133 protein-coding genes and 4 pseudogenes (2 of these 137 cut by a window edge) are annotated in these 230686 nt (G+C 70.3%); 67 read left to right on the top strand and 70 right to left on the bottom strand.

The features are described 5' to 3' along the window. Nucleotides 1–988 carry the 5' portion of a DUF4238 domain-containing protein gene (locus tag ND450_RS08455; RefSeq protein WP_253325587.1) on the bottom strand. Its footprint begins 35 nt before the window's first position, so the window shows 988 of its 1023 coding nt (coding positions 1–988); it begins with the start codon at nucleotides 986–988; the stop codon falls past the left edge of the window. Nucleotides 989–1184: 196 nt separating this feature from the next. On the opposite strand from ND450_RS08455, the gene ND450_RS08450 reads away from it, so the two are divergent. Next, entirely contained in the window at nucleotides 1185–2177 is a 993-nt protein-coding gene (locus ND450_RS08450) for a hypothetical protein (RefSeq protein WP_253325586.1), read from the top strand. A 36-nt stretch (nucleotides 2178–2213) separates the two neighbouring features. Here ND450_RS08450 and ND450_RS08445 read toward each other — a convergent pair whose 3' ends face one another. From ND450_RS08445 to ND450_RS08430, 4 genes are all read right to left on the bottom strand, one after another. Next, nucleotides 2214–3905, bottom strand: a complete 1692-nt coding sequence (locus ND450_RS08445) for a hypothetical protein (RefSeq protein WP_253325585.1) — start codon at nucleotides 3903–3905, stop codon at nucleotides 2214–2216. A 179-nt stretch (nucleotides 3906–4084) separates the two neighbouring features. Beyond that, nucleotides 4085–7348, bottom strand: coding sequence for a hypothetical protein (locus ND450_RS08440; RefSeq protein ID WP_253325584.1), 3264 nt, complete (start codon nucleotides 7346–7348; stop codon nucleotides 4085–4087). Nucleotides 7349–7715: 367 nt separating this feature from the next. After that, on the bottom strand, nucleotides 7716–8162 hold the full coding sequence (locus tag ND450_RS08435) for an integrase (protein ID WP_253325583.1): 447 nt from the start codon (nucleotides 8160–8162) through the stop codon (nucleotides 7716–7718). 774 nt (nucleotides 8163–8936) lie between these two features. Further along, a complete protein-coding gene (locus ND450_RS08430) occupies nucleotides 8937–9674 on the bottom strand; it encodes a hypothetical protein (protein ID WP_253325582.1) in 738 nt (245 codons plus the stop codon). Nucleotides 9675–9823: 149 nt separating this feature from the next. Here ND450_RS08430 and ND450_RS45690 point away from each other — a divergent pair, with 149 nt between their 5' ends. From ND450_RS45690 to ND450_RS08420, 3 genes and pseudogenes are all read left to right on the top strand, one after another. Continuing rightward, nucleotides 9824–9952: a hypothetical protein gene (locus tag ND450_RS45690; RefSeq protein WP_256557469.1), complete on the top strand. Its 129-nt coding sequence runs from the start codon at nucleotides 9824–9826 to the stop codon at nucleotides 9950–9952. 544 nt (nucleotides 9953–10496) lie between these two features. Beyond that, nucleotides 10497–11945 carry a group II intron reverse transcriptase/maturase gene (ltrA, locus tag ND450_RS08425; protein WP_253325581.1) on the top strand — a complete coding sequence of 483 codons (1449 nt, stop codon included), beginning with the start codon at nucleotides 10497–10499 and terminating at the stop codon, nucleotides 11943–11945. Nucleotides 11946–12052: 107 nt separating this feature from the next. Next, nucleotides 12053–12529 (top strand): annotated as a pseudogene (locus ND450_RS08420) (IS3 family transposase); the annotation flags it as partial. Between the two features lie 105 nt (nucleotides 12530–12634). Here the strand turns inward: ND450_RS08420 and ND450_RS08415 are convergent. Both ND450_RS08415 and ND450_RS08410 read right to left on the bottom strand, forming a co-directional pair. Beyond that, on the bottom strand, nucleotides 12635–13981 hold the full coding sequence (locus ND450_RS08415; protein WP_253325580.1) for a hypothetical protein: 1347 nt from the start codon (nucleotides 13979–13981) through the stop codon (nucleotides 12635–12637). A gap of 291 nt (nucleotides 13982–14272) precedes the next feature. Continuing rightward, nucleotides 14273–14731, bottom strand: coding sequence for a hypothetical protein (locus tag ND450_RS08410; protein WP_253325579.1), 459 nt, complete (start codon nucleotides 14729–14731; stop codon nucleotides 14273–14275). Nucleotides 14732–14979: 248 nt separating this feature from the next. Here ND450_RS08410 and ND450_RS08405 point away from each other — a divergent pair, with 248 nt between their 5' ends. Together ND450_RS08405 and ND450_RS08400 are read left to right on the top strand one after the other, a co-directional pair. Continuing rightward, complete coding sequence (locus ND450_RS08405) at nucleotides 14980–18597, top strand: helix-turn-helix domain-containing protein (RefSeq protein ID WP_253325578.1); 3618 nt, start codon at nucleotides 14980–14982, stop codon at nucleotides 18595–18597. A 239-nt stretch (nucleotides 18598–18836) separates the two neighbouring features. Further along, a complete protein-coding gene (locus ND450_RS08400) occupies nucleotides 18837–21743 on the top strand; it encodes an ATP-binding protein (protein ID WP_253325577.1) in 2907 nt (968 codons plus the stop codon). An 897-nt stretch (nucleotides 21744–22640) separates the two neighbouring features. Here ND450_RS08400 and ND450_RS08395 read toward each other — a convergent pair. From ND450_RS08395 to ND450_RS08375, 5 genes are all read right to left on the bottom strand, one after another. Next, complete coding sequence (locus tag ND450_RS08395; RefSeq protein ID WP_253325576.1) at nucleotides 22641–23285, bottom strand: hypothetical protein; 645 nt, start codon at nucleotides 23283–23285, stop codon at nucleotides 22641–22643. Nucleotides 23286–23653: 368 nt separating this feature from the next. After that, complete coding sequence (locus ND450_RS08390; RefSeq protein ID WP_253325575.1) at nucleotides 23654–25876, bottom strand: hypothetical protein; 2223 nt, start codon at nucleotides 25874–25876, stop codon at nucleotides 23654–23656. Continuing rightward, complete coding sequence (locus tag ND450_RS08385) at nucleotides 25873–27501, bottom strand: hypothetical protein (RefSeq protein ID WP_253325574.1); 1629 nt, start codon at nucleotides 27499–27501, stop codon at nucleotides 25873–25875. Before ND450_RS08385 ends, ND450_RS08390 begins: the two co-directional genes overlap by 4 nt. Before the next feature lie 64 nt (nucleotides 27502–27565). After that, nucleotides 27566–28606 (bottom strand): IS630 family transposase, encoded by a 1041-nt coding sequence (locus ND450_RS08380; RefSeq protein ID WP_371927759.1) that lies wholly within the window; start codon nucleotides 28604–28606, stop codon nucleotides 27566–27568. 294 nt (nucleotides 28607–28900) lie between these two features. Then, a complete protein-coding gene (locus tag ND450_RS08375; protein WP_253325573.1) occupies nucleotides 28901–29149 on the bottom strand; it encodes a hypothetical protein in 249 nt (82 codons plus the stop codon). Nucleotides 29150–30149: 1000 nt separating this feature from the next. On the opposite strand from ND450_RS08375, the gene ND450_RS08370 reads away from it, so the two are divergent. Then, a complete protein-coding gene (locus tag ND450_RS08370; RefSeq protein WP_371927758.1) occupies nucleotides 30150–30434 on the top strand; it encodes an HNH endonuclease in 285 nt (94 codons plus the stop codon). Between the two features lie 364 nt (nucleotides 30435–30798). On the opposite strand, the gene ND450_RS08365 is transcribed toward ND450_RS08370, so the two are convergent. From ND450_RS08365 to ND450_RS08350, 4 genes are all read right to left on the bottom strand, one after another. Continuing rightward, nucleotides 30799–31203 carry a hypothetical protein gene (locus ND450_RS08365; RefSeq protein WP_253325572.1) on the bottom strand — a complete coding sequence of 135 codons (405 nt, stop codon included), beginning with the start codon at nucleotides 31201–31203 and terminating at the stop codon, nucleotides 30799–30801. Nucleotides 31204–31842: 639 nt separating this feature from the next. Continuing rightward, complete coding sequence (locus ND450_RS08360; RefSeq protein WP_253325571.1) at nucleotides 31843–32847, bottom strand: hypothetical protein; 1005 nt, start codon at nucleotides 32845–32847, stop codon at nucleotides 31843–31845. 454 nt (nucleotides 32848–33301) lie between these two features. Beyond that, a complete protein-coding gene (locus ND450_RS08355; RefSeq protein ID WP_253325570.1) occupies nucleotides 33302–34207 on the bottom strand; it encodes an IS701 family transposase in 906 nt (301 codons plus the stop codon). Between the two features lie 558 nt (nucleotides 34208–34765). Further along, entirely contained in the window at nucleotides 34766–35893 is a 1128-nt protein-coding gene (locus ND450_RS08350; protein ID WP_253325569.1) for an integrase core domain-containing protein, read from the bottom strand. A 153-nt stretch (nucleotides 35894–36046) separates the two neighbouring features. On the opposite strand from ND450_RS08350, the gene ND450_RS08345 reads away from it, so the two are divergent. After that, a complete protein-coding gene (locus ND450_RS08345) occupies nucleotides 36047–36280 on the top strand; it encodes an MFS transporter (RefSeq protein ID WP_253327882.1) in 234 nt (77 codons plus the stop codon). Here the strand turns inward: ND450_RS08345 and ND450_RS08340 are convergent. From ND450_RS08340 to ND450_RS08325, 4 genes and pseudogenes are all read right to left on the bottom strand, one after another. Further along, nucleotides 36217–36957 carry a PAS domain-containing protein gene (locus ND450_RS08340; protein ID WP_253325568.1) on the bottom strand — a complete coding sequence of 247 codons (741 nt, stop codon included), beginning with the start codon at nucleotides 36955–36957 and terminating at the stop codon, nucleotides 36217–36219. The genes ND450_RS08345 and ND450_RS08340 overlap by 64 nt on opposite strands. A 362-nt stretch (nucleotides 36958–37319) precedes the next feature. Then, entirely contained in the window at nucleotides 37320–37475 is a 156-nt protein-coding gene (locus ND450_RS08335; protein WP_253325567.1) for a hypothetical protein, read from the bottom strand. Beyond that, nucleotides 37475–37681, bottom strand: coding sequence for a hypothetical protein (locus ND450_RS08330; protein WP_253325566.1), 207 nt, complete (start codon nucleotides 37679–37681; stop codon nucleotides 37475–37477). Before ND450_RS08330 ends, ND450_RS08335 begins: the two co-directional genes overlap by 1 nt. 13 nt (nucleotides 37682–37694) lie before the next feature. Beyond that, nucleotides 37695–38181, bottom strand: a pseudogene (locus ND450_RS08325) (DJ-1/PfpI family protein). A 238-nt stretch (nucleotides 38182–38419) separates the two neighbouring features. On the opposite strand from ND450_RS08325, the gene ND450_RS08320 reads away from it, so the two are divergent. Together ND450_RS08320 and ND450_RS08315 are read left to right on the top strand one after the other, a co-directional pair. Further along, nucleotides 38420–39268, top strand: coding sequence for an SDR family oxidoreductase (locus tag ND450_RS08320; protein ID WP_253325565.1), 849 nt, complete (start codon nucleotides 38420–38422; stop codon nucleotides 39266–39268). Nucleotides 39269–39466: 198 nt separating this feature from the next. Further along, nucleotides 39467–40084: an NADPH-dependent F420 reductase gene (locus tag ND450_RS08315; protein WP_253325564.1), complete on the top strand. Its 618-nt coding sequence runs from the start codon at nucleotides 39467–39469 to the stop codon at nucleotides 40082–40084. A 260-nt stretch (nucleotides 40085–40344) separates the two neighbouring features. On the opposite strand, the gene ND450_RS08310 is transcribed toward ND450_RS08315, so the two are convergent. The 3 genes from ND450_RS08310 to ND450_RS08300 all read right to left on the bottom strand — a co-directional run bounded on the left by ND450_RS08310 (nucleotide 40345) and on the right by ND450_RS08300 (nucleotide 43727). After that, nucleotides 40345–40911 carry a hypothetical protein gene (locus ND450_RS08310; protein ID WP_253325563.1) on the bottom strand — a complete coding sequence of 189 codons (567 nt, stop codon included), beginning with the start codon at nucleotides 40909–40911 and terminating at the stop codon, nucleotides 40345–40347. A gap of 337 nt (nucleotides 40912–41248) precedes the next feature. Beyond that, a complete protein-coding gene (locus ND450_RS08305) occupies nucleotides 41249–41632 on the bottom strand; it encodes a hypothetical protein (RefSeq protein WP_089926798.1) in 384 nt (127 codons plus the stop codon). 1816 nt (nucleotides 41633–43448) lie between these two features. Beyond that, complete coding sequence (locus tag ND450_RS08300; protein WP_253325562.1) at nucleotides 43449–43727, bottom strand: hypothetical protein; 279 nt, start codon at nucleotides 43725–43727, stop codon at nucleotides 43449–43451. A gap of 484 nt (nucleotides 43728–44211) precedes the next feature. On the opposite strand from ND450_RS08300, the gene ND450_RS08295 reads away from it, so the two are divergent. From ND450_RS08295 to ND450_RS08280, 4 genes are all read left to right on the top strand, one after another. Further along, the gene (locus ND450_RS08295; RefSeq protein WP_090052788.1) at nucleotides 44212–44706 is read left to right on the top strand and encodes a DUF5994 family protein; all 495 of its coding nucleotides are present in this window, start codon (nucleotides 44212–44214) and stop codon (nucleotides 44704–44706) included. A 6-nt stretch (nucleotides 44707–44712) separates the two neighbouring features. Then, nucleotides 44713–44868, top strand: a complete 156-nt coding sequence (locus ND450_RS08290; RefSeq protein ID WP_176946910.1) for a DUF6307 family protein — start codon at nucleotides 44713–44715, stop codon at nucleotides 44866–44868. A gap of 156 nt (nucleotides 44869–45024) precedes the next feature. Continuing rightward, nucleotides 45025–46185 (top strand): AI-2E family transporter, encoded by a 1161-nt coding sequence (locus ND450_RS08285; RefSeq protein WP_253325561.1) that lies wholly within the window; start codon nucleotides 45025–45027, stop codon nucleotides 46183–46185. Nucleotides 46186–46226: 41 nt separating this feature from the next. Next, nucleotides 46227–47267, top strand: a complete 1041-nt coding sequence (locus ND450_RS08280) for an acyl-CoA desaturase (protein WP_253325560.1) — start codon at nucleotides 46227–46229, stop codon at nucleotides 47265–47267. 95 nt (nucleotides 47268–47362) lie between these two features. Here the strand turns inward: ND450_RS08280 and ND450_RS08275 are convergent, their stop codons facing one another. Further along, nucleotides 47363–47566 (bottom strand): cold-shock protein, encoded by a 204-nt coding sequence (locus ND450_RS08275; protein WP_089927059.1) that lies wholly within the window; start codon nucleotides 47564–47566, stop codon nucleotides 47363–47365. A 547-nt stretch (nucleotides 47567–48113) separates the two neighbouring features. Here ND450_RS08275 and ND450_RS08270 point away from each other — a divergent pair. From ND450_RS08270 to ND450_RS08190, 17 genes are all read left to right on the top strand, one after another. After that, a complete protein-coding gene (locus tag ND450_RS08270) occupies nucleotides 48114–48593 on the top strand; it encodes an Asp23/Gls24 family envelope stress response protein (RefSeq protein ID WP_253325559.1) in 480 nt (159 codons plus the stop codon). Beyond that, nucleotides 48590–48991, top strand: a complete 402-nt coding sequence (locus ND450_RS08265) for a hypothetical protein (RefSeq protein ID WP_253325558.1) — start codon at nucleotides 48590–48592, stop codon at nucleotides 48989–48991. Before ND450_RS08270 ends, ND450_RS08265 begins: the two co-directional genes overlap by 4 nt. After that, the gene (locus ND450_RS08260) at nucleotides 48988–49164 is read left to right on the top strand and encodes a hypothetical protein (RefSeq protein ID WP_253325557.1); all 177 of its coding nucleotides are present in this window, start codon (nucleotides 48988–48990) and stop codon (nucleotides 49162–49164) included. The genes ND450_RS08265 and ND450_RS08260 overlap by 4 nt, the downstream gene beginning before the upstream one ends. Nucleotides 49165–49169: 5 nt before the next feature. Then, on the top strand, nucleotides 49170–49568 hold the full coding sequence (locus tag ND450_RS08255; RefSeq protein ID WP_253325556.1) for an Asp23/Gls24 family envelope stress response protein: 399 nt from the start codon (nucleotides 49170–49172) through the stop codon (nucleotides 49566–49568). Beyond that, nucleotides 49565–50110 carry a DUF6286 domain-containing protein gene (locus ND450_RS08250; protein WP_253325555.1) on the top strand — a complete coding sequence of 182 codons (546 nt, stop codon included), beginning with the start codon at nucleotides 49565–49567 and terminating at the stop codon, nucleotides 50108–50110. The genes ND450_RS08255 and ND450_RS08250 overlap by 4 nt, the downstream gene beginning before the upstream one ends. Next, complete coding sequence (locus ND450_RS08245) at nucleotides 50107–50775, top strand: alkaline shock response membrane anchor protein AmaP (RefSeq protein WP_371927679.1); 669 nt, start codon at nucleotides 50107–50109, stop codon at nucleotides 50773–50775. Before ND450_RS08250 ends, ND450_RS08245 begins: the two co-directional genes overlap by 4 nt. Nucleotides 50776–50928: 153 nt before the next feature. Continuing rightward, nucleotides 50929–51360 (top strand): NfeD family protein, encoded by a 432-nt coding sequence (locus ND450_RS08240; protein ID WP_090052796.1) that lies wholly within the window; start codon nucleotides 50929–50931, stop codon nucleotides 51358–51360. 3 nt (nucleotides 51361–51363) lie between these two features. Beyond that, nucleotides 51364–52419, top strand: a complete 1056-nt coding sequence (locus ND450_RS08235; protein ID WP_089927566.1) for an SPFH domain-containing protein — start codon at nucleotides 51364–51366, stop codon at nucleotides 52417–52419. A 292-nt stretch (nucleotides 52420–52711) separates the two neighbouring features. After that, nucleotides 52712–53209: a GAF domain-containing protein gene (locus tag ND450_RS08230; protein ID WP_253325554.1), complete on the top strand. Its 498-nt coding sequence runs from the start codon at nucleotides 52712–52714 to the stop codon at nucleotides 53207–53209. 121 nt (nucleotides 53210–53330) lie between these two features. Continuing rightward, a complete protein-coding gene (locus ND450_RS08225; RefSeq protein ID WP_176946912.1) occupies nucleotides 53331–53540 on the top strand; it encodes a sigma factor-like helix-turn-helix DNA-binding protein in 210 nt (69 codons plus the stop codon). A gap of 169 nt (nucleotides 53541–53709) precedes the next feature. Continuing rightward, nucleotides 53710–54510, top strand: a complete 801-nt coding sequence (locus ND450_RS08220; protein WP_253325553.1) for an alpha/beta fold hydrolase — start codon at nucleotides 53710–53712, stop codon at nucleotides 54508–54510. A gap of 32 nt (nucleotides 54511–54542) precedes the next feature. Continuing rightward, nucleotides 54543–55733, top strand: a complete 1191-nt coding sequence (locus ND450_RS08215; RefSeq protein ID WP_253325552.1) for a PP2C family protein-serine/threonine phosphatase — start codon at nucleotides 54543–54545, stop codon at nucleotides 55731–55733. Next, complete coding sequence (locus ND450_RS08210) at nucleotides 55730–56092, top strand: STAS domain-containing protein (protein WP_253325551.1); 363 nt, start codon at nucleotides 55730–55732, stop codon at nucleotides 56090–56092. The genes ND450_RS08215 and ND450_RS08210 overlap by 4 nt, the downstream gene beginning before the upstream one ends. 58 nt (nucleotides 56093–56150) lie before the next feature. Continuing rightward, a complete protein-coding gene (locus ND450_RS08205) occupies nucleotides 56151–56399 on the top strand; it encodes a DUF2188 domain-containing protein (protein ID WP_090052807.1) in 249 nt (82 codons plus the stop codon). A gap of 310 nt (nucleotides 56400–56709) precedes the next feature. Further along, complete coding sequence (locus tag ND450_RS08200) at nucleotides 56710–57411, top strand: GAF and ANTAR domain-containing protein (RefSeq protein WP_253325550.1); 702 nt, start codon at nucleotides 56710–56712, stop codon at nucleotides 57409–57411. A 72-nt stretch (nucleotides 57412–57483) separates the two neighbouring features. Then, nucleotides 57484–58245 carry a GAF and ANTAR domain-containing protein gene (locus ND450_RS08195; RefSeq protein WP_253325549.1) on the top strand — a complete coding sequence of 254 codons (762 nt, stop codon included), beginning with the start codon at nucleotides 57484–57486 and terminating at the stop codon, nucleotides 58243–58245. A 171-nt stretch (nucleotides 58246–58416) separates the two neighbouring features. Further along, nucleotides 58417–59688: a glycosyltransferase gene (locus ND450_RS08190; protein WP_253325548.1), complete on the top strand. Its 1272-nt coding sequence runs from the start codon at nucleotides 58417–58419 to the stop codon at nucleotides 59686–59688. On the opposite strand, the gene ND450_RS08185 is transcribed toward ND450_RS08190, so the two are convergent. The 4 genes from ND450_RS08185 to ND450_RS08170 are packed head-to-tail and all read right to left on the bottom strand — an operon-like array spanning nucleotide 59674 to nucleotide 63425. Further along, nucleotides 59674–60825, bottom strand: coding sequence for an NAD(P)/FAD-dependent oxidoreductase (locus ND450_RS08185; RefSeq protein ID WP_089927589.1), 1152 nt, complete (start codon nucleotides 60823–60825; stop codon nucleotides 59674–59676). The two genes, ND450_RS08190 and ND450_RS08185, sit on opposite strands and share 15 nt — an antisense overlap. Beyond that, nucleotides 60825–61859: an NAD(P)/FAD-dependent oxidoreductase gene (locus tag ND450_RS08180; protein WP_253325547.1), complete on the bottom strand. Its 1035-nt coding sequence runs from the start codon at nucleotides 61857–61859 to the stop codon at nucleotides 60825–60827. The genes ND450_RS08185 and ND450_RS08180 overlap by 1 nt, the downstream gene beginning before the upstream one ends. Then, nucleotides 61852–62370 (bottom strand): isoprenylcysteine carboxyl methyltransferase family protein, encoded by a 519-nt coding sequence (locus ND450_RS08175; RefSeq protein ID WP_089927690.1) that lies wholly within the window; start codon nucleotides 62368–62370, stop codon nucleotides 61852–61854. The genes ND450_RS08180 and ND450_RS08175 overlap by 8 nt, the downstream gene beginning before the upstream one ends. Further along, nucleotides 62367–63425 carry a type III polyketide synthase gene (locus ND450_RS08170; protein WP_256557467.1) on the bottom strand — a complete coding sequence of 353 codons (1059 nt, stop codon included), beginning with the start codon at nucleotides 63423–63425 and terminating at the stop codon, nucleotides 62367–62369. Before ND450_RS08170 ends, ND450_RS08175 begins: the two co-directional genes overlap by 4 nt. 36 nt (nucleotides 63426–63461) lie before the next feature. Here ND450_RS08170 and ND450_RS08165 point away from each other — a divergent pair, with 36 nt between their 5' ends. After that, entirely contained in the window at nucleotides 63462–64313 is an 852-nt protein-coding gene (locus ND450_RS08165; protein WP_253325546.1) for a UbiA family prenyltransferase, read from the top strand. Nucleotides 64314–64316: 3 nt separating this feature from the next. Here the strand turns inward: ND450_RS08165 and tal are convergent, their stop codons facing one another. From tal to ND450_RS08145, 4 genes are all read right to left on the bottom strand, one after another. After that, complete coding sequence (tal, locus tag ND450_RS08160; RefSeq protein WP_253325545.1) at nucleotides 64317–65459, bottom strand: transaldolase; 1143 nt, start codon at nucleotides 65457–65459, stop codon at nucleotides 64317–64319. 30 nt (nucleotides 65460–65489) lie between these two features. Further along, nucleotides 65490–67697, bottom strand: a complete 2208-nt coding sequence (gene tkt, locus ND450_RS08155; protein WP_253325544.1) for a transketolase — start codon at nucleotides 67695–67697, stop codon at nucleotides 65490–65492. A gap of 214 nt (nucleotides 67698–67911) precedes the next feature. Continuing rightward, nucleotides 67912–68484, bottom strand: coding sequence for a GNAT family N-acetyltransferase (locus tag ND450_RS08150; protein WP_089927616.1), 573 nt, complete (start codon nucleotides 68482–68484; stop codon nucleotides 67912–67914). After that, entirely contained in the window at nucleotides 68481–68639 is a 159-nt protein-coding gene (locus ND450_RS08145) for an RGCVC family protein (protein ID WP_176946913.1), read from the bottom strand. Before ND450_RS08145 ends, ND450_RS08150 begins: the two co-directional genes overlap by 4 nt. A 196-nt stretch (nucleotides 68640–68835) precedes the next feature. Between ND450_RS08145 and ND450_RS08140 the strand changes: the two genes are divergently transcribed. From ND450_RS08140 to ND450_RS08085, 12 genes are all read left to right on the top strand, one after another. Then, nucleotides 68836–70128: a sodium:proton antiporter gene (locus ND450_RS08140; protein WP_218159949.1), complete on the top strand. Its 1293-nt coding sequence runs from the start codon at nucleotides 68836–68838 to the stop codon at nucleotides 70126–70128. A gap of 129 nt (nucleotides 70129–70257) precedes the next feature. Further along, nucleotides 70258–70905, top strand: a complete 648-nt coding sequence (locus ND450_RS08135; protein ID WP_089927617.1) for a hypothetical protein — start codon at nucleotides 70258–70260, stop codon at nucleotides 70903–70905. Then, nucleotides 70892–71305 carry a phage holin family protein gene (locus tag ND450_RS08130; RefSeq protein ID WP_089927618.1) on the top strand — a complete coding sequence of 138 codons (414 nt, stop codon included), beginning with the start codon at nucleotides 70892–70894 and terminating at the stop codon, nucleotides 71303–71305. Before ND450_RS08135 ends, ND450_RS08130 begins: the two co-directional genes overlap by 14 nt. Continuing rightward, on the top strand, nucleotides 71281–71865 hold the full coding sequence (locus ND450_RS08125) for a DUF3618 domain-containing protein (RefSeq protein ID WP_089927619.1): 585 nt from the start codon (nucleotides 71281–71283) through the stop codon (nucleotides 71863–71865). Before ND450_RS08130 ends, ND450_RS08125 begins: the two co-directional genes overlap by 25 nt. An 89-nt stretch (nucleotides 71866–71954) precedes the next feature. Next, nucleotides 71955–74618, top strand: coding sequence for a SpoIIE family protein phosphatase (locus tag ND450_RS08120; protein WP_253325543.1), 2664 nt, complete (start codon nucleotides 71955–71957; stop codon nucleotides 74616–74618). 176 nt (nucleotides 74619–74794) lie between these two features. Then, the gene (locus ND450_RS08115) at nucleotides 74795–74974 is read left to right on the top strand and encodes a hypothetical protein (RefSeq protein WP_089927626.1); all 180 of its coding nucleotides are present in this window, start codon (nucleotides 74795–74797) and stop codon (nucleotides 74972–74974) included. A gap of 113 nt (nucleotides 74975–75087) precedes the next feature. Beyond that, nucleotides 75088–76227 (top strand): glycosyltransferase, encoded by a 1140-nt coding sequence (locus ND450_RS08110; protein WP_253325542.1) that lies wholly within the window; start codon nucleotides 75088–75090, stop codon nucleotides 76225–76227. Further along, the gene (locus tag ND450_RS08105; protein ID WP_253325541.1) at nucleotides 76224–77234 is read left to right on the top strand and encodes a hypothetical protein; all 1011 of its coding nucleotides are present in this window, start codon (nucleotides 76224–76226) and stop codon (nucleotides 77232–77234) included. Before ND450_RS08110 ends, ND450_RS08105 begins: the two co-directional genes overlap by 4 nt. After that, complete coding sequence (locus tag ND450_RS08100; protein WP_253325540.1) at nucleotides 77231–78694, top strand: glycoside hydrolase family 130 protein; 1464 nt, start codon at nucleotides 77231–77233, stop codon at nucleotides 78692–78694. Before ND450_RS08105 ends, ND450_RS08100 begins: the two co-directional genes overlap by 4 nt. Nucleotides 78695–78811: 117 nt before the next feature. Continuing rightward, complete coding sequence (locus ND450_RS08095; RefSeq protein WP_253325539.1) at nucleotides 78812–79771, top strand: acyl-CoA desaturase; 960 nt, start codon at nucleotides 78812–78814, stop codon at nucleotides 79769–79771. A gap of 121 nt (nucleotides 79772–79892) precedes the next feature. Continuing rightward, nucleotides 79893–80819: a tetratricopeptide repeat protein gene (locus ND450_RS08090; RefSeq protein WP_253325538.1), complete on the top strand. Its 927-nt coding sequence runs from the start codon at nucleotides 79893–79895 to the stop codon at nucleotides 80817–80819. A 104-nt stretch (nucleotides 80820–80923) separates the two neighbouring features. Then, nucleotides 80924–81649, top strand: a complete 726-nt coding sequence (locus tag ND450_RS08085) for a GAF and ANTAR domain-containing protein (RefSeq protein WP_253325537.1) — start codon at nucleotides 80924–80926, stop codon at nucleotides 81647–81649. Nucleotides 81650–81661: 12 nt separating this feature from the next. Here ND450_RS08085 and ND450_RS08080 read toward each other — a convergent pair whose 3' ends face one another. From ND450_RS08080 to ND450_RS08070, 3 genes are all read right to left on the bottom strand, one after another. Beyond that, nucleotides 81662–82438, bottom strand: coding sequence for a transglutaminase family protein (locus ND450_RS08080; RefSeq protein ID WP_253325536.1), 777 nt, complete (start codon nucleotides 82436–82438; stop codon nucleotides 81662–81664). An 83-nt stretch (nucleotides 82439–82521) separates the two neighbouring features. Further along, on the bottom strand, nucleotides 82522–82683 hold the full coding sequence (locus tag ND450_RS08075) for a DUF6307 family protein (protein ID WP_253325535.1): 162 nt from the start codon (nucleotides 82681–82683) through the stop codon (nucleotides 82522–82524). Beyond that, nucleotides 82680–83231 (bottom strand): DUF5994 family protein, encoded by a 552-nt coding sequence (locus ND450_RS08070; RefSeq protein WP_253325534.1) that lies wholly within the window; start codon nucleotides 83229–83231, stop codon nucleotides 82680–82682. The genes ND450_RS08075 and ND450_RS08070 overlap by 4 nt, the downstream gene beginning before the upstream one ends. Before the next feature lie 441 nt (nucleotides 83232–83672). Between ND450_RS08070 and ND450_RS08065 the strand changes: the two genes are divergently transcribed. Then, a complete protein-coding gene (locus ND450_RS08065; protein WP_253325533.1) occupies nucleotides 83673–84389 on the top strand; it encodes a GAF and ANTAR domain-containing protein in 717 nt (238 codons plus the stop codon). On the opposite strand, the gene ND450_RS08060 is transcribed toward ND450_RS08065, so the two are convergent. Next, the gene (locus ND450_RS08060; RefSeq protein ID WP_253325532.1) at nucleotides 84364–84798 is read right to left on the bottom strand and encodes an STAS domain-containing protein; all 435 of its coding nucleotides are present in this window, start codon (nucleotides 84796–84798) and stop codon (nucleotides 84364–84366) included. The two genes, ND450_RS08065 and ND450_RS08060, sit on opposite strands and share 26 nt — an antisense overlap. A 193-nt stretch (nucleotides 84799–84991) precedes the next feature. On the opposite strand from ND450_RS08060, the gene ND450_RS08055 reads away from it, so the two are divergent. Continuing rightward, the gene (locus tag ND450_RS08055; RefSeq protein WP_253325531.1) at nucleotides 84992–85681 is read left to right on the top strand and encodes a hypothetical protein; all 690 of its coding nucleotides are present in this window, start codon (nucleotides 84992–84994) and stop codon (nucleotides 85679–85681) included. 59 nt (nucleotides 85682–85740) lie between these two features. On the opposite strand, the gene ND450_RS08050 is transcribed toward ND450_RS08055, so the two are convergent. Then, nucleotides 85741–85917, bottom strand: a complete 177-nt coding sequence (locus tag ND450_RS08050) for a CsbD family protein (protein ID WP_253325530.1) — start codon at nucleotides 85915–85917, stop codon at nucleotides 85741–85743. A gap of 262 nt (nucleotides 85918–86179) precedes the next feature. Between ND450_RS08050 and ND450_RS08045 the strand changes: the two genes are divergently transcribed. Next, on the top strand, nucleotides 86180–86971 hold the full coding sequence (locus ND450_RS08045) for an AI-2E family transporter (protein WP_371927678.1): 792 nt from the start codon (nucleotides 86180–86182) through the stop codon (nucleotides 86969–86971). A 79-nt stretch (nucleotides 86972–87050) separates the two neighbouring features. On the opposite strand, the gene ND450_RS46000 is transcribed toward ND450_RS08045, so the two are convergent. The 3 genes from ND450_RS46000 to ND450_RS08030 form a co-directional block, all read right to left on the bottom strand. Beyond that, nucleotides 87051–87203, bottom strand: coding sequence for an RGCVC family protein (locus ND450_RS46000; RefSeq protein ID WP_371927677.1), 153 nt, complete (start codon nucleotides 87201–87203; stop codon nucleotides 87051–87053). Nucleotides 87204–87431: 228 nt separating this feature from the next. Continuing rightward, entirely contained in the window at nucleotides 87432–88544 is a 1113-nt protein-coding gene (locus tag ND450_RS08035; protein WP_253325529.1) for an integrase core domain-containing protein, read from the bottom strand. Nucleotides 88545–88623: 79 nt separating this feature from the next. Continuing rightward, entirely contained in the window at nucleotides 88624–88890 is a 267-nt protein-coding gene (locus tag ND450_RS08030) for a hypothetical protein (RefSeq protein ID WP_253325528.1), read from the bottom strand. Nucleotides 88891–89237: 347 nt separating this feature from the next. On the opposite strand from ND450_RS08030, the gene ND450_RS08025 reads away from it, so the two are divergent. After that, nucleotides 89238–89678 carry a hypothetical protein gene (locus ND450_RS08025; RefSeq protein ID WP_253325527.1) on the top strand — a complete coding sequence of 147 codons (441 nt, stop codon included), beginning with the start codon at nucleotides 89238–89240 and terminating at the stop codon, nucleotides 89676–89678. Between the two features lie 367 nt (nucleotides 89679–90045). Here ND450_RS08025 and ND450_RS08020 read toward each other — a convergent pair whose 3' ends face one another. Next, the gene (locus ND450_RS08020; protein WP_253325526.1) at nucleotides 90046–91260 is read right to left on the bottom strand and encodes a trans-acting enoyl reductase family protein; all 1215 of its coding nucleotides are present in this window, start codon (nucleotides 91258–91260) and stop codon (nucleotides 90046–90048) included. A gap of 605 nt (nucleotides 91261–91865) precedes the next feature. Continuing rightward, the gene (locus ND450_RS08010) at nucleotides 91866–92861 is read right to left on the bottom strand and encodes a helix-turn-helix transcriptional regulator (RefSeq protein ID WP_256557464.1); all 996 of its coding nucleotides are present in this window, start codon (nucleotides 92859–92861) and stop codon (nucleotides 91866–91868) included. 140 nt (nucleotides 92862–93001) lie between these two features. Between ND450_RS08010 and ND450_RS08005 the strand changes: the two genes are divergently transcribed. Continuing rightward, entirely contained in the window at nucleotides 93002–93643 is a 642-nt protein-coding gene (locus tag ND450_RS08005) for a YbhB/YbcL family Raf kinase inhibitor-like protein (protein ID WP_253325525.1), read from the top strand. A 168-nt stretch (nucleotides 93644–93811) separates the two neighbouring features. On the opposite strand, the gene ND450_RS08000 is transcribed toward ND450_RS08005, so the two are convergent. Continuing rightward, nucleotides 93812–94663, bottom strand: a complete 852-nt coding sequence (locus ND450_RS08000) for an SDR family oxidoreductase (RefSeq protein ID WP_253325524.1) — start codon at nucleotides 94661–94663, stop codon at nucleotides 93812–93814. Nucleotides 94664–95100: 437 nt separating this feature from the next. Between ND450_RS08000 and ND450_RS07995 the strand changes: the two genes are divergently transcribed. After that, nucleotides 95101–95943 carry a CdaR family transcriptional regulator gene (locus ND450_RS07995; RefSeq protein WP_253325523.1) on the top strand — a complete coding sequence of 281 codons (843 nt, stop codon included), beginning with the start codon at nucleotides 95101–95103 and terminating at the stop codon, nucleotides 95941–95943. A gap of 31 nt (nucleotides 95944–95974) precedes the next feature. On the opposite strand, the gene ND450_RS07990 is transcribed toward ND450_RS07995, so the two are convergent. Further along, nucleotides 95975–96916: a substrate-binding domain-containing protein gene (locus tag ND450_RS07990; RefSeq protein ID WP_253325522.1), complete on the bottom strand. Its 942-nt coding sequence runs from the start codon at nucleotides 96914–96916 to the stop codon at nucleotides 95975–95977. A 152-nt stretch (nucleotides 96917–97068) separates the two neighbouring features. Here ND450_RS07990 and ND450_RS07985 point away from each other — a divergent pair, with 152 nt between their 5' ends. Beyond that, nucleotides 97069–98091: a LacI family DNA-binding transcriptional regulator gene (locus ND450_RS07985; protein WP_253325521.1), complete on the top strand. Its 1023-nt coding sequence runs from the start codon at nucleotides 97069–97071 to the stop codon at nucleotides 98089–98091. A gap of 42 nt (nucleotides 98092–98133) precedes the next feature. Here the strand turns inward: ND450_RS07985 and ND450_RS07980 are convergent, their stop codons facing one another. Then, complete coding sequence (locus ND450_RS07980) at nucleotides 98134–98910, bottom strand: thioesterase II family protein (protein ID WP_253325520.1); 777 nt, start codon at nucleotides 98908–98910, stop codon at nucleotides 98134–98136. Between the two features lie 375 nt (nucleotides 98911–99285). Here ND450_RS07980 and ND450_RS07975 point away from each other — a divergent pair, with 375 nt between their 5' ends. Beyond that, on the top strand, nucleotides 99286–100464 hold the full coding sequence (locus tag ND450_RS07975; protein WP_253325519.1) for a helix-turn-helix domain-containing protein: 1179 nt from the start codon (nucleotides 99286–99288) through the stop codon (nucleotides 100462–100464). Between the two features lie 174 nt (nucleotides 100465–100638). After that, a complete protein-coding gene (locus ND450_RS07970; protein WP_253325518.1) occupies nucleotides 100639–101073 on the top strand; it encodes a hypothetical protein in 435 nt (144 codons plus the stop codon). 103 nt (nucleotides 101074–101176) lie between these two features. Here ND450_RS07970 and ND450_RS07965 read toward each other — a convergent pair whose 3' ends face one another. From ND450_RS07965 to ND450_RS07955, 3 genes are read right to left on the bottom strand one after another with little or no spacing between them, the layout of a single operon-like run. Beyond that, the gene (locus ND450_RS07965) at nucleotides 101177–103954 is read right to left on the bottom strand and encodes an AAA family ATPase (RefSeq protein ID WP_253325517.1); all 2778 of its coding nucleotides are present in this window, start codon (nucleotides 103952–103954) and stop codon (nucleotides 101177–101179) included. Nucleotides 103955–103957: 3 nt separating this feature from the next. After that, nucleotides 103958–106612 (bottom strand): AAA family ATPase, encoded by a 2655-nt coding sequence (locus ND450_RS07960; protein WP_253325516.1) that lies wholly within the window; start codon nucleotides 106610–106612, stop codon nucleotides 103958–103960. Nucleotides 106613–106615: 3 nt separating this feature from the next. Continuing rightward, complete coding sequence (locus ND450_RS07955) at nucleotides 106616–109450, bottom strand: AAA family ATPase (RefSeq protein WP_253325515.1); 2835 nt, start codon at nucleotides 109448–109450, stop codon at nucleotides 106616–106618. 475 nt (nucleotides 109451–109925) lie between these two features. Here ND450_RS07955 and ND450_RS07950 point away from each other — a divergent pair, with 475 nt between their 5' ends. Further along, on the top strand, nucleotides 109926–111119 hold the full coding sequence (locus ND450_RS07950) for a helix-turn-helix domain-containing protein (protein ID WP_253325514.1): 1194 nt from the start codon (nucleotides 109926–109928) through the stop codon (nucleotides 111117–111119). A 154-nt stretch (nucleotides 111120–111273) separates the two neighbouring features. On the opposite strand, the gene ND450_RS07945 is transcribed toward ND450_RS07950, so the two are convergent. The 4 genes from ND450_RS07945 to ND450_RS07930 all read right to left on the bottom strand — a co-directional run bounded on the left by ND450_RS07945 (nucleotide 111274) and on the right by ND450_RS07930 (nucleotide 115249). Continuing rightward, complete coding sequence (locus tag ND450_RS07945; protein ID WP_253327878.1) at nucleotides 111274–112263, bottom strand: PucR family transcriptional regulator; 990 nt, start codon at nucleotides 112261–112263, stop codon at nucleotides 111274–111276. 303 nt (nucleotides 112264–112566) lie between these two features. Continuing rightward, complete coding sequence (locus tag ND450_RS07940) at nucleotides 112567–113367, bottom strand: ABC transporter ATP-binding protein (RefSeq protein ID WP_253325513.1); 801 nt, start codon at nucleotides 113365–113367, stop codon at nucleotides 112567–112569. Further along, nucleotides 113364–114434 carry an iron ABC transporter permease gene (locus tag ND450_RS07935; RefSeq protein ID WP_253325512.1) on the bottom strand — a complete coding sequence of 357 codons (1071 nt, stop codon included), beginning with the start codon at nucleotides 114432–114434 and terminating at the stop codon, nucleotides 113364–113366. The genes ND450_RS07940 and ND450_RS07935 overlap by 4 nt, the downstream gene beginning before the upstream one ends. Next, nucleotides 114431–115249, bottom strand: coding sequence for an ABC transporter substrate-binding protein (locus tag ND450_RS07930; RefSeq protein ID WP_253325511.1), 819 nt, complete (start codon nucleotides 115247–115249; stop codon nucleotides 114431–114433). The genes ND450_RS07935 and ND450_RS07930 overlap by 4 nt, the downstream gene beginning before the upstream one ends. Nucleotides 115250–115658: 409 nt before the next feature. On the opposite strand from ND450_RS07930, the gene ND450_RS07925 reads away from it, so the two are divergent. From ND450_RS07925 to ND450_RS07895, 7 genes are all read left to right on the top strand, one after another. Further along, a complete protein-coding gene (locus ND450_RS07925; RefSeq protein WP_253325510.1) occupies nucleotides 115659–116978 on the top strand; it encodes an MFS transporter in 1320 nt (439 codons plus the stop codon). A gap of 15 nt (nucleotides 116979–116993) precedes the next feature. Then, nucleotides 116994–118808 carry an asparagine synthase (glutamine-hydrolyzing) gene (gene asnB / locus ND450_RS07920; RefSeq protein WP_253325509.1) on the top strand — a complete coding sequence of 605 codons (1815 nt, stop codon included), beginning with the start codon at nucleotides 116994–116996 and terminating at the stop codon, nucleotides 118806–118808. A 23-nt stretch (nucleotides 118809–118831) separates the two neighbouring features. Beyond that, on the top strand, nucleotides 118832–120055 hold the full coding sequence (locus ND450_RS07915; protein ID WP_253325508.1) for a cytochrome P450: 1224 nt from the start codon (nucleotides 118832–118834) through the stop codon (nucleotides 120053–120055). A gap of 77 nt (nucleotides 120056–120132) precedes the next feature. Next, the gene (locus tag ND450_RS07910) at nucleotides 120133–121062 is read left to right on the top strand and encodes an L-tyrosine/L-tryptophan isonitrile synthase family protein (protein WP_253325507.1); all 930 of its coding nucleotides are present in this window, start codon (nucleotides 120133–120135) and stop codon (nucleotides 121060–121062) included. Between the two features lie 252 nt (nucleotides 121063–121314). Further along, nucleotides 121315–122679 carry an alpha-amylase family protein gene (locus tag ND450_RS07905; protein ID WP_253325506.1) on the top strand — a complete coding sequence of 455 codons (1365 nt, stop codon included), beginning with the start codon at nucleotides 121315–121317 and terminating at the stop codon, nucleotides 122677–122679. Then, nucleotides 122676–123335, top strand: coding sequence for a TetR/AcrR family transcriptional regulator (locus ND450_RS07900; protein ID WP_253325505.1), 660 nt, complete (start codon nucleotides 122676–122678; stop codon nucleotides 123333–123335). Before ND450_RS07905 ends, ND450_RS07900 begins: the two co-directional genes overlap by 4 nt. 64 nt (nucleotides 123336–123399) lie before the next feature. After that, the gene (locus ND450_RS07895; RefSeq protein WP_253325504.1) at nucleotides 123400–124143 is read left to right on the top strand and encodes an SDR family oxidoreductase; all 744 of its coding nucleotides are present in this window, start codon (nucleotides 123400–123402) and stop codon (nucleotides 124141–124143) included. Nucleotides 124144–124173: 30 nt separating this feature from the next. Here the strand turns inward: ND450_RS07895 and ND450_RS07890 are convergent, their stop codons facing one another. The 9 genes from ND450_RS07890 to ND450_RS07850 form a co-directional block, all read right to left on the bottom strand. After that, entirely contained in the window at nucleotides 124174–125187 is a 1014-nt protein-coding gene (locus ND450_RS07890; protein ID WP_253325503.1) for a D-glycerate dehydrogenase, read from the bottom strand. Nucleotides 125188–125284: 97 nt separating this feature from the next. Beyond that, nucleotides 125285–126325 carry an alcohol dehydrogenase catalytic domain-containing protein gene (locus tag ND450_RS07885; RefSeq protein WP_253325502.1) on the bottom strand — a complete coding sequence of 347 codons (1041 nt, stop codon included), beginning with the start codon at nucleotides 126323–126325 and terminating at the stop codon, nucleotides 125285–125287. 13 nt (nucleotides 126326–126338) lie between these two features. Further along, complete coding sequence (locus tag ND450_RS07880; RefSeq protein WP_253325501.1) at nucleotides 126339–127109, bottom strand: SDR family NAD(P)-dependent oxidoreductase; 771 nt, start codon at nucleotides 127107–127109, stop codon at nucleotides 126339–126341. Continuing rightward, nucleotides 127106–127984 carry an NAD(P)-dependent oxidoreductase gene (locus tag ND450_RS07875; RefSeq protein ID WP_253325500.1) on the bottom strand — a complete coding sequence of 293 codons (879 nt, stop codon included), beginning with the start codon at nucleotides 127982–127984 and terminating at the stop codon, nucleotides 127106–127108. Before ND450_RS07875 ends, ND450_RS07880 begins: the two co-directional genes overlap by 4 nt. Beyond that, complete coding sequence (locus ND450_RS07870) at nucleotides 127981–129165, bottom strand: substrate-binding domain-containing protein (RefSeq protein ID WP_253325499.1); 1185 nt, start codon at nucleotides 129163–129165, stop codon at nucleotides 127981–127983. Before ND450_RS07870 ends, ND450_RS07875 begins: the two co-directional genes overlap by 4 nt. Further along, the gene (locus tag ND450_RS07865) at nucleotides 129162–130229 is read right to left on the bottom strand and encodes an ABC transporter permease (protein ID WP_253325498.1); all 1068 of its coding nucleotides are present in this window, start codon (nucleotides 130227–130229) and stop codon (nucleotides 129162–129164) included. Before ND450_RS07865 ends, ND450_RS07870 begins: the two co-directional genes overlap by 4 nt. A gap of 14 nt (nucleotides 130230–130243) precedes the next feature. Continuing rightward, nucleotides 130244–131704 (bottom strand): sugar ABC transporter ATP-binding protein, encoded by a 1461-nt coding sequence (locus ND450_RS07860; RefSeq protein ID WP_253325497.1) that lies wholly within the window; start codon nucleotides 131702–131704, stop codon nucleotides 130244–130246. Nucleotide 131705: 1 nt separating this feature from the next. Then, the gene (locus ND450_RS07855; protein ID WP_253325496.1) at nucleotides 131706–132620 is read right to left on the bottom strand and encodes an SMP-30/gluconolactonase/LRE family protein; all 915 of its coding nucleotides are present in this window, start codon (nucleotides 132618–132620) and stop codon (nucleotides 131706–131708) included. Between the two features lie 286 nt (nucleotides 132621–132906). Then, nucleotides 132907–133695 carry an IclR family transcriptional regulator gene (locus tag ND450_RS07850; protein WP_253325495.1) on the bottom strand — a complete coding sequence of 263 codons (789 nt, stop codon included), beginning with the start codon at nucleotides 133693–133695 and terminating at the stop codon, nucleotides 132907–132909. 410 nt (nucleotides 133696–134105) lie between these two features. On the opposite strand from ND450_RS07850, the gene ND450_RS07845 reads away from it, so the two are divergent. Next, nucleotides 134106–134312, top strand: coding sequence for a DUF5988 family protein (locus ND450_RS07845; RefSeq protein ID WP_256557463.1), 207 nt, complete (start codon nucleotides 134106–134108; stop codon nucleotides 134310–134312). 159 nt (nucleotides 134313–134471) lie between these two features. Here the strand turns inward: ND450_RS07845 and ND450_RS07840 are convergent, their stop codons facing one another. The 4 genes and pseudogenes from ND450_RS07840 to ND450_RS07825 form a co-directional block, all read right to left on the bottom strand. Beyond that, nucleotides 134472–149552 (bottom strand): type I polyketide synthase, encoded by a 15081-nt coding sequence (locus ND450_RS07840; protein WP_253325493.1) that lies wholly within the window; start codon nucleotides 149550–149552, stop codon nucleotides 134472–134474. 29 nt (nucleotides 149553–149581) lie between these two features. Next, complete coding sequence (locus tag ND450_RS07835; protein WP_253325492.1) at nucleotides 149582–160978, bottom strand: type I polyketide synthase; 11397 nt, start codon at nucleotides 160976–160978, stop codon at nucleotides 149582–149584. Then, a pseudogene (locus ND450_RS07830) lies at nucleotides 160975–165570 on the bottom strand (type I polyketide synthase); the annotation flags it as partial. The gene ND450_RS07835 and the pseudogene ND450_RS07830, both read right to left, overlap by 4 nt. A 69-nt stretch (nucleotides 165571–165639) precedes the next feature. Further along, on the bottom strand, nucleotides 165640–183345 hold the full coding sequence (locus ND450_RS07825) for a type I polyketide synthase (RefSeq protein ID WP_253325490.1): 17706 nt from the start codon (nucleotides 183343–183345) through the stop codon (nucleotides 165640–165642). Between the two features lie 134 nt (nucleotides 183346–183479). On the opposite strand from ND450_RS07825, the gene ND450_RS07820 reads away from it, so the two are divergent. Together ND450_RS07820 and ND450_RS07815 are read left to right on the top strand one after the other, a co-directional pair. Continuing rightward, nucleotides 183480–184358, top strand: a complete 879-nt coding sequence (locus ND450_RS07820) for a nitrilase-related carbon-nitrogen hydrolase (protein ID WP_253325489.1) — start codon at nucleotides 183480–183482, stop codon at nucleotides 184356–184358. 32 nt (nucleotides 184359–184390) lie between these two features. Beyond that, a complete protein-coding gene (locus ND450_RS07815) occupies nucleotides 184391–186049 on the top strand; it encodes an NAD(P)/FAD-dependent oxidoreductase (RefSeq protein WP_253325488.1) in 1659 nt (552 codons plus the stop codon). Nucleotides 186050–186142: 93 nt separating this feature from the next. On the opposite strand, the gene ND450_RS07810 is transcribed toward ND450_RS07815, so the two are convergent. Continuing rightward, entirely contained in the window at nucleotides 186143–187054 is a 912-nt protein-coding gene (locus tag ND450_RS07810; protein ID WP_253325487.1) for an ACP S-malonyltransferase, read from the bottom strand. After that, complete coding sequence (locus tag ND450_RS07805; RefSeq protein WP_253325486.1) at nucleotides 187051–188475, bottom strand: class I adenylate-forming enzyme family protein; 1425 nt, start codon at nucleotides 188473–188475, stop codon at nucleotides 187051–187053. The genes ND450_RS07810 and ND450_RS07805 overlap by 4 nt, the downstream gene beginning before the upstream one ends. A 250-nt stretch (nucleotides 188476–188725) precedes the next feature. Here ND450_RS07805 and ND450_RS07800 point away from each other — a divergent pair, with 250 nt between their 5' ends. Genes ND450_RS07800 through ND450_RS07790 form a run of 3 tightly spaced genes read left to right on the top strand, consistent with a single transcriptional unit; the run spans nucleotide 188726 to nucleotide 192349 of the window. Beyond that, a complete protein-coding gene (locus tag ND450_RS07800) occupies nucleotides 188726–190138 on the top strand; it encodes a glycosyltransferase (RefSeq protein WP_253325485.1) in 1413 nt (470 codons plus the stop codon). 12 nt (nucleotides 190139–190150) lie between these two features. After that, nucleotides 190151–191212 (top strand): DegT/DnrJ/EryC1/StrS aminotransferase family protein, encoded by a 1062-nt coding sequence (locus tag ND450_RS07795; protein ID WP_253325484.1) that lies wholly within the window; start codon nucleotides 190151–190153, stop codon nucleotides 191210–191212. Between the two features lie 3 nt (nucleotides 191213–191215). Next, complete coding sequence (locus tag ND450_RS07790; protein ID WP_253325483.1) at nucleotides 191216–192349, top strand: cytochrome P450; 1134 nt, start codon at nucleotides 191216–191218, stop codon at nucleotides 192347–192349. A 165-nt stretch (nucleotides 192350–192514) separates the two neighbouring features. On the opposite strand, the pseudogene ND450_RS07785 reads toward ND450_RS07790, so the two are convergent. From ND450_RS07785 to ND450_RS07775, 3 genes and pseudogenes are all read right to left on the bottom strand, one after another. Beyond that, nucleotides 192515–199441: pseudogene (locus ND450_RS07785) on the bottom strand (SDR family NAD(P)-dependent oxidoreductase); the annotation flags it as partial. A gap of 52 nt (nucleotides 199442–199493) precedes the next feature. Next, on the bottom strand, nucleotides 199494–208760 hold the full coding sequence (locus ND450_RS07780; RefSeq protein ID WP_371927757.1) for a type I polyketide synthase: 9267 nt from the start codon (nucleotides 208758–208760) through the stop codon (nucleotides 199494–199496). Between the two features lie 35 nt (nucleotides 208761–208795). Further along, nucleotides 208796–230686, bottom strand: the 3' portion of a protein-coding gene (locus tag ND450_RS07775) for a type I polyketide synthase (RefSeq protein WP_253325480.1). 10521 nt of this gene lie beyond the right edge of the window; only the last 21891 of its 32412 coding nucleotides appear in the window; its start codon lies off the right edge, out of view — the gene reads right to left on this strand; the stop codon is at nucleotides 208796–208798.

Below are 230686 nucleotides of genomic sequence, written 5' to 3'. Positions count from 1 at the left end.
GCAACATCCTTTGACCGTTGGACTCGACGCCATCTTCGCCGACCAACACTGCGCTGTTGAACCTGATCGCGGGGCGAAGCGCTTTGAGCGTGATGCCTGCGAGCACGTCCTCATCTGCTGGCCTAGCGATCACAAACTCATGGCACGCTGCCGCGAGGTGCCGGTTCACTTGAGCAACCCGCTCACCGCCGATCACGTGTCGGTGCTCTGGGTAGTGTGGACGGAGCACCAACAGATGCTGCGGCCCTAGCGGGAACCACACCTCATCGGCGTTCCCAAGCCCGACACCCGACCAACCGAGCGCTCGGCGGTCATGCTTCCAAACGGCCACTGGCCGGTCTGTTGTCACGAAACTTGGTCCCCGGCTGATCTCGACCGCCCACGCCATCTCAACGAGGTGTGGCAGGAGCTTTTCTCGCGCCGCCCGGAAGGTCAGCTCGAGCAACTCTTCCTTCTTGGGTGTTCCGTTGATCAGGATGTAGTTCGCGAAGTCCAACGCACCCTGGAGCTCCGACTCAGAAGGAGGCGCGCCGAGATGCTTCTCCGTGAGGAACCTCCGCATCCCCTCCCTACTCACCGGCGACTCACCGGTGAACTCAGCGGCGCTGGCCGGAAACGTCCATCTCTGCATGTGCTCGGGAGTACGTGCGAGCTGGATCGCGATCAGGAAGCTGACCTCCTTACGGATCTCCGTTCGCTTGCGCGGAGTTCGGCCGTCTCGTAGCTCCGCCAGGTGTCCCCTGAGCGGTCGTTCGACCTCTGACAGCGCCACTTCTATAGAGTCGTCCATACCGGACTCAGTGCGAACCGAGTACAGATCTGTCTCTACCGCAACTCGCCTAGTGCTGGCACAGAACGGGAGAGGTCGGTCGCGGCGGCGCACGGCGACCTGCCCCCCGCGGTCTGCCCACCCGGCTAGATAGGACATCGGCAGGAAGTGGTGCCGCTTCCGACGCTGCCCAACGCCGTCGACATCACGCTCAGACATCTCAGAATGGTATTCGATCCACCACAATGCTCGACCGAGCCGGCGACATCATGGCGCACGTTCCCGCGCCGCCAACGACTCCGAGCTCCAAGGCGACACCTGCGCGGCGACCGAACGGACAGCGCCACGGCAAGAGTTCAAGCGCTACACCGCATGGCTTCCCGGCCTACGCGACACCTGACCATATGCTGCTCCGATGAAGTGCCAGCGCGACGTCGCGCTTCTTCTCGACCTTGCCGCGGAACCTGGGGTTGACTGGGCGCGCCTCGCAGATATCGGAACCTTCGTCGCAGCGTTGGCGAACGTGGGACTGGTGTCGTTCGCCGTGTTCCAGCTCGTCCTGCTGCGCCGGCAGGTTCGCCTAGCCTCTGACCAGACCGCAGCCACGAAGGCGACCGTTGAGGTCGCTCGGGATTCCGCCGCTGTGGCACGAAGCGCCGTCCTGGAGGCCGCCAGGATCAGAGTTGATGAGCACGCTCCACGCGTCATCGCCCTGATGGAAGACCCTGCCTGGCCACCGCTGGTCGATTCGACACGTTCGGCCATGCCGAACGCAGGTGACCTGCGACTGCTTAATCACCGCTCGCTCGCCGCGAGCCGTGATGCAACGCCTGCCACGCCTTTCGTCTTCGACGGCCAGCGCGAATGGTTCATGTGGTTCAAAATGCGCGGGGTACTCATCAACGAAGGCAGCGGGACCGCCCGTGTCCGACTCGATGGTGAAGCACAGTTCGTCGAAGGTAGCTCCGAACTACTTCCAACCAGCGGATCCACCATGCCACCACCACCCGCGGTGGGAACGCCCGACCGGAACGAGTACCTCCTCCGCCCTGGCCAGTCGGCAGTGTTCGAATGGGGCTACGGCCACACGCTGGGCGAGTGGGCTGACGCCTTCGAGAACCCGAGTCCCCCAAATCCGCGCGGAGCCTGCTTCTTGACTGTAACGGTCATGGACTACTTCGAACACGGCGTTATCGACCACATTTTCATCGAAATGGCCGGCCGCCCGATCAGGCCAATTCCAGGAGCGCTCGGCCAGTGGGGGGTGCCAGAAGACCGATCGCAGGCCGAGCTCGGCATCGTCGTCTATCCACTCCAAAGAACATATCGTTCAGAAGGCTGGAATGGTTTGGAACCCCCTTGGGCGGAGGTTTACAAGCCCTGGAGTGATAAGAATCAGCCGAGCTGATTCGGGCTAGGTATACTCAAGAACACGGGCGGGCCGTCATGTCAGCTCGCCCGTGTTCTGGTCGGCCGCCAGCCGGAGCAGCTGAGAAGCCAGGTCCCGCACTACGTCAGTTTCGGCCTGCACGCCTTCGTACAGGGCTGGCTGGAGGTCGGGCATCTGCCGACGGATCTCGGCCGTCACCTGCTTAACCGGCAGCCATCCCGGCAGTTCTCGCAGGCCACAATTGATCCCCACGAACCGCATGGTGTTGATGTCGCGTTCCTCGCTCCACTGTGCGATCCCGCGCAAGATGCAGGGCAGCAAGCCTGGGTCTGCCGCCAAAGCCGTCGCGACCAACTCACCTACGTTCTCATTGCTGCTGAGGTGGGCAGCCCAGCCCATCAGGTGCTTCATGTGCAGTTCGTTGGCCGCCCAGAGCTGCGATTCCTGCCACGACTGCGACTGAAGCAGTTGCGAGACTCGGTCAGCAGCCGCGTCGGCCAACTCCGCACGCTCTGCCTTCCGGGCAATGAACATCAACTCGCGAAGCAGATGGGCGGCGACCGCGAGCGGCTGCTGATCGGCGGCCTCGTCAATCAGCCGGGCGAACGTGGCGTCGTCAGCGTTGCGCGCCACGGCTGCGGCAAGCCTGGCCGTCGTCGACAACGACCAAGAAAGGAAGCTCACGGTCTCTGGCAACGTCGCCGCGTATGGTGCTGCAGCTTGCAGCCGTCGGCACAGCTCCGCATCAAACGGCCGACTATCCACCCGCGACCACGGCCGTGCCGAGTCAAGCAGCTCACGGTGCTCGCGGGCGAGACGCTGCGACTCGGTCTCGACGTCCTCCTCGACTTCTGGAGGAGCTGGCGGAGCTTCGGCCACATCATCACGTCTCCAAGCGGCGCTAAGGGCAGCGGAAGCCCGCTGCAGTGCAGTAATCGCCTCGACCAGACCCTCGTCATCGTCAACATGGCCGGGGTGAGGCCAAGTTGACGCTGCGTCGACCACGTCGCCCGCAGAACGCTCCACCCACTGGCACCACGGTACGAGCCGCTGCTCGATCGCCGAAATGGCGTGCAGCTCCGCAATCACCACAATTGCCAGAGGGCGCAGGACCTTCACAGCTTCCTGCAACGCTTCCAGAAGCGCCTGCCGATAGGGAACCGTCTCGTAGTGCGATGGCTCAACGGTCAACCGCTCACCGGTATCAGCGCTGTAGATGGGCATGCGGTCGTTCGCCTGGCGACGGAGCCCTTGCCACGCGACCGAAGCCCGCTGCGCCGCCTCACGTTCATGCCGCGCGGTCTCGATCAGTTGCCCCACCGCGCGGGCGAGGTTGACCACCGTCGACGCCGCAGCGTGCGCGACCCCGAGTTCGTGCGGCGTGAACGACAGTTCAGCTACCTCGCGGGCCTCGTCGTCGCTCAACGGCCAAGCCCTGGTCGGCTGCTCGTGATGCTCGCTCAGCTGCAGTTCCTTCCACTCGTGCAGCAGCTCAGGCGGGTAGTGCTCCCAGGTGTCATCGATCTCGAACGCGTGCTCTTCGCACAACAACAGGAGGTTGTCTGCGCTTCGGTTCTCCTCCGCGGACATCCCGTCCTTCCAACGAGGACCGCCCTGCCGCCGCGCGTGGATGTGCGCGACCCTGCTGTTGAGAATCGTCTCGCCGGTGTCGTTGTTCATCCGGTACAGCGGCTTGCGGCAGTCGGGCTTCGCGCAACGGAAGGCCGTCCCGTACAGCTGCTTCACCGTCGTCGACGTCGGAAGCGGGTGAACGATAGGCCTCGGCCTCTCGGCCCCCTCGGCGGTGTCCGTCATACTGACATTCTCGCGCCTGCCGCAGTCCTGACAGGGCGGCACGCCGAGGGTCCGAACACGAGGTACCTGTCGTACTCGGCCACGCTTGAACGTCGCCAGTAGTTCAAGCGCTACGGTGTCCGCTCGATCGCTGCGCGAACGCTGAACCTGCAGTCGTGGCTCAACATCATGTGGATGTCATCAGTGTTGGTCTTTGTCGTGGCGGCAAGGCCGTGAGCGAGTGCTAGTCGTACGACTCCGGAGGGGTCAGCAGCCAAACGTCGCCCGATGTCTTCCTCGCTGTTGTCGATCTCTGCCCAGCAACGTGCGGCGAAAGCCCGAATCGACGGCGAGCGTGAAACGGCGAGCGCAAGCAGGTCGTGCCTGAAGGTGCTTGCCGGCGCCTGAGCCAGTGCACTCTGTAGCAGTCGAGGGTTCTCGATGTCGCCGTCCATGAGGGTCAGCAACAGGTTGCGAGCAATGCGGTCTCGTTCTTGTTCGTCTTCGGCGGCGATGACCAGCAGTCTGTTAGCCGCGAGCACCAGTTCCTTCGGGGAGGTGAGCCGCAGAGAGAAAGGATCATCTTCGCCGCTGCTGATTCCTTGTCCGGCGGCGATTGGTCGTATGGCGTCGAGGATCCTGGTCCGAAGGCCGGTATCGAGCGACACAACACCGCACCGTTGGATAAAGGCGGCGATCGCGTCGATCGCCTCGCGACGCTCGACGTTCAACTCTCGTTGTTCCAGGGCGATCTCGAGCATGGCGGTCACAAACCGGGCGCGGCGATCCGGGTCGCAGATGCGAGCGAACCTGGCCACGCTCACGAGGTCACTCCCGAAACCTGCAGAGCCTGGCGTGTAGGTGCGTGGTCGTGCCGCAGCCTCCAGCGCTTTGTGGGCGTACTCGACGACAACAGGTGTCCGCACGTCCAATTCGTCCAGCACATGCATGAGCCACGGTGCTTCGTCCGCGGCGACGGCAGCTGATAACCGCTCGACTAGATACTTCTTCGCCGGCGACAGGAGCTCCAAAGCACGTTTGATGGCTCGGGGCACAGCTCTTTCCGTAATGCACACCAAGTCTGCGAACTGGTGTGCGGCATCGACGATCAGGTTGGGGTGCATCCGCGCGCACCCCAGAACCAAGTCGACGTGCGCCTCTATGGTCCGCCCTAGCCCTCCCGTTCCAGCAATCGGCGCTAGGCGAGCGAGCAACCTACCTGCCGCATCACGTGACGAGGCCCATACCAAGGCGGCAAGAGCTTTGAGCAGAGTCTCGTTCGCTCCCAGAATCGCCCAGCCACGGACGGGCCCCGCAGTGATCAGACGTCCTTCCAACTTCTCGAACAGCTCGCACGCGTGCTGTTCGGGAACCAGATCACCATGCGCGCCGAGGAACTCGTACGCGGCCCTCGCTTCCCAGAGCGGCCCGTCGACCCATGACTGCTCGGGCGTCAGTTCTTCATCGGGTTGCTTCTGCAGCAGCGCTGCCGCCTTCTTGTGCTTGGCGCCGCGCAGATAGTGGCCGACGGCCAGCCGCACGTTTCCATCGCTCTGGGCGGTACCCAAGCTCTCTTCACACTGCCGCTGATTCGCCAGCGCTGCCCCGGTCGACATTCGGTGTCTCAAGCGCATGAACGCGCGGTGCGCACGATCATGATCCTCCGAGGTGAGTGCTTCCAGACCACGAGCCATCAGCTGATCCTTGCCCTCGAACACGCTGAGCTTGTGGCTCCAGGGAAGCGACTGCGCGGTGTAGTGCGTCTCGTAACCCATGCTCGGACCGCCAAGAGCGAAACGCAGATTACGCAGGTCGTATAGCCACGTGCGCACTTCGGCGTACATCTGCTCACGAGTGCCGCTGGCGACCGCCTGCTTGTAACTTTCAACTGCGGCCGCGACATCATTGCTCCGCGCGAGCGCCTGCCCATGTCGAGCGTGCGCCAACACTCGCAGTGCAGGACCGCAGTCTGCCTCGATTGACGCCAACAGGGACGACCAGTCTCCACGACACTCCGCCACGGCGATTCGTATGCGCCCGACGAACTCCACAGCATTGTCGGACGCTGTCTCCGCATGCCTGAGAGCGCGGTCGCACAAGCTCTCGAAGGCATCAGGGCTGCCAGCAGCGAGCGCCTCTTCCGCCAACCACAGCAGCAATTCACCAGCGAACTCGTCATCATCGCGCACAGCCGTGATCCGCTCGACGACGTCTGGCAACGACATGTCGCCAGCTTCGTAGCGCAACACGGCGAACACCGCCGTTCCAACTCGCGCGGAGACTTCCGGCGACTGTTGGAACTCGTCCATGAGCCTAAGTTCTTGGGGGAATTGGGAGGGAACCTCCCCACGGCGCACTGGGTCCCAGGCTGCCACAACGGCCGCGCGCACCGCTGCGTTGTGCTGTCCACTCGCCCGCAACGCCCGCGTCAGTTGCGGCTGCAGGCTGGCCGCCTGATGGATGTAGCCGCCTCCCTGCAAGGCTGCCATCACCGACATGTACTGCTTGGCAGCAGCTCTCGGGTCCGAGCTGGACAGGTTATCCGCGCCAGTGAGCTGGTCCCTCAGCTCACCGCTGGCAAAAGGGCCGTGAAGGACGACATCTGGGCTGAAGATCGGACCGACCTCGCCCTGAGGCTGGATGACTCGTCTGAACTCGAGTCCGTCTGCGGCAAGCTCACCACACAGGTCCTGAGCGTTGGTGAACATTCGGTCGGCTGAAAGGTTGTTGCAGGTCACCTGCAGACTGCGCCAGGCCGTATCGACCCGGGAGGAATCGACCATCCCGCTGGCCAGCAAGGCATGCACAGTCTGCAGGTCCCGGCCGCCCGGCTGGAGGTCGAACGCCATCACTCGAACCACTGAACAGAACGTTTGAAAAACGTCGCGCGTAATCTCAGAGCCCGTCTCCCGCCTCCAGAGGCGCCGCACGTGTTCTCTGAAGGTGGATAACGCCTTTCGCTCACCTGCATTGTTAGTCAGTTGCTCATCACCGGACGATGGAGGCGCCAACGCCAACCGGCTTACCACGGCGACTAGGTCGTGGTGGACCGATTTCGGAGCTTCCATGTCAGTTGCGATCACGATGCGGTCGATGGCCGGGTTCCAGTCCCGCTCCGTCTCCGGCTCCGCTCCCCCGTTGGGTGGCCTTCGAAGGAACATCTGCACCGCCTGCTCGAGCGCCTGCGCAAGCGGTGACGTCTCCGACGAGCCGAGTTGGAGTCTCTTCTTCGCCTGTATGGCGACGAAACCCTCGTTGCTGGTGAAGGCCACGATGTCGTCAACCGGGTAACCAGCCTGCAGCCCCACATGCGTGAGCCAGCTCGCCGTACGTGGCCACGGCCGCGCCGCACTCGCTGGCAAGGGAACTTCCGCCAGCATGTGCGTGGCAAGCATGGCGCCTACCTGAATCTCGAACCTGAAGCCGCTAGCCGCCGCTGAGCCCCCACTGCTACTGGTCGCCACCCGTGGACCATAGCGGTTACAGCCGACACACACATGGGCCACCATTGAGAGACTGCCGAAGACGGATAGCCACCCATAGGAAAAATATTCAGGCTTCGCGGCAATGATATTACTCCGCACCAGCGGTCAGCATTGCGCCGCACAACCCGAAATCTGGTCAACCGACCCTCAAGGACAACCAGCTATCAGCTGACTAATCCGCCATAAGAATACAGCCTGATTGGCCCTCTAATCTGGCGGCGATCTATCCATACCTACATGAACACACAAACCGCGCAAGCTTGCTACCGGTGGGGGTTCAAGTCCCCCTCGGACACGGAATTACCCCACGAGAGTAATCGTCTCGGTGGGGTAATTGCTTTATGAAGGAACGCCGGTAACCCCAGCCGGCATTCTTTCGCGCCATACGCTCGATCAACGCCACTACGGTCTCATCGACCCGCGGGCGACCACTCCGGTTCGGATAGGTCCACTTCTTGGCGACCAGGCGCCGATGCCACCGCAACACCGTGCCCGGCGACATCAAGCGGTGCTCCCGGAGCCAGCGAGGTAGCCGCCGCACCAACGCGGCCAGCACAGCGCGGTCAGCCCAGTCCAACCGCGGTCGACCATGAGTACGGCGCAACATCGCGACCTCATACCGAAACACCAACAACTCCACTTCCTTCGCTGCTGAAGACCGGCAGAGCAGGACCAACCAGCCGCCCAGCTTGACGAAGATGAGGTACAGCAGTCGCAGCGCCACGCCCACGATCATGCCGACCGAACGACAGGACCCGACCACCGCAGCTCAACGCATGTGTGCAGAGTTCTGGCACCCCATACGGGTGCTCTTTCGCGTCCCACTCGCCGTTCTCGAGCATGGCGAGCTCGCGGGTGCTCTCCCAGACGAGTCGCCGCGAGTAGCGCTTGTCCCGGACCTGCCCCGCGTCGTCGGTCCAGCGGCGCACGACCCCACCAGGGTCGCCGACTTCCGGGTGGAGGTCGGTCAGCAGGGCGTAGTACTCGTACTGCGGGCTCAATCGATCCTAGTTCCGCCGGGGACGGGCTGTGCTGCCGGATTACGCAGTCCGGCAGCACAACTGGCGCGCGTCCGACGTCGCCAACCCCTGCCCCGCAACAGGACCCGCGCGGCAACCCGGACGTAGGCGCTCTGCAGCACCGCATCCCGTGCGGCGTGACCGGCCTACCGGCCCACGAGCAGCTGTCCGAGCACCGCGGCGAGCGCGGTGAGCAGGTACAGCGCGACCGGTCTGCGCAGTGCCCCTCCGACCTCGCCACCGCGCTCCAGACCAGGCCTGGTCGAACTCCCAGACCTCTTCGGTGCCGTCGTCGAGGAGGATGTGCATCCGGTTGAACTCCTCATGGACGCGGGCGAGCGCACCGCCGGCCTGCGCCCAAGCGTCGACCACGGCAGGCGGACAGGGCGCTCGACGGTCCGCACACCAACCAGCACGTGATCGCGACCTGCCCGGACACGACCGGCGAGGTGCGCGGACGGCTCGGCGCGACGGCACCTTCAGCTGCCGTCGATTCGGTGCAGCGTCCACCCGTTGGTGTCGCGGTTGTACCGGACCCTGCACTCGAAGTCCTTGCGGGCAGGCGTGTCCGCTCCTGCCGACCACTGGACCGTGGCGACCACGAAGTAGTCGAAGTACTCGTCCACGTCGGAGGCGGTCACGCTGCTGTGTCCCAGTTCGGCGTCAGCCGGAGTGCCGAGGCGTTCCGCTGCCATCTGCCGGCAGAAGGACGTCGCGGAGTCCTTCAGCTCCTCACGCCTGTCCGGGTCGGGCCAGTGCAGGTCGCTCAACCACACTCCTGCGGCCCCGACGACCGCGAGGACGACGACCGCCGGGATCCACCCGGCGAGCCGCCGGACCACCTGGCTGCCGCTCCCCCGCGGCACCGAGCGGTACGACCCGGCGGGCGGCGCGGGTGAGGACAGCGCTGCGTACGGACTGTCCGAGTGCACGTCGGCGGGGTCGAACGGGCTCCACGGGTTGGGCGACGGCGGCTCAGAAGGCGTGCCAGGGTCATGCGGCTGAGGCGGCGGAACTGGCCGTGCGGCCATCTGCGCGGCGATGGCGTTCGACCATGCCTGGTGTACCGCTGCCTGCGCATCATGATTGCGCTGGTGGAGCCACTGCTCGGTGTACGGCTCAGGCCCGCCTGGCCGGTGCTGGTTCGGGTAGTCCACGCCGACGGCCTGCGCCTGCCAACCGTCGTCACGGTCGTTCGGACCGGTTGGAGAGTCCATGGAGTGCTCCTGCCCTCGGGACGGCCTACTCGAGGACATCGGACGCATGGGCTCGTTGGTTACCCGCAGACGACTGGAACCCAGTGACGTCCGCTGGAAGTCGTTAGCGACCCAGGCGCTGCTGCTCCGCCTGCACCACCCGCTGCTTGGTGAACCGCAAGTTCCACCGACTGAAACCGAACGAACTGTGGGTCACCGACATCGAGCGCCACGAGGCGCTGCTGGACCGAGTGGAGGTGGGAGACCTTCACCGCCGTGTCGTCGCAGCGACGCGGTGAAGCTGGGGGCAGCCTGATCCCCGAGGCGGGGGTGAGGGCGGTAAGCCGCCCCGACAACGCCGGGACGGGCCAGTACTGCCAGATGGTGCGGGCCCGGCAAGCGAGACGGAAGGGCGCACGTGAGGAACCAGCGGCTGAACGCCTCTCAAGAGAGCCACCAGCTCCAATCTGGCGGATCTGGGCTGGATAGCAACGCGCACCCGGACGGCGGCGAGCACGATCGCGCTGCCACGAGGGGAACTCCTGGGCTGGTTGATGTCGCCGGTCGGGAGGCCACGGTGAAGGTCTGCGGCGTAGCCGTGGCGATGTTGCAGGGGCATAGCTGGGCGCCGGCCCCGTCGATCGGATCAGCAGTGAACGTGGGAACCATCCCGGCGGTCCCCGACCCGCACCGCGGCCGGTGGTGTGGTGGGAAGGCTCGTCGTCAGCTGACGCTGCCGGGGTGGGGCGGAGGACCCGTAGTAGTCCGAGATCGGGAAAGCCGGTCGCATGGCGAAGGGGTCCAGCGTGTTCGCAGCACGGAAGCAGGACGAGGAGTGCGCTGGTGAATATCGGTGATCCGTGGCCTGACCTCGACGAGGCCGAACTGCGGGTACTCGCGATGCAGAGAAAGCTGCACCATTGGGCGAAGACCGATCCTGGTCGGCGCTTCGATGATCTCCATAATCTCGTCTATGACCCGTTCTTCCTCGTGGTCGCGTGGGAACGGGTGCGGGGCAACAAGGGCGCACGCACCGCCGGGGTCGACGGGATCGCTCCGCGATCTGTCGGCTTCGGCGCCGGGGAACTGCTGTCACGACTGCGAGCGCAGCTCAAGGCCGGGCAGTTCGTTCCCCAGCGGGTGCGGGAGAAGACGATTCCGAAGGCGTCGGGCAAGATCCGGCGTCTCGGGATCCCGACGACCGCGGACCGGGTCGTGCAGGCCGTGGTGAAGCTGGTGCTCGAGCCGATCTTCGAGGCGGACTTCCAGCCATGTTCCTATGGTTTCCGTCCGAGGCGCCGGGCCCAGGACGCGATCGCCGAGATCCATTACCTCGCCTCACCGTCTCGGAACTACGAGTGGGTGTTCGAGGCCGACATCGCGGCGTGTTTCGACGAGATCGACCACACCGCGCTCCTGGCGCGGCTGCGTGGACGTATCTCCGACAAGCGGGTTCTGGGTTGGGTGGCGACGTTCCTGCGGGCCGGGATCCTCTCCGAGGAGGGTCTGCACCGCGAGACGACCACCGGCACCCCGCAGGGTGGGATCTTGTCGCCGTTGCTAGCCAACATCGCCTTGTCCGTGCTGGACGAGCACTTCGCCCGGAAGTGGGCGGCGCTGGGTCCGGAGTGGACACGCGCCAAGCACCGCCGCGCCGGTGGCCCGGTCATGAAACTCGTCCGCTACGCGGACGACTTCGTGGTCATGGTCGGCGGCCGTCGCGAGCATGCCGAAGCGTTGTGGGACGAGGTTGCCGCGGTGCTCGCACCGATGGGCCTGCGCCTGTCGGTGGAGAAGACCAGGGTCTGTCACATCGACGAGGGGTTCGACTTCCTGGGCTGGCACATCCAGCGCCAAGTCTGGCGGAGCCGAACTGGCAAGCGGGCGGTCTACACCTACCCGTCGAAAAAGGCGCTGGCCTCAATCGTCGGGAAGATACGAGACCTGACCCGTCGAGCGAACCATCGAACGCTCGCGGATCTGCTGCACCGGCTCAACCCGGTGTTGCGGGGTTGGTGCACCTATTTCCAGCACGGCGTGTCGTCGCGGACCTTCGGCTATGTCGACCACTTCGCCTTCTGGCGGGTCGTCGGCTGGCTCCGCAAACGACACGTCGGGCTGAACATGCACACCCTGGTCCGGCGTTTCCTGCCAGGATGGCAGATCCGCGCCGGAAGGATCGAGTTGTTCCGCCCGGAGATGGTGGCCATCGTGCGCTACCGCTACCAGGGAGCTCGCATCCCCACGCCGTGGGCAAGCGCGCCAACCAGAATTGCTGCCCCAGTGGCATGAACACGTGGAGAGCCGGATGCGGTGGAAGTCGCACGTCCGGTTCGGAGGGCGGGCCCCGGAAACCCACCAGCAGAAATGCTGGCAGGGCGCCAGGGTCCGACCCCTACACCGAACACCGCACCACAGAGGGAAAGTTGTATCTGTGTGCGGTCAAGGACGTCTGCTCCAACCGGATCGTGGGCTACTCGATCGACTCCCGGATGAAGTCCCGTCTCGCCGTCACCGCGCTCACCAACGCCCTCGCCCGGCGAGGTGAGGTCGCTGGCTGCGTGGTGCACACCGACCGCGGATCGCAATTCCGATCAAGGAAATTCGTCCGTGCACTTGCCCGCCACGGCCTGTCCGGGTCGATGGGCAGGGTGGGCGCGGCGGGTGACAACGCGGCGATGGAAAGCTTCTTCGCGTTGCTGCAGAACAACGTTCTCGACCGCCGCACCTGGTCCACCCGTGACGAGCTGCGGATCGCGATCGTCACCTGGATCGAACGCACCTATCACCGCCGCAGACGCCAAGCCGGTCTCGGCAGGTTGACCCCCATCGAATACGAAGTAATCATGTCCGCGTCAGCCAGTCAGGCTGCGTGACTACAACTGTCACCTACTCGTGCAGCAGACCCAAGCGGCTCAGCGAAAAGGTGCGGTGGACTGGGTTCCCGCGCCGACGCCTGCGTGGTTCCGGTCTCGGCCGCGCTACTTCTGTAGCTCGAAGGAGGTGATGTCGAGCCGGCCAGTGGCGATTAGGACCACAACGATGATCAAGGTCGCCACGCTCCAAAATGAAGTACTGAATCGCGAGTAGGTCTCCAGTGAGTCGGCCGCGCTCCGCGCGGCTCTAGACAACCAGGTGGACCGCGTGGCGCGGAGAACCGGCAAAGGTGCGCCCTCGCTGTCGAACGCATCGATCCTGCTAGCGATCTCGGCGTGGAGTCGTAGGGTCGCGGGACCGGCAACGATGATGATCACGTCACGCAGGACTTGAGTGACCTCGGGCGGGTAGCTAGGCGCAAGTGAGTCGGTGCGGGCCAAGAACAGACGCAGTCGGCGGGCACACCCGTGCAGTACGGAACCGATGGGGTGATCGCCCGACACGATGTCCACTCGCCGCGCAGCCGCAGTCAGTGTCCGTGAGGTGCGCGCGAGGTGCGCCCGGCGTCGACCGAGCGGGTCGACCACGCCCCAGCGCCGAATCGGCGAGTGCTGCGTGTCGAGGTGGATGCAACGGTGGGCCAGGACCGCAGCGACAGTGGAGGGCATGGACCGGTCGACGGCCCACTTCACAATCGTCACGACGAGCCAGACCAGCACGAAACTCGCCATCCACAACAGGTCGACCAGGTCCTGGGTCGTGAACTGCGCTGCTGCGGGCGATCGTGGCGGAGCGGGGGACGCCGTCGTGGCGCCGTAGGCGATAAGCGTGTTGAGCACACCGATCATGCCGGACGCGCCCGCGCAGAAGCGCAACTGAGACCACAGGTACACGCGGCGCTGAAACTCCACGCGGCGGGCCAGTGCAACCTCGCCGACGGGGAAGACGAAGCGGGGTAGGGAGCCGGTGACCGGGTCACGGTAGGCGCGCACCGAGTACGACATCGCACGCAACAACGACACGACACCGAGCAGCGTGCCGAGAACGACCGCGGGAGGAAAGAGAGCCGCAGCCGAGACTTCGCGGCCCTGAATCAAGGGTCCCGCCAGGCGTGGTGAGCACACCACGACCGAGGCGACGAATCCCACGCAAAGCATCCACACTGTCCGTGAGTACACGGTGCGCGCGAACGGGCCGGTCAGGTCACTCAGGACGTGGACGAACCAGCCTGTTCTGGACTGGCGCCACCTGGTCCGCAACACGATCCTGCGCGCCTTTAGCGACAGCATCCTTGGAACAGCGGTGACACGATTGCCCGCGCCGTTGGAGGTCTCTCGGACCAGATCGCTCAGAACGAAGCTGGCCCGCGCGAACACGATGAACCCGAGAAACACGACGAGCGTGGCCGCCGGAGCGGACAGCGTGATCACGAGAATGCTGCGCAACGTCACCGCCACTGGGTACCACAGCGGCGCGATGAGGTGATCGTTGGATGGAAGACTGACTCGCGTCATCAGCCGGACGAATCAACGAGAACAGTTCTCTGCAGCGCCGCACCGGCCCAGATCTGGCAGGAACACGGATGCACGGCCAGCTCGACATCAGTAACTCAAATCGGACAACTCGATTCGTATTCCAGTCCAACGGAAGCCACGTCGACTGCGCATTCGCGTGGAGAGCACGCAGCCGACGTGGGCCGATCACGCTTCGTCAAGCGGCGTCCGGATACTGCTGATCCCCCGTCAGCACACCACCTGGTGGTTCGCTCCGGCGGTGTAGGTCTCCGCGTAGTGCCGGCCGTCGGGCCAGGTCAGCTTCACCTGGAAGCGCACGCACGTTGCTCCAGGGGCGTAGACCTGTTTGGTGTAGCTCGGCTGGTCGTAGTAGTCCGGGGGTTCCACCAGTTCGCCCGGCACCGCATCGGACCAGATCCTCTTGAGCGTCTGCCCGCCCGCGGGGTTCCCGCGGACCCGGATCCAGTTGGTCTGGCAGCTGTAGGAGTAGTAGACGTCGACGTAGGAGACGACCTGGCCGTACTCGGTCTCGATGCCGCGCGTCGCGATGAGTCCCGCGTTCTGGTTGCAGGCCGGCGAACCCGCATCGGGGTAGGTGCCGTGGTGCTGGGGCCCAGCGTGGGCCGTGCCCGTCAACATGGTCGTTGCAGCGACCGTGGCAGCCGCAGCTGCGGCTACCTTGGCCATTCTCGCGATGATGGTCATCAGCGGTCCTCTTGATGTCGGCCGGGCGGGTTGCCCGGGGCACAACACCATTGACCTGCGAGAACGCCCTCTACGACCAGACTCTGCGCTGGTCCCGGACGGTTTCGGCGACAACTCCGTACACATCCGTACGCCATTGCGGCCAGTTGTCGGGTAGGCCGCTCTTTCGGTGGGACCGGCCTACCTGGGATGCGGCTAGCTTGAGGACGACGCCGATACCGGGAGGACGGGTGGAAATTCTTACCGGAGACGAATTCGCGCGGGAGCTGGGCGCGCGACGCGCGAGATCTGGGAAGTCCTATCGGCTGCTGTCCACGGAGATCGGGCTTGGGCAAGCGACGATTTCCGGTTGGTGCACCGGTAGGCACCTGCCGCAAACCACGGTGACCGACCGCTTTGTGGCGTTGCTGGACGCGTTGAAGGTGCCAGCCGCCGAAAAGGACACGTTTCTGGACGCGCTGGTTCGCCTGCGGTCGGTTCGCGGTGCCGCTGCTAGTCCCGATACCAATCCCTATCCGGGTTTGCGTGCCTTTCGGGTCGACGAAGCGGATCGCTTCTTCGGGCGGGAGGAGCTGACCGCCCGCCTAGTCTCTGCGGTCGCGGCCGGGTCTGTGATCGTTGTCGGTGCGTCCGGTAGTGGAAAGACGTCGCTCCTGCGCGCGGGGCTCGTGCCCGCGTTGGCCTCACCGGTCGTGTTCGTTTCGGTCGGCGCCGTCGATGCGCTCGCTTCCGCGGCCGATAGCGCAGTGGTCGTGGTCGACCATCTCGAGGAGCTGTTCACCCTGCACTCCGATGAAGAAGTGCGGCGGGAGTTTCTGGCGAAGGTGTCAGCCCGGTCGGCGCCGGTTGTGTTCGGGTTGCGCGCCGATTTCTACGACCAAGCCCTGCGATACCCGTTCCTCGCGGGGCTGCTGCGTGACCGTCAGGTGATCGTCGAGCCGATGACCGGTGCGGAGCTGCGCGAGGTCGTGGTCCGGCCCGCTGCCGCGGTGGAGTTGCCCCTGGAACCGGGTCTGGTGGAGCTGCTGGTGCGGGACACGGCAGGTGCGGCGGCCGGATTGCCTCTGTTGTCGCATGCGGTGCACGCCACGGTAGAGCACTTCATGGCGGAGGCGGGCACAGAAGGCCGGGTGGTGCGGGTTGAGCACTATCAGGGTGTCGGCGGTGTGCACGGCGCGATCGCGCGCAGCGCTGCCCTCGCCGTCCAGGCGATTCCCACAGGATCGTTGCCACTGGTCCGGCAATTGTTCCTGCGCTTGGTCAGAATCGACGACGATGCCGCTGACACCCGGCGCCGGATCGGCTTCGACGAGATGTTCGATGGACGGACCGACGAGGAGGTCGACGCCCTCTCGACGGTTCTCGACGTGTTCGTCACGTATCGGCTTTTGACCGTGGACGCGGACAGCGTGGAGATCAGTCATGAGGCGCTGCTCTCGGCGTGGCCGCTGCTTTCGGAGTGGCTGGCCGAGGACCGGGTCGGCAGGCACGTACACAGCCGACTCACGGCCGCGTCGAAGCGGTGGAGGGCATCGGACGACGCCGATGATCACCTCTACCGCAACTCCGAGCTGGCTGCCGCAGAAGCCTGGGCGACCACCGCCGGTACCGGAACGCTCAACCGGTTGGAGACAGAGTTCCTGGCTGCGTCGGCCCGGTCGCGTGCCGCTGGCACCGAGGCCGAACGCCGTCGTGTACAGCACCGCAACCGCCTGATCACCGCCCTACTGGCGCTGACGCTGGTCGCGACCGGGACGACGATCTACGCGCGGTCGGTGTCCACCGCGGCGGACGCTCAACGGACCGCGGAACGTTCCCGAGCGCTCGCAGCTACAGCGAACCGGTTGCGCGACAAGGATCCGACGCTGGCCGGCCAGCTCGCACTCGCCGCATACCGGATCACACCGACGCCAGAAGCTCGGTCCGCGCTGCTCGACGCAGCCTCCAGGCCTCTGGCCACTCGTCTGCGCGCTCCGCACGGCAGCGCCGGATCCTTGGCAGTCAAAGGAGACCTGCTGGCGGTCGGTAGCGACACAGGTGAGGTCACGCTCACCGGAGCTGGCGGCGCCACGGTTGGCGCCGTCGACGCTGAGGGAGCCGTGAGCGCGATGGCGGTGAGCAAGGACGGCACGCTGCTGGCCGCAGCTGGTGGCAGCGGCGTGGTGTCGGTCTGGAGGCTGCAGGCCGGTGGTCCGCCGGTTGCGTTGACCCGCCACAACGCCGGGTCCGCGCGGGTGTTCGCGCTGGCGTTCAGTCCAGATGGGACGGCGCTCGCGGCGGCGAGCGGGGATCTCGCGGTCCGCCTGTGGCAGGTGGGCAGCGGCGACGCGCCCACGATCTTGACCGGACCGCGCGAGGCGGTGAAAGGCGTGGCATTCACCCCGGACGGTGCCCGGATCGCCGCAGGTGGCGACGATGGAACAGTGCACGTCTGGGAGATGTCCGGCAACAGTCCCCCGATCGTGCTCACAGGCCCGACCAGCAAGGTGTACTCGATCGCCGTGTCCCCGGACGGCCGATCACTGGTGGCAGGCACCTCCAGCGAGCATGTGATCTATCGGTGGAACCTCGACAACCCCGGCCAGGCACCCGACCGATTCACCGGACCGGAAAGCTGGATCAACGTTGTCGCCTTCAGCCCTGACGGCAGCCGCCTCGCCGCAGGGAGCTCCGACACCCGTCTATGGCAGTGGGACCTGCAGTCAGGCCGGTCACTGAACACCCTGCCCCATCCGAAGCCTGTGACCGCCATCGAGTTCAAGGACGACCGCACACCGGTCACCTTGGCCACGGACGGTATCGCCCGAGTATGGAGCGGCACCGGACCAGTGCTCACAGGACCGGATGCACAGGTGTACTCAGCTTCCTTCGACATGGCCGGGCGCCGGCTGCTAATCGGCTCGGGTGACAACACCGCTCGCCTCTGGGACGTCTCAGATCCCCTTCATCCATCCTTAGCCACACCGGCTGTCAACGGTGACCCTACGGCGAGACTCAGCGGAGCATCAGCGATCACGCCCGACGGCAACACACTCATCCTCGGTACAACGGATGGCTCGATCAGCGTCCAGTCGCCCGGCGGCAAACCGGTGAACCTGCCTCTCGCCACCGCGACCGTGCAAGCCGTCGTGCTCGACCGCACAGGCCGCACCGCGGCAGTGTCCAGCGACGACGGCACCGTGCACCTGGTGGACCTCACCGAACCCGCGAACCCTCGTGCCGGGGCGGTGCTGTCCGCGTCGACGGGCATTGCCTACGGCACCCGTTTCAGTCCCGATGGACGACTGCTCGCCGTCGGCACCGCAGGCAGCGAGGGACACCTGTGGGATCTCACCGACCGCGCGAAACCACGTCTGCTGACCACCGTCAGCGGCTTCCACGGCCCCGTGTACGCCGCCGCCTTCAACCACGACGGCAGCCTCGCCGCCTTCGCCGGCTCTGACTACGCAGTACGCCTCGTTGACCTGACCCGACCGGCAAGCCCTGTTGCCCTGGATCGACCGTTGCTCGGACCGGTGGGCGAGGTCTACGAGCTCGCGTTCCACCCGAACAGGGATGAACTGGCCGTCAGTAGCGTCGACGGCACGATTCGTTTGTGGGATCTCACCGCACCCAGCGAACCAGTCGCGATCGGCACCCTCGATGCCGGAGACGGCCTGCTGACCGCGGCATTCTCAGCAGATGGCCGCCGCCTGGCAGCAGGCGGCCGCAGCGGAACCACCCGCATGTGGCACATCGAGCCAGAGGAGGCGGCGTCGCTGATCTGCACCACCGCCGGCGCACCCATCACACCTGAGGAGTGGGCGCAGTTCGTACCCGACCACCCGTACACCCCGCCATGCGGATGATGCCTGTGAGCCAGGGACATTCCTATGCGGAATTCCGGCGAGTGCCCCGAGCGATGTGCACCGCATCAAGACCCCTGCTGGAGATTCAGCGGGTCATCACGAGGAGGTTCGCGTTGTCGGCGGAGTGTTGGGCGCGGCCGCGCGCCACCCGCGGCGTGGCGCCGTAAGGTCGGACCGTGGACGGGGGTCGAGTAGCTGCGTGGGGTTTCCTCTACCAATATCTGCGTACGGTCGAGGCAGTGCTCGCGACGGTCTCAAACGAACGGTTCAAAGCCTGTCGGGTCGAAGGTGCCAGTGGGTCCGACCAGCTAGACGTCGTTGACTTCGACCTCATCGGCGCTGACGGTGAGACACTGCTCGCCGCACAGGTCAAGACCGGCCTTTCGACCACTCCCCTAGGCACCGGGGTCGCCTACCGCATCCTGGTTGAGCTCGTGACCCGCTGCGATGCCGAGTGCTATCAGTTGCTGACCAATGTCCGGTTGGCCTCCGGGACGACCAAACTGGCGAATCTCCTCGCCCGAGCCGACCTCACGATCGACGATCGACGGAACGAACTGCAACGCGTGCTGGCCGAGGCACGGTCGACCTCAACAGCGACAGACCTCACTGACGACCAGGTCGAGCGGCTTGCACGCTGCCGCATACTCGTTGATCAGCGTGGTCGCACCGACGTCGCGGACTCGGTGAAAACGCAGGTCTGGGACTTCCGCCGTCAGTACGGGCTCGGTATCGGACACCGCTCGTCGGGCCTGCTGCTGGCCCACCTATTGACCGAGGTACACCGAAAAGCTGCCTTCGCCGAACAAGCCGACTGGACGAAGGCCGAGGTGATGGACGCGATAGTCCAGGACGAGCGGGACATCGTCGAGCTTCTCGGGAGCCGCGACTGGGGCAGCGTTCTCGGGTTGATGGCACCCGTACCCGACCTTCCCCGGACCACGCAGGTCCAGCAAATCGTCAGCGCGCTGGACCCCTACCGTCCGACCGGGCGCTCGGTACGGCACTGCACCCTTACCGGCCTGTCCGGGATCGGAAAGTCCAGCCTCGCCTCCGCCTACGTCGCGGCCTACGCGGACGCCTATTCCGCGATCTATTGGATGGACGCGACCAGTTCGGACAGCATCGAAGACGGCTTCCAAGCGCTGGCCGGTCGCCTCGGGATCGAACAGACCGGCGCCAGCGAGCACTTGCGATCAGCGGTGCACGAAGCGCTGAGCACGCAACCAGGCAGGTTCCTTCTCGTGCTCGACGACGCCACAGCCGAACTGGCGCGGCAATGGACCCCCACCCTGGCCGACGCAGACGTGCTCGTGACGACCATCGACAGCACAGCCCGCCTGGGGAGCCCGATCGCAGTCCCCACCCTGACGCCCGATGAGGCTGCTGAGCTCCTGCGCCTACGGCTCGACGAACCTACTGCCGGACTCGATGACCAGGCGCAGCGGCTGGCGGTCGAGCTGGAACGCTGGCCTTTGGCCCTGGAGCTCGCGGCGGCCTATCTCCGCGGGTGCGGCTACACGCTCGCCGACGTCGACTACTACCTCGAAGCGTTGAAGGTGCGGTCACTCGGCGACGAACTCTCCATTCCCCCGGGCTACCCGCGAACACTCGTCGCCGCCATCGATCTAGGACTTGAGGTCCTGTTCAGATCCAACCCCGGAGACACTGCCGCCTTGGCAGCCGAGATGCTGCAACGCGCGAGCTACCTCAGCAGCCGACGCGTGCCTATTCAACTCCTGGTAGCGCCGTTGGTCCTGGGTGCCGACGGCCTTCCCGCATACGACGACCTCTCCAGCGCTCACGGGCCCGTCGTGCTAGAGGACCTGCGGCCACACGAAGCCGTGCGCGCACTGTGCAGGATCTCGTTCGTCCGGCATGACGAGCGGCTGGCCTGGCGCAGCTCCGACCTTCTGCCCGGCGCGAACCACACCATCGCCCTCAATGCAGTACTGCAGGAGGTGGTCCGCAACCGACTTGAACACGGAAATCGGCCAGACGAGTGGAAAGACGAGCTTCAACGCCTGGCGATGCACACCGACCACTGGTTGTCTGCCGCCACGCACAACCACGAGACCACCAAGGCACACCAGCTCGCGCCACACGCCGCCACACTGACCGCTCACCTGCGCCGCCTCGGCGTCACCGGCCGCCGCATCGCCGTACTGGCGGGAAATCTCGCCAGCACCTACATCGCTACAGGCCGCGATGATGAGGCAATCGACCTGTTGCGTACCGAGCTCGACATGCTCCTGGGGGACGCCGACGGGGTCGATCTGTTTCTCGAACACCAAGCACGCTTGCATCTGGCTCGTGCGATCACCAACTCGGATCAAGCGATCCAGGCGGACCCGAACTCCGTGGTGACAGAACTCGCTCGAGTGTTCACCTACGCACAAACGCTCGCACTCAACGACGACACCCACCGCGCCGCGACAACGTTCTGCGTCACCGCCCTCAGCATCTTGAGTATTCTTCATGATCGAGTGCCCGCAACAGACAGCTCGAACGCCCTGGTCACAGTTCTTCACGACCTGCAGGAGCGCCTGCCCAGCACAAGCCTCGCCGAGGACGTGAGCTCCTTTGAAGAGGTAAACCGGCTGATCAGCGAAGGCGAAGACGAGGAAGCCGAACGTATCGCACGGACACTTCTCACGCGTTCACGGCACGGTTTCAGCGTTAACACTGAAATACGCAGGCTTCTAGCGGAGTCACTAGCAGCACAGAAGAAATGGGGGGAATGCAGAATTGAGATTGATAATCTCGCAGGCGAACTCGGATGCCCTCCCCTGTCGCGAGAATCGGCACAGCAGGCGCTACACAACATCGCCTTGAACCTGGTGGTCGCCGCGCGACTAGACCTAGCTTCACCAGGACCACGATTGCTACTACAGCACATTTTGAATCTACCGTGCTTCGTTCATACCATCGAGATCTCTCAGGGTGAGTACAAGGCAAAGTTCGAGATCTTCTCGCTGGCCAGCGCAGCATTCAACGGAAATCCGAAGGAAATTGAGGATCGCCTAGCCTCCGTTGACACCGAAGAACTCCGGAAACATTCGGAGCAAGATGCGAGCTTCAGCTTCCTCTCGCGAGAGATAATCAGGTTCTCTCAGTCGATTCTTCGGGCTCACGAACGCGCATAGGATCTGGTCGCCGACCACCGAGCGAAACACGTCGCCGACAGCCCCGTCAGAATAGGGTCCTTGATAGGCGGTTCCTCGACAAGGCTGCTCCGACCCGCAGCCCGATCTCGCCTGTGAGGTGGAAGACCTCGCGATCAGCGGCCGGCGCGGGACGTCCGGCTTCTCTCACCTTGTCGTTTCCGCGCAGGTTGGATGGCGAGTTTGCCGAGCATCTCCAGTAACACCGGCACCGGCACCGGCTCGCCGGGCTGGAGCGGCAGGCTGCCGCTGTTCCCAGGCTGCTGTCGATGTTCGCAGTCGCCATCGCGGATGCCCGAAGTTCTGTGCACGCTCGATGAACACCGGTGCGTCTGCTGAACATGATCAGCCACGTCGGACATGAGGGCAGAGGTGGCGCTGCCTATAACCGCCGAGCACGTCGGCGCCAGCTGCGGCCCAGAACGCTCGCGACTCTGCGAGATGGCTGCCGAGTGTGTGCCAGCTCAGGCCGGGGTGTTCAGCGCGCAGGGCCGAGAGACCGGCGCTGGCCAGACCGCAACGCTGGTGGAGCGGGTCGGTGTAGGGCTGCTCGACCCAGGCCAGGCCGCAGCGGCGGCAGGCCTGATAGTCGACGGCGAAAACAGGTTGATCGTTGAGGTGAGCGGCACGCTCACGCCAGCCGGGACGCCCCGTCGAGGCCGTATCCCACCAGCCGGACGACGCCGAAGCACCTCGTGACCGACGGAGTCCTTCGCCGCTGATCCATCTCATGACGGCACGCCAGGAACCTAGATCGGAAACACGCACGGTGTCGGCGCGCATGGCCAAGTGCCGGGCTGCCTGGGCATTGCCGCTCACCGCGTCCTCGCGGTGGGAGCGGTGTCGATGTTCGAAGTGGGCATGGTGGCAGTCCGCGACCTAGTTCAACTCGTTACTGCAGGGGATGCAGAAGTCGCAGTAGCGTTCGACGGCGGTTCGCTGGCAGCCGACGCAGACCGGTTCGCCGCAGCGGTAGCAGAGGAACGACGCGCTGTCGGCGAGGTCGAAAGACAGGTTCGGGTTCGCGCGGTGCATCGCTCGCTCGGTGGACTCACAGGCCTCGATGCATCGGCCGGTGGAGCCTCGTTCGCGGCGATCGGGGAAGACCGTGCACGTGGTGTACCTGTGCACTGGGTTGTGGTCGAACGGGTTCGTGCAGCCGTTGGGGCAGGGCCAGTTCCGCGGGCGCAGCGTTGACGGGTCGCACGTGTGGCAGGAGTCGGCGGCGAGCCCGCTGCCGGGATGATTCGGGCACTCCCGCTTGAGCGGGAAGTCCTTGCCCGTGCGGGGTGACAGATAGCCAGGTGGTGGTGCGTGCCGGTACGCGCAGTTGTAGCAGTTGACGTGCTCGGCCCAGTTCGTGGCGGCCGGCAGGATCCGCGCGCGGTCCGGTCGGATGACCGATCCGCAGACGGTCATGAGGCCGTCCTCGCTGATGTGCAGCTTGCCGCTTCTCCAGCGAACGACCCTGACTGAGTGCTGCGCAGTACCGGGTGCGTGCGTGACGACGTCAGCGGGGTTCATGACGAGGGCCTGTCCTTCCACTTGGGTTCCGTGGCGGCTTTCGCCGGACGCTGGTCTACCACGGACCTCCGACACATCCGGGCCGCATAGCTGTTCACCACTCGTTCGTGAACCTGCAGGCCGGTTCCTGAGCTGTCAGGACCTGCGGTCAGCGACGGTGTTCTTGTCGGTAGCCGGCCACTGGACGTCCTCGCATCCGAAGAACCACTCATAGGACCAGCTGTGCTCGACCTCAAGCCGGTCCGCCCACGGGAGCACCGATGTCGCCAGCCTGAGCACCGCCCCGATGAACTCGGCGAGAGGCCCAGACCAACGTGCTCCGCACAGAGCAAGGCCGTGATACGGCTCATCGATGCGGCAAGCGTTGATCAGGAACAGATCCGCGAGACTAGGTCGGGAAGTGCGACAAACTCTGCGTCGCTGCTCACGTACGCCGCTGGCACCGGCTTTCTGGTGACGAAGAGCGCCTTCACCGTGTATGGGTGGGAGGTGGCCCGTGCGGGCAACCCCAGTGCGTGTGCCACTGCGGCGGCGTGTGGTGCGAGATCAGCGATCTTGCGCTGGAACTGCTCGATGTACGACGGTGTCTTCGACGAGGAGCCGAAGAAGCGATCGAGGTGTCGCCGGATCTCAGGGATCGCATATACGTCAACGGGATCCTTGACTTCCAACAGCCAGATCGTGGCTCTGTCCGGATGTCCGGCGACGGCGTCGATCTCGGTGTTCAGGACTGGTACTCCAAGGCGCTGAGGTTTGGTCTCCTTAACGGCCTCGACGACGTGCCACCCGTGTTCGCGCAGCAGGCGCGCCACGTCACGTTCCAATGCCTTGTTGCGGCGATCGCGGACCTTGCTGAGTGCGGTCTCGACTACAGGCGGCCCGGGTGGCTGGCTCCACGGCAACTGGCCCTGCTGGAGGTGGTTTTGGTACACCATCAGGCTTGTCTTGCAGAAGTGCGGCGCGATGATCATCGAGCCGTCCTCAAGGACGGGCACGGGCTGGACGAGCAGTCTGCGGCGCCGTGTCCTTGCTTGCCAAGGCTTCCAGTCCGCAGTGCGCATGTCGTGGCTTGTACTGGTGAGCATGCGCATCGCCGCCTGTACGCGAGCGGGACCCTCGGGCTCCTCCCCCATCACTGTCGCAGTGAGGACGTGGTCCACAACGTCCTGGAACGTTGCCACAGCGACGGAGCCCTCATGCGGACCGAAACGCCAGGTGATCAGTCCCAACAGGACTGAGAACAGGTCGGTAGCTGTGACTCCGTAACCGTGCGACATGGCCGCGTCTACATCGACGGGTGCTAGCTGACCATCGCCCGCGTCTACAGCCTGATCATCGTTGTCACGTGCCCTCTCGGCCATGTTGTACGCGGCTCGTGCGTGACGGAACGCTTCGATATCCAGATCGTAGGTGTGCCGATCGGCGGTGTTCGCGTTGGGCGTACGCACGGCATCGGGGTGCGCGGCGGCGGCGCTGATCAGCTCGATCTCGTATGCCTGGCTGATGCGCAGGGCACGCGGCGTGACCTGATGGTGGATTGCCTCGCTGCGCGAGGCTGCAGCCAGGTAGGCGTTCGCTGCGGCAAGGATCTCGCTCCAGGTCACCACATCGACAGGCAGGTCTGCGGCAGGCGCGGTCCTCAGTGCCGCTTCTACCGCGGTCTCCACGCAGCGCCGCAAGGTGAGCTGCTCCTGTTCAATGTGCTCATATCGCTGTTCGGGATCCCACGTGACCGCCATGTGGGTCGCGGCACGCTGAATGTCTCGCAGGGTCCGCTCGATGTGCACGACGACGCACTGCAACTGGTGCATCGCGTACAACACCAGGTCGTGCAGCGAATGCTGGGCGAGCCGCTGTGTCAATACCCGCAGTGCGGCGGGTGCCAGTGTGTCACGATCGAGAGCTTTGGCGGCCGCACCGACGTAGTCACCCGGTGCGACGCCGGCCTCGCGGATGGCTTCGGCGATCAGCCGGTCGATGTCCGATACGTGCGCCCGATCCAGCTGGATCGGGCGTGGCAGGTCGTTCTGAGTCGTGAACGTCTGAGTGATCTCCAGGGCGAACGTGGGCGGCGACGCGCACCACGCCTCGACGATAGCGGCGATGGCCTCGGGTGATGAGGCTTCCGATTTCTGCAGCAGGGCGCGGATCGCGTCCGCCATGGCTGCTCGGCCCGCCGTAGTGTCACGGTCCACTTGCGACGCAAACTCGTCGCAGTCGACCTGGAAGGTCGCGTGTACGACCACGCGCCCCGCCGGGTTCACGTCACGCCGACAGCTGCTCACCAGGATCGGCGCGTAACCGGCTGCGCCACGTGCTGGAGTGTCGACGATGGTGTCCTCTGCACGAGCGCGGTCAGCCGGACGCAGTTCGATGAGATAGCCGGCGACGTCGCTGACCGCGTGGCACGCCCTCCACTGGGCTTCCACTTGACGCAGGCCGAACCCGAACGAGCCCGACAGTGTGTACAGCAGGCTGCCGTCCTGCCCGCTCCATCCATCGGACAGGGCGGTCAGGGCTACCGGGACCGCGTCAGGGAAAACGGTCCACGCCGTGATCGGCGGCCGCGTGTGCATACCAGCCGTTGTCATGACACCGCTCCGCGGGCCGCCCCGGTCGGCGGCAGGGCCGCACCGGAGTGGGGTGAGTCCCACCAGCCGGCCAGTGCCGCTCCCGACGACTGCCGATCGAGAGCGTCGCAGTCTCGCAGTGCGGGCAATCCCAGCGTTGCCATGGCCTGTTCGATGTCGGCGAAGTCGGCCGATCGGTTCCACTCCGCGTCACCCGCGTGCGGGGCGATCGAGATGAACGACGGGTTGAGCCCTCCCCGGAAGAAACTCTTGCCGTTGGCTCGCCACCATTCCCAAGTGTCGATCGCTTCCCAGCCGTGATAGTCGGGAAGGTCGGGACGCGCCATGTCGCGGCAGAACATGAACAGATCGGTGTCGGCGCTCGCGGTGCGGGCGATCCAGCGCAGATCATCCATTGACACCGCCATCATTCCCCGACGAGCGGGAGCAACGACGTGCGCGGCCGTAACGACCACCAGCAGCGGCACGACCTCTGTACCAGGATGCAGGCTCAGGGTGCCACCCGCCATCGGCACCCCAATCGGATCATTCGGTGCCGCAGCAGCATCACGCACGACCGCCTGCGCCGCGCTCTGCCCGTCGAACCGAAGCGCACCCGCATCCAATGCAGTGACGACCTGAACCAACAGAGCCTTGGTACCTCCGCACATGAGCACCCATTGCACGGCATCATCGGCCACGCGCACTCCCTCGGGCTCGTCGCCGGGCCCGAGAACAACATCGCCGAAACGCCACAGTGCCCGGCGAACCTCAGCAGCACCCAATCGGGCGAATCGCTGCTCGGTCAGCGGCCGCACGGCATGACGAGCAAGTTCGACGACACCGTGTCCGGTGATCTCCGGCAAGAACGCCAACGGCAGCCAGTCCGGCCGGTCAGCGTGACCGGCTCGACGCACACGGAGAAACCTTCCGAACGGACTTTGAGGATGTCCTTGCTCGTAGCGCAGCTCGGCCGCGTCACACGTGGCCCAGTTCAGCGCACGCGCCATGGCCTCGTGACTTGAGAGCACTGCGGGCGTGCCCGAAGAGACGAGCTCCGCAGCAGCGGCCACCTCGGCATCGGTGAGGGTGACTCGAGGTTCTTCCGCGAGCCCTCGCCCCGGCCATGCCGGGGCGAGCACCGCAATAGCGTGGTCGGTGTAGCGCAACGAGGCAGTGATCAGATCACGGACACCGAAACCCAACTCCGCCACCAGCGTATCGTCCACGGCGTCGGCTACTAGCAACGCCCGATCGACGTCGGCGACCGGACGCTCGATGTTGCCTGGGAACAACCGGACGACATCGTCACCAAGTCTGACGAGGACGCGTTGCCGGGGATCTGCCGCAACGAAGTCCTCCATCCATGTCAACTGCGGCGAGTCCTCACGGCACGCTCTGAGCAGCCGAGGCAGCTTGGCAGCGGCGATCGGTCGTGTGCCTCGCCCCGTGCTGTGAAGCGCAGCGGCGAGCAGGTGCGCCACCGACAACCACCTGTGCCTGAGCGCGGGAGACGCCCCTGCTGCAACGATCATCGCCCACAACTGGTCTGGATCCACCGTGCCGAGTTGGCGCGGCAAGGCGACCGAGGGGCGCTGTGCGCGCTTACGTCCCCGGATCTTCTTCTGAGCCTGCTTACCGGACACGAAAGATCCTCGCCTAGTGCTGCCAGAACTGCCGTCACGGGTCGACACCAAGAACCGGTCTGGCCTAAGCACCTGGCCATAAGTCTTGTCCGAAACCTTCAGGTAGCCAGGGGCTTGTCCAGGGTGCGGCGGTGGTGAGGTTCTGTTCGGTGGTGCGGTCGCGGAAGTAGGCGTGTGCCTGGCGGACGCGGCCGGCCATCGTGGTGGGGGCGGTGTTGGCGATGTGGTGTTTGAGGCCTGCCCAGATGCGTTCGACGGGGTTGTCCTGGGGGCTGTATTTCGCGCCCTCGATCAGCATCAGGCGCGGATGTTCGGTCAGCCAGCGCTTGGTGATTCCACTGTGGTGTGTGCCGCCGTTGTCGCAGATCACCGCAACGATCGGTGCGTCGGGGTAGGCGTCGAGCAGCATCTGCAGGAAGTAGCAGAACACCACGGAGACGTTCTTGACCGAGACGTGGTGGTGCCAGGTTCCGGTGGCGAGGTTGACCGCGCCGTGCAGGGTGCGGCGGATGTTGCTGCCGGGAGTGAGGATCCGGTGGCGCAGGCCGGTGGGCATCCAGCACGACCGGACCCGTGCGAGCAGGTCGAGGTGGGTTTCGTCCTCGGCCAGGACAACAGACCCGGCCGGGAGTGCGGCGATGCGGGTCCGGATCGTGTGGCAGGTGGCGTCGTGGTCGGGGTCGCCTTTGGCGATCAGGCGAGGTCTTCGCCAGCTGCCGTGCTCACGGAGCCGCCGGTAGAAGGTGTGCAGGCTCATCTCTGGCCGTCGGGCGGCGTTCCAGAGTCGTGCGGTGGTCCAGGCTTTCGGTGTCAGCAGCAGGGTGTGGATACGTTGCCCGAGTGTGGTGCTGCCCAGACGAGGGCGTCCGCTGCGGGGCCGGTCGGGCAGTCCGTGAATGCCGTCGCGGGTGTGCCGGGCGATCCAGCGGCGCACCGTGACGGGCTCGTAGTGCAGAAGTTCGGCGATCTCGGGTGCGCTCATGCCGGACGCGGACAGCAGGACGATGACGATGCGGGCGGCGACTCGCCAGGGTCCGTGCAAGGCGGCGACCAGCTCATCGTGCTGGACGGGGGTCAGATCTGCGTAGACATGCGCGGGGCGCATACTTGTGGAGGCCTCGTCGGGTCGATTCTGTGTGGTAACCGAATCCAACCCGACGGGGCTCTTCACGTTCGCGGCAAGGTCAACTCACGCGAGTTACGAACAGAACTTCTGGTCAGGTGCTTAGCCATCGCCGTGCTCGGATCGTGTGAGGCGCAAGGGAACATACGCCGAAGCAAGACCAGAGATCGCGGGATTTTCGGCGAGTCGCACAACATCCGCGTTCTGCCGCACGGGGTATCAAAGCGACGCCGCCCTCATGAGCGGGTCTGCTGCACCGTTAGGTGACATCTTCACCTACTCGTGCAGCAGACCCATCTGATCGGGTCCAAGAGACTGAGGCCGCACTCGCAACGGCGCCACGGCTGCAAGTGTCGCCGTCGCGGAACACCACCATGTGGCGAGGTAGCGGATCACCGAGGCCTGCTGGATCTGCTGGGTCGTCTCCACGTTGATTTCGTAACGACCGGTCGGCGCGTCGGTGTACAGCCAGATGTTCAGCGCCTCCTGCCAGGTGGTCGCCCCGTGGAAGCCCTGCAGGTACATGTCGAAGAACGATGCGGGCGCGGTAATCGAGTACGGGGTCGCTGCGCGCAGGGCCTGTGTCCACCCTCGAAGCACGTACCGCCATCACCGGCCGACCGGGATAACTCAAGGTAGGGCGGCGCTGCTAGTCTCACCGACGTCCAAACCTTGGTCATAGGGTGACCACGTCGTACCGTGACCGAGCTAGGACACAAAGAAGAGCGGGTGCCGCAATGCGACACCCGCCCGAGATGGTTCGTCCGCGCTAGCGACCAAGCAGAACGCGAACGACCTTCAGCACCAGCTCGGCTGTCCACGTTGGCACCGGGCTGGTGCCGTCTTTGGGCAAGCTCGCGACTAGCGCCTCTGCCAAATTCAGCAGCATCACCAGTCGTGCCGGCTTCCTACCCTGCGAACCCATCTGCATCTCCCATCCGCCGCCGCGTCTGCGCCGGCTTCCCCGCCAGAACAGGCCAGGCGGCCAGAGGCTTCGGGGAGTGCTGGTGGTCTCGCGAGACCAAAAGTTACCGGACGAGTTTCGGCCGCCACACGCGGGGTTGGGTTTCACGGGAGCATCTCCGAAATCGGAGACACATCGGGCCGAAGCTGGCCAGACAGACAGCTCTCCAGACGTCTGACTTTGCGCCACTGATGCGCCACAGAGAGGTCGTTGTGGGACGCGGTATACGCCCGTCCCACAACCGTATACCGCTGTGCATCGACCGCGCACAGACTCCATGCATGCCGGCTGACCTGGGAGTATTATTCCAGCGCATCGCTATTGCGCCGGTAACCGCATTGACGTTTCTCCCTAGTTTCCGCATAGAGATAGAACATCACCCGATCGCGCCAGGATTACTGACACAGTAAACGTTACGACGTAACCGTTACCGAAGCTGCCAGGACACTGATGGATGCTGGAGCACCCCTGGTAAATAGGTGCGATAATGCGATGATGCGATTCTTGTTGCGAAGCTGACAGTCCTCGGGGCGCAGCAGGTCAGCGGGCCGAGGGGGCCTCATCGCTCCCTGGGATGGCAACTCACGAGCCAGCCGGCTACCACGCGAGTGGCGTCGGATCCGGCTCCGCGTTCTCCGCCGAGATCCCATCTGCCGCGTCTGCCAACACTGGCCCGCGGTTGAGGTCGATCACATTCAGCCTGACGACAACCACGACGAGTCGAACCTGCAATGCATTTGCGCCCGGTGCCACGCAATCAAGAGTGCACGCGAAGGCGGGAGAGCGTCAGCAGCGCGACGCAGTTCCGCCCGCCGGCCAGACGAACCACATCCCGGCCTGCGGTAAAGCACACCGGTCGACGATTAAGGGAGCAATCCACAGGTGAAGATCCATCTTCTCGCTCCGCTGGCTAACCACCCGGTCGACGCGGTGCTCGACCACGACGAGTTGGGAGCGGTCTGGCTGATCGCCGCCGGGCCGTCGAGGACGAGCCGGAGCCCGACGACGAGCCCGGCGACCAGACCGACGACGTGGAGCTCACAGGACCGCCCTCAGCTCGCCGCACGCGCACCCGACGCGACTGATCGGCCCCCAGGGTGGGGGGTGACCCCGTCACGTCACGGACCGTCACCGGTACGTCATAGCTGGTCGCTATCTGTACGGGTCTGGGGAGTTCAGGCCGGCGGCTTCTCCTCCGCCTCGCCCTCGATCACGGGGGCTCCGGCTTCTTCGCCTTCAGCTCGCGCTCGACATGCTGCTGGCGGAACTTCTCGATGAGCTTCTCTTCCTCGCGCGGCGAGTGACCCTCGAAGTTGATCTCTTCGTCGCCAACCTTGAACTGGGTCTTCCTGGTGCTATGGCGCGCCAGAAAAGCCGCAACAGTCGCGGCCAGCGCGGGCCAGAAGGCCTCGTTCTCAACGATCGCGTGGACGATCTCCAGCGTCTGCCCAGCCGAGAATTCAGCACCCAGGCTGGCATCGGCGCCGTTCTCCTTAAGCAACTTGATCAGTTCGTCCGCGTGAGGCGGGCTAACCCTGATCTTGATGTCCGTCGCGCCCCACGTCTCGAAGCGAATCTTGAGCGCGGAGTCGCTGGCCCTCTGTTCCTGAAGCATGGCGATAGGATCGCAGTTCCGTCGCGACGGCGTTACAGAGTTGCGGGCTGCGCAACTCCGCCCGCAACTCTTCGGCTTCGCGGCGGAGGTGACGAGCCATCGCCGGTTACGGACCTGCCCAGCCCCCAAGCGCCGACGCCGCAACGCCGACGCCTTCGCCGCCGGCGCCGTCTCGGTGCCCGCAGACGGCAAGGCGGACGCGCCGAAGCTGCCCTCCGCGTCGACGTACTCGAGGTGGACCCGCGCCTGGTACCGGATGTGGTGCGAGTCCCCGCAGGCTCAGGCGTTCGTCTCGACCGACTGGCAACCGCTGCACATGCTCGCCCCGCTGGCGGAGGCCTACTACGCCGAGCCCCGCCAGACCCTGCTGTCCGAGATCCGCCTGAACGAGTCGCCGCACCGACATCCGCGAAAACCCTTACCACGACGGAGACCCGCGCCTTCGCCGGCACGTCCTCAACGCCCGCAGGCACCCGAACAAGTACGGCGTGTCAATCGCGAAGGTCAGCCGTGACTCGCCCGACAAGATCGACCTTGCGGTCTGCCTTGCGGGCGCGCGGCACGTCCGCCGCCTGCTCCTCGCGTCGCCCGCGTGGTCAAAGCGGCAGCATAAGCGCTCGGACAAGCTACGGGTGTTGTTTAGGTTGCGGCCCCATGTCTTTCCGCATAGTCACGTGCAGCGGTGCCGAATTCGACGGCGTAGTGTGCGGTTACGAGCACTGGAGATGAAGCTTCGGGAGCACCGAACAATTCCCTGAGTTCATCAGCAAATTCTTCCGCCTTCTCCGCGTTTTCTGCCCAGCGAGCAAACGCCATAAGTCGCGCCGCCGACCTACTCAAGGTGATGTCAGCGCGGCTCGGATCATCCGGATAAGCTACCTCGTCCCCGAAAAGCTCGCACATCATGACAAAAAGGATTCGCAGTCGTGTCGAACACCCAGGATGATCATCGCCGGGCTCATTTGTCCATTCATCACGATGATGGGCGACTGCTATCAACGCTACCGCCGCTCCCGGAATTACTCCATGGACAGCGATAGCCGGGCGTCCTTGCTCTGCGAAATAGCCGGAGAGAATCAGAGAGGCTAACAGGTCAGCTTCCACCTCATGCCGCTGCTTCTTCGAGAGCCCATTGATCTCTTCTCTCATTGAGCTTTTGGCTTTTATTCCACTTAGAATCCTTTCGACGCCCTTATCGATTCTATTCGACATGTCGCGCGCCACATGGTGCGCAATCTCATGCGCGAGTGTCCACTTTTCAGCGGCCTCACAAAGAGCCTCGACCGACCGCCAGCTTTGCTTGTCTGGCGTGACCAGAAGGACGCTACCCGACAGAGCGAGGTAGCCCACCTCTTTAAAGAGATCAATTATCTCGTCAAAGTGCCTACGCATACCGATCTGGATGGCACGTGCGTCTTTGAGCGATCTCCGCTTCGCGTCATCAACACTCCTAAGAAACAGTCCATACATGGACGAGTAGGCGATGAGAATCGTAGCGAACTCATGCGAGATAGCCACCATCCCCGACTTAGGATTTTGGTTGGACGCAGCAGTATCATCGTTAGAAAATGTCCGGCCTGCGTAGATGCTCCCAACCCGCGCCTTCCATTGCGGCGCAAGAAGTCGATCAATCTCTATGAGCATCTCATGAAGGATTGGGCAGTTCGATCGGATATTCGGACCGCCTGGATTCCAATCGAGCATTTCCTGTGGGATCGATCCGCCTCGCGAATTCACGGCAGACACAATCGCTGGATTTGCCCAGTAGCTCTTCTCCGGCTCCTTCGTCCTAGCAAAGAAGAACCCTCGGGAGTTCTTTAGATTCCAGCTCATTGCGTCGCACTGCCCCTGTCCTGCGCCAGCTTCTGCGTCTTAACCGTGAATTGCCAGGGTAACCGATAGAGAGATCCGGAGGCGAGGATCTTGCTCGCTCAGGGCGAAGCTATCGACATTGGCCGCAGGGCCCTAATAGTGCTTTGTTAGATGTGGCTGACCTGGGGTGTGGATGTTCGGGTCTGGACGGGTTGCCGGCAGGTGTGGCAGACGCCTGTCCAGACCGCGAGTAAGGCCTGGAGTTCGCGCAGAACCGCGTAGAGCGTCAGGCCTGTGCAGGTGCTTGTGGGGTCCGGCGGAGCTGGGTGCAGATAGCTTGGGCGACGGCGGCGAGGGTGACGTGGCGGTGCCAGCCCAGCCAGGCGCGGCCTTCGAAGTGGTCGAGGCCGAGTCCGTCTTTAAGTTCGCGGTAGTCGTGCTCGATGCGCCAGCGGATCTTGGCCAGCCGCACCAGATCCCGCAGCCGGATGTCGGCCGGGAGCGTGGACAGCCAGTAGCCGATGGGCTCGGGTGCGCCGGATGGCCATTCGGCCAGAAGCCAGCACTCCTGCGGGCGCCCGTCCTGCGCGCGCGGGATGTTGCGATTGGCCGGGCGGATCCGCAACGCGAGGAACCGCGATCGCATACTCGCCGTCGGGTTGCCCGGCGTGTTCTTGCTTCCGTGGCGCCAGACCACGAACTTGCCCGCCCCGCGTCCCGCGGCGATGGCCAGGGACTTCAGGTCGACGGGCTTGTCGGCATAGCGCGGTCCGAGCGGGCGTCCGTTGCCGATCCAGGCCGCGGTCGTCGGCACCGCCTGTGCGGGGTGAGCGGTCGCCGCAGGGCTTACGGCCAGCACGTAGGTCAGGCCGCGTTGGGTCAGGCCGAGGCGGAACTCGGTGGCGTCGCCGTAACCCGCGTCCGCTACCACCGGCCGATCCGGCAGGCCCCGCTCGCCAGTGACCTCATCGAGCATGTCCAGCGCGAGGCGCCACTTCTCCCGATGCCTGGTCTCGTCCGGGATCGCGCTCCGCGCCCGCCGCGCCCGGACCTCGGCGGCGGCCTGCTCGTCGACGGCTTTCTCGTCGTCCCACGATTCCTGCAGGAACAACCGCCAGTCGATCGCGGCCGAGGCCCAGTCGGTGACCGCGTGCACGCTGACCCCGATCTGGCAGTTTCCGGTCTTGCCCACCGCTGTGCGTGCCGACAACTAGGTCCATGCAGGTCAAGCCTCATGGCAATACTGCTTAATGACTCTGCGGAGAAGATCGAGTCGGTCGATGGTGAAGCGTTCGATCTGAGCGGGTTCACCAGGCTGAGGCCGGCCCAGCAGGGGTGCCGCGTCGGCGAGCGATCGGCGGGCTCGGTGCTCGCTGTAGTACCGCTCGTACTCACCCAGCGCCTAGCGCAGACGGGCCTGATTCCAGATAAGCGGGCGGCCGAAGATGTCGCCGCGAAAGTTCTTGGTCCAGTCGATACAGATCAGCCCGAAAGATTGATTAGTGTTAACTGGCCCTCTATACTGAAACCGAGCTATCCAATAGCGCATGAACACACGAACTGCGCAAGCTTGCTACAAACGGGAACCCAAGTCCCCCCTCGGACACCAAAATGTCGCAAATTTGCGACGTCTACGTGGCAGGTGCTCAAGTCCACTTGAGCACCTGTTTTGCGTTTCCGTGCCACCTACGGGTGGCGTTCGATGACGATTTCCTACATCCTGTGACGCCCGGAAAGTCATCGCTGCCGCTCAAGCTGCATATCGGTACTCGTTGATCGCCCCACCGAGGATCCGCGTGCGGACGGGTCGACGGCCAGAGACGTCAAGATCATGCGCCACTCGGAGGTGCTCGTGAGCGTCTGGTGGTAGCTGGTCGCGGGCCTGGTGAGGCCGGTGTTCGTTGTAGTGCGTCTGGTAGGCCGCGAGTACTCGACGCGCATGGCTTTCTCCCATGATGAGGACGTGGTCGAGAACCTCGCGGCGGATGCTGCCGATGACCCGTTCGCAATGCGCGTTCATCCGAGGAGCTCGCGGCGCGGTCGCAATCACACGCAGTTCCTCTGCCTCAAATACGGCGTCGAACGCGTCGCCGTACTTGCCGTCGCGGTCACGCAGCAGGAACCGGAGAGACTCCAAGCGCGCTCCGAGCTCGCCGGTCAAGTTCCTCGCCTGCTGCACCGTCCAGTTCCGTGTCGGATGGGCGGTGACGCCGGTGATGTGCAGACGCCTGGTGCCGTGTTCGAGAAACGCCAGCGCGTACAGACGTGCGCCGAGCACGGTGTCGATGTGGAAGAAGTCAGCCGCGATGATGCCTTCAGCCTGCGCGGTCAGAAACTCCCGCCAGGTCGGACCGCCTCGCCGAGGTGCCGGATCGATACCCGCGCGGTTCAACACGTCCCAGACTGTCGAGGCGCCGATGCGATGACCAAGCCGAACCAGCTCGCCATGAATCCGCCGATGTCCCCACCGTGGATTTTCCCTGGCAAGCCGGAGCACGAGCGCCCTGATCGCCGTCTGGGTGGAGGGACGCCCGGTCCGCCGACGTGCGCTGTAGTCCCACTTCCAAGCGACGAACCTGCGATGCCAGCCGAGCAACGTCCCAGGAGTAACCGGGAAAACCACCTTCCAGTGCGAGCGGTCCACCAGTCTCGATAGCGCAGCGAACCAGAACCGGTCCGCGGTCTCATAACGGACCGGCCCGGTCAGCTGCCGACGAAGCACGACGTTCTCGTGCCGCAGCACGAGAAGCTCCGCGTCCTTGGCTGCCTCACTGCGAAGCAGCATGGCAGGGACAGACATCAGCTTGCAGACCACCTTGTACAACAGCGAAACGATCACCCGAACATCGAGATCGCGAACCGGCTGCCCGCCGCCCACTTGGCGGGAGCCTGCGGCCAACCCGCAGTGTGGGAGCCCGTGCGGAATCCCACGTTCCAGGCCGCGTGGATCGCGCAGTGACGACCGTGCTGTTGCCCGCGTCGACCGCGAAGCTTGGGCGTTAGGCATGAGTTGTCACTGTCGTTCCAGGCGATGCAGCCGGAGCTCGTCGGCCGCGACCAGCTCCCCGCGGCAGCGCTACTCGACGAGATCAATGCGAACGTCGGGCGGGCGATCGGCCCGGCGCTGGGCGGGCTGCTCATCTCGGCGGCGGGCCCGGAGGCCGGCATTCGTCGGGTCACGCCCAGGCGGCGGCAGTCTCGTCATCGACCTCGACCGGCGGACGCGGCCCGCTCGTCGATGGCTTGCGCGACCCCGCGGACGTAAATGTTGCCGTACGGGCCACGGTGGGCGGTCCCTGCGAACCGCACGGGGGTCGGACCGAGCGCCAGGCCGATCCGCACGGTGTCTTCGATCGGGTCGCCGGTGAGCAGGCTCGCGCGCACCTGCTCGTCGAGTCGGGAACGGTCGGTGTCGTCCACAAGCGCCAGGAACCCCGCATAGGTCGTCGGCGGGTGGGGATCGAACAGCCGACCGGACCAGGTCATCGTGCCAGCGCTCGGATGCCATTGCCAGACGCCCACACGCACCCCGACCCACTCCCGGAAATCCACGCCGTCGTCCTGGCCGACGCAGTAGATGAACTCGTCGTCCGGGTCGGCGAGGAAGCTCCACCGGGTCCGCCGGTAGTGCCCGTCGCGGATCAGGAAGCCCACCTCGGCGCCGTCCCAGCGGCCGATCTTCATCAGCAGCTCGATGCCCTCGACCATGCCGTCCCGGTCGTCGGGGTGCACGAACTCCCACCACGACACCGAGGCCAGCTCAGCGATCGTCCAGCCGAGCAGTTCGCTGTGGCGGGCGTTCGCTGCCTGGTAGAACCCGTGGAAGTCGCTGCGGCCAAGAAGCATCGGGCCGCGTTCCCACACCTCGGACGGCGACCTTCCTCCGGTGCGTTCGGTCGCCCACTCGACGACGTGCGCGGGCCATGCGGCCTGATCTGACATCCGGGAGTCCTCCCCGTCCATTCGGCCTCCTCACGGTCGCCGGCAGCGCCGACCCGGCACGAGACAGCTACGCCGGGTGCGACCTCGACAGGTGATCGTGCACCAGCCGGACCGCCGTCGCACGCTGTCCACGGCCGTGGCGACTCGTTCGACCGACCCGATGCGCATGTCGCCCGCGGCGGAATCCCCGGGCATGCTGGTTTCCACGGCAGCGGCGCGCGTCCCTGCCGCGCCCCGGACTCGTCAGGAGGGTCACGCGACGGGCGGTGCGGACCACGACGCGAATAGGCGACGGTCATGGCCGGACCCGTCGCAACCCGCACGATGCGGGGCGTCGACGCACCGGGCCGATGCGCGGCCCGTCAGGTCGCCGGGATCATGCCGTGCGGGTCGAGGATGAACTTCCGAGGGACGCCTGCGTCGAACTGCGCGTAGCCGTCCGGTGCGTCATCCAGCGAGATCACGGTGGCGTTGACGTTGCGGGCGATCTGCACCCGGTCGTTGAGGATCGCCATCATCAGCCCGCGTCGGGCGGGTGGTGGAGCTCGCGCACGATCTCGTCGATCCGGTTGTCGAGGCGGACCAGCTCGTCCTGCAGCTCCAGGGTCAGAGCCTGGTCGGCTCGGTCGCCGGGATCGTCGTCTCCGGTCAGGCTGGCCCGCACTGCTCGCCGCTGGGCGCGGAGCACGTCGAGCTCCTCAGCGGGCCCACGATCGCTGGTCATGGCCCGTTCCTCGTCAGCTCGGCACCCGCGATTTCGCGAACTGCGCCACGATGGCCGGACAGAAGGCGGGCAGGTCGGCCGGCCAGCGGCTGGTGGTGAACTGTCCGTCGACGACGACCTCCTCATCAAAGGCCTCGGTACCCGCGTTGCGCAGGTCGGTCCACAGGCTCGGCCAGGACGTGAGCCGGTGGCGACGAACGACCGGATGAACCCGACGGCGTCGGAGTTGATCCGCAGCCCGTCGGGGTTGACGGTGCCGCCGGGCAGCAGGAGCGCGTCGTATTCGTCGACGGAGGCGTCGGTCACGAGCCGGTCGACGGAGAACGTCCCGCCGACAGCAGGTCGAACTGCCGGGCCTGGATCTCCCTCGGATGGATCGAGATCAGGTCGCTGGAAGCGCCCGCGCCGTAGAGGGCCCCGCGTGGTTGTTCGAGCTCGACCCGCTCCACTCCGTCGGTGGCCAGGATGGCGATCCGCTTGCCCTTGAGTTTGTGTGCCATGTGTGTCACGCAGACGTCGTCGACGGATGCATAGGTTCCACCCTTCCAGCAGCGGGACGGCGCGGGAAGGGTCTGCCGGGGCGAAGCGCTCGGCAATGACTCGGCCCGCCGTGCCGGATACAGGGTCGGTTCGCCACCGCAGGCTGCCCCAATGTGCGGTGTTTGGTCCTCGCAGGTCCTCATCCGGCGCGCTCGCGACGGCCATCGTGTGGCTACGAACCCGTGGGAAGGAACTCTCATGACCATTGCCGTGACCGGCGCCGCCGGCGCCCTCGGACGCCTCGTCATCGATTCTCTGCTCACCACCGAGACACCCCGTGACGTCGTCGCCCTCGTCCGCGATGCCGACAAGGCCGCCGACCTCGCCGCCAGGGGTGTCGAGGTCCGGGTGGCCGAGTACGCCGACGCCCACGCACTCGGCAAGGCGCTCGTCGGCCTCGACAAGGTGTTGCTGATCTCGTCCAGCGAGGTCGGCCGACGGTTCGCCCAGCACCGCAACGTCATCGACGCCGCCGCGTCCGCCGGCGTTCCCTACCTCGCCTACACCAGCATGACCAAGGCCACCGAGAGCAGCAGTCCGCTCGCCCCGGAGCACCGGCAGACCGAGGACTACCTCGCGGCCAGTGGCCTCGCCCACACCGTGCTGCGCAACAACTGGTACCACGAGAACTACCTGGCCCAGCTGCCGGCGATCACCGAGTCCGGCGTACTCACTGCCGCGGCCGGCGAGGGCAAGGTCGCCGCTGCCGCGCGCAGGGACTTCGCCGACGGCGCCGCCACGGTGCTCACCACCGGCGGGCACGAGCGCAAGGTCTACGAGTTCACCGGCGACGCCGCGTTGTCTTACGCCGACATCGCCGACGCATTCGGGCAGGTCATCGGCCGCGCGGTCGTCTATCGGCCGGTCGCGGCGGCCGACCTGGTTGCCGCCATGGTGCAAGCCGGCGTCGACGAGGGGACCGCGGCCTTCGTCGCGGCGATCGACACCAGCATCGCCGAGGGGGCGCTCGATCTCGTCGACCCGACCCTGGGCACCCTCATCGGCCGGCCCACCACATCGTTGGTCGATGTCCTCAGATCGGTCTGACGCGACGATCGATGTACCTCACGGGTGCCCGGCATCGGGGCCAGGCCAGGGTTGGCCACGGCGAACCAAGAGGACTCGCATCCGGTGAACAGCCTCTCAGGCCCGCCATGGCACCGACCCACCAGGCCGGTTGGAGAGGCAACGGATGGACCCACCGGGCCGAGGACGGCGGACGGTCTGCCGAGCAATGTACAAGGTATGGATATCGCGGTGATCGGAGCGGGCACCGTCGGACGGGCGCTGGCCTCGACGATGGTGCGCGCGGGGCATGCAGTCTGGGTCAGTGACGTCGACGCCGAGACGGCCAAGGCCACGGCCGACGCAACCGGCGCCACCGCGGCCGGCTCGAACCGGAACGCCGCGGATGCCGCGCAGGTGATCGTACTCGCCGTCTCCTCCGACACGGTCGGTCCGGTCCTGGACGAGCTCGGCCGGGCAGTCGACGGCAAGATCGTCGTCGACGTCACCAACCGGATGGATCCACAGCAGCTCGACGGGACGTCCAACGCCGAGGCCACCGCAGCCCTGGTGCCCGCGGCCCACGTGGTCAAGGCCTTCAACACCGTGCTGGCCGCGCGTCAGGCGGACCCGGTTGTCGACGGCGTGCAGCTCGACGGTTTCGTCGCGGGCGACGACGAGCAGGCCAAGCAGACGATCCTGGACCTGGTCGCCTCGATGGGGTTCCGGCCGATTGACGCCGGCGGGCTGATCATGGCAAGGGCACTGGAGGCGATGGCGACGCTGAACATCAGGCTCAACATCAGCAACGGATGGCCGTGGCAGGACGGCTGGAAGCTCGTCGGCCCGACCAGTTGACGTGGAGGGCGCCACGATCTGTATCGACCCGACACGGCGTCGCGGTGTCGCCGTACCCGACACTCCAGGGGAACGCTGCCGGCCCGGGTCGCGCGTCTACCGGAAACGGAGCGGTACGCCACGGATCTGACGGTGGGCCGGCGCCGGCCACGGCTACCGGTCGTGGCACTCGCGGTGCTTCCAGGGACCGCGAGTGCACTCGGTCCACATCTCTGCAGCAGCCAGCTCGGCCTGGCTGCACGTCGCGGATCCGCCCCAGTCTAATTAGAGGTTCTAACGTCGGCGGCATGTTCGACTGACACCAGTCGCCGGCGAGCCCATCGGGCGAACACCAGGTTCACCGCGGCGTGTGCGGAGGCGGTGACCAACACCCACCACGGTCCCGCGGCCAGCAGCAGCGTGGCGCCGAGGTGGAACGAGGTCGCCGTGATGCCGCGGACACCACCATGTGCGGGATGAGTGCTGATGAACCCGCCCTGCGACCTCAGCTGTTCCGCCGCTTGGCGTCCGATGGGCCAGCTGAACTGCGCCAGCTGCGTGGCGACGACGAAAACGAGCTCTGCCAGCGCCCAACCGAAGCCCGCCCAAAGCGCGGAAGCGGATCCACTGACGACGACCAGCACGAACGCGAGCCGGACGCCTTCGTCCGTGACCGCTGAGGTTGCCGCGAGGATCGTGCGGCTGCGTTCCGGATCTCGGAGCCTGCCAGCGGAGGCGAGCGCCGGCACTCGCGCCGCCAGCGCGACCAGCCACGCGAGAACACCCAGCAGCGCCACGCCAGCCTCTGAGACACCTAGCAGTATCGCCAGGACGGCCGCGAGCAGCACGAGAACGGCCGACACCACGGCGGCGCCCGCTCGGATCCTCCCACCGACCCGAGCAGAACCCGTCACGGGGTGTTCTTCTGCGCCTGCAGGTCCATCGATGATTCCAACGCTACTCCGCACACAGCCGCACCACGCGCCAGCACGCCTCTAGCCGAGTTCGAGTGGCGGGGACGGACCACAGCGCATCTGGTCGTCGCGGTACGACCGCAGGGAAGGACTGCGCCCCGGCCTGGCGGTGACGACGCTTGAATGCGCAGCCAGCCGCAGGGTGCCTGCGCCGCCCCGCTCAGCACGTCCGGACGTCAACCGTCTGAGCATCCGTGCCGGCCGCGTGGCCCTAGTCGCTGTCGGGCAATCCGGGCACCAACCTCAGTGTGCGGTTGCTGCGTGGATCAGTGCGCTTCTCGGCCTCGTCGACCTGCCGGATCAGCTCGTTGCGAACCTCGCCCAGCGCCGCGGACAGATCGCGCGACGAGGACGTGGCGATGAAGTGCAGGCGGGGCCGGCAGTTGATCCAGCATTCCAGGGTGACTCGCTGCTCTGCGCCCTGACGGTCCTTCAGGCTGATTTCCAGATCGACCTCGTCGTTGCGGAATGACCGCAACCTCAGGCCGAGCGCAGCCAGGCGTTCCGAGACCCAGCCGCGTTCGGATGAGAGAAATCCGGTGGCGAGGCGTAGGCGCTGGGCGACGATTGCCACGCCTTCACGAGTGTCGGGCATGCGCCTTCCGATCCTTTGTGGAGTGTGCGCCTCTGTTGCCGGGCAATGACTTACCGGCGTTTCAGGCTGTACTTCGCGGTTCCTGCACAGGTTCGAGGAAGAGGTTCACGCAGGACAGCTGCTCGTCGGGGGAACCGGATTTTGCGAGTGAGTGGTGTTCTTCGGGATGACTGAACAGCTCGTCCACCGTTTCGGGACGCGACATGTTCTGGTTTCTCATGGTTCCGACTTTCTTCGCGTCCCGCGCTGAAGCCGAAGTGGCTACACGGCGCGAGGGATTGGGAAGTGCGAAAGCGCATCTGCCCCACAGACACAACCCTACACCTCATCGTGTTCGCACGAATCCTCTGTGGCACCTCCCCTGCGGGACAAGCGAAGTCGTTCGGGAAGATTCCCGAAGCCCCAGACCAGTCATGCGCAGATGTTGATCCGGCCGCAGTGGCGAGCGCACGTGGGATCGGTGTAGTGGGAGCAGAAGTCGCCGCACACCGTCGTTCACACCCGAAGCCTGAACGGCGGCCGCAGGACGCGCCCGAGACTGAAGTCAGTGCGTCGCTTCGCTACTGAGGTCGTCCGCCCTTCGTTGCGCGCGCTTGCACTGACTCCCACGCCATCGCCCGCGTGTCGCGCACCGTCTCCATCTGTGCTTTCAGGCTCGACCACATCGAGCTCGCCCCGATCATCGAACTGACGACTGCACACCCAGGAATACCCAGAACTCCGCGACCTGTACATCCGACGAACCAAGCCCGCCGACGCCACACGCTGCGTCTCGCAAATCTCGAGCTGTTCGACCGCACAGCGCGTCGCCGTTCTGGCCTGATTCACCACCTGCCTGCAGCGCAGCAGCTGCTCAGGTATGACGGTGCTGGCGATCGGCCTGCGGGCTCGGCCACGGAGGCGCAGGTGACGCGTGTGACCGAGCGACGGTGATACTGGCGGTGGACGAGTAGTTATCCATGAATGCGACCGACATCGCGCCCAGGATGTCCGCCACCGGGCTGCCCCCTACAAGCCGGGAGCCGGTCTTGAGCACGACTCCGGTGTCACCAGGGTCGCTTGGCCGGAGCGACGAGCGCAGGGACATCGATGGCCGGGTCGGTCGACAACGGTCGCCAGCCCCCGGAAAGTGCCTGTCGGACATCGCGTCTGGTTTCAATGGCAGCCTCAGACCGTGTCGTACGGTCAACGCCGCAGTAGCGCAGAGCAGATCCGAGGTCATCTCGGCGCTCCCGCCTCCAGCTGAACCAGCCGGGCTTCCTGATGCGCCCAAGGCGGCACCAGCTTGACCGCCGGTGCTACGACATGCCTTCGGTAACCTCATCCTACGCTGCTCCAGCTGCGGGGTCGAATGTCAACGCCGTGGCGAAGGGCAACAATGGGCAGCAGGGATCAGCGTGTGCGTGTCGCCCCTGCGCGTCCTGACGCCCCTTGGTGCGATCATCGGCGGGCAGCTCCTCCGGTTCGTGATGACGACCTCGCGACCTCATGGCACGCCGCCTCCCCCGTATCGTCCATTATGGATCGGCAGTGCAGAACCCCAGCGGACGAAGCCCGAAGCCGAGTACGAACACGACCGGGATCGCGAGCAGGGATCAAATCGAGTTCGTCCACCAACGCTGTCATGTTGCGGAAAGTGCCTACTCGCCTCACGGACACTTGAATGGCACATCCCGATCACGCGCTCTGATGTCGGGGCGTTGCCGGACCGACCGATGCCTGTGCCGCTAGCCGAGTTCGGGTGGTGTCGGGACGGACCGCAGCGCGCGGTTGCTGCGCGGCTCGGTGCGGGTCTTGGTCTCGCCGACCTGACGGATCAGTTCGTCGCGGACCTCGTTGAGCGCCGCGGGAAGCTCTCGCTGGGACGAGGTGGCGACGAGGTGGCGACGAGGTGCAGCCGATGGCCGTGGTTGATCCAGCACTGCAGCATGACGCGCTTCTCGACGCCCTTGCGGTCTTTGAGGCTGATCTCCAGTTCGATCTCGTCGTCGCGGTACGACCGCAGACGGGAACCGAGCGCGGCCAGGCGATCCACGACCCAGTCGCGTTCGGACGAGTGGAAGCCGGCGGCGAGGTGCAGTCGCTGCGCGATCACTGAAGCATCTTCGGGAGTTGCGTTCATGCGTTGTCGCTGACGGTGCTCACTGAAATCTCTCCTCATGACCAAGACGAACCGCCTGCCCGACGAGCGAGCGGGAAGCTGCTCTCAGCCTCAAATCTGAAAACGTCGAAATAATCTCTTTCGCATACTCTATACCACCCGCGCGCATTATCACCTGAAATTCACATGAGAATCCGACGATGGCAACCCTTCGGCCGCCGAGCGACACAGCTCCGCCCCGCATCCGCCCCACCACAGGGCATCTAGCAGCGAAAACGGATAGATCGGCGGTGTCGCGACTGAAGCTTCGCGGATGCCCACCGACGACACGAACAACGCGAAACTTTTCAGTCGATCACAACTGAAACGGTGTATGGTTGATTTTGTCGAGAACATCTCGCACCTGAGCGGTCAAGCTGAGGTCGTACTCGACGAAACCTGAACCGGCAGTTTTCTCTGGCCGAGACTGGAGTCCGGCATGACGCCGGTCCCTCACCGATCCACCGCCCCAAGGGCCGCCGACGACGCTGACGAACAGCAGCCCCGGTCTCCGCTGCGACTGCGCCTGCGGCCGCAGGCGCCTGCCACGGGATACGTCGACGGCGCCTGGTGGCCACGTTCCCACGACCTCACCACCGAACTGCCCGCCCTGCTCGCAGTGCTGAACGTCCGGCTGGGTGAGATCCCCAGAGTGAACTACCACCTCAGTGACTGGGACACCGCGCCGCGCCGCATAGCCGCCGACGGCATCCGGGTCCGGCTCGACGGGTTCTGGACCAGGCCCGCCCACACCGTGGACCTGATCGCCTCAGACCGGCGCCGCCTCACCCTGCTGCTCGTTCCCCCCGACACGTCCTCAGCGGCCGCACATGAAGCGATGATGCGCGCCGCACACCGCGACAACACCGACACCGTCGAGGACCTGTTTTCCTCGACCGCCCTCCAGACCCAGGTACCACAGCCGAGAGAGTGAGAAGAGATGACAGCGTCGACCTACGTGTCCCTGTACGAGCGCAGGCTCAAGCTGGTTCAGGACACCCTGACCGAGCATTCCGAGCTCAGCGCCGAATCCTCGCGAGCTCTCGCCGTGCACGTGCTGGGCGCACTGGACCACATCCCCGAGCACATCCGTTGATCGAGCAACACACCTGAGTGGTTCGCGAGCGCCTGCTGTCCCAGCCGGGTTTGCGCCCTGCGCGGCAGGGAAATCCGAGCAGAGACAGGCAGCCACCTGCCGACTCACCGATGACCCCCCGGACCCCGGCGTCGGAAATCGACACTGGAGGCGTTGGTGAGCACCGACCGCGGTGAAGTGCCGCCCGAACGAAGCCCGATTCCAGCTGTGCTGCGGGTCGGCGCAGCGTTGAGCTGGCGCTTTCTCGTCGTGGTCGCGGCGCTCTACGTAATCGGTGTCATCTTCAGCAGGCTGGCGGCACTCGTCGTGCCGCTCGCGATCGCGCTGCTGCTGGCCGCCTTGCTGGCGCCGGCCGTCGGTTTCCTTATGGCACACCGGGTTCCCCGAGGATTCGCCACCGCTCTGGTGCTGGTCGGCGGACTGCTCGCGCTCGGCGGGATGCTGACGTTCGTCGTGGTGACCTTCGTCAACGGCCTGCCGGACCTGGCAGCGCAACTGGCCCGCAGCATCGACGCGATCTCCGGCTGGCTCGTCAACGGCCCGCTGCAGCTGAGCGAGACGCAGCTGCGCGACTTCGCCGACCGGATCGTGAAAACCGCGCAGGACAACCAGTCCGGCATCACGACGGGCGCCATCACCACCGCTGCGACGGTCGGTGGGATTCTCGCCGAGATGCTGCTGGTGCTGTTCGCGCTGGCGTTCCTCCTCTACGACGGTCCCCGGATCTGGCGGTTCCTCCTCCGCGTCGTTCCCGACGGACCCCGCAGGCGGGTCGACGTCGCGGGTCGGCGCAGCCTCGCCGCACTGGTGAGCTACGTCCGCGCCACCGGAGCGGTCGCGGTGGTGGACGCGATCGGCATCGGCATCGGACTGGCCGTGCTGCGCGTGCCCCTGGCGGTTCCGCTGGCGGCGCTGGTGTTCATCTGCGCGTTCGTTCCGATCTTCGGCGCGGTGGTGGCCGGTGCGGTCGCCGTCCTCATCGCACTCGTCGCCAACGGTCCGCTGACCGCCGTGATCGTCCTGATCATCGTCATCGCCGTGAACCAGCTGGAAAGTCACATCCTGCAACCGTTCCTGCTGGGACGCGCGGTGAAGCTGCACCCGCTCGCGGTGGTGCTGGCCATCGCGGCAGGCCTGCTCGTCGCAGGCATCGCGGGCGCGCTGCTCGCCGTTCCCCTGCTGGCGGTGCTCAACTCCGCGATCCGCTCCCTGCGCAGCGAGGCCGACGAACACGTGTCACCCGCCGACGTGCACACCAGCCAGCCAGAAGAGTCCGGACCGGACGAACCCGGCCTGGACACCGAAGCCGAGAAGTGAAACCCACGACGGCTCACCGCAGCCACCCCCGGAGCAGGTACATGACCTCAACGCACGTCGTCCCGACAGACACGACTGATCGCCCTCGCGGTAGCGACTTCGCCCGCCTCACCAAGGAGCTCAAGGCCGCCGGCCTGCTGAACCGCCGACGCGGCTACTACCTGTTGCGGATGGCGGTCAACGCGCTGCTGCTCGGCGCGATCGCCGTGACGTTCGTGATGGTGGGTGACTCCTGGTGGCAACTGGTCACCGCAGCCGTCCTGGCCGTGGCCTCGACGCAACTGGCGTTCATCGGCCACGACGCCGGCCACCGGCAGATCTTCCGCAGCCACCGCAACAACGACATCGTCGGGCACCTGCACGGCAGCCTCACCGGCATCAGCTACCAGTGGTGGGTCGCCAAGCACAACCGCCACCACGCCAACCCCAACCACGAGGACCACGACCCCGACATCGAGATCCACGCCCTCGCCTTCAGCCGCGCCCAGGCCGCCCGGAAACGCGGCCTGTACAGCTGGATCACCAAGCACCAGGCGTTCTTGTTCTTCCCGCTCCTGCTGGCGGAAGCCGCCGTGCTGCGCATCTCCGGCCTCATCGCGTTGTGCCGCAACGAACTGCGAAACCCGTGGCGCGAAGCCGCGCTCCAGATCGTGCCGATGATCGCCTACCTGGCGGCGGTGTTCCTCGTGCTGTCGCCGGCGAAGGCGATCGTGTTCATCGCCGTGCACCAAGGCCTCATGGGCGTCTACCTCGGCTGCTCCTTCGCACCCAACCACAAGGGCATGCCGATCATCACCGAGGGCCAGCGCCTCGACCACCTCCACAAGCAGGTGCTCACCTCCCGCAACGTCACCGGCGGCCGCTGGGTCGACGCCCTGCTCGGCGGCCTCAACCACCAGATCGAGCACCACCTCTACCCGCACATGCCCCGCCCCAACCTGCGGCACGCGCAACCCCTCGTCGAGAACTTCTGCCTTCGGCACGGCATCCCCTACAGCAAAACCACCCTGCGCCACTCCTATGCCCAGGTACTGCGCCACCTGCACGACGCCGGCTCACCCCTCCGCCACCCAGCCGGGTGACGCCCGCAGCTCCACGAGCAAAGCCCGCCGGTTGGACCCAACCGGCGGGCTTCGGTGTTCGTTCACGCATCCGCTGTTCAGCGGCTCAGCAAGAACTAGGCGGGGACGACGTTGTCCGCCTGCGGGCCCTTCTGGCCCTGAGTGACCTCGAAGGAGACCTTCTGGCCCTCCTGGAGCTCGCGGAAGCCCTGGGCGGCGATGTTCGAGTAGTGGACGAACACATCCGCGCCACCGCCGTCCTGCTCGATGAAGCCGAAGCCCTTTTCAGCGTTGAACCATTTGACGGTTCCGGTGGCCATGTGCGCTCCAAGCATGATTCGGCACCCGCACGATGCGGAGCCGGAGGTGATCCGCCATGGCCCTCGGAGATGCTGAACAGCAAAACGCCCGTGACACGTGATCACGGGCGACCGGTACTTCGGAACCATGACTGATGGCACCACGCTACACGGGCTGCTCGGCGGTGGGTCCACCGCGTCATCGCCAGACGGCGCGAAGTCCACTTCGGCGTGGACAGCGCGGTGGAAGTCCCGTAGCCGTCAAGCAGCGGCGTCGTTCTGCGAGGGTGCGTGCTCTGGTTCTCTAGCCCACATCGGACTCGGAAGACGGACTCCGACTCGTCCCGCTACTCGCTCCGCAGTGGTTTGCGGTCCGCATGCCGGGGAACTCATCAGACATCCAACCGCCCCGGACCCAGGCGACAGGGGATTTCCGGGAGCGTTTCTACTGCTTCGTTCTCCTGCACCACTCGCGGCCCCGCCGCGCTCACGTGGCGGCAGCCGTTCGGGTCACAGGAGATCTCCCGGGATCCACTCCACACCGAACGCAAGATCGAGGAGACCCGCAGTGACCAACCCGACCATCTCCGCAGCCACACCACCTGCGCAGACCACGAACTCCGAGATCGCGACGTCCAACAGGAGCCTGCTCTCCTCCTCCGAGGGGACGACCACCGTCGCCGACACCGTGGTCCAGAAGATCGCCGGACTCGCCACGCGCGAAATCCCCGGTGTGCACGCGCTGGGCGGAGGCGCGGCGCGTGCCTTCAGTTCGCTGCGCGAGCGCATTCCCGGCGCCACCGCGTCAGCGGGTCAGGGAGTCTCGGTCGAGGTCGGCGAGCGACAGGCCGCCATCGACCTGCACATCCTCGTCGAGTACGGCGTGTCCATCGCGGACCTGGCCAGTGCGGTTCGCCGCAACGTGATCGGTGCGGTCGAGCAGATGACAGGCCTCCAGGTCGTGGAGGTCAACATCGCGGTCACCGATGTCCACATCCCCGGTGAGGAGGACGACGACAGGACTCCGGAACCCGGTCGGGTGCAGTGAGCCCCGAGATCGACGCGATGGTCATCGCCACCGCGGTGACGGTCCTTCCCCAGGTGGCGGGACCGCACAGCGGCCGGTACGGGGAGATCGTCACCCTCCTGCCGGGCCGCAGGGTGGACGGAGTCCGCCTGCGCCCGGACGAGATCGTCATCGGCGTCGTCGCGAGATACCCGGCCACCACCGCCGAAGTCGACGCGGCCGTGCGCGCCACCGTCCACGCCGCGATCGGGAGAGTCGAGTTCCCGCTTCACCTGTGGATCGGCGACATCGCGATTCCCCGCGTCCTGTCGCCCGGCATCACCACCGGGCGTCGCTCGGCGCGCAAGCTCCCCCTGCCCTCGACGAAAGTCTGGGCGACGAGCCGCACTCCGGCCACCACAGCAGGGACAACACCATGAACTCGACCACCACCGGGATGCTCGCGGGCATCGCGCTCGGCTTCGCCGCCGCGTTCGGCGGTTTCGGCGCCTTCATCGTCGTGCTGTTGCTCGGTGCGGCCGGGCTCGTCGTGGGCAGGGTCCTCGACGGCAAACTCGACGTCTCGGCGCTGGCCGGCCGCGACCGGACCTGACCGTCGTGACCCCCGCAGGCCCACCCGCGCAGGAGAACACGGACGATCCCGGTGCGCGCGGCAGCCTCACGATCAGCGAGGTCGCTGTGGAGCGGATCGCCTCGCACGCGGCGCTCGAGGTCGACGGCATCGGTGGTTCCGCACTGCGCGTGCTCGGTGTCACGGTCGGCGCCGAGGAGGCCGAACGGGACGTCCGGATCGCCGCGAGAATCACCGGCGCGGTCGTCGCGCTCGACGTGCGGCTGTCGATCACCTACCCGGCGCCGGTGGGCAGCACCACCGAGTCCGCGCGGACGCACCTGATCCGCCGGGTCCACGCCTTGACCGGTCTGAGCGTGTCGAAGGTCGACATCACCGTCACCGCACTGCACCGCGCGGTCGTGACGCCGCGGAGGATCCGATGAAACGGTTGCCCCGCCGCAGCACACCGGCCGTCCTCGTGGCTCTGACCGTCCTCGCGGCCTGCGTTCTCGCCGCCGTCGTGTCGGTGCAGACGCTCCTCGGGCAGGACCCGTGGATCGATCCCCACGCCCTCTTCGCCGCTGTGCACGACACCCGCTGGGCAGACCCCGTCGTCACTCTCACCGCCGCGGTCTGCGTGGTGCTCGGTGCGGGCCTGCTGCTGTGCGCGGTGCTCCCAGGCAACCCCGTCGTACTGCCACTGCGCGACGACGACCCGGAAACCAGGTCCACAGTGGACTCCGGGGTCACCCGCCGGAGCCTGCGCAACGTCCTGCGCACAGCCGCTTCATCGGTCGACGGGGTCACCGCCACGAGGCTCACCCTCGGACGGCGCACGATCACCACGACCGTCAGCACGGACCGCACGATCACCGACGGGCTCGCCGCCGCCGTGCGCGGCGCGGTCGAGAACCGGCTCGACCGCATCCGGCCGGCCATCCGACCAGCCGTGGTCGTCCACGTCAAGGCCAGGAGAACACGATGAACGGCCTCGAGAGGCCATCAGGGCTCAACCGCGTCGTGCTGGCGGTCACCGGTCTGGTGCTGCTCGCCGGCGGCGGTGTCGTGGTGGCCGAGACCTTCACCACCCTGAACGTGCTCCGCCCCGACGCCCCTCTCGTTCCCGGCGACGCCCTGCCCCCGACGTGGGTCTGGTACGTCGCCGCGATCGGCTCAGCGGCTCTCGGGCTCCTGGCGATCCGGTGGCTCGTCGCACAGGCCGACCGCACCCCCAAGAGCAGCACCTGGCGATACGACACCGAACCCGGCAGCGGCCGGACCGAACTGGCCGCGAGTACTGCCATCTCCCCTTTGCTGGCCGAGATCGAGGCCTACCCCGGCGTGCACGCCGTGCACGGCACCCTGGCCGGGCGCCTGGACGCCCCGGCTCTGGCACTGGTGATCAGCACGACGCAGGACGGCGAGCCCGGCGCGATCCGGCACGCACTCGTCGCGGAGGGGCTGCCACGACTGCGCCGAGCCCTCGGCGTCGACGAGTTGCCCACGACCGTCGAGTTCCGCCTCACCGGCGCGCTCGGCCCGCGGACACCCGTACGACGTGCCCATCGGGAGCAGGCACCCGACCTCGGCGCCGCGCCACGTGACGACCGCGGCCCTGCGCCTGCCGAGAACCGCATCCGTGCGGTGTGAGGCTTGCATCGAACTCGTCCGCGTTCGGCTTGACGGAGGCCACATGACCAGGAGATCCACCGCAGCAGCGCCACACGAGAACGGATTCGGATCGACGATCGTGAGGAGACGTCGCGCGTTCGAGGCGTACCTCCACCTGGGGAGGGTGGCGCCGTGGATCCCTGGCTCATCTGGCTGATCATCGGGTTGGTTCTGGCCATCGCCGAGATCTTCACGCTCACCGCTGCACTCGGCCTGCTCGGCGTCGCGGCGATCACCACGGCGGGGTCGGCGGCGATCGGTCTGCCGATCGCCGGTCAGCTCGTGGTGTTCAGCGTCGTGTCCGCCGCGGGCGTGGTGCTCGTGAGGCCTTGGGCGCGGCGCATGATGCTGCGACCGCGGCCGGAGCGGTTCGGCGTGGAGGCGTTGGTAGGTGCTTCCGCCTACGTGCTGCGTGAGGTGAACGACCACGAGGGCCTGGTGCGGCTGCGTGGTGAGGACTGGACGGCTCGCCCGTACGACAGGTCCGTCGTCATCCCGGCCGGAAGCACGGTCGACGTACTGCACATCGACGGCACCACCGCCGTCGTCTACCCACGGGAGTGAGCCATGTCCACACTGCTCGTCGCCGGGCTGGTGCTCGCGATCTTCGCGGTGTTCACCGTGCTGCGCGCTGTGCGCATCGTGCCGCAAGCACGTGCGCGCAACGTCGAACGTCTAGGTCGCTACCAGCGCACCCTCACGCCCGGCCTGAACTTCGTCATCCCCTACGTCGACCGCGTCTACCCGCCGATCGACCTGCGCGAGCAGGTGGTGTCGTTCCGGCCGCAGCCGGTGATCACCGAGGACAACCTCGTGGTGGAGATCGACACGGTGCTGTACTTCCAGGTCACCGACCCCCGGGCCGCCGCCTACGAGATCGCCAGCTTCCTGCAGGCCGTCGAGCAGCTCACCGTCACCACCCTGCGCAACGTCGTCGGCTCCATGGACCTGGAGAAGACCCTCACCTCACGCGACACGATCAACAACCAGCTGCGCGGCGTGCTCGACGACGCGACCGGCAAGTGGGGTCTGCGGGTCAACCGCGTGGAGATCAAGGCCATCGACCCGCCGCAGAGCATCAAGGAGGCGATGGAGAAGCAGATGCGGGCCGAGCGCGACAAGCGGGCCGCGATCCTCAACGCCGAAGGACAGCGTCAGTCGCAGATCCTCACGGCCGAGGGCGACAAGCAGGCCGCGGTGTTGCGCGCGGAAGGAAACCGGGCCGCGACCATCCTCAAGGCGGAGGGCGAGTCCCGCGCCATCGACCAGGTCTTCCAGTCAGTGCACCGCAACGATCCCGACCCGAAACTCCTCGCCTACCAGTACCTCCAGATGCTGCCCAAGCTCGCGGACGGTCCCGGCAACACCTTCTGGGTAATCCCGAGCGAGGTCACCACCGCACTGCAAGACGTCTCCAAGGCGTTCTCAGAGGTGCTGCCACGATCAGTCGCCGCCGGGCGCGACGAAGCCGTGGAGGCCGCCGCCGCACAGGCCGAGGAGGACGTCGCGCAGGCGAGCGAGGCGGCAGCCGCAGCGGTCTCGGACGCCGCGGACGCCGCCGCGCCGGTGAACGCACTGCGACCGGAACCGGCGGGAAGCCGAGAACGGCGTCGGCCGCGGTGATCGCGTTCGGCGCCCCGGTGACCGTGCCCAGCCCTGACAGGCCGCTGGTCCTGGCAGGTCGCCGAGCCGCGAACGCGCACCCGGTGCCGGCCTGTGCTCGAAGTGGTGTCGTGCCACACCGGACGACATCCGTGAGCCGAGATTCGCCGCGGTGACCGAACGGCGGAGGTCGCCGGGCGCGCTCGACGCTAGGATCGGTCAGGCGTCCGGCTCGGTCGGGCGGAATCGCGCCACGCCGCCCCGGACCCCGGTGGCCCCACTTCGCCAGTCACGGTCTGGAGTGCTGCCCACCATGCTCGACATCAGCCGCCTTTCGGCGGTTTCGGCGAACGTCGCCGCCCGGCTCGTCCACCGCCAGGTCGCCGTCCGGCACGTGTGCATCGCGTGCGGGGTGCGGACGAACGCGATCGGCACGGCGCTCTACCTGTGGGAGGCCGCAGGCCGCTGTGACCTCTACACGAGTTCCGGGTTCTGCGGCGAGGAGATCGCGGAGCTGCAGACCATGCTCGGCGAGGGGCCCGCGTTCGAAGCGGCCCGGCAGAACTGGCCGGTGCTCGTGCCGGATCTCGTGGACCACGTGGCGTCGGTGCGCTGGCCGCTCCTGGCCGGCGCGGCGGTCGAGGCCGGAGTCGCGGCGATCTTCGCCTTTCCTCTCGCCCTCGGCGCGGAACCGCTCGGTGTGCTGGAGATCCACCGCGGCGACGGCGACGCGCTGACACCCACCGAGGTCGCCGGAGCAGTGCAGCTGGCCGACATCGCTCTCACCCTGCTGCTGGACGACGAGTGGTGAAGAGTCTGGTGGCGGTGCAGTCGCCGCTCGACGCCGAGGCACCTCGTGGCCTCGCGTGGGCCGTGCGAGACCACGTTCCCCACAGGTTTCGGGATCCCTCCGGTCCAGGGCCGGTGTCCTCTTGAGCGATCAGCCCCACGCCGATCTGGGACATCTGAGCGTGCTCAGCCCTGAGCAACGCGCCGTGCTGGAGCTTCGCGTGGTGCGCGGCCTGACCGCCGAGCAGGCGGCGTCGGCACTGGGCTCGACGGCGGCGGCCGTGAGATTGCTGCAACACCACGCCCTGGACGCGCTGCGGAACGCGATCACGCGCGAAGGGACGCGGGAATGAGTCCGTCAGGGCACCGGCACAGCACGGAAAGATCATGCCGGAATCATCTTCCACAGTGGACAGACGCCGGACGCGGACTCCGCTCACGCTCCGCTGACGCCGGACCCGACGGCCGGTGGCCGGGTGCACCCAGGCCGGCCGCCGCGCGCACAGGTGACAGGATGCGGTGATGGACGCCCGACGCAGGAACAACGTGACCGTCATCGGTTGCGAGGACGCTCCGACGGTGCTGCTCGCCCACGGGTTCGGCTGCGACCAGAACCTGTGGAGGCTGGTGGTGCCTGACCTGTCGAAGCGGTTCCGGATCGTGCTGTTCGACCACGTCGGGTCGGGCAGGTCCGACGTCGCGGCCTGGTCCCCGCAGCGCTACACCACACTCGACGGTTATGCCGAGGACGTGCTGGAGATCTGCGCGGAGCTGGACCTGCGGGACGTCGTGCTGGTCGGACACTCGGTCAGCGCGATGATCGCCGTCCTCGCGGCCAACCGCGAGCCCGAGAGGTTCGCCAAGCTCGTGCTGCTGACCCCGTCGCCCTGCTACCTCGACGACGGCGACTACCGGGGCGGTTTCACCCGTGCGGACATCGACGAGCTGCTCGACTCGCTCGAGTCGAACTACCTCGGCTGGTCCGCGGCGATGGCGCCGGTCATCGCCGGCAACCCGGACCGGCCCGAGGTCGCCGGTGAGCTGGAGGCCGCGTTCTGCCGCACCGACCCGGCGATCGCGCGGGTGTTCGCGCGCACCACCTTCCTGTCCGACAACCGCGCGGACCTCGCGAACGTCACCGTGCGGACCGCCGTGCTGCAGTGCTCCTCGGACGCGATCGCGCCGCGCGAGGTCGGCCAGTTCGTGCACGACCGGATCGAGGGCAGCGTGCTGGTGACGCTCGATGCGATCGGCCACTGCCCGCAGCTGAGCGCTCCAGAGCAGACGGCGGCCGCGATCGCTGAGTTCGCGGGCGCCCGGTGATCCGCCCGGCGGGAAGCGGCGAGGAGGCCGGAGTGGAGACCACGTTCTCGGCGTTGCTGGAGGACAGTGCGGAAGACCTGTACGAGAACGCACCGTGCGGCTACCTGTCCACGCTGATGGACGGCACGATCGCCAAGATCAACGCCACGCTCCTGGGATGGCTGGGACACGAACGCGCGGAACTCCTCGGGCGTCGGCGGTTCGCCGATCTGCTCCCCGTCGGCGACCGGATCTACCACGAGACGCACTTCGCGCCGATGCTGCGCATGCACGGCGAGATCGGCGGTATCGCGCTGGAACTGGTGCGCGCGGACGGAACGCGAATGGCCGTGCTGGTCAGTTCGACGGTCAAGACGAGCGCGAACGGCACGGCTCAGCTGATCCGCACCACCATCTTCGACGCCGGTGACCGGCGCGCCTACGAACACGAACTGCTGCGCGCACGCCAGGAGGCGGAACAGGAACGCGACCGTGTACAGCTGCTGGCCTCCACCTTGCAGCGCACGCTGTTGCCGCCGTCGTTGCCGGACGTGCCCGGCATGGACGTCGCGGCCTACTACCACCCCGCCTCCGCGGACGAGGTGGGCGGCGACTTCTACGACCTCTTCCCCCTCACCGGCGACACGTGGGCGTTCTTCCTCGGCGACGTGTCCGGCAAGGGCGCGGAGGCCGCCGTGGTCACGTCGCTTACCCGCTACACGCTGCGCGCCGCCGCCGTGCAGGAGCCCGGTCCCGCCTCCGTGCTGAAGCGCCTCAACACGGCGCTGCTCAAGGACCAGCACGGCGCGACGCCGCGGTTCTGCACCGCCATCCACGGCCTGCTCGAACCGGCGGAGGACGGCGCCAAAGTCACCCTCGCGAGCGGCGGGCACCCACCGGCGCTGGTGATCCGCCACCGCGGTGCGGCCGAACTCCTCGACACCAGGGGCGGTCAGCTGATCGGCGCGCTGCCGGACGCCCGCTTCGTCGAGGTCGAGCTGCACCTGCGGCCCGGTGACACACTCCTGCTCTACTCCGATGGACTCACCGAGGCCCGCACGCACGGCCGCGTCCGCTACGACGAGGAGGACCTGCGCGACTGGGCCAACACCCTCGACGTCGGCAGCGCGACCGAGACCGTGGCCGCGGTGTCCCGGTTACTCGACAGCTTCGGCGACGGTGTCGACGACGACACCGCGCTCCTCGCACTCAGCGTGCGCCTGCTTGGAGATGAGAGACCATGACCTCGTTCACCGTCACCACGCTCGACCTGGAAGCGGGTCCGGTGGTCGAGTTCGCCGGGGAGCTCGACTCCGCCTCGGCCCCGCGCGCACTCCAGGCCGTCGAGGCGATCTCGCCGCGGCCGGGCCAGCAGGTCGTGCTCGACCTGACCGGACTGCACTTCTGCGACTCCAGCGGCATCTCCGCGCTGATCGCCGCCCGCAACCTCGCGCACTCCGCGGAGGCCGGCCTGGCGCTCGCCGGCGTCCCACGCCACCTCGCCCGCACCCTCGTGCTCATCGGGCTGGACACCTTCTTCACCACCTACGCCACCGCCGCGCAGGCCCAGGCCGCCTGGCCGGAGTCGCCGGCCGGAGGGTGAGTGGTGTGCGGGTCGCGGCCGGGGGTACTCGACCGGACGACCCGACAGGAGTGAGCCCATGCGAGGCGACATCGAGACCTACTTCGAGGACGGCCGGTGGAAGAACCGGATGGAGGGCAACGACCAGGCCTCCAGCACGCACCTCACCAAGGAGGAAGCTAGCGCCGACGGCCGTGAGATGGCGATCGTGCACGCGGTGGACCACATCACGCGCAACCGGGACGGCACGATCAGCGAGCACGACGTCTACCCGCGCGGCCGCGACCCGCACACCGGTGGCGGGGTCACCCGCGCGCACCGCCGGTGAACCGACGCGAACCGCACCGGTTCGCGTCCGCCACCGCGGGTTCCCCGGCGAGCGGCGCCGGGCAGGACTCAGCCGCCGCGTGCGCTGAAACCCGTTGTGAGCGGGGCGTACCGCCTGCCACGAAGGCACGCGGTACGCTGGATGTGTTGATCCTGATGCGGTCACGCAAGGCGTGGGCCTAGACCTCGCTACGTCCAGGAACGACTGGAACCAGTCGACGTGGTGGAGGAAACCGTGCCAGTCATGGACCAGTGGTCGCTGTTCGGCGGTGTGACCAGAGGTGCGCGAACCTGACAGCCGTCGCCCATCGGTGATCGAAGCACGCGCCGCGGTGATTGCGGCGCTGCGCGACAGCAAGAGCGACCTCGACGTCCTGGCTCGCGTGATCCGCGCGTGCGTGGGCCTGCTGCCGGTGGACGGCGCCTCGATCTCGGTGCTGAGCGGACCACGGGAGCGGGAGACGTTGTACGCCAGCGACGTGATCGCGATGAAGATCGAGAACGTCCAGTTCGACCTGGGCGAGGGTCCGTGCTTCGAGGCGTTCGCGACCCGCCGGCCGGTGCTGGTTCCCGATCTGCCGCAGGCTTCGGTCCTCGCATGGCCCGTGTTCGCGGCGGCGATCGCCGCGCTGCCCGTCGGCGCGATCTTCGCGTTCCCGTTGCAGGCGGGCGCGATCGGCATCGGCGCGATCGACCTCTACCGGCGCCGGCCCGGCTGGTTGTCGGCGGACGAGCTCGCCGTCGCGCTGGAGGTGGTCGACGTGGTGACCGCGGTGCTGCTCGGCGTGCTCCTGGGCGAGTTCGACGGCGCCGACGGCCTGCGGGGTGTGCTGTCGCCCGGCCGCGAACAGGTGCACCAGGCGACCGGCATGGTGCTCGCCGCGCTCGGCATCTCCGCGGAGGAGGCGCTGTCCCGCTTGCGCGGCTACGCCTTCGCGACGGGCAGACCGCTCGACGAGGTCGCCAAGGACATCGTGAACCGCGAGCTGTCCCCGCTGGAACTCCGCGCATGACCGCCCGCGAGACCGTGACGGCGGCCCGGTGCTGGCAGCACTACCGTCGGACGAAGAAGACAGGAGCTGGTGATGAGCGGTAGCGCACCGTCCAGGACGGAACGGGAGTCGCGGTTGCTCCACGCGTTGGTCGAGCTGGCGGACACGCTGGTCGACGACTACGACGTGGTGGACGTGCTGCACCGGCTGGTCGAGCACTGCGTCCGGTTGCTGGACGCGACGGTGGCCGGGTTGATGCTGTCCGACCAGCGCGGCGGTCTGCGGGTGGTGGCCTACTCGTCGGCCCAGACGCGCATGCTCGAGCTGTTCCAGGTCCAGGCGAGCGAGGGCCCGTGCTTCGACTGCGTGCACAGCGGTGAGGCGGTGCTCGTCGCGGACCTGTCGAAGGAGGTCCAGCGCTGGCCGCGGTTCGCGCCGCTCGCCGTCGAGGAGGGTTTCGCCTCGGTGCACGCCGTGCCGATGAGGCTGCGGCGCGAGACCATCGGCACGCTGAACCTGTTCCGCAAGGAGACCGGGTTGCTCAGCGACGAGGACCTGCTGGTCGTGCGCGCCCTCGCGGACACGGCGACGATCGGGATCCTGCAGGAACGCGCCATCCGCCGCGGCGAGGTGGTCACCGAGCAGCTGCAGACGGCGCTGAACAGCCGGGTCGTCATCGAACAGGCCAAGGGTGTGCTCGCGTTCGCCGGGAACCTCGACATGGAGCAGGCGTTCCACGCGCTGCGCGGCTACGCCCGCAACGGTGGTCGCCGGCTGGCCGATGTGGCCAGAGAGGTCGTTCTCGGCGAACTGCGCCCCGAGGTCGTCCTCTCACCACGTCCCACCGATCTGTGACCGGACCGGTCCCGCGGCATCGTCCGCCGGGACCGGGATCTCGGCTCGGCTCAACGGGTGCTCGGCGTTCCGGAGTGCCGGACGGCCGCCGTGTGGGTAACCTGAACGAGCTAGCAGACGCAGCAACCGCCCGGACCCGCGGTCTCATCACCTCGTCGTGGGGAGAACACCGTGGGCGTCCGTGTCGAGCCGATCTCGTTCACGCGCAAGAACATCGCGCTTGTCTCCGTGCTCTCCAGCCCGCTGGCCGACCCCGGATCGTCCGGCGCCGGCAGCCAGGGTCTCCACGTCGCGGGACTCGCGGCCGCGCTGGCCGCGCTCGGCCACCGGGTCGTCGTCTACACGCGGCGCGACCATCCCCACGTTCCGCAGCTCGTGCACAGCCCGCGCGGCTACGAGGTCGTGCACGTGCCGGCCGGGCCCCCGGTGGAGCTCGGCGCGGACGAAGTCCTGGCCCACGCGGGAGATCTCGTCGAGTTCCTCGAGCTGGCCTGGAAGGCGCGGCGCCCTGACGTCGTGCACGCCCACGGCTGGCTGTCCGGGATCGCCGCCGTGCTGAGCGCCAGGAACAGCCTGGTGCCGGTCGTGCAGACCTACCACTCGCTGGGCACGGCACGGCCTCAGGACCACCGTGCGGCCGAGGCGGACTCGACCAAACGCGTCGCGGTGGAACGTCTCGTCGGTCACGAAGTCGCCCTGGTCGTCGCGACCGACTCCGCGGAGGCTCGCGCCGTTCTCGGCATGGGCGTGGACCGGTCGAAACTGGTGGTGGTGCCGAAGGGCGTCGATCTCGACCTCTTCGCACCGAGACCTTCAGCCGTCGACCGGCACCGGCCGCACAGGATCGTGTCGGCGGGAAGACTGCTTCCGCACAAGGGTTTCGACGACCTGATCGGTGCTCTGTCCACAGTGGAGGGAGCGGAGCTGGTGATCGCCGGCGGCGGCGCGCAGGGCGACGTCCACGGTGACCAGGAGACCAGGAGACTGCTCGCAGTCGCCCGTTCGGCCGGGGTCGGCGACCGCGTCGTATTCGCGGGTCACGTGCCCTATGCCGAACTGCCCGCGCTGCTGCGGTCCGCCGACGTGGTGGCGTGCACCCCGCGGGAGCGGTCGTCCGGCGGGGTGGCGCTGGAGGCGATGGCCTGCGGCACGCCCGTTCTCGCCACCGCGGTCGGCGGTCTCGTCGACGTCGTCGTGGACGGGTTGAGCGGAGTGCTGGTCCCGCCGGGAAAACCGGATGCCACGGCCAAGTCGTTGCGCGCGCTGCTCACCGACGGCACGTACCGGGAACTGCTCAGCGTCGCGGGACGAGACCGGGCTCTCGCGCGGTACTCCTGGCACCGCGTCGCATCCGACCTGGTGCGCGTCTACGCCACGGCGGTGACCAGCCGCGGGATCGCGCCGCGGCACGTCCGCGCACGGACGACGTCAACGCCGAGGTGAGCGTGGCGGCCTCCCGGCCGCTGCCCTGAGCATCGCCGTCACGAGGCCGGAACTGATCGTGCCCGCTCCCAGGCCGATCTCGACGAGCTCGTCGAAGGCATGCCGGTCGTCACGTGCCGCGGCCGTGGCCAGGTCCACGAGGGCGGGCGCGCGGGTAAGCAGGGCGAGGGCATCGGTGTGCCGCAGGTGTCTGCCGAGAAGACGGCGCAACGACAGCCGGTAGTGCGCGGCGGGATCCGCTGTCGTCGCGGCCGCACCGGCGAGGGCTCCGGACAGGACGGCGTAGTAGATCCCCTCGCCCGTGAGCGGGTTGATCAGCGAGGCCGCGTCCCCGGCCAGCAGCACGCGACCGCGGCCGACATCCGGCCTGCCCGGCGACAACGGCAGCCGGTGCCCGCGCAGCGCCAGCGGAGGGCAGCCGGGCAGCAACACGTGCAGGCGTTCCGTCAGATGCGCTCGCGTCGGCGGACCGGTGCGGATGAGCTCGCCGTAGCCGACGTTCGCGGTGCCGTCACCGACGGGGAAGACCCAGGCGTACGCGGGCCAGTGCGCGGTGGCCATCACGAGCCGCTGCTCCTGCTCCGGCCACGGGTCCGCGCTCGTGTACCCGCGCAGTGCGATGGCGGTGGTGCCCGGTCTGGCGGTCCTGGCTCCGCTTCGCCGTCGTACGACCGACTCCGCGCCGTCCGCGCCGATGACCGTGCGGGCGTGGAACCGCCCGTCGACCTCGACGCCGTCCGCCACCGCGACGAGCGAGCGCACCCGGTGCCGGCGCAGCCGCGCACCCGCCTCCTGGGCAGCCGCGACGAGTCGCGCGTCGAGCAGCGCGCGGGGGACGACCGAGGTGGGGCGCGCGAACCCCCTGGCGGCCGTCACGCCGCTCGGCGCGGTCAGCCGCAGGCCGAGGACGGGGGCCGTGCCGGCGGTGAGAGCGCCGACGTCCACGCCGAGCCCGCCCAGGACGTCCAGCGCGTGCGGTGCGACCCCGTCGCCGCAGACCTTGTCGCGCGGGAACTCCGCGGCGTCCAGCAGCAGCACGCGGGCGTCCGGGTCGGCGCGCAACGCCGCCAGGGCGGCCGTGGAGCCCGCGGGCCCGGCGCCGACGACGACCAGGTCCCACCGGTCGCGCGCGGCCATCAGCGAGCCAGCTGGTCGACCGCGGCGGCGAACAGCCACGGCGCGCGGACCGCGGCGGGAACGATCCGGCGCCCGAGCACCGGCCGGTTCCTGGCCCACAGCAGCGACTCCGTCAGCCAGCGGGACCGGCGCGACGTGCGCGCCCAGGCGCGGTCGTAGTCCGCCGGACGCCCGGCGGACAGGCAGCGGACGAGCTCGGCCCCGGTCGTCAGCGCCAGGGCGAGCCCCTCGCCGGTCAGCGCGTCGACGTAGCCCGCCGCGTCGCCCGCCAGCAGCACGCGTCCGGCGACCCGGCCAGTGGTCCGCTGCCTCAACGGCCCTGCTCCGCGCACGGTCGAGACCGGTGCCGCACCGGCCAGCCGCTCCGCCAGCTCGGGGAAAGCGGCGAGCTGCTCGGTGAAGCCGCCCCGGACCGGCGACAGGATCGCGACGCCGACGGTGTCCGGTGCCACCGGTGTCACATAGGCCTCCGACCGGGGCGCCCACGTCACCTCCACCCCATCGCTCCAGGGCTCCAGGGCGAAGTGGCGCCGCAGCCCCCAGCGCGGCGAGGAGGTCCTGCCCGGCGAGCGCAGGCCGACGAGAGCGCGGATCGGCGAGTGCAGACCGTCCGCGGCGACGAGGTAGCGCGCCCGCAACGCCCCGGCCCGCACGTGGTCGTCGTGCTGGAGGACGTCGGTGACCGGCGTGTCCAGCACAGGTATCCCGGCACGGCGGACTGCCTCGCCGAGCGCATCGTGCAGCCGGACGCGGCGAACTCCCCGTCCGGCGCCACAGCGGAACGGCGCGTGCGCCGTCAGAGGTCCCTGCCGGTAGGTGATGCCGTCGATCGGGTGGCCGGGCGGGTCCACCCCGAGCGCGGCCAGTGCGCGCACGGCACCGGGCATCAGCCCTTCCCCGCAGGCCTTGTCGAGCACACCGGGCCTCCTCTCGCACACCAGCACGTCCATGCCGGCCTGGGCGCAGCCCAGCGCGACGGCGAGCCCCGCCGGGCCCCCGCCGGCCACCAGGACGTCGTGCACCCGGTCAGACACGGACCGACCGCAACGCGTCGTTCTCCGCGCGGACGCGGACCGCCAGCAGACCCGCGTTCAGCACGGTGAAGACCGACGCGGTCAGCCACGCGCCGTGCACCAAGGGCAGTGCGAAGCCCTCGACCACGACCGCGACGTAGTTCGGGTGCGGGAACAGGCGGTACGGACCGCCGGTCACGAGCGGAAGCCCCGGCACGACGACGATCCGGGTGTTCCACTGACGTCCGAGCGTCCGGACGCACCACCACCGCAGGACCTGGGACAGTACGACGAGCGCGAGCATCGGCCAGCCCAGCGCGGGCACGAAGGCGCGGCCGGACAGCCAGACCTCGGCCAGGCACCCGGCCAGCAGGCCGGTGTGCAGCACGACCATGAACGGGTAGTGCGCGAACCCCGACTCCCGCCCGCCGCGGGCGAGGCTCCACGCCAGGTTCCTCTTCGCGACGACCAGCTCGGCCAGCCGCTCGGCCGCGACGAGGCCGACCAGCACCGAGTACCACGCCTGGCTCACCACCTCAGCAGCACCAGCTCGGCGCAGAAGCCCGGCCCCATCGCCATCACCACGCCCCAGTCGCCCGGGGCGGCGGGCCGGGCCGCGAGCGTGTCCGCGAAGACGTGCAGCACGGACGCCGAGGACAGGTTCCCTATCTCGTGCAACGACCGCCAGGTCATCGCGAGGTCCTGCTCGTCGAGGCCGAGCACCGACTGGATGGCCTCGATGACCTTCGGCCCACCGGGGTGGCAGATCCAGCGCGCGATGTCGCCGACCTCCAGACCGTGTGGTGCCAACAGGTTCTTGACGTCGTCGGCGAGGTGCTCGCGCACCAGCTCGGGGACCTCGGCGCCCAGCACGATCTTCAGTCCGGTGCTTCCGACGTCCCACCCCATCGCGCGTTCGGAGTCCGCGTACAGGTGGCTCAGCGAGTCCACGACCTGGGGACCGGCCGTGGCGCCGATGTGCTCGGAGCCGACAGCGACGACGGCCGCGGCGCCGTCGCCGAAGAGACCCGAGGCGATCATGTTGGCAGCGCTGGGATCCTGCCGTTGCACGGTCAGCGAGCACAGCTCGACCGACACGAGCATCGCGACCGAGCCTGGCCAGCCGCGCAGGAAGTCGTGCAGCCGCGCGACTCCCGCCGCGCCAGCCAGACAGCCGAGGCCGATGATCGGGATCCGCTTCACGTCCGGCCGCAGGCCGATGCGCGCCGCGATCCGGGCGTCGAGGGAGGGCACCGCGATCCCGGTGACGGTCGTGGACACGATGAGGTCCACATCGGACGGTCGCAGTCCCGCGTCCGCGAGCGCCGCCAGTGCGGCCTCACAGCCGAGATCGACCGCGACGGAGAGGAAAGCGTCGTTGGCCGCGGTGAAACCGTCGAGCTCGTCGTACCGCTCGATGGCCAGTGCGAGGTGCCGCGACCCGACGCGGGCGCTGCTGTGGAAGCGCGAGACCACCGCGCGGGAAGCGGAGTCCGGCAAACATAATCGGGCGAACAGGTTTGTCAGCCTTGCCTGGGGGTAGCGGTGCGGCGGAAGAACTCCGTGCACCGCCGAAATTGTCGTCACCCCTGTCACGGTACGGCTTCCGCCTACACTCGGCAGATGAGCGGCACAGCGATCCACCGCCGGAAGTCGTTGCGACTACTGCAAGGTCTCGCACGCGCGTGTCATCCCCTGCCCGCTCTCGCCGTCACGGTGGTGGCGGTCCTGCTCGGGCTGGGCGCCGGGATCGACGGCCCGCGCGCCACGCTGCTCGGTGCCGCGGTGCTCACGGGCCAGCTGTCGATCGGCTGGTCCAACGACTGGATCGACGCCGCCCGCGATCACGCCGCCGGGCGCGCGGACAAACCCGCTGCCGCAGGAGAGGTTCCGGTGTCCGCGGTCGCGGCCGCCGCGGTCGCGGCGGCGCTGGCGACGGTCGTGTCGTCGTTGTCGCTGGGTTGGTTCGCCGGTGTCGTGCTGCTGCTGAGCGTCGCGGGCGGCTGGGCGTACAACCTCGGTCTCAAGAGCACCGCCTTCTCCGGTGCCGCCTACCTGTTCTCGTTCGCCGCGCTGACGATCGGTGTGCACGCGGCGGGGCCGGGCGGGACGTGGCCGCCCTGGTGGGTGCCGGTGACGGGCGCGCTGCTCGGGTTCGGGGCGCACTTCGCCAACGTGCTCCCGGATCTGCGCGCGGACGCGGAGACCGGTGTCCGGGGCCTGCCCCACCGGCTCGGTCCGCGCACGGGGGTGATCGTCATGGCGGGAGCCCTCGCCACGGCGTCGGTCGTGCTGGGCCTCGCTCCCGCCGGGGCGTCGGCGCTCTACTCGGCGGTCGTGGTGACGACCGGGGTCGCGTTGGCCGTCGTCACGACCGCCGCCGCGATCCGCGCGCCGCACAGCGCGATCGCGTTCCGGCTGACCGTCGCGATCGCGCTGCTGGACGTGGTGCTGCTGCTCACCGTGAGCACCTGACGGCTATCTTCCGTGAGGCGCGGGAGCGGCCAGGTCGCGGCTGAGCTCGCCGCGGACGGTCTCCGCGAGCTCGTCCCAGCTGTCGACGAACTTGCGGACGCCCTGGCGTTCCAGCTCGTCGGTGACCTCGCGGTAGTCGATTCCGAGCAGCGCGATCTCGCTGAGCACGTCCTGGGCCGGACCGTAGACCTCTTCTAGCAGGACGGGGGTCACGGTGCCGTGGTCGGCGAACGCCTCGAGCGTCGGTCCCGGCATGGTGTTGACGGTGCCCGGGATGGCGAGTTCGGACACGTACATCGTGTCCGGGTATGCGGGGTTCTTCACCCCCGTGGAGGCCCACAGCGGTCGTTGCGGCCGTGCTCCCGACGCGGCCAGGTCGCGCCAGCGTCGCGTGGCCAGGCTCGTCACGTGGACCTCGTGGGCGAGACGGGCGTTGGCGATCGCCGCCCTGCCCTTGGCCGCGAGCGCGCGGTCGGTGCCGATGGCGTCGAGACGCGCGTCGATCTCGGTGTCCACACGGGACACGAAGAACGAGGCGACCGAGTGGATGCCGGCCAGGTCGAGCCCGTTGAGGCGAGCCGTCTCCAGGCCGGTGAGGTAGGCGTCGACCACCTCCCGGTACCGGTCGAGGGAGAAGATGAGCGTGACGTTGACGCTGATGCCCTCGCCGATGACCGCGGTGATCGCGTCGAGCCCCGCCGTGGTGGCCGGGATCTTGATGAGCAGGTTCGGCTCGTCGACGGCCGACCAGAGCAGACGGGCGCGGTCGATGGTCGCCTGGGTGTCGTGGGCGAGGCCGGGGTCGACCTCCAGCGACACCCTGCCGTCGACGCCGTCCGTGCGGTCGTACACCGGTCGCAGGACGTGGCAGGCCTCCCGCACGTCGTCGGTGGTGATGGCGAAGACCGTGTCCTCGATGCTCGCCTCCACCTCCGCGAGCCGTCTGAGCTGCCGCGTGTAGCGCTCTCCCCGTTCCAGCGCTGACGCGAAGATGGTCGGGTTGGTCGTGATGCCGACGACGCCGCGGTCCGCGATCAGCGCCTGCAGCCTGCCCCCGGACAACAGCTCGCGGGACAGGTCGTCGAGCCAGATCGACACGCCTGCGGCGGCGAGTTCGGTGAGCGGGTGGTCGTGGCCCGTGGCCATGGTGCCTCCGTGGTCGGAAATCCTCGTGGTTCAGGCAGGACGGTCGCCGGTGCCGCCGGTGGTGGGCGCGGAACTGCGCTGCACACCTCCCGGACGGACCGACGTGACCGCGTCGCGCAGGCAGTCGTGCGCGGCCTCGGCGACCGCGGTGGCGGTGATGCCGAACTCCTCGTAGAGGCGCCGGTAGTCGGCGGAGGCACCGAAGTGTTCGAGCGACACCACGCGTCCCGCGTCGCCGACGATGTCGCGCCAGCCCTGGGCGACCGCGGCCTCGACGCTCACGCGGGCGCGCACGCCCGGCGGGAGCACTTCGTCCTGATAGGACAGTTCCTGTGCGGCGAACCACTCGCGGCAGGGCATCGAGACCACGCGGGCCCCGACACCGTCCTCGGCGAGCAGCTCGCGGGCGTCGAGGGCGATCTGCACCTCGGACCCGGTGGCGACCAGGATCACGTCCGGCGACTCGGAGCCGGCGAGGACGTAGCCGCCGCGCGCGGCACCCTCCGCCTGCGCCAGGCCACCGGGCCCGCGGTCGAGCACCGGAACGTCCTGCCGCGTCAGGACCAGACCGGCGGGACGGGTGCGGTGCTCCAGGATCTGCCGCCAGCAGACCGCGGTCTCGTTGGCGTCCGCCGGGCGCACGACGTCGAGACCGGGGATCGCGCGCAGCGCGGCGAGGTGCTCGACCGGCTGGTGGGTCGGTCCGTCCTCCCCCAGTCCGATCGAGTCGTGGGTCCACACGTAGGTGACCGGCAGCTGCATGAGCGCGGCCAGCCGGATCGCGGGCCGCTGGTAGTCGCTGAAGACCAGGAACGTGCCGCCGTACGGACGGGTCAGGCTCTGCAACGCGATGCCGTTGAGCGCCGCGGCCATCGCGTGTTCCCGGATGCCGAAGTGCAGCGTGCGCCCGTAGGGGCCGCCCTGCCACTTCGTGGTCTGCTTGCCCACCGGGACGAACGACGGTTCGCCGTCCATCGTGGTGTTGTTGCTCCCCGCCAGATCGGCCGATCCGCCCCACAGCTCCGGCAGCACGGGCGCCAGTGCCGAGAGGACCTCCCCCGACGCCGTGCGGGTCGCCATTCCCCCCGGATCTGCGGGGAAGACCGGCAGGGCGTCGGTCCAGCCCTCGGGAAACCGCTGATCGCGCAACCGGTCGAGCAGCTCGGCGCGGTCCGGGTTCTCGGTGCGCCAGCGCGTGTAGCCGGCTTCCCAGCGCTCGTGTGCGGCCGCACCGCGGTCCAGCACCCGGCGAGCGTGCGCGAGCACCTCGTCCTCCACCGCGAAGCTCCGCTCCGGGTCGAAGCCGAGCAGGGTCTTGACGGCGGCGACCTCGTCGGCGCCGAGCGCGGAACCGTGCGCCTTGCCGGTGTCGCGCAGGGTGGGCGCGGGCCAGCCGATGATGGTGCGCAGCACGATCAGGGACGGACGTCCGGTGTCGGCCTTGGCCTCCTCGACCGCGGCGAGGACCGCGTCCACGTCCTCGACGTAGCGGCCGGTGCTCGTCCAGTCGACGGACTGGACGTGCCAGCCGCAGGCGGCGAAGCGGCCGGCCACGTCCTCGCTGAAGGAGATGCCGGTATCGTCCTCGATGGAGATGTGGTTCGCGTCGTAGAACGCCACGAGGTTCCCGAGCTCCTGGTGACCGGCGAGCGAGGCGGCCTCGGCGGTGACGCCCTCCATCAGGTCGCCGTCGGAGGCGAGGACGTACACGTGGTGGTCGAACGGGCTCTGTCCCGGCGCCGCGTCCGGGTCGAGCAGTCCGCGTTCGCGCCGCGCGGCGAGCGCCATCCCCACCGCACTGGCGAACCCCTGCCCGAGCGGACCGGTGGTGATCTCCACACCGCGCGTGTGCCGGTGCTCGGGATGGCCCGGTGTGGCGGAGTTCCAGGTGCGCAACGAGGCCAGGTCGGTCAGCTCCAGCCCGTACCCGCTCAGGTAGAGCTGCGCGTACAGCGTCAGGCTCGTGTGGCCGCACGACAGGACGAACCGGTCGCGGCCGAGCCACTGGTCGTCGGCGGGGTCGTGCCGCATCACCTGCTGGAACAGCAGGTACGCGAGCGGTGCCAGGCTCATCGCGGTCCCGGGGTGCCCGTTTCCCGCGCGTTGGACGGCGTCGGCGGCGACCACCCGGATCGTGTCCACGGCACGGACGTCCGCGTCGGTCCAGCCCGCGGCCTGCGCGACTGGCGGGGACAACGACGGGTCGCGGCTCAGTGGTGCGGTGGCCGTGCGAGTCATGTGTCTCGGACCTTCCCGGAACCGCGTGCGTCCCACGTGACTGGATCAACGAGGTCGCGGGTCCGGGCGGCTGTTGATGCTTCTCCCCGCGAATAGCCGGATTCCCGGCGGCCAAACGCGCAGGAGACGGCTCAGCCCCGCCGAGGTGACGCCACGGCGGGGCTGCGGGAGTTCGGGGAGGGCGGGCGCGGGGAGACCGGGGAGGAGGTGCGGGTCAGTCGTCGCCGGGCGGGCGCAGCGACGGGGGCGCCGCCGAGTCGAGATCGGCCTGGCGGAGGCGGAACACCTGCAGTTCGACGCCGAAGTACTTCGTCGTCTCCCCCACCCAGTGCATGCCGTTGTTCCGCACGGTGGTGGCGGCGCGGGTGTTGCCCGGCCGCACGACGGCGAAGACCTCGTTCACGTCGTGGCGGAACGCCCACTCGGCGAGCGCGTGGGTCGCCTCGGTCGCGTAGCCGTTGCCCCACGCGTCGGGGCGGAGGTGCCAGCCGACCTCGAGGTCCTCCTCGCCCGGCGGCAGCGGCAGCAGGACCGCGCCGCCGATCAACTGACCGTCGGCGGTGCGTTCGACCGCCCACCGACCGGCCGCGGACGGCAGGCGGGCGTTCTCGGCGGCCCACTGCTGCAACAGCAACCGCATCGCCGCCTTGTCCGGGACGCGGTCCATCTCCGGGCTGAGCCAGCGGGTCACCTCCGCGTGCCCGTAGATCTCCAGAGCGGCCGGCGCGTCGTCGACCTGCCACGGGCGCAGCGTCAACCGCGCGGTGGTGAGGGTTTTCGCGGTCATGGGCAGATGCAGCCGCGGGGCAGCGCGGACACCGTGGTGGCGGTGCAGTACCGCACACCGAGCGCGTCGTGCTCGGCCCAGGGGTGGGGACAGACGGCGCAGCTGCCGGTCGTGTCGGGCTGGTCGTCGACGTCGATGATCAGGGGTGTGGACATGGGCATGCGGAACTCCGATGAGCATGGGCGGGAACGGGGTGATGCCGGGCTGCGTGGTGCGCCCAAGGCGGCATCAGCTCGACCGCTGCTGCGCGACATGCCCTCGGTGACTCCACCCTACCTGGCCCCGCGCCACCCGTTTGCCCGCGGCGGCACCGGGTAACTGGGGCCTCCCAGCCCGAACGGACGGTGCACGGTGGACCCGAGCCCTCTGCTCTACACCGGTGCCGGACTCGCGACACTCGCCGCGGCGACGCTGCCGCGCCTGCTCGACCGCGCACCGGTCTCCCTGCCGATGCTCTTCCTGGGAGCAGGTGCCCTCACCTTCGCGGTCGTCGACCCGCTGCCCGACCCGGACCCCCTCCGCCACAGCACGGTGCTGCTGCACCTCACCGAGATCTGCGTGATCATCTCGCTGATGGGTGCGGGGCTGGCGCTCAACAGGGTGGTCGGACTGCGCCGCTGGGCGAACACGTGGCGGTTGCTGGCCGTCACGATGCCCCTGTCGATGTTCTCCGTGGGGCTGCTGGGCTGGGGCGCTCTCGGCCTCGGCACCGGGGCCGCGCTCCTGCTCGCCGCGGCGCTCGCCCCCACCGATCCGGTGCTGGCGAGCGAGGTGCAGGCGGCCGAACCGACGGAGAACCCGGACGAGACCGACGACGAGGCGAGGTTCGCGCTCACCTCGGAGGCCGGTCTCAACGACGGCTTGGCCTTCCCGTTCACCTACGCCGCGATCGCGATCAGCGTCGCCGGGGTGGCACCTTCGCTGTGGCTGCCGCACTGGTTCGCCGTGGACGTGCTGTGGCGGCTGGCCTGCGGCCTCGTCGTCGGCGTGCTGATCGGCTGGTTGCTGGGCAAGCTGTTCTTCTCCTCGTCGTGGCGCACCTTCCGCCTCGCCGAGCACGCGGAGGGCTTCGTCGCCATCGCCGCCACCTTCCTCGCCTACGGTCTCGCCGAACTCGCCGAGGGCTACGGGTTCATCGCGGTGTTCGTGTGCGCGTGCTCCATCAGGTCCGCCGAGCGGCACCACGGCTACCACCAGGTGTTGCACCGCTACGTGGAACAGGCCGAGCGGATGCTGACCGTCGTGATCGTCTTCCTGCTGGGCGGAGCCGCCGTCTCCGGGCTGCTCGCCGGCACCGGTGTGCGCGAGGTCGCGGTCGCCGCGGCCGTCCTGCTGCTGGTGCGGCCGCTGGCGGGCTGGGCGGGTCTGGCCGGTGGCAGGACCGGGCCCCGGGAACGCGCCGTCATCGCGTTCTTCGGCGTCCGCGGGGTCGGCTCGCTGTTCTACGTCACCTACGCCCTCCAGGAAGGCGTCTTCGCCGAGCAGACCGCGCTGTGGCGGATCGTCGGACTCGTCGTCATCGGGTCGATCCTGCTGCACGGCCTGACCGCGACACCGGCCATGTGGTGGCTCGACCGCGAGCGGCGGCGGAAGGCGATCGAGAACAACGGCGACGCGGGCGAGGCCTCCCGCACACGCGTGTGAACGCTACCCCCGATCGAACACGCGAAACTCCCTGTACCACAACAACTTCCTTTGCTCCCAAGCCGTTTGCGCCCCCAGGTGCGGGGTAGCTCGCAGTGCGAACACAAGTCGAGAAGCTGAGGAGAAGTCGTGAACCACGAAGGTACCGAGGTGGTGCACCAGGCCAGGGATGCCGCCGGAGAGGTGGCTGTCACGGCTCAGGAGCAGATCGGCCACGTGGTGCGGGAAACGAAGTCCCAGGCGGACAACGTTCTGCGCAGCGCCAAGGACAGAGTGGCGGGCGAAGCCGACGCACAGGCCAAGAAGGTCTCCACCCAGCTGGACCGGATCGCCGACGAGCTGAGCTCGATGGCCGAGAGCGCCTCTCCGGACGCCCTGTCGGCGGGGGCCGTCCGCCGGGTCGCCGACACCGGCAGGCAGGCCGCGCGGTTCCTGGACGAGCGGGGTGCGAGCGGGCTGCTGAGTTCCGCCCAGCACTTCGCCCGGCGCAGGCCGGGAGCGTTCCTGCTCGGCGCCGCGGTGGCGGGGTTCCTCGTCGGACGTGTCGCGAAGAGCGCCACGGGCTCGCCGGACAGCCGTTCCGCCGTGCAGCCGCCACCCGCCGCGCCCGTCGCCGACGTGCCGCCGTTCGCCGCCGCACCCGCGTCGCCCACTCCCGATCTCGGACCGTCGTTCGACGACGAGGGCGTGATCGGCACCGACCGCGGCCGGCAGCAGTACGACCCGTACACCCAGGACACGGTGCCTGCTGGAGGTGCGCGGAATGTCCAGCCCTGACACGGGTCTGCCTCCCGCACCCGAGCGCGAGTCGCTCGGTGAGCTCGTCGGAGAGCTCGCGCAGGACCTCTCCCGGTTGATGCGCCAGGAGCTCGAGCTGGCCAAGGCCGAGCTCCGCGACGAGGCGAAGAAGGCGGGCAAGGCGGGCGGCATGCTCGCCGGCGCGGGCTTCGCCGGTCACATGGCCGTGGTCCTGCTGAGCCTCGCCGCGGTGTTCGCGCTCGGCGCGGTCATGCCACTGGGGTGGGCGGCCCTGATCGTCGCCGCGGTGTGGGGCATCGCCGGTTTCGCTCTGTACAGCAGTGGCCGCGCCAAGCTCCGCGAGGTCTCCCCGAAACCCGAACGCACGGTCGAATCCCTTGAGGAGGACGCGGAATGGGCACGACACCCGACCAGATAAGGCGCGAGATCGACGACACCAGGGCGGAACTGGTGGACGACGCCAACCGCCTGGTCGACCGGACGAGCCCGCGCCGCATCGCACAGCGCCGCACGCAGAAGATCCGCAACGGCCTCGGCAGGATGAGGGACAGCGTCATGGGAACCGCCTCCGGCACCACCTCCACGGTGCACGACCAGGCACACCAGGCGAAGAACGCCGTCGCCGGCAACGCGGAGCGAGCGGTGGAAGCGGCGCAGGACGCGCCCCGCCAGGCGATGCGGCAGGCGCAGGGAAGCCCGATCGCGGCGGGACTCATCGCGTTCGGGGGTGGCCTGCTGGTCGCCTCGCTGCTCCCGCGCTCGCAGGCCGAGCAGCAGATCGTGGCGGAGATCGGTGATCGCGCGAGCGACGTCATCGAACCGGCCAAGCAGGCGCTCGCCGAGTCGGCGGGACATCTCAAGGAGGAGCTGGGCTCCGACGTCCGCGACGCGGCCGGCGAGGTCGGGCAGACCGCCACCGACGCGGCCAGGACCACCGCCGACCACGGCCGGGAAGCCGTCCGCGACGTCGCACCCTGACCCGTGCACCGCCGGGCCGGCCCCGATCTCCGCGGAGGTCGGGGCCGGCCCGGTTCGCCCCCGGTTCTCCCTCATGACAGGTTGGACGGATGAGCGCCACCGAAAGCGTCACGAAGACACAGGGACTGCGCTCGTTCGTCGACAACCTGCCGGTGGTCCTGTGGGAGGCGGACGCCGTGACGCGCCGGCTCACGTTCCTCTCCCGGCACGTCGAGCAGCTGCTCGGTCATCCGGTGCGCCGGTGGCTCGACGACCCCGCGCTCTGGACGTCCGCGATCCTGCCCGGTGACCGGGCCAGGGTCGAGGCGCAGCGCTGGAGCCGAGCCGCCGAGGACGACGACTATGAACTCTCCTACCGCGTGCGCGACACCGGAGGAAAAATCCTCTGGCTGCAGGAGAAGGCGCACGTGCAGCGGGACGAGTCCGCGGTGGCCCGGCGGCTCCAGGGCGTGCTCGTCGACATCACCCCGCACCGGGCACCCGCCGAGCGCGAGAGGTTCCTCGCCGCGCTCGAGAAGGAGTCGCGCAAGCTCGAGGACCCCGACGGTCTGATGGAGCTGGCGACCCGGTTGCTCGGCCGGCACCTCGACGTCGACCGCTGCGCGTACGCCAGGGCGGACGAGGACCACGTCGTCCTGAGCGGCGACCACGCCACCGGTCTGCCCCCGCTACCCGGCCGCTTCCCCATGCGGCACCTCGGTCCCGGAGCACTGCGGGCCTTGCGGGCCGGTGAGCCGTGGGTCGTCGCCGACCACGAGAACGACCCCCGCCTCGGCGAGGAGGACCTGACGGCACACGCCGGCACCGGTGTCCGTGCGGCGCTCTGCCTCCCCCTGCTGCGCGGCGGGCGGTTCGTCGCCGCGATGGCCGTGCACCACGCGACGCCGAGGCAGTGGACCCAGGACGAGGTCGACCTCGTCGCCGTCGTCACCGAACGGTGCTGGGAGTCGATGCGCCGGGCCCGGTCCGACCACGACCGGCGCGAGGGCGAGCTGCGCCTGCGCCGGCTGGTCGACCACGCCACCGACGCCGTCTGGCTGCTCGACCACGAGCTGCGGTTCGTCGAGGTGAACCCGGCGGCCTGCGCACTGCTGGGCCGCCGCCGCGACGAGCTGGTCGGGACGGAGGTGATGGACCTCGTCGTGGACGGCGAGGAGCCGGTGGACCGGACGACCGCGGTGTGGATCCTGCGCCGTACCGACGGCGCTCTCGTCGCGCTGGAGCTCAGCACGCAGGCGACCCCTGACGGGACGCAGGCCATCGGGCGGGACGTGACCGAACGGCTGCGCGCCGAGGCCGAGCGGGAGTCGGCGCTGCGGCGGGAACGGGAGGCCGCCATCGCCCTGCAGCACAGCCTGCTGCCCCGGGAGTTACCGGTGCTGGACCGGCTCGCCGTGTCCGCCCGCCACCTACCCGCCTCACCGCACGCGCCCGCGGGCGGCGACTGGTACGAGGTGCTCCCGATCAGCGGCACCGTGGTCGGCTTCTCGGTCGGCGACGTCGCGCACGAGGGTCCCGCGACGGCCGCGGTGATGGCACAGCTGCGCAGCGCGCTGGCGGGCTACCTCGTCGACGGGCACTCGCCGGCGGCGGCGTTGGAGCGGCTGGACGCCTTCGCCACCAGGGTCGGCGGCTCCACCGGCAGCACGTGCGCCTGCGTCACGTTCGACTGGACCACCGGAAGGGTGCGCTGGTCCACCGCGGGTCACCCACCACCGCTGGTCACGGGTTCCGGCGGCACCCGGCTGCTCTCGGGGGGAGGCGCCGCCCTGGGCGCACCGCGCCGAGCGCCGTACGAGGAGCACACCACCGTCCTGTCACCGGGCGCGTCGATCGTGTTCCACACCGACGGCCTGGTCGGAGGGCCGGGAGCGGCACCCGACCGCCTGCTGGACCTGGTGCGGGAGGCGCGCGGACGGGGTCCTGAGGAGCTGACCGACTCGATCGTGGGCGGCCTGCTCTCTCACGGCCAGGACGACGACGCGGTGCTCGTCGTCGCCCGCTACCTGCCACCGCCGTTGCACCTGACCACCCCCGCCGAACCGGACCAGCTGTCCGGTCTGCGCGCGGCGGTGTCCGAGTGGACGACCGTGTCGGGCCTGTCCGAGGACAGGTCCTACGACCTCTTGCTCGCCTACGGCGAAGCGGCCGCCAACGCGGTGGACCACGCCTACGAGCAGGCGCGCGGCACCTTCTCGACCCACCTCGCGCACACCGGCGGCTCCGTGCAGGTGACGGTGGAGGACAACGGTTCCTGGCGTCCGCCGGACGCGGAGCCGGGGCACCGCGGGCGCGGCCTGCGGATGATCCGGGCGCTCGCCGACGACGTCGAGCTGACCACCAGCGGCACCGGCACGACGATCCGGTTCCGCTTCGCCACCTCGCCGGCCGCGACGACGCCGATCGCGTCGCCGGCACCGGCGGTGCGGTCCGAGCTGGCCGAGCAGGAGTCGGACGGCGCCCACGTGCTCCGCATCACCGGTGACCTGGACGCCGGCACCGTGGAGGACCTCCGGGGGCGGGTGATGGCCCATGTCGACCGCCGCGACGACCGGCGGCCGGTCGACATCGACCTGACCGCGGTGGGATACCTCAGCAGTTCGGGGATCGCGTTGCTCCTCGAAGCCTCCTACCTGGCCCAGCGCACCGGCCGCGTGTTCCGCGTGACGTGCCTGAGCGGCAGTGCGCCGGACCGGATCCTGACGCTGTCGGGCCTCGGCGATGCGTTGGCGGTGCACAGGACGCTCGGCTGAGAGCGGCCTCCCGGGTCCGCGCCGGTCCGTCACCCCGTTGCGACCGGCGCGGACCCGTCATCGGCGTAGAGTGGGTGGTCCGAGGGGATCTCGCGCATCGGCGACCGAGCCAGGTGCCTCCTGCGGAGTGTCAGCGACCCCGCCCGGCTGGTCCGGACGGAGGCGGGAGCACCGGGATGATCTCGGGCCCGATCAGCACCAGCCTCGACCTCACCACACCACGCGGCCTTCGGATGACGAGGAAGCCGGACGCGGTGTCCGACGGCCAGTTCCCCGGCGGCTGGCGGCCGCTCGCCACCGACCCCGCCACCACCGTTCCCGCGCTGAACCCGCCGGACTGGCGGACGCGGGCATGACCCCGCGCACCTGACCGCCGCACCGCGACAGTCCTCAGTGGACTCCCTCTTCGCACCGGACTCGTGCCGGTGCGCCCGTCTGACTGCCTCCGACTCGAAAGGCCCGCCGCTTCATGGTTCGCACCTATGGTTTTCTGAGCACCTACCCACCGACACAATGCGGGCTCGCGACGTTCACCGCCTCGCTCCAGCGCCACCTGGCCGCCGCCACCCCGGGCAGCAGAAGCCGCGTGGTCCGCGTGCTGACCGACGCCGAACCGCACGCCGCCGCCCCGTCGGCGGCCCACCCCATGCGTCCCGGAGCGGTGGACGCCGCTGCGGAGGTGCTCAACCGGTGTGACGTCGCGGTGGTCCAGCACGAGTACGGGATCTACGCCGGCAGTGACGGCGACGAGGCGCTGGGCGTGCTCGCCCGGTTGCGGGTCCCGGTGGTCGTCGTGCTGCACACGGTGCTCACCACGCCCACACCGGGACAACGCCGGGTGCTCGAAGCGGTCGTCGACCACGCCGACGCCGTGGTCACCATGTCGGAAGCGGCCAGGAGCCGTCTCCTGGCGGGCTACGCGGTCGACCGGCCCGGTGAGGTCGTGGTGATCCCGCACGGCGCCGTGCCCGCCGACCGGCCCGCCGCCTCGGCGCCGGGCCGCGGCCCGCTGGTCCTCACCTGGGGCCTGCTCGGACGCGGCAAGGGCGTCGAATGGGGCATCGCGGCGCTCGCCGCGCTGCGCGACCTGAAACCGCGCTACCTGGTGGCGGGCCAGACGCATCCCAAGGTGCTGGCACACGAGGGTGAGGCGTACCGGACGCACCTGTGCGAGCAGGCCGCCGCCTCCGGGGTGAGCGACCTGGTCGAGTTCGACCCCGCCTACCTCGGCACCGAGGCGCTGGCGGACCTGGTCGACAGGGCCGACGTCGTGCTGCTGCCCTACGACTCGTCCGAGCAGGTCACCTCCGGCGTGCTCGTCGAGGCCCTCGCCGCGCGGAAACCGGTGGTCGCGACGGTGTTCCCGCACGCGGTCGAACTGCTCGCGGATGGAGCCGGACTGCTGGTGCCGCACCGGAATCCCGCCGCCATCGCCGCGGCGCTGCGGCGCGTGCTGACCGAACCGGGACTGGCCGCGGGGATGCGCGACCGGTCCGCGGACCTGGGTGCCGTGCTGAGCTGGCCCGCCGTGGCGGACCGCTACCGCGGGCTGTGCGAGAACCTGGTGGCGGGCAGGCTGTTCGCCGACCGCGTCGCCGTGACGCGATGAGCGACCTCGAGTTCGCCCACCTGGTCAGGCTGAGCGACGACACCGGTCTGCACGAGCACGCGGACGGGCCGCTGCCGCGCCGGGAGCACGGCTACTGCCTCGACGACGTCGCGCGAGGCCTGGTGGTGCTGCACCGCGAACCCGACCTGCCCGCCGACCTGGCCGCACTGGCCGAGCACTACCTCGCCTTCACCGCCTACGCGCAGGCCGAGGACGGGCGCTTCCACAACAGGCTCAGCCCCGACCGCCGCTGGCTCGACGAACCGGGTCTGGGCGACTGGTGGGGACGCGCGCTGTGGGGGCTCGGCACCACCGCCGCCCGCAGCACGGTGCCCGCCATCCAGCAGGCGGCGCTGGCGTGCTTCGACCGCGGCGCACACCACCGGCCGCCGTCGGTGCGCACGATGGCGTTCGCCGCGCTCGGCGCCGCCGAGGTGCTGGACGCCGATCCCCTGCACGCCTCCGCCACCGCCCTTCTCGGCGACATCACCTCCTACATCGGCGCGCCCCGCCCCGACGAGAACTGGCCGTGGCCGGAGAACCGGCTGTTCTACGCCAACGCGGCGCTGCCCGAGGCCTTGATCGCCGCGGGCGACCTCCTCGGCAGCGACGAGGTCCGCGACGACGGGCTGCGGCTGCTGGACTGGCTGCTGACCGTGGAGTCACGGGACTTCCACCTCTCACCGGTCCCGACCGGCGGGTGGTTCCTCGGCGAGCCGCGTCCTGCCTTCGACCAGCAGCCCATCGAGGCCGCCGCGATGGCCGACGCGTGCGCCCGCGCCTACCGGGTCACCTCCGACCCCGCGTGGCTCGCCGGTGTCCACCGCGCGATCGCCTGGTTCAGCGGGGACAACGACCTCGGCTCGCTGATGCAGGACGAGCACACCGGCGGTGGATACGACGGCCTGACGCCGACCGGTCCGAACACCAACCAGGGCGCCGAGTCGACCCTGGCGCTGCTCTCCACCCGCCAACACCTGCGCACGCTCCTGAGGAGCACCGGATGAACCCCCGCGTCACGCGCAGCCCGCTGCGGCTGCGCCCCGACCCGCGCCGGGTCATCACCAAGCTGTTCGTGCCGGGCGAGGAGGTGCCCGAGCACGAGTCGCGGTCGGCGGCCGTCATCCGGCGGGTGATGGCGCTGGACGAGCCGGCCGCGTGCGCGGCGCTCGACCGCACGGTCCGCTTGTTCGCCGGACGGCACCGGAACGTCTGCGGGACCTTCGCGGACAACTTCGCGAGCGTCAGCCACCGGCTGTCCGCGGACGCCGAGCTCTCCGAGTCCCGCCGTCTCCTGATCGGCGCCTACTTCACCCACGAGTACGCCGTCGAGGGTGCCGCGCTGTGCAACCCGTCCATGGTCGCCCACCCCGACCAGAGCGGGATGGCACAGGGGCAGCTGCGGTTCGTGCTGAGCGTGCGCGGCATCGGCGAGGGGCACCTGTCCTCGATCGGCTTCCGCACCGGGGTGGCGGGCCCGGGCGGTGTGCTCACCGTGGATTCGCAGCCGGGCGTCATCAGCACCGGGCTGCGCACGGACTCGATCCACGACAAGGGTCTCTTCCTCGGCAAGCTCGCCGAGCGGGGCCACGACGACGAGGTGTCGGCCGTGCTCAGCCGGTGGTTGCCCGCGCGGTTCACCGGAGCGGAGCTCGACGAGCTGCTGGCCGGCCTGCACCCCAAGCTGGTCGCCAGGCAGGCGGCTCACCGGACGGTCGAGCTGGTCAGGTGGATCGCCGCGTGCAACTACACCACCGACTTCCCGGAGGACTCCGCGGTCAGCGGCCGGGTGCTCTGGCCGACCGGCCCGTCGGAACGCCACGGCATGGAAGACGCGCGGTTCGTGCGCTTCTCCGACGACGACGGCTCGCAGACCTACTACGCGACCTACACGGCCTACGACGGAGTCGACGTGGCGCCGCAACTGTTGCAGACAGACGACTTCCGCACGTTCCGGATCACACAGCTGACCGGTCCCGCCGCGCGCAACAAGGGAATGGCGCTGTTCCCCCGCCGCATCGGCGGCAGGTTCGCCGCCTTGTCCCGCGCTGACGGCGAGAGCACGGCTGTGACGACGTCCGACGACCTCAAGTCGTGGAACGAACCCCGGTCCGTGGCGGCGCCGGGCAGGGACTGGGACCTCGTCCAGGTCGGCAACTGCGGCTCGCCGGTCGAGACCCCCGAGGGCTGGCTCGTCCTCACCCACGGGGTCGGTCCGATGCGGCTCTACTCGATGGGAGCGATGCTGCTCGACCTCGACGACCCGACGAAGGTGCTCGCCACGCTGCCGGAGCCGCTGCTGACGCCGAACGCCGCTGAGCGCGACGGTTACGTGCCCAACGTCGTCTACTCGTGCGGCGGTCTGCTGCACGGCGACACCCTCGTGATCCCGTACGGCGCGAGCGACGCGACCATCGGCCTCGCCACCACCTCGGTGGGCGACGTGCTCGCCGCGATGGCGCCGTGAGATCGTTACGCGCCTGTTTGAAGGTGGCGGGGCAACGGGTAAGCCCTTCTGACTGACATCACCGTTCGCCCGAGACCCCGGCGGCACCGACAAGATCGCCGTCCGGAGGTTCGCGACGTGACCACGACAGTGCCCCGCACGCAGTCCGCACCCCAGCCGCTGCTCGCGGGGGAGAACTCCCCGTTCGAGAGATTCCTGGTCAAGCTCTTCGCGGTCGTTCCCGCGCTGGCGCTCGCCGTCGCGGTGCCGTTCGCGTGGGGCTGGGGTCTGGGCTGGACCGATGTGGGTCTCGCCGTGTCCTTCTACACCCTCACCTGCCTCGGCGTGACCGTCGGTTTCCACCGCTACTTCACCCACGGCGCGTTCAAGGCCACCCGGGCGCTGCGGATCGGGCTCGCGATGATCGGCAGCATGGCCATGCAGGGACCGGTCATCGGCTGGGTCGCCGACCACCGCCGCCACCACGCCTTCGCCGACCGCGAGGGCGACCCGCACTCCCCCTGGCTGTTCGGCACGTCGGCCACGGCGCTGGCCAAGGGCTTCTGGCACGCGCACATGGGCTGGATGTTCCGCCGCGACCTGACCAACGCCGCCCGCTTCGCACCGGACCTGGAGGCCGATCCCGACCTCCAGCGGGTCAACCGCCTGTTCCCCGCGCTGACGGCCGTCACCCTCCTCGCGCCCGCCGTGGCCGGAGGGCTGATCAGCTGGAGCTGGTGGGGTGCGCTCACGGCGTTCTTCTGGGCGAGCCTCGTGCGGGTGGCCGTGCTGCACCACGTCACGTGGTCGGTCAACTCGATCTGCCACATGATCGGCGACCGGCCGTTCGAGGCGCGCGACAAGTCCGCGAACTTCTGGCCCCTGGCGATCCTGTCCATGGGCGAGTCCTGGCACAACTCCCACCACGCCGATCCCACGTGCGCACGGCACGGAGTCCGTCGTGGTCAGATCGACATCTCCGCGCGGCTGATCCGCGTGTTCGAGCTGCTCGGCTGGGCGACCGCCGTGCGCTGGCCGAAGCCGGAGCGCCTGGCACGCAAGCTGAAGTCGGCCAGCAACGCCCGAACGGCGGCGTGAGCCGGTCCGGTACCGCACTAAGGTCACCTGTGCGCCTGGCCCGGTCAGGTGAGAACTCCACGACCGCCCCGGCCCCCGGCGGTGCATCGTCCACCCCACCCGGTCTGGAGTGTTGCCCGCGATGATGGGTCTGTCCGACGTCACCCGGCTGGAACAGCACACCCGCGCGCTGCGCGAGATGGACTACCGCCACGGGGGTGAGTCTTGCCTGGACCGGGTGCGAACGCAGATCCGCGAGAACCTCCCGTTGCTCGTCGCCCTCGCGCCGGACGACGTCCGGCGGCGATTGCACATCGCTCTGGCCGACCTGCGCAACCTCGCCGGCTGGGTGTCGTTCGACGCCGGTCAGGTCACCGCGGCGCACAACCACTTCGCGCACGCGTTGGCACTCGCCGGAGTAGCCCGGGACGACGGTCTGCTCGCGAACGTGTGCTACCGGCTCGGCCGGGTGTACCTGCACCACGGGAACCTCGACGAGGCGTTGCGGTACTTCGACCTCGGCCGCCTCGCGGCGGCGCGCTCCGGCGACCGGCTCGCGGCCAGCATCCTGACCGTCAACGCGGCGTGGGCGTGTGCGCAGAAGGGCGCCGAGCACCACGCGCTGACGTTGCTCGACCGCGGCCGGGAGCAGTTCGGCGCCGCGGACCGCACCGAGGTGGCCGGCTGGGCGATGTTCTTCACCGAGCCAGACCTCTCGGCCATGGCGGGCGCGGTGCACTCGGCCCTGGTGGACACCGCGGGGCTGCACCACGCGCGCACCGCCGTGCCGCTGCTCGTCACGGCGGTCGACGGCTACGGCGAGGACATGCTCCGAAGCCGGGTCCTCAGCCTGATCCTGCTGTCCACCGGCCAGCTCGTCGAAGGAGACGTCGACGTCGGCGTCGCCACCGGCCTGCGAGCACTCGAGTCGGCGGCCACCGTCGGTTCGGCCCGGATGCGCGACCGCTTCCGCCCTCTCGCCGCGCAAGCGCGCAGGCACCCGTCCCACACCGGAGCACTCGACCTCGCCGATCTCGTCGACGCGAGAACCACAACAGCGGCACCATGAACCACGAGCACGCGGTCGCGCTGCCGGCATCCGGGTTCCCGCCGCGGCGGTCCGGTCTCCGAAGAACCCGATCGCCCCCGCAAAGACGAACCGAGGTGGCTCACATGCTCGTGGAGAACCTGGCCGAGACGTTCGTCGAGCTCGCCGACACCCTGGTCGCGGACTTCGACCCGGTCGAGTTCATGCACCTGCTGGCTGACCGCTGCGTCACGACCCTGGGAGTGGACGCGGCCGGCATCCTGCTCGTCGACGACCAAGGCGAACTGCAGGTGGTCGGTGCCTCCAGCGAACGTGCGCGCGTGCTGGAACTGTTCGAGCTGCAGCACAGGCAGGGCCCGTGCATGGAGTGTTACCTGAGCAGCGAACCGCTCACGGTCGCCGGGTTCAGCGAGCCGCGCCAGCGGTGGCCGGAGTTCTCCGCGGCGGCGGTGACGGCGGGGTTCGGCGCGGTGCACGCCGTGCCGATGCGGCTGCGCGAGCAGACGGTGGGCGCGCTGAACCTCTTCACCGTCGCGGACAGCGCGCTCGGCGACACGCGGGCCAGGGTGGCGAGGGCGATGGCGGACGTGGCCACCATCGGCCTGCTCCAGTCACAGATCATCAGTGGCCGGGAGCTGCTCGCGGAGCAGCTGCGGCACGCCCTGCGGAGCAGGGTCCTCATCGAGCAGGCCAAAGGTGTGCTCGCCGAGCGCCTGCAGGTCGACATGGGCGAGGCGTTCGACCTCCTGCGCCACCACGCGAGGAGCAACCGCCTGCACCTGAGCCTGGTGGCACAGGACGTCGTCGACGGCACGATCGACACGACCGTGCTGACGGCCGGCAGGTCGTGACAGCCGGCGGCCTCATCGCCAGGCGGGAGCATTGTCCTCCTCGGCGTGGACGACCATCGACTCCAGCACAGGGCCTCCGAAGGTGGTGACCATGGGGACGTCCGCGGCATCCCTGCCTCTGCCGATCACGACCCTGCCCTTGCGGGGCACGCCGTTGCGCGGGTCGAAGGTCCACCAGCGGTCTCCCAGCCAGACCTCCATCCACGCCGCGAAGTCCATCGGCGCGCCGTCCGGCGGCACGTCCAGGTCGGGCAGGTAGCCGAACACGTAGCGGGCGGGAATGTTGAGAGCACGGCAGAACGAGATCGCCAGGTGCGTGAAGTCCCGGCACACCCCGATCCCCGTGGCGTTGACGTCGGCCGCGGTGGACAACACCGTGGAGGTGCCGTACCCGAACTCCAGTGACTCGTGCACGTGCCGGCAGATCGCCCGGACCCTGCCGTAGCCCGGCGGATGCGCGCCGAACCTCGACCAGGCCTCGTCGCCGAGCACGTCGGACACGCAGTAGCGGCTGGGCAACGTGTACAGCAGCACTTCGCCGGGGAGGTCGTCGGGCCACCTCTCCGGAGCGTTCTCGTCGACGTCCTCGACGTGATCGGGCACGTCCGCCCAGGCCGAATAGCGCACTGTGGACAGTCCGGGCGGCAGCACCAGACGCGCGAGCCAGTTGCCGTACACGTCGAAGTGGTCGCGCACGGGAACCTCGGGCTCGGCGAACAGGTTCTCGCCGCTCACCCGCACGTGGTTCTGCCGGTCCGGTCTCACCATGAAGACCGCCGGTGTGGGCACCTCGGCACGGTAGGTGAACGCACAACCGACGCGGAGCAGGCGAGTGCCCCGCGTCGATCGCGCCTCGCCGCTGTGGCGGGAGGTCAACGCACCCGCTCGGGGACGTGGTCGAGCGCGCGCAACACGTGCACGGCCAGGTCCCGCGCGGCCTTGTCGCCGAGCTCGGTGCGGCCGGTCAGCACGTCCTCCACCACCTTGAGCCGGCGCTCGTAGGAGGAGGTGAAGGTGGAAGTCGGTTCGGTCATCGTGCTTCTCTCGTCTTCTGCTGGGGTATCCGGCCGCCCTCGCCCTCCCAGTTGTCCACAGTGGACCCCTCGGCCTCCTCGGACCTCCGGACGCCGGTGCGGAGCAGGGCCTCGACGGTGTCGGCGTTGTCGCGCTGGACGGCGGACATCATCGTGTGGTGGGCGGCGGACGGCTCGGTGTCCGGTGGGACGACGAGCAACGCGATGCGGCGCCGGTCACCCGCGACGAGGTCCAGGGTGTGCGCCGGCCGGGACCAGAACCCGCTGAGGCGGACGCGGACGCCGTCCACCGCGATCTGACGCGGGGCCATGTCCCAGTCCGTCAGGGTGTAGCTCACCCGCGGGATGTCGCCCAGCCGAACTGCCAGCACCGCGAGCAGTGCGGGCAGTTCGGCGGCGAGGTCCCGGGAACGCGGCCACCACGCACCGTCGACATATCCCGTGGTGAGCGCCTTCGGCCGCAACCGCAGTCGCAGTTGGTGGTGCCGAGGCCGCTCGGTGGCCGTGACGGCCGGTGGGGCGATGGACTGGTGCGGAGCCGACGTCATGCCGGAACTCCCGTCTCCGGCCGGAAAAAAATGGCCGGTTGAGGTTTCGCCGAGCACGACCTGAGCTTGACCGCACAGATGCGAAATGTTCTCGGCAAAAATGACCCTACACGCTTTTCCTGCACCAGACCGATTGTGAGCCCACTATTTCCGAGTTCCGTTCTCCCGTCAGAACTCGACCGTTCGGCCGCACGGCTCCGGCTCGGCTGTCGGCGCGGCCCGGTGCGGATCCACGAGAAGTCGCCGAAGAGTGTCCGGCCCGCGCTTTCGGCGCTAAGCTGGGAAAACCGCCAGGACCCAGCGGCAGCTCCGCTCTCGTGAGAAGACGTCGGTGAGCGCCGCGGGCGAACGTGGTGAGACCTCGGTGCCGGATCAGTCAGCGGGAGTGGCGACCACGACGACTGAGAGGTGACCGAGGTGCCGGACCACCAGGTGGCACAAATGTTCATCGAACTCGCCGATGCGCTCGTGGAGCGTTTCGACAGCATCGAGTTCCTGCACCTCCTGGCCGAGCGCAGCGTCCGGCTGCTGCCGGTGGACGCGGCGGGAATCCTGCTGGCCGACGAGCACGGAGCGCTCGAACTGGTGGCCGCGTCCAGCAGGCTGGCTCGTCCGCTCGAGCACTTCCTCCTGCAGAGCGCGGACGGACCGTCCGAGGAGTCGTTCCACTCAGGACAGACGGTGCGGTGCCCCGACCTGAGAGCGCTGCCACCGCGCTGGCCCCGGTTCGCCTCCGCGGCGGTGAAGCTCGGGTTCCTCGCGGTCGACACCGTACCCATGCGCCTGCGCGGCGAGGTGGTCGGTTCGCTCAACCTGTTCCGGACGTCAGCGGGCGCGTTGCCCGCCGAGGCGGAAACCCTCGCGCGGTCCTTCGCGAACGTGGCGACGATCAGCCTGTTCCAGGTGCGTCCGGGCGCGGCCACCCGGGCGGTAGCCGAGCACCTGGAGACGGCGCTGTCCGACCTCGTCGTGATCGAGCAGGCCAAAGGCCTGCTGACCGAGCGGCTCGAGATCGGTGTCGCGGACGCCTTGTCCCTCATGCGCAACTACGCGCGCAACACCGGTCAGCTGCTGTCGGACGTCGCCAGGCAGGTCACCGAGCGCTCACCGGCGGTCTCCGGGCTGACGAGGATCAGCAAACCGCATCCTCGCTGGTGAGACGGGCGCGCCCGCACGCCAGCGCCTCGTCCACGTCGAGGTGGAGGTCCAGCACACCCGTCAACCCGGTGATGATCAGCGGCAGCCGCACCGGCCGAGTGCGCGCGACGACGCACAGCACCGTGCCCCTCAGCTGCGCCCTCTCCCTGACGACGACCAGGACGGTGAGTCCGGCCGCGCAGAGGAGATCCACCTCGCCGAGGTCGAGGACCAGGTGATGGTCGGACCGCAGCTGTTCGTCGATCCGGTTGTGCAGCACTGAGCAGCTGCTCGTGTCCACCTCGCCGTGCACGGCGAGGACGACCGCTCCTGTGGGGGCGGTCCACTCGGCGATGGCGAGAAGGTCGGTGGGGCGACTGCTTGCCTGAACGGCCCGCGAGCCTGCGGCGCTGGTGAGATCGGTGTGCACCTGGGAGCCTTCCTCGACGGCTGACGCTACGCCGGGGTCCAGGGCACGTGCCGGAAACGGTACACCCCTGCGCGGAACTTCCGAAAGCGCTGCGGGCCGCACGACCTCCCGGACAAGACGATCCAGTCCACTGTGGATGATCGACGACACCGGCCGCGCGGCGGTGGAGTAGCGTCGGGCCATCAACGACTCGGTGAACGAAGAGGGACCCGCCCAGAGCTCCACCCGGATCACGGGGAGGATTCGCGCGGGCGCCGCCGTGGTGATGGCCCTGCTCGCGCTCCTCGCCGTGGTGCTGGCGGTGGTGCTCGGTGCCGACCACGCGGGCGTCGTGCTGCTGGGGGCGCTCGGCTGGTTCGTCGCCCTGGCGGCCCGGCTGCCGGTGCTGGGTTCCGCCGGGAGGCTGCACGCCCTCCGACGGCGCGAGACCATCATCGCGCTGGTGTCCGGCGCCACCGACGAGGTGGTCCGGCTCGCTGTGGTCCTGGTCGCCGTCAGCGGTGTGGAGTCGGCGCTCTGGGCAGGGTTCGGCTGGGCGCTGGCCCAGCTCGTCTTCACCGCCGCCACCGAGCTGCCGAAGTTCAGCTGGCCCGTCGGCCGGCAGGCGGCTGAACAGCTCAAAGCACAGGGTGGGTTCGTCAGCACGCATCCGCTCCACAGCGCGGTGCGCGGCGTCACGGCGATCTCGTTCCACCTCGGGGCGACCCTGCTGCTGAGCGCCGGGCTGTGGTGGGTGGCGGTGACCGCGTCCGCGCACGTCCTGGTGAACATCGGATTCGCCCGCTGGGCCGGGAAGCGGCTCGTGGCGGTCGAAGTGTTCGCCGTCGTCGTGGGCGCGGTGGTGCTGGTGGCAGGACTGGCCGGTGCCGATGTGCTCGGCTGACGGCCCTGGAGAGAGCGTGCGCCGGGGGACGCACGCTCCCGTGGAGCGACAGGAACCGGTCAGCTCTTCTTGAAGATGTCCTTGACCTTCTCGGCCGACTCCTTCAGGTTGCCCTTCGCCTGGTCCGCCTTGCCCTCGTTCTCCAGGCCCTGGTCGTCGGTCGCGTCTCCCACGACTTCCTCGACCTTGCCCTTGACCTGGTCGGCCTTGGCGTCGAACTTGTCGTCGGTGCCCATGTCGTCCTCTCCCCCCACCTGAATCTCAAGTGGGACGTAGACCCCGGATGCCCCCGGCGGCGGACCCCAACCACCGACTTCGCCACAGCCCGTCCGGGTTTGTGGCCCAGATCGCAGGGGAATTCCGTACCGAGGCGTGCGGGCACACCGACGTCCTCACCGATGACCCCAGACCCCGGCGCCGGCGACCGACACCGGAGGTACAGCCGTCGTCAGCATCGAGCGCGAGCACCCGTCGCCCACCCGAACCGCGATTCCCCCGGTGCTGCGCACCGGCGCGGCACTGGGCTGGCGCTTCCTGGTCGTGGTGGCCTCGCTCTACGTCATCGGCGGGCTGGCGTCGCTGGTCGTGCCGCTCGCGATCGCGTTGCTGCTGGCAGCGTTGCTCGCACCGGCGGTCGGTTTCCTCATGTCGAAACGGATTCCCCGCGGTCTCGCGACCCTGGCGGTGGTCGTGGGCGGACTCGTCGTGCTCGGCGGGCTGCTCACGTTCGTCGTGACGACGTTCGTCAACGGTGTACCGGACCTCGCGGCGCAGCTCGTCCGCAGCGTCGACGCCGTGTCCGGCTGGCTCGTCAGCGGTCCCCTGCACCTCAGCGAGAACCAGTTGAGCGAGTTCGCCGACCGGGCCGTGAAAACCCTGCAGGACAACCAGTCCGGTATCACGTCGGGCGCGCTCACGACGGCCGCGACGGTCGCCGAGACCCTCGTCGAGATGCTGCTCGTGCTGTTCGCACTCGTGTTCTTCCTCTACGACGGGCCGAGGATCTGGCAGTTCCTCATCCGCGTCGTCCCCGCCGTCCCCCGGCGCAGGGTCGACGTCGCGGGCAGGCGCGGTCTGGCCGCTCTGGTCAGCTACATCCGCGCGACCGGGGCGGTCGCCGTGGTGGACGCGCTCGGCATCGGCATCGGGCTGGCCGTGCTCGGCGTGCCACTGGCGGTTCCGTTGGCAGCGCTGGTGTTCATCGGCGCGTTCGTCCCGATCTTCGCCGCGTGGTCCCGGACCTGGTCCATCTCCGGGCTCAGCCAGCGGGTCACCTCGGCGTGGCCGTAGACCTCCAGCGCCGCGGGTGCGTCCTCGATCCGCCACGGGCGCAGGGTGAGCCGCTCGGTGGTGAACACGCCGGTGGCCGTCATGAGCAGATACATCCCCGGGACAACGCGGTGGCCGCGGTAGCGGCGCAGTACCGCACACCGAGGGGGTCGTGTTCCTCCCACGGGTGGGGGCAGACGGCGCACGCGCGCCTGGATTCGGAGTCGGTGGTCAGTGGCTCGGACGTGGTCATGCGGGAACTCCGATGAACGGTGTTGCAAGAAGAGAACGACGCCGACGGAGACCACGTCCGCGAAGCGGATACGAGGCCGGCCCAGCGCTTCCACTTCCGGCCGGACGGCCGGATCTCGTGACGCGCCCGAGGCGGCACCAGCTCGACCGCTGCTGCACGACATGCTCTCGGTAGTCGCCAGTCTGCGCGTGTCCGGCCTGTGCGTGCCGGAAATTACGTCCGCACAGGTCAAGCGGTATGCCGATACTCGTGGAGGACTCCACCGAGACGGTCCCGTCGGAGTACCGCAAGGCGTTCGATCCGGTCAGGTCCAAGGGGTTGCAGTCGGGCTCGCAAGGGTGCTGCGGCGGCGAGTGATCGGTGGGTGCGGTTCTCGTTGTAGTGCCGTTCGTACTCGCGTAGCGCGTGTCGGAGATGGGCTTCGTTCCAGATCAGTGTGCGATCGAGAAGCTCGCCGCGCAGCGACTTGACCCAGCGTTCCATGATCGCGTTCGTGCGGGGCACCCGCACACCGGTCAGAATCGTCGCGATCCCAGCGCCGCCGAGGATCTCTCTGATCAGTGCCGGGTACTTGCCGTCACGGTCGCGAATAAGGAACCTGATCCGCGCGACATATCCGTTGCCCTCGAAATCCATGAGTAAGTTGCGGACCGCCTGGTTCACCCAGGCATGGTTCGGGTGCGCGGTCGTGCCGGCGATCCATACACGCCGGCTGGCGTGGTGGATGACCGCGAGAATGTACTGGCGCTGACCGGTCAGCGTGACCGTCTCGACGAAATCCATCGCCAGGATCGCCTCCGCCTGCGAACGCAGGAACTCCGCCCAGGTAACGGTCGTCCGACGCGGGGCCGGATCCACGCCGGCGGTCTTGAGGATCTCCCACACCGTCGATGCGGCGATCGCGACACCGAGCAGCGCGAGTTCACCGTGAATACGTCGATACCCCCACGACGGGTTCTCGGCCGCCAGACGTAGGACGAGGCGTCGGATCGAAGCGACAGTGCGCGGGCGTCCGGACGCCCGGTTCACGCTCACGCGAGCGTGGCGCCGCTTGATCAGGTCGCGATGCCACCTCAGCACCGTGTCCGGGCTGACCAACAGCCGAAGCCGGCGCAGCGACGCGCGAGCCAAGGGTACGAGCAAGGCTCCGAGCAACGCCCTGTCCTCAGGCCACAATCGTGGGCGCTGATTGCCGAGTTGCCGGCGCAGGACCGCGAGTTGGTGGCGTAACGCGAGGATCTCCACGTCCTTCTCCCGATCGGTCATGCGCAAGAGCCACAGCGCGGCAAAGGCTTGAGAGACGGCAAGGTAGGCGAAGCGGACCAGCACGGCCGCGATCATGCCCGATGATGATTCGGCAACATGTCGATTCCTGCTGACCTGCACGGACGTAGTTCTCGGCACGCACAGGGCAGCACAACTACTCGAGCCATGATCGTCCGTGTGCGTGCCGAAAGGCTCTGCCAACCGATCCAACCGTTAAGGCGGCGCGCGGCGAACGCGGCTTCGAGCTCGCGGCGGCCGGCACCGCCGCAGCGTCGTTCTTCACGCAGTTGAGCATGGCCTGGTCCAAGAACTCGGTGCCGATGCGCACGGCGCGCTGACAGCCGCGGTTGATCAGCGTCATCAGCGATCCGACGTGCCATGTTGACCGCGCGAACAGGTAATCCGACAGTTCGTCGGCCAACACTCCGAGCGGGCGTCGGCGAGCACCAGGCGTTGCTCGATCGCCAGTAGTATCGCGCGCCACTGCTTGCGGTGCGTGGCATTGTCGATCAAGTTACGACGGCTGCAGTAGTGCGGTAACACCGCCGCGGCCCGATGCGACAGGCCCGTCGTCACCAACTGAGCGGAGCCGCCCTCGTGTCGCAACGATCGTTTCTTGTCGCCTGCCTCGTGCTGGGATTGACGGCATGTGGAGCCGGAGACCAGCAATCGGCGACACCATCCGCGAGCTCGTCCACGACCACAACGAACGCCACTGCGACCACCACCGCGGTGTCGGCGGCGTCCTTCACGGCCTCGGCAAACGACGTGATCACCGCACTGAATGTGCAGCTCCCCCTCCTCCAAGAAGGCGGGCAGCCACTGCCAACCACCGTTCAACCGGGTGGGGTCTTCGGCGGGCGCGTCGCGTCCGGCATCGACATCTTCGTGAAGCCGCAGACGAGCGCGTTCAGCAAGGTAGAAGCGGTGACCGTGCACGTGACCGGCTCCGCCGGCGCCATCAGCACCCCAGCCCGGCTTCTCAGCGGCGTCGGCACCTCACTGCACCAGCTCTCACCCGAGGCCGCCGAAGCGTTCCGCTTGGACGCCCTTCCGAAGCTATCCACACTCACCCAGACCCGCACCACCATCAACGTCGCGGGCTTCTACGACATGACCGTCGTGGTGCGCGACCAGTCGACCTTGGCGTTCGTGTTCACACCAATCGGCGTCACGCCCCTGAGCTCTCACGAGACCCTGGGCAAGTAGACGATGCCGGATAGCAGCGGCCCCGGACCGAGTTGGTCCGGGGCCGCTGCTATCTGGCATCACGGTGAATGCGGCAAGCCAACTCAGATATCACCTACCCGTGCTGCAGACCCCTTCCAGATTGCAGCCGCCCCATGTCGGCGGTGAGCTCGCCTGCGCCGTGCGAGGTGGGCGCCGGCCTCTGCCCCAGCCCGGAGTTCTCCCACACGGGCCACTCAAACCAGGCTCGACGTGCTCGCCTGAATCAACCTCCCTCAAGGCCCGCATAACGCATCGACACCGAGAACCATCCGTCCGAGGCTTCCGGGCCACGACCAGGACACGCTTCCCGAGGCCGCAAGAAGCATCCACCCCACGGCGGCGTGGGTCAGGCAGTCGTGACGTCGTAGGTGTGGCCGGCGAGCCGCAGGCGATCGATCAGAGGCCTGCCCATGGCCGTCGCGGGCGTGAGAGAGCCGGACCGCTGCGGGAGGTCGTCGAGGGCCAGGCAGAGGGCGCTCTGCCCGAGCATGACGGCCGTGGCGGCGTAGCCGGGATCACCTGGTCCGGCGACCGTGGCCCGGTAGCGGCGCCCCGAGCCGGTGGTGGCGTGCAGCACCGAACGGAACCAGCCCTTCGCACGAGCCTGTTCGCTGGGCCCGGTACCGGGCGCGGGCAGCACCCGGTCGAGCAGGCCACGGACGGGCTTGACCGACATCGCGCCGACCAGCCCGGCCAGCCCACCGGTGATACCGGCCGCCATGACCGCTCCGGTGACGCCCTTCCCCGCGCCCATTACCTCGCCGTAGCGCAGCTGCGGCCCGTAGGCCCAGTCGAGCAGGGCGTTGCTGCGCCGCACGATGCGGGTGTTGAACGGGGCCATCACGAACGGCGCCTGCCACGTCCCGTCGGCGGCGCGGGAGGGCATCCCCGCGTCACGGGGCTGGGCGGGCGTCGGCTCCGCTGCGCGGTCGGGACTGAGCGCATGCGGATCGGCGGCAACGCGGCGCAGGCCGGGATTGCTCTCGTAGGCCTCGATCTGCGCCCGCAGCGAGTCGATCGTGCCGCCGCTGAAACCGCCGCGGACCGCAGCCACCAACCGCACGTCGGTGAGCGGACCCGCGCCGTCGGCCACGGCCCGCTCGTGCAGCAACAACATGCCCAGGTCGGACGGGATCGAGTCGTAGCCGCAGGCATGCACGATCCGGGCTCCGGACTCCAGGGCCAGCTCGTGCACGGCGTCGATCGCAGCGCGGACGAACAACACCTCACCGGTCAGATCCGCGTAGTGCGTGCCGGCCCGCGCGCACGCCTCGACGACCGGGAGCCCATAACGCGCATACGGGCCGACGGTGGTGGCGAGCACCCGCGTCGACGCGGCCAGCGCCGCCAGCGCGACCGGGTCCCCAGAGTCGGCGACGACCAGCGGCCACTCCCGCGCCGCCGCAGGCAACCCGGCCCTGGTGGCGACGAGCTTGTCCGCGGACCGCCCTGCCAGCGCGAATCGCACGCCCTCGGGCGCGTGCCGGGCCAGGTATGCGGCCGTCAGCGCCCCCACGAACCCGGTAGCGCCGAAGACGACGACGTCGTGCTCACGATTCATGGTCGTCAGCATGCCCCCAGGCTCCGGCCACCGCTCCGACCGGGTGGCCTGGGCGAGGTAAGGAGAAACACGATCTTGTTCTCCTGTCGGGTGCCAAAATATGGCTCAACGTGCCTGACCTAGGGACCATGCTTATGCAGGTTCGTCCTTGTTGATCAAGCCGCCAAGCACTCGCCGACGACATACGGATCTGCAACCTGCGTCTCCGGTCGGGTGGAGCAGCGCCGAGGCCAGCGGATGGAAGCTGACCGGTGAGGGTGAGGTGCTGCAGCAGCTGACCAAGCGGCTGCTGGAGCCCGCGCTCAGCAGCTGCACGACGAGCTGCTCGTCCAGGCCATCCAGACCGGCTGCGGGCTTCGAGTCCCGGCGTTCTCCACGCCGGACATCATTTCGGTCATCAGGTGTACTTCCATGATCGGGAGTTACACCGCTCTTCTTACAGTCCTACGTCGGCCGCCAGACCGGTCAGGCCGTGCTCGTGGCCTGAAGCTTTGGTCCGGTCGCATCAGTGACATAGAGGCAGCTGATCAGTCCTGCCTCCCGCCGCAGGGCGACCTCGATGTCGGCGCATCCCGCGTCCTCGCCCGGCCGGACGCCTCGGCGGTTCACCGCGACGGGTCCGCACACGAGGAGGTCGACGGGCTCGGTGCCCGGACTCCTGCGACAGCACGCTGACCGGGCGCGCGCTCCGAGGGAACGCCTCCACTCGGCACCAAGGGATGCCTGACGCGAGCGGGGAAAGCGTGCAGACCGGGCCGATCGAGTGAGCCGGCCTGATCGACCATCAGAACACGCAGGCACCGCTCGGACGCGCTGTCAGCGGGGGTGAGCACCACCAGGCTCTGCGAGGCCTCGTTCGCGGTGACCAGGGTGTCGTAGTGGACGGTCAGGTCACCGACCGACTGGTGAGTGATGCGTTTCGTGCCATGAGCACGTTCCCTGATCGTGTGATCGTCCCACCACCGAACGAACTCCGGACTGGCGGTCTTCAGTTCCCCGATCACCTCCAGCAGCCGCGAGTCGCCGGGGCAACGGCCCAGTGCGGCGCGCAGGTTGCCCACCGCCTCGCGAGCGACCTGAGTCCACTCCAGTTGCATCTCCCGCATGTGTGTTGCGAGGAACAGCATCCGCGCCACGTTGTCGGTGTCGCCTGAGCCGAAGTCCTCGCCGAACAGAGCCGCTGCGGCGCTGTTGCGGGCCAGGACGTCGAATCGGAAGTCGATGAGATACGCAGGCAGGAGTGGCATGCCGTCCATCAACATGCGCAACGAGCTGGCGACGGGCAAAGCCTTCGGGCTGGCCACAGGCGCCTCGCCCCTGGCGATCACGTGCAGGTGCCGGCGCTCGGCGGACGACAGCCGCAGCGCCCGAGCAAGACCGTCCAGCACAGCCACGCTCGGCGCGCTCGCCCACCCCTGTTCCAGCCGGACGTACCACTCGACGCTGACGGCGGCCAGTTGAGCGACTTCCTGGCGACGCAGACCTGACGTCCGGCGGCGACCACCTCCGACGAACCCCACGTCCTCCGGACGCACCCGCGCCCGCATCGCTCTCAGGAACTGCGCCAACTCCTCGTTGCGCCCCACTCGTTTCGCCACCATCCTCCCACTCTCGCTCGACCACCGCCTCGTGTCCAGAGTGGAGGGTGGTATCACGACTACCAGCATCCGGAGAGACTTCCCCGCAGCCCCGCGAAATCCCGATCATCTGTTCATCCGCTCCCCGATCCCAGGAGGATCCGATGAACAAGTCCCTTCGCGAACGGATTGCCGCAGCAGCCACCGCAGCCGCGCTGACCGCCCTCACCGCGTGTGGCAGCACCGAACCACATACGCCTCCGACGCAGCCCTCGGCACCGGCCGACCAGGCGGGATTCGGCTACGCCCAGATCCGCAAGGCGGTGAAGGACTCCACCGCCCGGTTCACCGTGACCAGTCCGGACTTCCGCGACGGTGAGGCACTACCGGCCGACACCTGGGCCGGTACCTTCGGCTGCACGGGCGCCAACCGGCAGGTCGACTTGACGTGGACCGGTGCACCACAGGGCACACGGAGTTACGCCATCACCATGTTCGATCCGGACGCTCCTACAGGATCCGGATTCTGGCACTGGGTCGTCCGGGACATCCCCTCCGACCGCACCAGCACCGAAACCGCGTTCACGTCCGGTGCGATCACGGGAACCTCGGACGCCGGCCAGCCCGGCTACCTCGGCCCCTGCCCACCGAACGGTGATCTCCAACACCGCTACGAGTTCACGGTGCACGCACTCGACGTGCCAACGCTCGAACTGCCCGCGTCCGCATCTCCCGCCGTCACCTCGTTCACCATGTCCTCACACGTGATCGGTTACGCGCGCATCACCGGAACCGCCCGCCGCTGACCGATCGCGCTGTGGGAGACGCGGTCCTTCTCGGCAGCCGGCGCCAGATCGCGACACGGTCACAGACCTGACGAAGACCAGGAACACCGCACACGACGACCGCGCGATGAGGACGCTGTCCAACGGATGACGTGCCGGTCGTGACCCTTCGCGGGACACGACCGATGGTCAGCTCAACCACCGCGCCGTGGCGCCGGTGACCGACTCACCGTCGACATCAGCCAGCTTGAGGGCGACGAACTCACGCGCCGACCGGGAGGTCTGCAGCCGGAAGGGTGGAGCATCCGACGCGAGCACCTCCATCACCCTGCCGGCCACCTCGTCGGGTGTCTGAGCCTGCGAGAAGGCTGCGGACGCCCGCCTCAGGTAGTGCCGAAGCTCCTCCGCGTAGATGCCGAACCCCGCCGACGCCCCGGCATCCGACACATCGGCTCCGCCTGGCCGCCCCGCGTTCGCGACGAAGCTCGACCGCACCGCACCTGGTTCGACGACGGTGATGCGCACACCGTGCGCTGCGGCCAACGGAGCCAACGACTCCATCATTCCCTCGACTGCGAACTTCGCGGCGCAGTACGCCTCGTTGAAAGGTTGCCCGATCACGCCCCCGACGCTGCTGACTGTCACCAAGCGCCCGCCACTCTCGCGCAGGTGCGGCATGACCGCCTTGGTCACCTGGACCACGCCGAAGAAGTTGATCTCCATCATCCGCCGGAAATCGTCGACCGAGTCCACCTCCACGGTGCCGACGTGGCCTTGGCCCGCGTTGTTCACGACAACGTCGAGCCGGCCGTGTTCCGCGACCACTTCCGATACCGTTCCCGCCACGGAAGCCCTGTCGACGACGTCGAGACGACGGACCTCGACCTCCACGCCGGCGGCTTCGGCCGCGGTCAGGAGCGCTGCGGATCTCGCCGTGTCCCGCATGGTGGCGATCGTCTGGTATCCAGCTCGCGCCGCGTCCACCGCGACCGCGAGGCCGATTCCCGACGAGGTACCGGTGATCAGTGCGACACGCTTCAAGAGTCCTCCAGTCGCGATCGCGCGCACCACACCGAAGGCCGGGGCGATTGACGCCTGCGCTGATTTGACACCATTCACGCTACAAAGCTTTCACAGTTGTCAGCAACAGCTCTGCCCAGAACTCTTCGACCGATGAACGCAGCTCAACACACAGTCTGGCCAGCTGGTCGGTATCTCACTCGATCAGAACCCAACCATGTCGGCGTATAATTTGCAATAGCGATGCAATGCTTGCACGTCAGCGTCAGGAGATGCACTGTACGCACGGGCGACCGTGGTGCAGGAGAAGAGGCAGGTGCCGCGTGAACGGTCACGACAACAGCTTCGAGCGGCACCTGCGCGCGCCCGCTCCCGCCACTGTCCTTCCCTCAGATCTCGAGCACCGCCTCCGATCGTCGCTGGCCTGCTTGCTCGAGGAACCTCGAGCAGGGGGTGCCGTGGTCACCACGCGCTTCACGGACGTCGCACTCGAGGCCGGCGAAGCGTTCGCCGAGTCCGGACGCTCCGTCCACACCGGACTGGCTCAGCTCCGGTTCCTGCTCACGAGGATCGTGCACGAGCAGTTTCCAGCGGGGCTCAGCCTCGTCGGAGATCTGGTCGACGAACTGCTCCAAGCCTTCTTCCTCGGCTTTCACCTGCAGTCGGCTCACCGCCTCGGCACGAGGCTGACGACGAGCTACGCGGAGATCACGCCACCTCCGAGATCAGCGCAGAGCCGCGGGGTGGCGGCCGCCGACAAGGTGCTCAGCATCGGTACCTCCTCGTCGGGGAGGCTGCTCATCGCCGCGGACGTCGAGGCGTCCAAACGACTCCTGGCCGAGCTCCATCCCGGACTCGAGGAGAGTCACTGGACCGGCGTCGCCGACTCCACCGGTTCGACAAGCGGCGACGGCGCACAGGAGCAGGCTCGCAGGATCGCGGTCATCACCCAGGCGCTCGCCTATCCGCCTGGGATCTACGAGCGCCGGAACGTGTTCCTCGAGCTGCTGGCGGTGCAGGACGGCGAGGCGGAGAGCTCACTCGTGTCGGTGGTGTCCAAGGTGCTGCACCACGACGTCCTGGTGCGCACCCTCGAGGTTCTCTTCCACACCAACGGCAACCGCAATGAGGCCGCACGACGCCTGTTCGTGCACCGGAGCACACTCGACTACCGCATGAACCGCATCTCGCAGCTCACAGGATGGGATCCGGCCAACGCTCCCGATCTCATGCTCTTTCGCGCCGGCTTCGCCGCGATCGCGGTCAGCCGACATCGCGACAGAGGCCTCAACATCGCCTGAGCGTCCAAGGCGGACAGCGAACTCCGGCACCTCAGCCGCGGGTGCAGCGCGTGCGAACCGGTCCGGCGGATCCCCGCACGACCAACTCCGGCTGTACCACCACGGTGCTCCCGGTCGGCCGATCGCCGCCCTCGACCATCCCCCTCACAGCGGCGAACGCGGCCTCGGCCATCACTGCGAGCGGCTGCCTGACCGTGGTCAGAGGGGGGTGGAAGAACGCTGCCAGGAGCACGTCGTCGAACCCCACCACCGAGATGTCGTCGGGGATGCGGTAGCCGAGATCCAACGCCCCGCTGGAGAACCCGAGCGCACACATGTCGTTGACGCAGATGAACGCCGTGGCCTGGTCCTCCTCACCGGTGAGCAGCTCGCACGCGGCCGTGCGCCCGAGCTCCGCCAGCGCGGTGTCACCGAACGGGACGTGGGCACGCGGCGGCCACACCGCACACTCGTCCTCCTCCAGGCCGGACTCCGCGACAGCGGCCGCGAAAGCGCTCGACCGCTCATCCCGGCTGACGCTGGGGATGGGAGCGGAGACGTAGCAGATCCGGCGATGCCCCAGGGACCGCAGGTGGTCGACCGCCAGCCGGATGCCCGCCGCGTTGTCGACGCAGACGTTCGCCACGCAGGCCGGATCTCCGGGTTTCGCCGAGCGGTCCACGGCCACGACCCGGGCTCCTCGTTCGATGAGGGGCACGAGGTGGCTCATGTCCCGCGAGGACGAACAGGTGACGAGCCCTCGCACCCCCTCGTTCAGGAGCTGCTCGACGTACCGGAACTCGCGGCCGCGATCGCGCTCGCTGTTGCACACCCTCAGCTGGTAACCGTCACGCGCGGACACCTGTTCGAGCTCACGGGCGAGCGCGCCCCAGAACGGATTCGCGAGGGAGGGCACCACCAAGCCCAGTGCGGATCCCGGTAGCGAGCCGTCCGGGCCTGCCAGCAGACCGTCCTCTCCGCTTGACGACCGCATGTTCTCCCCATCGCTGTCGTGCCGATGTCAGCACGGTCCTCCAAGCCCGTTCGCCCAGTTTACTGTTGGTCCGGTCGCGTCGCTGCGCCGTTCACCTTCGAGTACCGTTTCGCTCAACGCACTCGAGTGATCAGTGGGGTGGTGGGAACCCGGTGGCCGACGAGGTCTCCCTGAAGGACGTCGCGGACAGAGCGGGCGTGTCGCTCGCGACCGCTTCGAGGGCGTTGCGGGGCCTCAGCAGTGTCGCCGCACCCACACGCGACAAGGTGGAGCTGGCCGCACGCGAACTCGGTTACGTCGCGGCGTTCAACGCCTCCAGCTTCGCCTCGGGGAAGACCAACTCCATCGGTTTCGTCGTCCCGTTCGTCGACCGCTGGTTCTTCAGCAAAGTGATCGTGAACGCTGAACAGGAACTCCGTCGATACGGGTTCGACCTGGTGCTCTACAGCGTCGGTCTGGACGACGAGCAGCGGCACAGGTTCTTCACCGAGTTGCCGGTGCGCAGGCGCGTCGACGCGCTGGCTGTGTTGTGCCTGCCGTTGCGCGATCACGAGATCGCCGCGTTGGAGCAGCTGCGCATCCCGATCGCCACCCTGGGGGTGCGCGTCTCCGAGCATCCCGGTGTGCGGATCGACGACTACGCGGCAGCTACCACAGCCGTCCACCACCTGATCAACCTGGGCCACCGCGACATCGGGATCATCACCGGCCAGGGCAACGTGGACCTCGGCTTCACCGCCGGCACCGACAGGCTCAAGGCGTACCAGGACACGCTGCGTTCGGCCGGTGTCGAGCCTCGCGCCGAGTGGCGGGCCGACGGGGACTTCACGGCGGCGGGCGGTGACCAGGCGATGTCCCAGTTGCTCAGCCGCTTCCCCGCACCGACCGCGGTGTTCGCGGTGTCGGACGAGATGGCCTTCGGGGCATTGGGATCGTTGCGCCGCCACGGGCTGAGGGTGCCGGAGGACATTTCACTCATCGGGTTCGACGACCACGAACTGGCGGAACCGATGGAACTCACGACGGTGGCTCAGCCGGTTCCGGAACAAGGCAGGCTGCTGGGCAGGCTCCTGCTGGAGCAGCTGTCCGGACCCGGTGCCCCCCAGCAGGACATCCTGCTGCCGACCCACCTCGCAGTCCGCCGGAGCACGGCCCGCGTGTCCCCCGTGCGATGACCAGCCGGTGCGCACACCGGCACGCGACCGTCCCCGAAGCGCTCAGGTCCGACGCGCGGCGGCAGCCAGCCGCCGCGCCACTCCGCGCACCAGGTCCTCGACCTCGGCCTGGTGGTCGACCAGGAAGAAGTGCCCGCCTCGGAAGACCCGCATGTCGCACACCGCCGACGTGTGCTCGCTCCAGGCTCGTGCCTCGTCCAGCGAGGTCTTGGGATCGGCGTCACCGGTGAGGACCGTGACCGGGCAGCGCAGCGGCTCACCTGGAGCACATCGATAGGTCTCGATGGCTCGGTAGTCCGCTCTCATCGGCGGGAGGACCATCGCGATCAGGTCCTCGTCGCCCAGGCTCTTCGGGTCGGTGCCGCCCAGCGCGACGACCTCCGCCAGCAGACCCCGGTCGTCCATCAGGTGCACCGTCTCGTCGCGCGTCCTGCCGGGCGCACGACGCCCGGAAGCGAAGAAGTGCTCCGGACCTGGATGGCCGCCTTCGACCAGTCGCCGCGCGACCTCGAACGCCACCGCGGCCCCCATGCTGTGGCCGAAGAACAACAACGGTCCGCCGGGTTCCGCGAGCAGCGGTGCGATGCGGTCGGCCAACTCCTCGACGGTGTCCAGAGGTCGCTCGGCCCGCCTGTCCTGCCTGCCCGGGTACTGCACGGCGACCACGGCCACCGCGGGCGCGAGGGCTCCCGACAGCGGGTGGAACCAGCTCGCGGAGCCGCCCGCGTGGGGAAAGCACACCAACCGCGGAGCGCCGTCCGGGGCCGGGCCGTAATGCCGCAGCCACTTGTTCCGCTCGTCCTGAGTCTGCGTCGACACCGTTTCCTCTTCCGCGTCACCGGTCACGACCCGCGGCACGGGAGATCCCGCGCCGGGCCGCACGTGCGTGGGCGTGCTCCCAGCGCCGTCCGGCTGCGGGAGCGCAGCAGGAGGCACCGGCGTCGCGCCTCGCCTCAGCGTGGCCGAGCGGCCGGCGCGAGGCCTCAACACGAATCGCTGATCACGGTGCCACGGAGGAATCGGAGAAACACCTAGAGAAGCCCCTCCGTCGCGGATCGGCCGGGTGGGTCACCGTCTCATCGCGACCTGCCGCCCGCTGACAGGCGTGCTCTCGTCGGGCATCATGCCCGTGTTCCCACGACAATCGACGTGCGACGGTCAGAGGCCGGGCTACCTGGGGTCGGAGGATCGCTGATGGTGTCGAGCACGCGTGTTCTGGCGGAGACGTGCGGCGACATGCTCGCCGACGTGGACAAGCTCGTCGCCGAGGTGGCGACCAGCTCACCAGGTCACCGAGCTCTCGACGAGGCGCTGCGGCTGGCCGGGGGCGTGGACATGGAGATCAGCCTGACCCCCTCCATCACCGTGTTCCTCGGTCTGGCGCGAGACCTCCGCCCCTCGGTGGAGACCGACCACGAGTGGGACATGCGCGCCACCGCCCTGGGCTGGGCGAGGAGCGCGCTCGACCTCGGTGTCCTCGACCTTCCCGGCTTGCTCAAGCTCAGCACCTCGGCGCACGTGCTGGTCATGCGGAGACTCCTCGCCGCCATTCCGAACGATCACGTCGTGAGCCTGCTCGGTCCGCTGGGCGCCTGGCACGACGGGTTCTTCTCCGAAGCACACGGCAGAGCATCCGAGGCGCTGCGGACGACGCCTCCGGTGCACGGCCGGCAGCGGACCGGTGACCAGCACCGCAACTGGCTGCTCCACATCATCACCTCACCTGGTTCCGAACTCGACGCGGACGAAGCGGACCAGATACCCGCGAGGACCTACGCGGTGGTCATCAGGGCCGGTGCACAGGTGATCCGCGAGATGCTCGACGGTGAGGAGCGCCCGGACTCCTGGTGGACGGTGTGGCGGCCGACAGCCGAGCAACTCGTCGTCGTCGGCGACCTCGACAGGGAGCCCGGCGACTGGATCACCACGACCATGCTCGCGTTGCGCCCGGACAGCTCCGCCCACGGAGTGATCGCGGCCGACAGCGGCTGCCGGGTGGAGCTGCCCCGCATCCTTTCGGCTCTGCGGTCGAAGGTCGCGGACTACCGGACCGCGCCGCTGCGACCGGGTGAGGTGCTGTCGGCCAACAGGCTCGAGGTGCTCGACTCGATCGTGACGACACCGGCCGCGTCCGACCGGTTCGTGGGAATGCTGGCGCGGATCTCCGACTCCGGTGAGCTGATGCATTCCGTGCACACGTTGCTGAGCTGCGACCTGAACCTCAGCAGGGCGTCGGAACTGCTGGCGGTCCACCGGTCCACTTTGGTCTACCGCCTCGACCGGGTGGTCAGGATGACGGGCGTGGACCCGAGGACGACCGAGGGTGCCGCTCTGTGGTGGATCGCGCTCGGCATCGGGCGCCGCAGCGGCTGACGTCCCTCGCACCGAACCCGCCGTCGTCGTGGAAGGCGTCGTGGCCGCCGTTCGGCAGGAGGTCTTCCGCAGCGTTGCCGGGCACGAGGGCTCCGAACGGCACAGCTAGGGGTTTCCCGGCTCTCCCGCGTCCACCATTCAGGTCGGATGACGTGACGTCGGAGGGAGCGGGCGATGACAGGAACCGGAAAGGACGACGGACGAGCGCCCGAGTGGCTGCACCGCCTGGCTCGCGAGCGCACCCGCTACGAGGAACAGCTGGGGTGGCCGGCGTGGATCGTGGTCGGGCAGCGTTGCCTGTGCATGCGAGCGCCGGGCGCTGTGGTGGTCGAGCAGGACGTCGCACTCGGGGTCGTCGCGGCGATGCCCGCGTGCGGGCCGGTCCTGCGCCGCTTCGACGGCGTCTGGGTGTTCTTGACCTCGACCGCGACTGTCCCCGAGGGGCACGTGCGGCCGGGCGTGACGATGCTCGCGTGGCCGGTGGTGGAACTCCCGGACACCGAGTACAGCCCGCGGTGGGTCGTGGCTCCCGAGGCGCACCGCCCACTCCCGCCCGCTGAGGAAGTGCTGTCCGCGATCGACCTCGTGCTGAGTGCGGCCGCCGCCTGAGCGGCGGGGCTCGTGTGGTCCCGCCGCCCCGGACAGCTCAGGCGCGACCCGGTCTGGTGGTCGACACGCGTGCATGAGCATCAGGTGACGCCCCTGGTACGACTCAGCTATCCGGCTCGAAGCGCGTCCCGAGGGCGTCGCGGAGTGCGGTGCGGCCGGAGACACCGAGCTTGCGGTACACGTTCGTGAGGTGTTTCTCGACGGCGCGGGAACTGACGTCGAGCTCTTCCGCGATCATCTGGTTCGTCAGGCCGGCGGCGGCCAGTCCCGCGACGCGCAGTTCCGCCGGAGTCAACCCGGACGGGCGCGGCAAGCCGTCCCGCGGACGCTTCAGCGGTACGGGGGCGTCGTGAAGGCCCTGAAGACGGACGCCGCACGCCTCAGCGGTCGCGCGGGCACGTGCCGCAAGCCGGGCAGACTCATCCGGATCGGAGTCCCTGAGCAGGAAGGACAACTGCGCTTCGGTGCGCGCCAACTCCCACCGGTTCCCGGAGCGGCTCACCGTGTCGAGGGCTTCCCGAGTGGCGTGGACGCCTGCCGCGCCGGGCTCCGCAACGCCGACCGCGCGCTGCGCTCGCCCGATCGCCTGCCTTCCGCCCCACCGCACGGCCGCCGCCAGTTCCGCGCGGACGAGCTCGAGCGCCGCGGCGTGGTCACCGAGCCGGTGCAGCAGTTCGGCGGCGTGGGAGCGCCACGGGAACACCGCGGGGTTGCTCCACCCGACGCGGTCGAGGCACCGTCCGCAGTCGAGGAGCCGCTGCACGCGTGTCGCCAGGGAGTCGGGGCTCTCCTCGATCGCTCGCAGCGCCTGGCGGAACGCGGTGATCACCGGGTGCTCGGACCCGACCGGATCGGCCAGCAGCCACCGAGCTCGATCGAGGTCCGGCAGTGTCAGGATCGCGCCCACCAGGAGGGCGGAGGCGGCGACCGGCCTGCACGAGGCCTGTTCGGACATCAGCTCCAGGCTCACGCCGACGAGCCCTTGGGCGAGCAGGGCGAGCACCGTAGCGTCTTCGAGCGTGGCGATCGCGATAGGATCCGCACGACGACGAACCTCGTGTGCCGCCATGTCCAGGACGGTGGCCACGGCGTCGGGCCGGTCGGCGAGCACGAAGGTCTCGACCAGTGCCGCGACGGTGTCGGCGATGCCGGGATCCTCAGGCGACACCGCGGCCAGCAGATCGGAGGCCGCGGCGACGACGTCCGCACAGGACATACCCGCGCCCAGCGCCGCTGCTCGGAGCAACGCCGCCAGCAGCTCACGTCCGCCCGGTGTCGCGAGCAGCCTGGCCCGGTCCTCCCCGGCGAGTCGGCGCGTGGCGTCACCGACGGCGCGGCGGTCCTCTGCGAGCAGCACGAGCCGCGCCTCGACACGCATGCGGTGCTCGAGGTCGACACCACCGGCGTCGGCGAGGAGGGAGCGTGCGGCGTCGGTGACCTCCTCGGGGGCAGCGCGCCAGCAGACGACCGGAACCTCGACGAGCGCCTCGGCGCGACCGGCTCCGTCAGGCAGCAGCGGGAGCGCCTGGAGCAGATGGCGGGACGCGACCTCGGGGTCCGTGGCGGACACCACCGCCGCGAGCTCCACCAGCAAAGTGCCGCGCCTCTCGGCGTGCGCGGGCGTGTCGAGCAGCGCCCGGCGCAGGTAGCGGGCGGCGTCGGAGGAGGCCCCACGCCGGGCGGCCGCCCTCACGGCGTCACGCAGGGCGTCCACGGCCCAGACACCCTGCGGCGAGGGCACGGCCAGCAGGTGCGCGGCCACCTGCTCCGCAGGATGTCCCATCCGATGCAATGCCCGGGCCGCAGCGATGTGCAGCCGCTCGGCTTCGGCCACCCCCGTGGTGTCGCGTACCGCGTCGTGAGCTGCGGGATGGCTGAAGCGGGGTGTCCGGTCCGGGACGATCAGTCCGAGAGCCTGCAGGTTGCGGGTGATGATGCCGCACTCGACGTGGTCGAGTCCGGCGATCTCGCCGACCAGCCGCGCGTCGGCCGCGTCGCCCAGGAACGACAGTGCCGCGGCGTAGGACAGAGCCTGGGCAGGCAGGGACCGCAACAGGAAGGCGTACCAGCTGCGCAGCGCTCGAGGCCTGGCGCTCAGCAGGTTCTCCGCGCCGGCGTCATCGGGACGCAGACCTGACTGGGCCAGATCGGACAGGAGCGTCCGCAGCACCAGCGGCGTCCCGCGCGAGGCCGCCACAGCGGCCGCGGTGAACCGCTCAGTGGCGTCCGCGCCGCACACGAGCCGGATCGTCGTGCGCACACCCTCGTCGGACAGCGGGCCTGTGCGCAGGACCTCCGCCGCCCCGTCGGCGACCGCCCTGACCAGTTCGGACTCCGACTCGGGCAGGCCCGGCCGCAGTGAGGCGACGATCACGACGCTCAGTCCCGCCAGGCGATGCGCGACGTAGCCGAGGCACCGCAGTGATTCCACGTCGGCCCATTGGAGGTCGTCGACGAGGAGCACGACCGGTCGGTGCCGTCCGACCACGGACAGCAGATGACGCGTACCGTGCAGAACCGCGTGCGGGACCGGCGCGAGCGACTCCGCGTCGGCGCTGCAGCCGTCGGCGGCGAAAACCGGACGCACGAAGTCGGCGACCCCGTCCATGACGGCCGTCCGATCGGTGTCGGTGAGACCGGCGATGAGAGGTTCGTACAACTGGCGCAGCACACCGAACGGGAAATCGCGCTCGGCGGTGGCGGCGACCGCGCTGAGCACCGCGGCACCCTGCGAGGTGGCGAGGTCACGAGCGACCTGGAGCAACGAGGTGGTGCCGGTGCCGCTCGGTCCGGTGAGCAGCAGCAGGCTGCCCCGATTCCCCGCCGCTTCCGCGATGGCGTGCATGATGCGCGTGATCTGCGGCTCCCTTTCTGCCAGCACAGGTCACCGCCTCGTCAGCAGGTCGAGCAGCTCACCGCGCCCGGCCACGCCGAGCTTGCGGTAAGCGGCGGTCAGCTGCAGTTCGACCGCGCGGCGGGTGACGCCCGACTCGGTGGCGATCTCGGCGTTGCTCAACCCCAGCAGGGCCGATCGCGCGGCCTTGGCCTGGGAAGGCGACAACTCGGACAAGACGGCGGCGCTCAGTCCCGCCGCGTCCGGCACGACCCTTTCCTCCGCCTCGCTCCGCACTGCCGCGGCGCGCAGGGCAAGGGGCCGTGAGGCGTGGCCGCGTGCGGTGCGAACAGCCTGTTCCGCCAGCCGCGCGGCCTCTTCCGGCTCGCCCAGCGGCAGCAGGGCGGAGGCGAGCTCGACCTGGGCCTCCACGTGCAGCAGGCGCGACGGTGACCGGCGCAGCACGCGCTCGGCCTGGGCGAGAGTCCGCGCGGGCGAGGTCACCCCGCCCCAGCGCCCCGCGGCCAGCCGGGCCGCTCCCACGCAGGTGGTCGTGCCCCACCTCGCTGCGCTACGGCGCACGTCGGCGAGCAAGCTACGCGCTTCGGCTGTGCGTTCCAACCGGTGAAGGGCTTCGGCGGCCAACGTCCGCCAGTCGAGCACAGCCGGGTTGTGCCAGCCGCGACCGGTGAGGCGTCGTCCGCAGTCGAGCAGGTCGCGGAGGGCTCCCGCCGGGTCACCCGATGCCAGGGCGACAGCGGCGCGAGCGTGCAGGAGGCTGCCCCAGCCGGATTCGGCCGCGGGATCGGCGAGCGCCAGAACGCCACGCGCACCGTCGACGTTCCCGCCGTGCAGTTCCAGGAGCGCCCGTGCGGACACGGGCAGATCGTGGTTGTGCCTCGACCAGGCACCGAGTGGCAACAGCTCCAGCGCCAGGTCGAGGTGGTGACCGGCGTCGTCGAGACGTCCGGCCCGGTGGGCGGCGTCGGCGATCTGGAAAGAGGCGGCGGCGCCCGCGGCGCGCACACCCCGGCGCAGCGCGGTGGTGAGCACGTCGTCCAGCGCGCCACGAGCGTCGTCGAGGTCATCGGCCAGGACGAGCGCGGTGCACGCGACCAGTCGAGCCGAGACGTGCGGGTGGTCCGTCGCCCCGATCGCCGCGAGCTCGCGGACCCTCGCCCTGTCCTCCCCCACCAGGGCCAGTCGCCACGCCTCGGCCCCGGCCAGGACCGGATGCCGCTCCGGCCGCTGGTCCACGGGATCGCCGGCGCCCCGGCCGAGGGCGAGCGCGGCGATGCGCCGCAGACCGTGCAGCGCCGGGTCGTCGTACCGGTTCGCCGCGGCCGTGGAACGGCACACGGTGTCCACCTCACCAAGGAGCAGCAACAGGTCCACGGCTTCCGTCCGGTGGTGGCCGCCGGTCGCCGCGGAGCTCAGTGCGCGGGTGCAGGCGACCGGGTGGTCGCGCGTGTGGGCGCAGGCGAGTTCGAGGGCGAGACGCGAACGCTCGACCTCGTCGGTGGTCTCCGTCGCGGCCTGGGTCAGCAAGGCCGCCGCTGTCCGGTCGTCGCCCTCGCGCAGCGCACGACCACCGCATCGGCGTGACACGTCCGGCGCCCACGTCGTCCCCGCCGTGTCCGCTCCGAGCAGGAGGCGGGCCATCGTCTCCTGCGGCGCGGCCACGCCGTGGGCGACCGCCGCCACAGCGGCATGCAGTGCGCGTCGCGCTCGGGGACTCATGCCGGCGAAGACCTGCTCCGCGGCGATGTCCGTCAGGGTCGGCCGACCCGGGGCGACCTCCAGAAGTCCGTTGTCCCGCAGCAGATTCAGGGTTCCGCTCGGTATGCCACGCGACCCCGTGGCGACGCTCAACTCGGTCAGGTCGAGGTCGCCTCGCGCCACGCAGATCAGCCGAGCCAGGTGCAGGGCCTCGGGTGGCAGGCAAGCCAGCACGCGGTCGGTGGCGGCACGCCGGTGCCTGTCGGCCGCGGCGATGACGCGCAGTTCTCCGGAACCTCCTGCCGGATCATCGGCGTCGGCGAGAGCGGGAACGAGAATCCCGGGCATACCCGCGGACGAAGATGCCAGTGCCGCGACGACGGCATCGTCGTCGAAGTGCGGCCGGCACAGCACCTCCACACCAGCAGCGGTCAGCGGACGCGGCCGAAGCGTGTGCATCAGGTCGTCGCAGACCTGGTCGAACCGGTGCTCTCCGCTCGTGGCGAACACGATGCCCAGCGGTCCCTGCCGCAGTCGGCGCAGCAGCGCGACGAGCAGATCGGCGGAACTCCGGTCGGACAGGTGCGCGTCGTCGAGCAGGAGGAGCAGCGGTGCGCGGTGAGTCGTGGCCAGCACCGCCGAGCAGGCGGACATCAGCACGGCGTCCTTTCGCGCCGGTGTCACGCGGTCCAGCGCGGGCCAGCGGGCCCCGTCCCCCCGCAGGCAGTCACGCCACTGGGCGGCCACGGCCCACTCGACGTCCTTTTCGGACAGCCGGGCGCGAGCGGTCGCGACGCGCAGGCCGACCCGCGCCGCGCCGTGCGCCGCGTGGGACAACAACGCCGTCCGGCCGGAACCGTGGGGGCCGGCGACGGCCACCGCCCCCGACCGGCCTCGGGAGACATCTCGGAGAAAGCGTTCCAGCGCATCGGTTTCGGCCTCTCTTTCGACCAGGAACGGCGGGGACGCGGCGTGCAGGGGGAACACCGGTCACCCTCCCGGTTCGGTGAGCGCGAGCGCGAGTTCGGCCCGGCCGGCGATACCCAGCTTCCGGTAGGCATTGGTCAGGTGGACCTCCACCGTGCGGGGCGTGACGAAGAGCGATTCGGCTATTTCGCGGTTCGAGGCCCCGGTCGCGGCCAGTCCCGCCACCCGGCGCTCGCTACCGGTCAGGACGTCGGCGCGCGTCCGCGCCGTGAGGCGCATGCGGCCGCCGGCCCGCACCAGCAGCGCTCGTGATCGGGAAGCCGCATCGGTGGCACCGCAGCGGGTGGCGAGGTCGACCGCCCGGCGCAGGTGCGCGCGGGCACCGCGGAGGTCGTCGCGTTCGGCCAGTGCCAGCCCGAGGAGGTGTTCCGCGCGATGCAGGTCGTAACGCGCGGCGGACACGTCCAGGACTTCGACCGCCTCGGCCAGCAGGCTCACGGCTGTCGCTGGTCCGCAGACGGCCGCGCGGGTCAGCAGTACCAGCCCGCGCGCCCTCGGCACGTTCCACCGCTCGGTCAACTCCTCGCCGTGGTCGACGAGCCTGGCCGCCTCGGCCCCGCGTCCGTGATCGGCGAGCAGCAGTGCGGCTTCGGACCACCAGGGCACGAACAGCGGGTTGGTCACTCCTGCTTCCGCGAGACTGCGCCCGCACCACAGCAGGTCGTCCAGGGCTTCCTCGACGTCACCGAGAGCGGCGTGCGCCAAAGCCCGTGCCAGGCGGTGGTAGTGGTTCTCCACCAGGAAGTCGTCGAGGTCGGGCCGGGTGACGGACGCGAGCAGCTCGAGAGCGCGGCGGGCCTCGCCCTGGTGCACGAGCACCTGGGCGACACCCACCGCCGGCTGGACGCTCCGCGCGTGCCAGGACTCCTGTCGTGCCGACTCCAGGGCGAGTTGCGCGTCGACCGAGGCTTCCGCGAACTCGCCGGCGTTGCACAGCGTCAGCGCGCGCGAGCTCAGTCCGAGGCAGTGCGTCCACGCAGCCCCGTCCGCACGGCTGCGCACGATCACGCGGTCGATGGCGGCCACGGCGTCCTGCAGTTCTCCCCCGAGGTCGAGCACCATCGCCGCTGCCAGGGCCGTCCAGCCGCCACCGTCGGCCTCGTCGAGCACCAGGGAACGTCTGGCCCGGTTCACGGCCTGCCGCACGGGCCTGCCCGCCATCGCGTCGGCGACGGCGAGCATGGCCAGCAGCTGACGTTCGGCGGGCGTGTCACCACGGGGTTCGGCCATGGCGCCGACCCTGCGCTGGACCTGGCGCACGGTGTCCTTCTTGTCCATGCCGCACAACAGGAGCGCAGCACGAACACGGTGCAGCAGCTCTGCGTCGCCCGGCTCCGGATCCGGGCCGAGCTCGGCCTCCAGCGCGCCCAGCGCCGACGCGAGGACCGCGACGGCAGCGGGGGTCTGCTGCACGGCCAGAGCCACCGAGCCGAGCTGCACGGCGATGTGCGCTCGCAGTCGGGGATCGGTGGTCAGTCCGAGGGCCTCACGCAGGTGGGCGAGCGCGATGACCGGTTCACCGTGTGCCAGCAGAGCCGCGAACCGCGCACGGAGGACGGGATCGCCGGGATCGGCGTCGATCAGCGGGGCCAGACACCGTGCCCCGGCGTCGGGGTCACCACGGCGCGCTGCGTCGTCCGCGGCCGCGGTGAGCACGTTCCGCATCCACCGCGCGTCGATCCTGGGCAGCATCAGCAGCTGCGCGGCGACGACCTCCGGCGTCCGGCCCGCATCGGCGAGCAGTCGTGCCGCCAGGGCACGGGTGTGCGCGATGTCGCCGCTCGGTACTCCGGCGAGCACGCCGTCCCGAACCAGCTCGTGGACGAACCTGTCGCCCTCGCGCGTGAGCAGTTCGTCGGCGCGCAGCAGGGTGACGGCGGCATCGACGGCACTGGTCGGCACTTTGGACAGAGCCGCGACGAGCTCCAGGTCGCCGGTTTCCAGCACCGCCACCGCCCTCGCCACCCTCGTGACGTACTCGGGATGGGCGGCGAGCCGCCCGGCCACCGAGGCGGTGACGACGTCGAGATCGGCGACCAGCCGGGAACGGGCGGGCGCCCGGAAGTCGGTGAGCCGGCTGAGAACCTGGCTCAGGACGAGGGGATTTCCCCCGGACAGGCGTCGGCACTCGGCGAGAAACCCGGGATCGGGTTCGTCGGGGAGCGCGCCGGCGACGAGCCGGTCGATCGCGTCGGCGGGCAACGGGCCGAGATCCAGCACCGCGGCGTCGTCCTGTGCGGCGAATCCGGCCACGGGCTCGGGCACCGGGGTGCGAGTGGTGAGGACGACGCAGAGAGGCATGTCCTGGGTGCGACGCAGGAGGTAGCCGAGCCAGTGCAGGGAACGCTGGTCGGCCTGGTGGGCGTCGTCGATCGCCAGTACGAGCGGGCCCGACGCCATGATGTTGACGGCGAGCCAGTAGAGGCCGTGCATCACGGCGTAGGTGGAGGACGAGCCTGGTTCCACGGGGCCGTCCGGGGGCGGCGCCAGGGCCGGGACGGCCCAGCGAGCCCCGGAGTGCAGGAGGGACGGCCGCGTGGCGGCGGACCTCAACAGGTCCAGCGGAGCCAGGAGTTCCCGTACCGCCCCGTAGGGGGTGTCGCGCGTGCTGGAACGGCAGCAGGCACGCAGCACCGTCGCTCCCTGCCCCAGGTCCGCGCGATCGAGCACGTCACGCAGGAGGGCGCTCTTCCCGATGCCCGCGGGTCCCTGCACGAGCAGGAGCTGGTGAGCCCCACGCACCGCGGTCTCCACACGATGCAGGGCCGCCGCGCTCTCACACTCACGCCCCACCAGCCCGAGGCCGGTGCCCGGCTTCTCGTGCACTGCGCTCGACATCCGCGCCTCCGGAAAGTGAAACAAGTTCTCAGTTCCACCGAGCGGAACGATGATTGAAATCGCGACCATTCCGATCGGCGATGCCGACGAATACATCCTGACACGTGCAGCATAGGCCACCCGGCGCGGCGGAACACAAATGGCACGACCAATTCCAATGACAACCCGCTCGGCGGACGCGGCGACGGCGACCGGCGGGCGGCACGCGTCGAGCGCCACCCCACGCCACCACCACGAGACCGCTCCTACCTGCGATTATTCGGCCGCTACACGAACAATCCGCAGATCGCGGACGCCCCGCGCCCGCCCCACCGCCATTTGCGGATGGACAGAAGGCAGGAATGATGTCGATAATGGTCGAAGCCATACATCTAAATGTTCGCGACCCGGCCCACGACATAGCGACCACCTGCCGAAGAAGGCAGGCTGGAGCCACATCAGCAATAGTCGGACGGCCACCAGCTTGGAGGGCTCCATGCCACGAGAGGAAAAGATGCCGGTCATCCCCGAGGTGTGCGGGGACCTGCTGTCGAACCGCGAGAGCATCGCGCGACGGGTCACCGACGTGTGCATGGCCGCCTCGCCCTCGGTCACCCCGCGCGGGAAGCGCTACACGAGGGAGGCCATGGAGGTGCACATGGCGAACTCCATCGAGGTGTTCCTCCGCCTGGCGGGTGATCTGCGGACCGAGTTGACCACCGACGTGGAGTGGGAACTGCAGCAGCGTGCGTGGGACTGGTCCGCCACCGCGCTGCGCGACGAGTTCCTGGACCTGCACACCCTGCTGCGCTACAGCCGCTCCGCGCACTCGGAGGTGGTCCGCATCCTCCTCGACGCCCTCCCCGACGACAGGTTGCTGCAGTGCATGCGGCCGATCGGCGAGTGGCACGCGTCCTTCTTCGGCAAAGCGCACAGGAACGCCGTGCGCCTGATGGAGAGTTCCCCCGCGGTGTACGCGTTGCAGCGGCGCGAGGACCACGCCCGCAACTGGGCTCTGGACGCTGTCGCTCTCGAGGAGACGCCGTCGTGGAACGTGCTGAGCCACCTGCCCCAGCGGGTGTTCGTTCTCATGCTCCGCTCCGACGAGACGGCCGTGCGGAAGTTGATGGACATCCGGCAGCGGCCCGAGTGGTGGTGGACGGTGTGGCGTCCCGACCGTGCTCACCTCTCCGTGGTCGGCGACCTGGACGCCGCTCCGGCCACGTGGCTCGACGACTCGCTGGACGTGTTGTGCTCCGGCGCGACGATCGGCGCGGCGGTCGTGGCGGTCGAGGCGACGCGCGATGAGGTGCCGAGGTCGCTCGCGCACGTCCGGCGCTGGATCGCGACCCAGCCCGTTCGACCGGTCCGGGCCGCCAGCGTGCTCACCGGCCCCAAGATCGATGTGCTGTCCGCGGTGGCGGGAGACACCGCCACCAGCGCACGCCTGTCGCGGTTGCTGGCGGACCTGGACACCGGCAACGGATTGCGCGAGTCGTTGGACGAGTTCCTCAAGAACGACCTCAACCTGGCACGCACCGCCGAGCGGCTGGGGGTGCACAGGTCCACCCTGACCTACCGGTTGGACAGGATCGCCCGCTCGTCCGGTGTGGACCCGAGGTCGGTCAGCGGCGCGGCGGTGTGGTGGCTGGTCCTCACGCTGGGAGACACCTACCCCGACAGCGTGTGAGCGTCAGCGGGAACCCACCCGATCACGTTCGCGGAGGACGAACGCAGGGCGTCCGGTGGTCAGGGCGAAGGCCATGCCACCGCCGGTTCGTCACGGCAGGACCGCACGAGGGCGCCGGCTCCCCGGTCGTCCGACTCCGGTGATCCCGCGTCCGTCACGCGGGATCACCGGACTGTGCGGTCGAGGCCGTGGTCGCCCTGGCGTGCGCGGCCACGGCGGCACTCAGCACAGCCAGGTCACGCGGGCTCGCGGGGTGGCGGCCGGTGAGGGCGTGGATCTTCGTCAGGCGGTAGTCGAGCGTACTGCGGTGCACGAACAACCTCCTGGCCGCCAGGTTCCGATTGCCGTCCACCGCCACCAGCGCGGTGAGCGTCCGGCGGAGCACGTCGTCGACCATGACCGGCTCGATCATCGGCAACAGCGCCGCGACCGCGCGGCTGTCCTCGCTCGCCAGCAGCTCGACCAGGACGTCCGAACTGTCGTAGGCACCCGGCCGGTACCCGAGCGCACGCGCGATCAGGGCGATCGAGTGCGCGCGCGAACTCGGTCCGGCGAGGTCGTCGGCCACTGCCGCCAGACCGGTCCAGTGGCCGCCCGCGACGTCGGCGCACGATCCGGTCAACAGGGCGCGTGTCTGTGCCGGAGTGCCGGTCAGGGTGATACGCAGGCGATCGGGCAAGGTCTCGCACAGCGCGAGGTCGGCGGGCAGAGACGCGCCCGGCACACGACCACCGGCCTGCGGGACCACCACGGCCACTGTCAGTGCCGACGACCGGTCGCCAGCCCTGTGATATCCGACGAACAACTCGCGCGCGACGCGGCCGGAGGCCCGCTCGGCGGCACTGACCGCGATCCGGGGACTGCCGGCACGCGCCAGGCCGGTCAGCAGTTCCGCGCGCGCGGTCATCAGCAGAGGGGGCAGCGGGTCCCCCCGACGCGCACACCGCGACGCCACCTCGCGCAGCCGCGGGAACAGCGCCGCGACCTCGCCGGTGTCGATGCCGGACCGGCTCTGCTCCCCGACCCACATCGTCAACTCCCCCACCACACCCAGCACATCGGCGCGGCTGGAGCGCGACAGGGCCGGCGCCGGCCCTGTCGCGGCGCTGAGCTCGGCCTCGACAGGTCGGCATTCGACTTCCATCACGTTTCCCCCTCGGCTGCGTCGACGTGCACAGTGCACAGGCAGCACAAGACGTTTGCAAGCTTTGCAGTGCCTCGGAGCAGGTGTTTCCCGGAACGATCCGGTCATTTCCGCTCGTCGGACCAGCCACTTTCCGAAAACGCCTAGAGCCGTGGTGTCCGACCGGTCGAACAGGCCTTGCACATGCGGTGACCGGGTGTCCTCCTCGATCCCGGCAGGTCGTTCGGCCACATCCGGTCCCCTGGGCCGCGGAAGCAGCTGACGACTCCTCCGTGTTCCAGATCCGGGCACCGCCGGTGGTGATCACGGCTTGGAGTCGCCTCCGGGTTCCCCTCGAAGCTCGAGACGCCGCAGCAGCACCCTGGGCGCGCCGGTGAACGAATCGTCGACAACGCATCCGTCCACCCGGAACACCTCTCTCAGCAACTCGGGAACGAAGACCGACCGCGGTGGCCCGGACTCACGGACCGCGCCTCCGCGCAACACCAGCACCGTGTCCGCGTACTGCGCCGCCAGATCCAGCGAGTGCAGCGCCGCCACCACCGTGACCCCCAGGGAGGACGCCAGTTCCAGCGCGGCGATCTGGTGCTCGGGATCGAGGTGGTTGGTCGGTTCGTCCAGCAGGAGCAGCTTCGGTCGCTGGGCGATGGCCCTGGCGAGCAGCACGCGCTGGCGCTGTCCGCCCGACAGCGTCGACAACGTCCGCGAGGCGAGATCGCCGCAGTGGCACCGTTCCAGCGCCTCGCGCACGATCTCGTGGTCCTCGTCCGTCAGCCGGGCGAACGTGCCCAGGTGGGGGTAGCGCCCGAGTGCGACCGACTCCAGGACGGTGAAGTCGTGATGGCCCCCGTGGTCCTGACCCAGCACACCCACATGGCACGCCACCTCGCGATGCGGCAGCCGCCACAGGTCTTCGGACCCGAGCACGACCGTCCCGGCGGTAGGACGCAGCGCGCGGTACACGGTTTTGAGCAGCGTGGACTTGCCGCTGCCGTTCGGGCCGACGAGAGCGACGAACTCACCTTCGGCGATCGTGACGCCGACGTTCCTCAGCGCGGGAACCTGTGCGTACCCCGCGGTGACGCCGGTGAAAGTCAGTTTCACGACACTCCCGTCGTCATGGCCGAACTCCTGCGCAGTACCACGAGGAACACCGGGACGCCGACCGCGGCGGTCAGGATGCCGATCGGGAGTTCGGTCGGGGCGAGCACCAGACGGGCGGCGGTGTCGGCCCAGACGAGCACCAGTGCCCCGAGCAGCGCCGCAACAGGTGCTGCACGCCGGTGGTCCGCACCGACCAGGAGCCGGGTGAGGTTGGGCACCACCAGACCGACGAAGCCGATGCTGCCGGACACCGCCACCGCGCAGCCCGTCAGCAGTGTCACCACGACGAGCAGCACCGCCCGGAGCCGAGCCGCGTCCAGCCCGAGCGCCGCGGCCGCGTCGTCACCGAGCACCAGCAGGTTGAGCCTGCCTCCGAGCGCGAGCGCCACGACCAGCATCACGGAGACGAGCGCCGCACACGCCGCCGCGAGCGCCCACTCCGCTCCCGCGAAGCTTCCCAGGAGCCAGAACAACACCTGTTGCTGCGCCTCGGGGTCCTTGGTCCGCAACAGCAGGAACGACACGACCCCGGACAGGAGCTGGGCGACCGCGACGCCGGCCATCACCATCCGCCCCGGCGACATCACGCTGCCCGAGCGGGACAACGCGAACACGGCCACGGCGGTGAGCAGTGCTCCACCGAAGGCGGCGGCGGGCAGGGTCAGCAGGCCCAGCGCGGTCGAGCCGATCGTGGTGATCACGAGCACCGCCCCGACGGCCGCACCGGAGGAGAGCCCCAGCACGTACGGTTCGCCGAGCGGGTTGCGGGTCATCGCCTGGGTCAGCAGCCCGGCGACCGCGAGGGCCGCTCCGACGAAGGCGCCCTGGAGCACCCGCGGCGCCCTCAGCTCCCACACGATGAAGTCGAACCGGCCCGGTTCGCCGGTGCCGAACAGGTGGTGCAGCACCACGTCCCAGACCTCACCGGTCGGAACGGTCACGGGTCCCACCCCGATGGCGACCACCATCGAGCCGAGCAGCACGGCCAGCAGCACGGCGGTCAGCGGTCCGCTCTTCGTGGTGCCGAGCAACGGCGTCCGCTCGGACCTGGTCGTCCTGGTGCTCATGAGGCAGGCCGGCGCAGCGCTTCGGCGATCCGCCGCACGGCCAGACCGTTCGCGGTGCTGGGGGACAACAGGATGCTCTGCGGCACGACGACGATGCGGTTCTCCCTGACCGCGGTGGTGCGGGAGAGAACAGCGCTCGCGCGAATGGCCGCGGCGAGCTCGGCCTCTCCTTCGCGGGAGAAGCCGGACACCACCACGATCGCCTCCGGGTCACGGGCCACGATCTCCTCCGCGCTCAGGCTGACGAAGTCGGTCAACGCGTCCTCGGCGACGTTCGCGCCCCCCGCCAACGTGATCACGCCGTTGGCCAGGCTGGTTCCGCCCTGCGTCATGACCGTCTGCCCCGCGGCCGGCGGGCCGGAGATCGCCAGCACCCGAACCGGCGGACGGCCATCGGCGCGAACGGAGTCCACTGAGGACTGGATCTCGCGGACGAGACGCCGTCCCGCCTCCTCGACACCGAGGACGCCGGCCAGACCGGTGACGAAACGGACCGTCGCCGAAAGGTCCTTGACCGTTCCGCGCGCCTCGGAGTCACAGGCCACCACCACCGCGGCGCCGGCTTGCGCGAGCCTGTCGACGCTGGGGGTTCCGTCGAACCCGCCGAAGCTGTAGACCGAGACACCGACCACGAGATCGGGACCGGCGGCGATCACCTTCTCCGCGTTGCCCTGTCCCGGATCGAGCACGGGGATCCGCTCCAGCAGCGCCTTCTTCTCGGCAGGCAGCGCCGCGAACAGGTCCGGCGCGGCCGTGCCGACGATCCGCTCGCCCAGTCCGAGATCGCTGATCACGGCCGCCGCGGCGCCGTCCATGGTCACGATTCTCTTCGGCGGAGCGTCGAGCACCGGCAGCGCCGGACATGACGGACGCCTGTTCTCGCCTCCCGGGTTCGAGGTGGACGACGCCGATGATCGGCTCGTTGCGTCAGGATCGCCTGTCCCGCAGGAAGTCACGAAGAGCGCCAGCGCGGTGAGCACCGGCACCACGCGTGATCCCCTGTGGACGAACCGATTCGTGGAATCGTTGTGCATGAAGACTCCTCCAGGAGATACGTCCGTCGACCCCCGTCGTGCCGGACCGTAACGAGGGGACCGGGCCGCCGGAACGCCCGCCTTCCGATTTCCACATTCTTCTGACTTTTCGCTCCACAGCAGCTGATTCGCCGCGCGTGGACCTAGCTTCGGCCCAGTACGAAGTGGACGATGCGGGCAAGGGGCGGCCATGGCTGTTGAGGACAGGGCGAACTGGTCCATGGTGGCCGTCGCGGGCCTGCTGGCCTTCATCGCGATGCTCGACATGAGCGTCGTCAACGTCGCGCTGGTCGACATCTCCCGTGAACTCGACATCGACCAGGAGACCGCTCAGTGGGCGGTCCTGGGTTACCAGCTACCCGTCGTGGCCCTGCTGCTGCCCGCGGGCATGTGGCTGAACGGTGCCCCGGGGCGGTCGGTGTTGCTGGTCTCCGTCGCGGGTTTCGCCGCGTGCGGCCTGCTCGCCGCAGCCGCGTCCGGGCCGGTCTGGCTGATCGGCGCCCGGATCGCCCAGGGGGTGTTCGGCGCCGCGTTGTTCGTCCTGATGCCCGTGGTGGCCGCACGGTCAGCACCACCCGCGCTGCGCGGTCGTGCGATGAGCGTGCCCGCGACCCTGGGACCGCTGGGAGCGGTGATCGGGCCAGCCGCGGGTGGACCGCTCGTGGACGCCTTCGGCTGGCAGGCGGTCTTCCTGGTCAAGATCCCCGTCTGCCTGGCGGCGTTCCTGCTCACGCTGCGGCACGGCGACCCGGCCGGCCGGTGGACCACACCGGATCTCTCGTCGGTCCGCGGCGCGGCGCTGTCCGCGAGCGGGGTCGGTCTCGTCCTGCTGGGACTGACGTTCGCAACCGGCTCCCCGACCTGGGCGGCGTTCTGCATCGCCGGACTCGTCGCGCTCGTCGTCTGGTCCCGCGGCGCGGGCCGGCCGGTGCGAGCGGTCGTCCACGAGTCGGGCACCGGAGGCGTCCACGCCGCCGTGCTGGTGCTGGCGCTCGCTTTCGCGACCATGAACTACCTGGTGGGCCTGCGCCTGCAGGAGGTCGACCGGCTGAGCGCGACCGCCACGGGAACGACCCTGCTCGCCTTCGCCGCCGGGATGGGCCTCGCCGGCCCGGTCGGGGGCAGGCTCGCCGACCTCTTCGGTGCTCACCGCATCGCGCCGGCGGGAGCCGCTCTGACCGCGGTGGGCATGGCGTCGCTGCTCACCCTCGGTCCGCAGTGGACACAGGGAGAAGTGGCCTGGAGGTTGCTGGTCGCGGGTGTCGGCATGGGCTTGTACGGCGGTCCGGCCCAGTTGCTGGTGATGACCTCGGTTCCCGCGGAGAAGGCCGCGACCGCGGGTGCGACGGTGCAGCTGGCGCGCAGCCTGGGTTTCACCCTCGGCCCCGCGTGCGCCACCGCGGCCTGGACCGCGGGCGGTCCCTCCGCCGGTCTCTGGCTCGCGACGGTCGCCGCCTGCGGCGCCGTTCCCCTCCTGTTCCCCCGTGGCCGCAATCCACTGTCCGTCTGAAGGAGTGAGCTTCTCATGTGCGGAATCACCGGCTGGGTGAGCTTTTCGGGGCTTCCCGCCGACAGCAGCACGACCTTGCGCGCCATGACCGACACGCTGTCCCCGCGAGGGCCGGACGCGAGCGGTACGTGGCTGTCGGAACACACGGCGTTCGGCCACAGCAGGCTGGCGGTGCTGGACGTCCAGGGTGGCGCTCAGCCGATGGCGAGCGACCACGCCGTGCTGACCTACAGCGGCGAGGTCTACAACCACCACGAACTGCGCGACGAACTCCGTCGCCGCGGCCACCGGTTCACCACCAGTAGTGACACCGAGGTCGTGCTCCACGGCTATCTCGAGTGGGGAGACGCCCTGGTCGACCGCCTGGTCGGCATGTACGCCTTCGCCATCTGGGACGCGCTCGAGCAAAGGCTGCTGCTCGTGCGCGACCGACTGGGTGTGAAACCCCTCTACTGGGCGCGGATCCGCGGTGGAATCGCATTCGCTTCCGAACCGAAGGCGCTCTTCGCACACACCGAGATCGATCCCGCGGTGGACGCCGACGGCCTTCGCGAGGCCTACGGCCTGCTGTTCAACACGGGTCCCACGGTGTGGTCCGGAGTCCGCGAGCTGGCTCCCGGAGCGCTGCTCGTACTCGACCGGCTGGGACACCGCGAACGCGAGTACTGGCGACTGGAGGTCCACCGGCACGAGGACGGGCAGGAAGAGACCGTGGCGCGCGCCAAGGCCTTGATCACCGAGGCGACGAGGTCCCAGGTGGAGGCCGACGTCCCCCTGTGCAGCCTGCTGTCCGGCGGCATGGACTCCAGCGTCGTCACCGCCCTCGCCGCGGACGAACTGCGGCACCGGTACGGGAGCACGCTGCGGTCCTACGCCGTCGACTACGTCGACCAGGCAGGCCGGTTCACCGGTGACGTCCTGCGCACCGGACACGACACGCCGTTCGCCGAGGAGGCCGGAGCCTTCATCGGCACCGACCACGACACCGTCGTGCTCGATCCGCACGAGCTGCTCGATCCCGCACACCGCACGGCGGTGGTGGCCTGCCGCGACTCACCGATCGGCGTCGGCGACATGGACACCTCGCTCTACCTGCTGTTCGGGCGGATTCGCGAGCATTCGACGGTGGCGCTCTCCGGGGAGGCCGCGGACGAGGTCTTCGCGGGCTATCCCTGGTTCCACACGGCGCGGGCCTTCGAAGCGGCGACCTTCCCCTGGTTGCTGGTCACGGGTGACGACGCGGCCATGCCGATGCACCCGGACCTCGCGCCCGTCCTGCGCATGGCCGAGTATCGCGCGGACACCTACAGCGACGCCCTCGCCTCCGTACCGCACCTGCCGGACGAGGACGCCGTCGAACACCGGCAGCGAGAACTGCAGCACCTGTCCCTCACGCGGTGGCTGCGCCAGCTCCTGCACCGCAAGGACCGGCTCAGCATGGCGCGGGGACTGGAGGTCCGGGTCCCCTTCTGCGATCACCGGCTGGTCGAGTACGCGTTCTCCGTTCCCTGGCGCATCAAGGCTTTCGACGGCAGGGAGAAGAGCGTGCTGCGCGCCGCCGCGCGCGGCCTGGTCCCCGATTCCGTGCTGATGCGGCCGAAGAACCACTACCCCACCACGCACCACCGCGACTACAACAGCGGCCTGCAGGCGATGGCGCGTGATGCGCTGACCTCGGACACGGTCCGGGCCCTCGTCGACGAGACGCAGATCAAACCGCTGCTGAACTGCCCTCCCGAGCAGGTGCAGTGGGGTCACCGCCTCCGGCTGGAACGCGTCGTGGACCTCCGGCTCTGGCTCGAGCACCACCGTCCAGGACTGCACTGGTGAGCCCCACCGCAGAGGAGATCCCCATGTCCGACACCCCGCTTCGCCTTTCCGGTGAGGCCTACAAGACCGATCCCTACCCTCTCTACGACGACCTGCGCGCGGCGTGCCCGGTGCACCAGGTCGAGTTCCCCAGCGGTGTGCACGCCTGGCTCGTCACGGGGTACGACGCGGCGCTGGCCACCCTGACCGACAGACGTCTCGGCAAGAACCACTCCAGGGGCAACGACCGGTGGCGGGCGCGCGCGTCGATCATGCCCGAACCGCAGCACTCCCAGCTGCAGGTGCACCTGCTGCACCAGGACGCCCCGCGGCACACCATCATGCGCAAGCTCGTGCTGGACTGGTTCGCCCCAGCGCGGGTAGAGCGGATGCGCCGGCGGTTCGAGTCCCTCGCCGACGACCTCGTCGACGCACTGCCGTCGCGGGGGCCCGTCGACATCATCGACGGCTTCGCCGCGCACTTCCCGTTCCGGGTCCTCGCCGAGGTGATCGGCCTCCCGCGCCCACTCGCCGGGCAGTTCCGGCGCGAGTGGGGAAAGGTCGTGCAGCCCGTCGGTCCTCACGATCCCGGCCGTCCCCGGTACGAGGCACTGCTCCACGGACTGCAGACCTACATCGCCGAGGTGACGGCGTCCAAGCGGGGGGAACCCGGCGACGATCTGCTGAGCACCCTGGTCGAGGCGCACGACACCGGCGTGCTGACCCGCGAGGAACTCGACTCGATGGTGTTCCAGCTGCTCGTCGCGGGCCAGGAACCGGTCACCAACCAGATCAGCACCGCGTTGATGGCACTGCTGCGCCGGCCCGAGCGGCTCACCGAGCTCAGGGACGACCCTGGTCTGCTGCAGTCCGCAGTGGAGGAGCTGCTGCGCTTCGACTCCGCGTTCGAGCTGACCACGTGGAGGTTCTTCGCCGAGGACAGCGAGCTGCACGGCACCGAGGTGCCGGCCGGTGACTCGGTGATCGTCTCCCTGTGCGCCGCCAACCGGGATCCCCGCCGGTTCGACAACCCCGACGAACTCGACTTCACGAGGTCTCCCAACCCTCACCTGGCGTTCGGCCACGGACCTCATTTCTGTCCCGGGGCCGCGCTGGCGAGAGTCGAACTGCAGACAGCACTCGGCACACTGCTGCGGCGGTTGCCCGGCCTGCGGTTCGCGATCGACCCCGAGGACATCACCTGGATCCGCGCCGTGCTCGGCCGCGGTGTGAACACCCTGCCCGTGACCTACGACCGGCGGATCTGACCGCTGTCACACGCGCGTTTCCCGCCAAGGGCCGGGAAACGCGCTCCCACTCCGCGATCAGTCAACTGGAGAACGCTGTGCTCACGAAGTTTTCCTCAGCCGAGGAGCGGATCACCACCGAGATAATGGGTTTGCTCCTGCCACACCGCAGGCACGTGGTCGGTCAGGAGCACGCACCGGTATCGGCGTTCGGCCCCCAACACGCCCAGATCGCCTCGTTCACCGCGACCGGTGCCCCGATCCTGTTCACGATTCCGGGATTCCCGTGCAAGTCTCCGAACCTCGACAAGGTGATCGGCACGTTACCCGACGAAGGCGAGCGGTTGTCGCTGAAGTTCCTCGACGACCTGTGCGGCGCGATCACCGCGGTCTACCCGCCCGGTGCCAAAATGCTGATCTGCTCCGACGGACACGTCTTCGGCGACCACATCGGCGTTCCTGACGAGACCATCGACGCTTATGGCGCCGCTCTGCGCGGAATGATCCGGCAGGAGGCCTGCACGCACCTCGACGTCTTCGACCTCGGTGACGTCCTGGGCGACGCCGACTACGACGAGAAGCGGCGCAGCGTGCACTACCGGTTCGCACCGGCGCTGGACGAGCTGCGCGCCGAGGTCCGCACCGACGAGCACATGACCCGTCTCTACCGCGGCATCACCCGGTTCCTGGTCGAGGACGCTGCCGGTCACACCGGCACGAAGTCCGCGCTCCAACGCGTCTGCCGAGATCGCGCCTACGCGGTCATCCAGCGCAGCAACGCCTGGGGAAGCCTGATCGCGGAACAGTTCCCGAGTTCCGTCCGGCTGTCGATCCACCCCCAGCCGGTCGGATCGGCGAAGTTCGGGATCCGGCTGCTCGCGATCGAGGACCAGTGGACCACCCCCTGGCACTCCTGCCTCCTGATCGGCAGGGACGGTGTGCCGGTCCTGCTGCCCCACCGCCGGGCACGGTCGCTGGGCGAACTGGTGTGCAAGGACGGGCTTCCCAGCCACTACGTCGCCCTCTGACCTGTCCCCGTACCGGGACGGTCGTCCGATTCCCGCACCTCCCGCCCCAGCGAGCCTGGAAAGTACGCGGCGACGACGCGGAAAGCCATCAGAGGAACTCGGAAAGACGTCCGAGATCGTCGGATTCCGGGCTCCGCACAGCCGCTCTTCCTCTCCGCCGGACGAAGACGATGTGAAAAATGTTGCAGCACTTCCTTTTTCAGGGTTCGGCTTGGTACGACTGCCAGGAGTTCCCTGTCACAAGGAGACAACGTGGTTTCCTCTGCTCTTCGCGTCCTGCTCACGGCTGCCCTGGCCGTCGCGCTCTGCTCGCCGGTGCAAAGTCTTGCGGCGCCACCGGGTGCCAAGGACGTCACCGCCACCCTGTTCCAATGGCCGTTCGCCCGTGTGGCGTCGGAGTGCACCAACGTCCTCGGCCCCAAGGGCTACGGCTACGTCGAGGTCTCCCCCGCGACCGAGCACGTCCAGGGTCCGCAGTGGTGGACCACCTACCAGCCCGTCAGCTACCGGATCGCCGGACGGCTCGGCGACGAGAACGCCTTCCGCTCCATGATCTCGACGTGTCACCGCGCCGGGGTGAAGGTGATCGCCGACGCGGTGATCAACCACATGAGCGCCGGCTCGGGAACGGGGACGGGCGGCAGCGCCTACTCCAAGTACAACTACCCCGGCTACTACGGCAACGCGGACTTCCACTCCTGCCGCACCTCGATCTCGAACTACCGGGATCGTGCCAACGTGCAGAACTGCGAGCTCGTGGGTCTGTCCGATCTGGACACCGGAAGCGACCGGGTGCGCGGCGCGATCGCCGCGTACCTCAACCGGTTGATCGGGATGGGCGTCGACGGGTTCCGGATCGACGCGGCCAAGCACATCGCGGCCGCCGACATGAGCGCCATCAAGGCGAAGTTGAGCAAGCCCACCGTGTTCTGGGTGCACGAGGTGATCTACGGCGCGGGCGAGGCGGTGCAGCCCGGCGAGTACACCGGGTCCGGTGACGTGGACGAGTTCCGTTACGCGTACGACGTCAAGCGGATCTTCAACAACGAGAACCTGGCCTACCTGAAGACGTTCGGGCAGTCGTGGGGCTTCCTGCCCTCCGGCCAGGCCCGGCCGTTCGTCGACAACTGGGACACCGAGCGCAACGGGTCCACGTTGACCTACAAGGACGGTTCGACGTACACGCTCGCGAACGTCTTCATGCTGGCGTGGAACTACGGTGCGCCGCAGGTGTACTCGGGCTACGAGTTCAGCGACAAGGACGCCGGTCCGCCCGGCAACAACGTCTGCTACAGCGGCTGGAAGTGCCAGCACGCCTGGACGCAGATCGCGAACATGGTGGCGTTCCGCAACACCGTCCGAGGCACGGACGTCAACAACTGGCAGGACAACGGGTACGACCTGATCGCGTTCGGCCGCGGCGACAAAGGCTTCGTCGCGATCAACCGCGAGACGTTCCCGGTGACCCGGACGTTCCAGACCGCGCTGCCCGCCGGGAGCTACTGCAACGTCCAGAACACGGGCTGCGTGCGCGTGACGATCGACGCGCAAGGCCGGTTCACCACCACGCTCGGCGCGGGCACCGCCCTCGCCCTGCACGTCAACGCCCGAGCATGAGAGCGCTGGGCCTGCCGTGGACACGGCAGGCCCAGCGGCAGAAGCGGAGAGAGATGTCGCCTCGGGTCGTTGATCCCGCCGCCCGCCGCAGCGCGATCGCGGAGGCGGTGTTCCGCGTGGTCGAGCGCGACGGGATCGAACAGGCCTCGCTGCGCACCGTCGCAGCGGAGGCCGGCCTTGCCATCGGCTCGATCCGGCACTACTTCGACAGTCAGGACGACATGATCGTCTTCGCTGCGGAGGCCCTGTGCCGGTCCGTGGACCAGCGGGTCCTGGCGCAGTCCCGCTCGCTCGACGAGGACGTGAGGTCCGCCTGCACAGCCGAACGCGTTCTCATCGAGGTGCTGCCACTCGACGGTTCCCGGCCCGCCGACGCCGCGTTGCTGGTCGCCTTCACCACGGCTGCCCGCACCCGGCCTTCGCTCACACCGCACACCACGCGGCTGTACGACGGGGTGCGCGCGTTCTGCCACCGAGTGCTGACCGCGATGTCGGAGTCCGGTGCCGTGGCGGGCGACCTCGACCTGGTGCTGGAGGCGCAACGGCTCTCGTCGTTGCTGAGCGGGCTGGTGGTCGACGGGGTGCTGCACCCGGACCGGATGCCTCCGGAGCTTTCCCTCTCGCTGGTGCGAAGACACTTCGAATCGTTGCGGTAGCTCCCGCTCTCCTGAGCGACCGGCAGCGCCGCCGCACTGTCCGAACTGGATGAAGGAGGACACGATGACCGCTGTGTGCGTGGTGACGGGCGCCGGGTCCGGCGTGGGTCGCGCGGTCGCACGGGCGCTGCTGACCTCCGGGCGGCGCGTGGTGCTCGCCGGACGACGAGCGGACGCGCTGGTGGAGACGGCGGCGGGTACATCCGCCGATTCGGTCCTGGTGGTGCCGACCGACGTCACCGACGAGGAGTCGGTGAACGCGTTGTTCGGCGCGGCTCTCGAGCGCTGGGGCCGGGTCGACCTGTTGTTCAACAACGCGGGGATCACCGTTCCGGCCACGCCACTGGAGGACTACAGCCTCCACCAGTGGACATCGGTGGTCGACACCAACCTGACCGGCTCCTTCCTGTGCGCACGCGCGGCTTTTCGCACCATGAAGAGCCAGAGCCCGCAAGGAGGCCGGATCATCAACAACGGCTCGGTCTCCGCGCACGCACCCCGGCCGCACGCCATCGCGTACAACGCGAGCAAGCACGCGATCACCGGCCTCACCAAGTCCCTCTCGCTGGAGGGCCGCCTGTACGACATCGCCTGCGGTCAGATCGACATCGGCAACGCGGCGACCTCGTTGAGCGAGCAGGCGAGCGCCGGTGCGTTGCAGGCGGACGGCTCGGTGGCACCGGAACCGACGATGGACGTCCGGCACGTCGGTGATGCCGTCCTCCACATGGCCTCGCTTCCTCTCGAGGCCAACGTGCAGTTCATGACGTTGATGGCGACCACGATGCCGCTCGTGGGGCGCGGCTGAACCCCGCGTGCCACGACCACCTGTGCGGTCTCAGGACGATCTGGTGGACCGCGGGGCCGGGGCTGCGGGCGTTCCCGGCAGCGGGGTGAGAGCCGCTCCGTTGCCGAGCACCGCGAGCACGTTCTCGACGGCCAACTCCACCATTGCCGCGCGTGTCGTCTCCGTGGCCGACCCCACGTGCGGCAGCACGACCAGCTTCGGTTCGGTGAGCAGCGGGTCGGCCGGATCGCTGCGCGGCTCGTCGGTCATCACGTCCAGTCCGGCCGAGTGCAGCCGTGCGGAGCGCAGGGCGTCCAGCAGCGCCGTCTCGTCCACGACACCGCCGCGCGCCGTGTTGACCAATGTCGCTGTCGGTTTCATCAGCGCCAGCTCAGCCGCGCCGATCAGGTTGACGGTCTCCGGGGTGAGCGGCACGTGCAGCGACACGACGTCGCTGGTGCGCAACAACTCCGGCAGACCGACGGCCGTGGACAGGTCGTCGCCGCCCTGACGGGGATCGTGGTGCTGGATCCGCATGCCGAAGCCCGCCGCACGACGGGCGAGGGCTCGGGCGATCTGCCCGTACCCCACGAGGCCCAGCGTCGCGCCGTGCACGTCGAGGCCGAGGAAGCCGCTCATCCGGAAGGTCCGCCACTCACCGCGCCGCAGCGAGTCGACCGCGGCCCCGAGACGGCGCCTGCTCATCAGGATCAGCGACATCGCGATGTCCGCGGTCGTCTCGGCCAGGATCCCCGGTGTGTGCGTGACGACCACTCCCCTCTCCGCGGCGGCTGCCTGGTCGACCGCGTCGTATCCCATGGACGCCAGCGCCACCACCCTCAGTCTGTCTCCCGCCGCGTCGAGCAGCGCCGCGTCGACCCGGTCGGTGCCCAGGACGACGGCGCCGTCACAGCCCCGCACCAGGTCCGCCAGTTCTCCGGCGGTCGGCGCCGCGTCCTCTCGCCACTCGACGACGTCGCACCGCGCGGCGAGCAGCTCGACTCCGCCACCGGGGAGGCCGGAACGGGAGACCGCGATCCGCGGCCGGGTGGGGTCGGGGTTCATCGCGTGCTCCGTTCGAGTTTCGGCACCGGAAAGTCGCGCGACCGCCGCCGGTGCTGTGCGCGATCACGTATCGGGCAGGGGGGAAGGCACACGGCGCTCACCCGTCCGAAGCCTGGAAGTCCAGCAGGACCTTGCACGAGGCCGCCGGATCGGCGGCCGTCTCGAAGGCCTCGGACACACGGCCGACCGGAAGCACCGACGTGATCACCGGTTCTGCTCGGAGCATGCCGCTGCGCAGCGCCGTCAGCACCTCTGCCAGCTCCAGGTCGAAGCGGAAGGACCCGACGACCCTGAGTTCCCTGGTGATGATCGCGTTGGCCGCGACCGCGGTGCCGCCCGGCGGGAGCAGGCCGAGCCCGACCACGAGTCCACCCCGGTCCACGCCGTTCAGGCAGGTGTCGAACCCCGCGGGCGAACCGGAGGACTCCACGGCGACGTCCGCGGCCATGCCCTCGAGCTCGGCGGCCTGCGCCGTGCCGACCTGGACGGTGGAGGTCGCGCCGACCGCCGCGGCGACCGCCAGCGGCGCCGCGTGCACGTCGGTCACGACGATCTCGGCGGCACCCGCGGCGTGCAGCGCGGCGACCACCAGGCAGCCAATCGGACCCGCCCCGGTCACCAGCACGCGCTTCCCGGTGACGTCGCCCGCCCTGCCGACCGCGTGCCACGCCACGGCCGCGGGTTCGGCCAGGGCCGCGCGGCGCAGGTCGAGCCCGGCAGGCAGTACGAGGACCTGCTCGGCGGGCACCACGACCACGTCGGCGAAACCGCCCTGCACGTGCGGGAACCGGGCTGCGCTGCCGAGGTAGGCGGTGTGGGGGCAGATGTTGTGCCGGCCCGACAGGCACTGCCGGCACTCGCGGCACGGTGTCGCCGGGTGCACGGCCACTCGTGCCCCCGGTTCGAGTCCCCGCACGCCCGCGCCGACCTCCCGAACCTCGCCGACCACCTCGTGACCGAGCACGAGCGGTTCGCGCAGCCGGAAGTCACCGACCGCGCCGTGCCGCCAGTAGTGGAGGTCGGAACCGCAAATGCCGCCGTAGCGGATGCGGACGGCGACCTGCCCGGGAGCGGGCGACGGTAGGGGCCGTTCCTCCAGTCGCAGCTCGCCGGCTCCGTGTGCGACGACCGCACGCATTGTCCCCGCCACCTCAGATCACCGCCGTGAGGCCGCCGTCGACGGCGATGACCTGGCCGTTGACGAAATCGGACGCGGGAGCGGCGAGCCACACGAGCGTGCCGACGAGGTCCTCGACCCGTCCCCACCGGCCTGCCGGTGTCCGGCCGGTGATCCACGCGTCGAACCGCGGGTCCTCCACCAGCGCGCGGGTCAGTTCGGTGATGACGTAACCGGGGGCGAGGCCGTTGGCCGTCACCCCCGCCGACGCCCACTCCGCGCACATGGCCTGGGTCAGCATCGCCAGCCCACCCTTGGAGGCCGCGTACGCCGCGATACCGGGCCTGGCGAGCCTGCTCTGCACCGAGCAGACGTTGACGATCTTGCCGTGGCCGCGTTCGACCATCCGCGCGGCCACCGTGCGGCCGACGATGAAGGCACTGGTCAGGTTCGTGTCGACCACCCGGCGCCAGTTCTCGGTGGAGACCTGGAGCAGGGGTTCGCGGTGCTGCACCCCGGTGTTGTTCACCAGGACGTCTATCGGACCGACATCGCGCTCGACCTCCTCGACGGCCGCCTCGACGGCGGCCGCGTCGGTCACGTCGAACGAGGCCGTGTGCACGGTGCCGCCGCTGCGTTCGGCCAGGTCCGCGGCGGCCACCCGCAGTGCGCCGGGGTCCCGTCCGTTGAGGACCACCTCGGCACCCGACTCCGCGAGGCCGGCGGCCAGCGCGGCGCCGATTCCCCTGCTGGAGCCGGTGACCAGCGCCCTGCGGCCGGTGAGGTCGAACAGCGAGCGGGTCATCCGATCTTCCCATCCAGGTAGTAGCGCATCAGCGCGGCGTTGTCGGCGTCGCCGTGTCCGGCGGTGACCAGCCAGTGGTGCAGTTCGGTGACGGCGGAGGTGATGGGGAGCGGGACGTTGTGCGCACGCGCGAAGGAGCGCGCGGCCTCGAGGTCCTTCACCATGTTCACGACGCGCCCGGTCGGCGCCAGGTCGACCTCGGCGAACTTGGTGAAGAACTCCTGCAACAGTGCCGAGTCGGCCCTGCCGCCGGTGAGCGCCCTCACCACCTCGGCCGGGGGAAGACCGGCGGCGCGCACGAGCGCGGCCGACTCGGCCAGTGCGGCGAACGCGCACCCCACGAGCACCTGGTTGACCAGCTTCACGATCTGCCCCGCTCCACTGGGCCCGATGTGCGTGACCCGCGCCGCGAGTGCGGTGAGCAGTGACGCCGCACGCTCCACATCCTGTTCGCGACCTCCGAGCATGAGCGTGAGGGCACCGCGCTCGGCTCCCGGAGCGCCACCGGACAGCGGTGCGTCCACCCAGGACGCGCCGCGTTCCTCGGCCCGGGCCGCGAAGTCGCGGGTGCTGACCGGATCGATGCTCGACATGTCGACCACCAGCACTCCCTCGGCGTCCCCGGCGAGCACCCCGTCGGCGCCGAAGACCACCTGCTCCACGATGGCCGCCGAGTTCAGCGACAGCACCACCTGGCCGGCCCCGGCCACGGTTCTCGGTGCGGCGCAGGCAAGAGCGCCCTCGGCGGCGAGGTCTCGCACCGCCTCCGGCCGCACGTCGTGCACCCGGACCACATGGCCGGTCCTCACCAGTCGCTTCGCGATGGCCGAACCCATCACACCGAGGCCGACCACCCCTACCTGTGTCCCCGTCATGACCTGCCCGCCCACACCTTCCGGTAGATCTCCCGGTAGCCCGACGGCGGGTCGAAGACCTCACCGGCGGGGACGTTGCTCTTCGTGATCAGCGCGGGTTTCGCCAGGAAACCGGACGGTTCCCTGCCGGCCAGTGCCCTGTTCAGCTCGTCGACGAGCTGCCAGCCCTGCAGCACCATCGGCTCGGCGACCGTGGCCGCCTGGTAGTCCGCGGTGCGGATGCGCTGGAACTCGGCGCTGTCGCCGTCGCCGGCGGCGACCGACTTCGGCGGACCGTCCGGGAGCTTGCCCGCGTCCCGCAGAGACGACTTGGCGCCACCGAAGTAGTTGCCGTTGATGGCCAGCAGGTACCCGAAGCGGTCACCGTTGCGTTGAAGCAGCGACGACACGAGGCTCGGCATCCGCGCGTCCGCCTCGCTGATCGGCGAGTCCTCACCGGACAGCACGGTGCAGCCCGCGCAGAGCCGGACGTAGTCCTGCATGGCCTTGGCCTTGCGCAGCGCGATCTCGTACTGGGAGTCGGTCAGCACGACGACCCCCGCCGTGCCGGCGGAGTCCGCGACCGCGAACGCCGCGGCCAGCCACGCCACCTCCAGGGGGTCGGTCGTGACGTTGACGAACACCCCCGCGGCCGTCATCGGGCCGGGAGTCGCCCCGGCGTGCCACCCCACGACCGGGATCCCGAGGTCGGCCGCCTGCCTCGTGGTGGACGCCTGCTCGGTGGCGTCGAACCCGCCGAGGACGACGCCGATCGGCTTCATCGCGAGCGCCTGGTTCAGCGCGTCGGTCCGTCCCTGTGCGCTGCCCTTCCCGTCCAGCACGGTGACCTTCCAGCCGATCGCGGCCGCGGCCTCCGCCACCGCCCGGCTGACCGTGTTCACACCGCCGTTGGTGAGGTCCGCGGCGACGAAGGCGATGGTGCCGCCGACGCGCTGGGCGGGAACCGGCTGGGAGGGCGGGGTGAACCCGGTCGTACCGCTGAGGCTCTCGGCCACGCGCTTCCGCGCGTCGGCCAGCACGTCCCCACCGACTCCCCGTGGAACAAGGGTTTCCTGGCTGGTCGCGGCGACGGGCGAACGGCCCTGCCGCTCGGCGACGGTCGGGCTGGCGCACGCCGTGGTGAGCAGTCCCGCGACCACCGCGAACGACAGCGCCACCCGTGTCGAGGTGGTCGTCCTCACTGTTGGTTCCCCTTCCCGGTCGGCACGCTGACGAGCTGGTGCCGTTCCGCACTGGCCAGGCGTTTCCGGCTGGCCAGGCTGGCGATCGTGATCGCCGCGACCAGGGTCAGCCCGTTGAACAGCGGTTCGAGGTAGAACCGGCCGGGCAGCAGCTGCTGCAGACCGGAGATGCCGATGGTGGTGATCACGACGCCGAGCAGCGTCCCCCACGCGTTCACCCGGCCGGGCCGGATGGTGGTCGAGCCGAGGAAGGCGGCGGCCAGCGCGGGCAGCATGAAGTCCGGTCCGATGTTGGCCTGCGCCACACCGCCCTGGCGCGCGGAGAGCAGGATTCCGCCGACGGCGCACAGCACCCCGGAGACGACCATCGAGCCGACCACGTAACGGCGGCGGCGGATGCCCGTGAGCTCGGCCGCCCTGGGGTTGGCGCCCACCGCGTAGAGGTAGCGGCCGACCGGCAGGAACTCCAGGACCACCCACAACGCGACGGCGAGCAGCAGGGCGATGACGAACGGGCCCGGCACGGGTCCGAGCGACCACGTCGCCAGGTCGTCGAAGTAGGCCGCACGCGTCCCGCCGGTGTCGACCACCTGCTTGCCACCGGTGTACCAGTAGGTGATCGCGAAGATGACCTGACCGGTGGCCAGGGTCGCGACGAACGCGTCGACCTGGGCCAGTTCGACCAGCAGCGCGTTGACCAGGCCGACCACCGCCCCACCGGCCAGGACGAGCAGGATCGCCAGCCGGTAGTCCAGTCCGCTCAGCTGCAGGGACAGCGCGAGTACCTGCCACAGGCCGAGCGCGTAGCCCACCGAGAGGTCGATCTTGCCGGCGATCATCGGCACGGTGACGGCGAGCGCCAGGACGAGCGGCACGGCGTTGCCGGCGGCCAGCAGCCGGAAGTTGAGCGTGGTGGCGAACGTGTCGGGCGACAGCAGGACGAAGAGCAGGAACAACGCCGCCGTGACGAGCACCATGCCGTAGACGGTGAGCAGGCGGCGGGAGACCGCGGCGCCTTTGCGGGGCTCCAGCGCGGTGGAGCGCACCGAGGTGTGCGTGGGCATCGAGACTCCTTGTCCTACAGTCCGGACGCCGCGGCGATCAGAGCCGCCACGGTGAGTTGGTCGCCGGCGAGTTCCGCACGGACCCGGCCGCGCTCGAAGACGAGCGCGCGGTGGCAGATCCCGGCGACTTCCTCGAGATCGGTCGAGACGACCAGGGTGGCGACGCCCCGTTCTCCTGCCCGGCGCATCAACGAGTGGATGTCGGCCTTCGCCCCGACGTCCACACCCATCGTCGGTTCCTCCAGCACCACCACCACCCGGCCGAGGCCGAACCACCGGGCCAGCACCACCTTCTGCTGGTTGCCGCCGGACAGGGTGTCGATCGCGGCCTCGGTGTCGTCCGGGCGGATCCCGAACCGCCGCACCAGCCCGGCCGCTCGCTCGCGCTCCCCGTTCCGGCGGGCCGGTGCGAACGTGCGCCGCCCCCAGACCTCGGGGTTGAGGAACAGGTTCTCCCGCACGGACAGTCCCGTGGCGACGCCGTCGGTCTCCCGGTTGGAGGTCGTGAACCCCACACCCGCGCGGACCGCGTCGGCGGTGTCGCGCGGACGGAAGTCCTGGTCGTCGAGCACCATCCGGCCGCCTGACACGGACAGCTGGCCCGCGACCGCCCGGCCGACCTCCTCCTGTCCCGCACCCCGCAGCCCGACCAGGCCGACCACCTCACCGCGCCGCAGGCGGAGATCCACGGGGCCGACGTCGCCGACGCGCACACCGCGGAGCTCCAGTCTGGTGGCCTCGCCGGCCACACCTCGCCCACCCGCGGTGGTCTGCCCTCCCACGATCAGGCGCACCAGCTCGTCCGGGCCGATCTCGCCGACCGGTCCTTCCCCGACCACCCGGCCGTCGCGCAGCACGACCACCGAGTCGGCGATCTCGTACACCTCGTCGAGGCGGTGCGAGACGTAGATCATCCCCACGCCCTGCTCCCGCAGGCGTCGCAAGACCGCGAACAACCGCTCCACGTCGGCGGCGGGCAGGCTCGCGGTCGGCTCGTCCAGCACGAGCAGCTCCGGCCCGCCGACGAGTCCGCGGGCGATGGCGAGCAGCGACCGCTCGGTCCTCGGCAGGTCGAAGATCCGCGTGTCCGGGTCGATGTCGCCTCCGACGAGGGAGAGCGTCCGGATCGCCTCCTCACGGGCGGCACGCCAGGAGATCAGGCCGCCGCGGCGGGGGAACCCGGTGGCCAGGGCGATGTTCTCGGCGACGGTCATCCACTCGACGAGGCCCAGGTCCTGGTGCACGAAGGAGATCTTGTGCCGGGCCCCGGCCAGCTCCTCACCGTCGAGCAGGACCCGGCCGGAGTCCTTCTGGTGGACGCCGGCCAGCACCTTGATCGCGGTCGACTTGCCCGCGCCGTTCTCCCCCAGCAGCGCCACGATCTCACCCCGCGACACCTCGAACGTGACGTCGTCCACGGCGCGGTTGCCGTGGAAGGACTTCACCAGCCGGTCGACCCTCAGCAGCGCGGTCACGTCAGTACCCCCGTGTCGTGGTCCGCAGGCGGTAGAGACTCGTGGTGGCGGCGATGTAGAGGACGTCCGCGTTCTCACCGCCGAAGCACAGGTTGCCCACGGTCTCCGGCACCGGCACCCGGCCGAGGCGGACGCCGTCGGGCGCGAAGACCTGGACCGAGTCGCCGCTGGAGGTCCACACGTTGCCGTGCACGTCCACCCGGAACCCGTCCGCGAGCCCAGGGGTGATCTCGGCGAACAGCCGGCCGTTGACGCACCGCCAGTCCTCACGCACGTCGTACACGGCGATGTGGTGGTGGCCGCTGCCGTCGGTGCGCAGCGCGGCCGAGGTGTCGGACACGTACAGCAGACGCTCGTCCGGGGAGAAGGCGAGACCGTTCGGCTCCTCCACGTCCACGATCGCCGCGACGAGTTCGCCGGTCTCCGGGACGAACCGGAACACGTGGTTGCCGCCGTACTCCGGTGTCCCCGGATGCCCCTCGTGCGGCTGGACGATCCCGTAGGGCGGGTCCGTGAACCAGATGGCCCCGTCCGAGGCTACGACCACGTCGTTCGGCGAGTTCAGCCGAGCGGAGCCGTAGCGGTCGACGAGGATCGTCGTGCTGCCGTCGGCTTCGGTCCGTTCGACCGCCCTGCGTCCGTGCGAACAGGTGACCACCCGCCCGTTCAGGTCGAGCGTGCGGCCGTTGGTGAACTCCACGCCGGTTCGGTCGACGGTGACCTGGCCGGTCTCCGCGGTCCACCTGAGGATCCGATCGCCGGGGATGTCGGAGAAGAGGACCGCGTCCTCGCCGGGCAGCCACAACGGACCTTCGCTCCACGTGGCTCCGCCACCGAGCCGCTCGACCGACGTCGACGGGTCGACCAGCTCGGCGAACCGCTCGTCCTCGACCCGCACTCCCGGTTTCTGATGCACTGCCGCACCGCCCTCCGCATTCGTGCCACTCGTGGAACGTAGTTCAGCCAGTGGAACCCCGCGGAAACCTCTAGTGGTTTCACCAGAATTTCGACGCGACCACCCAGAAAATCCAGCACACCAAGATCCGAATCGACCTCAATGAATTCAACCAGGCGATTTCCAGGACGAGCACGATCGCCGACATCCAGGTTTCGCGATGGGAATTCCAGCAATGATGCGACGCACCGGATTTCTGACCCGTGCCGTTTCAAGGAACGACGCGCCGACGGGGCTCGGGAATTCCTCAGACGTCGGTCAGGCGGGAGAGCTGGCCCGCCAACGCGGTCAGGTCGGCCACCACCGACTCGCTCAGCCCGGCGGAGGCGCGGACGGTGAGCATCGTCGCGCTGACGGCGGTCGGGGTCCCAGGGCGACCGGGCAACGCCACGGCCGCACACGTCACGCCCTCCGTGTTCTGCTCGTCGTCGACCGCATACCCGCGCCGCCTCGTGGCGTCGAGGTCGTGGCGCAGGTCCTCCACCGTCCGGTGTGACCGGGGCGTGAGAACGGGGAGCTCGCCCAGCCCGGCGAGCCGGGCCTCCATCTCCGCGACCGGGAGGCTCGCCAGCATCGCCTTGCCCAGAGCGGTGACGACAGCGGGCATTCGCCGGCCGATGTCACTGGCGAGCCGGATCGGCTGGGTTCCCTCGTGACGAGCCAGGTACACGACCTCGACACCGTCGAGCACCGCGAGGAGCACGGTCTCCCGGGCAGCGACCGGCAGGACGGCCGCTGCCCGCCGGAACTCGGCCACCAGGTCGGTGCCTGCCAGGAACTCCTGGCCGAGCTCGACCACCTTGTACCCGAGCGCCCACCGACCGTCGACGCGGCGGATCATGTGGCCCGCCTCCAGCGCCGTGCAGATGTTCGCCACCGTGGACTTCGCCAGGTCCAGCGACCGCGCCAGGTCCGTGAGCGCGACGGGCCGCCTGGCCCGTCCCAGTTCCTCGAGGATCGCGACAGCCCGCGTCACCGCCGGCGACCTGCTGTCCACCACTCGGAACGACCGGCTGTGCACTTCCGACCCCGCCACCGCACCTCCTGACCGACGTTCCACCAGCGGAACGGATGTCACCTGCTGCGCCAGGCGTGGCCCGACGGATGGTTCCCGCACCCTTCGAGACAGCAGAGCGGGCGCGCGGACCTCCCGCGTTCGCGCGCATCCGGGCCTCGGCGCGAGCGGTCCGCGGAAGGCGCCGACCGCCACCGCCGGGCCGCGCGCAGACGTGCCCGAGAAGAAGATCTGAATCCTATGCGGCACCAGCACCACGAGGTCAACCAGAACCGCCAAAGATTGTGGTCGCCGACCTGAAACAGTGTCGTCATCGGCCACAACGCCGACTCTAAGGGTTTTTCCACAAGTACTTGGTCCTCGTTGACGCTCCTTCTTCCGGCCTACATCGTGAAAGTGAGACGGGACACAGCTCGGAAGGGAGTGCAGTCATGGCGCACCATCGCGTTGTCCTTCACGGAGGCCCTGAGTTCTCAGGAACGACAAGGGTGTGCGAGGTCGACGACCTGTCCCACAGCGTCAAGATGGTCCACGGCAACGGTCGCGAGCACTTCACCTATTCGGGCGCGACCGCGGACGTGGACGGCGAGCAGTTGCCGCGGTTCGACTGGGTCGGCCGCACGAAGTTCGCGGAATGACTTACGTTCAGGCACCGAGGATTCCGCCGCGCCGACGGTCTGCGGACCTCGGCCTGCTCCACAAGTGACTCGGTGTCCGACTCCACACACGACCTGCTCGACGACAAGGGCCTCTGAATCCACCGCGTGGATTCAGAGGCCCTCGTCGTCGTCCCCCGGTCAGGGCTGACCGAGCTCGTCCAGGAGCGCGAACATCTCGTCGTCGGTCGCCGAGTCCAGGTCGACCTCGGTCGCCGATCCGCCAGCCGCGCTCGACAACCGGGCCCGCAGGACGTCGAGGCGGCCCGCGACCTGACCGTGCACCGCCAGGTCCAGGGCCTGTCCGGTGAGCAGCCGTTCCAGCGCCTCGATCGCCGCGAGGACGGACCCGGGCTCGTCGGCAGGGGTGAAGCCGAGCCGGCCCTCGAGGTGATCGACGAGATCGCCGGGCGTCGGGTAGTCGAACAGCAACGTGGCGGGCAGCCGCAGACCGGTCTCACCGTTGAGCCGGTTGCGGAGCTCGACCGAGGTCATCGAGTCGAACCCCATGTCCTGGAACTGCCGGTCAGGATCGACGGTCGTCCCGCCGGAGTGGCCGAGGACAAGTCCGACCTCGGTGCGGACGAGGTCCAGGAGCACCTCGCGCCGCGCGTCACCCGTGAGGCCGTGCAGGCGATCCGCCACCGTCGCCGACCTGACCGCGGGTCGTCGCGTCGAGGTGCGGACGACTCCCCGCAGGACAGCCGGGACCTCCCCCGCGGCGCGCAGGGCCTGCACGTCCAGCAGCACCGGAACCACGACCGGTTCCGCGGAGACCACAGCCGCGTCGAACAGCGCGACGCCCTGCTCGACGGACAGCAAGCCCGTTCCCGACCGCGTCATCCGGCTCCGGTCGGCGTCGGAGAGCGCGGTCGTCATACCGACCTCCGGCGTCCACGGGCCCCAGGCGAGCGAGGTCGCCGGCAGTCCGAGTTCCCGTCGGTACCGGGCGAGTTCGTCCGCGAACGCGTTGGCGGCGGCGTAGTTGCCCTGTCCGGCCGCGCCGAACACACCCGCCACCGACGAGAAGACCACGAAGGCGCGGAGGTCGAGTCCTGCGGTGAGCTCGTGGAGGTGCCAGCCACCGTCGACCTTCGGCCGCAGCACCGCGCTCAGCCGCTCGGGGCTCAGCGTGTCGACGACACCGTCGTCCAGCACCCCCGCGGTGTGCACGACCGCGGTCAGGGGGTGCTCCGCCGGGATGCCGGCCACCACCCGCGCCACCGCGTCCCGGTCGGACACGTCGCAGGCCACCGCCCGCACGTGGGCACCACAGGCGGTCAGCGACTCGACCAGCTCTCCGGCACCGTCAGGTCCGCGGCGGCCGAGCAGGACGAGATGCCGGACCCCGTGTTCCAGCACCAGGTGCCGCGCGAACAAGGCCCCCAGTCCCCCCGTTCCGCCGGTGATCAGCACCGTGCCGTTCGAATCCCAGGTGAACGGCGCGGGCGTGGCTGTGGCGGGCAGCCGCGTCAGCCGGGGCGCCAGCACCTGCCCGTCGCGCACCAGCACCTCCGGCTCGTCAGCGCCCAGCGCCTCCAGCAGGACGGCGGGCGCACCACCCGTGGAGTCCAGGTCCACCAGGCCGAACGCGCCGGGGTGTTCCGACATCGCGGTGCGCACCAGGCCGCGCACGGTGGCCGCTGACAGACCACCGCTGGTCACGAAGACGAGCCGGGAGCCGGGAGCACGTTCCCGGAGCGTCCACCGCTGAACCGCCGCCAGAACCTCCGTCACGCTCGAGTGCGCCGTGCCCACCACGTCGTCCGGGTCGCCCTGCACGGCGAACAGGACGAGACCGTCCGGCACGGACTCGACCGAGTCGTGCACCGCCACGTCGAGTCCCAGAGCCACCGGACCGACCACGGCGACCGGCGCGGCCTTGTGGTCCGAGACCACCGGAACCAGCTCCGTCCGGAACAGCGCGTCCGCTCCCAGGCCGGGGTGCCGCACATCCGCGGCGCGCACCACGAGCGAGTCGACGGTCAGCACGGGAGCGCCCGCCTCGTTCTCGAGGCTCAGTGACACGGAGTCGGCCCCGGTCCTCGACAGCCTCACCCGCAGCGCGGCAGCGCCGGAGGCGTGCAACGACACGCCTTCCCACGAGAAGGGCAGTCCACCGCTCCCTTCACCTCCACCCAGCATGAGTGCGTGGAGTGCCGCGTCGAGCAGCACCGGGTGCACCCCGAACGCCGCGGCACCGTCGCGCAGCGCGTCGGGCAGGGCGACCTCGGCGTACACGTCGCCGTCGTCATCACGCCACGCCGCGCGCAGGCCCTGGAACGCGGGACCGTAACCGAAGCCCGCGTCGGCGAAGGCGTCGTAGCACCCGGTGACGTCGAGCGGTTCCGCACCCGCGGGAGGCCAGGGTCCACCGGGAGCCGCGTCCGCTGCTCCGATGTCGGTGGTGAGCACCCCGGTGACGTGCTGAACCCATTCCCCGCCGGTGTCGGCGGGACGTGAATGCAGTCGCAGTTCCCGGTGTCCGTCGTCGTCCGGCGCACCGACCCACACCTGGATCTGCACGGCGCCGTGCTCCGGCAGAGCCAGGGGAACGGCGATGGTCAGTTCACCGATGCGGCCGCAGCCGACCTCGTCACCCGCACGCACCGCGAGCTCGGCGATGGCAGCCCCAGGCACCAGCACCTGACCGAAGACGGTGTGGTCGGCCAGCCAGGGATGGGTGGACAGCGAAATCCGTCCGGTGAGCACCACCTCGTCCGATCCTGCGACGGCCACCACCGCTCCCAGCAGAGGATGCGAGGGCGCGTGCAAACCCGCGGCACCGACATCGCCGGTCTGGACGCCACCGACCGGCCAGAACCACTCGTGCTCGAAGGCGTAGGTCGGCAACTCGACACACCGTCCACTCGGGACGACGCTGCGCCAGTCGACGTCCACACCGTTGACGTACAGGCGCCCCAGCGCGGTGAGCAGTGAGGTCTCCTCGTCACGGTCCTTGCGCAGAGCGGGAACCGCCAGGCCGTCCTCGACCAGGCCGGTCAGCACACCGTCCGGACCCAGCTCCAGGAACGCCGTCACCCCGGCATCGGTCAGCGCGTGAAGCCCGTCAGCGAATCGGACCGCCTCCCGGACGTGCCGCACCCAGTACCGCGGCGAACACACCTCGTCGGTCACCAGAGCACCGGTCACGTTCGACACCAACGGCATCAACGGCTCACGGAACGACAGACCCTGCAACGCCTGAGCGAACTCGGCCAGCATCGGCTCCATCAACGGCGAGTGGAACGCGTGCGACACCCGCAACCGCGACGTCTTCCGGCCTTCGAACCGCGCAGCGATCGCCAGCACCGCGGCCTCGTCCCCCGCGACCACCACCGAATCGGCCCGGTTCACCGCCGCGACCGACACACTTCCGGTGAGCAGCGGCAGAACCTCGGCCTCGGTGGCCGCGATCGCCACCATCGCCCCATCGGACGGCAACGCCTCCATCAGAGCGGCACGAGCCTTGACCAGCGCGCAAGCGTCGTCCAGCGACAGCACCCCGGCGACATGCGCCGCCGCCACCTCACCGATCGAATGCCCGGCGACGTAGTCGGGCGTGACACCCCACGACTCGACCAGGCGGAACAACGCCACCTCGACCGCGAACAACGCCGGCTGAGCAAAACCCGTGCGATTCAACAACTCCTGGTCCGAACCCCACATGACATCCCGAAGCCCCGGCTCCAACCGAGCCAGCACCTCGTCCAACGCCGCGGCGAACACCGGAAAACGCCCGTACAGACCCCGGCCCATCCCCACACGCTGAGAACCCTGACCCGAGAACAGGAATCCCAGGCGCTGACCGATGGCCACGCCACGTGCGACCTCGGAAACCATCCCATCCGAGGCGAGCACCACCGCTCGATGAGCGAACACCGAACGCCCCAGCAGAGTCCAGCCCACGTCGACCCGAGAGTCCGTGACAGTCCTCAACCGCTCGACCTGCGAACTCAATGCGACCTCGGACTTCGCCGACACCACCCACGGCACCACCGGAACGTCCACCGGCTCCGGTACCGCCGCCGGCTCCGGCTGCTCGATGATCACATGCGCGTTGGTGCCGCTGATGCCGAACGACGACACACCCGCACGCCGCGGACGGCCCACCTCCGGCCACTCCACGGGCTCGGTCGACAGCTCGACCGAGCCCTCGGACCAGTCCACGTGCGACGAAGGTGCGTCCACGTGCAACGTCTTCGGCACCACACCGTGCCGCAACGCCTGCACCATCTTGATGATCCCGGCCACCCCCGCCGCCGCCTGCGTGTGCCCCAGGTTCGACTTCACCGACCCCAGCAACAAAGGCCGATCACGATCCTGACCATAGGTCGCGAGCAGCGCCTGCGCCTCGATCGGATCACCCAACGTCGTACCCGTACCATGCGCCTCCACCACGTCCACATCGGACGGCAACAGACCCGCACTCGCCAACGCCTGACGGATCACCCGCTGCTGCGACGGACCATTCGGCGCCGTCAACCCGTTCGACGCACCATCCTGGTTCACCGCACTGCCCCGCACCACCGCCAGAACACGATGCCCGTTGCGCCGAGCGTCGGACAGGCGTTCCAGCACCAGCATGCCGACGCCCTCGGACCACCCCACACCGTCCGCGCTGTCCGAGAAAGCCTTGCACCGACCATCCGGCGCGAGGCCGCGCTGACGGGAGAACTCCACGAACGACCCTGGCGTCGACATCACCGTCACACCACCGGCCAACGCCAGCGAGCACTCCCCCGCCCGCAACGCCTGCATCGCCCAGTGCAACGCCACCAACGACGACGAGCACGCCGTGTCCACCGACACAGCAGGACCTTCGAGGCCCAGCGTGTACGCAACCCGGCCCGACGCGATGCTCGGGGAGGCGCCGTTGCCCTGGTAGCCCTCGGCATCCCCGCCGGACAGGAGCATCGCGTAGTCGCTGTACATCACGCCCGCGAACACACCGGTCTGACTGCCCCGCAACGACACCGGATCGATCCCGGCCCGCTCCACCGCCTCCCACGACACCTCCAGCAACAACCGCTGCTGCGAATCCGTCGCCAACGCCTCCCGAGGAGACATCCCGAAAAACCCCGGATCGAACTCACCCGCGTCATGCAGAAACCCACCCGACCGCGTGTACGACGTACCGGCACGGTCAGGATCCGGGTCGTACAACCCCTCCAGATCCCAGCCACGATTGCGCGGGAACCCGGTGATCGCGTCCCGGCCCTCTGCCACCAACCCCCACAGGTCCTCCGGCGACGACACCCCACCCGGATACCGGCACGCCATCCCCACGATCACGATCGGATCGCCCGCCACGGCCGCCACCGGCCGCGATGTGGTGACGGCGTCCCCGGTCCCGGTGAGTTCGGTGAGCAGGAAGCCGACGAGCGCCTCGACGGACGGGTAGTCGAACACCAGCGTCGCGGGCAACAGGACGCCCGCCACCGCGGCGAGCCGGTTGCGCAGCTCGACCGCCGTCAACGAGTCGAAGCCCAGGCCGCGGAAGTCCCGGTCTGGTTCCACGGACGACGTGTCCGGGTGGCCCAGGACCGCGGCCACCTGGGCGAGGACGACCTCGTGCACCGCGGCACGTCGCTCGTCCGGCTTCAGTGCCTCCAGCCTGTGCGCCAGTCCACCCGGAGCACCCGCCGCAGACCTGCGGACCGGCCGACGGACGAGCCCGCGCAACACAGCGGGCACCTCAGCCCCGTCACGCCACCACGTCAGGTCGAGCCGCACCGGCACGACCACCGCTTCGTCCGACGCCAGCGCGGCGTCGAACAACGCCAGTCCCTGCTCTACCGACAGCGGGGGCATGCCCGACCGTTCCAGCCTCTCCCTGTCCACGTCGGACAGGGAGGACGTCATCCCGACCTCCGGCGTCCACGGCCCCCAAGCCAGCGACACGGCCGGCAACCCGAGACCACGCCGGTACCGCGCCAGCTCGTCCACGAACACGTTCGCCGCCGCGTAGTTCGCCTGCCCCGCCGCACCGAGAACCCCGGCCACCGACGAGAACAACACGAAACCACGAAGGTCGAGGCCGGCCGTCAGCTCGTGCAGGTGCCAGGCCGCGTCGGCTTTCGCCCGCAACACCCCCGCGACCCGCTCCGGCGTCAACGACTCCACGACGCCGTCGTCGAGGACACCCGCCGCGTGCACCACCGCGGTCAACGGATGTGCGTCCGGCATGCCCGCCAGCAGGGCGGCCACCGCATCGCGGTCCGACACGTCGCACGCCACCACCCGGACCGACGCACCCAGCCCGGTCAGCTCCTCCTCGATCCCCGCACCACGGCCGCGCCTGCTGGCCAGCACCAGGTGCCGCACGCCGTGCTCGGCGACCAGGTGCCGGGCGAGACGGGCGCCCAGGCCACCGGTACCGCCCGTGATCAGCACGGTGCCCTCGGGCTCCCAGCCGAGCCCGGCACCGGCGGGCACCGGCGCCACGCGCGCCAGCCGTGCCGCGGACACCTCGCCGTCCCGCACCACGACCTCGGGCTCCCCTGTGGCCGCGGCGGCCAGCAGGAGGGCCTCGTCGGCGTCACCGGATTCCACGTGGACCAGACCGAAGCGCCTGGGATGTTCCGACAGCGCGGACCGGACCAGGCCACGCGCGGCGGCGACGGACACGCCTCCCCTGGTCACGAACACCAACCGGGAGGTCGCCGAAGCGTTCCGCCGCAAGTGATCCAGCACCTGGGTGGCCAGTCGGTGGGCCGTGCCGACCACCTCCCCGCCGTCGTCCTCGACCGGGACCAGGACGACCTCGTCCGAGGACGAGCCGTTCCCCGGTGCGGGAAGGGCGACCGGCACCCGGTCGATCCGGAACAGGGCGTCCTGGCCCGGCGAGAACCGTCCCTCCGGCACCGGGCGGAGGACCAGGGAGCCGATCGCCGCGACCGGGCCACCGGACTCGTCGGTGATCGCGAGCGACAGCCCGCCGGTGGGCAGGCCCGACAACCGCACCCGCACCGCCGAGGCGCCGGTGGCGTGCAGCGACACGTCCTCCCAGGAGAACGGCAACCCGGCCGCAGTGCCCTCGACGAAAGCAGCCGCGTGCAGCGCCGCGTCGAGCAGCGCCGGGTGGATGCCGAACCCCGCGGGCTCGCCGGGCAGCACGACCTCGGCGAAGACCTCCCCGTACCGCCGCCACACCGACCGCAGACCGCGGAACACCGGTCCGTACCCGAGCCCGGCCTCCTCCAGGCCTTCGTAGAACCCCTCCAGCTCCACCGCTTCCGCCCCCGGAGGCGGCCACTGCGTGACATCGGGCGTCGCGTCGGAGCCCACCTCGGTGAGGACGCCCGCGGCGTGCTCGGTCCACGGCGAGTCACCGCCGTCGGACCGCGAGTGGACGGTCACCTGGCGGGCACCGTTCTCGTCGCGGTCGCCGACGTGGACCTGCACCTGGACGGCGCCGTGCTCCGGCAGGACCAGCGGTGCCGACAGCGTCAGTTCCCGGATCCGGCCGCAGGCGACCTCGTCGCCCGCGCGCACCGCGAGCTCGACGAAGCCGGCGCCCGGGAAGAGCACCTGGTCCCCCACGACGTGATCGGCCAGCCAGGGCTGTGCCGACAGTGACAGCCTGCCGGTGAGGACAACCTCGTCGGTGCCGGCCACCCGCACCGACGCGGCGAGCAGCGGGTGGCCGGGGCGATCGAGTCCCGCCGCGGCCACGTCGCCGAGGAACACCGTTCCGCTGGGCCAGAACCACCCGTGGTCGAAGGCGTAGGTCGGCAGGTCGACGAACCGTCCACTCGGGACGATGCCGCGCCAGTCGACGTCCACACCGCAGACGTACAACCGTCCCAGCGCGGTCAGCAGCGAGGTCTCCTCGTCGCGGTCCCTGCGCAACGCAGGCACGGCAACGCCGTCGTCGACCAGACCGGTCAGCACGCCGTCCGGTCCCAGCTCCAGGAACGCCGTCACCCCGGCACTGGACAGCGCGTGTAGCCCGTCGGCGAACCGCACCGCCTCCCGCACGTGCCGCACCCAGTACTCCGGCGAGCACACCTCGTCGGTGACCAGAGCACCGGTCATGTTCGACACCAACGGCATCAACGGCTCACGGAACGACAAACCCTCCAACGCCTCAGCGAACTCGGCCAGCATCGGCTCCATCAACGGCGAATGAAACGCGTGCGACACCCGCAAACGCGTGGTCTTGCGACCCTCGAAACGAGCCACCAGCGAGAGCACCGCGGCCTCGTCGCCCGCGACCACCACCGAGTCCGCCCGGTTCACCGCCGCGACCGACACACCCTCGCCCAGCAACGGCAGAACCTCGGCCTCGGTCGCCGCGATGGCGACCATCGCCCCGCCGGGTGGCAGAGCCTCCATCAACCCGGCGCGGGCCCGCACCAACGCACAGGCATCGTCGAGTGACAGCACACCCGCGACATGCGCGGCCGCCACCTCACCGATCGAATGCCCCGCCACGAAATCCGGCGCGACACCCCACGACTCCACCAACCGGAACAACGCCACCTCAACCGCGAACAACGCCGGCTGAGCAAAACCCGTACGGTTCAGCAACTCCTGATCCGAACCCCACATCACGTCCCGAAGCCCCGGATCCATACGGTCCAGCACCTCGTCCAACGCCGCAGCGAACACCGGGAACCGCCCGTACAGGCCCCGGCCCATCCCCAACCGCTGAGAACCCTGACCCGAGAACAAGAAGGCCACCTGTCGTTCGGCGGCCGAACCGCGAGCGACCTCGGTGATCCCCTGCTCCGAAGCCAGCAGGACCGCCCGGTGGCCGAACACCGCGCGGCCCAGCAGGGTCGAGCCCACATCCACGCGGTCGTCCGCGACCGAACACACCCGCTCGACCATTTCCGCCAAAGCCCGCTCGGACTTCGCCGACACCACCCACGGCACCACGGGAACATCCACCGGCTCCGGAAGATCCACCACCGGAGCCTGCTCGATGATCACGTGCGCGTTCGTGCCACTGATCCCGAACGACGACACACCAGCACGCCGCGGCCGACCCACCTCCGGCCACACCACAGACTCCGTCGACAACTCCACCGAGCCCTCAGACCAGTCCACATGCGACGACGGCGCGTCCACGTGCAACGTCTTCGGCACAACGCCATGCCTCAAGGCCTGCACCATCTTGATGATCCCCGCGACACCCGCCGCCGCCTGCGTGTGACCCAGGTTCGACTTCACCGACCCCAGCAACAACGGCCGATCCCGGTCCTGACCGTAGGTCGCGAGCAGCGCCTGCGCCTCGATCGGATCACCCAACGTCGTACCCGTACCGTGCGCCTCAACAACATCTACATCGGACGGCGACAGACCCGCACTCGCCAAAGCCTGACGAATGACCCGTTGCTGCGAAGGACCATTCGGCGCGGTGAGCCCGTTCGACGCACCATCCTGGTTCACCGCGCTGCCCCGCACCACAGCAAGCACCCGATGCCCATTGCGGCGAGCGTCCGACAAGCGCTCCAGCACCAGCACACCGACGCCCTCACCCCAGGCCACGCCGTCGGCGGCGTCCGCGAACGACTTGCAACGCCCGTCCGGCGACAGTCCGCGCTGCCGGGAGAACTCGACGAAGACCTCGGGGGTGGACATCACCGTCACGCCACCGGCCAACGCCAGCGAGCACTCCCCCGCCCGCAGCGCCTGGGCCGCCAGGTGCACCGTCACCAGGGAGGAGGAGCACGCCGTGTCCACCGTCACCGCGGGCCCCTCGAGCCCGAGGGCGTAGGACACCCGGCCGGACGCCACGCTCGGCGAACTGCCGGTACCCCGCAGTCCCTCGAACTCGTCCCCGGTGAGCAGGGCGCCGTAGTCGTTGTACATCACCCCGGCGAACACACCCGTCCGGCTGCCGCGCAACGACACCGGATCGATCCCGGCCCGCTCCACCGCCTCCCACGACACCTCCAGCAACAACCGCTGCTGCGAATCCGTCGCCAACGCCTCCCGAGGGGACATCCCGAAGAAGTCGGGGTCGAACCGGCCCGCGTCGTGCAGGAACGCGCCCTGCCGGACGTGGGTGGTTCCCACGTGGTCGGGATCCGGGTGGTAGACGCCGTCCAGGTCCCAGCCCCGGTTGTCGGGGAAGCCGGAGATGACGTCCCGCTCGTCCAGGACCACCTGCCACAGGTCCTCCGGCGACTCCACGCCGCCCGGATAGCGGCAGGACATGCCGACCACCACGACCGGGTCGTCCGAGCCGGACAGCACGGAGACCGGTGGCGGTGTGCGGACGTCGGCCGCCGCGCCGGTCAGCTGCTCGCGGAGGAAGGTCGCGAGCGCCGCGGGGGTCGGGTGGTCGAACACCAGGGTCGCAGGCAGCCGGACGCCGGTCTCCGCGGCCAGCCGGTTGCGCAGCTCCACGGACGCGAGCGAGTCGAACCCGAGCGCGCGGAACTCCCGTTCGGGGTCGATCCTCCCGGCGTCGGAGTGCCCCAGGGCCAGTGCGACCTGACCGCGCACCAGCTCCAGCACCGCCCTCGGCTGCTCCGCCTCGTCCAGTCCGGCCAGCCTGCCGGCGAACCCGGACGTCACCACCGCCGACCGCCGGGCGGACGGGCGGACCATCCCCCGCAGCAGGGGCGGCACGTCGCCGAGCGCGCGCAGCGCGGGCAGATCCAGCCTCACCGGGACGACCAAGGGCTCATCCGCGGCCACGGCGGCGTCGAACAGGGCGAGTCCCTGTTCCACCGACAGCGGCGGCATCCCGGAGCGCGCTTGGCGCTCCATGTCCGCGTCCGACAGCGTGGCGGTCATGCCCGTGGACCGCGCCCACGAGCCCCACGCGAGCGACACCGACGGCAGTCCCAGGTCGCGCCGGTGCCGGGCCAGCTCGTCCAGGAAGACGTTGGCCGCCGCGTAGTTCGCCTGCCCGGCCGCGCCGAACACGCCGGCCACGGACGAGAACGTCACGAACCGGTGCAGGCCGAGCCCGGCGGTGAGCTCGTGCAGGTGCCAGGCGGCGTCCACCTTCGGCCGCAGCACCGCGGCCAGCCGCTCCGGCGTCAACGACTCCACCAGGCCGTCGTCCAGCACACCCGCCGCGTGGACGACGGACGTGCACGGGTGTTCGGCCAGCAGGTCCGCCAGCGCGGCCCGGTCGGCGACGTCGCACGCGCGCACGACGACCTCGGCACCGAGGGAGCTCAACTCGTCGGTCAGCTCGGGCGCGTGGCCGCTTCGGCTCACCAGCACGAGGCGGCGCACTCCGTGCGCGGTCACCAGGTGGCGGGCCAGTACTCCGCCCAGGCCGCCGGTGCCTCCCGTGATCAGCACCGTCCCGTCCGGGTCCCAGCCGCTCCGCGACGGCGGAACCGCGACGCGGACGAGCCGGGGAGCGAACACCTGTCCACTGCGGATCAGCACCTCCGGTTCACCGGGATCGAGTGCTGCGGGCAGCGGTTCACCAGGGGCCAGCTCGACGAGGCCGAAGCGCCCAGGGTGCTCGGACATCGCCGACCGGACCAAACCGCGCACAGCCGCGGCACGCACACCCGTGCGCGTCACGAACACGAGCCGGCGTCCAGTGATCTCGTCCTGCGCGAGCCAGTGCCGGACCAGTTCGAGGACGCGGGTGGCGCTGTCGTGCACCGCCCCGACGACGTCCTCCTCGCTGTCGTCGACGACGGCCAGCACGAGGCCCGCGTCCTCGCCGTCGACCGCGGCCAGGTCCGCCCCCGTCACGGCGACGGGAGTCTCGACCGACCGCATCGTGACCGGGACCAGGTCGACCCGGTGGAGGCTGTCCGCCACGGCGCCGAACTGCTCGGGCGTCACCGGCCGCAACACCAGCGACTCGACCGACGCCACCGGCGCACCGGACTCGTCGGTGATCGCCAGGGAAAGCGCGTTCTCACCGGCGCGCGCCATCCGGACCCGCACCGCGGACGCTCCGGTGGCGTGCAGGCTCACCCCTTCCCACTCGAACGGCAGGCCACCACCGATCCCCCCGGCGAACACGCTCGCGTGCAGCACGGCGTCCAGCAGTGCCGGGTGCACGCCGAACGCGGCCGCGTCGAGCACGTGGTCCGCAAGCGCGACCTCGGCGAACAACTCGGTGTCGCGGCGCCAGACCGCGCGCAGGCCCTGGAACGAGGGGCCGTAGGCGAACCCGGCGCCGGCGAGACCGTCGTAGAGGCCGTCGAGGTCCACCGGCTCCGCGCCCTCGGGCGGCCAGGTCGCCTCCGCGCCCGCCGGGGGCCGCGCCAGGTCGGGGCTCAGCGTGCCGGTGGCGTGCCGAGTCCACTCCCGCTCGACGTCGTCGGCGGGCCGCGAGTGCACCCGCACCTCCCGCCGTCCGGCCTCGTCGGCGGCTCCGACCCAGACCTGCAGCTGGACCGCGCCCGTCTCGGGCAGCACCAGCGGAGCGGCGACCGTCAGGTCCTCGACGGCGGGGCAGCCGACCTCGTCGCCCGCGCGCACCGCCAGTTCGACGAACGCCGTGCCGGGGAAGAGGACCCGGCCCAGGATCTCGTGATCGGCCAGCCACGGGTGGGTCGACAGCGACAACCTGCCGGAGAGCACCACCTCGTCCGCACCGGCCACGACCACGGCCGCACCGAGCAGCGGGTGCGCGGCGGAGCTCAGCCCGGCCGACGTCATGTCGGCGGACGCGGTCCCCGAGCGGGCGAGCCAGAAGCGCTCGCGCTGGAAGGCGTACGTCGGTACGTCCACCAGCCGGCCGGCGGAGATCACCCGGCGCCAGTCCACGTCCGCTCCGTGCACGAAGAGGCAGGCCAGCGCGGTCAGCAGCGAGGCCTCCTCGCCGCGGTCCTTGCGCAGAGCAGGCACCGCGGGCACGTTGTCCACCAGGGCCGACAGCACGCCGTCGGGGCCGAGTTCGAGGACGGCCGACACACCGGCGTCCGTCAGCGTCCGGACGCAGTCGGCGAACCTGACGGTCTCGCGGACGTGCCGCACCCAGTACTCCGGATCGCACAGCTCGTCCGTGACGAGGCCTCCGGTCAGGGCCGAGACGAAGCGGAGCCGGGGGCGCGCGAACGACAGGCCCCGCACGATCCCGGCGAACTCCGCCAGCATCGGATCCATCAGCGGCGAGTGGAAGGCGTGCGAGACCCGCAGCCGCGAGGTCCTCCGGTCGGCGAACGCACGGAGCACACCGTCCACAGCGGACTCTTCGCCCGCGATCACGAGCGACGACGGCCCGTTGACGGCGGCGATCGACACGCCGTCGCCGAGGTGGGCGGCCACCTCGGCCTCGTCCGCCTCCAGGGCCACCATCGCGCCGCCCTCCGGCAGCGCCTGCATCAGCCGCGCCCGCGCGTCGACCAGCGCGCACGCGTCGGCCAGCGACAGGACACCGGCCACGTGCGCCGCGGCGATCTCCCCGATCGAGTGCCCGCCCACGAGGTCCGGGACCACTCCCCAGGACTCCACCAGCCGGAACAACGCCACCTCGACCGCGAACACCGCGGGCTGCGTGAACTCCGTGCGATCCAGTCGTTCCCGGTCGGCGCCCCACATCGCGTCGCGCACGCCGGGACCGAAGTGCCCCAGCACCTCCTCCAGCACGGCCGCGAACACCGGGTACCGGGCGGACAACGCACGCCCCATGCCCAGCCGCTGCGACCCCTGCCCGGAGAACAGGAAGGCGAGGGATCGGCCACCCGCACTGCCCCGAGCGGCCTCCGCCACGTCCTCGTCCGATGCCAGCAGAACGGCGCGGTGCCCGAACACCGCACGTCCCGCGAGGGACCAGCCGACATCGGTCCGGGCGCCGCGCGCCGACCGGACGCGGTCGAGCTGATCGGCCAGGGCGCCCTCGGTCTTGGCCGTCACCACCCACGGGACCAGCGCCGCGGTGGCCGCCTCGGGATCTTCGGCCTCCTGCTGGTGTTCCAGCACCACGTGCGCGTTGGTGCCGCTGACCCCGAACGCGGAGACCGCTGCCCGGCGTGGCCGCTCGGCCTCGGGCCAGGCGGTGCTCTCGCGCACCAGCTCGACCGCTCCGGCACTCCAGTCCACGTGAGACGAGGGCACGTCGGCGTGCAGGGTCTTCGGCACGACGCCGTGCCGCATGGCCAGCACCATCTTGATCACTCCGGCCACGCCCGCGGCGGCCTGCGTGTGACCGAGGTTGGACTTCACCGAACCCAGCAGCAACGGCCGGGCCCGGTCCTGGCCGTAAGTCGCGAGCAGCGCCTGCGCCTCGATCGGATCGCCGAGGGGGGTCCCCGTGCCGTGCGCCTCGACGACGTCCACATCGGACACCGACAGTCCGGACTGCGCCAGCGCCGCCCGGATGACCCGCTGCTGAGCGGGTCCGTTCGGCGCGGTGAGGCCGCTGCTCGCGCCGTCCTGGTTGATCGCGGAGCCGCGGATCACGGCGAGCACGGGGTGCCCGGCCCGCTCGGCGTCGGACAGCCGCTCCAGCAGCAGGACACCGGCACCCTCACCCCACGCGGTGCCGTCCGCGTCGTCCGAGAACGCCTTGCACCGTCCGTCCGCGGCCAGGCCTCGCTGACGGGAGAACTCCACGAACATGTCCGGGGTGGGCATGACGGTGACCCCGCCCGCGAGTGCCAGTGAGCACTCGTCCTTCCGCAGGGCGTGGACCGCCCAGTGCAGCGCGACCAGGGAGGACGAGCACGCGGTGTCCACGGTGATCGCCGGGCCTTCCAGCCCGAAGAGGTAGGCGACCCGGCCCGAGGTCACGCTGGTCGACACGCCGGTCATCAGGTGGCCCTCGACCGACTCGGGCACGTCGGCTCCCGACGCGTAGCCGGTGCCGTAGGAACCGATGAAGGTTCCCGTCCTGCTTCCCCTCAGGGTGAGCGGGTCGATTCCGCCGCGCTCGACCGCCTCCCAGACGACCTCCAGCAGCAGGCGCTGCTGCGGATCCATCGCAAGAGCCTCGCGAGGGGAGATGCCGAAGAACTCCGCGTCGAACTCCGTCGCGCCCTCCACGAACCCACCGCGGGTGGAGTACGTCCTGCCGCGCTCGTCCGGGTCGGGGCTGAACAACGCGTCCACGTCCCACCCCCGGTCGCGGGGGAACTCCGACATCGCGTCGCGGCCGTCGGCCAGCAGGGACCACAGCTCCTCCGGCGACCCGACGCCGCCCGGGTACCGGCAGGCCATACCGATGATGGCGATCGGTTCGGCGTCCGACGCCTCCTTCGCCTGCAGCCGCCGGCGCGTCTGCTGGAGATCGGTGGTGACCAGCTTGAGGTAGTCGCGGAGCTTGTCCTCGGTGCTCGCCATGGGTGGGTTCCTCCAGGAGTGGATCGAACTCAGTCGAGACCGAGTTCCTTGTCGATCAGGGCGAACATCTCGTCGTCGGTCGCGTCCGCGAGGACCAGCGCCTGGTCGTCGTGCGGCTCGGTGCCGCCGAGGAGCACGCGCTGCAGGTCGGTCAGGCGCCGGAGCAGGCTCTCCCTGTCCTCATCGGACAGACGCGGTGCCGCGCTTTCCAGCCGTGCGAGGAGTGGTTCGATCGCGGGCTCGGCCGCGGCGTCCACCGCGGCTCGCAGGTGCCCGGCGAGGACGGCGGGCGCCGGGTGGTCGAAGACCAGCGTGCTGGGCAGCCTGATCCCGGTGTCGGCCGCGAGCAGGTTGCGCAGCTCGACCGCGGTCAGCGACGTGATCCCCAGTTCGAGGAAGCCCCGGTGCGGTTCGACCTGGTCGGCCGAGTCGAGACCGAGCACCGTCGCGACGTGACCGGACACGAGCCGGAGCACCAGCTCGTCCTGTGCGCGCGGGTCGAGCCCTGCCAGCCGTTCGGCCAGCGAGGGACCCGCGGTCCGGTGCTCGTCCGCGGTCCGCGGCACGGCGGGGACGAGGTCGCGCAGCACCGCGGGCACGTCCGCGCCCACCAGGACTCTCGTGTCCAGCGGTGCGGGCACCACCAGTGCGTCCGGCATCTCCGATCCGATGTCGAACAACTCCAGCGCCTGCTCGGTGTGCAACGCGACGGCTCCGCTGCGCCGGAGCCGGGCGAGGCCCGCTTCGGTCAGGTCGCCGCTGATGCCGCTGCGCTCGGCCCACAGGCCCCACGCGAGCGACGTCGCCGCGAGTCCCCTGGCACGGCGGTGCTGCGCCACCGCGTCCAGGAACGTGTTGGCCGCCGCGTAGTTGGCCTGCCCCTGGGCGCCGAGTACCCCCGCCGCCGAGGAGAACAGGACGAACAACGCGAGATCGAGGTGCTCGGTCAGCTCGTGCAGGAACCACGCCGAATCGGCCTTGGCCCGCAGCACCCGGTCCACCTGCTCCGCGGTCAGCGCGCCGACCACGCCGTCGTCCACGACGCCCGCGGCGTGCACGACACCGGTGAGCGGGTGTTCGGAGGGGATGTCGGCGAGCAGACGGGCCACCGCCTCCCGGTCGGCCATGTCGCAGGCGACGACGTGGGCTTCCGCCCCCAGTTCGGCCAGTTCGGCGCACAGCCGCCGCGCGTCGGGCGCCTCAGGGCCCCGCCTGCTGGTCAGCAGCAGCCGGCGAACGCCCCGCCTGGTCACCAGGTGGCGTGCGACCAGGCCGCCCAGTGTGCCCGTGCCGCCGGTGACGAGGACGGTGCCGGACAGGTCGTCGCGGCACCCGGTCACCACCGGGGCGTCGTGGACGCGGGACAGGCGCGGAACGGAGACGACGCCTTCGCGGATCGCGAGCTGCGACTCGTCCGCGGCGAACGCGGCGCCGACCGCGGCGCGCAGGACGGCCTCGGACCGGTCGTCACCGTCCAGGTCGACCAGAAGGAGCCGGCCGGGGTGTTCGGACTGGGCGGACCGGACCAGTCCCCACACACCCGCGGCGGCGATCCCGGTCACGTCCTCGGCCGGACCGGCCGCCACGGCCCCGGTGGTCACGACGACCAGGCGGGCGCCGTCCTGGCGGTCGGCGGCGAGCAGGTCCTCGACCGCCGCGAGCACCTGGCGCACGGAGTCGTGGACTCCGGCGACGACGTCGGTTCCGATGGACGGCCGGAAGAACTCCACGTCCCGGCCCGCCTCGGCCGCCCCGGTGGACAGGGGAACCCAGCGCAGCCGGAGCAGGCTGTCGTGCCCAGCCGTCTCGGTGGAGGACGCGAGCCACAGCCGCTGGTGCTGGAAGGCGTAGGTGGGCAGGTCCACCCGCCGCCCGGTGGGCACGACCCGCCGCCAGTCCACAGGTGCCCCGGCGACGTGCGCCCTGGCCGCCGCGGCCAGGACGGCGGTCTCCTCGTCGCGGTCACCGCGCAACACCGGCACCACGGTCGCGTCGTCCGCCAGCGCCGCCAGCGCGCTGCCCGGCCCCACCTCCAGCAGCAGCGTCGCGCCGGCTTCGGTCACCGCCCGCAGCCCGTCGGCGAACCGCACGGTCTCGCGCACGTGCCGCACCCAGTACTCCGGTGAGCACAGTTCGTCCGACACCAGACCACCGGTCAGGTTCGACACGACGGGCAGGGACGGCCGGCCGAACCGCAGGCCCGCCACGACCTCGGCGAAGTCGTCCAGCACCGGCTCCACGAGTGGTGAGTGGAAGGCGTGGGACACCCGCAGCCTCGTCGTCCTGCGTCCCTGGAAACGGGCGGCCACCGCGAGGACGTCGTCCTCCGGCCCGGCCACCACGACCGACGAACGGGAGTTGACCGCGGCGATCGCCACCGTGGCCGGGAGCACCGCGAGGACCTCGGCCTCGGTCGCCGCGATCGCGACCATCGCACCGCCCGGCGGGAGCGCCTGCATCAGTCTCGCCCTGGTCTCGACGAGCAGGCAGGCGTCGGGCAGGGAGAAGACCCCGGCGACGTGTGCCGCGGCGATCTCGCCGACGGAGTGACCGCCGACGAAACCGGGCACGATCCCCCACGACTCGAGGAGCCGGCACAGCGCGACCTCGACCGCGAACAGCGCGGGCTGGGCGTTCCCCGTCCGGTTCAGCTCGTCCGCGTCCGATCCCCACATCCGCTCCCGCAACCCGGCCGGGAGGTACCCCAGGACCTCGTCCAGGGCGTCGGAGAACACGGGGAACCGCGCGGCGAGGTCCCGGCCCATCCCCAGGCGCTGCGAGCCCTGCCCGGAGAACAGGAAGGCCGGGACCTGCTTCCCGGCGACGCCCCTGGCCACCTCGCTGACACCCGTCGCGGTCGCGAGCAGCACCGCCCGGTGGTCGAACTCCGACCTGGCCAGCAACGACCAGCCGACGTCCCCGCGCGGGGCGTCGACCTCGCGCAGGCGGCCGATCTGGGCCGTCAGCGCCGTTTCCGACTTCGCGGACACGACCCACGGCACGACAGGCCGGTCCGGGGAGTCCTGGCCGGCGGACGGCCCGGGCTCCTCGATGATGACGTGCGCGTTGGTGCCGCTGATCCCGAACGAGGAGATCCCGGCGCGCCGCGGCCTGCCCCCGGTCTCCCAGGGCGTGTTCTCCGACAGCAGCCGCACCGCGCCCGCCGACCAGTCCACGTGGGACGAAGGAGGGTCCGCGTGCAGGGTGGCCGGCAGGACGCCGTGCCGCATCGCCATGATCATCTTGATCACGCCGGCGACACCGGCGGCGGCCTGGGTGTGCCCGAGGTTGGACTTGATCGCGCCCAGCAGCAGCGGCCGGTCCCGGTCCTGCCCGTAGACGCCGACGAGCGCCTGCGCCTCGATCGGATCGCCGAGAGTCGTGCCGGTGCCGTGCGCCTCCACCGCGTCGACCTCGGACGGCGACAGCCCGGCACCGGCCAGCGCCCGGCGGATCACGCGTTGCTGCGAAGGCCCGTTCGGCGCGGTCAGGCCGTTGCTCGCGCCGTCCTGGTTGACCGCGCTGCCGCGCAGCACCGCCAGGACCGGGTGCCCGTTGCGTTCGGCGTCCGACAACCGCTCGACGACGAGGACGCCCACGCCCTCCGACCAGCCCGTGCCGTCCGCCCGGTCGGAGAACGGCTTGCACCGGCCGTCGGGTGCCAACCCTCCCTGCCGGGTGAACTCGACGAACGCGTCCGGTGTGGACATCACCGTGACGCCACCGGCCAGGGCGAGGGAGCACTCCCCCGAGCGCAGCGCCTGGGCGGCGAGGTGCAGCGCGACGAGCGACGACGAGCAGGCGGTGTCGATCGTCATCGCCGGCCCCTCGAACCCGAACGTGTAGGACACCCTGCCGGACAGGACGCTGGCCGCCAGCCCGGTTCCCGCCATCCCGCCGACGTCCTCGGACGCGTTCTCCACGAGGGTCGAGTAGTCCTGGCCGTTCGTGCCGACGAAGACACCGGTCTGGCTGCCCCGCACCGACTCCGGGTCGATCCCGGCGTGTTCGAGCGCCTCCCACGACGTCTCCAGCAGCAGCCGCTGCTGCGGGTCCATCACCTGCGCCTCGCGCGGCGAGATCCCGAAGAATCCCGCGTCGAACCCGGCGATGTCGTGCAGGAACCCACCTGACGCCGTCGCACTCAGACCCGGCTCCACCCGCCAGCCACGATCCGCGGGGAAGTCACCGATCGCGTCCTCACCGGAGACGACGAGCTGCCACAGCTCCTCGGCCGAGCCGACGCCGCCGGGGTACCGGCACGCCATTCCCACGACGACGACCGGGTCCCCCTCCACGCGGGCGACCGCCTCCACGGGCGCCTGTTGTGCCGACGCGGCCCCGAACAGCTCCTCCACCAGGTACTCGGCGAGCACCTCCGCCGTCGGGTGGTCGAAGGCGAGGGTGGTGGGCAGGGGCAGCCCGGTCGCGGCGACCAGCCTTCCGCGCAGGTCCACGGCCGTCAGCGAGTCGAACCCGAGGTCGCGGAACGCCCTGCCGGGCGGGACCTCGGCGGCGTCGCCGCGGCCGAGGGCGGCCGACGCGGTCGTGCGCACCAGGTCCAGCACGGCCTGCCGCCGCTCCTGTTCGGGCAGACCGGCCAGGGTGCGCCGCAGTCCGGCGTCCTGGCCGCTGACGTCGACCGCCAGTGCCGCGGCGACCTCCGGCAACTCGGCCAGCAACGGGCTGGGCCGTGCGGCGGTGTAGCCGGGCACGAACCGCGCCCAGTCCATGTTGGACACGGTCACGGCGGTGTCGCCGGCCTCGATCGCCCGGCGCAGCGCGGTGAGCCCGGCGTCGGGCCGGATCGGCAGCACGCCGCGCTTGCGCAGGTGGTCCCCCACCTCGGGATCGGCCGCCATGCCCGCTTCCGCCCACGCGCCCCAGGAGACCGCCGTCGCGGGCAGGCCCCGGCCCCTGCGGTACTCCGCGAGTCCGTCGAGGTAGGCGTTCGCCGCCGCGTACCCGGACTGCCCGCCGGTGCCCCAGATGCCCGCGATGGAGGAGAACAGCACGAACGCGTCCAGCTCCGCGTCCTCGGTGAGCTCGTGCAGCCACCGGGCCGACGTCACCTTCGCGCGGATCTCCCCGTCGAGGTCGGCCGGTGTCAGCGACTCCACCCCGGCGTTGCCCGCCACCACACCCGCGGCGTGGAACACGGCGGTCAGCGGCACGTCGGCAGGGACGGCGGCGAGGACGCCGGAGACCGCGTCCCGGTCGGCGGCGTCGCAGGCGACGACGGTCACCCGTGCGCCCAGGGCCTCCAGTTCCGCGCGGAGTTCGTCCGCACCAGGCGCCGCGGGGCCGCGCCGCGACATCAGCACCAGGTGCTCGACGCCGTCGCGCGCGAGCCACCGTGCGACGAACGCGCCCAGGCCACCGGTGCCGCCCGTGATGAGCGCGGTCCCGCGCGGCCGCCAGTCGCCGCCCGCGGTGATCGGTGCCCGGACCAACCGTCGGCCGAAGACGCCGGTGGGCCGCACGGCGACCTGGTCCTCGCTTCCGGCGAGCACCGACCGGAGGCCCGCGACTACCCGCTCGTCGATCTCGGCGGGCAGGTCGACCAGTCCGCCCCACGTCGCGGGACGCTCCAGCGCCACCACCCGGCCGAGACCCCAGACCATCGACAGCCCGGCGTCGGCGACCAGCTCGTCCCCGTCCACGGCGACCGCACCCCGCGTCACGCACCACATCCGCGCGTCGAGATCGGCGGCGAGCACGGCCTGGGTGAGCAGCAGCACCGACTCGACCGTGTGCGGGAAGATCAGCACACCGGCGTAGGAGCGCGACGGGTCGATCGGGTCGCCCTGGACCTGGAGGTCGACGTCGTCGCCGAGCACGTCGGTCACCCAGTCCGCGTCACCACCCTCGGACATGATCACCAGCCACCGACCCGGTGACACCTCGGCGTTCGTGGTGGGCACCGGGAGCCAGTCGACGCGGTAACGCCAGGAGTCCACGTCCACTACGTGGTCGATCTCGGGCCAGAAGCGTTCGTGTTCGAAGGGGTAGGTGGGCAGGTCCACCAGCCGGCCCGCGGGGACCACCTGGCGCCAGTCGACATCCACACCCCGCACGTGCAGCTCGCCGAGCGCGGTCAGCAGCGAGGTCTCCTCGTCGCGGTTCCTGCGCAACGCCGCAACCGCCGGGCGTTCGTCGACCAGGCCGGTCAGCACGCCGTCCGGTCCCAGCTCCAGGAACGCCGTCGCACCCGCGTCCGTCAACGCCCGCAGGCCGTCGGCGAAGCGCACTGCCTCCCGCACGTGCCGGACCCAGTACTCCGGCGAGCACACCTCGTCGGTGACCAGAGCACCGGTCACGTTCGACACCAACGGCATAAACGGCGCACGGAACGACAAGCCCTGCAACGCCTGAGCGAACTCGGCCAGCATCGGCTCCATCAACGGCGAGTGGAAAGCATGGGACACCTTCAACCCCGACGTCTTCCGATCTTCGAACCGGGCCGCGATCTCCAGCACCGCCGCCTCGTCGCCCGCGACCACCACCGAATCGGCCCGGTTCACCGCCGCGATCGAGACACCCTCACTCAGCAGGGGAAGGACTTCGGCCTCGGTCGCAGCGATGGCGACCATCGCCCCACCCGCAGGCAACGCCTCCATCAACCCAGCGCGCGCCCGCACCAACGTGCAGGCATCGTCCAGCGACAACACCCCGGCGACGTGTGCGGCCGCCACCTCACCGATCGAATGCCCCGCCACGAAATCCGGCGCGACACCCCACGACTCCACCAGGCGGAACAACGCCACCTCAACCGCGAACAACGCAGGCTGAGCAAAACCCGTGCGATTCAACAACTCCTGATCCGAACCCCACATCACGTCCCGAAGCCCCGGCTCCAGGCGGTCCAGCACCTCGTCGAACGCCGCAGCGAACACCGGGAACCGCCCGTACAGGTCGCGGCCCATCCCCACCCGCTGCGAACCCTGCCCAGAGAACAAGAACGCCACCGACTGTTCGGCTACCACGCCACGGGCAACCTCGATGACGCCGTCGTCGGTCGCCAGCAGAACCGCGCGGTTCTCGAAGGCGGTCCTGGCCGCGAGCGACCAGGCGATGTCGGTCCGGAGAGCGTCGACCGAGCGGACGCGCTCGATCTGCGCCGCCAGTGCCGCTGCGGACTTCGCCGACACCGGCCACGGCACGACGGCCGGATCGACCGTTTCCGGTTCGACCGGTGCGGCGACGTGCTCCACGATCACGTGCGCGTTCGTGCCGCTGACACCGAACGACGACACGGCCGCGCGCCGGGGGCGCCCGGTCTCCGGCCACGCGGTCTGCTCGGTCACCAGCTCGATCGAGCCGGTCGACCAGTCCACCGCGGAGGACGGCGCGATCACGTGCAGCGTCTTCGGCACGACACCGTGACGCATGGCCTGCACCATCTTGATCAGTCCCGCGACGCCCGCCGCCGCCTGGCTGTGACCGATGTTCGACTTGATCGAGCCCAGCAGCAGGGGGCGTTCGCGTTCCTGCCCGTAGGTCCGCAGCAAAGCGTGCGCTTCGATGGGATCACCGAGCGTCGTGCCGGTTCCGTGAGCCTCGACGACGTCCACGTCGGACGACCTGAGCCGTGCGTCCGCCAACGCCTGGCGGATGACCCGGCGCTGGGCCGGACCGCTGGGAGCCGTCAGCCCGTTCGACGCGCCGTCGGAGTTCACGGCCGAGCCGCGCAGCAGCGCCAGCACGTGGTGACCGTGGCGCCGGGCGTCGGAGAGCCTTTCCAGCAGCACCATCCCGACGCCCTCGGACCACGCGACACCGTCCGCGTCGTCGGAGAACGACTTGCTGCGCCCGTCCGGTGCGAGACCGCCCTGCAGCGAGAACCCGACGAAGGCGTCCGAAGTGGACATCAGGTTGACACCGCCGGCCAGCGCCAGCGAGCACTCGCCCCGGCGCAGTGCATGAGCCGCCCAGTGCAGTGCCACGAGCGACGACGAGCAAGCGGTGTCGACCGTGACAGCCGGGCCCTCGAGCCCCAGGGTGTAGGCCACCCGCCCGGACATCACGCTGGCCGCGAGCCCCGTGCCCGCATGGCCGAGGACGTCGTCGTCCGCGGTGAGCACCAGGTTCGCGTAGTCCTGTCCGTTGGTGCCGACGAAGACACCGCTCTGGCTGCCGCGCAGCGAGGCCGGGTCGATCCCGGCTCGCTCGACCGCCTCCCAGCACACCTCCAGCACCAGTCGCTGCTGAGGATCCATCGCCAGCGCCTCGCGCGGCGAGATGCCGAAGAAGCGGGCGTCGAACCCGGCTATGTCCGCGAGGAAGCCACCGGATCCGGTCACGCTGTGCCCGGAACCCCCTCCTGACAGGGCGTCGAGGTCCCAGCCGCGGTCGGAGGGGAACCGGCTGATCCCGTCGGCACCGTCCGCCACCAGCTGCCACAGGTCCTCCGGCGAGGAGATGCCGCCGGGGTACCGGCACGCCATCCCCACGATGGCGATCGGATCGTCGGCCGACACCGCCCGCAGTGCGTGCGGCCGGTCGATGTCCGTGTCCTGGCCGAGCATCGCCGACGCGAGGTGGGCCGCGAGGGAACTGGGCGTGGGGTGGTCGAAGACCGCGGTGGCGGCCAACTCCACCCCGGTCGTCGCGGCCAGGCGGCGCCTCAGTTCCACCGCCATGAGCGAGTCGAACCCCAGGTCTCCGAACGCCCTGTTCGTCGCGACGCGATCGGAGCTGGTGTGTCCCAGCACAGCCGCGGTCTCGGCGCGCACCACCTTCGTCATGGCCTTGGTCCGCTCGGCGATGCTTCCCGACAGGACGAGGTCCTCCGCGCTCACCTGGGCGGGGGTCGCGGCCGGTGTTCCCGTCGGCCAGAACCGTTCCCGCTGGAAGGCGTAGGTCGGCAGGTCGAGCAGACGTCCGGCGGGAACGATGCCGCGCCAGTCCACGTCCACACCGTTCACGTACAGGCGCCCCAGCGCCGTCAGCAGCGAGGTCTCCTCGTCGCGGTCCCTGCGCAACGCAGGCACGGCAACGCCGTCCTCGACCAGACCGGTCAGCACACCGTCCGGCCCCAGCTCCAGGAACGCCGTCACCCCGGCACTGGACAGCGCGTGCAAGCCATCGGCGAAGCGCACCGCCTCCCGCACGTGCCGCACCCAGTACTCCGGATCGCACACCTCATCGGTCACGAGCTCGCCGGTCACGTTCGACACCAACGGAATACGAGGCTCCGCGAACGACAAACCCTGCAACGCCCGAGCGAACTCGGCCAGCATCGGCTCCATCAACGGCGAGTGGAACGCATGAGACGCCCGCAAGCGAGTGGTCTTGCGATCCGCGAACCTGGCCGCGATCTTCAGCACCGCCGCCTCATCACCCGCAACGACAACGGAAGCCGGGCCGTTCACCGCAGCAATGGACACACCCTCGCCCAGCAACGGCAGAACCTCGGCCTCGGTCGCCGCAATGGCAACCATCGCCCCACCCGACGGCAACGCCTCCATCAACCCAGCGCGCGCCCGCACCAACGTGCACGCGTCATCCAAAGACAACACCCCGGCGACATGCGCCGCCGCCACCTCACCGATCGAATGCCCCGCCACGAAATCCGGCGCGACACCCCACGACTCCACCAACCGGAACAACGCCACCTCAACCGCGAACAACGCAGGCTGAGCGAATCCCGTGCGGTTCAACAGTTCCTGATCCGAACCCCACATCACCTCACGCACAGCGGGATCCAGCCGATCCAACACCTCGTCCAACGCCTCAGCGAACACCGGGAAACGCCCGTACAGGCCCCGGCCCATCCCCAGCCGCTGCGACCCCTGACCCGAGAACAGGAACGCCAGCTCGTGCTCCCCGGCCACACCACGCGCGACCTCGGCGACCCCGTCCTCCGAGGCGAGCAACACCGACCGGTGCTCGAAAACCGAACGGCTCAGCAGAGTCCATCCCACGTCCGCACGGTCTTCCGTCCGGGAACGCAGGCGGTCCACCTGGGTGGCCAACGCCGGCTCCGACGTCGCCGACACCACCCAGGGCACCACCGGCACCTCCGCCGGCTCGTGGTCCGCCGGTGCGGGGCCCTGTTCCAGGATCACGTGCGCGTTCGTGCCACTCACACCGAACGCGGACACGGCGGCCCGCCTCGGACGGTCCACCTCCGGCCACTCCGAGGGTCCGGTGAGCAGTTCGACCGCGCCCGCCGACCAGTCCACGTGCGAGGAGGGCTGGTCGAGGTGCAGGCTCTGCGGCGCCACGCCGTGCCGCAGGGCCTGGACCATCTTGATCACACCGGCGAGACCGGACGCCGCCTGCGTGTGGCCGATGTTCGACTTCATCGACCCGACCAGGACCGGGCGTTCGCGCTCCTGGCCGTAGGTGGCGAGCAGGGCCTGCGCCTCGATCGGATCACCGAGGGTCGTCCCGGTGCCGTGCGCCTCGACGACGTCCACATCGGACGGTGTGAGTCCCGCGCGCTTCAGGGCACTGCGGATCACCCGCTGCTGCGAGGGTCCGTTCGGCGCCGACAGGCCGTTCGAAGCCCCGTCCTGGTTCACCGCCGAGCCCCGCACCAGGGCGAGGACGCGGTGCCCGTTGCGTTCGGCGTCGGACAGGCGCTCCAGCACCAGCATCGCGGCGCCCTCCGCCCACCCCGTGCCGTCGGCGGTCTCGGAGAAGGACTTGCAGCGCCCGTCCGGCGCGAGGCCGCCCTGACGGGAGAACTCCACGAACACACCCGGCGTGGCGAGCACTGCCACACCACCGACCAGTGCGAGGTCGCACTCGCCCTGCCGCAGCGACTGGCCCGCCCAGTGCAGGGCGACCAGAGAGGAGGAACAGGCGGTGTCCACGGTGACTGCGGGGCCTTCGAGCCCCAGCTGGTAGGACAACCGGCCCGACACCACCGCCATCGAGCCGCCGGTGAGGTTGTAGCCCTCGGTGCCGTCCGACGCGGCGTCGTAGTCACCCGCCGACGCCCCGACGAACACTCCGGTCTGGCTCCCGGCCAGCGAGGCGGGGTCGATGCCGGCGTGTTCGAGCGCCTCCCAGCAGACCTCCAGCGAGATCCGCTGCTGGGGGTCCATCGCCAGGGCCTCGCGCGGGGCGATCCCGAAGAACTCCGCGTCGAAGCCCGCCACGTCGCCGAGGAAGCCGCCGGAGCCGGTGATGCTCTGGCCAGGTCCCGTGCCGATCAGTCCGGCGAGGTCCCAGCCGCGGTCCTGCGGGAACCCGGAGATGGCGTCCCTGCCGTCGCGGACGAGGTCCCACAGGTCCTCGGGTGACTCGACCCCTCCGGGCAGCCTGCACGCCATCCCGACGACGGCCAGCGGCTCGACCCTGGCGGCCACGAGCCGCTGGTTCTGCCGGCGCAGCCGGTCGTTCTCCTTGAGCTGGGCCCTGAGTGCCTCGACGAAGTCCGCCGCGGGCTGGTTCATCGCGCTCTCCACGGTCATCCTTCGCTCGTGATGGTCCCGGCGGCGAGCCGCAGCAAGCTCGCGGCGTCCAGGTCGTCGAGGGACTCCGACCCCTCGGGCTGCGGCTCGGGCGCCGCGGTGTCACCGGAGGCGAGTCCCAGCACGAGGTCCAGCAGGCCTGCTTCGCGATAGCGCTCGACCGGGATGCTCGCCAGGACCTTGCGGAGGCGCGTCTCCTCGTCGTCCTCGCCCGTCTCGGCGGGAAGGTCCGGGAGCAGCGCGGACCGCAGGTGCCGTGCGAGCGCCACGGGTGTCGGGTGGTCGAAGACGAGCGTGGACGGCAGAGCGAGACCGGTGGCGGCGACGAGCCTGTTGCGGAGATCGACCGCGGTCAGGGAGTCGAAGCCCAGCTGCCGGAACGCCTTGCCCGCCGGGACGGCGTCCGCCGACCGGTGACCGATCGCGGCCGCGGCGTGGGTGCGGGTGAGGTCGAGCAGGAGGGACAGGCGCTCCTGCTCGTCGATCCCCTCGAGCCGGTGCCGCAACGCGGTTCCCGCCTGCACACCGCCCTGCACGGCGTCCGCGATCGACAGCGCCGCGACGGCCTCCGGGATCGAGGAGAGCAACGGGCTCGGCCTGCCCGCGGTGAACGCGGGCGCGAAGAGCTCCCAGTCGAGGCCTGCCACGGTGATCGCCGTGTCGTCGTGGTCCAGCGCTGTGCGCAGGGCGGCCAAGGCCGTTTCCGGGTTCATGGGGGTCACACCGCGTCGCCACAGCTGCGCCGCGTCGGCGGCGGCCCCCACCTCCGCCCAGGCCCCCCACGACACCGAGGTCGCCGTAAGCCCTTCGGAGCGGCGGTACTCGGCGAGCCCATCCAGGTAGGCGTTCGCGGCGGCGTAGGCGCCCTGACCCGCGCCGCCCCAGATCCCCGCGCCGGACGCGAACAGCACGAACGCGTCGAGCTCCAGATCGCGGGTCAGCTCGTGCAGGTGTGCGGCGGCGACCATCTTCGCGTGCAGCACCGGGTACAGCTCCGCCGCGGTCAGCTCGGCCAGCTCGCGGTGGTCCACGACGCCCGCGGCGTGGAAGACCGCCGTCAGCGGGCGGCCGGCGGGGATCCCGGCCAGCACCTCATCGAGTTGCGCCCGGTCGCTCGCGTCACAGGCCACGACGGAGACGCCCACCCCGAGCCCGGTCAGCTCCTCGGCGAGCTCCGCCGCTCCGGGAGCGTCCGGACCGCGCCGCGACACCAGCAGGAGGTGGTGCGTTCCTTCGCGGGCCAGCCGGCGTGCGAGCACAGCGCCGATGCCGCCGGTGCCGCCCGTGACCAGGACCGTGCCGCGAGGCCGCCAGGAACGCACCGCGTCCGCGGACACGGGCGCGTGCACCAGTCTGCGCCCGAACACACCGGACTCCCGCACCGCGACCTGGTCCTCGGTACCGCTCGCCGCCAGCACCCCCGCGAGGGCGGCGGCGGACTTCGCGTCGAGTTCGGCGGGCAGGTCGACGAGGCCGCCCCACCACCTCGGGTACTCGAGCGCCGCCACCCTGCCGATGCCCCACACAGCGGCCTGGCCGGGGTCGTCCACCCGGTCGCCGTCACCGACGGACACCGCGCCGCGCGTCGCGCACCACAGCGGTACCTCGAGCCCGGCGCCTGCGAGCGCCTGCACCAGGTCCAGCGTCGATTCGACCGTCGCCTCCAGCGACAGCACTCCCGCCGGTGGCTCCGAGACCGAGCGTGCCGCGACTTCCGACCGCGCGACGACGTCCAGGGACATCACGGTCCTCAAGGCCTCCACCACGGAGTGCGCCCAGGGATCGTCCTCACCGGCGACGGCGAGCCAGGTGCCCTGCTGCACCGCGGTCCTGACCTCGGGCAGCCGCGTCCACGTCACCCGGTACCGCCAGGAGTCCACCGTGGATGCCGTGGTCCGCCTGCTCCGCCAGGACGACAACGCCGGGAGCACGCCCTCCAGCACGGCCTCGTCCACGCCGAGCTCGTCGGCCAGCGAGGCGACGTCCGCCTCCTCCACCGCCGACCAGAACCCGGCGTCGGCCGCGTCTCCCGCTGGAGCCGGCTTCGGCGACGGCCAGAACCGCTCGTGCTGGAAGGGATAGGTCGGCAGTTCGGAAGGAGGTCCGGCGGGCAGAACCTGCCGCCAGTCCACGGCCACGCCGCGCACGAACGCCTCGGCCAGCGATGTCAGCACCCTGGTCGGGGAGTCGTCGTCGCGGCGCAGCGTGCCCAGCACGACCGCCGGTGCGCCACAGGCTTCGACGGTGTCCTGGATGCCCGGCGTGAGGACGGGGTGCGGGCTGCATTCGACGAAGACGCCGTGGCCCTGCTCGACCAGACTCCGGACGGCGTCGTGCAGCCGCACCGTGTTGCGCAGGTTGTCGTACCAGTAGCCGCTGTCCAGTGTGGACGGATCAACCCAGTCACCTGTCACCGTGGACAGCCACGGCACGTCACCGTCGCGCGCGGTCACCCCGGCCAGTGCCGCACGCAGTTCATCCTCGAGAAGCTCGACGTGGGACGAGTGGGACGCGTAGTCCACCGGGATACGCTTGACCCTGATCCCGTCACGCTCGCACGAGGCCACGAAGTCGTCCACCATGCCGGAGACCACGACGCTCGCCGGACCGTTGACCGCCGCGATCGACACGTCCACGGCCCGCGCCAGCACGGCGTCGACCCCTGCCGCCGCCGAGGCCATGCCGCCCTTGCCGGACAGCACCCGCGCGATCAGCCGGCTGCGCGTGGCCACGATCCGGGCGCCGTCCTCCAGCGACAGCACTCCCGCGACGCACGCCGCCGCGATCTCACCCTGCGAATGGCCCAGCACGGCGGAGGGCACGACGCCGTAGGAGCGCCACAACGCCGCCAGAGACACCATCACGGCCCACGAGACGGGCTGCACGACGTCCACCTGGTCCAGATCCGCACCGGAACGCACCACGTCCAGCAGGGACCAGTCCACGTGCGGGCTCAACGCGGCGGCGCACTCCTGCATGCGCTCGCGGAACGCCGCGGAGGTCTCCAGGAGCCCGCGGCCCATGCCCGGCCACTGCGCGCCCTGGCCGGGGAACACCAGCACGAGCCCGCCGTCCACCGCGACTCCGCGGGCCGCTTCGGACACGCCGTCCTCGGTGGCGAGCAGCACGACCCGGTGCTCGAACGCGGAGCGGTCCAGCAGGGACCGGCCCACCGCGGTGCGCGAAGCGTCCACCGAACACACGGCCTCGACCTGTGCCGCCAACGCCGCATCCGACCTCGCGGACACCACCCACGGCACCAGGGGGATCTCCGGCGGGGCCGGCTCGGCGCGCTCCGGCGCCTGTTCCAGGACGAGGTGCGCGTTGGTGCCGCTGATGCCGAAGGACGAGACAGCGGCCCTGCGCGGCCGGTCGGAGGTGGTCCACTCCGTGTTCCCGGTCAGCAGTTCGACGGCGCCCCCCGTCCAGTCCACGTGCGAGGACGGCTCGTCCACGTGCAACGTCCTCGGCAGTACACCGTGCCGCAACGCCTGCACCATCTTGATCACGCCCGCGACACCCGCCGCCGCCTGCGTGTGACCGATGTTGGACTTGACGGATCCCAGCAGCAGCGGACGATCGCGGTCCTGGCCGTAGGTCGCCAGCAGAGCCTGTGCCTCGATCGGATCACCGAGCGTCGTCCCTGTGCCGTGCGCCTCCACTGCGTCCACATCGGACGCGATCAGTCCGGCCGCCTCCAGCGCCTTGCGGATGACCCGCTGCTGGGACGGACCGTTCGGCGCCGACAACCCGTTCGACGCACCGTCCTGGTTCACCGCGGAACCCCGGATGACCGCCAGCACCCGGTGCCCGTGGCGCTCCGCGTCCGACAAGCGCTCCAGCAGGAGCACGCCGACGCCCTCGGACATCCCGGTACCGTCGGCGGCCTCGGCGAACGCCTTGCAGCGCCCGTCCGGTGACAACCCGCCCTGGCGAGAGAACTCGGCGAAGACGAACGAGTCGGTGAGCACGGTGATCCCGCCGGCCAAGGCGAGCGAGCACTCCTGCGTGCGCAGTGCCTGAGCAGCGAGGTGGATCGCCACGAGAGAGGACGAGCACGCCGTGTCCAGCGTGACCGCCGGCCCTTCCAGTCCGAGGGTGTAGGACACCCGACCGGAGATGACGCTGGCCGCGCTTCCGGTCAGGACGAGTCCGTCGGAGGCCTCGGACAGCAGGTCGGAGTAGCTGCTGCTGCTCCCCGCCGTTCCGACGTACACACCGGTACGACTGCCCTTCAAGGACAGCGGATCGATCCCGGCGCTCTCGATCGCCTCCCACGCGTTCTCCAGCAGTAGCCGCTGCTGTGGGTCCATGGCCAGCGCTTCTCGAGGGGAGATCCCGAAGAACCCCGCGTCGAAGCCGGCCAGATCGGACAGGAACCCGCCGAACCCGGCCGCGTCGGGGCCCCAGCCGCGGTCGGTGGGGAACCCGGAGATCGCATCCCCACCGGACACCACGAGGTCCCAGAGCGCGTCGGCGGAACGGACGTCACCCGGATAACGGCAGGCCATTCCGACCACGGCGATCGGTTCGTGCCTGCCGGATTCCAGTTCGGCCAGCCGCTGGCGGGTCTGGTGCAGATCGGCGGTGACTCGCTTCAGGTACGCGACGAGCTTCTCTTCGTCCGGCATGGAGAATCCCTCACCTCGAGATGGACCGGATCAGTCGGTGGTGCTCTGGCCGAATTCCCTGTCGATGAACGCCAGCACCTCGTCCGCGCTGGCCGATTCGATGTGCTGGGCCGCGGAGCCGGCCGTGCTCACCTGGCTGCCCCACTTCTCGAGGAGCCTGCGCAGTCGAGCGGTCACACCGGCTTTCGCGTCCTCGTCGAACACGCTCGCGGCCAGCAGCGCGTCGAGTCGATCGAGGTCGGCCAGTGCGGATGCGTGTTCGTCCGGTCCCTCACCCACTCCCAGTACGCCGACCAGGTGCTCGGCGAGGGCACGAGGCGTGGGGTGGTCGAAGGCCAAGGTCGCCGGCAGCCTCAGCCCCGTGGCGGCGTTCAACCTGTTGCGCAGCTCCACGGCGGTCAGCGAGTCGAGTCCGAGTTGCCGGAACTCCCGCTCCGCCTGGACCAGGGCCTTGCCGTCGTGCCCCAGGACTGCCGCAACCTCCGACCGCACGAAATCGACGACGAACGGCACACGGTCGGAGGTCCTGACCGACAGCAGCCGCCGGCCGAGACTCGCCCGGCCGGTTCCGCCCGCGGCGGCCGTGCGTCGCGCCGCCCTCACCAGCCCGCGCAGGAGTGCGGGCACCTCGCCCGACATCCGCCAGTCGGTGACGCCCGTCAGGGCCACGGCGGCCTCGTCCGACCCCGTCGCGACGTCGAAGAGGGTGAGCCCCAGCTCCGTGCTGATCGGTGGCAGCCCGTCGTTCTCCATCCGGCGCACGTCGGTGCTCCCGAGCGCGCCCGTCATGGTGGTGGCTCGCTCCCACAACGGCCAGGCGAGCGAGACCCCCGCCAGACCCCGACTCCTGCGGTGTTCCGCTAGGCGGTCGAGGAACGCGTTGGCCGCGGCGTAGTTCGCCTGGCCGGCGTTCCCGACGACACCGGCCAGGCTGGAGAACAACACGAACCCGGGGAGGTCCAGATCGCGGGTCAACTCGTGCAGGTGCACGGCGGCGTCCACCTTGGGCCGCATCACCGCATCGAGTCGCTCCGGCGTCAGGGAGCCGAGGACGCCGTCGTCGAGCACACCTGCGGCGTGCACCACCGCGGTCAGCGGATGTTCGGGAGGAATGATGCCGAGCACCTCCGCCAGTGCGCTGCGATCCGCCACGTCGCAGTTCGCGACCGTGACCACGGCGCCGAGTCCGGCGATCTCGTCGAGGAAACCCGGTTCGGTCTCGCCGGTGCGGCTGACCAGCAGGAGGTGTCGCACGTTCCGGGTGGACACCAGGTGCCTGACGAGCTCGGTGCCGAGTCCGCCCGTGCCGCCCGTGATCAACACGGTTCCGTCGGGATCCCACTCGCGCGGCATCGTGAGGACGATCTTGCCCACGTGCTCGGCCAGACTCATGAACCGGAACGCCTCCGGAGCTCGCCGCACGTCCCACGTCCGCACCGGCAACGGCCGCAGCACACCCCGCTCGAACAGGTCCACCAGGTCGAGGAGGATGCGCTGCACGCGGTCCGGGTGCACCTCGCTCAGGTCGAACGGCAGGTAGTCCACGCCGCCCGCACCGGTGAGCTGCCGGATGTCGGTCTTGCCCATTTCGACGAAACGCCCGCCGTCGCCGAGCAGGGCCAGCGACGCGTCGACGAACTCCCCCGCCAGCGAGTTGAGCACGACGTCGACACCGGGGAAGCGGTGCCCGAACTCCGTCGTCCGCGAAGAGGCGATGTGGTCGTCCGCGACACCGAGAGAACGCAGGACGTCCCACTTCCCCTCGCTCGCGGTGGCGAACACCTCCGCCCCCAGGTGCCGGGCCAGCTGGACGGCCGCCATGCCGACACCACCGGCGCCTGCGTGCACCAGCACGCGTTCGCCCGCGCGCAGGTGCGCGAGGTCGACGAGGCCGTGGAAGGCGGTCGTGAACACGGCCGGTACCGAAGCGGCGACCTCATCGGTCCAGTCCGGGGGCACCCGCACGACGTGGCGTTCGTCCATGACGGCGATCGGTCCGAACGCAGCGGTGAACAACCCCATCACGCGGTCGCCCGGTCGCACGCCGGTCACCTCCGGACCGATCTCCGCGACGTGGCCCACCGCCTCGGCTCCCAGGAGGACGTCGTCTCCGGGGTACATCCCCAGCGCGGTGAGCACATCCCGGAAGTTCACCCCGGCCGCCGTGACCCGCACTCGGATCTCCCTGCCGGTCAACGGCTCCAACACGTCCGCGCACGGCACCAGCGACAGTGCGTCGAGACTCCCCTTGGCGCGGCTGTCCAACCGCCACGGGACCCCCACGGGCGGGACCAGTGAGTCCACGGCACCGAGGCGGGCCACGTGAACCGCACCGCCCCGCAACGCCAGCTGCGTCTCCCCCGGCGCCGACGTGCGGACCGCTTCCGCGACCGCGGTGGGGTCGTCCGCGTCCACCAGCAGGAAGCGATCCGGGTTCTCCGACTGTGCCGACCTCACCAGGCCCCACACCGCCGACGCGGCCACGTCCACCACGGTGTCGTCGCGGTCGACGGCGACAGCGCCCCGCGTCACGAACACCATCCGCGACGCCCCGAACCGTTCGTCAGCGAGGAACTCCTGGACCAGGTTCAGCACCTCGGAGGTGACACGCCGGGGTGCCTCCCGACCGGCGATGGGGACCAGCACGTGGTCGGGTGGTGCCGAAGTGAGTTCGTGCAGGGAGTCGGCGACGGTCGCGATGCCCATCTCCCACTCCGTTCCCAACACCCCGAAGCTCACGTCGGAAGCGGGGGCCACGGCATCCGCGGGGATCCAACGGACGCGGAGCAGCGACGCGGGTGTGGCCGTCGGGGCGGCCGCCCGATGAACCGGCCGGAAGCTCAACGAGGCGACGGACAGGACCGGGGAGCCTTCCGGATCCAGTGCGGTCAGTGCGACCGAGCCGTCCTCGTTCTTCGCCGACCGGATCCTCACGAACGAGGCACCGGAGGCGTGCAGGGAGACACCCCGCCAGGAGAAGGGCAGCATGCCCGCGTCCTCGCCGAGGTCGAGGTGCGCGGTCGCGTGGAGTGCCGCGTCGAGCAACGCCGGGTGGATGCCGTACGACGAACCGTCGTGCACGTGTTCCGGCAACTCGGCCTCGGCGAAGACCTCGTTCCCGTGGAGCCAGGCGACTCGCAAACCCTGGAACGCGGCACCGTAGTCGAATCCCGCCTCTGCGAAGGACTCGCGGCACGCGTCCAGGTCCACCGGCTCGGCGCCCGCGGGCGGCCACGCCTCCCTGTCGGCCGTCGAGCCGAGAGCCTCGACGGCGAGCGTGCCGGTCGCGTGCTGGGTCCACCCGCTTTCACCCCCGTCGGCCGGACGCGAGTGGACCCGCAGTTCACGACGTCCGTTCTCATCCGCCGCACCGATCCACAACTGGGTCTGCACGGCTCCCGACTCCGGCAACACCAGCGGCGCGGCCAGGGTCAGCTCCTCGACCAGGCCGCAGCCGACCTCGTCCCCGGCGCGGATCGCCAGCTCGAGGAACGCGGTCCCGGGGAACAACACCTGGCCACCGATCCGGTGGTCGCCCAGCCACGGGTGCGTGGCGAGCGACAGGCGGCCGGTCAGCACGACCTCGCCCGAACCCGCGACCGGCACCGCCGCGCCGAGCAGCGGGTGCGTCGCCGACGCGATTCCCACGGCCGTGACGTCGCCGGCGAAACCCGTTCCCCGTGGCCAGAACCGTTCGTGCTGGAAGGGGTACACGGGCAGCTCCACACCGGTCCCGGCGGGCACGACCTGCCGCCAGTCGACGTCGACCCCGTGGACGAACGCCTCCGCCAGTGAGGTGAGCACTCGTGCGAGCGAGTCGTCGTCCCGCCGCAAGGTGCCCACCACGGCCGCGTCGACGGCGTCCTGGATGGAGGCCGTCAGCACCGGATGCGGACTGCATTCGACGAAGACACCGTGACCACGTCCGGACAACGCCTCGATCGCACCGTGCAACCCGACCTGGTTGCGCAGGTTGTCGTACCAGTAGGAACCGTCCACAGTGGATCCTTCGACCCACTCGCCCGTCACCGTGGACAACCAGGGAACCGCACCCCCGCGTGCTGTCACTCCGGCGAGCGCGTCCTTCAACTCCGCTTCCAGCAACTCCACCTGAGCCGAGTGCGACGCGTAGTCGACTGGAATCCGCTTCGTTCGCAGACCCGCGCTCGCGCAGGCCGCACCGCACCGGTCCAGGTCGTCCAGGTCTCCGGAGATCACGACGCTCGAAGGACCGTTGACGGCGGCGATCGAAGCCCGTCCGAGGTAGGGGGCCACCACGTCGGCCCCGGCCGAGACCGACATCATCCCGCCCTTGCCCGACAGCACGCGCGCGATCAGGCGGCTGCGCACCGCCACGACCCGTGCGGCGTCTTCCAGCGACAACACCCCGGCCACGCAAGCAGCGGCGATCTCACCCTGCGAGTGCCCCACCACCGCGGCGGGTACGACGCCGTACGACCGCCACAGCGCTGCCAGGGACACCATGACAGCCCACGAAACCGGTTGGACCACGTCGACGCGGTCCAGGGCGTCACTCCCGCGCAGGACGTCGGTCAGCGACCAGTCGACCCACGGCGCCAACGCGCTGCCGCAGGCCTCGATGCTGTCGCGGAAGACCGATGACGTTTCCAGCAGTCCTTTCCCCATGCCCTGCCATTGAGCGCCTTGTCCGGGGAACACGAAGACCGGTCGGCCGTCCCCGGCTGCCACACCGCGCGCGACTTCCGCGACACCGTCCTCGGACGCCAGCACGACGGCCCGGTGCTCGAACACCGAGCGACCGAGCAGCGACGCGGCCACCTCGACACGTGGCTCGCTGATCGAGCTCAGCCTTGCGACCTGGGCCGACAGCGCGGACGGGGACTTCGCCGACAGGATCCAGGGCACCAGGGGTACGTCGAGCGGATCCGGCCGATCCGCCACTGGAGCCTGTTCGAGGATGAGGTGTCCGTTCGTGCCGCTGATCCCGAAGGAGGACACTCCCGCGCGACGAGGCCGGTCCACCGCCGGCCATTCGACCAACCCCCTCGCCAGCTCCACCGCGCCGGCGTCCCAGTCCACATGAGACGACGGCTCGCCGACGTGCAGGGTTTCCGGGACGAGCCCGTGCCTGATCGCCTGGACCATCTTGATGACGCCGGCGACACCCGCGGCGGCCTGGGTGTGGCCGATGTTCGACTTCACCGACCCGAGCAGCAACGGTCGCTCCCGATCCTGGCCGTACGTGGCCAGCAGCGCCTGCGCCTCGATCGGGTCCCCCAGCGCGGTGCCGGTCCCGTGCGCTTCCACGACGTCGACGTCGGAGGTTGCGAGCCCGGCCGAACGAAGGGCCAGGCGAATCACCCGTTGCTGGGAAGGTCCGTTCGGCGCGGACAGGCCGTTGGACGCGCCGTCCTGGTTGATCGCGCTCCCGCGCACCACGGCGAGCACCCGGTGCCCGTTGCGCTCCGCCTCCGACAGCCGCTCCAGCACGAGCACGCCGACGCCCTCGGCCCAGGCGGTGCCGTCCGCCGCGTCCGCGAACGCTTTGCAGCGCCCGTCGGAGGCCAACCCGCCCTGGCGCGAGAACTCGCTGTACATCAGCGAGTCCGCCATGATCGAGACGCCGCCGGCCAACGCCAGGGTGCACTCACCCCCACGCAGTGCCTGGGCGGCGAGGTGCAGTGCCACCAAAGCGGACGAACACGCCGTGTCCACGGTGATCGCCGGTCCCTCGAACCCGAACGCGTACGACACCCGGCCGGAGATGACGCTGGTCGTGTTGCCGGTCAGCACCAATCCCTCGGAGGCGGCGTCCAGCAGGTTCGCGTAATCAGTGCTCGATGCCCCCGCGAACACACCGGTCTGACTGCCGCGCAACGACTGCGGGTCGATCCCGGCCCGCTCGAGCGCTTCCCACGACGTCTCCAGCAGCAGCCGCTGCTGGGGATCCATCGCCAGCGCCTCGCGCGGGGAGATCCCGAAGAACGCGGCGTCGAACCCGGCGACGTCGTCGAGGAACCCACCGAAAGCGGTCGCACTGCGCTCGGCACCGAGCGCCCACCCCCGATCGCCGGGGATGCGGGTGATCGCGTCCGTGCCACCGGCGACCAGGTCCCAGAGGTCGTCCGGGGAGGTCACCCCGCCGGGGAACCGGCACGCCATGCCCACGATGACGACCGGGTCGTCCGTCGTCACGGCCGCAGGAGCGTCCTCCGGGACGACCGCATCGTCCGAGTCCGTCAGCTCCCGCACCAGGAACCCCGCCAGCACGTCCGGTGTGGGGTGGTCGAACACGAGGGTCGCGGGCAGTCGCAGTCCGGTGGCGGCGACGAGCCGGTTGCGCAGTTCGATCGAGGTGAGCGAGTCGAAGCCCAGCCCGCGGAACTCGAGTCCCTTCTCGAGCGCGGCCGCGCTGCCGTGCCCGAGCACCGCCGCCGCTTCCGCGCGGATCAGATCGACCAGTACGCGCAGCCGCTCGTCACCGGTCAGTTCGACCAAGCGCCGCATGAGAGACCCGGTGCTACCGGACGCACCAGCACGGGACACGGTCCGCCGGGTGGCTCCTGCGAGGCCACGCAGCAGGGCGGGCACCTCACCCCTGGCTCGCACCGCGGGAAGGTCGAGCCGCAGCGGCACCGTCAGCGACTCGTCCGCCCCGACCGCCAGTTCGAACAGCCGCAGCCCCTCCTCGACCGACAGAGGTGGCATGCCGTCGCGGGCCATCCGCTGGATGTCGGTGTCCGACAGGGTGGCGGTCATGCCACCGGACTGCTGCCAGGCGCCCCACGCCAGCGAGGTCGCGGGAAGGCCGGTGTTCCTGCAGTTGTGGGCCAGCGCGTCCAGGAACGCGTTCGCCGCCGAGTAGGAAGCCTGTCCCGGACTGCCCATCAGGCCCGCGACGGACGAGAACAGCACGAATCCGGCGAGGTCCAGGTCCCGCGTCAGCTCGTGCAGGTTCCACGCGCCGTCCACCTTCGGCCGCATCACCCGGATGAGCCTGTCCGGTGTCAGGGAGGCCACCACGCCGTCGTCGAGCAGGCCTGCCGCGTGGACCACAGCGGTCAGCGGGTGCTCCGCGGGGACGGTGGCGAGCAGTTCCCGCAGCGCTTCCCGGTCGGCGACATCGCACGGACTGACCGTCACGACCGCGCCGCGTCCCTCGAGTTCCTCGACGAGCTCGGGCACGCCGGGTGCGTCGAGCCCCGTCCTGCTCGTGAGCAGCAGGTGCCGAACACCGCCTCCGGCCACCAGGTGCCTCGCCAGTTCCTTGCCCAGACCACCCGTGCCACCGGTGATCAGCACGGTGCCCCCGGGGTCCCAGCACCTCGGGATCGTCAGCACGATCTTGCCCACGTGCCGCGCGAGACTCATGAACCGGAACGCCTCCGGCGCCCGCCGCACGTCCCACGTCGTGACGGGCAGCGGCTCCAGCGCCCCGCTGCGGAACAGCTCGACCAGCGCACGCAGGACGTGCTGGGCGCTGTCGGGATCGAGGACCGCGACGTCGAACGCCCGGTAGTCCACACCGGACAGCTCCGACGACTCGCGGATGTCGGTCTTGCCCATCTCGATGAACCGGCCACCCTCGCGCAACAACCTCAGCGAGGCGTCGACGAACTCCCCCGACAACGCGTTCAGGACCACGTCCACCGGGGGGAACTTCTCCTCGAAGTGCACCGTCCGCGACGAGTCGATCCGCTCCGGCGGGATCCCGAGCGAGCGGAGCACGTCCCACTTGCCCCGGCTGGCCGTCGCGTAGACCTCGGCACCGAGGTGCTGGGCGAGCCGGATCGCGGCCATGCCGACGCCTCCGGCGCCCGCGTGCACCAGCACCCGCTCGCCGGCGCGCAGGCCCGCCAGACCGACGAGCCCGTGGTAGGCGGTCATGAACACGACCGGAACCGCCGCGGCGACCTCGTCCGTCCAGTCTCGCGGCACCGGCACGACGTAGCGCTCGTCGACCACCGCGACGGACCCGAAGCCACCGGGGACCATTCCCATGACCCGGTCACCGACCCGCACACCGGTGACGTCGGGACCGATCTCGGACACCACACCCACGGCCTCGCCGCCGAGCATTCCCGCGTCACCGGGGTACATCCCGAGCGCGCTGAGCACGTCGCGGAAGTTCACCCCGGCCGCGGAGATCCGGATCCTGAGCTCGCGACCGGCAAGGGGACGCAGCACCTCGGGGCAGGATTCCAGCAGGAGGTTGTTCAGGCTGCCCCTGTCCCTGATCGCGAGCCGCCACGGACCGGAACCGGGCGGCATCAGCCCGCTGTCGTCGAGCCGGGCAAGCCGCGCCACGCGCGTGACACCCGCGCGCACCGCGACCTGCGTCTCGCCCGCGCTCATCAGCGCGGGCAGGCTCGGCAGCACGGCCAGCGACGTGTCCCTGTCACCGACATCGGCGAGCAGGAACCGTCCCGGGTTCTCCCACTGCACCGACCTCACCAGGCCCCACACCGCGGCGGCCGGGTAGTCCTGCACCCGTTCGCTGCTGTCAACCGCGACCGCACCCGAGGTCGCGAACACGACCCTGGTGTGGTCGAACCGTTCGTCGGCGAGGAGTTCCTGGATCAGCTCGAGCACCCAGGACGTCAGCGCCGCGACGGAGCGCGGTCCACCGGCGGAGTCACCGGCGACCGGAACGACCAGCACCTCTGGCGGCGCGGCGGCGGCATCGGCCAGCGATCCCGCCGCGACGTGCTCACCGACGGCCGCGCCCAGAGGGAACTCCTCGCCACCCACGACACCGAACCGGACGATCTCCCCCGCGGTCTCCCCCGCGGGCACCCACTCGAGGCGCAGCAACGACTCCTGGGTGGGCTGGGCCGCCTTCGCCGCCGCTGTGAGCGGAGGACGCACCACGAGCGTGTCCACGGTGACCACCGGCGCACCATCGACATCCACCGCCACCAGGGTGAAGGAGTCCGCCGCGTTCTTGGTCACCCGCACCCGCAGCAGCGCTGCCCCGGTGGCGTGCAAGGACACGCCCTCCCACAGGAACGGCAGTCCGCCACCTGCTTCGTCGGCCAGCATCGAGACGTGCAACGCCGAGTCCAGCAACGCCGGGTGCACGCCGAAACCGGTCGTCTCAGCGGCACGGGTCTCCGGCAGCACGACCTCGGCGAACAGGTCGTCACCGCTGCGCCACGCCGCCCGCAGTCCCTGGAACGCGGGCCCGTAGACGAACCCGTCCCCGGCGAAGACGTCGTAGCACCCGTCGACGTCGACCGGCTCCGCGCCGGAGGGTGGCCAGACGCACGCGCCGACGGCGACGCCGGACGGCGGTTGCGCGACCAGTGTGCCGGCGGCGTGCTCCTCCCAGTCGCGCTCCGCGCCACCCACCGGACGGGAGTGGATCCGGATCTGCCTCCTGCCCGCGTCGCCGGGTGCACCGATCCACACCTGGACCTGCACCTCACCTCGCTCGGGCAGCACCAGCGGCGACGCGAGCGTCAGCTCCTCGACGCGGGGGCAGTCGACCTGGTCGCCCGCGCGGATCGCGAGCTCCAGGAAACCCGTGCCGGGGAACAGCACCGCTCCCCCGACCTCATGGTCGGCCAGCCAGGTCTGCGCCGATGTCGACACACGGCCCGTGAGCACCACCTCACCCGACCCCGCGACGGACACCGCCGCACCGAGCAGCGGATGCCGGACCGGTTCCAGCCCCAGGGTGGCCGCGTTCGCGCCGGACGCCGACCGCGCCGGCCAGAACCACTCGTGGTCGAAGGCGTAGGTCGGCAGCTCGACGAACCGTCCACTCGGGACGACTCTCCGCCAGTCGACGTCCACACCGTTGACGTACAACCGTCCCAGTGCGGTCAGCAGCGAGGTCTCCTCGTCGCGGTCCTTGCGCAGGGCGGGAACCGCGAGGCCGTCCTCGACCAGACCGGTCAGCACGCCGTCCGGTCCCAGCTCCAGGAACGCCGTCACACCCGCATCAGCCAGCGCGTGCAAGCCATCGGCGAACCGCACCGCCTCCCGCACGTGCCGCACCCAGTACCCCGGCGAACACACCTCATCTGTCACGAGCCCGCCGGTCACGTTCGACACCAACGGCATCAACGGTGCACGGAACGACAAACCCTCCAACGCCTGAGCGAACTCGGCCAGCATCGGCTCCATCAACGGCGAATGGAACGCGTGCGACACCCGCAAACGCGACGTCTTGCGATCCCCGAACCGAGCGGCGATCTCCAGCACCGCCGCCTCGTCCCCCGCGACCACCACCGAATCGGCCCGGTTCACCGCCGCGATCGAGACACCTTCGGTGAGCAGCGGCAGGACCTCGGCCTCGGTCGCCGCGATCGCGACCATCGCCCCGCCGGGTGGCAACGCCTCCATCAAGCTGGCACGCGCCCGCACCAGCAAGCACGCGTCATCAAGGGAGAGCACTCCGGCGACATGCGCCGCCGCCACCTCACCGATCGAATGCCCCGCCACGAAATCCGGCGTGACACCCCACGACTCCACCAGACGGAACAACGCCACCTCAACCGCGAACAACGCCGGCTGAGCAAACCCCGTGCGATTCAGCAAATCCTGATCCGCACCCCACATGACATCCCGAAGCCCCGGCTCCAACCGAGCCAGCACCTCGTCCAACGCCGCGGCGAACACCGGAAAACGCCCGTACAGACCCCGGCCCATCCCCAGCCGCTGCGACCCCTGACCCGAGAACAACAACGCCACCCGCCGGCCGACCGCGACACCGCGGGCCGCCTCCGCCACGCCGTCCTCCGACGCCAGCAACACCGCCCTGTGCCCGAACACCGAGCGCCCCAGCAGAGCCGAGCCCACATCCACGCGGTCGTCCGCGATCGAAGAGATCCGTTCCACCTGTGCTGCCAGAGCGGACTCCGACTTCGCCGAGACCACCCAGGGCACCACCGGCACGTTCACCGGCTCCGGCACGGCCACCGGCTCCGGCTGCTCGATGATCACATGCGCGTTGGTGCCGCTGATGCCGAACGACGACACGCCCGCACGACGCGGCCGCCGCACTTCCGGCCATGACACGGGCTCGGTCACCAGCTCGACCGAGCCCTCCGACCAGTCCACGTGCGACGAAGGCGCGTCCACGTGAAGTGTCTGCGGGACAACACCGTGCCTCAGGGCCTGCACCATCTTGATGATCCCCGCGACACCCGCCGCCGCCTGCGTGTGACCCAGGTTCGACTTCACCGACCCCAGCAACAAAGGACGGTCCCGGTCCCGGCCGTAGGTCGCGAGCAGCGCCTGCGCCTCGATCGGATCACCCAACGTCGTACCCGTACCGTGCGCCTCCACCACGTCCACATCGGACGGCGACAGACCCGCACTCGCCAAAGCCTGACGAATGACCCGTTGCTGCGAAGGACCATTCGGCGCCGTCAAACCGTTCGACGCACCATCCTGGTTCACCGCCGAACCACGTACCACGGCCAGCACCTGGTGACCGTTGCGCCGGGCATCGGACAGGCGTTCCAGCACCAGCATGCCGATGCCCTCGGCCCAGCCCACACCGTCCGCGCTGTCCGAGAACGCCTTGCACCTGCCGTCCGGGGACAGTCCTCGCTGACGCGAGAACTCCACAAAGGTGTCCGGAGTGGACATCACCGTCACGCCGCCGGCGAGCGCGAGCGAGCACTCCCCGGCCCGCAAGGCCTGCATCGCCCAGTGCAACGCCACCAGCGAGGAGGAGCACGCGGTGTCGACCGTGACCGCGGGGCCTTCGAGGCCCAGCGTGTACGCCACCCGGCCCGACGCGATGCTCGGGGAGGCGCCGTTGCCCTGGTACCCCTCGAAGTCCTCACCCGCGGTCACCATGGCGTAGTCGCTGTACATCACACCCGCGAACACACCGGTCTGACTGCCCCGCAACGACACCGGATCGATCCCGGCCCGCTCCACCGCCTCCCACGACACCTCCAACAGCAAACGCTGCTGCGAATCCGTCGCCAACGCCTCACGAGGAGACATCCCGAAAAACCCGGGATCGAACTCACCCGCGTCGTGCAGGAACCCACCCGACCGCGTGTACGACGTCCCCGGACGATCCGGATCCGGGTCGAACAAACCCTCCAGATCCCACCCGCGGTTCACCGGGAAACCCGTCACCGCGTCCCGGCCCTCCGCGACCAACCGCCACAGGTCCCCCGGCGAGGCCACGCCACCCGGATACCGGCACGCCATCCCCACGATCACGATCGGATCGTCCGAAGTGGACCGGATACCGATCGTGGCCGGTGCCGCGGCATCCTCGCCCGCGATCTCGTTCAGCAGGAAGCCCGCCAGCGCGGCAGGTGTCGGGTAGTCGAACACCAGTGTCGCGGGCAGCCGCAACCCCGTGGCCGACGACAACCGGTTGCGCAGCTCCACGGACGTCAACGAGTCGAAGCCCAGGCCTCGGAAGTCCCGTCCCGGTTCCACGGACGACGTGCCCGAGTGCCCGAGCACCGCGGCGACCTGGCCGAGCACCAGGTCCTGCACCGCCCGCGTGCGCTCGCCCGCCTCCAGCCCCGCCGTCCGCCCGGCCCAGGTCCCCGCCTCGTTCGCGGCACCCACCGCGGACCTGCGCCTGACCGGGTGCGCCAACCCGCGCCACACCGCCGGGACGTCCTCCTGCGTACGCAGCGCCGCCGGGTCGATCCGGATCGGCGCCGGTGCGGGCTCGTCGGCCGCCAGGGCCACGTCGAACAGGGCCAGGCCCTGCTCCACCGACAGCGGCGGCATTCCCGAGCGCACCAGTCGCTCCACGTCCACGGCCACCAGGTCCGCGGTCATCCCGGTGGACTGCTCCCACGCGCCCCAGGCCAGCGACACCGCGGGCAGCCCGAGGCTTCGGCGGTGGTGCGCCAGCCCGTCCAGGAACGCGTTGGCCGCCGCGTAGTTCGCCTGCCCCGCCCCGCCGAGCACCCCGGCCGACGACGAGAACAGCACGAACGCCGTCAGGTCCAGATCGCGGGTGAGCTCGTGCAGGTGCCAGGCCCCACCGGCCTTCGGCCCCAGCACCGAGAGCAACCGTTGCGGGGTGAGGGAATCCACGACACCGTCGTCGAGCACACCCGCCGCGTGGACCACCGCGGTCAACGGGTGTTCCTCGGGCACACCGCCGAGCAGCCCGACGACCTCGTCGCGGTTCGCCACGTCGCACGCGACGACCGTCACCGAGGCGCCGTGCCCGGCCAGCTCCGCCACGAGGTCCGCGTCCGCGACTCCGCGCCTGCTCGCGAGCAGCAGGTGCCGCACGCCGTGCCGCACCACCAGGTGCCTCGCCAGTTCCCGGCCGAGACCGCCGGTACCGCCGGTGATCAGCACCGTTCCCCGCGGGTCCCAGGCGTGCTCCGCGGCCGGCGCGAGCCCGCCCAGGCGCGTCATCCTGCCCGCCAGGAGAACGCCTCCACGAACCGCCAGCTGCGTCTCGCCCACTGCCGTCAGCGTCACCGCGCCCGCCAGGACGTCGGGGGCAATCTCGGCATCGTCGAGGTCGACGAGCAGGACCCGTCCGGGGTTCTCGAGCTGTGCCGACCGCACCAGTCCCCAGGCGGCCGCCGCGGCGAGGTCCACCACGGACTCCTCCGCACCCGCGGCGACCGCGCCGCGGGTGACGAACACGAGGCGTGACCGGTCGAGCCGCGGTTCGGCGAGGAACTCCTGGAGCGTGCTCAAAGCCCGCGCCGTCGTGTCCAGAACGTGTTCCGTCCCGGCCCCGGAGCCGGTCAGCTCGATCAGGACCACGTCGGCGGCGACTGCGTCGGCCAGGGCTGCTCGCGGCGAGACCTCCGCCCCGTTGTCCCGCAGGACCGGCACCAGCCCGAACAGGTCGTCCCCCACGACGGCACAGCTGCCCGGCGAGGACGGGACACCCGGTTCGACCGGTACCCAGCCGAGCTTCAGCACCGAGTCCGCGTCACTCCACACCGCCTGGAGCGGTGCGGCGGCACGCAGGGCCAGAGAGGCGACCGAGATCACCGGCGCGCCCTCGGCATCCGCCGCGTTCACCGACACCGAGTCCGGTCCGGTCCTCTTCAGCCGCACCCGGAGCGCCGTGGCTCCGGAGGCGTGCAGGGTCACGTCGGTCCACGAGAAGGGGACGCCGTGCGACTCGTCCGCGTCCGAGAACGCCAGAGCGTGCAGCACCGAGTCCAGCAGAGCGGGGTGCAGCCCGAAATCGCCGGCGGCCGCGTCTGCGGTCACCCCGACCTCGGCGAAGACCTCGTCGTCCCGGCGCCACACCGCGTGCAGGCCCTGGAACGCCGGTCCGTAGGAGAAGCCCTGCTCGGCCAGCGCCGCGTAGCAACCGGTGATGTCCACCTCGTCCGCGCCCGCCGGAGGCCACTGCCCGCCGAGCTCGGTCTCGGTTCCGCGCGCTCCTACGGCGAGGACACCGGTCGCGTGCCGCGACCACTCCCGCGCTGGGTCGTCCGCGCGGCGGGAGTGCACGGCCACGGCCCGCCGCCCGCCGCCGTCCGGCTCGCCCACCCACACCTGGACCTGGACGGACCCCTGGTCCGGCAGCACGAGCGGCGCCTCCAGGGTCAGTTCGTCGACGGCACCGCACCCGACCTCGTCGCCCGCCCTGATCGCGAGTTCGAGGAAGGCCGTACCGGGGAACAGCACCACCCCGTTCACCCGGTGGTCGGCGAGCCAGGGCTGTGCCGCCGCCGACAGCACGCCGGTGAGCACGGCCTCGTCGGAACCGGCGAACCGCACCGCGGCGCCCAGCAGCGGATGCCCCGCGGGGCTCAGCCCCAGGCCGGCCGCGTCCGCACCGGCCGCGCGACCGCCCATCCAGAAGCGCCGCCGCTGGAACGGGTACGTCGGCAGGTCCACCCGCCGCGCACCGGACCCCGCGAAGAACCCCCGCCAGTCCACCGCGACCCCGGCCACGTGCAGCCTCGCAAGGGTGCCGAGGACGGACCGGACCTCGTCCTCGTCCTCGCGCAGCGCGGGCAGCACGAGCGCGTCGAGGTTGTCCGCGACCATCGCCGACAACACCGCGTCCGCACCGATCTCCACCACCTTGGTGACCCCGGCGGCACCCATCGTGTCCACCGCGTCGGCGAACCTCACCGCCGCACGGGCCTGGTGCACCCAGTACTCCGGCGTGCGCATGTCGGCATCGGCGAACTCGCCGGTCACCGTGGAGATCACCGGAATCGAGGGCTCGCGGAAGGTCAGGACCTCCGCGACCCAGCGCAGGTCGGCCAGCGCCGGTTCCACGAGGGACGAGTGGAACGCGTGGCTGACGGCGAGGCGCGTGCAGCGATGCCCGCGTTCGGCCAGGACCTCCGCGGCTCCCAGCACCGCGCTCTCGGTACCGGACAGCACCACCGATCCCGGCGAGTTCACCGCGGCGACGCACACGTCGTCGGAGAGGAGATCGCGCACGTCCTGCTCGGTCGCCCTGACCGCGACCATCGCGCCACCGGAGGGCAACGCCTGCATGAGCCGACCGCGGTGCGCCGCGAACGCGCTCGCGTCCGCCAGCGACCAGATGCCCGCGACGTGCGCGGCCGCGACCTCACCGATCGAGTGGCCGGTGACGTGGTCCGGACGCACACCCCAGGACTCGAACAGCCGGTACAGCGCGACCTGGAACGCGAACAACGCCGGCTGCGCGTAGGCGGTCTGGTCGAGCAGGGCGGCGTCCGGCGAACCGGGCTCGGCGAACACGATCTGCCGGAGTGGACGGTCGAGGTGCGGGTCGATCTCGGCGCAGGCGGCGTCGAACGCCCTCGCGAACACCGGGAACCGGGCGTGCAGCGCCTGCCCCATCCGGGTGCGCTGCGCGCCCTGACCGGGGAACACGAACCCGACGAGGCCGTGCCTGGCCGCGCCCCGGATCACCGAGGGCGAGGACCCGCCCTCGGCCAGCACGTCGAGACCGCCGACCAGTCCGGTCGCATCGGAGGCGAGCACCACGGCGCGATCGGTCAGGGTCGCGCGCCCGGTGGCGGCGGAGTAGGCGACGTCCAGTTCGGAACCGGCCGTGCGCAGGCTGGTCCGCAGGAGTCGTGCCTGCGCGCGCAGGGCGGCCGGACCGCGCGCGGACACCAGCAGCGGAAGCGGTCCCTCGCAGGTGCCCGGCCCGGAGTCGACCGGGTCCTGCTCGGGGGCCTGTTCCAGCACGGCATGGGCGTTGGTGCCGCTGAAGCCGAACGACGAGACGGCACACCTGCGGGGCCGCCCGGTCGGCGGCCACGGCATGTTCGCGGTGAGCAGCCGGAGCTCCCCCGCCGACCAGTCCACGTGCGGAGTCGGCTGGTCCGCGTGCACCGTCCTGGGGAGCACACCGCGGCGCAGCGCCTCGACCACCTTGACGACGCCGACCACCCCCGCCGCCGCCTGGGTGTGGCCGAGGTTGGACTTCACCGAGCCCAGCCAGACCGGTTCTCCGGCCGGCCTCCGGCCGTACACGCGTTGCAGGGCGTGCGCCTCGATCGGGTCACCGAGCGCGGTTCCGGTCCCGTGCGCCTCAACGGCGTCCACATCGGACGGTTCAAGACGGGCGTCCGCCAGCGCCTGGCGGATGACCTGTTGCTGGGCAAGACCGTTGGGTGCGGTCAGTCCGGCACTGGCGCCGTCCTGGTTCACCGCGGATCCCCGCAGGACCGCCAGCACACGATGGCCGCGCGCGCGAGCGGTGGACAGTCGTTCGACCAGCAGAGCCGCGACGCCCTCGCTCCAGACCGTCCCGTCGGCGTCCGCGCCGAAAGCCTTGCACCGCCCGTCCTCGGCCAGACCGCGCTGCCTGCTGAACGCCAGGAACGAACCAGGCGTCGCCATCACCGCGACGCCTCCGACGATCGCCAGGTCGCACTCACCGCCACGCAGCGACCGCGCGGCCAGGTGCAGCGCCACCAGGGAGCTCGAACAGGCGGTGTCGACGGTGATCGAGGGACCGCGCAGCCCCAGCTCGTAGGAGATCCGGCCGGAGAGCACGCTGCCCGCGGTGCCGGTGATCAGGTGGCCCTCGGCCCCGTCGGACGCGCGGTCGAGGCCCGGCCCGTACTCGTGGTTCTCCGCTCCCACGAAGACGCCGGTGTTGCTGCCTCGCAGCGAGGTCGGGTCCACTCCGGACCGTTCGAGCAGCTCCCACGCCGACTCGAGCATCAGCCGCTGCTGCGGATCCATCGCGAGCGCCTCGCGCGGTGAGATGTCGAAGAAGTCCGCGTCGAAGTCCGTCGCGCCGTCGAGGAAACCACCGCGCATCACATAGGTCCGGCCGGCCTGGCCCGGGTCCGGGTCGTAGACGGCGTCCAGGTCCCACCCGCGGTCGTCGGGGAACGGACCGATCACCTCGCCACCGTCGAGCAGCAGGTCCCAGAGCTCGTCCGGGCTCGTGATCCCGCCGGGCAGGCGGCAAGCGGTGCCCACGACCACGACGGGATCGTCGCCGTCGTCACCGGAGCCGCCGCGGTGAGTGGGGGCACCGGCTTCGGCATCTCCCAGGAACAGTCCCGCGACGTACTCGGCCATCGCTCCCGGGGTGGGGTGGTCGAACGCGAGCGAGACCGGCAGGTCGAGACCGGTGTCCGCACGGAGCCGGCGGTGCAGGTCCACCGCGATCACGGACGTCAGACCGAGGTCGGCCACACCGCGGTCGGCGTCGGCCACCTCGGCCTGCTCGACGCCCAGCGCCGCGGCCAGGTGCTTCCTGACCAACGCGAGCGAGGCGTGCACGACCTCGGACCGAGACCGCCCGGAGATCCACCCGTCGAACGAGCTGGGATCGCTGGACGTGTTGTCGGCATCGATCGACATCGGCGGACCACCTCGGAAAAGACCGGCTGGGCAACGGCAGTGCGCTCGGATCGTAGGGTCGGCGCAACTCGGAGATCCCCTAGAAGAGATCCGTCCGGACGCGGTGACTCCGGCCATGGTCTGGGTGATTTCCGGTGCCCCGGAACCAGAAGATGTGGGCGCTGGACGTCCCGGGCCACGACCGGGTCCGGCACAGGTCTTGGAGGGACCACATCATGAGGCTCGCGTGCTGGCAGGCTGAGGCGCAGAACGAGTCGGTGGACGGATACGTCCACCGACTCGCGGACGCGGCGAGGCGTGCTCGCGGGGCCGGCGCGGACCTCCTCGTCACGCCGGAGCTGTCACTGACCGGATACCGCACGCACGGTCCGGATGTCGATCACGCGGCGCACCTGGCGGCGGAGGCTGCCGGCAGCGCGGCATCGATCGCCGCACGCGAGGGCGTGGCGATCCTGTACGGCTGTCCGGAGAGGACGGCAGAAGGCACGTACAACACCGTTCGGCTCGTCGACGCACGAGGTGAAGTGGTCGCGGTCCACCGGAAGTCGCACCTCTTCGGCGACGCGGAAGCCGCCGTCTTCGACAGGGGCGACGGGGCTGTCGTCCAGGCCCGGATCGCCGGTGTCACCGTGGGACTGCTGATCTGCTACGAGGTCGAGTTCCCCGAGCTGGTCCGGGCCCACTCCCTGCGAGGGACCCAGCTGCTCGCCGTGCCCGGTGCCCTGGCCAGGCCGTGGAGCATCGTGACGCGCACCCTGGTGCGCGCCAGGGCTTTCGAGAGCCAGCTGTACGTGAGCTACGTCAACTGGTCCGGTGTGGACGGAACGGTCAGCTACTGCGGTCTGACCAGGGTGGTGACCCCGCACGGCCGGGTGCAGACGGCGCCGGAGCACAGCGAGGCGCTGCTGGTGGCCGACATCGATCCGGCCGAGATCGTCGCGGCCCGGCGCCGGACGCCGTACCTGGCCGACCGGCGCCCCGAGTTGTACCAGGACCTCGTCACCGAGCGCTGAGGCACGACACTGCCAGAGAGGCGGGCATCGCCATGACCCCTGCCCCGACCGACCAGCTCGCCATGCTCATCCCCGACTTCCCGTTCAGCTACGACGAGTGGCTGCGCCACCCGGCCGGGCTGGGCCAGGTTCCCGCGGCCCTGCACGGCACCCCCGTCGCGGTGATCGGAGGGGGCGTCTCGGGTGTCGTCGCGGCGTACGAGCTCATGCGGATGGGCCTGCGTCCCGTCGTGTACGAGGCGGGACAGCTCGGCGGGAGGATGCGGTCGGCGGGATTCCCCGGCCACCCCGGCTGCGTGGCCGACCTGGGCGCGATGAGGTTCGCGCCGACCGCGCGGACGCTGTTCCACTACATCCACGAGCTGGACCTGCCCACCGCTCCCTTCCCCAACCCCCTGGCACCGTGCACTCCCAGCACCGTGATCAACCTGAACGGGGTGACGCACCAGGGCCGCTCGCAGGCATTGCTGCCCTCGGTCTACCAGGAGGTGTCCGACGCCTGGGACAAAGCGCTGCGGGACAAGGCCGAGCTCTTCACGATGGAGGACGCGATCCGCCGCAGGGACGTCGAGCTGATCAAGGCCGTCTGGAACCGGCTCGTGCACCGACTCGACGACCAGTCGTTCTACGGTCTGCTGGCCGACTCCGCGGCGTTCACCTCGTTCCGGCACCGCGAGATCTTCGGCCAGGTCGGGTTCGGCGCGGGCGGCTGGGACACGGACTTCCCCAACTCCGCGCTCGAGATCCTGCGCGTCGTGTACGCCCACGCGGACGACGGAGAACAGGTCAGCATCGTCGGTGGCGCGCAACGCCTTCCGCTGGGCCTGTGGTCCCACTCGCCGGCACGGATGGCGCGGTGGCGGCCGGGAACCACGATCGCCTCGCTCAACCACGACGCGCCCCGGCCCGGCGTGACCCGGCTCGGCAGGGACGGTGCGGACATCGTTGTCGAGGACGCGGGAGGCGGACTCTCACGCTTCCCGGCCGTGGTGTTCACACCGCACGTGTGGATGCTGCTGGGATCGATCGACTGCTCCGCCGAGCTCCTCAGCGCACCGCAGTGGACAGCGGTCGAACGGACGCACTACATGAGCTCGTCCAAGCTGTTCGTGCTCAGCGACCGCCCGTTCTGGCTCGACGCCGACGAGCACACCGGTGAGCCCACGATGGGGATGACACTCACGGATCGCAGCCCTCGCGGCGTCTACCTGTTCGACCACGGCCCCGACCGGCCGGGGGTCATGTGCCTGTCGTACACCTGGAACGACGACTCCGCCAAGTTCCGCACCATGACCGACCAGCAGCGGCTGACCGTCCTGTTGCGACGGTTGAGCGCGATCTACCCCGGTGTGGACATCGCCTCGCACATCATCAGCGAGCCCGTCACCATCTCCTGGGAGAACGAACCGCTGTTCATGGGTGCGTTCAAGCAGAACCTCCCGGGCCAGTACCGCTACCAGCGCAGGTTGTTCACCCAGTTCGTGCAGCGGGACGCACCGGCCGCCCAGCGCGGCTTCTTCCTGTGCGGTGACGACGTCTCGTGGCTCGGCGGTTTCGCGGAAGGGGCCGTCACGAGCGCGCTCAACGCGGTCTGGGGTGTGGTGAACCACCTCGGCGGCGGTACCGACCAGGCGAATCCCGGCCCTGGTGACCGGTTCGACGAGCTCGCTCCGGTCGAGCTGCCCCTCTGACCGGCTCCCGCACCGCACTCGCGGAAAGCCCCGCACACCGGGAGGTGGCGGGGCTGGAACGCGGGGGCTCTTCGCACGGACGCCGCGAGCCCGTCACTTCCACGCGGTCTTCGGCGTGACGGCCACGACCCTGAGGTTCCGGGTGGTGCAGTCGAGCCGGTGGAACAACAGATCGGGCCCGGTGACGTACGCGGTCGACACCCCGCGCCCGGTCAGGGTGGCGACCACCGCCGGCCAGTCGATGGGCTGGTCGAACGTGTCCAGCACCATCCGCCGGACCCCCGCGGCCGAACCGACGAGCCTGCCGTCCTGATCGGCGACCACGGGCATGCGGGGATCGGCGAAGTCGTAGCGGCTCACGACCTCGGCCTCGGCCTTGCGGCGCAGCGGAGCGAACCGCCTGGCGTGGACCGGCGGGCGCATGGTGCGCAGGGAGTACCCGCCTGCGGCGCGGACCGACGAGATCACCTCGTCCAGCAGCGACGCGCGCAGCGACACCAGGTAGCCACCGCGATCCAGCGTCCCCGACACCTCGATCCACTCGTCCCGCTCGGTGAGCTCCGCGAGCAGTGCGTGGAACGGTTCGTCCGGCACGTGCACGAAGCAGTGTGTCACCAGCTCCTCCGGCTCCGCGGCGAAGTACTCCCGTTCACAGCGGGCGAGTTCGACGGTCATCCGCACGGCGTCGGCGAAGCGCAGGGCACCGGTGTACACCGCGAGCGGCCGCTGTCCGAGGCTCGGACCGGCGCAGAAGTCCGGTTTCACGCCCAGTTCGCGCTCGGCCCGGTCAGCGAGCGCCAGACAGCACACCAGGAACGCGATCTGGGAGAAGTCGCCGTACTGGTCGCCCTCGGCGCGGAACCCGGCGAGCAACGACTCACCCAGCACCTCGTCGGCTTCCTCCGTGCGCTCACGCGCGTACCGGTCCAGGACGAGGAACCGGCCGATGTCGGCGAAACCCGCCGCTCCCATCCCCGGGAAGACCAGCGCGATGCCCTCGGTCATGACGCGACGCTCGCGCCTTCCAGCGCCATCTCCTCGAGGCGCTTGCCGTCCGGTTTCCCGTTGCGGTTGAGCGGGAAGTTCTTGACGACGACCACCCGGTTCGGCTGTTCGTACGCCGGCAACACCGGCATGAACTGCTCCTTCCAGTACGACGCCGGCCGGTTCTGGTCGTCCTCGACGAACGCGACGAGGAAGCTTCCGAGGCGGTCGTCGGGCAGTGCGACGACCTTCGCCGAGCACCCGGCCGCACCGATCTTGCGTTCGATCATGTCCGGGTAGAGCGTGTGCCCCATGCGGTGCACCGCCCGTTTGCGGCCGAGCACGTGGAGGTTGCCCGCCTGGTCGAGGAAACCGAAGTCCCCGCTGGCGAACCACCCCGGCTCGGCCGGATCGAGCACACCGTTCTCGTCGAGGTAGCCCGCCATCAGGTCCGGCGTGCGGACCATGATCTCGCCGGTGACGCCCGCGGGAACCTCGGCTCCGTCGTCGTCCACGATGGACAGGTCGACACCGCGCACGGCAGGCCCGCAGGCGACCGGGTTGCCGATGGACGCGAACGACACGTTGCCCATCTCGGTGCTGCCGTAGCTGTCGAGCAGGGGGACGCCGAACTCCTCGACGTACTGCTCCACCAGACCGGGGTACAGCGGAGCCGCGCCGACGCACAACATCCGCGCCGATGCGACGACGGTGCGCAGTGCGGGTCGCGTCCGGACGATGTTGACCATGCTGCGGTACGTGGCGGGAGTGGCGTCGAAGACGGTCGCACCGCACAGGCCCGCCATGCGCAGGGCGTGGTCCAGCCTGCGGTAGGGAGCGACCACCAGGGAGCACCGGGCCAGCCAGGCGATCAGCACCATGGACAGCCCGTACTGGTGCGAGAAGGGCAGCAACGGCACGAGCACATCGGTGTCGACGTGTCCGACCAGATCGATGTTGCGCCGCAGGTTCGCGAGGAACGACGTGCCCGTCTTGACGACCAGTTTCGGTGTGCCCGTGGATCCCGACGAGCACATCAGCAGGCCGTCGGGCAGCTCGCACCAGGACCGGACGTCGAGGTCCTCCTCGTCCCGCACGGCACGTCCCGCGGCAGCCAGCTGCAGCTGGTAGATCGTGAGCACGGCGACCCTCGTCTCCGGCACCACCGTGTCCTCGTCGGTGACGCACAGCACGACCCCCGCCTGGCCGATCACCCGCTCGGTCACCTCGGCGGTCTCGTTGTGGTCGAGCAGCACGATCGACGCACCCGCGTGCATCAGCGACAGCAGCACGGTGACGTAGCCGACCGAGTTCTGCGCCTTGTACAGGACGCGGTCGCCGCGGCGGAGCCCTCGTTCCCCGAGCTCGGCGGCGATGCGCACCGCGTCCTGCTCGAGGTCCTCCAGCGTGCGAACGGTGTCCGCACCGCAGATCTTCGCCATCTCAGGACCTTCCTTCGACTTCCGCCGTGGCACGTTCGGTTTCTCGAAGCAGGGCCAGTGTCATCGCCCAGCACGAGGGAATTCACTCGAAAGTGGACCGTCAGTCGCTGGGAGCGGCCGGAACACTAGGGGTTTCTCTCGAGGTCACCCACCGGCCGGGACGGCCGCGGACCTGATCGGCGACGATGCCAGCACTGTCCCGGTGTCTCCAGCACTCCTGGCGGCCCCCACCTGGTGGAGAGTGTTGTTCATGGCGTCGACCCGGCGGCCCGTCCTGTTCGTCAGCTATCCGGAGAGCGGACTGGTCAACCCGCTGCTGGTGCTCGCGGGGGAACTCGCGCGCAGGGGCGTTCCCGACCTCTACTTCGCGACGGACGAGAACCGGCGCGCAGAGGTGGAAGCGCTGTCCGCGGCCTCGCCCGTCTCGTTCGTGTCGCTCGGCGAGGTCGACTCCGAGATGTCCGCGACCTCGTGGGAGGACGACGTCTACCGCGCGGTCACCCAGCGGTCGAGGTCGAAGGCGAACCAGGCGGTGATCCGCCAGACCTTCCGGCCCCGCGGCCGGATGGAGAAGTACGCGAGGCTCCAGGCGGCCGCGGAGTCGATCGACCCGGCGCTGATGGTCGTGGACAGCATCAGCCAGTTCGGCGTCGAACTGGCCATCACCACCGGCACGCCCTTCGTGCTCGGTGTCCCGTTCCTGCCCAGCAACGTGCTGACGACCCGCACCCACCTGGGCAGGTCCCACACGCCGAAGGGATTCCCGGTCCCCCACTCCGGGCTGCCTTACCCGATGAACCTCCGCCAGCGACTGGCCAACCACCTGATGAAGATCAGGACGCTGCTGCCGTTCCTGACGCCGTCGATGCGGCAGGTCGTGGAGGAGGACGCGGAACTCCGCCGGCGGCACGGCATCGCACCGGAGGCCAAGGGTGAGATGGCACGGGTCGACCAGGCCGAACTGGTCCTGTGCTACTCGATTCCCGACATGGACTACCCCTTCCCGCTTCCGGAGAAGATGCGCACCGTCGGGGCGCTCGTCCCGCCTTTGCCGCAGGCGCCGGGAGACCACGCGCTCACCCGGTGGCTCGACGCACAGGACTCCGTGGTGTACCTGGGTTTCGGCACGATCACCCGGCTGACCCGCGAGCAGGTCGGGGCGCTCGTGGAGGTGGTCCGGCGGATGAACGGGCACCAGTTCCTCTGGAAACTCCCCCTCGAGCAGCAGAACCTGCTGCCGCCGGCCGACCAGCTCCCGCGGAACCTCCGGATCGAGGCCTGGGTGCCGTCCCAGCTCGACGTGCTGGCGCACAGGAACGTGCGGCTCTTCTTCACCCACGCGGGCAGCAACGGTGTCCACGAGGGCCTGTACTTCGGCACACCGCTGGTCACCCGGCCACTGTGGATGGACTGCCACGACCTCGCGGTCCGCGTTCAGGACCTCGGCCTCGGCCTCACGCTGGACAGGCCGGAGACGATCGACGCCGACGACGTGACCGACAAGCTGACCAGGGTGCTCGGCGACCGCTCCTTCCGCCGGCGGGCGGAGCTGATCGGTCAGCTCCAGCGCGCCGCGGGCGGGCGGGCCGCGGCCGCCGACCTCCTGCTGAACCTCCCCGCCCTCACCTCCGCCCGTCCCCCGCGGCGGAGCACCGCTTCCTGAGATGAGGACACCATGACGTTCAAGTACCCGGTCTCGCAGCCCTGGCTCGGAGGGCGTGAGCGGGAGTACGTCTTCAAGGCGGTCGACGCGGGCTGGATCTCGTCGCAGGGCTCCTACGTCGCCATGTTCGAACAGGCCTTCGCGGACTACAACGACATCGCGCACGGCGTCGCCTGTTCGTCCGGTACCGCGGCGCTCACCCTGGCGTTGCGAGCGCTCGGCGTCGGTCCCGGGGACGAGGTGATCGTCCCGGAGTTCACCATGATCGCGACCGCGTGGGCGGTCACCTACACCGGTGCGACACCGGTCTTCGTGGACTGCGGCAACGACCTGAACATCGACGTCGCCCGGATCGAGGAGAAGATCACCAGCCGCACCAAGGTGATCATGCCGGTCCACGTCTACGGCCGCCGGTGCGACATGGACGCGATCATGACCATCGCCCGCGACTACGGCGTGCGGGTGGTGGAGGACTCCGCCGAGGCGCACGGTGTACTGCCGGTCGCTGACATCGCCTGCTTCTCCCTGTACGCCAACAAGATCATCACCTCCGGTGAGGGCGGCATCGCGATCACCGACGACCCGGTGCTGGCCGGGCAGATGAAACACCTGCGGGCCATGGCGTTCAGCGACGACCACAGCTTCCTGCACAAGAAGCTGGCCTACAACTTCCGGATGACGAACATGCAGGCGGCGGTCGCACTGGCCCAGGTCGAGCGGCTGCCGGAGATCCTCGCCGGACGTCGCGACATCGAACAGCGCTACGACGCGGGCCTGACGGGCGTGCGCGGCGTGACGCTGATGCCGCCGCGGGACGTGCTCTGGATGTACGACATCCGCGCCGAACGCCGCGACGAGCTCCGCGCCTTCCTCACGCGGAACGGCATCGAGACGAGGGTGTTCTTCAAGCCGATGAGCAGGCAACCGGGGTACTTCGACCCGGACTGGTGGACGCTCAACGCGAACCGGTTCAGCGAGGACGGCCTGTACCTGCCGACCTACGGCGAGCTCACCGAGGCCGACCAGGACCACATCGTCGGCAAGGTCCGGGAGTTCTACGAGAAGGGTGAGTGAGCGTTGTCCGCACCGAACTTCCCGCCGCCGGACTACGCGCGGTTCCGGGAGCAGCCCGGTCTCACCCGGATCACCTTGCCGGGCGGTGCCCCGGTCTGGCTCGTCTCCCGGCACGAGGACGTGAAGGCGGTCCTCACCGACCCCAGGATCAGCTCCAACCCGGCGCATCCCGGTTTCCCCAACCCCGGACGCACCGGCGGCGTGCCGTCGCAGTCCGACGTGCCGGGGTGGTTCGTCGGCCTGGACGCTCCCGAGCACACCAGGTTCCGCAAAACGCTCCTGCCGGAGTTCACCGTGCGGCGGATCAAGGAGATGCGGCCGTCGATCCAGCGCATCGTCGACGGCCTGATCGACTCGATGCTCGCCGCGGGCGGCACCGCGGACCTCGTCAGCGCGTTCGCCCTCCCGGTGCCCTCGCTGGTGATCACCGACTTGCTCGGGGTCCCCTACTCCGACCACGAGTTCTTCGAGGCGAAGACGCGCACGCTCGTCACCATCTCGTCGACCGACGAGGAACGGGACGCCGCAGGCAAGGAGATCCTGCGCTACCTCGGCCGGCTGATCACCGTCAAGCGCAAGCGGCCCGGCGACGACCTCACCACCAGACTCATCCACGCCGGCACGATCACGCCGGAGGAACTGGCCGGCGTCACGATGCTGCTGCTGATCGCCGGACACGAGACGACCGCCAACAACATCGCCCTCGGGGTCGTGACGCTGCTGGCCAACCCGCGGTGGATCGGTGACGACCGGGTCACGGAGGAGCTCCTGCGGCTCCACTCCGTCGCCGACATCGTGGCGTTGCGCACCGCCGTCGAGGACGTGGAGATCGCCGGTCAGCTGATCAAGGCAGGCGAGGGAGTCATCCCGCTGCTCGCGGGGGCCAACCACGACCCAGGCGCATTCTCCTGCCCGGCGGAGTTCAAACCGGACAGGGCGGAGCGCCACCACGTCGCGTTCGGTTACGGCGCCCACCTGTGCCTGGGCCACAACCTCGTGCGCGCCGAGATGGAGATCGCGTTCCGGTCGCTGTTCGAACGGATTCCGTCCCTGCGGCTCGCCGTCCCCGTCGAGGAACTCTCGTTCAAGTACGACCGCGTCCTCTTTGGACTGCACGCCCTGCCGGTGCGCTGGTAGTCCTCACCGGCAGGGCGGACGAGGAGAGGGCCAGAGCCGGGAAGATCCGGCCCTGGCCCTCTTTCCGCGCGTCCACCCAGCTCCAGGCTGACGTCGCTGAGGGCGTCCACGACGTGGTGGACGCGCTCAGCGACGACGTGCCGCACTCCTCGCCGGACCGGCGGATCACCCGAGCACGGTGGTGAGCCAGCCGTCCACCACGTCGGCCGTGAGACCGGAGTCCTCCATCGCCAGGGCGAAGTGGTCGGTCTCGACGACGCGGACGTCCGCACCCGCCACGACCGGCTCGGCTTGCTCGTCACGCACGACCGGTTCGCCGTCGGACATCAGCGGGACGGCGCACCGCACCAGGAGCACCGGGGCGCTGGTCGGCCGCACCTCCAGGTCCGCCATCTTCGAGAACCAGTGCGTCATCGCCGACAGCCTCGTGCTGGTCACCTTCACGGCGGTGTCGGACTCGTCCAGGTACACGCGGGTGAGGTCGGTGAAGTCGGACGCTCCCCCGGAGCCGTGCGTGATGCTCAGCGTGTCGAGCAGGACCACGGCCTCCGGCAGGATGCCCCAGGTCTCCTCCAGCACGCCCGCGGCCGCGTAGGCGAGCGAGCCGCCCGAGGAGTGGCCGACGAGCACGAACGGTTCGCCGTCGCTCGCGTGCAGCACGCTCTCCGCGACGACCCTGCTCACCGCCGCGGCCGTGGCGGGAAGGCTCTCCCCGGGGGAGAAACCTGGCAGCGGCAGTGCCTGCACGGTCCGCTTGCCGCGGAAGTGGGCGGCGATGCGCGCGTACTGGTGCACGCCGCCGGTCACCGTCGGCGAACTGACGCAGAGCAGCCTGGCCGCGGCGGGTCCTTCGGCGAGAGTGACCGGCTGGGGCAGTTCCACCAGCTCGGCGGGGGTCTCGAAGCCGGGGCGGGTGAGGGCCACCGCCTTGAGCATCTGCAGACCCTCCTGGAGCCTGCCGTTCGCCATCGCGGCGAAGAAGACCCCTTCGACGGTCTCGCTCCCTGTGTCGGCGGACCGGCGCACGGCGGGGCCCGCCTCGCCCATCTCCCCGTCGAGCCAGCGGGCGAGCCGGCCAGGTGTCTTGGTGTCGAAGACCACGGTGGACGGAAGCCGGACGCCCACGGCCTCGCTCAGCTTGTTGCGCAGCTCGACCGCGATCAGCGAGTCGAACCCGAGGCCCAGGAAGTCGCTGTCCGGGGTGACCGCGCCCTTGTCCGCATGGCCCAGCAGCGTCGCGGAGAACTCGACGACGAGATCGCACAGCACCCGCTCCCGCTGCTCACCGCCCAGCTCGCGCAACCGGTCCCGCACGGTGGTCGTCGTGCGGCTCGAGGCCGCACGCCGCCCGGTCCGGACGAGGCCCCTCAGCAACGCGGGCACCTCGCCCCGCACCGCGACGGATCCCCCGCGCGGTCCGAACGGGACGACCAGGGCCGCGTCGGCCGCGGTCGCGGCGTCGAACAACGCCAGGCCCTGCTCGGTGCCGATCGGCGGCACGCCGCCGGACTTCCTGCGCTCGACGCTGCTGCCGAGGATCTCCCCGGTCATGGTGGTGGCGCGTTCCCACAGCGGCCAGGCGAGCGAGACGGCGGGCAGTCCCTCGCTCCTGCGCCGCTGTGCTAGGGAGTCGAGGTACACGTTGGCCGCCGCGTAGTTGGCCTGGCCGGAACTGCCCGTCACGCCCGCGAACGACGAGAACAGGACGAACGCGGAGAGATCGCGGGTCAGTTCGTGCAGGTGCCACGCCCCGTCCACCTTCGGCTTCATCACCGCGTCGAGGCGTTGCGGCGTCAGGGACTCCACCACACCGTCGTCCAGGACGCCGGCGGCGTGGACGACGACCGCCAGCGGGTGCTCGGCCGGAATCCGCGCCAGCAGTGCGGCCACCGCCTCCCGGTCGGCGACGTCGCACGCGACGACCTCGACCGCGGCGCCCGCCGCCGTGAGGTCCTCGACGAGTCCGGGCTCGGCGACCCCGCCACGACTGGTCAGCACGAGGTGGCGCATTCCCCGCTCGGCCACCAGGTGCCTCGCGAGCTCACTGCCCAGACCGCCGGTCCCGCCCGTGATCAGCACGGTGCCCTCGGGATCCCACTCGCGCGGCACCGTCAGCACGACCTTGCCCACGTGCTTGGCCAGACTCATGAACCGGAACGCCTCCGGCGCCCGCCGCACATCCCACGTCCGCACCGGCAACGGCCGCAGCACACCCCGGCCGAACAGGTCGACGAGCTCGGTCAGCATCCGCTGGACGTGGTCGGGGTGCACCCGGCCGACGTCGAAGGGGTGGTACTCGACGCCGGGGAGGTTCTCGGGATCGCGGAGATCGGTCTTGCCCATCTCGAGGAACCGGCCGCCTGCGTCGAGCAGCCGCAACGAGGCGTCGGCGAACTCGCCCGTCAGGGCGTTGAGCACCACGTCCACCTTCGGGAACCTGCGCTCGAACTCGGTGGTCCTGGACGAGGCGATCCGCTCGTCCGGCAGGCCGAGGGACCGCAGCACGTCCCACTTGCCCTCGCTCGCCGTCGCGAACACCTCCGCACCCAGGTGCCGTGCCAGCTGGATCGCCGCCATGCCGACACCACCGGCGCCCGCGTGCACGAGGATCCGCTCCCCCGCTTCGAGCCCGGCCAGGTCGAGCAGGCCGTGGTACGCCGTCAGGAAGACCACGGGCACCGAAGCGGCGGTCTCGTCGGACCAGCCGTGCGGCACCTTCACGACGAACCGCTCGTCCGTGACCGCCAGCAGCCCGAACACACCGGGGAACATGCCCATCACCCGGTCACCGGGACGCACGCCCACGACCTCCGGGCCCGCGTCGACCACCACGCCCGCCGCTTCCGCGCCGAAGACGCCCGCGTCACCGGGGTACATCCCCAGCGCGTTGAGCACGTCCCGGAAGTTCAGCCCGGCGGCGGAGACCCGGATCCGCACCTGCCGGCCGGTCAGCGACTCCAGCACCTCGGGGCAGGGCACGAGCGCCAACGCGTCCAGGCTGCCCTTGCGCCCGCTGTCCAGCCGCCAGGGAACGCCGGCGGGTGGCACCAATGCGCCGCCGGCGGACGCCAGCGGCGTCAACCTGCCCACCAACGCCACGCCCTCCCGCACGACGACCTGGGTCTCCCCGGTGTCGAGCAGCCCGATCAGGGCCGGCACCGCCGCGTGCGACGCCTGGTCGCCGTCGACATCGACCAGCAGGAACCGGCCGGGGTTCTCCGACTGGGCGGAGCGGACGAGACCCCAGACCGCCGACGCCGCCAGGTCGGTGACGGGCTCGCCGTCGCGGACGGCGACCGCGCCACTGGTCACGACCAGCAGGCGCGACCGGGAGAAGCTCTCGTCGGTCAGGAACTCCTGGAGCAGAGCGAGCATCCGCGTGGTCAGTTCTCGCACGGTCGCGGGAGCGGGGTCGTCACCGGACACCGGGACGACCACCACGTCAGCGCGAGCGCCGGCCAGGGAGCTCGTGTAGGCGACGACCGACTCGCCGCGCATCTGCAGCACGTAGCCGAGGTCGAAGCGGTCCGCACCCACGATGGACCAGGTGTGGTGCCCGGACGGCGCCTCCTCGGCGGGGATCCAGCCAAGAGCCAGCAACGAGTCGGCGTCCCGGCGACCGGCCGTGACCGGGCCGGGCGCCCGCATGGTCAGCGACTCCACCGACACCACCGGCGCGCCCTCGACGTCGACCGCGCTCAGCGACAGCGACGCCGGTCCCGTCTTCACCATCCGCACGCGCAACACGGAGGCCCCGGAGGCGTGCAGGGTCACGCCCTCCCACGAGAACGGAAGCCCTCCGCGGACCTCCAACCCGGCCAGGCCGGCCGTGTGCAGCGCGGCGTCGAGCAACGCCGGGTGCACTCCGTAGGCCGGCACGTCCGCGAGCTGGTCCGGGACCATGATCTCGGCGTACACCGCTCCGTCGTCCAGCCAGGCCGCCCGCACGCCCCGGAACGACGGACCGTATTCCGCGCCGCGCTCGGCGTAGCCGTCGTAGAAGTCCGTCAGGTCGGCCGCCACCGCTTCCTGCGGTGGCGGCCAGCTTCCGCTGCCGAAGCCCGCGGGGTCGTCGGCGGCGGTCACGGTTCCACCGGCGTGCTGGACCCAGTCGCCGTCCTCGGCGTGCTTCGAGTGGACCTGCAGCTCGCGCCGGCCGTCCTCGTCGAGCGCACCCACCCGCACCTGGACGTGCACCGCGCCGGACTCCGGCAGCACCAGCGGCGTGGTTAGTGTCAGCTCCTCGACCCGGCCGCACCCGCACTCGTCGCCGGCACGGATCGCCAGTTCGACGAACCCCGTGCCGGGGAACAGCACCACGCCACCGATGCGGTGGTCCGCGAGCCACGGGTGCGTGGCCAGGGAGAGCCTGCCGGTCAGCAGCACCTCGTCCGATCCGGCGACCGACACCGCGGCACCCAGCAGCGGGTGAGCCGCCGCCCTCAGCCCGGCGGCGGTCACGTCGCCCGCCGACTGGGCACCGCCGGGCCAGAACCGCTGGTGCTGGAACGCGTACGGCGGCAGGTCCACCAGTGAACCGGTGGGCACCACACGGCGCCAGTCGACGCCGGCACCCGCGACGAAGGCCTCCGCGAGGGAGGTGAGCAGCCGCTGCGGGGTGTCGTCGTCGTGCCGCAGGGTCCCCAGCACGGCCGCTGTCGAGCCGATGGCCTCCAGCGTGTCCTGCACACCGATGGTGAGCACGGGATGGGGACCGCACTCGATGAAGGCTCCGTGTCCCTCGCGCGCGAGGACCTCGACGGCATCGCGGAGCCGGACGGTCCCGCGCAGGTTGTCGAACCAGTACTCGGCGTCCAGCTCGGCGGGATCGACCCACCGCGCGGTCACCGTCGACAACCACGGCACCTCGCCCTGACGCGCGGTGACTCCGGCGAGGGACTCCCGCAGCTCGTCGGCCAGGGCCTCCACCTGCGCCGAGTGGGAGGCGTAGTCCACCGGGACGCGCTTCGCGCGGATCCCGTCCCGCCGACACCCCTCCACGAACTCGTCGACGTCGCCCGGCTCCCCCGAGACCACCAGGCTCACGGGACCGTTGACCGCCGCGAGCGACAACCGGCCCATGCGCTCGGCAACGACCTCCTGGGAAGCGGCGACGGAGGCCATCGCGCCCTTGCCCGACAGCACGCGCTTGATGGCCTGACTGCGCACCGCCACGATCCGCGCACCGTCCTCCAGGGACAGCACTCCCGCCACGCACGCCGCCGCGATCTCGCCCTGGGAGTGCCCCAGCACCGCCGACGGCTCCACCCCGTGCGACCGCCACACGGCCGCGAGCGAGACCATCACCGCCCATGAGACGGGCTGGACGACATCGACCTCGTCGAGCTCCAGCGCTCCGCGCAGCACCTCCGTCAGCGACCAGTCCACGTAGGGGCGCAGGGCCTCGTCACAGGCGGCGATGCTCTCGGCGAACTCGGCCGAGGTCTCCAGCAGCCCGCGGCCCATCCCCCGCCACTGCGCACCCTGGCCGGGGAACACGAGGACGGGGCGATCGGCACCGGGCACGACCTTCCCCCGTGCCGCTTCGGTGATGCCGTCACCGGTCGCCAGCAGCACGGCCCGGTGGTCGAAGACCGGACGGGCGAGCAGCGACCAGGCCACGTCGGGGCGCGCGGCGCCGACACCGCCGAGGCGGTCCACCGCGTCCGCCACCGCCTGCGGAGACTTGGCGGACACCACCCACGGCGTCACCGGCGACTCCTGCGCGGCGGGCTGGTCGGTCGCGGGCGCCTGCTCCAGGACCACGTGCGCGTTCGTCCCGCTCACCCCGAACGACGACACACCGGCCCTGCGCGGCCTGCCCGCCTCCGGCCAGGACGTCGGCTCGGTGACGAGCGCGACCGCCCCCTCCGACCAGTCCACGTGGGACGAAGGCGCCTCGACGTGCAGGGTCGCGGGAACCGTGCCGTGCCGCAGGGCCTGCACCATCTTGATCACACCGGCCACGCCCGCCGCCGCCTGGGTGTGGCCGATGTTCGACTTGACCGACCCCAGCAGCAACGGCCGGTCCCTGTCCTGGCCGTAGGTGGCCAGCAAGGCCTGCGCCTCGATCGGGTCACCGAGCACCGTGCCGGTGCCGTGGGCCTCCACGACGTCGACGTCGCGTGTGGACAGACCGGCGCCCGCCAGGGCCTGGCGGATCACACGTTGCTGCGCCGGACCGTTCGGCGCCGACAACCCGTTGGACGCGCCGTCCTGGTTCACCGCGGAGCCGCGGACCACGGCCAGCACCCGGTGTCCGGCGCTCAGCGCGTCCGACAGCCGTTGCACCACCAGCACGCCGACGCCTTCGCCCCAGCCGGTGCCGTCGGCCGCGTCGGCGAACGCCTTGCACCGGCCGTCGCTCGACAACGCTCCTTGGCGGGAGAACGCCGCGAAGTTCATCGGCGTCGCCATCACCGTCACGCCGCCCGCCAGTGCCAGGGTGCACTCGCCCCGGTGCAGGGCCTGCATGGCCAGGTGCAGCGACACCAACGACGACGAGCACGCCGTGTCGACCGTCATCGCGGGGCCCTCGAAGCCGAAGGTGTAGGCCACGCGCCCGGAGAGCACGCTCGCGGCGAGGCCCGTACCGGCGTGACCCTCGACGTCCTCCTCGGACGCCAGCACGGCGTGGGCGTAATCCTGCCCGTTCGTCCCGACGAACACTCCCGTCCGGCTGCCCCGCAGCGACCGCGGGTCGATCCCGGCGTGTTCGACCGCCTCCCAGGAGATCTCCAGCAGCAGCCGCTGCTGCGGGTCCATCGCCAGCGCCTCCCGCGGGGAGATCCCGAAGAACGCGGCGTCGAAGCCGGCCACACCGGACAGGAACCCGCCGTGGTAGGTCGCGGGTGCGTCGTCGTGGGCCAGCAGGCTGAGGTCCCAGCCGCGGTCCGCGGGAAGCGGGCCCATCGCATCTCCTCCGGAGACGACGAGGTCCCACAGCTCGTCCGCGGACCTGACACCACCGGGGAACCGACAGGCCATGCCGACGATCGCGATCGGTTCGTACCTGCCGGACTCGGCCTCCTCGAGGCGCTGACGGGTCTCGTGCAGGTCCGCGGTGACCCACTTCAGGTACTCGACGAGCTTGTCCTGCTCAGACATCGCGGTGCGCCCTTTCATTCTCACGGCAGACGGAGGATCAGCGATCCCGCAGGCGGCCGAGCTCGTTGTCGATGAACGCGAAGACCTCGTCGGTGCTCGCGGTGTGGATCCGGTCCGCGACCGCGCGCTCGTCGGACTCCTTGGTCTGACCGCTCCACTGCTCCAGCAGCAACCGCAGCCGGACCGCGACCCCTGCCCGGAGGTCGTCGTCGGCGTCGCAGGCCGCCAGCACGGATTCCAGCCGGTCCAGTTCGGCCAGCGGTGACAGGTCTCCGCCTTCCCCGGAACCACCGACCAGCGCGGTGACCAGGTGTGCCGCCAGCGCGGCGGGTGTGGGGTGGTCGAACACCAGCGTGGCGGGCAGCCGCAGCCCGGTGACGGCGCCGAGCCGGTTGCGCAGCTCGATCGCGGTCAGCGAGTCGAACCCCAGCTGCCGGAACTCCTGGTCCGCCACGACCTCGTCCGCGTGCGCGTGCGCCAGCACTTCGGCCGCGTGCGACCGGACCAGGGCGAGGGCGAACGCGGTCCGCTCGCCCTCGGGCATCCCGCGCAGTCGGTCGGCCACCGCGTCGACGACGGGGATCGCGCGCGCGGCCGTCCGGCGCCGCGGATCGGTCGTGCTCGCGGGAGGCAGTACGACCACCGAGGGCTCACCGGAGGCCAGCGCGGCGTCGAAGAGCCGCAGTCCCTGCTCGACCGACAAGGTCGCCGCACCGGCGCGGGACATCCGTTCGAGCGCGGCTTCGCCCAGCGTCGCGGTCATGCCCGCGGTGGGCGCCCAGGCACCCCACGCCACCGACACCGCGGGCAGGCCCTGACCCGCGCGGTGCGCCGCCAAGGCGTCGAGGAAGACGTTCGCCGCGGCGTAGTTCGCCTGTCCGGGGCTGCCCACGACACCGGAGACCGAGGAGTACAGCACGAAACCGGCGAGGTCCATCTCCCGCGTCAGCTCGTGCAGGTGCCAGGCCGCGTCCGCCTTCGGGCGCAAGACCGCGTCGAGCCGCGGCGCGGTCAACGAGGCGATGACGCCGTCGTCGAGCACACCGGCCGTGTGCACCACAGCGGTCAACGGGTGTTCGTCCGGGATGGCCGCGAGCAGGCCGGTCAGCGACGCGCGGTCGGAGACGTCGCACTCGGCGACCACGACGTGCGCGCCGTGCCCGGCCAGTTCGGCGACGAGTTCGGGGGCGCCCGGCGTGGCGAGGCCACGCCGACCGGCGAGCACCAGTTGCCGGGCTCCGTGCGCACACACCAGGTGACGTGCCAGTTCGCTGCCCAGGCCCCCCGTACCGCCCGTGATCAGCACCGTGCCGTCCGGGTCCCACCGCACCGGTTCGGTCCCGGCGGGCGTGCGCACGAGCCGCCCGACGCGCACCTCACCGGAGCGGATGACGACCTGGGTCTCGTCGGGCAGCACCTGCTCGGCCAGACCCGGCAGCGCCACCGAGTCGTCGGAGTCGACCAGCAGCAGCCGGCCCGGTTCCTCCGCCTGCGCCGAACGGACGAGCCCCCACACCGCGGCGGCCGCGACGTCGACCACGTGCTCACGGGCGTCCGCGGCCACGGCGCCCCTGGTGAGGAACACCAGCCTTGAGGTCGCGAACCGGTCGTCCGCCAAGAACTCCTGCACCACCTGAAGGGCACGCGCGGTCAGCAGGTGGGTGGAGGCGACGACGTCGCCGGGGTCTCCCGCGACCGGGACGACCAGGGTGCCCGGTTCCGCGTCGGCGAGCCCGCGGTCGAGCCAGCCACCGACCTCGGCGACGGGAACCGGGGTGGGCCGGACGTCCAGTGCCGCCCACTCCAGGCGCAGCAGCGGTTCCGCCGAACCCCGGTAGGCGACCGGGGTCGCCGCGGACCCGAGCAGCACCGAGGCACACGTGATCACCGGCGCTCCTGAGGTGTCCACCGCGCTCAGCGACACGGTGTCCGGCCCGCTCCTGGCCACGCGCACGCGGATCGCGGAGGCACCGGACGCGTGCAGCGCGACGCCGCTCCACGAGAGCGGGACCGCGTCGTCGAACCCGAGCAGTGCCGCGGCCCCCACGGCCGCTTCGAGCAGTGCCGGGTGCAGTCCGTACGCCTCCCCGTCCTCGTCCTCGGGCAGGAAGACCTCGGCCAGGACGTCGTCCCCGTGCCGCCAGGCCGCCCGCAGGCCTGGGAGGTCGCCGGTCTCCCGCGGCACCGCGCCGTCCGGCGGCCAGGCCGACGTGAGCCGGGTCCCTGCCTCCAGTCCGGTGCTCAGCACGCCGGTCGCGTGCTCGGTCCAGTCCCCCTCAGCGCCGTCGGCGACGCGGGTGTGCACGCGCAGCGTGCGCCGGCCGGACTCGTCGGGGGCACCGATCCGCACCTGGACCCGCACCGCGTCGCGGCCGGGCACCACGACCGGGGCGGTCAGGTCGAGCTCGTCCACCCGAGCACAGCCCACCTCGTCGCCCGCCCTGATCGCCAGCTCCAGCAGAGCCGTGGACGGGAACACCGCGACGTCGCCCACCCGGTGCCCGGCCAGCCACGGGTGCGTCACCTGGGACAGCAGTCCGGTCAGCACGACCTCGCCGGCGTCGGCCAGGTGGACCGAGGCGCCGAGGAGCGGGTGGCCGGCCGCGACCTGACCGAGGCCGGACGGGCCCGCGCTCGCCGCCGACCCCGCGGGCCAGAACCGGCGGTGCTGGAACGGGTACGGCGGGAGATCCACCAGGCGGCCGGGACCGAGCACCCGGCGCCAGTCCACCTCGGCGCCGTGGACGTGCAGCCGCGCCAGACCGGTCAGCACGGCGGTCTCCTCGTCGCGGTCCCCGCGCAGGGCCGGCACCGCGAGCACTTCCTCGACCAGGCCCGACAGGACACCGCCGGGTCCCAGTTCGAGGAACGCGGTCACTCCCGCTCCGGTCGCCGCACGCACCCCGTCGGCGAACCGGACGGTCTCGCGCACGTGCCTCACCCAGTACCCCGGCTCCCGGAGTTCGTCGGTGGCGGGCGCTCCGGTCAGGTTGGACACCACCGGCACCAGAGGTTCGTGCAGCGTCAACCCCTTCACGACCACGGCGAAGTCCTCGAGCATCGGCTCCATCAACGGCGAGTGGAACGCGTGCGACACCCGCAACCGGCGGGTCCTGCGCTCGGCGAACCCCTCGGCGATCGCGAGCACCTCGGCCTCCTCGCCCGAGATCACCACCGAGTCGGACCTGTTCACCGCCGCGATCGACACACCTCCGCCCAGCAGCGGCAGGACCTCCTCCTCGGTGGCCTCGATCGCGACCATCGCTCCCAGGGACGGCAGGGCCTGCATCAACGCGGCCCGTGCGTTCACCAGCGCGCACGCGTCCTCCAGCGACAGGATTCCGCCGGCGTGCGCCGCGGCGACCTCGCCGATCGAGTGGCCGCCCACGAGGACCGGCCGCACGCCCCACGACAGGACGAGGCGGAACAACGCCACCCCGACCGCGAATAGCGCGGGCTGCGCGTGCACGGTCATGTCCAGCAGGTCGGGGTCCTCCCCCCACATCACGTCCCGCAACCCCGGTTCCAGCAGCGAGAGCGTGGCGTCGAAGGCTTCGGCGAACACCGGGAACCGCGCGTGGAGCTCCCGTCCCATTCCCAGCCGCTGCGAACCCTGGCCGGGGAAGAGGAAGGCGATCCGCTGCGGGCTCGCGACGCCCCGGGCGACCTCGGTGACACCGCCCCCCGCGGAGAGCAGCACGGCACGGTGGTCGAGGACCGGCCGCCGCGCCAACGACCAGCCGACGTCGGTCCGAGGCGAACCGACGGACCCCAGGCTCGCGAGCCGGGCGGCCAGTGCCTGCTCGGACTTCGCCGACACGACCCACGGGATCACGCGGTCGTCGTCGTGTCCGGCCCGGTCGGTCTCCTCCGGCCCCTGCTCCAGGATCACGTGTGCGTTCGTGCCGCTGAGCCCGAACGACGACACCCCGCCACGCCGCGGTCTGCCCGTCGCGGGCCACGTCGCGTTCTCGGTCGTCAGCTCCACCGCGGCCGCGGTCCAGTCGACGTGCGACGACGGCACGTCCACGTGCAGCGTCTTCGGGGCGACACCGTGCCGTAGCGCCTGCACCATCTTGATGACACCCGCGACTCCCGCAGCGGCCTGGGTGTGCCCGATGTTCGACTTCACCGATCCCAGCAGCAGCGGGTGCCGGCGGTCCCTGCCGTACACGGCCTGCAGCGCCTGGGCCTCGATCGGGTCTCCCAGCGGCGTCCCGGTGCCGTGCGCCTCGACGACGTCCACATCGGACGGTGTGAGGCCGGCCTGCGCCAGTGCCGCGCGGATCACGCGCTGCTGGGACGGGCCGTTGGGGGCCGTCAGCCCGTTCGACGCGCCGTCGGAGTTCACCGCCGAACCGCGCACCACCGCGAGCACCCGGTGCCCGAGACGTTCCGCGTCGGACAACCGCTCGACCACGAGCACGCCGACGCCTTCGCCCCAGCCCGTTCCGTCCGCTCCGTCGGCGAACGCCTTGCACCGGCCGTCGGGTGACAACCCGCCCTGGCGCGAGAACCCGGCGAAGTTCATCGGTGTGGTCATCACGGTCACCCCACCGGCGAGAGCCAGCCCGCACTCGCCCCGCCGGAGGGCCTCGACCGCGAGGTGCAGCGACACCAACGACGACGAGCAGGCGGTGTCGACCGTCATCGCGGGGCCCTCGAAGCCGAACGTGTACGACAGCCGTCCGGAGAGGACACTCGCGGCGAGCCCGGTGCTCGCGTGCCCGGCGGTGTCCTCCCCGGAGGCGAACACGGCGTGGACGTAGTCCTGGCCGTTGGTGCCGACGAACACCCCGGTGCGGCTGCCCCGCAACGCACCGGGATCGATCCCCGCCTGTTCCAGCGCGTCCCACGAGACCTCCAGCAGGACCCGCTGCTGCGGATCCATGGCCAGCGCCTCCCTCGGGGAGATCCCGAAGAAGGCCGCGTCGAACCCGGCGACGTCCGGCAGGAAGGCACCGGACGACGTCGATCCCAGATCAGCGCCCAGGTCCCAGCCGCGATCGGCGGGGAAGTCGCCGATCGCGTCCCTTCCCGCACAGACCAGGTCCCACAGGTCGTCCGCCGACTCCACGCCTCCCGGGAAGCGGCAGGCCATGCCGACGACCACCACGGGGTCGTCGTCGGCGGCCACCGGCGTGAGTGCGGCCCCGATGTCGTCGCGGCCAGTTCCGGTCAGCTCCGCGACCAGGAACTCCGCGAGCGAGGACGGGGTGGGGTAGTCGAACACGAGCGTCGCGGGTAGCGGGACGCCGGTGGCGGCCTTGAGCCGGTTGCGCAGCTCGATCGCGGTCAGCGAGTCGAAGCCCAGCCGGCGGAACTCGAGCTCCGCGGCGACCTCGTCCGCGTCCGCGTGCCCGAGCACCTCCGCCGCGTGCGTCCGCACGATCTCCAGTGCCCGCCCGAGCCGGTCCTCCTCCGCCAGCGCGAGCAACCGCGCGGCTTCGCTCTCCACGGGGACGTCCGCCGGGCCGAGCTTCTCCCGTTTGTCCACAATGGACGCCAGCGCGAGGACCGCCGCCTCGTCCGACGTCACCGCCAGGTCGAACAACCGCAGGCCCTGCTCCACCGGGAGCAGGTCGGCGCCCGCACGTGACATCCGGCGCAGGCGGGCCTCGTCGAGCGACGCCGTCATCCCCGCGGTCGGCTCCCAGGCACCCCAGGCCACCGAGGTGCCCGGCAGGCCCTCGCCCGCCCTGTGCTGGGCGAGCGCGTCGAGGAAGACGTTGGCCGCGGCGTAGTTCGCCTGCCCGGGAGAGCCCAGCGCACCGGACACCGAGGAGTACAGCACGAAACCGGCGAGGTCGAGATCACGCGTGAGCTCGTGCAGGTGCCACGCGGCATCCACCTTGGGACGCAGCACCGTGCTGATCCGGTCGGCCGTGAGCGACCCGAGCACGCCGTCGTCGAGCACCCCCGCCGTGTGCACCACGGCCGTCAGCGGGTGCTCGGCCGGGATCGCGGCCAGAAGTCCCGCCACCGCGTCACGTTCGGCCACGTCGCACGCGGACACGGTCACCTGAGCTCCCAGGGCGGTCAGCTCGGCCACGAGTTCCGCGGCGCCGGGCGTCGCCCCGCCACGACGGCCCGCGAGCAGCAGGTGCCGCATTCCGTGCCGGACCACCAGGTGCCGGGCCAGTTCGCTGCCGAGCCCGCCCGCTCCCCCGGTGATCAGCACCGTGCCGTCCGGGTTCCAGCCGAGGCCGCCGACGACCTCCGGGCCGGTGGGCGTCACGAGTCGGCTCCCCCGCGCGACACCCGACCGCACGACCACTTCCGGCTCACCGAGTGGTAGCCGGTCGGCGAGCACGGCCCGCGACGCGTCCGAGTCGTCGACGTCCGCCAGCGCGAACCGGCCGGGCTCCTCGGCCTGCGCGGAGCGGACCAGGCCCCACACCGCGGCGGCGGCGACGTCCACGACGGACTCGCCCCCGCGGGCGGCCACCGCCCCGCTGGTGACGAAGACGAGCCGGGAGCCTGCAAAGCGGTCGTCACCCAGGAAGTCCTGCATCACCCGGAGCGCGCGTGCGGTCAGGAGGTGTGCGGAGGTGATGACGTCCTCACGATCACCGTGCACGGGAAGGACGAGAGTGCCGGGGCGCGCGGACGCGATCCCGTTCTCCAGCCAGTCGTCCACCACCGCCGACGATGTCGTGGCGCCCGGCACGTCCACGGGGACCCACTCGCGGTGCACCAGCGACTCCGCGGTCGGCGCCTGGCCGGCGGGCCAGTACCGGCTGCGCTGGAACGGATAGGTCGGCAGATCCACCCGCCTCGCGCCCTGCCCGTCGAAGAACCTGGACCACCGCGGCTCCACGCCGGCGACGTGCAGGCGGGCGAACGCGGTCAGCAGCGCGGTCTCCTCGGCGCGGTCCCTGCGCAGCACAGGCACCGCGAGCGCGTCGTCGACGAGCCCGGACAGGACACCGTCCGGGCCGAGTTCGAGGAACGCGGTCGCTCCCGCGGACGTCAGCGCGCGGAGACCGTCCGCGAACCGCACGCACTCCCGCACGTGCCGCACCCAGTACCGCGGGTCGCACACCTCGGCGGTGACGAGCCCGCCGGTCACGTTCGACACGAGCGGGATCCGCGGTTCCCGGTACGTCAGGCCCTCCAGCGTGCCGGCGAACTCGTGGAGCATCGGTTCCACGAGCGGCGAATGGAACGCGTGCGACACCTTCAGGCGAGTGGTCCTGCGGTCGTCGAACCGGCTCGCGACCGCCAGGACCGCGCTCTCGCGCCCTGCGACCACCACCGAGCCGGCGCGGTTCACCGCCGCGATCGACACGTCTCCTCCCAGCAGCGGCAGCACCTCGCCCTCGGTCGCCTCGATCGCGACCATCGCGCCGCCGGGGGGAAGACCTTCCATCAGCCGGGCCCGGGCCGACACCAACCGGCACGCGTCCTCCATCGACAGCACGCCCGCGGCGTGCGCCGCCGCGACTTCGCCGATCGAATGCCCGCCCACGAAGTCGGGGGTGATCCCCCAGGCCTCGACGAGCCGCCACAGCGCGACCTCGATCGCGAACAACGCGGGCTGCGCCCACCCGGTCCGGTTCAGCAGTTCCGGGTCCGAGCCCCACATCACCTCCCGCACACCGGGATCGAGGTGGTCCAGCACCTCGTCGAGCGCCTCGGTGAACTCCGGGAACCGGTCGTACAGCTCCCGTCCCATGCCCAAGCGCTGCGAGCCCTGACCGGAGAACAGGAAGGCGACGGACTTCCGCCCCGCCACTCCCCTCGCGACTTCGGTGACAGCGCCGGCGGTGGCGAGCAGGACCGCACGGTGCTCGAACGGTGTGCGGCTCAGCAACGACCAGCCGGTGTCCACCCGGGACGTCCCGGCCGCGCGCACCGCCTCGACCTGAGCCGTCAGAGCGGACTCGGTCCTCGCCGAGATCACCCATGGCACCACGGGCGGCGCGTCGGGCCGGCTCTCCGGTTCCGGATCCCGGTCGGCCTGCTCGATGATCACGTGCGCGTTCGTGCCGCTGATCCCGAACGAGGACACCGCGGCCCGGCGGGGCCGGTCGACCTCGGGCCACGGCGTCGTCTCCCTCAGCAGGGCGACCGCGCCCGCCGACCAGTCCACGTGCGACGACGGCACGTCCACGTGCAGCGTCTTCGGGGCGACGCCGTGCCGCAGCGCCTGCACCATCTTGATCACACCGGCCACCCCGGCGGCGGCCTGCGTGTGCCCGATGTTCGACTTGAGCGATCCGAGCAGCAGCGGCCGGTCCCGGTCCTGCCCGTAGGCCGACTGCAGTGCCCGCACCTCGATCGGGTCCCCGAGCGGCGTCCCGGTGCCGTGCGCCTCCACGACGTCCACATCGGACGGCCGCAGACCCGCCGCCGCCAGCGCCTGACGGATCACGCGGTACTGGGCCTGGCCGTTCGGCGCGGTGAAGCCGTTGGAGGCCCCGTCCTGGTTGACCGCCGAGCCGCGCAGGACGGCCAGCACCCTCCGCCCGTTGCGCGTCGCGTCGGACAACCGTTCCAGCGCGAGCACGCCGACGCCCTCCGCCCACCCCGTGCCGTCCGCGCTGTCGGAGAAGGCTTTGCACCGGCCGTCGGCGGCGAGCCCTCCCTGCCTGCTGAACTCGACCAGCGACCCCGGCGTGGACATGACGTTGACGCCCCCGGCCAGCGCGAGCGAGCACTCGCCGTTGCGCAGTGCCTGTGCCGCGAGGTGGACGGCCACCAACGACGACGAGCAGGCCGTGTCGACGGTGATCGCCGGCCCCTCGAAGCCGAAGGTGTAGGCGATGCGGCCGGAGGTCGCGCTCGCCGCGATCCCCGTGCCGATCCCGCCGTCGGCATCCTCCAGCGACCCCACCACCAGGTAGGCGTAGTCCTGCCCGTTGGTGCCGACGAAGACACCGGTCCGGCTACCCCGCAGGCCCGCGGGATCGATCCCGGCCCGTTCGACCGCCTCCCACGAGGTCTCGAGCAGCAGCCGTTGCTGCGGGTCGAGGGCGACCGCCTCCCTCGGGGAGATGCCGAAGAACGCCGCGTCGAAGTCGGTGGCGGTGCTGAGGAAACCACCCTGGGTGCTCAAGCCCATGCCACGTGCGTCGACACCGCTGTCGCGCAGGAAGCGGAGGTCCCAGCCCCGGTCACCGGGAAAGCCGGTGACCGCGTCGCCCCCTGAGCAGGCCAGGTCCCACAGGTCCTCGGGTGAGTACACCTCACCGGGGTACCGGCAGGCCATGCCGACGATCGCGATCGGTTCGGTCGCGGCGGCGAGCAGGCTCTGGTTCTGCCTGCGCAGCCGCTCGACCTCCTTCATCGACGCCCGCAGTGCCGCGACGACCTTGTCCCCGGAAGACTCCATGATCAGTTCTGCTCCTCGAGTGCCGCACGGACCAGGTCGTCGACGGACATCTCGTCGATGCCGTCCTGCTCGTCGGTGTCCTCGTCCGCCTGCCCGGCGGCCAGGCGCCGCATCTGGTCGAGGACTCCCGCCTCGCGCAGCCGGGCGATCGGCACGGACGCCAGCAGTTCCCGGAGCTCGGCCTCCTCGTCGTCCGCGGGCCTGACCGACGAGCCGGGGTCGAGTCGTCCGAGCACGTGCTCGGCCAGCAGGGTGGGCGTCGGGTGGTCGAACACCAACGTCGAGTCGAGGCTCAGCCCGGTCGCGGCGTTGAGCTGGTTGCGCAACTCGACCGTTCCCAGGGAGTCGAACCCGAGCTCCTGGAACGGGGTGTGCACCCCGACCGCCTCGACCGTGCCGTGGCCGAGCACGTCGGCGGCCCGCTCGCGCACCAGGTCGAGCACCGCCTCCGCGCGCTTGGCGGGCGGCAGGGCCGCCAGGTCGAACCGCGGCGCTTCCTCGGCCGGCCCCGGCTCCCGGTAGCCGGGCATGTCCCGGAACAGCGGAGCGGGCCGCGGCGAGGTGGTCCCCCGCACCGGACCCACGTCGGCGACCATCGTGACCGGTTCCCCCTCCGCGACCACCTGCCGCAACGCGGTGTAGGCGAGGTCGGGGTCCATCGCGCCGATGCCCGCGCGGCGGGACAGCTGCTCCGCCTTGCCACCCTCGGCCATGCCTCCGCCGGCCCAGGCACCCCAGGCGATCGACGTCGCCGGCAGCCCCGCGGCCCGGCGGCGCTCGGCGAGTGCGTTCAGCACGGCGTTGGCCGCCGCGTAGTTCGCCTGACCCGGGTTGCCCGCGATCGCGGTTCCGGAGGAGAAGAGGACGAAGGCGTCGAGGTCGAGATCGCGGGTCAGCTCGTCGAGCAGCACGGCAGAACCCACCTTGGACCGGAACACGGGGTCGAAGCGGTCCGGGGTGAGCTTGTCCAGCACGCCGTCGTCGAGCACACCGGCCGCGTGCACCACACCGGTCAGGGGGTGTTCGGAGGGGATCGCCGCCAGCAGCTCCCGCACCGCCACCCGGTCGGCCACGTCGCATGCGGCCAAGGTGACCTCGACACCGAGCTCGGTGAGTTCGGAACGCAGCTCTTCGGCGCCATCCGCCTCGGCGCCGCTCCTGCTGGCCAGCACCAGGTGCCGCACGCCGTCCCGGGCGAGGCCGCGGGCGACGTGGCCGGCGACCGCGCCAGTACCCCCGGTGATCAGGACGGTGCCGTCCGGGCGCCACAGCTCGTCCGGCCGCGGCGCGGGAGCGGGCACCAGCCTGCGCCCGAACACCGCGGACGGGCGCACGGCGACCTGGTCCTCACCGTCGAGCCCGGCCAGGACCGCGGCCAGCCCCGCGGCGGACCGGTCGTCGAGCACCTCCGGCAGATCGACCAGACCACCCCAGCGGTCGGGGTGTTCCAGTGCGGCCACCACGCCCAGACCCCAGTGCGCCGCCTGGAGCGGTTCGGCGGGCACGTCGGTGGGAGCCACTGACACCGCGCCCCTGGTGACGCACCACAGGGGCGCGGTGATACCAGCGTCTCCCAGCGACTGCAGCAGCACCGCGGTGTCCGCCACGGTCTTCTCCTCGGCGAGCAGTGAGACGACGCCGTGGAAACCGCCGTCCAGCTCCCGAAGCCGCTCGGCGAGCGCCGCGCGGTCCAGGTCCGCCACCACGAGCTCGACCACCTCGGTGCCGGCCAGCGCGGTGAGCACCGGAGAGCTGTCGGCACCGGCAGGGGCGACGACGAGCCAGCGCCCGGCGGGCCCTGCCTGCGGCTCGACGACGAGCGGCCTCCAGTTGATCCGATACCTCCACCCGTCCACAAGGGAGCGGTCGGTCTGCTCCCGCCTCCACCGCAGCAGGGCGGGCATCACCTCGGCCAGCGCGTCCTGGTCCACGTCCAGCGCGGTCCGCAGGGTGGTGAAGTCCTCCTGGCCGACCGCCTCCCAGAAGGCGTCGTCCTCGCGCCCTGTCCGCTGGGCGGGCGCGGTCGTGGCCTCCGGCCAGTACCGCTCGTGCTGGAAGGCGTACGTCGGCAGGTCGACCCGGCGTGCACCCGTCCCTTCGAACAGTCCCTCCCAAGACACCGGCACGCCGATGACGTGCAGCTGGGCGAACGCGCTCAGCACGGCGGTCTCCTCGGACCTGTCCTTGCGCACGGCGGGCACCGCGACCGCGTCACCGGGCAGCGACTCCGCGGCCAGGGCGGAGAGCACGGAGTCGGGTCCGAGCTCCAGGAACACCGTCGCGCCCGCCTCCGACAGCGCTCGCACGCCGTCGCCGAACCGGACGGTGTCACGCACGTGCCGCACCCAATAGCCCGGTGTGCGGACGTCGGTCGCCAGCTGTCCGGTCACGTTCGACACCACCGGAATCCGGGCAGGTTCGAACGACAGCTCGGCGACCACCTCGGCGAAGTCCGCCAGCATCGGCTCCACCAACGGCGAGTGGAACGCGTGCGACACCCGCAACCTCGACGTCTTGCGGCCCTGCAGCCGCGCGGCGACCGCGTGCACCGCGTCCTCCTCACCGGCGACGACCACCGACGAGGGACCGTTGACCGCCGCGATCGAGACGCCCTCGCCCAGCAGAGCGGAGACCTCGGCCTCGGTGGCCTGGATCGCGAGCATCGCCCCGCCCTCGGGCAGCGCCTGCATGAGCGCGGCGCGCGCGGCGACGAGGCGGCACGCGTCCCGCAGCGACAGCACGCCCGCGACGTGCGCTGCCGCCACCTCGCCGATCGAGTGCCCGCCGACGAAGTCGGGGCGGAGCCCCCAGGACTCCACCAGCCGGAAGAGCGCGACCTCGAACGCGAACAGCGCGGGCTGCGCGTGTCCTGTGCGGTTCAGCGTCTCCTGGTCCGAGCCCCACATCACCTCGCGGAGGCCGGGCTCCCAGTGGGCCAGTACCTCGTCGAGTGCGGCCGCGAACACCGGGAACCGGTCGTACAGCTCGCGCCCCATGCCCACTCGCTGAGCCCCCTGCCCGGAGAACAGCACCGCCAGTTTGCTCGACCGAGCCGCCTCGCCACGCACGACGTGCGGGCTGCGCGCCTCCTGCACCAGTGCGGTGAGTCCGTCGAGCAACTGGTCTCGGTCCGCCGCCACCACGGCGGCGCGCTGTGCGAAGACGGCGCGGGTCGTCGCGAGGGAGAACGCGAGATCGGTCAGTCCGACGTCCACCGCGCTCACGTGCTCGAGCACACGCCGGGCCTGCGCCCGAAGTGCCTCCGGCGTCCGTGCCGACAAGGTGACCGGGAAGGTCCCGCTGACAGCGGGGACGGGAGGTTCCCCGCCCGTGGGCGGCTGTTCGAGCACGAGGTGGGAGTTGGTGCCGCTGGCACCGAACGAGGAGACCGCGGCGCGCCGGGGCCTCCCGGTCTCGGGCCACGGTTCGCTGCTGGTCAGCAACCGGATCGAGCCCGCTGTCCAGTCCACCCCGGACGACGGCTCGGTCACGTGCAGCGTCCTGGGCAGCAGCCCGTGGCGCATCGCCTGGACCATCTTGATCACGCCGGCGACGCCGGACGCGGCCTGGGTGTGGCCGATGTTGGACTTGAGCGAGCCGAGCAGCAACGGCCGATCGCGGTCCTGGCCGTAGGTCGCGAGCAACGCCTGGGCCTCGATCGGGTCTCCCAGCCGGGTGGCAGTGCCGTGCGCCTCGACCGCGTCCACCTCGGACGGGTGGACGCCTGCGACCGCCAGTGCCTTGCGGATGACCCGCTGCTGGGCCGGACCGCTCGGCGCGGTCAGGCCGTTCGACGCACCGTCCTGGTTGATCGCCGAACCGCGGACGATCGCGAGCACGTCGTGCCCGTGGCGCCGCGCGTCGGAGAGCCGCTCCACGACCAGGATGCCGACGCCTTCCGACCATCCGGTGCCGTTCGCCGTGTCGGAGAAGGCCCGGCACCGGCCGTCGGGTGAGAGCGCCCCCATACCGTCGAACTCGATGAGCACGTTCGGGGTGGCCATCACCGTCACGCCACCTGCCAGAGCGAGGCGGCACTCACCGCTGCGCACGGCCTGCACGGCCAGGTGCAGCGCGACGAGCGACGACGAGCAGGCGGTGTCGACCGAGACGGTCGGCCCCTGCAGGCCGAAGGTGTAGGCGAGCCTCCCGGACAGCAGGCTCGCCGACTGCGCGGTCTGCCACTGACCGCCCGGCTCCGCGGACGGGCGGTAGTCACCGCTGCCGCCGCCGACGAACACACCGGTGTCGGTGCCGCGCAGCGAGGCCGGGTCGATCCCGGTGCGTTCCAGTGCCTCCCACGCCGTTTCCAGCACCATGCGCTGCTGCGGGTCCATGACCATCGCCTCACGCGGGGAGATCCCGAAGAACCCGGCGTCGAAGTCCGCGGCGATGTCGAGGTAGCCGCCGTTGGTGGGCGTGCCGCGCGCCATCAGGCCCGCGAGGTCCCACCCCCGGTCGACCGGCAGTCCGCCGATGGCGTCGACCTCACCGCTGACCAGGTCCCACAGGTCCTCGGGCGAGCGCACACCTCCGGGGTAACGGCAGCTCATGCCCACGATCACGACCGGGTCGGTGGTGTCCGCGGTGGCGGTGACGCCCTGGTCGGAGCGTTCCTCCGCCTGGCCACCGAAGAGCTCGCCCAGCAGGAAGCCGGCCAGCTCGGCCGGTGTCGGGTGGTCGAACACCAGCGAGGCGGGCAGGGTCAGTCCGGTCTCGGCGGTGAGCAGGTTGCGCAGGTCGACGGCGGTCATCGAGTCGAATCCGAGGTCGCGGAACGGCCAGTCGTCCTCGATCCCGCCCGGTGAGCCGTGTCCCAGCACCGCCGCGGCCTTGGCCCTGACCAGCGTGAGCAGTGCGGCGCGACGTTCCGCCTCGGTCAGTCCGGCGAGCGCCTCCCGCAGCGGGTTGCTCCGGTCGTGCGCCTGCTCGTCCGGCGCGGGCACGAGGTTCACGAACAGCGGGCCCCGGCGGTTCGCCGCGAAGACGTCCCACTGCACGTGCGCCACGACCAGAGAGCGGCCGTCCGCGCCCGTACGGGCGAGCGCGTCGAACGCCCGCTCCGGCTCCATCGGGGGAAGGCCGTTGTGCCGCAGGTGCGCGGCGGACCGTTCGTCCAACGCGCCCGCCAGCGCGCCCCACGAGACCGACTGACCGGGGAGTCCGCGGTCGCGGCGCAGGCGCGCGATCGCCTCGAGGTAGGCGCCGACCGCCGCCTCCTCCCGCCTGCCGGCGAAGCCCCAGGTCCCGGAGACCGAGCCGCACAGCACGAACCGGTCGAGCGGCCGGTCACCGAGCAGCGCGTCCAGGTCGGCCACGTCGGTGAGCTCCTCGACGAAGTCCCCCGTGACGAACACCGAGGAGGGCGGGAACTCCTCGATCGCGTCCGCGAGCGCGTCCCGCTCCACGAAAACGATCTCGGCGTCGATCTCGGGAAGGTCCACCTCGGCACCGGTCAGGACCAGGCGGGTCGCGCCGCGATCGGCCAGCCAGCGGGCGAGCCGGCGGTCCGCGGTCCCGGCCGCGCCGGCGAGCAGCACCGTTCCACCTGGCTGCCAGGGGTCCGGCGCGACCTCGGCACGGACCAGGCGCCTGCCGACGACGCCGGTGGAGCGCACGGCAACCTGGTCCTCGTCACCACCAGCCGCCAGCACGTCGACGAGCAGGGACAGCACCCGGTCGTCCAGCTCGGCGGGCAGATCGACCAGACCGCCCCACCGCTGCGGCTCCTCGACTGCGACGACCAGGCCTTCGCCCCAGACAGCGGCCTGTCCGGCGCTGCGCAGGCGTTCGATCCGGTCGACTGCGACCGCACCGCGGGTGAGGCACCACAACGGGGCGTCGATCCCGGCCTCGCCCAGGGCCTGGAGCACCGCACCGGGCCAGGCGGTCTCGGCGGGCAGCGCGTCGTCGCCCACGGCCAGGAGGGACACGACCCCGGCGAGGTCGCTGTAGCTCGGCAGCTCGACGGACTCGGACACGCTGACGACCTCGCCACCGAGCGCGTTCGCGACCTCGGACGTCCACGGGTCGTCCTGCCCGGCGGGCACGAGCACCAGCCACTTGTCCGCGGTTCCGGGCGGAACGGGCACCGGCTCCCAGTCCACGCGGTAGCACCAGTCGTCCACTGCGGACCGGCGGATCGGCGCCACCTGCGGCCAGAACCTCTCGCGCTGGAAGGCGTACGTCGGCAGGTCGACGCCGACGGCACCGGTCCCGTCGAAGAAGGCCCGCCAGTCGGGTGTGACACCGGCCGCGTGCAGCCGGGCCAGTGCCGCCACGAGTGCCGCCTCCTCACCACGCCCCTTGCGCTGCGCGGGCACGACGACGGCGTCCTGCGGCAGCGACTCCCCGGCGAGCGCGGACAGCACGGCGTCCGGGCCGAGTTCGAGGAAGGCGGTCACCCCGGCGTCCGACAGGGTCTTCACGCCGTCGGCGAACCGGACGGCCTCGCGGACGTGCCGCACCCAGTACTCGGGCAACCGCATGTCCGTGCCCAGCTCACCGGTCACGTTGGACACGAGGGGAATCCGCGGCGCCTCGAAGGTGAGCTCCGCGAGCACGCGTGCGAACTCCGCGAGCATCGGCTCCATCAACGGCGAGTGGAACGCGTGCGACACCTTGAGCCGGGTGGTCTTGCGGTCACCGAACGCGTCCGCGACCGCCCGCACCGCGTCCTCGGCGCCCGCGACCACCACCGACGCGGGCCCGTTGACGGCGGCGATCGACACGTCCCCGGTCAGCAGCGGCAGGACCTCGGACTCGGTCGCCTGGACCGCCACCATGGCACCGCCGGCGGGCAATGCCTCCATGAGGGCGCTGCGCGCGACCACCAGCCGGCACGCGTCGGCGAGCGACAGCACGCCCGCCACGTGTGCGGCCGTGACCTCGCCGATGGAGTGCCCGCCGACGAAGTCGGGCCGGATGCCCCACGACTCGACCAGCCGGAAGAGCGCCACCTCGACCGCGAACAACGCGGGCTGGGTGAACCCGGTCCGCGACAGCGCCTCGGGGTCCTCGCCCCAGACGACCTCGCGCAGCGGACGGTCGAGGACGAGGTCGAGGTGGGCCGCCACCGCGTCGAACGCCTCCGCGAACACCGGGAAGCGCTCGTGGAGCTCGCGGCCCATGTCCAGGCGCTGAGACCCCTGACCGGAGAACAACACCGCGAGCGACCGCTCGGTGGCGACGTCGCGGATGGTGTCCGCGGTGCCCTCGCCGCGGAGCAGCACCGCACGGTGCCGGAAGGCCGCACGTCCGGTCGCCAGCGTGAAACCGATGTCCAGGACGGACAGGTCGGGGTGCTGCCCGGCGAAGGCGCGCACCCGCTCCAGCTGGGCGTCGAGCGCGGCACGGGTCTTGCCGGAGACCACCCACGGCACCACGTCGGGAGAACGACGCGGTGCGTCGGCCGGACGCGCGGGCGGCGCCTCCTCGACGATGACGTGGGCGTTGGTGCCGCTCAGTCCGAACGCAGACACGCCTGCGCGGCGGGCGTGCCCGTTCCGCGGCCACTCCTGCGGCGCGCGGAGCAGCGACACGCTGCCGGACTCCCAGTCCACGTGGGACGAGGGCTCGTCGATGTGCAGGGACCGGGGCAGGACGCCGTGCCGCAGCGCCATGACCATCTTGATCACGCCCGCGGTGCCGGCCGCGGCCTGCGTGTGGCCGATGTTCGACTTGACCGAGCCGAGCCACAACGGGCGGTCCCGGTCACGGCCGTACGCCGACAGCAGCGCCTGGGCCTCGATCGGGTCGCCCAGCGTCGTGCCCGTGCCGTGCGCCTCGACCGCGTCGATGTCCGCCGGGGCGAGGCCGGAATCGGCCAGCGCCTGCCGGATGACCCTCTGCTGGGAGGGACCGTTGGGGGCGGTGAGGCCGTTCGACGCGCCGTCCTGGTTGACCGCCGAGCCGCGCAGCAGGCCCCAGACCTCGTGCCCGTTGCGCAGCGCGTCGGAGAGCCTTTCCAGGACGAGGACTCCCACGCCCTCCGACCAGGCCGTGCCGTCGGCACCGTCGGCGAACGGCTTGCACCGGCCGTCCGGCGCGAGGCCGCCCTGCGAGGTGAACTCGACGAACGAGCCGGGGGTCGACATCACCGACACGCCACCGGCCAGCGCCAGGGTGCACTCGCCGCCGCGCAGCGCGCGGGTGGCCCAGTGCATAGCGACCAGCGCCGACGAGCACGCCGTGTCGACGGTGACCGCGGGGCCTTCCAGGCCGAGGGTGTAGGAGAGCCTGCCGGACAGCACGCTCGCGGTGGTGCCGGTGGCCACGTACCCCTGCACCTCGTCCCCGGCGTCGGCGAGCAGGTCGGCGTAGTCCTGCCCGTTGGTGCCGATGAAGACACCGGTCTGGCTGCCGCGCAGGGTGGTGGGGTCGATGCCGGCGCGTTCCAGCGCCTCCCAGGCCGTCTCGAGCACCTGCCGTTGCTGGGGATCCATCGCCAGCGCCTCGCGGGGTGAGACGCCGAAGAAGCCCGCGTCGAAGTCGGCGGCGCCGGTGAGGAACCCGCTCTCGGCGGTGGCGGAGTAGCCGCTCGCCAGTGCGGTGAGGTCCCAGCCCCGGTCGTCGGGGAAAGCCGAGATGCCGTCCCTCTCTTCGGACAGCAGGCGCCACAGCCCCTCCGGGGAGTCCACCCCGCCGGGGAACCTGCACCCGATGCCGACGATCGCGATCGGGTCGTCGGCGGCCGAACGGGCCGCACGGACCTCCTGTTCGGGTTCGTCCAGCTCGCCGAGCAGTTCGGACAGCAGGAACTCCGCCATCTCGGCGGGGCTCGGGTGGTCGAACACCAGCGAGGCGGGCAGGGCCAGCCCGGTGGTGGCCGCCAGCGCGTTGCGCAGCTCCAGCGACGTCAGCGAGTCGAAGCCGAGGTCCTGGAACGGCCGGTCTGCGGCTATGGTGCTCGCGTCGGCATGACCTAGGACGGCCGCAACGTGCGCCCGCACCAGTTCCAGCACGCGCCGCGACCGCTCGGCGGCGGGCAGGCCCGCCAGCGAGTCGTCGGCCTGGACCTCGGGCTTGGCTCGCCGGAGCGCCCTGACCTCCGGCAGGTCGGCGACCAGGGGCACGTCGGCGAACGCCGCCCCGAACCTGGTCCAGTCGACGTCCGCGACCATCAGGACGGAGTCGCCGCCCTCGATCGCCTGCCGCAGTGCGCTGATCGCCAGTTCGGGCCGCATAGGCTCGAAGCCGCCGCGGCGCAGCCTGCTCTCCACCCCCGCGGCGTCGACCATGCCCGCGTCGGCCCAGGGGCCCCACGCCACCGAGGTCGACGGCAGGCCGAGGGACCGGCGGTGGTCGGTGAAGGCGTCCAGGAAGGCGTTGGCCGCCGCGTAGTTCCCCTGCCCCGCGGCACCGATGACGCCTGCCGTGGAGGAGAAGGTCACGAACGCGGACAGCTCCGCGCCGATCGTCAGGTCGTGCAGGGCCGTGACCGCGGTCGCCTTGGCGCGCAGCACGGCCGCGAGCGACTCCGGCGTCAGGTCGTCGACCAGACCGTCCTCGATCACGCCGGCCGCGTGGAAGACCGCGGAGAGCGGGAACTGCGCCGGGACGCCGTCGAGCACCGCGGCCAACGCATCCCGGTCAGCGACGTCGCAGGCCACGACGGTGACCTGCGCGCCGAGTTCCGTCAGCTCCCGGCACAGGTCCTCGACACCCGGAGCATCCGGTCCGCGCCTGCTGGTCAGCAGCAGGTGCTCGGCGCCCTCACGGGCGAGCCACCGGGCGACGTGCCCGCCCAGCCCTCCGGTGCCGCCGGTGACCAGCACCGTGCCGGTGGGCCGGAACGCCTCGGCCCCCGGCCGCTCCACCGGCCTGCTGCGCGCCAGCCTGCGCACGAACACCCCGGAGGTCCGGACGGCGACCTGATCCTCGTCGCCGCCCACGACGGTGCCCAGCCGCTGTGCGGTGCGGCGGTCGAGCACCTCCGGCAGGTCGACGAGTCCGCCCCAGCGGCCCGGCTGCTCCAGCGCCACCACGCGGCCGAGGCCCCACACAGCCGCCTGGGCGGGCGACAGCACCTGGTCGGAACGCCCCACGGCGAGAGCGCCGCGGGTGACGCACCAGAGCGGGGCGTCGACGCCCGCGTCACCGAGCGCCTGGACCGCGGTCGCGGTCATCGCGAGGCCCGCTGGCACCTCCGGATGACCCGGCAAGGCACCGTCCTGCACAGCCAGCAGCGACAGGACTCCGGCGAACGGTGTGTCCGCGACCTCCCGCAACCGCTGCGCGAGAGCGGCGCGATCCTCGCAGGGCACCTCCAGGCGGACCACGTCCGCACCCAGTTCTCCGACCAAAGCCTCCTGCCAGTCGTCCGGCGCCGCGGCCGGGGCGAGCAGGAGCCAGGTCCCGGCCGCGGCCCCGCCGCCTCCGGTGACCGGAGTCCAGGACACCTGGTAGCGCCAACCGTCCACAACGGACTGATCACGCCGTGTGCGCCGCCACGACGACAACGCGGGCACCATGGCGCTCACGGTGTCGCCGTCCAGCCCGAGCGACGTGGTCAGCGACTCGATGTCGCCGTGCTCCACCGCCGACCAGAAGGTGTCGTCAGCGCCGCCGAGCGCGGACCCGGTCTCCGGTTCGGGACCGGCGTCCGGCCAGAACCTCTCGTTCTGGAACGGGTACGTCGGGAGGTCGACCCGGCGTCCGCCGGAGCCCGCGAAGAAGGCGTGCCAGTCCACGGCCTGCCCGCGGACGTGCCAGTGCGCGACCGCCAGCAGAACCGACTCGACCTCGGCACGGCCACGCCGCAGGACCGGCGTCATGCCGATCTCCGGCGCCATCCCCGCCAGCACGCCGTCCGGTCCGATCTCCAGGAAGGCCCGCACGCCCAGTGCGGTCAGGCACTCCACGCCGTCGGCGAAACGCACCGCGCGACGCACGTGGTCGACCCAGTAGCGAGCCGTGCAGACCTGCTCCGCCTCGGCCAGAGCGCCGGTCACGTTGGACACGAACGGGATCTCCGGCCGCCGGTAGTCGACGGTCTCGGCGACCCTGCGGAACTCGTCGAGCATCGCGTCCATCAGGGGCGAGTGGAACGCGTGGCTCACCCGCAGCCTGCGGGTGCGGTGGCCGAGGGCCTCGAACCGGGACGCGATGCCGAGCACGGTCTGCTCGACGCCCGCGATCACCACGGCCCGCGGTCCGTTCACCGCCGCGACCGACACCTCGTCCTCGTGTCCGGCGAGCTGCGCCAGCACGTCGTCCTCGGTGGCCTCGACTGCCACCATCGCGCCACCGGACGGCAGTGCCTGCATGAGGCGTCCGCGTGCGGCGACGAGCTTGCACGCGTCGTCGAGGGTGAACACCCCGGCGACGTGGGCGGCGACGAGTTCGCCGATCGAGTGACCCGCGAGGTAGCCGGGCGTGATCCCCCACGACTCGACGAGCCGGTACAGCGCCACCTCGACCGCGAACAGCGCCGGCTGCGTATAGCCGGTCTCGTCCAGGAGAGCGGCCTCCGCGGTACCGGGGTCGGCGAACACGAGCTCGCGCAACGGCCGGTCGAGCTCGGCGTCGAACCGGGCCAGCACCTCGTCCAGTGCGTCGGCGAAGACCGGGAACCGCTCGTACAGCTCACGTCCCGCACCGGCGCGCTGGCTGCCCTGCCCCGTGAAGAGGAACGCCGACGGGCCGGTGGTCGTCCCGGCCTCGACCACGGTGGCCGTCGCCGCGCCGGTGCCCTCGCGCAGCGCCGTGAGGCCCGCCACGAGTTCCTCGGTGTCCTTCGCCACCACGGCCGCGCGCCGCTCGAAGCCGGACCGGGTGGTCGCCTGCGAGAACGCGATGTCGGCCAGGTTCGGCACGGGGTGTGCCGTGACCGCGGACCGCAGCCGGTCCGCGTACGCCCTCAGCGCCTCGTCGGTGCGGGCCGACAGGACCACCGGCACCGAGCCCGGCTCCGGCCGCGCCCCGGGCTCGTCGGCGGCGGGTCCCGCCTCGACGACCATGTGGGCGTTCGTACCGCTGAGGCCGAACGAGGAGATGCCCGCCCGGCGCGGACGCCCGAGCTCGGGCCAGGAGGTCTGCTCGGTCAGCAGCTCGATCGAGCCCGCGGACCAGTCCACGTGGGACGACGGCCGGGTGACGTGCAGCGTCTTCGGCAGGACCCCGTGCCGGAGCGCCTGCACCATCTTGATCACGCTCGCGACACCGGAGGCCATCTGGGTGTGGCCGATGTTGGACTTGACCGAACCCAGCAGCAGCGGGCGTTCCCGGTCCTGGCCGTAGGTCGTGAGCAGGGCCTGGGCTTCGATGGGGTCGCCCAGCGCGGTGCCGGTGCCGTGCCCCTCGACCGCGTCGACGTCGGCGGCGCGGAGCCCCGCGTTGGCCAGGGCCTGCCGGATGACCCGCTGCTGCGACGGGCCGCTCGGCGCGGTCATGCCGTTGGACGCGCCGTCCTGGTTGATCGCCGAGCCGCGGATCACCGCGAGCACCCGGTGGCCGTTGCGCTCGGCGTCCGAAAGCCGTTCCAGGAGCACGATTCCGACGCCCTCGGCGAGGGTCATGCCGTCGGCCGCGTCGGAGTAGGCCTTGCAACGGCCGTCCACCGCGAGCGCCCGCTGCCTGCTGAACCCGATGAAGGCGGCCGGCGTGGACATCACGCTCACCCCGCCCGCCAGGGTCAGCGAGCTCTCGCCCTCGCGCAGCGACTGGCACGCGAGGTGCATCGCGACCAGCGACGACGAACACGCCGTGTCGAGCGTGACCGCGGGTCCCTCCAGGCCGAACAGGTAGGAGATCCGCCCCGAGAGGATGCTCGACAGGGTGCCGGTGACCGCGTGGCCCTCCGATCCCTCGGCGGAGCTCGGGACCGCGGAGCTGTAGTCCTGGTAGCTCGCGCCGATGAACGTCCCGGTCAGGCTGCCACGGGCGGAGCGCGGGTCGATCCCCGCGCGTTCGAAGGCCTCCCACGCGGTTTCGAGCAGCAGGCGCTGTTGCGGGTCCATCGCGAGGGCCTCGCGCGGGGAGATCCCGAAGAAGGCGGGGTCGAAACCGGCGACGTCGTGCAGGAAACCGCCCTGCACCGAGTAGCTCTTGCCCGCGCGGTCGGGGTCGGCGTCGTAGATCGAGGCGGCGTCCCAGCCGCGGTCGGCCGGGAACCCGGAGATCGCGTCTCCGCCGCCCAGCACCAGCTCCCACAGGTCCTCCGGCGAGGTGACCCCACCGGGGTAGCGGCAGGCCATGCCGATGATCGCGATCGGTTCGTCGGAGGTGCCACCGGTCCGGACGGGACCGGTGACCTCGACCGTGCCTCCGGCGATCTCCGCCAGCAGGAAGTCCGCGAGGGCGATGGGGGTGGGGTGGTCGAACACGAGCGTGGCGGGCAGCTTGAGGCCCGTGGCGGCCGTGAGCCGGTTGCGCAGGTCCACCGCGGTCAGCGAGTCGAACCCGACGTCGCGGAACGCGCGCTCCTCGGCCAGGGCGTCCGCGGAGGAGAACCCGAGCACCGTGGCCGCCTCCGTGCGGACCAGGCCCAGCACGGCGCGGCGCTGTTCCACCGACGGCAGGCTCCGCAGGGTGGCGGCGAACCCGCTGTCGTGCGTGCCTTCCTGGTCGGCCTCCTCCACCAGCTTCTGGACCTGGGGCACCTCGTCGAACAGCGGGGTCGGGCGGGCCGAGGTGTAGACCGGGTAGTACCGCTCCCAGTCGATGTCGGCGATCGCCAGCACCGTCTCGTCCTCGACGAGGGCCTGCCGCAACCCGCTCAGTGCGAGCTGCGGGTCCATGAACACGAGTCCGCTCCGGCGGATCTGGTTCGGGTCGACCCGGCCGAGTTCCACGTCGTCGGACCAGATGCCCCACGACACCGCCGTGGCGCGCAGTCCCCTGGCCCGGCGGTGCGCCGCCAGCGCGTTGAGGAACGCGTTGCCGGCGACGTAGGCCGCGTGCTGACCGCTGCCCCACATGCCCGCCGTCGAGGAGTAGAGGACGAAGGCGTCGAGGTCCTCGCCGAGCAGTTCGTCGAGGTTGCGGGCACCGGCCACCTTCGCGTTCAGCACCTCGGCGAAGGCGTCGAGGGTGGTGTCCGCGAGCGAGTGGAGTTCGATGACCGCCGCGGTGTGCACGACGGTGCGGATCACGTGTCCCCCGGCCGCGAGCCGGTCGAGGTGCCCGGCCACCGCCTCGCGGTCCGCGATGTCACAGGCCACGACCTCCGCCGTGGCACCGAGTTCCGCGAGCTCCGCGACCAGCTCGGGCGCCCCGGCGGCGGCGAGACCGCTGCGGTTGGTGAGCACCAGGTGCTCAGCGCCCTGCGCGGCGAGCCAGCGGGCCAGGTGCCTGCCCAGCGTGCCGGTGCCGCCGGTGACCAGCGTGGTCCCCCGGGGCGCCCACTCCCGCGTGGGCGCCTGCCCGCCGGGGGCGGCGGGCACGATGCGGCGGGCGAACGTGCCGGAGGCGCGGAGGGCGACCTGGTCCTCGGCCACCGCGCCGGACAACAGCGCGGCGAGCCGGTGTGCCGCCCGCTCGTCGAGGACCTCGGGCAGGTCCACCACACCGCCGAAGCGGTCGGGGTGTTCCAGAGCCGCCGTCCAGCCCAGGCCGTGCACCATGGCCTGCGCCGGGGAGCTGATCGGATCGGACCGGCCGGTCGACACCGCTCCCCTGGTCAGCAGCCAGAGCGGGGCCTCGCTGTGCTCCAGCGCCTGCACGAGGGTGACCGTGAGCGCGAGTCCCAGCGACATGCACGGCAGCGCGGGACTCGGCTGCTCGGCCGACGCGAGTGCCGACACGACGCCGGTCAGCCCGGACAGGTCACCGAGTCGCTCCACCAGCTCGGTCCGGTCGAGGCAGGAGTCGTCGAGCACGACCTCGCGGACGTCCGCGCCGAGCGCGTTCAGGTGGGCCACCAGGTCGTCCGCATCCCCTGCCGACACCACGAGCCAGTCGCCGGTGAGGGACGAGGCGGTCCTGGCGGCGACGGGGGTCCACACGTCCCGGTACCGCCACGAGTCCACAGTGGACTTGTCGGCCCGCTGCCTGCGCCACGACGACAACGCGGGCAGCACCGCGGCGAGGGACTCCTCGTCGACGTGCAGGCTGGCGGCGAGCAGGTCGAGGTTCTGCTGCTCCACCGCGGTCCAGAACTCCGCGTCGGCGGGATCCGCAGCCGCGGCCGGTTCGAAGAACTGCGGCACCGCCCAGAGGTGTTCGTGCTGGAACGCGTACGTCGGCAGCTCGACGCGGCGCGCGCCGGTCGCGTCGAACAGGCGCGCCCAGTCGACGGGCACACCGCGGACGAAGACCTCCGCGGCCGAGGTGAGCATCCGGGACAGGCCGCCCTGGTCACGGCGGAGCGTCCCGGCCACCACCGCGCGCTCGCCCGCGTCGTCCACGACGTCCTGCACGCCCACGGTCAGCACGGGGTGCGAGCTCACCTCGACGAAGACGCGGAAGCGGTCGTCGAGCAGCCGGCGGATCGCGGGTTCGAACTCCACGGTCTGCCGCAGGTTGCGGTACCAGTACCCGGCGTCCAGCTCAGCCCCGGTGAGCCACTGCCCCGTCACGGTGGACAGGAACGGGATCTCCGGGATCGCGGGCGTCGTCGGCGCGAGGTCGCGCAGCAGTTCGGCTTCGAGGTCCTCGACCTGGGAGGAGTGCGAGGCGTAGTCCACCGCGATCCGCTTCGCGCGGACTCCGGCGGCCGTCAGCCGCTCGACCAGCGTCTCCAGCGCATCGGGCACACCGGACACGACCACGGCGCGCGGCCCGTTCACGGCCGCGACGGACACCTGACCGTCCCACTCGTCCAGCAGGGGTTCGACCTCGGCCACCGGCAGGGCCACCGACACCATCGCGCCGCGACCGGCCAGCGTGCGGGCGATCGCCTGGCTGCGCAGCGCCACGACCCTGGCCGCGTCCGCCAGCGGCAACGCGCCGGACACGCAGGCGGCGGCGATCTCGCCCTGCGAGTGGCCGATCACGGCGTCCGGGACGACACCGCAGGAACGCCACATCTCAGCGAGGGACACCATCATCGCGAACGAGGCGGGCTGCACCACGTCCACCCGGTCCAGCGAGGGCGCGCCCTCCGCTCCGCTGACCACGTCGAGCAACGACCAGTCGACGAACGGTGCCAGCGCGGCGGCGCACTGGGCCATGCGCTCGGCGAACACCGGCGACTCGGCGAGGAGCCGTGCGCCCATGCCCGCCCACTGCGCGCCCTGGCCGGGAAACACGAAGACGACCTTGCCGTCGACATCGGCCGTGCCCGTCACCACGGCGGCCGACGACCCGTTCGCGGCCAGCTCCGCCAGCCCGGCCGAGAGTTCGGCCTGATCCGCGCCCAGCACCACCGCCCGCTGCTCGAACACCGAACGGGAACGCGCCAGCTCGGCGCCCACGTCAACGGGACGGGCGCCCTGCACGGCGAGGAGCCTCTCCGCCTGCGCCCGCAGCGCCGCCTCGGTGCGGGCCGACACGACCAACGGGACCACGGGCAGATCACGAGTCTCCGCGACCTCAACCGGTTCGACGGTGGGGGCCGCCTCCAGCACCACGTGCGCGTTGGTGCCGCTGACACCGAACGAGGACACGGCCGACCGGCGCGGGCGGCCCGTATCGGGCCACTGACGTGATTCCGTCAGCAGTGAAAGCGCACCGGACGTCCAGTCCACGCGCGTCGAGGGCATGTCCACGTGCAGGGTCGCGGGCAGCACGCCGCTGCGCATCGCCATGACCATCTTGATCAGGCTGGCGATGCCCGCCGCCGACTGGGTGTGCCCGATGTTCGACTTCACCGAACCGACGAGCAGAGGCTGCTCCGGGTCACGGTCCCGGCCGTAGGTCGCGAGCAGCGCCTGGGCTTCGATCGGGTCGCCGAGAGGGGTACCGGTGCCGTGCGCCTCCATCGCGTCCACATCGGACGGCGCCAGGCCGGCATTGGCCAGCGCCTGGCGGATCACCCGCTGCTGCGAGGGACCGTTGGGCGCCGTGAGGCCGTTGGAAGCGCCGTCCTGGTTCACCGCGCTGCCGCGCACGATGCCCAGCACCGGATGTCCGTTGCGGCGCGCGTCGGACAGCCTCTCCAGGACCACGACACCGACGCCTTCGGCGAGCGTCATGCCGTCGGCCGCGTCGGAGAAGGCCTTGCACCGGCCGTCGCGGGCGAGCGCCCGCTGCCTGCTGAACGCGATGAAGCCGTTGGGAAGCGGCATCACCGTGGCGCCGGCGGCCACCGCGAGGGTGCTCTCACCGCTGGTGAGGGAGGTGCACGCGAGGTGCAGGGCGACGAGCGACGAGGAGCACGCCGTGTCGACGGTCACGGCCGGGCCCTCGAGCCCGAACACGTACGACAACCTGCCCGAGAGCACGCTCGGGCTGGTGCCGGTGACCATGTGCCCCTCGGAGCCGTCGCCGGCCCCGCTGCCGTAGTCCTGGTAGGACGAACCGACGAAGGCCCCGGTTCGGCTGCCGCGCAGGGTCGCCGGTGCGATCCCGGCGCGCTCGAAGGCCTCCCAGGTCGTCTCCAGCAGCAGTCGCTGCTGGGGGTCCATGGCCAGCGCCTCACGCGGGGAGATCCCGAAGAAACCGGGGTCGAACTCGCCCGCGTCGTGCAGGAACCCGCCCTGGGTCGAGTAGGTGGTACCAGCGTGGTCGGGGTCGGGGTCGTAGAGGGCTGCGGCGTCCCAGCCTCGATCGGCGGGGAACTCCGTGATGGCGTCGGCACCGGACGAGACCAGGTCCCAGAACTCCTCCGGAGAGCTGACACCGCCCGGGAAACGGCAGCCCATACCGACGATCGCGATGGGGTCGTCCGACGGGGCGGAGCCCGCACCCGGTCCCGCGGACTCCCCCGCACCGGCGCCGAGGAGCTCGCCGAGGACGTACTCGGCGAGCGCCGACGCGCTCGGGTAGTCGAAGACCATCGTGGCGGGCAGGGCCAGGCCGGTCGCGGTGGCGAGGCGCTGACGCAGCTCGACCGCCGTCAGCGAGTCGAAGCCGATGTCGCGGAACGCCCGTCCAGCGGGCACCTCCTCGACCGAGCCGTACCCCAGCACCGCCGCCGCTTCGCCGCGCACGAGCTCGACCAGGACCCGCAGCTGGTCCGCCTCCGCGAGACCGCTGAGGCGGCCCGCCAGCTCACCGGACGGACCTTCCGCGTCCACGGAGTTGCCCGAGAGGGTCGCAACCTCCGGCAGGTCACCGAACAGAGTGCTGGGCCGCACGGCGGTGAAGATCGGGAAGTACCGCGCCCAGTCGACGTCGGCCACCACGACCGTGGTGTCACCGCGCAGGACGGCACCGACGAACTCGGAGACGGCCCGGGCAGGGGGCAGGAGGCGGAGCCCGCGGCGGCGCAGGTCACCGGACACGATCTCGTCCGCGCCCATCCCCGCCTCGGCCCAGGGACCGTAGGCTATGGAGGTGGCCGTCAGGCCGCGCGCACGCCGGTGTTCGGCGAGTGCGTCCAGCATCGCGTTCGCCGCGCTGTAGGCGCTTTGGCCACCACTGCCCCAGACGCCCGCGATGGATCCGAACAACACGAACATGTCCAGCTCGCGGTCGGCGAGCAGGGCGTCGAGGTGCACCGCGCCCGCGACCTTGGCGGACATCACCTCGGCGACCAAGGGCAGCCCGAGCGTGTCCAGGCCGTCGGAATGGGAGACACCGGCCGTGTGCACGACGCCGGTGACGTCGAACTCTGCGAGCAGCGCGGCGACCTGGTCCCGCTCGGCGACGTCACAGGCGACGACGTCGACGCGGGCACCCAGGGCGGTCAGCTCGGCCCGGAGCTCGTCCGCGCCGGGTGCGGCGGGCCCCCTGCGGCTGGTGAGCAGCAGGTGCCGCGTCCCGCCACGGGCGAGGCGACGTGCGACCTCTGCTCCGAGCGCTCCGGTTCCGCCGGTCACCAGCACGGTTCCCCGCGTGGAGATGTCGTCGGCGACGACGGGTGCCACCGGGCGTCGCGCGATCCTCCGGCCGAACACGCCCTCCGCGCGCACCGCGATCTGGTCCTCACCGGCAGGTCCGGTCAGTGCGGCGACGAGCCTGCGAGCCACCTGGTCGTCGAAGGCCTGCGGCAGGTCCACCAGGCCACCCCAGCGCCGTGGCACCTCCAGGGCGGCGGTCCTGCCGAAGCCCCACACCGCGGCCTGGGCTGGATGCCTCACGTGGTCGTCCGCCCCGGTCGACACGGCACCACCGGTCACCGTCCACACAGGAGCCCCGAGGTCCGCCTGTGCGAGGGCCAGTGTCTGGACGAGTCCGACGGTGAGCACGGGGTGAGCCGTGCTCGGCCGTTGGTCGAACGCGAGCAGCGACACGATTCCGGCCGGGTTCTCGAACCCGGCGAAGCGTTCCACCACGGAGTCGTGCTCGCCGAGCGCGACGTACTCGACCTCCGCTCCGTGCATGTGCAGCGCGTCGCACACCTCGTCAGCGGGCGCGTCGATCGATTCACCGCCGACCACCAGCCACAGGCCTTCGAGCGTGGCGGCGACGTCTCCGAGGCGGTGCCAGGCGACCCGGTAGCGCCACGACTCGAGCCGCGACCGCTCCTCCGCACCCCGGCGCCAGGCGGACAGCGCGGTGAGCAACGACTCCGGTGTGGTGACCTGGCCTTCCTCCAGGCGCAGGAGCGCCGCGAGCGCTGCCGGGTCACCTTGTTCCACCACCGACCACAGGGTGCCGTCGGCGAGGGTGGTGGCCTGGTCGCCCCGGTCAGCCGCCAAGCCCTCTGGCCAGTAAGCCACGTGCTGGAACGCGTAGGTGGGGAGATCGATCCGCCGCGCGCCCCGCCCGGCGAAGTAGCGGGACCAGTCCACCGGGACGCCCGCCACGTGCAGCCGGGCCACGGCCGTCGCGGCGGCGATCTCCTCCGCTCGATCCGACCGCAGGACCGGCACCGCCAGCACGTCGCCGTCGTCACCGGCGATGTCGCCGATCATGGCGGACAAGACGCTGTCCGGACCGAGTTCCACGAACGTCGTCACCCGCGACTCGCGCAGAGCGCCGACCGCGTCGGCGAAGCGCACGGTCGCGCGCACGTGCTCGACCCAGTACTCCGGGGAGCAGAGCTGCTCCCCGGTGGCGAGGGAACCGGTCAGCGCGGACACCAGCGGGATGCGCGGCGCCGAGAACGTCAAGCCCTCGACCACCTCGCGGAACTCTTCCAGCATCGGGTCCATCAGCGGCGAGTGGAACGCGTGGGAGACGCGCAGTCGCTTGGTCTTGCGGCCGTCCGCCTCGATCCGCGCGGCCACCGCCAGCACGGGTGCTTCCTCGCCCGCGATCACGACCGAGTTCGGGCCGTTGACCGCCGCGATCGACATCTCCGCGGTCAGCAACGGGGTGATCTCGTCCTCGCGGGCCTGGACCGCCACCATCGCACCGCCCCGGGGCAGCGCCTGCATCAGGCGACCACGCGCGCAGACCAGGGCGCAGGCGTCCTCGAGCGACAGCACACCCGCGACGTGCGCGGCCGCGATCTCGCCGATCGAGTGGCCGGCGAGGTAGTCCGGGCGGACACCCCACGACCGCAGCAGGGCGAACAGCGCCACCTCGACCGCGAACAGGGCCGGCTGTGCCCAGCCCGTCCGGTCGAGCGATTCCGCGTCCTCGCCCCACATCACCTCCCGCAGCGGCCGGTCGAGGAAACGGTCGGCCGCGGCGATCACGGTGTCGAGTGCGTCCGCGAAGACCGGGTACCGCAGGGAGAGCTCCCTGCCCATGCCGATCCGCTGGCTGCCCTGGCCCGCGAACACCACGGCGAGCTTGCCGGGCGGGAACTGCTCGCTCCCGATCACGCCGGTGCCGGGACCGCCCTCGGCGAGTGCGGTGAGCGCCCGCGTCAGCGACTCGCGGTCACCCGCCACCACCGCGGCGCGGTGCTCGAAGGCGGACCGGGTGGTCGCGAGCGAGAACGCGACATCGAGGTCCCGGATGTCGGCCCTGCCGTCCACGAAGGACCGCAGGTGTGCCGCCTGGCCGCGCAACGCCTCGGGAGACCTGGCGGAGAGCACCCAAGGAGCGGCGGGAGCATCTGCGGGCTCCGGCGAGGCCACCGGTTCGGGTTGCTCGATGATCACGTGCGCGTTGGTGCCGCTGATGCCGAACGACGACACAGCAGCTCGTCGCGGGCGCTCGACCTCCGGCCACGAGAGGTTCTCGGTCGACAGCTCGACTGCGCCCTCGGACCAGTCCACATGGGACGAGGGAGTGTTGACGTGCAACGTCTTCGGCACGACACCGTGCCTCAGGGCCTGCACCATCTTGATGATCCCGGCGACACCGGCGGCCGCCTGCGTGTGACCGATGTTCGACTTCACCGACCCCAGCAACAGAGGACGCTCGCGGTCCTGACCGTAGGTCGCGAGCAGCGCCTGCGCCTCGATCGGGTCACCCAGCGTCGTACCCGTACCGTGCGCCTCCACCACGTCCACATCGGACGTTCCGAGTCCCGCACTCGCCAACGCCTGGCGAATGACTCGTTGCTGCGACGGACCGTTGGGCGCCGTGAGCCCGTTGGATGCGCCGTCCTGGTTGACGGCCGAGCCGCGCACCACGGCCAGCACCTGGTGGCCGTTTCGCTGGGCATCCGACAGGCGTTCCAGCACCAGCATGCCGACGCCCTCGGCCCAGCCCACACCGTCCGCGCTGTCGGAGAACGCCTTGCACCGCCCGTCCGGGGACAGCCCGCGCTGACGCGAGAACTCCACGAACGACGCCGGCGTCGACATCACCGTCACACCACCGGCCAACGCCAGCGAGCACTCCCCCGCCCGAAGAGCCTGCATCGCCCAGTGCAACGCCACCAACGAGGAGGAGCACGCGGTGTCGATGCTCACCGCGGGGCCTTCGAGTCCGAGGGTGTAGGCCACCCGGCCCGACGCGATGCTCGGCGATGTCCCGCTGCCCTGGTGGCCCTCGAAGTCACCGCC

Origin of the sequence: Lentzea sp. HUAS12 (genome assembly GCF_024125735.1) — a bacterium.
Taxonomy (GTDB): Bacteria; Actinomycetota; Actinomycetes; order Mycobacteriales; family Pseudonocardiaceae; genus Lentzea; species Lentzea albida.
The sequence above is the reverse complement of the archived record's forward strand: the minus strand, read 5'-3'. Positions and strand labels throughout refer to the sequence as shown.

What these genes read in the sequence shown, in the direction of transcription:
- ND450_RS08450 (WP_253325586.1), top strand. Translation starts at nt 1,185, where the DNA reads ATGAAGTGCCAGCGCGACGTCGCGCTTCTTCTCGACCTTGCCGCGGAA.
- ND450_RS08440 (WP_253325584.1), bottom strand. Translation starts at nt 7,348, where the DNA reads ATGCTTGCCACGCACATGCTGGCGGAAGTTCCCTTGCCAGCGAGTGCG.
- ND450_RS08430 (WP_253325582.1), bottom strand. Translation starts at nt 9,674, where the DNA reads ATGGACTCTCCAACCGGTCCGAACGACCGTGACGACGGTTGGCAGGCG.
- ND450_RS08410 (WP_253325579.1), bottom strand. Translation starts at nt 14,731, where the DNA reads ATGGCCAAGGTAGCCGCAGCTGCGGCTGCCACGGTCGCTGCAACGACC.
- ND450_RS08395 (WP_253325576.1), bottom strand. Translation starts at nt 23,285, where the DNA reads ATGAACCCCGCTGACGTCGTCACGCACGCACCCGGTACTGCGCAGCAC.
- ND450_RS08390 (WP_253325575.1), bottom strand. Translation starts at nt 25,876, where the DNA reads ATGACAACGGCTGGTATGCACACGCGGCCGCCGATCACGGCGTGGACC.
- ND450_RS08380 (WP_371927759.1), bottom strand. Translation starts at nt 28,606, where the DNA reads ATGCGCCCCGCGCATGTCTACGCAGATCTGACCCCCGTCCAGCACGAT.
- ND450_RS08375 (WP_253325573.1), bottom strand. Translation starts at nt 29,149, where the DNA reads ATGTACCTGCAGGGCTTCCACGGGGCGACCACCTGGCAGGAGGCGCTG.
- ND450_RS08365 (WP_253325572.1), bottom strand. Translation starts at nt 31,203, where the DNA reads ATGCTTCAGGAACAGAGGGCCAGCGACTCCGCGCTCAAGATTCGCTTC.
- ND450_RS08360 (WP_253325571.1), bottom strand. Translation starts at nt 32,847, where the DNA reads ATGCTCATAGAGATTGATCGACTTCTTGCGCCGCAATGGAAGGCGCGG.
- ND450_RS08345 (WP_253327882.1), top strand. Translation starts at nt 36,047, where the DNA reads ATGCAGCCGGAGCTCGTCGGCCGCGACCAGCTCCCCGCGGCAGCGCTA.
- ND450_RS08340 (WP_253325568.1), bottom strand. Translation starts at nt 36,957, where the DNA reads ATGTCAGATCAGGCCGCATGGCCCGCGCACGTCGTCGAGTGGGCGACC.
- ND450_RS08335 (WP_253325567.1), bottom strand. Translation starts at nt 37,475, where the DNA reads ATGATGGCGATCCTCAACGACCGGGTGCAGATCGCCCGCAACGTCAAC.
- ND450_RS08330 (WP_253325566.1), bottom strand. Translation starts at nt 37,681, where the DNA reads ATGACCAGCGATCGTGGGCCCGCTGAGGAGCTCGACGTGCTCCGCGCC.
- ND450_RS08320 (WP_253325565.1), top strand. Translation starts at nt 38,420, where the DNA reads ATGACCATTGCCGTGACCGGCGCCGCCGGCGCCCTCGGACGCCTCGTC.
- ND450_RS08315 (WP_253325564.1), top strand. Translation starts at nt 39,467, where the DNA reads ATGGATATCGCGGTGATCGGAGCGGGCACCGTCGGACGGGCGCTGGCC.
- ND450_RS08305 (WP_089926798.1), bottom strand. Translation starts at nt 41,632, where the DNA reads ATGCCCGACACTCGTGAAGGCGTGGCAATCGTCGCCCAGCGCCTACGC.
- ND450_RS08295 (WP_090052788.1), top strand. Translation starts at nt 44,212, where the DNA reads ATGACGCCGGTCCCTCACCGATCCACCGCCCCAAGGGCCGCCGACGAC.
- ND450_RS08290 (WP_176946910.1), top strand. Translation starts at nt 44,713, where the DNA reads ATGACAGCGTCGACCTACGTGTCCCTGTACGAGCGCAGGCTCAAGCTG.
- ND450_RS08280 (WP_253325560.1), top strand. Translation starts at nt 46,227, where the DNA reads ATGACCTCAACGCACGTCGTCCCGACAGACACGACTGATCGCCCTCGC.
- ND450_RS08275 (WP_089927059.1), bottom strand. Translation starts at nt 47,566, where the DNA reads ATGGCCACCGGAACCGTCAAATGGTTCAACGCTGAAAAGGGCTTCGGC.
- ND450_RS08260 (WP_253325557.1), top strand. Translation starts at nt 48,988, where the DNA reads ATGAACTCGACCACCACCGGGATGCTCGCGGGCATCGCGCTCGGCTTC.
- ND450_RS08250 (WP_253325555.1), top strand. Translation starts at nt 49,565, where the DNA reads ATGAAACGGTTGCCCCGCCGCAGCACACCGGCCGTCCTCGTGGCTCTG.
- ND450_RS08245 (WP_371927679.1), top strand. Translation starts at nt 50,107, where the DNA reads ATGAACGGCCTCGAGAGGCCATCAGGGCTCAACCGCGTCGTGCTGGCG.
- ND450_RS08235 (WP_089927566.1), top strand. Translation starts at nt 51,364, where the DNA reads ATGTCCACACTGCTCGTCGCCGGGCTGGTGCTCGCGATCTTCGCGGTG.
- ND450_RS08230 (WP_253325554.1), top strand. Translation starts at nt 52,712, where the DNA reads ATGCTCGACATCAGCCGCCTTTCGGCGGTTTCGGCGAACGTCGCCGCC.
- ND450_RS08220 (WP_253325553.1), top strand. Translation starts at nt 53,710, where the DNA reads ATGGACGCCCGACGCAGGAACAACGTGACCGTCATCGGTTGCGAGGAC.
- ND450_RS08210 (WP_253325551.1), top strand. Translation starts at nt 55,730, where the DNA reads ATGACCTCGTTCACCGTCACCACGCTCGACCTGGAAGCGGGTCCGGTG.
- ND450_RS08205 (WP_090052807.1), top strand. Translation starts at nt 56,151, where the DNA reads ATGCGAGGCGACATCGAGACCTACTTCGAGGACGGCCGGTGGAAGAAC.
- ND450_RS08195 (WP_253325549.1), top strand. Translation starts at nt 57,484, where the DNA reads ATGAGCGGTAGCGCACCGTCCAGGACGGAACGGGAGTCGCGGTTGCTC.
- ND450_RS08185 (WP_089927589.1), bottom strand. Translation starts at nt 60,825, where the DNA reads ATGGCCGCGCGCGACCGGTGGGACCTGGTCGTCGTCGGCGCCGGGCCC.
- ND450_RS08165 (WP_253325546.1), top strand. Translation starts at nt 63,462, where the DNA reads ATGAGCGGCACAGCGATCCACCGCCGGAAGTCGTTGCGACTACTGCAA.
- tal (WP_253325545.1), bottom strand. Translation starts at nt 65,459, where the DNA reads ATGGCCACGGGCCACGACCACCCGCTCACCGAACTCGCCGCCGCAGGC.
- tkt (WP_253325544.1), bottom strand. Translation starts at nt 67,697, where the DNA reads ATGACTCGCACGGCCACCGCACCACTGAGCCGCGACCCGTCGTTGTCC.
- ND450_RS08150 (WP_089927616.1), bottom strand. Translation starts at nt 68,484, where the DNA reads ATGACCGCGAAAACCCTCACCACCGCGCGGTTGACGCTGCGCCCGTGG.
- ND450_RS08145 (WP_176946913.1), bottom strand. Translation starts at nt 68,639, where the DNA reads ATGTCCACACCCCTGATCATCGACGTCGACGACCAGCCCGACACGACC.
- ND450_RS08130 (WP_089927618.1), top strand. Translation starts at nt 70,892, where the DNA reads ATGTCCAGCCCTGACACGGGTCTGCCTCCCGCACCCGAGCGCGAGTCG.
- ND450_RS08125 (WP_089927619.1), top strand. Translation starts at nt 71,281, where the DNA reads ATGGGCACGACACCCGACCAGATAAGGCGCGAGATCGACGACACCAGG.
- ND450_RS08120 (WP_253325543.1), top strand. Translation starts at nt 71,955, where the DNA reads ATGAGCGCCACCGAAAGCGTCACGAAGACACAGGGACTGCGCTCGTTC.
- ND450_RS08115 (WP_089927626.1), top strand. Translation starts at nt 74,795, where the DNA reads ATGATCTCGGGCCCGATCAGCACCAGCCTCGACCTCACCACACCACGC.
- ND450_RS08110 (WP_253325542.1), top strand. Translation starts at nt 75,088, where the DNA reads ATGGTTCGCACCTATGGTTTTCTGAGCACCTACCCACCGACACAATGC.
- ND450_RS08105 (WP_253325541.1), top strand. Translation starts at nt 76,224, where the DNA reads ATGAGCGACCTCGAGTTCGCCCACCTGGTCAGGCTGAGCGACGACACC.
- ND450_RS08100 (WP_253325540.1), top strand. Translation starts at nt 77,231, where the DNA reads ATGAACCCCCGCGTCACGCGCAGCCCGCTGCGGCTGCGCCCCGACCCG.
- ND450_RS08090 (WP_253325538.1), top strand. Translation starts at nt 79,893, where the DNA reads ATGATGGGTCTGTCCGACGTCACCCGGCTGGAACAGCACACCCGCGCG.
- ND450_RS08085 (WP_253325537.1), top strand. Translation starts at nt 80,924, where the DNA reads ATGCTCGTGGAGAACCTGGCCGAGACGTTCGTCGAGCTCGCCGACACC.
- ND450_RS08075 (WP_253325535.1), bottom strand. Translation starts at nt 82,683, where the DNA reads ATGACCGAACCGACTTCCACCTTCACCTCCTCCTACGAGCGCCGGCTC.
- ND450_RS08070 (WP_253325534.1), bottom strand. Translation starts at nt 83,231, where the DNA reads ATGACGTCGGCTCCGCACCAGTCCATCGCCCCACCGGCCGTCACGGCC.
- ND450_RS08065 (WP_253325533.1), top strand. Translation starts at nt 83,673, where the DNA reads ATGTTCATCGAACTCGCCGATGCGCTCGTGGAGCGTTTCGACAGCATC.
- ND450_RS08050 (WP_253325530.1), bottom strand. Translation starts at nt 85,917, where the DNA reads ATGGGCACCGACGACAAGTTCGACGCCAAGGCCGACCAGGTCAAGGGC.
- ND450_RS46000 (WP_371927677.1), bottom strand. Translation starts at nt 87,203, where the DNA reads ATGACCACGTCCGAGCCACTGACCACCGACTCCGAATCCAGGCGCGCG.
- ND450_RS08035 (WP_253325529.1), bottom strand. Translation starts at nt 88,544, where the DNA reads ATGATCGCGGCCGTGCTGGTCCGCTTCGCCTACCTTGCCGTCTCTCAA.
- ND450_RS08020 (WP_253325526.1), bottom strand. Translation starts at nt 91,260, where the DNA reads ATGAATCGTGAGCACGACGTCGTCGTCTTCGGCGCTACCGGGTTCGTG.
- ND450_RS08010 (WP_256557464.1), bottom strand. Translation starts at nt 92,861, where the DNA reads ATGGTGGCGAAACGAGTGGGGCGCAACGAGGAGTTGGCGCAGTTCCTG.
- ND450_RS08005 (WP_253325525.1), top strand. Translation starts at nt 93,002, where the DNA reads ATGAACAAGTCCCTTCGCGAACGGATTGCCGCAGCAGCCACCGCAGCC.
- ND450_RS07990 (WP_253325522.1), bottom strand. Translation starts at nt 96,916, where the DNA reads ATGCGGTCGTCAAGCGGAGAGGACGGTCTGCTGGCAGGCCCGGACGGC.
- ND450_RS07975 (WP_253325519.1), top strand. Translation starts at nt 99,286, where the DNA reads ATGGTGTCGAGCACGCGTGTTCTGGCGGAGACGTGCGGCGACATGCTC.
- ND450_RS07970 (WP_253325518.1), top strand. Translation starts at nt 100,639, where the DNA reads ATGACAGGAACCGGAAAGGACGACGGACGAGCGCCCGAGTGGCTGCAC.
- ND450_RS07955 (WP_253325515.1), bottom strand. Translation starts at nt 109,450, where the DNA reads ATGTCGAGCGCAGTGCACGAGAAGCCGGGCACCGGCCTCGGGCTGGTG.
- ND450_RS07950 (WP_253325514.1), top strand. Translation starts at nt 109,926, where the DNA reads ATGCCACGAGAGGAAAAGATGCCGGTCATCCCCGAGGTGTGCGGGGAC.
- ND450_RS07945 (WP_253327878.1), bottom strand. Translation starts at nt 112,263, where the DNA reads ATGGAAGTCGAATGCCGACCTGTCGAGGCCGAGCTCAGCGCCGCGACA.
- ND450_RS07935 (WP_253325512.1), bottom strand. Translation starts at nt 114,434, where the DNA reads ATGAGCACCAGGACGACCAGGTCCGAGCGGACGCCGTTGCTCGGCACC.
- ND450_RS07930 (WP_253325511.1), bottom strand. Translation starts at nt 115,249, where the DNA reads ATGGACGGCGCCGCGGCGGCCGTGATCAGCGATCTCGGACTGGGCGAG.
- ND450_RS07925 (WP_253325510.1), top strand. Translation starts at nt 115,659, where the DNA reads ATGGCTGTTGAGGACAGGGCGAACTGGTCCATGGTGGCCGTCGCGGGC.
- asnB (WP_253325509.1), top strand. Translation starts at nt 116,994, where the DNA reads ATGTGCGGAATCACCGGCTGGGTGAGCTTTTCGGGGCTTCCCGCCGAC.
- ND450_RS07915 (WP_253325508.1), top strand. Translation starts at nt 118,832, where the DNA reads ATGTCCGACACCCCGCTTCGCCTTTCCGGTGAGGCCTACAAGACCGAT.
- ND450_RS07900 (WP_253325505.1), top strand. Translation starts at nt 122,676, where the DNA reads ATGAGAGCGCTGGGCCTGCCGTGGACACGGCAGGCCCAGCGGCAGAAG.
- ND450_RS07895 (WP_253325504.1), top strand. Translation starts at nt 123,400, where the DNA reads ATGACCGCTGTGTGCGTGGTGACGGGCGCCGGGTCCGGCGTGGGTCGC.
- ND450_RS07890 (WP_253325503.1), bottom strand. Translation starts at nt 125,187, where the DNA reads ATGAACCCCGACCCCACCCGGCCGCGGATCGCGGTCTCCCGTTCCGGC.
- ND450_RS07885 (WP_253325502.1), bottom strand. Translation starts at nt 126,325, where the DNA reads ATGCGTGCGGTCGTCGCACACGGAGCCGGCGAGCTGCGACTGGAGGAA.
- ND450_RS07880 (WP_253325501.1), bottom strand. Translation starts at nt 127,109, where the DNA reads ATGACCCGCTCGCTGTTCGACCTCACCGGCCGCAGGGCGCTGGTCACC.
- ND450_RS07875 (WP_253325500.1), bottom strand. Translation starts at nt 127,984, where the DNA reads ATGACGGGGACACAGGTAGGGGTGGTCGGCCTCGGTGTGATGGGTTCG.
- ND450_RS07865 (WP_253325498.1), bottom strand. Translation starts at nt 130,229, where the DNA reads ATGCCCACGCACACCTCGGTGCGCTCCACCGCGCTGGAGCCCCGCAAA.
- ND450_RS07845 (WP_256557463.1), top strand. Translation starts at nt 134,106, where the DNA reads ATGGCGCACCATCGCGTTGTCCTTCACGGAGGCCCTGAGTTCTCAGGA.
- ND450_RS07840 (WP_253325493.1), bottom strand. Translation starts at nt 149,552, where the DNA reads ATGGCGAGCACCGAGGACAAGCTCCGCGACTACCTCAAGCTGGTCACC.
- ND450_RS07835 (WP_253325492.1), bottom strand. Translation starts at nt 160,978, where the DNA reads ATGACCGTGGAGAGCGCGATGAACCAGCCCGCGGCGGACTTCGTCGAG.
- ND450_RS07825 (WP_253325490.1), bottom strand. Translation starts at nt 183,345, where the DNA reads ATGTCGATCGATGCCGACAACACGTCCAGCGATCCCAGCTCGTTCGAC.
- ND450_RS07815 (WP_253325488.1), top strand. Translation starts at nt 184,391, where the DNA reads ATGACCCCTGCCCCGACCGACCAGCTCGCCATGCTCATCCCCGACTTC.
- ND450_RS07810 (WP_253325487.1), bottom strand. Translation starts at nt 187,054, where the DNA reads ATGACCGAGGGCATCGCGCTGGTCTTCCCGGGGATGGGAGCGGCGGGT.
- ND450_RS07805 (WP_253325486.1), bottom strand. Translation starts at nt 188,475, where the DNA reads ATGGCGAAGATCTGCGGTGCGGACACCGTTCGCACGCTGGAGGACCTC.
- ND450_RS07800 (WP_253325485.1), top strand. Translation starts at nt 188,726, where the DNA reads ATGGCGTCGACCCGGCGGCCCGTCCTGTTCGTCAGCTATCCGGAGAGC.
- ND450_RS07795 (WP_253325484.1), top strand. Translation starts at nt 190,151, where the DNA reads ATGACGTTCAAGTACCCGGTCTCGCAGCCCTGGCTCGGAGGGCGTGAG.